214 protein-coding genes and 2 tRNA genes (2 of these 216 only partly in view) are annotated in these 230,686 nt (G+C 42.6%); 110 read left to right on the top strand and 106 right to left on the bottom strand.

What is annotated here, in order from left to right:
• Window positions 1-567: the start of a branched-chain amino acid transport system II carrier protein gene (gene brnQ / locus ACZ41C_RS07745; protein ID WP_464565352.1), read on the bottom strand. The gene continues 741 nt to the left of window position 1, outside the view; 567 of the gene's 1,308 nt are visible here — the first part of the coding sequence; it begins with the start codon at window positions 565-567; its stop codon lies beyond the left edge, outside the window.
• Window positions 568-814: 247 nt separating this feature from the next.
• Between brnQ and ACZ41C_RS07750 the strand changes: the two genes are divergently transcribed.
• The gene (locus ACZ41C_RS07750) at window positions 815-1,030 is read left to right on the top strand and encodes a hypothetical protein (protein ID WP_138256553.1); all 216 of its coding nucleotides are present in this window, start codon (window positions 815-817) and stop codon (window positions 1,028-1,030) included.
• A gap of 147 nt (window positions 1,031-1,177) precedes the next feature.
• Here the strand turns inward: ACZ41C_RS07750 and thiL are convergent, their stop codons facing one another.
• Window positions 1,178-2,227: a thiamine-phosphate kinase gene (gene thiL / locus ACZ41C_RS07755; protein ID WP_464565355.1), complete on the bottom strand. Its 1,050-nt coding sequence runs from the start codon at window positions 2,225-2,227 to the stop codon at window positions 1,178-1,180.
• A 61-nt stretch (window positions 2,228-2,288) separates the two neighbouring features.
• Between thiL and ACZ41C_RS07760 the strand changes: the two genes are divergently transcribed.
• The 13 genes from ACZ41C_RS07760 (at window position 2,289) to ACZ41C_RS07820 (ending at window position 14,423) form a co-directional block, all read left to right on the top strand.
• A complete protein-coding gene (locus tag ACZ41C_RS07760) occupies window positions 2,289-3,518 on the top strand; it encodes a choice-of-anchor B family protein (RefSeq protein WP_138256551.1) in 1,230 nt (409 codons plus the stop codon).
• Between the two features lie 3 nt (window positions 3,519-3,521).
• Window positions 3,522-4,865 carry a hypothetical protein gene (locus tag ACZ41C_RS07765; RefSeq protein WP_464565358.1) on the top strand — a complete coding sequence of 448 codons (1,344 nt, stop codon included), beginning with the start codon at window positions 3,522-3,524 and terminating at the stop codon, window positions 4,863-4,865.
• Window positions 4,866-4,990: 125 nt separating this feature from the next.
• A complete protein-coding gene (locus ACZ41C_RS07770; protein ID WP_464565360.1) occupies window positions 4,991-5,320 on the top strand; it encodes a HesB/IscA family protein in 330 nt (109 codons plus the stop codon).
• A 59-nt stretch (window positions 5,321-5,379) separates the two neighbouring features.
• Window positions 5,380-6,825 carry a Fe-S cluster assembly protein SufB gene (sufB, locus tag ACZ41C_RS07775; protein ID WP_138256548.1) on the top strand — a complete coding sequence of 482 codons (1,446 nt, stop codon included), beginning with the start codon at window positions 5,380-5,382 and terminating at the stop codon, window positions 6,823-6,825.
• Window positions 6,826-6,946: 121 nt separating this feature from the next.
• Complete coding sequence (locus tag ACZ41C_RS07780; protein ID WP_138256547.1) at window positions 6,947-7,813, top strand: N-acyl homoserine lactonase family protein; 867 nt, start codon at window positions 6,947-6,949, stop codon at window positions 7,811-7,813.
• Between the two features lie 6 nt (window positions 7,814-7,819).
• Window positions 7,820-8,572, top strand: a complete 753-nt coding sequence (sufC, locus tag ACZ41C_RS07785; RefSeq protein ID WP_154917636.1) for a Fe-S cluster assembly ATPase SufC — start codon at window positions 7,820-7,822, stop codon at window positions 8,570-8,572.
• Between the two features lie 83 nt (window positions 8,573-8,655).
• Window positions 8,656-9,972 (top strand): Fe-S cluster assembly protein SufD, encoded by a 1,317-nt coding sequence (gene sufD / locus ACZ41C_RS07790; protein ID WP_138256545.1) that lies wholly within the window; start codon window positions 8,656-8,658, stop codon window positions 9,970-9,972.
• Between the two features lie 7 nt (window positions 9,973-9,979).
• Entirely contained in the window at window positions 9,980-10,636 is a 657-nt protein-coding gene (locus ACZ41C_RS07795; protein ID WP_464565363.1) for a porin family protein, read from the top strand.
• A gap of 212 nt (window positions 10,637-10,848) precedes the next feature.
• Window positions 10,849-12,063, top strand: a complete 1,215-nt coding sequence (locus tag ACZ41C_RS07800; RefSeq protein ID WP_464565731.1) for an aminotransferase class V-fold PLP-dependent enzyme — start codon at window positions 10,849-10,851, stop codon at window positions 12,061-12,063.
• Between the two features lie 72 nt (window positions 12,064-12,135).
• Window positions 12,136-12,558 carry a SufE family protein gene (locus ACZ41C_RS07805; protein WP_154917634.1) on the top strand — a complete coding sequence of 141 codons (423 nt, stop codon included), beginning with the start codon at window positions 12,136-12,138 and terminating at the stop codon, window positions 12,556-12,558.
• Window positions 12,559-12,563: 5 nt separating this feature from the next.
• Window positions 12,564-12,896, top strand: coding sequence for an SUF system Fe-S cluster assembly protein (locus tag ACZ41C_RS07810; RefSeq protein ID WP_138256542.1), 333 nt, complete (start codon window positions 12,564-12,566; stop codon window positions 12,894-12,896).
• Window positions 12,897-12,919: 23 nt separating this feature from the next.
• Complete coding sequence (locus ACZ41C_RS07815) at window positions 12,920-13,426, top strand: DUF2480 family protein (RefSeq protein WP_138256541.1); 507 nt, start codon at window positions 12,920-12,922, stop codon at window positions 13,424-13,426.
• Window positions 13,427-13,496: 70 nt separating this feature from the next.
• Window positions 13,497-14,423 carry a DUF3078 domain-containing protein gene (locus ACZ41C_RS07820; protein WP_464565366.1) on the top strand — a complete coding sequence of 309 codons (927 nt, stop codon included), beginning with the start codon at window positions 13,497-13,499 and terminating at the stop codon, window positions 14,421-14,423.
• 265 nt (window positions 14,424-14,688) lie between these two features.
• Here ACZ41C_RS07820 and hflX read toward each other — a convergent pair whose 3' ends face one another.
• The gene (gene hflX / locus ACZ41C_RS07825) at window positions 14,689-15,903 is read right to left on the bottom strand and encodes a GTPase HflX (RefSeq protein WP_138256539.1); all 1,215 of its coding nucleotides are present in this window, start codon (window positions 15,901-15,903) and stop codon (window positions 14,689-14,691) included.
• 75 nt (window positions 15,904-15,978) lie between these two features.
• Between hflX and ACZ41C_RS07830 the strand changes: the two genes are divergently transcribed.
• The 3 genes from ACZ41C_RS07830 (at window position 15,979) to katG (ending at window position 21,797) form a co-directional block, all read left to right on the top strand.
• Entirely contained in the window at window positions 15,979-16,956 is a 978-nt protein-coding gene (locus ACZ41C_RS07830) for an endonuclease/exonuclease/phosphatase family protein (protein ID WP_464565369.1), read from the top strand.
• A 158-nt stretch (window positions 16,957-17,114) separates the two neighbouring features.
• Window positions 17,115-19,325 (top strand): S8 family serine peptidase, encoded by a 2,211-nt coding sequence (locus ACZ41C_RS07835; protein WP_464565371.1) that lies wholly within the window; start codon window positions 17,115-17,117, stop codon window positions 19,323-19,325.
• 219 nt (window positions 19,326-19,544) lie between these two features.
• Complete coding sequence (katG, locus tag ACZ41C_RS07840) at window positions 19,545-21,797, top strand: catalase/peroxidase HPI (RefSeq protein ID WP_464565373.1); 2,253 nt, start codon at window positions 19,545-19,547, stop codon at window positions 21,795-21,797.
• A 234-nt stretch (window positions 21,798-22,031) separates the two neighbouring features.
• On the opposite strand, the gene ACZ41C_RS07845 is transcribed toward katG, so the two are convergent.
• The 11 genes from ACZ41C_RS07845 to hemA form a co-directional block, all read right to left on the bottom strand.
• Window positions 22,032-22,745 carry a 3'-5' exonuclease gene (locus ACZ41C_RS07845; protein ID WP_464565375.1) on the bottom strand — a complete coding sequence of 238 codons (714 nt, stop codon included), beginning with the start codon at window positions 22,743-22,745 and terminating at the stop codon, window positions 22,032-22,034.
• Window positions 22,746-22,980: 235 nt separating this feature from the next.
• Window positions 22,981-23,454 carry a methylated-DNA--[protein]-cysteine S-methyltransferase gene (locus ACZ41C_RS07850; RefSeq protein WP_464565377.1) on the bottom strand — a complete coding sequence of 158 codons (474 nt, stop codon included), beginning with the start codon at window positions 23,452-23,454 and terminating at the stop codon, window positions 22,981-22,983.
• A gap of 6 nt (window positions 23,455-23,460) precedes the next feature.
• Window positions 23,461-24,606, bottom strand: coding sequence for a CNNM domain-containing protein (locus ACZ41C_RS07855; RefSeq protein ID WP_464565379.1), 1,146 nt, complete (start codon window positions 24,604-24,606; stop codon window positions 23,461-23,463).
• An 87-nt stretch (window positions 24,607-24,693) separates the two neighbouring features.
• Window positions 24,694-25,989 carry a serine hydrolase domain-containing protein gene (locus tag ACZ41C_RS07860; RefSeq protein WP_464565381.1) on the bottom strand — a complete coding sequence of 432 codons (1,296 nt, stop codon included), beginning with the start codon at window positions 25,987-25,989 and terminating at the stop codon, window positions 24,694-24,696.
• An 87-nt stretch (window positions 25,990-26,076) separates the two neighbouring features.
• Entirely contained in the window at window positions 26,077-27,069 is a 993-nt protein-coding gene (gene hemB / locus ACZ41C_RS07865) for a porphobilinogen synthase (RefSeq protein ID WP_464565383.1), read from the bottom strand.
• Between the two features lie 28 nt (window positions 27,070-27,097).
• Window positions 27,098-27,886 (bottom strand): PhzF family phenazine biosynthesis protein, encoded by a 789-nt coding sequence (locus tag ACZ41C_RS07870; protein WP_464565385.1) that lies wholly within the window; start codon window positions 27,884-27,886, stop codon window positions 27,098-27,100.
• A 55-nt stretch (window positions 27,887-27,941) separates the two neighbouring features.
• Window positions 27,942-28,847, bottom strand: coding sequence for an oxygen-dependent coproporphyrinogen oxidase (hemF, locus tag ACZ41C_RS07875; protein WP_464565387.1), 906 nt, complete (start codon window positions 28,845-28,847; stop codon window positions 27,942-27,944).
• Window positions 28,837-29,379, bottom strand: coding sequence for a GNAT family N-acetyltransferase (locus tag ACZ41C_RS07880; protein WP_138256526.1), 543 nt, complete (start codon window positions 29,377-29,379; stop codon window positions 28,837-28,839). The genes hemF and ACZ41C_RS07880 overlap by 11 nt, the downstream gene beginning before the upstream one ends.
• Before the next feature lie 68 nt (window positions 29,380-29,447).
• Window positions 29,448-30,479, bottom strand: a complete 1,032-nt coding sequence (gene hemE / locus ACZ41C_RS07885) for a uroporphyrinogen decarboxylase (protein WP_464565389.1) — start codon at window positions 30,477-30,479, stop codon at window positions 29,448-29,450.
• Between the two features lie 135 nt (window positions 30,480-30,614).
• A complete protein-coding gene (gene hemC, locus ACZ41C_RS07890) occupies window positions 30,615-32,198 on the bottom strand; it encodes a hydroxymethylbilane synthase (protein WP_464565390.1) in 1,584 nt (527 codons plus the stop codon).
• On the bottom strand, window positions 32,195-33,451 hold the full coding sequence (gene hemA / locus ACZ41C_RS07895) for a glutamyl-tRNA reductase (protein ID WP_464565391.1): 1,257 nt from the start codon (window positions 33,449-33,451) through the stop codon (window positions 32,195-32,197). Before hemA ends, hemC begins: the two co-directional genes overlap by 4 nt.
• 195 nt (window positions 33,452-33,646) lie before the next feature.
• Between hemA and ACZ41C_RS07900 the strand changes: the two genes are divergently transcribed.
• Window positions 33,647-34,540, top strand: a complete 894-nt coding sequence (locus ACZ41C_RS07900) for a helix-turn-helix transcriptional regulator (RefSeq protein WP_154917618.1) — start codon at window positions 33,647-33,649, stop codon at window positions 34,538-34,540.
• A gap of 183 nt (window positions 34,541-34,723) precedes the next feature.
• Here the strand turns inward: ACZ41C_RS07900 and ACZ41C_RS07905 are convergent, their stop codons facing one another.
• On the bottom strand, window positions 34,724-35,563 hold the full coding sequence (locus tag ACZ41C_RS07905) for an N-acetylmuramoyl-L-alanine amidase-like domain-containing protein (protein WP_464565394.1): 840 nt from the start codon (window positions 35,561-35,563) through the stop codon (window positions 34,724-34,726).
• 11 nt (window positions 35,564-35,574) lie between these two features.
• Window positions 35,575-36,642, bottom strand: a complete 1,068-nt coding sequence (locus ACZ41C_RS07910) for a mechanosensitive ion channel family protein (protein ID WP_464565395.1) — start codon at window positions 36,640-36,642, stop codon at window positions 35,575-35,577.
• Window positions 36,643-36,804: 162 nt separating this feature from the next.
• On the opposite strand from ACZ41C_RS07910, the gene hemH reads away from it, so the two are divergent.
• The 8 genes from hemH to ACZ41C_RS07950 all read left to right on the top strand — a co-directional run bounded on the left by hemH (window position 36,805) and on the right by ACZ41C_RS07950 (window position 45,373).
• Window positions 36,805-37,839, top strand: a complete 1,035-nt coding sequence (gene hemH, locus ACZ41C_RS07915) for a ferrochelatase (RefSeq protein ID WP_464565396.1) — start codon at window positions 36,805-36,807, stop codon at window positions 37,837-37,839.
• A gap of 16 nt (window positions 37,840-37,855) precedes the next feature.
• Window positions 37,856-38,650, top strand: coding sequence for a DUF3050 domain-containing protein (locus ACZ41C_RS07920; protein WP_464565398.1), 795 nt, complete (start codon window positions 37,856-37,858; stop codon window positions 38,648-38,650).
• A 30-nt stretch (window positions 38,651-38,680) separates the two neighbouring features.
• On the top strand, window positions 38,681-40,057 hold the full coding sequence (locus ACZ41C_RS07925) for an MATE family efflux transporter (RefSeq protein WP_464565399.1): 1,377 nt from the start codon (window positions 38,681-38,683) through the stop codon (window positions 40,055-40,057).
• A gap of 142 nt (window positions 40,058-40,199) precedes the next feature.
• Window positions 40,200-41,645 (top strand): C1 family peptidase, encoded by a 1,446-nt coding sequence (locus tag ACZ41C_RS07930; protein ID WP_464565400.1) that lies wholly within the window; start codon window positions 40,200-40,202, stop codon window positions 41,643-41,645.
• A 1-nt stretch (window position 41,646) separates the two neighbouring features.
• Window positions 41,647-42,141, top strand: a complete 495-nt coding sequence (locus ACZ41C_RS07935; protein ID WP_138256515.1) for a hypothetical protein — start codon at window positions 41,647-41,649, stop codon at window positions 42,139-42,141.
• Window positions 42,142-42,224: 83 nt separating this feature from the next.
• Entirely contained in the window at window positions 42,225-43,400 is a 1,176-nt protein-coding gene (locus ACZ41C_RS07940; protein WP_464565402.1) for a CHASE2 domain-containing protein, read from the top strand.
• Complete coding sequence (locus ACZ41C_RS07945; RefSeq protein ID WP_464565404.1) at window positions 43,373-44,164, top strand: hypothetical protein; 792 nt, start codon at window positions 43,373-43,375, stop codon at window positions 44,162-44,164. The genes ACZ41C_RS07940 and ACZ41C_RS07945 overlap by 28 nt, the downstream gene beginning before the upstream one ends.
• A 12-nt stretch (window positions 44,165-44,176) precedes the next feature.
• Window positions 44,177-45,373: a CHASE2 domain-containing protein gene (locus ACZ41C_RS07950; protein ID WP_464565406.1), complete on the top strand. Its 1,197-nt coding sequence runs from the start codon at window positions 44,177-44,179 to the stop codon at window positions 45,371-45,373.
• A gap of 7 nt (window positions 45,374-45,380) precedes the next feature.
• On the opposite strand, the gene ACZ41C_RS07955 is transcribed toward ACZ41C_RS07950, so the two are convergent.
• The 10 genes from ACZ41C_RS07955 to ACZ41C_RS08000 form a co-directional block, all read right to left on the bottom strand.
• The gene (locus ACZ41C_RS07955) at window positions 45,381-46,505 is read right to left on the bottom strand and encodes a hypothetical protein (protein WP_464565408.1); all 1,125 of its coding nucleotides are present in this window, start codon (window positions 46,503-46,505) and stop codon (window positions 45,381-45,383) included.
• A 20-nt stretch (window positions 46,506-46,525) separates the two neighbouring features.
• Window positions 46,526-47,242, bottom strand: coding sequence for a hypothetical protein (locus tag ACZ41C_RS07960; RefSeq protein ID WP_464565410.1), 717 nt, complete (start codon window positions 47,240-47,242; stop codon window positions 46,526-46,528).
• Window positions 47,243-47,246: 4 nt separating this feature from the next.
• Window positions 47,247-52,361 (bottom strand): T9SS type A sorting domain-containing protein, encoded by a 5,115-nt coding sequence (locus ACZ41C_RS07965; RefSeq protein ID WP_464565412.1) that lies wholly within the window; start codon window positions 52,359-52,361, stop codon window positions 47,247-47,249.
• A 100-nt stretch (window positions 52,362-52,461) separates the two neighbouring features.
• Window positions 52,462-53,859, bottom strand: a complete 1,398-nt coding sequence (locus ACZ41C_RS07970; protein ID WP_464565414.1) for a DUF5723 family protein — start codon at window positions 53,857-53,859, stop codon at window positions 52,462-52,464.
• A 273-nt stretch (window positions 53,860-54,132) separates the two neighbouring features.
• Window positions 54,133-55,521: a M48 family metalloprotease gene (locus tag ACZ41C_RS07975; RefSeq protein ID WP_464565416.1), complete on the bottom strand. Its 1,389-nt coding sequence runs from the start codon at window positions 55,519-55,521 to the stop codon at window positions 54,133-54,135.
• A gap of 196 nt (window positions 55,522-55,717) precedes the next feature.
• Window positions 55,718-57,073: a DUF5723 family protein gene (locus tag ACZ41C_RS07980; RefSeq protein WP_464565418.1), complete on the bottom strand. Its 1,356-nt coding sequence runs from the start codon at window positions 57,071-57,073 to the stop codon at window positions 55,718-55,720.
• Window positions 57,074-57,218: 145 nt separating this feature from the next.
• Window positions 57,219-58,013: a hypothetical protein gene (locus ACZ41C_RS07985; RefSeq protein WP_464565420.1), complete on the bottom strand. Its 795-nt coding sequence runs from the start codon at window positions 58,011-58,013 to the stop codon at window positions 57,219-57,221.
• A 43-nt stretch (window positions 58,014-58,056) separates the two neighbouring features.
• A complete protein-coding gene (locus tag ACZ41C_RS07990) occupies window positions 58,057-58,680 on the bottom strand; it encodes a response regulator (protein WP_464565422.1) in 624 nt (207 codons plus the stop codon).
• A complete protein-coding gene (locus ACZ41C_RS07995; protein ID WP_464565424.1) occupies window positions 58,677-60,176 on the bottom strand; it encodes a sensor histidine kinase in 1,500 nt (499 codons plus the stop codon). Before ACZ41C_RS07995 ends, ACZ41C_RS07990 begins: the two co-directional genes overlap by 4 nt.
• Window positions 60,177-60,527: 351 nt before the next feature.
• Window positions 60,528-61,259, bottom strand: coding sequence for a hypothetical protein (locus tag ACZ41C_RS08000; RefSeq protein ID WP_464565426.1), 732 nt, complete (start codon window positions 61,257-61,259; stop codon window positions 60,528-60,530).
• A gap of 177 nt (window positions 61,260-61,436) precedes the next feature.
• Here ACZ41C_RS08000 and ACZ41C_RS08005 point away from each other — a divergent pair, with 177 nt between their 5' ends.
• From ACZ41C_RS08005 to ACZ41C_RS08025, 5 genes are all read left to right on the top strand, one after another.
• The gene (locus ACZ41C_RS08005; protein ID WP_464565428.1) at window positions 61,437-61,625 is read left to right on the top strand and encodes a hypothetical protein; all 189 of its coding nucleotides are present in this window, start codon (window positions 61,437-61,439) and stop codon (window positions 61,623-61,625) included.
• Window positions 61,626-61,824: 199 nt separating this feature from the next.
• Window positions 61,825-62,928 carry a lactonase family protein gene (locus tag ACZ41C_RS08010; RefSeq protein ID WP_464565430.1) on the top strand — a complete coding sequence of 368 codons (1,104 nt, stop codon included), beginning with the start codon at window positions 61,825-61,827 and terminating at the stop codon, window positions 62,926-62,928.
• 163 nt (window positions 62,929-63,091) lie between these two features.
• Entirely contained in the window at window positions 63,092-66,226 is a 3,135-nt protein-coding gene (locus ACZ41C_RS08015) for a WD40/YVTN/BNR-like repeat-containing protein (RefSeq protein WP_464565432.1), read from the top strand.
• A 104-nt stretch (window positions 66,227-66,330) separates the two neighbouring features.
• Entirely contained in the window at window positions 66,331-69,456 is a 3,126-nt protein-coding gene (locus tag ACZ41C_RS08020; RefSeq protein WP_464565434.1) for a VPS10 domain-containing protein, read from the top strand.
• Window positions 69,457-69,620: 164 nt separating this feature from the next.
• On the top strand, window positions 69,621-70,157 hold the full coding sequence (locus ACZ41C_RS08025) for a CopD family protein (protein ID WP_464565436.1): 537 nt from the start codon (window positions 69,621-69,623) through the stop codon (window positions 70,155-70,157).
• Window positions 70,158-70,262: 105 nt separating this feature from the next.
• Here the strand turns inward: ACZ41C_RS08025 and ACZ41C_RS08030 are convergent, their stop codons facing one another.
• Window positions 70,263-70,748, bottom strand: coding sequence for a YybH family protein (locus ACZ41C_RS08030; protein ID WP_154917593.1), 486 nt, complete (start codon window positions 70,746-70,748; stop codon window positions 70,263-70,265).
• A gap of 386 nt (window positions 70,749-71,134) precedes the next feature.
• Between ACZ41C_RS08030 and ACZ41C_RS08035 the strand changes: the two genes are divergently transcribed.
• Genes ACZ41C_RS08035 through ACZ41C_RS08050 form a run of 4 tightly spaced genes read left to right on the top strand, consistent with a single transcriptional unit; the run spans window position 71,135 to window position 76,045 of the window.
• Window positions 71,135-72,565 carry a sensor histidine kinase gene (locus ACZ41C_RS08035; RefSeq protein ID WP_464565438.1) on the top strand — a complete coding sequence of 477 codons (1,431 nt, stop codon included), beginning with the start codon at window positions 71,135-71,137 and terminating at the stop codon, window positions 72,563-72,565.
• A gap of 12 nt (window positions 72,566-72,577) precedes the next feature.
• Window positions 72,578-73,360 carry an enoyl-CoA hydratase/isomerase family protein gene (locus ACZ41C_RS08040; RefSeq protein WP_464565440.1) on the top strand — a complete coding sequence of 261 codons (783 nt, stop codon included), beginning with the start codon at window positions 72,578-72,580 and terminating at the stop codon, window positions 73,358-73,360.
• 16 nt (window positions 73,361-73,376) lie between these two features.
• Window positions 73,377-74,927 (top strand): hypothetical protein, encoded by a 1,551-nt coding sequence (locus ACZ41C_RS08045; protein ID WP_464565442.1) that lies wholly within the window; start codon window positions 73,377-73,379, stop codon window positions 74,925-74,927.
• A 47-nt stretch (window positions 74,928-74,974) separates the two neighbouring features.
• Complete coding sequence (locus ACZ41C_RS08050; protein ID WP_464565444.1) at window positions 74,975-76,045, top strand: PA0069 family radical SAM protein; 1,071 nt, start codon at window positions 74,975-74,977, stop codon at window positions 76,043-76,045.
• Between the two features lie 66 nt (window positions 76,046-76,111).
• On the opposite strand, the gene ACZ41C_RS08055 is transcribed toward ACZ41C_RS08050, so the two are convergent.
• The 3 genes from ACZ41C_RS08055 to ACZ41C_RS08065 form a co-directional block, all read right to left on the bottom strand.
• A complete protein-coding gene (locus ACZ41C_RS08055; RefSeq protein ID WP_464565446.1) occupies window positions 76,112-76,339 on the bottom strand; it encodes a hypothetical protein in 228 nt (75 codons plus the stop codon).
• A 222-nt stretch (window positions 76,340-76,561) separates the two neighbouring features.
• Window positions 76,562-77,389: a sugar phosphate isomerase/epimerase gene (locus tag ACZ41C_RS08060; RefSeq protein ID WP_464565448.1), complete on the bottom strand. Its 828-nt coding sequence runs from the start codon at window positions 77,387-77,389 to the stop codon at window positions 76,562-76,564.
• Window positions 77,379-78,191 carry a phytanoyl-CoA dioxygenase family protein gene (locus ACZ41C_RS08065; RefSeq protein WP_464565450.1) on the bottom strand — a complete coding sequence of 271 codons (813 nt, stop codon included), beginning with the start codon at window positions 78,189-78,191 and terminating at the stop codon, window positions 77,379-77,381. The genes ACZ41C_RS08060 and ACZ41C_RS08065 overlap by 11 nt, the downstream gene beginning before the upstream one ends.
• Window positions 78,192-78,325: 134 nt before the next feature.
• Here ACZ41C_RS08065 and ACZ41C_RS08070 point away from each other — a divergent pair, with 134 nt between their 5' ends.
• The gene (locus tag ACZ41C_RS08070; protein ID WP_464565452.1) at window positions 78,326-79,159 is read left to right on the top strand and encodes an AraC family transcriptional regulator; all 834 of its coding nucleotides are present in this window, start codon (window positions 78,326-78,328) and stop codon (window positions 79,157-79,159) included.
• A 172-nt stretch (window positions 79,160-79,331) separates the two neighbouring features.
• On the opposite strand, the gene ACZ41C_RS08075 is transcribed toward ACZ41C_RS08070, so the two are convergent.
• The 6 genes from ACZ41C_RS08075 to ACZ41C_RS08100 all read right to left on the bottom strand — a co-directional run bounded on the left by ACZ41C_RS08075 (window position 79,332) and on the right by ACZ41C_RS08100 (window position 86,634).
• Window positions 79,332-81,083, bottom strand: a complete 1,752-nt coding sequence (locus tag ACZ41C_RS08075) for an amidohydrolase (RefSeq protein ID WP_464565454.1) — start codon at window positions 81,081-81,083, stop codon at window positions 79,332-79,334.
• Between the two features lie 43 nt (window positions 81,084-81,126).
• Entirely contained in the window at window positions 81,127-82,155 is a 1,029-nt protein-coding gene (locus ACZ41C_RS08080) for an alpha/beta hydrolase (RefSeq protein ID WP_464565456.1), read from the bottom strand.
• A gap of 11 nt (window positions 82,156-82,166) precedes the next feature.
• On the bottom strand, window positions 82,167-82,466 hold the full coding sequence (locus ACZ41C_RS08085; protein WP_464565458.1) for an AtuA-related protein: 300 nt from the start codon (window positions 82,464-82,466) through the stop codon (window positions 82,167-82,169).
• Window positions 82,467-82,468: 2 nt separating this feature from the next.
• Window positions 82,469-83,806 (bottom strand): acyclic terpene utilization AtuA family protein, encoded by a 1,338-nt coding sequence (locus tag ACZ41C_RS08090; RefSeq protein WP_464565460.1) that lies wholly within the window; start codon window positions 83,804-83,806, stop codon window positions 82,469-82,471.
• Between the two features lies 1 nt (window position 83,807).
• Window positions 83,808-85,091, bottom strand: a complete 1,284-nt coding sequence (locus ACZ41C_RS08095) for a CitMHS family transporter (protein ID WP_464565462.1) — start codon at window positions 85,089-85,091, stop codon at window positions 83,808-83,810.
• Between the two features lie 118 nt (window positions 85,092-85,209).
• Window positions 85,210-86,634 carry a Gfo/Idh/MocA family protein gene (locus ACZ41C_RS08100; protein ID WP_464565464.1) on the bottom strand — a complete coding sequence of 475 codons (1,425 nt, stop codon included), beginning with the start codon at window positions 86,632-86,634 and terminating at the stop codon, window positions 85,210-85,212.
• Window positions 86,635-86,916: 282 nt separating this feature from the next.
• On the opposite strand from ACZ41C_RS08100, the gene ACZ41C_RS08105 reads away from it, so the two are divergent.
• Window positions 86,917-88,362 (top strand): glycosyltransferase family 2 protein, encoded by a 1,446-nt coding sequence (locus ACZ41C_RS08105; protein WP_138256482.1) that lies wholly within the window; start codon window positions 86,917-86,919, stop codon window positions 88,360-88,362.
• A 55-nt stretch (window positions 88,363-88,417) separates the two neighbouring features.
• Here the strand turns inward: ACZ41C_RS08105 and ACZ41C_RS08110 are convergent, their stop codons facing one another.
• From ACZ41C_RS08110 to ACZ41C_RS08120, 3 genes are all read right to left on the bottom strand, one after another.
• Window positions 88,418-89,095, bottom strand: a complete 678-nt coding sequence (locus ACZ41C_RS08110) for an HD domain-containing protein (protein ID WP_138256481.1) — start codon at window positions 89,093-89,095, stop codon at window positions 88,418-88,420.
• Window positions 89,096-89,118: 23 nt separating this feature from the next.
• Window positions 89,119-89,865: a lysophospholipid acyltransferase family protein gene (locus ACZ41C_RS08115; RefSeq protein ID WP_464565467.1), complete on the bottom strand. Its 747-nt coding sequence runs from the start codon at window positions 89,863-89,865 to the stop codon at window positions 89,119-89,121.
• Window positions 89,866-89,941: 76 nt separating this feature from the next.
• On the bottom strand, window positions 89,942-90,352 hold the full coding sequence (locus ACZ41C_RS08120; RefSeq protein ID WP_138256479.1) for a BrxA/BrxB family bacilliredoxin: 411 nt from the start codon (window positions 90,350-90,352) through the stop codon (window positions 89,942-89,944).
• A gap of 131 nt (window positions 90,353-90,483) precedes the next feature.
• Between ACZ41C_RS08120 and ACZ41C_RS08125 the strand changes: the two genes are divergently transcribed.
• The 4 genes from ACZ41C_RS08125 to ACZ41C_RS08140 all read left to right on the top strand — a co-directional run bounded on the left by ACZ41C_RS08125 (window position 90,484) and on the right by ACZ41C_RS08140 (window position 94,040).
• Window positions 90,484-91,224, top strand: a complete 741-nt coding sequence (locus tag ACZ41C_RS08125; RefSeq protein WP_464565469.1) for a TerB family tellurite resistance protein — start codon at window positions 90,484-90,486, stop codon at window positions 91,222-91,224.
• 11 nt (window positions 91,225-91,235) lie between these two features.
• Complete coding sequence (locus ACZ41C_RS08130) at window positions 91,236-91,820, top strand: HupE/UreJ family protein (protein ID WP_464565471.1); 585 nt, start codon at window positions 91,236-91,238, stop codon at window positions 91,818-91,820.
• A gap of 157 nt (window positions 91,821-91,977) precedes the next feature.
• Window positions 91,978-92,409 carry a deoxycytidylate deaminase gene (locus tag ACZ41C_RS08135; RefSeq protein WP_138256476.1) on the top strand — a complete coding sequence of 144 codons (432 nt, stop codon included), beginning with the start codon at window positions 91,978-91,980 and terminating at the stop codon, window positions 92,407-92,409.
• A 5-nt stretch (window positions 92,410-92,414) separates the two neighbouring features.
• On the top strand, window positions 92,415-94,040 hold the full coding sequence (locus tag ACZ41C_RS08140) for a S41 family peptidase (RefSeq protein WP_138256475.1): 1,626 nt from the start codon (window positions 92,415-92,417) through the stop codon (window positions 94,038-94,040).
• On the opposite strand, the gene ACZ41C_RS08145 is transcribed toward ACZ41C_RS08140, so the two are convergent.
• Both ACZ41C_RS08145 and ACZ41C_RS08150 read right to left on the bottom strand, forming a co-directional pair.
• Window positions 94,037-94,240 carry a hypothetical protein gene (locus ACZ41C_RS08145; RefSeq protein ID WP_138256474.1) on the bottom strand — a complete coding sequence of 68 codons (204 nt, stop codon included), beginning with the start codon at window positions 94,238-94,240 and terminating at the stop codon, window positions 94,037-94,039. The genes ACZ41C_RS08140 and ACZ41C_RS08145 overlap by 4 nt on opposite strands.
• A 35-nt stretch (window positions 94,241-94,275) precedes the next feature.
• Window positions 94,276-94,860: a MarC family protein gene (locus ACZ41C_RS08150; protein WP_138256473.1), complete on the bottom strand. Its 585-nt coding sequence runs from the start codon at window positions 94,858-94,860 to the stop codon at window positions 94,276-94,278.
• Between the two features lie 112 nt (window positions 94,861-94,972).
• On the opposite strand from ACZ41C_RS08150, the gene ACZ41C_RS08155 reads away from it, so the two are divergent.
• Entirely contained in the window at window positions 94,973-95,542 is a 570-nt protein-coding gene (locus tag ACZ41C_RS08155) for a DUF3109 family protein (RefSeq protein WP_464565475.1), read from the top strand.
• On the opposite strand, the gene ACZ41C_RS08160 is transcribed toward ACZ41C_RS08155, so the two are convergent.
• Window positions 95,535-97,367 carry a tetratricopeptide repeat protein gene (locus ACZ41C_RS08160; protein ID WP_464565477.1) on the bottom strand — a complete coding sequence of 611 codons (1,833 nt, stop codon included), beginning with the start codon at window positions 97,365-97,367 and terminating at the stop codon, window positions 95,535-95,537. The genes ACZ41C_RS08155 and ACZ41C_RS08160 overlap by 8 nt on opposite strands.
• A gap of 162 nt (window positions 97,368-97,529) precedes the next feature.
• Window positions 97,530-98,264 carry a LytR/AlgR family response regulator transcription factor gene (locus tag ACZ41C_RS08165; protein WP_138256471.1) on the bottom strand — a complete coding sequence of 245 codons (735 nt, stop codon included), beginning with the start codon at window positions 98,262-98,264 and terminating at the stop codon, window positions 97,530-97,532.
• A gap of 307 nt (window positions 98,265-98,571) precedes the next feature.
• On the opposite strand from ACZ41C_RS08165, the gene ACZ41C_RS08170 reads away from it, so the two are divergent.
• Together ACZ41C_RS08170 and ACZ41C_RS08175 are read left to right on the top strand one after the other, a co-directional pair.
• The gene (locus tag ACZ41C_RS08170) at window positions 98,572-98,721 is read left to right on the top strand and encodes a hypothetical protein (protein ID WP_464565479.1); all 150 of its coding nucleotides are present in this window, start codon (window positions 98,572-98,574) and stop codon (window positions 98,719-98,721) included.
• Window positions 98,722-98,759: 38 nt separating this feature from the next.
• Window positions 98,760-99,236 carry a hypothetical protein gene (locus ACZ41C_RS08175; RefSeq protein ID WP_464565481.1) on the top strand — a complete coding sequence of 159 codons (477 nt, stop codon included), beginning with the start codon at window positions 98,760-98,762 and terminating at the stop codon, window positions 99,234-99,236.
• A 483-nt stretch (window positions 99,237-99,719) separates the two neighbouring features.
• Here the strand turns inward: ACZ41C_RS08175 and ACZ41C_RS08180 are convergent, their stop codons facing one another.
• The 3 genes from ACZ41C_RS08180 to ACZ41C_RS08190 all read right to left on the bottom strand — a co-directional run bounded on the left by ACZ41C_RS08180 (window position 99,720) and on the right by ACZ41C_RS08190 (window position 103,232).
• Complete coding sequence (locus ACZ41C_RS08180) at window positions 99,720-100,637, bottom strand: hydroxypyruvate isomerase family protein (RefSeq protein ID WP_464565483.1); 918 nt, start codon at window positions 100,635-100,637, stop codon at window positions 99,720-99,722.
• A 229-nt stretch (window positions 100,638-100,866) separates the two neighbouring features.
• Window positions 100,867-101,514, bottom strand: coding sequence for a gluconate 2-dehydrogenase subunit 3 family protein (locus ACZ41C_RS08185; protein WP_464565485.1), 648 nt, complete (start codon window positions 101,512-101,514; stop codon window positions 100,867-100,869).
• Window positions 101,514-103,232 carry a GMC oxidoreductase gene (locus ACZ41C_RS08190; RefSeq protein WP_138256467.1) on the bottom strand — a complete coding sequence of 573 codons (1,719 nt, stop codon included), beginning with the start codon at window positions 103,230-103,232 and terminating at the stop codon, window positions 101,514-101,516. The genes ACZ41C_RS08185 and ACZ41C_RS08190 overlap by 1 nt, the downstream gene beginning before the upstream one ends.
• Window positions 103,233-103,405: 173 nt before the next feature.
• On the opposite strand from ACZ41C_RS08190, the gene ACZ41C_RS08195 reads away from it, so the two are divergent.
• The 4 genes from ACZ41C_RS08195 to ACZ41C_RS08210 are packed head-to-tail and all read left to right on the top strand — an operon-like array spanning window position 103,406 to window position 107,283.
• Entirely contained in the window at window positions 103,406-104,395 is a 990-nt protein-coding gene (locus ACZ41C_RS08195; protein WP_464565487.1) for a sugar phosphate isomerase/epimerase family protein, read from the top strand.
• Between the two features lie 17 nt (window positions 104,396-104,412).
• Window positions 104,413-104,856: a DinB family protein gene (locus ACZ41C_RS08200; RefSeq protein WP_464565489.1), complete on the top strand. Its 444-nt coding sequence runs from the start codon at window positions 104,413-104,415 to the stop codon at window positions 104,854-104,856.
• 6 nt (window positions 104,857-104,862) lie between these two features.
• On the top strand, window positions 104,863-106,095 hold the full coding sequence (locus ACZ41C_RS08205) for a nucleoside permease (protein WP_138256464.1): 1,233 nt from the start codon (window positions 104,863-104,865) through the stop codon (window positions 106,093-106,095).
• 48 nt (window positions 106,096-106,143) lie between these two features.
• The gene (locus ACZ41C_RS08210; RefSeq protein WP_464565492.1) at window positions 106,144-107,283 is read left to right on the top strand and encodes a Gfo/Idh/MocA family protein; all 1,140 of its coding nucleotides are present in this window, start codon (window positions 106,144-106,146) and stop codon (window positions 107,281-107,283) included.
• Between the two features lie 50 nt (window positions 107,284-107,333).
• Here ACZ41C_RS08210 and ACZ41C_RS08215 read toward each other — a convergent pair whose 3' ends face one another.
• Window positions 107,334-107,792 (bottom strand): ASCH domain-containing protein, encoded by a 459-nt coding sequence (locus ACZ41C_RS08215; protein WP_464565494.1) that lies wholly within the window; start codon window positions 107,790-107,792, stop codon window positions 107,334-107,336.
• A 108-nt stretch (window positions 107,793-107,900) separates the two neighbouring features.
• Window positions 107,901-109,604, bottom strand: coding sequence for a GMC oxidoreductase (locus tag ACZ41C_RS08220; RefSeq protein WP_138256461.1), 1,704 nt, complete (start codon window positions 109,602-109,604; stop codon window positions 107,901-107,903).
• A gap of 294 nt (window positions 109,605-109,898) precedes the next feature.
• On the opposite strand from ACZ41C_RS08220, the gene ACZ41C_RS08225 reads away from it, so the two are divergent.
• The 6 genes from ACZ41C_RS08225 (at window position 109,899) to nadD (ending at window position 114,722) form a co-directional block, all read left to right on the top strand.
• A complete protein-coding gene (locus tag ACZ41C_RS08225; RefSeq protein ID WP_154917561.1) occupies window positions 109,899-110,951 on the top strand; it encodes a sugar phosphate isomerase/epimerase family protein in 1,053 nt (350 codons plus the stop codon).
• Between the two features lie 17 nt (window positions 110,952-110,968).
• Window positions 110,969-111,718, top strand: a complete 750-nt coding sequence (locus tag ACZ41C_RS08230) for a 3-keto-disaccharide hydrolase (protein ID WP_138256459.1) — start codon at window positions 110,969-110,971, stop codon at window positions 111,716-111,718.
• Window positions 111,719-111,735: 17 nt separating this feature from the next.
• Window positions 111,736-112,557 (top strand): 3-keto-disaccharide hydrolase, encoded by an 822-nt coding sequence (locus ACZ41C_RS08235; RefSeq protein ID WP_138256458.1) that lies wholly within the window; start codon window positions 111,736-111,738, stop codon window positions 112,555-112,557.
• 87 nt (window positions 112,558-112,644) lie between these two features.
• The gene (locus ACZ41C_RS08240; protein ID WP_464565498.1) at window positions 112,645-113,502 is read left to right on the top strand and encodes a YicC/YloC family endoribonuclease; all 858 of its coding nucleotides are present in this window, start codon (window positions 112,645-112,647) and stop codon (window positions 113,500-113,502) included.
• Window positions 113,502-114,086, top strand: a complete 585-nt coding sequence (gene gmk / locus ACZ41C_RS08245) for a guanylate kinase (RefSeq protein WP_464565500.1) — start codon at window positions 113,502-113,504, stop codon at window positions 114,084-114,086. Before ACZ41C_RS08240 ends, gmk begins: the two co-directional genes overlap by 1 nt.
• A gap of 51 nt (window positions 114,087-114,137) precedes the next feature.
• Complete coding sequence (gene nadD, locus ACZ41C_RS08250; protein ID WP_464565502.1) at window positions 114,138-114,722, top strand: nicotinate (nicotinamide) nucleotide adenylyltransferase; 585 nt, start codon at window positions 114,138-114,140, stop codon at window positions 114,720-114,722.
• Window positions 114,723-114,728: 6 nt separating this feature from the next.
• Here nadD and ACZ41C_RS08255 read toward each other — a convergent pair whose 3' ends face one another.
• The 3 genes from ACZ41C_RS08255 to ACZ41C_RS08265 form a co-directional block, all read right to left on the bottom strand.
• A complete protein-coding gene (locus ACZ41C_RS08255; RefSeq protein WP_464565504.1) occupies window positions 114,729-115,466 on the bottom strand; it encodes a DUF6503 family protein in 738 nt (245 codons plus the stop codon).
• Entirely contained in the window at window positions 115,417-117,687 is a 2,271-nt protein-coding gene (locus tag ACZ41C_RS08260) for an anion permease (protein ID WP_464565506.1), read from the bottom strand. The genes ACZ41C_RS08255 and ACZ41C_RS08260 overlap by 50 nt, the downstream gene beginning before the upstream one ends.
• Before the next feature lie 180 nt (window positions 117,688-117,867).
• Window positions 117,868-118,251: a carboxypeptidase-like regulatory domain-containing protein gene (locus tag ACZ41C_RS08265; RefSeq protein ID WP_464565508.1), complete on the bottom strand. Its 384-nt coding sequence runs from the start codon at window positions 118,249-118,251 to the stop codon at window positions 117,868-117,870.
• A 176-nt stretch (window positions 118,252-118,427) separates the two neighbouring features.
• Between ACZ41C_RS08265 and dgt the strand changes: the two genes are divergently transcribed.
• A complete protein-coding gene (gene dgt / locus ACZ41C_RS08270) occupies window positions 118,428-119,771 on the top strand; it encodes a dGTP triphosphohydrolase (RefSeq protein ID WP_464565510.1) in 1,344 nt (447 codons plus the stop codon).
• Here dgt and ACZ41C_RS08275 read toward each other — a convergent pair.
• Together ACZ41C_RS08275 and ACZ41C_RS08280 are read right to left on the bottom strand one after the other, a co-directional pair.
• Window positions 119,768-120,895 (bottom strand): DUF3078 domain-containing protein, encoded by a 1,128-nt coding sequence (locus tag ACZ41C_RS08275; protein WP_138256451.1) that lies wholly within the window; start codon window positions 120,893-120,895, stop codon window positions 119,768-119,770. The two genes, dgt and ACZ41C_RS08275, sit on opposite strands and share 4 nt — an antisense overlap.
• Complete coding sequence (locus ACZ41C_RS08280) at window positions 120,892-122,679, bottom strand: 1-deoxy-D-xylulose-5-phosphate synthase (RefSeq protein WP_240042623.1); 1,788 nt, start codon at window positions 122,677-122,679, stop codon at window positions 120,892-120,894. The genes ACZ41C_RS08275 and ACZ41C_RS08280 overlap by 4 nt, the downstream gene beginning before the upstream one ends.
• A 76-nt stretch (window positions 122,680-122,755) precedes the next feature.
• Here ACZ41C_RS08280 and ACZ41C_RS08285 point away from each other — a divergent pair, with 76 nt between their 5' ends.
• Window positions 122,756-123,199 (top strand): nucleoside deaminase, encoded by a 444-nt coding sequence (locus tag ACZ41C_RS08285; protein ID WP_464565513.1) that lies wholly within the window; start codon window positions 122,756-122,758, stop codon window positions 123,197-123,199.
• A gap of 68 nt (window positions 123,200-123,267) precedes the next feature.
• Here ACZ41C_RS08285 and ACZ41C_RS08290 read toward each other — a convergent pair whose 3' ends face one another.
• The 10 genes from ACZ41C_RS08290 to aspS all read right to left on the bottom strand — a co-directional run bounded on the left by ACZ41C_RS08290 (window position 123,268) and on the right by aspS (window position 131,750).
• The gene (locus ACZ41C_RS08290) at window positions 123,268-123,459 is read right to left on the bottom strand and encodes a cold-shock protein (protein WP_138256449.1); all 192 of its coding nucleotides are present in this window, start codon (window positions 123,457-123,459) and stop codon (window positions 123,268-123,270) included.
• A 63-nt stretch (window positions 123,460-123,522) separates the two neighbouring features.
• Window positions 123,523-123,798: a hypothetical protein gene (locus ACZ41C_RS08295; protein ID WP_464565515.1), complete on the bottom strand. Its 276-nt coding sequence runs from the start codon at window positions 123,796-123,798 to the stop codon at window positions 123,523-123,525.
• Window positions 123,799-123,928: 130 nt separating this feature from the next.
• Window positions 123,929-125,353 (bottom strand): M20 family peptidase, encoded by a 1,425-nt coding sequence (locus ACZ41C_RS08300; RefSeq protein WP_464565517.1) that lies wholly within the window; start codon window positions 125,351-125,353, stop codon window positions 123,929-123,931.
• Between the two features lie 166 nt (window positions 125,354-125,519).
• The gene (locus tag ACZ41C_RS08305; RefSeq protein WP_464565519.1) at window positions 125,520-125,897 is read right to left on the bottom strand and encodes a nuclear transport factor 2 family protein; all 378 of its coding nucleotides are present in this window, start codon (window positions 125,895-125,897) and stop codon (window positions 125,520-125,522) included.
• A gap of 195 nt (window positions 125,898-126,092) precedes the next feature.
• Window positions 126,093-126,488, bottom strand: coding sequence for a DUF1398 domain-containing protein (locus ACZ41C_RS08310; RefSeq protein WP_464565521.1), 396 nt, complete (start codon window positions 126,486-126,488; stop codon window positions 126,093-126,095).
• 156 nt (window positions 126,489-126,644) lie between these two features.
• Window positions 126,645-126,875 carry a type II toxin-antitoxin system RelE/ParE family toxin gene (locus ACZ41C_RS08315; protein WP_464565523.1) on the bottom strand — a complete coding sequence of 77 codons (231 nt, stop codon included), beginning with the start codon at window positions 126,873-126,875 and terminating at the stop codon, window positions 126,645-126,647.
• On the bottom strand, window positions 126,875-127,093 hold the full coding sequence (locus ACZ41C_RS08320; RefSeq protein ID WP_464565525.1) for a hypothetical protein: 219 nt from the start codon (window positions 127,091-127,093) through the stop codon (window positions 126,875-126,877). Before ACZ41C_RS08320 ends, ACZ41C_RS08315 begins: the two co-directional genes overlap by 1 nt.
• A 254-nt stretch (window positions 127,094-127,347) precedes the next feature.
• Window positions 127,348-127,845 carry a hypothetical protein gene (locus ACZ41C_RS08325; protein WP_464565527.1) on the bottom strand — a complete coding sequence of 166 codons (498 nt, stop codon included), beginning with the start codon at window positions 127,843-127,845 and terminating at the stop codon, window positions 127,348-127,350.
• Window positions 127,846-128,009: 164 nt separating this feature from the next.
• Window positions 128,010-129,797 carry a chloride channel protein gene (locus ACZ41C_RS08330; RefSeq protein ID WP_464565529.1) on the bottom strand — a complete coding sequence of 596 codons (1,788 nt, stop codon included), beginning with the start codon at window positions 129,795-129,797 and terminating at the stop codon, window positions 128,010-128,012.
• A 204-nt stretch (window positions 129,798-130,001) separates the two neighbouring features.
• Window positions 130,002-131,750 carry an aspartate--tRNA ligase gene (aspS, locus tag ACZ41C_RS08335; RefSeq protein WP_464565531.1) on the bottom strand — a complete coding sequence of 583 codons (1,749 nt, stop codon included), beginning with the start codon at window positions 131,748-131,750 and terminating at the stop codon, window positions 130,002-130,004.
• A gap of 262 nt (window positions 131,751-132,012) precedes the next feature.
• Here aspS and ACZ41C_RS08340 point away from each other — a divergent pair, with 262 nt between their 5' ends.
• Window positions 132,013-132,360 carry a toxin-antitoxin system YwqK family antitoxin gene (locus ACZ41C_RS08340; RefSeq protein WP_138256439.1) on the top strand — a complete coding sequence of 116 codons (348 nt, stop codon included), beginning with the start codon at window positions 132,013-132,015 and terminating at the stop codon, window positions 132,358-132,360.
• A gap of 72 nt (window positions 132,361-132,432) precedes the next feature.
• Here the strand turns inward: ACZ41C_RS08340 and ACZ41C_RS08345 are convergent, their stop codons facing one another.
• From ACZ41C_RS08345 to ACZ41C_RS08375, 7 genes are all read right to left on the bottom strand, one after another.
• Window positions 132,433-135,927, bottom strand: coding sequence for an efflux RND transporter permease subunit (locus ACZ41C_RS08345; protein WP_138256438.1), 3,495 nt, complete (start codon window positions 135,925-135,927; stop codon window positions 132,433-132,435).
• Between the two features lie 6 nt (window positions 135,928-135,933).
• Window positions 135,934-137,097, bottom strand: a complete 1,164-nt coding sequence (locus ACZ41C_RS08350) for an efflux RND transporter periplasmic adaptor subunit (RefSeq protein ID WP_138256437.1) — start codon at window positions 137,095-137,097, stop codon at window positions 135,934-135,936.
• Window positions 137,098-137,123: 26 nt separating this feature from the next.
• On the bottom strand, window positions 137,124-138,464 hold the full coding sequence (locus ACZ41C_RS08355) for a TolC family protein (RefSeq protein ID WP_464565534.1): 1,341 nt from the start codon (window positions 138,462-138,464) through the stop codon (window positions 137,124-137,126).
• Window positions 138,465-139,070 carry a TetR/AcrR family transcriptional regulator gene (locus ACZ41C_RS08360; RefSeq protein ID WP_138256435.1) on the bottom strand — a complete coding sequence of 202 codons (606 nt, stop codon included), beginning with the start codon at window positions 139,068-139,070 and terminating at the stop codon, window positions 138,465-138,467.
• 82 nt (window positions 139,071-139,152) lie between these two features.
• Window positions 139,153-139,296, bottom strand: coding sequence for a hypothetical protein (locus ACZ41C_RS08365; protein WP_161595292.1), 144 nt, complete (start codon window positions 139,294-139,296; stop codon window positions 139,153-139,155).
• Entirely contained in the window at window positions 139,274-139,708 is a 435-nt protein-coding gene (locus tag ACZ41C_RS08370; RefSeq protein ID WP_464565537.1) for a hypothetical protein, read from the bottom strand. Before ACZ41C_RS08370 ends, ACZ41C_RS08365 begins: the two co-directional genes overlap by 23 nt.
• 3 nt (window positions 139,709-139,711) lie before the next feature.
• Window positions 139,712-140,251, bottom strand: a complete 540-nt coding sequence (locus ACZ41C_RS08375; protein WP_138256433.1) for an RNA polymerase sigma factor — start codon at window positions 140,249-140,251, stop codon at window positions 139,712-139,714.
• 140 nt (window positions 140,252-140,391) lie between these two features.
• On the opposite strand from ACZ41C_RS08375, the gene ACZ41C_RS08380 reads away from it, so the two are divergent.
• A complete protein-coding gene (locus ACZ41C_RS08380) occupies window positions 140,392-141,366 on the top strand; it encodes a polyprenyl synthetase family protein (RefSeq protein ID WP_464565539.1) in 975 nt (324 codons plus the stop codon).
• A gap of 29 nt (window positions 141,367-141,395) precedes the next feature.
• Here the strand turns inward: ACZ41C_RS08380 and ACZ41C_RS08385 are convergent, their stop codons facing one another.
• Together ACZ41C_RS08385 and ACZ41C_RS08390 are read right to left on the bottom strand one after the other, a co-directional pair.
• On the bottom strand, window positions 141,396-142,544 hold the full coding sequence (locus tag ACZ41C_RS08385; protein ID WP_464565541.1) for a lycopene cyclase family protein: 1,149 nt from the start codon (window positions 142,542-142,544) through the stop codon (window positions 141,396-141,398).
• 49 nt (window positions 142,545-142,593) lie between these two features.
• A complete protein-coding gene (locus ACZ41C_RS08390) occupies window positions 142,594-144,858 on the bottom strand; it encodes a TonB-dependent receptor (RefSeq protein ID WP_464565543.1) in 2,265 nt (754 codons plus the stop codon).
• 102 nt (window positions 144,859-144,960) lie between these two features.
• Between ACZ41C_RS08390 and ACZ41C_RS08395 the strand changes: the two genes are divergently transcribed.
• The 5 genes from ACZ41C_RS08395 to ACZ41C_RS08415 all read left to right on the top strand — a co-directional run bounded on the left by ACZ41C_RS08395 (window position 144,961) and on the right by ACZ41C_RS08415 (window position 148,480).
• Window positions 144,961-145,623 (top strand): metal-dependent transcriptional regulator, encoded by a 663-nt coding sequence (locus tag ACZ41C_RS08395; protein WP_138256429.1) that lies wholly within the window; start codon window positions 144,961-144,963, stop codon window positions 145,621-145,623.
• A gap of 10 nt (window positions 145,624-145,633) precedes the next feature.
• Entirely contained in the window at window positions 145,634-146,455 is an 822-nt protein-coding gene (locus ACZ41C_RS08400) for a ZIP family metal transporter (protein ID WP_138256428.1), read from the top strand.
• 113 nt (window positions 146,456-146,568) lie between these two features.
• Window positions 146,569-147,012 (top strand): hypothetical protein, encoded by a 444-nt coding sequence (locus ACZ41C_RS08405; RefSeq protein ID WP_138256427.1) that lies wholly within the window; start codon window positions 146,569-146,571, stop codon window positions 147,010-147,012.
• Between the two features lie 697 nt (window positions 147,013-147,709).
• A complete protein-coding gene (locus ACZ41C_RS08410; RefSeq protein WP_464565546.1) occupies window positions 147,710-148,072 on the top strand; it encodes a SnoaL-like domain-containing protein in 363 nt (120 codons plus the stop codon).
• A gap of 21 nt (window positions 148,073-148,093) precedes the next feature.
• Complete coding sequence (locus tag ACZ41C_RS08415; protein WP_464565548.1) at window positions 148,094-148,480, top strand: DUF423 domain-containing protein; 387 nt, start codon at window positions 148,094-148,096, stop codon at window positions 148,478-148,480.
• Window positions 148,481-148,590: 110 nt separating this feature from the next.
• Here ACZ41C_RS08415 and ACZ41C_RS08420 read toward each other — a convergent pair whose 3' ends face one another.
• The 5 genes from ACZ41C_RS08420 to ACZ41C_RS08440 form a co-directional block, all read right to left on the bottom strand.
• Window positions 148,591-150,108 carry a carboxypeptidase-like regulatory domain-containing protein gene (locus ACZ41C_RS08420; RefSeq protein WP_464565550.1) on the bottom strand — a complete coding sequence of 506 codons (1,518 nt, stop codon included), beginning with the start codon at window positions 150,106-150,108 and terminating at the stop codon, window positions 148,591-148,593.
• Between the two features lie 120 nt (window positions 150,109-150,228).
• A complete protein-coding gene (locus ACZ41C_RS08425) occupies window positions 150,229-150,378 on the bottom strand; it encodes a hypothetical protein (RefSeq protein WP_162850203.1) in 150 nt (49 codons plus the stop codon).
• On the bottom strand, window positions 150,378-152,597 hold the full coding sequence (gene feoB / locus ACZ41C_RS08430; protein WP_464565552.1) for a ferrous iron transport protein B: 2,220 nt from the start codon (window positions 152,595-152,597) through the stop codon (window positions 150,378-150,380). The genes ACZ41C_RS08425 and feoB overlap by 1 nt, the downstream gene beginning before the upstream one ends.
• Window positions 152,594-152,839 carry a FeoA family protein gene (locus ACZ41C_RS08435; RefSeq protein ID WP_138256422.1) on the bottom strand — a complete coding sequence of 82 codons (246 nt, stop codon included), beginning with the start codon at window positions 152,837-152,839 and terminating at the stop codon, window positions 152,594-152,596. The genes feoB and ACZ41C_RS08435 overlap by 4 nt, the downstream gene beginning before the upstream one ends.
• A 271-nt stretch (window positions 152,840-153,110) precedes the next feature.
• Window positions 153,111-153,779 carry an SCO family protein gene (locus ACZ41C_RS08440; RefSeq protein ID WP_464565555.1) on the bottom strand — a complete coding sequence of 223 codons (669 nt, stop codon included), beginning with the start codon at window positions 153,777-153,779 and terminating at the stop codon, window positions 153,111-153,113.
• A 159-nt stretch (window positions 153,780-153,938) separates the two neighbouring features.
• On the opposite strand from ACZ41C_RS08440, the gene rseP reads away from it, so the two are divergent.
• The 19 genes from rseP to scpA all read left to right on the top strand — a co-directional run bounded on the left by rseP (window position 153,939) and on the right by scpA (window position 176,870).
• Window positions 153,939-155,291: an RIP metalloprotease RseP gene (gene rseP, locus ACZ41C_RS08445; protein WP_464565557.1), complete on the top strand. Its 1,353-nt coding sequence runs from the start codon at window positions 153,939-153,941 to the stop codon at window positions 155,289-155,291.
• An 80-nt stretch (window positions 155,292-155,371) separates the two neighbouring features.
• A tRNA-Asn gene (locus tag ACZ41C_RS08450) sits at window positions 155,372-155,445 on the top strand.
• 512 nt (window positions 155,446-155,957) lie between these two features.
• A complete protein-coding gene (locus ACZ41C_RS08455; protein ID WP_464565559.1) occupies window positions 155,958-157,739 on the top strand; it encodes a sensor histidine kinase in 1,782 nt (593 codons plus the stop codon).
• Window positions 157,736-158,386, top strand: coding sequence for a response regulator (locus tag ACZ41C_RS08460; protein ID WP_464565561.1), 651 nt, complete (start codon window positions 157,736-157,738; stop codon window positions 158,384-158,386). The genes ACZ41C_RS08455 and ACZ41C_RS08460 overlap by 4 nt, the downstream gene beginning before the upstream one ends.
• A 100-nt stretch (window positions 158,387-158,486) precedes the next feature.
• The gene (locus ACZ41C_RS08465; RefSeq protein WP_464565563.1) at window positions 158,487-159,491 is read left to right on the top strand and encodes a hypothetical protein; all 1,005 of its coding nucleotides are present in this window, start codon (window positions 158,487-158,489) and stop codon (window positions 159,489-159,491) included.
• Between the two features lie 427 nt (window positions 159,492-159,918).
• A complete protein-coding gene (gene uxaC, locus ACZ41C_RS08470) occupies window positions 159,919-161,322 on the top strand; it encodes a glucuronate isomerase (RefSeq protein WP_464565733.1) in 1,404 nt (467 codons plus the stop codon).
• 16 nt (window positions 161,323-161,338) lie between these two features.
• A complete protein-coding gene (locus tag ACZ41C_RS08475; protein WP_464565564.1) occupies window positions 161,339-162,379 on the top strand; it encodes a PfkB family carbohydrate kinase in 1,041 nt (346 codons plus the stop codon).
• A gap of 113 nt (window positions 162,380-162,492) precedes the next feature.
• Window positions 162,493-163,161, top strand: coding sequence for a bifunctional 4-hydroxy-2-oxoglutarate aldolase/2-dehydro-3-deoxy-phosphogluconate aldolase (locus ACZ41C_RS08480; protein ID WP_464565566.1), 669 nt, complete (start codon window positions 162,493-162,495; stop codon window positions 163,159-163,161).
• 4 nt (window positions 163,162-163,165) lie between these two features.
• On the top strand, window positions 163,166-164,143 hold the full coding sequence (locus tag ACZ41C_RS08485; RefSeq protein WP_464565568.1) for a TRAP transporter substrate-binding protein: 978 nt from the start codon (window positions 163,166-163,168) through the stop codon (window positions 164,141-164,143).
• A 3-nt stretch (window positions 164,144-164,146) separates the two neighbouring features.
• Window positions 164,147-164,602: a TRAP transporter small permease gene (locus ACZ41C_RS08490; protein WP_464565570.1), complete on the top strand. Its 456-nt coding sequence runs from the start codon at window positions 164,147-164,149 to the stop codon at window positions 164,600-164,602.
• A gap of 2 nt (window positions 164,603-164,604) precedes the next feature.
• Window positions 164,605-165,900 (top strand): TRAP transporter large permease, encoded by a 1,296-nt coding sequence (locus ACZ41C_RS08495; RefSeq protein WP_464565735.1) that lies wholly within the window; start codon window positions 164,605-164,607, stop codon window positions 165,898-165,900.
• Between the two features lie 6 nt (window positions 165,901-165,906).
• Window positions 165,907-167,352: a tagaturonate reductase gene (locus ACZ41C_RS08500; RefSeq protein ID WP_464565572.1), complete on the top strand. Its 1,446-nt coding sequence runs from the start codon at window positions 165,907-165,909 to the stop codon at window positions 167,350-167,352.
• A 5-nt stretch (window positions 167,353-167,357) separates the two neighbouring features.
• Entirely contained in the window at window positions 167,358-168,971 is a 1,614-nt protein-coding gene (locus ACZ41C_RS08505) for a UxaA family hydrolase (protein ID WP_464565574.1), read from the top strand.
• 93 nt (window positions 168,972-169,064) lie between these two features.
• Entirely contained in the window at window positions 169,065-170,612 is a 1,548-nt protein-coding gene (locus tag ACZ41C_RS08510) for an aldehyde dehydrogenase (NADP(+)) (RefSeq protein ID WP_464565576.1), read from the top strand.
• Window positions 170,613-170,873: 261 nt separating this feature from the next.
• Window positions 170,874-171,242 carry a hypothetical protein gene (locus ACZ41C_RS08515; RefSeq protein ID WP_464565578.1) on the top strand — a complete coding sequence of 123 codons (369 nt, stop codon included), beginning with the start codon at window positions 170,874-170,876 and terminating at the stop codon, window positions 171,240-171,242.
• A 133-nt stretch (window positions 171,243-171,375) separates the two neighbouring features.
• Window positions 171,376-172,398, top strand: coding sequence for a sensor histidine kinase (locus ACZ41C_RS08520; protein ID WP_464565580.1), 1,023 nt, complete (start codon window positions 171,376-171,378; stop codon window positions 172,396-172,398).
• Between the two features lie 93 nt (window positions 172,399-172,491).
• Window positions 172,492-173,253, top strand: a complete 762-nt coding sequence (locus ACZ41C_RS08525) for a LytR/AlgR family response regulator transcription factor (protein WP_464565582.1) — start codon at window positions 172,492-172,494, stop codon at window positions 173,251-173,253.
• A 91-nt stretch (window positions 173,254-173,344) separates the two neighbouring features.
• Entirely contained in the window at window positions 173,345-174,730 is a 1,386-nt protein-coding gene (locus ACZ41C_RS08530; RefSeq protein ID WP_464565584.1) for a methylmalonyl-CoA mutase subunit beta, read from the top strand.
• Entirely contained in the window at window positions 174,723-176,870 is a 2,148-nt protein-coding gene (scpA, locus tag ACZ41C_RS08535; RefSeq protein ID WP_464565585.1) for a methylmalonyl-CoA mutase, read from the top strand. The genes ACZ41C_RS08530 and scpA overlap by 8 nt, the downstream gene beginning before the upstream one ends.
• A 68-nt stretch (window positions 176,871-176,938) precedes the next feature.
• On the opposite strand, the gene ACZ41C_RS08540 is transcribed toward scpA, so the two are convergent.
• Complete coding sequence (locus ACZ41C_RS08540) at window positions 176,939-178,180, bottom strand: MFS transporter (protein WP_138256368.1); 1,242 nt, start codon at window positions 178,178-178,180, stop codon at window positions 176,939-176,941.
• A 229-nt stretch (window positions 178,181-178,409) separates the two neighbouring features.
• Here ACZ41C_RS08540 and ACZ41C_RS08545 point away from each other — a divergent pair, with 229 nt between their 5' ends.
• Genes ACZ41C_RS08545 through ACZ41C_RS08565 form a run of 5 tightly spaced genes read left to right on the top strand, consistent with a single transcriptional unit; the run spans window position 178,410 to window position 182,321 of the window.
• Window positions 178,410-178,976 (top strand): RidA family protein, encoded by a 567-nt coding sequence (locus tag ACZ41C_RS08545; protein ID WP_138256367.1) that lies wholly within the window; start codon window positions 178,410-178,412, stop codon window positions 178,974-178,976.
• 9 nt (window positions 178,977-178,985) lie between these two features.
• Window positions 178,986-179,876, top strand: coding sequence for an SMP-30/gluconolactonase/LRE family protein (locus ACZ41C_RS08550; RefSeq protein ID WP_464565588.1), 891 nt, complete (start codon window positions 178,986-178,988; stop codon window positions 179,874-179,876).
• A gap of 10 nt (window positions 179,877-179,886) precedes the next feature.
• Complete coding sequence (locus ACZ41C_RS08555; protein WP_464565590.1) at window positions 179,887-180,732, top strand: fumarylacetoacetate hydrolase family protein; 846 nt, start codon at window positions 179,887-179,889, stop codon at window positions 180,730-180,732.
• 17 nt (window positions 180,733-180,749) lie between these two features.
• Complete coding sequence (locus ACZ41C_RS08560) at window positions 180,750-181,514, top strand: SDR family NAD(P)-dependent oxidoreductase (RefSeq protein WP_464565592.1); 765 nt, start codon at window positions 180,750-180,752, stop codon at window positions 181,512-181,514.
• A gap of 3 nt (window positions 181,515-181,517) precedes the next feature.
• Complete coding sequence (locus ACZ41C_RS08565) at window positions 181,518-182,321, top strand: SDR family NAD(P)-dependent oxidoreductase (protein WP_464565594.1); 804 nt, start codon at window positions 181,518-181,520, stop codon at window positions 182,319-182,321.
• A 234-nt stretch (window positions 182,322-182,555) separates the two neighbouring features.
• On the opposite strand, the gene ACZ41C_RS08570 is transcribed toward ACZ41C_RS08565, so the two are convergent.
• Window positions 182,556-182,627: transfer RNA gene (locus tag ACZ41C_RS08570), tRNA-Arg, on the bottom strand.
• Between the two features lie 54 nt (window positions 182,628-182,681).
• The gene (locus tag ACZ41C_RS08575) at window positions 182,682-183,392 is read right to left on the bottom strand and encodes a hypothetical protein (RefSeq protein WP_464565596.1); all 711 of its coding nucleotides are present in this window, start codon (window positions 183,390-183,392) and stop codon (window positions 182,682-182,684) included.
• A 478-nt stretch (window positions 183,393-183,870) separates the two neighbouring features.
• On the opposite strand from ACZ41C_RS08575, the gene ACZ41C_RS08580 reads away from it, so the two are divergent.
• From ACZ41C_RS08580 to ACZ41C_RS08615, 8 genes are all read left to right on the top strand, one after another.
• On the top strand, window positions 183,871-185,322 hold the full coding sequence (locus ACZ41C_RS08580) for an arginine decarboxylase (protein WP_464565598.1): 1,452 nt from the start codon (window positions 183,871-183,873) through the stop codon (window positions 185,320-185,322).
• A gap of 22 nt (window positions 185,323-185,344) precedes the next feature.
• Entirely contained in the window at window positions 185,345-186,283 is a 939-nt protein-coding gene (speB, locus tag ACZ41C_RS08585) for an agmatinase (RefSeq protein WP_464565600.1), read from the top strand.
• Entirely contained in the window at window positions 186,270-187,247 is a 978-nt protein-coding gene (locus ACZ41C_RS08590; RefSeq protein ID WP_154918496.1) for a deoxyhypusine synthase family protein, read from the top strand. Before speB ends, ACZ41C_RS08590 begins: the two co-directional genes overlap by 14 nt.
• A 6-nt stretch (window positions 187,248-187,253) precedes the next feature.
• Entirely contained in the window at window positions 187,254-187,580 is a 327-nt protein-coding gene (locus ACZ41C_RS08595; protein ID WP_138256359.1) for a hypothetical protein, read from the top strand.
• 120 nt (window positions 187,581-187,700) lie between these two features.
• Entirely contained in the window at window positions 187,701-189,227 is a 1,527-nt protein-coding gene (locus ACZ41C_RS08600; protein WP_464565602.1) for a bifunctional GNAT family N-acetyltransferase/carbon-nitrogen hydrolase family protein, read from the top strand.
• 2 nt (window positions 189,228-189,229) lie between these two features.
• The gene (rimK, locus tag ACZ41C_RS08605) at window positions 189,230-190,597 is read left to right on the top strand and encodes a 30S ribosomal protein S6--L-glutamate ligase (RefSeq protein ID WP_193554872.1); all 1,368 of its coding nucleotides are present in this window, start codon (window positions 189,230-189,232) and stop codon (window positions 190,595-190,597) included.
• Window positions 190,598-190,652: 55 nt separating this feature from the next.
• The gene (locus tag ACZ41C_RS08610) at window positions 190,653-192,008 is read left to right on the top strand and encodes a TrkH family potassium uptake protein (RefSeq protein WP_464565604.1); all 1,356 of its coding nucleotides are present in this window, start codon (window positions 190,653-190,655) and stop codon (window positions 192,006-192,008) included.
• 391 nt (window positions 192,009-192,399) lie between these two features.
• Window positions 192,400-192,564 carry a hypothetical protein gene (locus ACZ41C_RS08615; RefSeq protein ID WP_161595289.1) on the top strand — a complete coding sequence of 55 codons (165 nt, stop codon included), beginning with the start codon at window positions 192,400-192,402 and terminating at the stop codon, window positions 192,562-192,564.
• A gap of 304 nt (window positions 192,565-192,868) precedes the next feature.
• Here the strand turns inward: ACZ41C_RS08615 and ACZ41C_RS08620 are convergent, their stop codons facing one another.
• Window positions 192,869-193,066 (bottom strand): hypothetical protein, encoded by a 198-nt coding sequence (locus ACZ41C_RS08620; protein ID WP_464565606.1) that lies wholly within the window; start codon window positions 193,064-193,066, stop codon window positions 192,869-192,871.
• 222 nt (window positions 193,067-193,288) lie between these two features.
• Here ACZ41C_RS08620 and ACZ41C_RS08625 point away from each other — a divergent pair, with 222 nt between their 5' ends.
• The 10 genes from ACZ41C_RS08625 (at window position 193,289) to ACZ41C_RS08670 (ending at window position 200,647) form a co-directional block, all read left to right on the top strand.
• The gene (locus ACZ41C_RS08625; protein ID WP_464565608.1) at window positions 193,289-194,458 is read left to right on the top strand and encodes a GmrSD restriction endonuclease domain-containing protein; all 1,170 of its coding nucleotides are present in this window, start codon (window positions 193,289-193,291) and stop codon (window positions 194,456-194,458) included.
• Between the two features lie 8 nt (window positions 194,459-194,466).
• On the top strand, window positions 194,467-195,105 hold the full coding sequence (locus ACZ41C_RS08630; protein WP_464565610.1) for a HEPN domain-containing protein: 639 nt from the start codon (window positions 194,467-194,469) through the stop codon (window positions 195,103-195,105).
• A gap of 84 nt (window positions 195,106-195,189) precedes the next feature.
• A complete protein-coding gene (locus tag ACZ41C_RS08635) occupies window positions 195,190-195,696 on the top strand; it encodes a hypothetical protein (protein ID WP_464565612.1) in 507 nt (168 codons plus the stop codon).
• Between the two features lie 152 nt (window positions 195,697-195,848).
• Window positions 195,849-196,235, top strand: coding sequence for a hypothetical protein (locus tag ACZ41C_RS08640; protein WP_464565614.1), 387 nt, complete (start codon window positions 195,849-195,851; stop codon window positions 196,233-196,235).
• A gap of 182 nt (window positions 196,236-196,417) precedes the next feature.
• Window positions 196,418-196,900 (top strand): hypothetical protein, encoded by a 483-nt coding sequence (locus ACZ41C_RS08645; RefSeq protein WP_464565616.1) that lies wholly within the window; start codon window positions 196,418-196,420, stop codon window positions 196,898-196,900.
• A 72-nt stretch (window positions 196,901-196,972) separates the two neighbouring features.
• Window positions 196,973-197,686, top strand: a complete 714-nt coding sequence (locus ACZ41C_RS08650) for a DoxX family protein (protein ID WP_464565618.1) — start codon at window positions 196,973-196,975, stop codon at window positions 197,684-197,686.
• Between the two features lie 2 nt (window positions 197,687-197,688).
• Window positions 197,689-198,141, top strand: a complete 453-nt coding sequence (locus tag ACZ41C_RS08655; RefSeq protein WP_464565620.1) for a pyridoxamine 5'-phosphate oxidase family protein — start codon at window positions 197,689-197,691, stop codon at window positions 198,139-198,141.
• Between the two features lie 276 nt (window positions 198,142-198,417).
• Window positions 198,418-198,753 carry a hypothetical protein gene (locus ACZ41C_RS08660; RefSeq protein WP_154917474.1) on the top strand — a complete coding sequence of 112 codons (336 nt, stop codon included), beginning with the start codon at window positions 198,418-198,420 and terminating at the stop codon, window positions 198,751-198,753.
• A gap of 75 nt (window positions 198,754-198,828) precedes the next feature.
• On the top strand, window positions 198,829-199,689 hold the full coding sequence (locus ACZ41C_RS08665; protein ID WP_394349866.1) for an HAEPLYID family protein: 861 nt from the start codon (window positions 198,829-198,831) through the stop codon (window positions 199,687-199,689).
• A 196-nt stretch (window positions 199,690-199,885) separates the two neighbouring features.
• Complete coding sequence (locus ACZ41C_RS08670) at window positions 199,886-200,647, top strand: SDR family oxidoreductase (RefSeq protein ID WP_464565623.1); 762 nt, start codon at window positions 199,886-199,888, stop codon at window positions 200,645-200,647.
• A 7-nt stretch (window positions 200,648-200,654) separates the two neighbouring features.
• Here the strand turns inward: ACZ41C_RS08670 and ACZ41C_RS08675 are convergent, their stop codons facing one another.
• Window positions 200,655-201,596 (bottom strand): NAD-dependent epimerase/dehydratase family protein, encoded by a 942-nt coding sequence (locus ACZ41C_RS08675; protein ID WP_138257982.1) that lies wholly within the window; start codon window positions 201,594-201,596, stop codon window positions 200,655-200,657.
• A gap of 65 nt (window positions 201,597-201,661) precedes the next feature.
• Between ACZ41C_RS08675 and ACZ41C_RS08680 the strand changes: the two genes are divergently transcribed.
• Window positions 201,662-202,162, top strand: coding sequence for a hypothetical protein (locus ACZ41C_RS08680; protein WP_138257981.1), 501 nt, complete (start codon window positions 201,662-201,664; stop codon window positions 202,160-202,162).
• 73 nt (window positions 202,163-202,235) lie between these two features.
• Window positions 202,236-202,643, top strand: a complete 408-nt coding sequence (locus ACZ41C_RS08685) for a nuclear transport factor 2 family protein (protein WP_464565626.1) — start codon at window positions 202,236-202,238, stop codon at window positions 202,641-202,643.
• Window positions 202,644-202,698: 55 nt separating this feature from the next.
• Here ACZ41C_RS08685 and ACZ41C_RS08690 read toward each other — a convergent pair whose 3' ends face one another.
• The 4 genes from ACZ41C_RS08690 to ACZ41C_RS08705 form a co-directional block, all read right to left on the bottom strand.
• The gene (locus tag ACZ41C_RS08690) at window positions 202,699-203,400 is read right to left on the bottom strand and encodes a tetratricopeptide repeat protein (protein ID WP_138257979.1); all 702 of its coding nucleotides are present in this window, start codon (window positions 203,398-203,400) and stop codon (window positions 202,699-202,701) included.
• A gap of 305 nt (window positions 203,401-203,705) precedes the next feature.
• The gene (locus ACZ41C_RS08695; RefSeq protein WP_138257978.1) at window positions 203,706-204,080 is read right to left on the bottom strand and encodes a hypothetical protein; all 375 of its coding nucleotides are present in this window, start codon (window positions 204,078-204,080) and stop codon (window positions 203,706-203,708) included.
• Window positions 204,081-204,206: 126 nt separating this feature from the next.
• The gene (locus ACZ41C_RS08700; protein WP_138257977.1) at window positions 204,207-205,013 is read right to left on the bottom strand and encodes an SDR family oxidoreductase; all 807 of its coding nucleotides are present in this window, start codon (window positions 205,011-205,013) and stop codon (window positions 204,207-204,209) included.
• Window positions 205,006-207,291, bottom strand: coding sequence for a M28 family peptidase (locus tag ACZ41C_RS08705; RefSeq protein ID WP_464565629.1), 2,286 nt, complete (start codon window positions 207,289-207,291; stop codon window positions 205,006-205,008). The genes ACZ41C_RS08700 and ACZ41C_RS08705 overlap by 8 nt, the downstream gene beginning before the upstream one ends.
• 119 nt (window positions 207,292-207,410) lie before the next feature.
• On the opposite strand from ACZ41C_RS08705, the gene ACZ41C_RS08710 reads away from it, so the two are divergent.
• Entirely contained in the window at window positions 207,411-207,875 is a 465-nt protein-coding gene (locus tag ACZ41C_RS08710) for a CBS domain-containing protein (RefSeq protein WP_125221560.1), read from the top strand.
• Window positions 207,876-208,060: 185 nt separating this feature from the next.
• Here ACZ41C_RS08710 and ACZ41C_RS08715 read toward each other — a convergent pair whose 3' ends face one another.
• The 7 genes from ACZ41C_RS08715 to ACZ41C_RS08745 form a co-directional block, all read right to left on the bottom strand.
• Complete coding sequence (locus ACZ41C_RS08715; RefSeq protein ID WP_464565631.1) at window positions 208,061-208,861, bottom strand: sulfurtransferase; 801 nt, start codon at window positions 208,859-208,861, stop codon at window positions 208,061-208,063.
• 39 nt (window positions 208,862-208,900) lie between these two features.
• Window positions 208,901-209,254, bottom strand: coding sequence for a hypothetical protein (locus tag ACZ41C_RS08720; RefSeq protein WP_138257974.1), 354 nt, complete (start codon window positions 209,252-209,254; stop codon window positions 208,901-208,903).
• Window positions 209,255-209,746, bottom strand: a complete 492-nt coding sequence (locus tag ACZ41C_RS08725; RefSeq protein WP_138257973.1) for a DUF6265 family protein — start codon at window positions 209,744-209,746, stop codon at window positions 209,255-209,257.
• A 52-nt stretch (window positions 209,747-209,798) separates the two neighbouring features.
• Window positions 209,799-210,182: an SMU1112c/YaeR family gloxylase I-like metalloprotein gene (gene gloA2 / locus ACZ41C_RS08730; protein WP_138257972.1), complete on the bottom strand. Its 384-nt coding sequence runs from the start codon at window positions 210,180-210,182 to the stop codon at window positions 209,799-209,801.
• Window positions 210,182-210,754 (bottom strand): pentapeptide repeat-containing protein, encoded by a 573-nt coding sequence (locus ACZ41C_RS08735; protein ID WP_138257971.1) that lies wholly within the window; start codon window positions 210,752-210,754, stop codon window positions 210,182-210,184. The genes gloA2 and ACZ41C_RS08735 overlap by 1 nt, the downstream gene beginning before the upstream one ends.
• 12 nt (window positions 210,755-210,766) lie before the next feature.
• A complete protein-coding gene (locus ACZ41C_RS08740; RefSeq protein WP_464565634.1) occupies window positions 210,767-213,916 on the bottom strand; it encodes a WD40/YVTN/BNR-like repeat-containing protein in 3,150 nt (1,049 codons plus the stop codon).
• Between the two features lie 177 nt (window positions 213,917-214,093).
• A complete protein-coding gene (locus ACZ41C_RS08745; protein WP_464565636.1) occupies window positions 214,094-214,360 on the bottom strand; it encodes a hypothetical protein in 267 nt (88 codons plus the stop codon).
• Window positions 214,361-214,519: 159 nt separating this feature from the next.
• Between ACZ41C_RS08745 and ACZ41C_RS08750 the strand changes: the two genes are divergently transcribed.
• Window positions 214,520-215,239, top strand: coding sequence for an SGNH/GDSL hydrolase family protein (locus ACZ41C_RS08750; protein WP_464565638.1), 720 nt, complete (start codon window positions 214,520-214,522; stop codon window positions 215,237-215,239).
• 25 nt (window positions 215,240-215,264) lie between these two features.
• Here ACZ41C_RS08750 and ACZ41C_RS08755 read toward each other — a convergent pair whose 3' ends face one another.
• The 9 genes from ACZ41C_RS08755 to ACZ41C_RS08795 all read right to left on the bottom strand — a co-directional run bounded on the left by ACZ41C_RS08755 (window position 215,265) and on the right by ACZ41C_RS08795 (window position 224,017).
• Window positions 215,265-216,818: a M20/M25/M40 family metallo-hydrolase gene (locus tag ACZ41C_RS08755; protein ID WP_138257968.1), complete on the bottom strand. Its 1,554-nt coding sequence runs from the start codon at window positions 216,816-216,818 to the stop codon at window positions 215,265-215,267.
• Between the two features lie 72 nt (window positions 216,819-216,890).
• The gene (locus ACZ41C_RS08760) at window positions 216,891-218,189 is read right to left on the bottom strand and encodes a Zn-dependent hydrolase (RefSeq protein ID WP_138257967.1); all 1,299 of its coding nucleotides are present in this window, start codon (window positions 218,187-218,189) and stop codon (window positions 216,891-216,893) included.
• A gap of 2 nt (window positions 218,190-218,191) precedes the next feature.
• Complete coding sequence (locus tag ACZ41C_RS08765; protein ID WP_464565641.1) at window positions 218,192-219,160, bottom strand: NAD(P)-dependent oxidoreductase; 969 nt, start codon at window positions 219,158-219,160, stop codon at window positions 218,192-218,194.
• A gap of 74 nt (window positions 219,161-219,234) precedes the next feature.
• The gene (locus ACZ41C_RS08770; RefSeq protein ID WP_464565643.1) at window positions 219,235-219,729 is read right to left on the bottom strand and encodes a VOC family protein; all 495 of its coding nucleotides are present in this window, start codon (window positions 219,727-219,729) and stop codon (window positions 219,235-219,237) included.
• A 5-nt stretch (window positions 219,730-219,734) separates the two neighbouring features.
• The gene (locus tag ACZ41C_RS08775) at window positions 219,735-220,898 is read right to left on the bottom strand and encodes a mandelate racemase/muconate lactonizing enzyme family protein (protein WP_464565645.1); all 1,164 of its coding nucleotides are present in this window, start codon (window positions 220,896-220,898) and stop codon (window positions 219,735-219,737) included.
• The gene (locus ACZ41C_RS08780; protein ID WP_138257963.1) at window positions 220,895-221,785 is read right to left on the bottom strand and encodes a sugar phosphate isomerase/epimerase family protein; all 891 of its coding nucleotides are present in this window, start codon (window positions 221,783-221,785) and stop codon (window positions 220,895-220,897) included. Before ACZ41C_RS08780 ends, ACZ41C_RS08775 begins: the two co-directional genes overlap by 4 nt.
• A gap of 24 nt (window positions 221,786-221,809) precedes the next feature.
• Window positions 221,810-222,247, bottom strand: a complete 438-nt coding sequence (locus tag ACZ41C_RS08785) for a (4Fe-4S)-binding protein (protein ID WP_464565647.1) — start codon at window positions 222,245-222,247, stop codon at window positions 221,810-221,812.
• A 9-nt stretch (window positions 222,248-222,256) separates the two neighbouring features.
• Window positions 222,257-222,550 (bottom strand): GNAT family N-acetyltransferase, encoded by a 294-nt coding sequence (locus ACZ41C_RS08790; protein WP_464565649.1) that lies wholly within the window; start codon window positions 222,548-222,550, stop codon window positions 222,257-222,259.
• Window positions 222,551-222,610: 60 nt separating this feature from the next.
• On the bottom strand, window positions 222,611-224,017 hold the full coding sequence (locus tag ACZ41C_RS08795) for a glycoside hydrolase family 140 protein (RefSeq protein ID WP_464565651.1): 1,407 nt from the start codon (window positions 224,015-224,017) through the stop codon (window positions 222,611-222,613).
• Between the two features lie 355 nt (window positions 224,018-224,372).
• Between ACZ41C_RS08795 and ACZ41C_RS08800 the strand changes: the two genes are divergently transcribed.
• A complete protein-coding gene (locus ACZ41C_RS08800; protein ID WP_138257959.1) occupies window positions 224,373-224,705 on the top strand; it encodes a single-stranded DNA-binding protein in 333 nt (110 codons plus the stop codon).
• A 70-nt stretch (window positions 224,706-224,775) separates the two neighbouring features.
• Here the strand turns inward: ACZ41C_RS08800 and ACZ41C_RS08805 are convergent, their stop codons facing one another.
• The 4 genes in view from ACZ41C_RS08805 to ACZ41C_RS08820 are tightly spaced (at most 48 nt apart) and all read right to left on the bottom strand, a layout consistent with a single transcriptional unit that may run on beyond the window.
• Window positions 224,776-226,389 carry a C45 family autoproteolytic acyltransferase/hydolase gene (locus ACZ41C_RS08805; protein WP_464565654.1) on the bottom strand — a complete coding sequence of 538 codons (1,614 nt, stop codon included), beginning with the start codon at window positions 226,387-226,389 and terminating at the stop codon, window positions 224,776-224,778.
• A gap of 48 nt (window positions 226,390-226,437) precedes the next feature.
• Window positions 226,438-227,313, bottom strand: coding sequence for a cupin-like domain-containing protein (locus ACZ41C_RS08810; protein WP_138257958.1), 876 nt, complete (start codon window positions 227,311-227,313; stop codon window positions 226,438-226,440).
• Complete coding sequence (locus tag ACZ41C_RS08815) at window positions 227,313-228,863, bottom strand: phytoene desaturase family protein (RefSeq protein WP_464565656.1); 1,551 nt, start codon at window positions 228,861-228,863, stop codon at window positions 227,313-227,315. The genes ACZ41C_RS08810 and ACZ41C_RS08815 overlap by 1 nt, the downstream gene beginning before the upstream one ends.
• On the bottom strand, window positions 228,860-230,686 hold the 3' end of the coding sequence (locus ACZ41C_RS08820) for an MMPL family transporter (RefSeq protein WP_464565658.1). The gene runs 1,857 nt beyond the window's last position; 1,827 of the gene's 3,684 nt are visible here — the last part of the coding sequence; the start codon falls outside the window, past its right edge — the gene reads right to left on this strand; its stop codon occupies window positions 228,860-228,862. The genes ACZ41C_RS08815 and ACZ41C_RS08820 overlap by 4 nt, the downstream gene beginning before the upstream one ends.

Raw genomic sequence — 230,686 nt, forward strand, 5'->3', positions numbered from 1 at the left:
CTGGTAGCCTTCCAGAATGCTGTTCGTGAAAGGGTTCCCAAAAGCGGTATCCGGGAATTGGTATTCAAATGAAAACGTAATAACACCAATAATGGCAATCAGGATCAGTAGGATGGCGGGAGTTAGCAGTTTTCCCACGATGTCCAATATTTTGGAGCGGTTCATTACAAAAACGAATACCAGGGCAAAATAGAGGATGCTGGTAAGCAAGGGTGGAGTCTCAAAGAACGGGGCAATGGCCATTTCATGGGTCACGGAGGCCGTTCTGGGAGAGGGTAGGCTGATGGATATCGCATAGACCACCAAGGAATAGCCCAGGCTAAAGGCGGGCGATACCTTTTTGCCAAAGTCGAAAATAGTGCCTTGCAACCTGGCGTGTGCCAGAATTCCAAGCAAGGGAATCAACACGGCCGAAGCACAAAAACCCAGTGTAACCAACCCCCATAAATCCCCGGATTTAAAACCCAATTGCGGGGGCAAAATGAGGTTGCCCGCACCAAAAAATAGGGAGAACAGGGCAAAGGCCGTGACCCAAGTTGCCTTTGTTCGAAATGTTTTTGGAATCATGATGGGAAGATAGGCCAAAAACGGGAATCACCTTTCCAAAAAACAAGACCTATAAAATTTTAAGGTTGACCACATTTTTGGGCAGGCTCACAACAAATTATGGTTCAGGCGATTAAAAAGTCATACCTTGACAATAATTATTGAAAACAGGACGTTTTCTTAAGGCAACAAACAAAACGACATATAAAACCAGCATTGTTTCCGATTCCCCAAATCGAACCAAATGTGAACCTAAAAATCCTATGGCATGAAAAAACTTTTCTGCATCATTTTTGGACATCACTACGCAGTTTCCAAAAAAGTGACATCCCATATCAAGGAGTACAAATGTATCCACTGCAACAAAGAGGTCACCACGGACGTAAGTGGTAACTTATCTATTTTAACCCCAGAATTGCAGGATATTAATAAAACCTTGGAACGTATTTACCAATATAGACACAGCGAACATCAGGTAGCCTAATCCTGAAGCGAAAATATAGCCGGTTTTGGAACCTTAGTTTTCAAAACCCCACAGAATTCCTGGAAATTAAGTACGCATTTTTAATCTTACCTGTCGTATGCCCCACAACGGTTAAGGAAAGAACAGCGCTTTTTTTTCAGGATTTTTTTATTGGGAATGAAACGAATTCCAACCCTGTGCCTTCAAAGGAATCAACGTTTCCGCATGGGTTACGAGATTCGCTCCTTGCGATTTGTCCGTCATATGGCCTATGACCGTTAGGTGGGGATTTCCCTTTATTTTTGGAAAATCGGCCTGGTCAATGGTAAACAGAAGTTCATAGTCCTCACCCCCGCTCAAGGCGATCATGGTACCGTCCATCTTAAATTCCTCACAGGTAGAAATGACCGTAGGGTCCAGTGGAATTTTATTTTCGTAGAGGGCACATCCTACACCGCTATTTTTACATAAATGCAATATTTCCGAGGAAAGGCCATCGCTTATGTCGATCATGGAGGTAGGTTTCACCTCCAATTTGGCCAATAGTTCAACGATATCCTTTCGGGCTTCGGGTTTTAGTTGGCGTTCCACGATATAGGAATACGGCTCCAGATCCGGCTGGTTGTTCGGGTTTACCTTAAAGACTTCCTTCTCTCGTTCCAAAACTTGCAGTCCCATGTAGGCACCGCCCAGATCGCCGGTAACCACCAATAGGTCGTTTTCCTTGGCCCCGGAGCGGTAGGCTATGCTTTCTTTCGATGCTTCGCCAAGGGCCGTCACACTGATCAACATGCCCGTTTTGGACGAAGTGGTATCGCCACCGATCATATCCACGCCATAGGTCTCACAGGCCAATTGGATGCCAGCGTAGAATTCTTCCAAGGCTTCCAAGGGAAATCTGTTTGAGACCGCTAGGGAAACCGTAATCTGGGTTGCTTTGGCGTTCATGGCATAGATGTCGGACAGGTTTACCATGACCGATTTATATCCCAAATGTTTCAAGGGCATGTAGCTAAGGTCAAAGTGCACGCCTTCCACCAGTAAATCCGTAGAAAGCACCACTTTTTTATCCTTAAAATCAAGTACTGCGGCATCGTCGCCAACGCCTTTGATCGTTGAAGGATGTTTTATTGTAAAATGTTGGGTCAGGTGATCGATCAGGCCAAACTCGCCCAATTTTTCCAAGGAGGTTCTTTCTTTGTTCTTGTCTTCTAGCATTTTGCAAAAGTAAACAGGATATTTTATATCGTATATTTACGAATGGGATAATTTTATACCTATGAGGTTTGCACTATTGATCATTGCGATTACGGTATTGTCCGCCTGTTCCAAGGAGGACGAAGGGCCCGTGGACGGACAAGGAAACATCCAGCAGCCTGTGGAAACCTCTTTCACACCTTGCGAAAACGGATTGGCCGGGGAGTATCCTTGCAAGGGGTACGATTTGTTGGGACACATGGCCGTGGCCGATTTTAACGCTCAGGAAGCCAACGATATTTGGGGCTGGACGGATGCTTCCACAGGTAAGGAATACGCCTTGATGGGACTGGACAATGGAACCGCTTTTATCGATATTACCGATACCGAAAGCCTGGTTTATTTGGGCAAGTTGCCCACCGCTACCGTTGCAAGTCCCTGGAGGGATATCAAAGTCATGGGGAATTTCGCCTACATTGTGGCGGAAGCATCGGGGCACGGCGTACAGGTTTTTGACCTTACCAAATTGCGCGATACGGGAGGAATTCCCAAGGTGTTTGAAGCTGATGGCCGTTACACTGGTATCGGAAATGCCCATAATATCGTCATCAATGAAAATTCAGGATTTGCCTACCCTGTAGGTACGGATCGAAACGATGCCTTTAACGGAGGCGTCCACTTTCTGGACCTCACAACCCCAACGGAGCCCTTGGCTGCCGGAGGCTGGGGGACGAATGGCTATACCCATGATGCCCAGGTGGTTACCTATAACGGTCCAGATACCGATTACTCCGGTGCGGAACTATTTGTTGGGGCCAATGAGACGCAGATTGTGTTGGTTGATATAACGGACAAAGGGAATCCCGTGGAAATCGCTACGCTTCCCTATCCGAATATCGGCTATACCCACCAGGGCTGGTTTACGGAAGACCAGCGTTATTTTATTTTGGGCGATGAGCTGGATGAGATCAATTCGGGTTTTAGGTCTCGCACCTTGATTTTTGACATGTCGGACCTGGACAATCCCGTGTTGCATGATACATATCTGGGACCAACAAGTGCCATTGACCATAACGGTTATGTGATGGGGGATGAATTCTTTTTGGCCAACTACACGGCCGGGGTGCGGGTTTTGGATATTTCAGATGTGGATGCCAGAAATATTTCAGAGGTGGGTTTCTTTGACACTTATCCTCTGGACGATGAAACTAAATTTGACGGGGTTTGGAGTGTATACCCCTACTTTGAAAGCGGTAAAATTGTGGTAAGCGATATCAGTAATGGCTTTTTCGTTATCAAAAAATCCGAGTAGTCTATGTCCAGATACCTTTGTTACCTAGGTGCCCTTTTGATTTTTTCCTGTTCCACGGATCTGGGCAACGAACCGTTGTCCGTATCTGAAAGCAATTTTGAGGGGAAAGTGGAATACATTAAAAATTTTGGCGGAAGTGGCGAGGATACCGGTCAGGCCATCATACAGACTTCCGATGGTGGTTATGCCATTTTGGGCTTTACCAATAGCGTGGATGGCGGTATTTTGGACAAGGAATTGGAGGTAAACGATTATTGGCTTTTGAAGTTGGATGCCAATGGAAACCTGCAATGGAACAAGACCTATGGCGGTTCCAAGGATGACCGGGGCCAGAGCTTGGTCCAGACTTTTGATGGAGGCTTTGCCCTCACCGGATACGCCATGAGCGATGACGGGGACGGTTCCGTAAACAAGGGTTTTCATGATAATTGGATTTTGAAGCTTAATGCTTCGGGTGAAGTTGAATGGGAAAAAAGTTTCGGATTTTCGGGGCATGACCATTCCTACGATATTCTACAAACCGCCGATGGAGGCTTCTTTTTTACCGGTTTTTTGGATATCACTTCCGCCCGGGCGGATGGAAATACCGAAAAGTTCAATACCCTTACCCGTCATGGTGTGGGCGAGTTCTGGGGCACCAAAATTGATGATAAAGGCTCGTTGCAATGGCGGAGATACTTTGGGGGCACCAACAATGATAGGTCCCACGCGGTTGTGCCTTCGGAGGATGGCGGATTTGTAATGGCCGGTTTTTCTGAAAGTGATGATTTTGACATCAGCAGTACCCGGGGGAGTTATGATTTTTGGCTGGTGAAGGTGGACGCTTTGGGGAATTTTGTTTGGGAACGCTCTTTTGGGGGAACGGGTATAGAAATTTCCTATGACATTGCCAATACCTTGGATGGTGGCTATGTAGTTGCCGGGAATACCTTTAGTACCGATGGCGACATTGGAGAGAATAAAGGCGAATCAGATATTTGGTTGGTCAAGGTCGATGCTTCCGGAAAACTGGTTTGGGAACGTACCTACGGCGGCAGCGGTTTTGATGCGGCGCAGGCCGTAATTGCCAGTAAGGATGGAGGTTATTATGTATTGGGCAACTCCAAAAGCACCGATCAGGACGCGACGGAAAACGCAGGGGAGAACGATATTTGGCTTATCAAGACCGATGGGTCCGGTAATTTGGTTTGGCAAAAATCCTTTGGAGGATCCAGTATCGATTTTGGTTTCGATTTGGTAGAAAGTGCGGACGGGAGCATTGTGTTGGTGGGGGAGACCATCAGTCCGGATTTTCTTGAAATTTCCAACAAGGGAAAATCGGATTTGGTCCTTGTCAAACTTCGATAATCCAGGACCTTGAACACATAGAGAATACCTATAGTTTTATACGTTATAATAATGTTATGCTCTATTGTAAATAGGTGGCAATGAAGTATATTTGTAGACTATTTATAATTAATCCATTTTAAGATATGATACAAGTATCGGAAACGGCAAAAAAGAAGGTGATTACCCTCATGGAAGAAGAGGGTTTTGACGCTTCTAAGGATTTTGTTAGGGTGGGTGTGAAGAGCGGTGGCTGCAGTGGACTGTCCTACGAGCTCAATTTTGACAACAAAATGGATGAAACGGACAAGGTTTTTGAGGATAACGATGTCCGTATCATTGTGGACAAAAAGAGTTTCCTATATTTAGTGGGTACAACCTTGGATTACTCCGGGGGTCTCAATGGTAAGGGCTTCGTCTTTAACAACCCCAATGCGCAACGTACCTGTGGTTGTGGCGAAAGCTTTTCACTGTGATTTGAAAATTTGATAATTAGCCAATTGAATGAATTTTCAAATTGGCAAATTGAAAGGATATGGCATATACTGAAGAAGAATTAAAAAAGGAACTTGAAACCAAGGAATACGAATATGGTTTCTATACGGATATAGAATCGGATACCCTTCCCGTGGGTCTTAATGAGGAAATTATTATTGCGATTTCCAAAAAGAAGGACGAGCCGGACTGGATGACCCAATGGCGTTTGGACGCCTATAGGGCATGGCTAGAGATGGAGGAGCCGGAATGGGCGAACGTCCGTTATAAAAAACCTGATTTCCAAGCTATTTCCTACTATTCGGCCCCCAACAAAAAGCCTAAATACAATAGTTTGGACGAGGTAGATCCAGAGTTGTTGGAAACCTTCAAAAAGTTGGGGATTTCCATTGACGAACAGAAGAAATTGGCCGGTGTGGCTGTGGATATCGTGATGGATTCCGTATCCGTAGCGACAACCTTCAAAAAGACCTTGGCCGAAAAAGGTATAATTTTTTGCTCCATTTCAGAAGCGATACAAGAGCATCCAGAATTGGTCAAGAAGTACATGGGAACCGTGGTTCCAAAGAAAGATAATTTCTACGCCGCTTTGAATTCTGCCGTGTTTTCGGATGGTAGCTTTTGTTATATCCCCAAAGGGGTTAAATGCCCCATGGAACTTTCCACCTATTTCAGGATCAATCAAGCCGGTACGGGTCAGTTCGAAAGGACTTTGGTCATCGCCGATGAGGGAAGTTATGTTAGTTATCTGGAAGGTTGTACCGCGCCATCAAGGGATGAAAATCAATTGCACGCGGCCGTGGTGGAGCTTATCGCTTTGGACAACGCCGAAATTAAATACTCAACGGTACAAAACTGGTTCCCTGGTGATAAGGAAGGTAAGGGGGGTGTTTTCAACTTCGTTACAAAACGAGGACTTTGCGAGAAGAACGCCAAGATTTCCTGGACCCAAGTGGAAACGGGGTCGGCAGTTACTTGGAAATATCCATCCTGTGTATTGAAAGGGGATAACTCCATAGGGGAATTTTATTCCATTGCGGTCACCAACAACTTTCAACAGGCGGATACAGGTACCAAAATGGTCCATTTGGGCAAGAATACTAAGAGTACCATCATTTCCAAAGGGATTTCCGCAGGTAAATCACAGAATAGTTATAGAGGTCTGGTACAGATCAACAGCCGTGCGGACAATGCTCGGAATTTTTCGCAGTGCGATTCCCTGTTGATGGGCAACGAGTGTGGGGCACATACGTTCCCCTACATCGAGGCGAAGAACAAGTCGGCCCAAATTGAGCATGAGGCAACCACTAGTAAAATTGGGGAAGACCAGATTTTTTATTGTAACCAAAGGGGAATCGATACGGAAAAGGCAATTGCCCTGATTGTAAACGGATTCAGTAAGGAAGTTCTTAACAAATTACCTATGGAGTTTGCGGTAGAGGCACAAAAATTATTGGAAATAAGTTTGGAAGGTTCCGTTGGTTAGAATCGTACGCATTCCATCCATTCCGACTTTTCTGCGATGGAATAAGTCTATTTAATAGATGTGTACAGTTTATTTGAAATCGAATTGAACAATAGAAATACACTAATCAAATTACATTAAAATGAAGAGATACATACTTCTTTCCTTGGTCGCCATGGTGGCATTTTCATGCAAGGAGATAAAAAAGGAAGAAAAAACGGAGGTTGTTGAAGAAGTAGCCCCAGAAATAAAGCTGTATACCTTGGATGGAGGTACCATCATGGTAAACAATCTTCAATTATTTTCACAGGATACTACCTACCAGGGCCAAACAAAGGAGTTCGCGGATCCCTTCTATGTTGTGGTACATCCCAAAGGAACCTTGATGTGGGATGCCGGCCTTCCGGAAATGTTGGTAGGACAACCTGCTTATACAGACGATGCCGGGGCATTTACCGTATCTAGACAGGATAGTGTTGTAAACCAATTGAAGAAAATTGGATTAACACCAGATGACATCGATTATATAGCACTTTCCCATACCCATTTTGATCATAGCGGTCATGCCAATGCCATTAAAAATGCCACATGGTTGGTACAAGGTCCGGAATATGATTTTGTCACCAGCGAAGATGTCAAGAATAGTGGTGAAGGCATCTATGAGGCGATACAGCAATTGGATAAGATTAAGAAACTAGAAGGTGATTATGATGTTTTCGGCGATGGAAGTGTCATTATAAAATCCATGCCCGGCCATACACCAGGGCATCAGGTCCTGTTTCTGGACCTGCCGGAAAACGGACCCACACTATTGTCTGGAGATTTATATCATCTATACGAAAATAGGGAGCACAGACGAGTCCCTAGCTTTAACTATGATGTGGAAGAAACACTGGCAAGCATGGAAGATTTTGAAACATTTGTAAAGGAAATGGGCGCTAAGGTGTACGTACAACATCAAAAGGACGATTTTAATAAAATGCCAAAGGCACCTGAATTTTTAAAGTAACAGACTATGTTGAAAATTAAAAACCTGCATGCGCAGGTAGATGACAAGGAGATATTAAAGGGAATAAACCTGGAAATAAAGGCCGGCGAGGTCCATGCGATCATGGGGCCCAATGGTTCTGGGAAAAGTACCTTGGCAGAAGTAATAGCCGGTAAGGAAGAGTTTGAGGTCACTGAAGGATCCGTGGAATTGGACGGTGAGGATTTGGAGGATGTGGCTCCGGAGGAAAGGGCGCATAAGGGAATCTTTCTTTCCTTTCAATATCCCGTGGAAATTCCTGGCGTATCGGTTACCAATTTCATGAAGACTGCTATTAACGAATCCAGAAAGGCAAAGGGCTTGGAAGATATGCCAGCGAACGAGATGCTGAAATTGATCCGTGAGAAATCGGAATTGTTGGAAATAGACCGCAAGTTTTTGTCCCGCTCCTTGAACGAAGGATTTTCAGGAGGGGAGAAGAAACGAAATGAGATTTTTCAAATGGCCATGTTGGAGCCAAAAGTGGCAATTTTGGACGAAACCGATTCCGGATTGGACATTGATGCGTTGCGAATAGTGGCAAACGGGGTTAACAAATTAAAAAGTAAGGACAACGCGGTATTGGTTATCACCCATTATCAAAGATTGTTGGATTACATCGTGCCCGATTTTGTCCATGTTTTGCACGATGGTAAAATCGTAAAGTCCGGAGGCAAGGAATTGGCCCTGGAACTGGAGGAAAAGGGATACGATTGGTTAAAGCAGGAAGCTGCCATTTAAGGTAAAAAGTACAAGGTATTAAGTACGAGGTGGGAAATATCAAAAACTAACCACTTTATACTAACTACTCAATACTAAAAAATATGGATTTAAAAGATAAATTGATTTCTTCCTTTATGGCGTTCGAGAACAACGTGGATGTGGAGCATCCCGTTCACGACGTACGTACGGAAGCTATAAAGAATTTTGAAAAAAAAGGTTTTCCCACCAAAAAGGAGGAAGCGTGGAAATACACATCCTTGAACAGTCTTCAGAAAATAGACTTTAGCATCTTCCCAAAAGAGGAGAATGCCTTGGAGTATAAGGATGTCAAAAAATATTTTCTGCACGAGATAGACACCTATAAAATCGTGTTTATCGACGGAATCTATAGTTCCTACCTTTCGGAGACCACCCATGACGGTGTGGACATTTGTTTGATGAGCGCAGCGTTGACAAAACCCATGTACCAGCCCGTAATCGATGTTTACTTTAACAAAGTAGCATCCAAGGATGAATCATTGACAACCTTGAACACGGCATTCAGTAGGGAAGGGGCCTACATTTACATTCCCAAGAACAAAATGCCAAGGAAACCTATAGAAATCCTACATTTTGCCACTGGGAACGAGGCTTCTTTGATGTTACAGCCCAGAAATCTGATCATTGTGGAGGAGAATGCCGAAGTGCAGATTATTGAACGGCACCAAAGCTTAACAGGCAATGAAGTATTGACCAATTCCGTGACTGAAATTTTTGCAGCGGAAAACGGTATAGTGGACTATTATAAAATTCAGAACGATGCACCAACGGCTTCTTTAATCGATAATACCTATATCGACCAAAAGGATAAGAGTGTGGTAAGGGTGCATACCTTTTCTTTCGGAGGGAAATTGACACGAAATAACCTGAATTTCTATCAGAATGGGGAGTACATAGACTCCACTATGAAAGGCGTTACCATTTTGGGCGATAAACAACATGTGGACCACCATACTTTGGTACACCATATAGAGCCCAATTGCGAAAGCCATCAGGATTATAAAGGGATTTATGGAGACAGTTCCACTGGGGTCTTCAATGGTAAGATCATAGTGGATAAAATTGCCCAGAAGACCAATGCTTTCCAACAGAACAACAATATTTTGGTCAGTGATAAGGCGACCATCAATACCAAACCGCAATTGGAGATTTTTGCCGATGACGTAAAATGCTCCCACGGATGTACCATTGGGCAATTGGATGAAGATGCCTTGTTCTATCTACAGACTCGTGGAATACCCCAAAAAGAGGCACGTGCCCTATTGATGTACGCCTTTGCGAACAACGTATTGGCAACGGTTCGGATTCCGGAACTCAAAACACGGATCAATAAATTAATAGCGAATAAATTAGGGGTGAACCTAGGGTTCGACTTATAGAAGTGCTATGAAACATACTAATAGATATTTAAGGGCCATTATTACAATGGCCCTTTTTTTATTGTCAGACCTAGGTGTAAAGGCACAAGAGGCACATTTTGGGTTAAAAGGGGGACTCAATTATTCTTCCATTGTAGGTGACCTTACGGATGGGCTAAAGTTTAGATTTTCAGGTCACGGTGGCATTTTTATGGAAATTGATTTCTCCGATACATTTAAGTTGCAGCCAGAGCTTATGTATTCATCCCAGGGATTTCAATATAGTACGGATCTGGCCGCCATCCAGACAAATGGTGCTGTTGGCGAAGAGAACGATTTTAGAACCAACGTTCAATTAAACTTCATTACGATACCTATTTTGGGAAAGTTTGCGCTAAATGACCGTATAGACCTGGAGTTTGGACCTCAATTTGGATTTTTGCTCAATCAGGTAACAAAAATCAAGGATTTGGACCAGAATATAAATGCAGAAAGAAGGGCTGTGATTTCTGGGGATTTTCAATTGGATTATGGCGCGGCTGTGGGACTAGGACTTATATTAAACAACAATTTCTCCATATCCCCAAGGTTTTATATCGGGCTTCGAAATAGGTTGAATGCCTTGCAAGGAGCACAGAACTATAACGCTTCCATACAATTATCGTTGAATTATTTATTTAAGTGATTTGCAATATAAAATTGGAGTTTTTCTAGTAATCTAAGGTTAATGTGAAATAGTCTTTAGTCAAAATGTAAGGTTTTATCCGCATGATTGCAAAGGGGATAAACATATTTATAAGTCCGAATGGGTTTTAGCTTTTTATTAATAAACTTTCAAATCTTCAAATACCCTATATGTCTTGGCTATCGGGTATCTTTGTATATCAATACATCGATATGTTGGATATAAATAAGATACGCGAAGATTTTCCCATCCTAAAGAGAAAGGTCAATGACAGGCCTTTGGTGTATTTGGACAATGCGGCGACCTCGCAGACTCCAAAACAGGTCATTGAAGCCATCGTGGATTATTATGAAAACTACAATGCCAACATCCACAGAGGCGTTCACACCCTTTCACAGGAGGCAACGGATAAGTACGAGCAGGCCAGAATAAAAATCCAGAAGCATTTTAATGCGGCCAAACCCTATGAAATAATTTTTACCTCGGGAACAACGCATAGCATCAACTTGGTCGCTAACGGGTTTGCTGCGTTATTGGAAGACGGCGATGAAATCATAGTCTCTGCCATGGAGCATCATTCCAACATTGTGCCATGGCAAATGTTGTGCGAGCGAACAGGGACCATTTTGAAGGTTATTCCAATGAACATGGAAGGGGATTTGATGATGGAGGAATATGAAAAAATGTTGTCCAACAAAACCAAAGTGGTCTTTTGTAACCATGTATCGAATGCCTTGGGAACCATTAATCCTATAGATGAAATAATTAAGAAGGCCCATGGTGTGGGTGCCGCAGTATTGATAGACGGTGCACAGGCCGCACCCCATATTGTCGCCGATATGCAAGCGTTGGATGTGGATTTCTATACCTGCTCCGCCCACAAAATATGCGGCCCTACCGGAGTAGGTATGCTTTATGGTAAAGAGGAATGGTTGAATAAACTACCGCCCTATCAAGGGGGTGGGGAAATGATTGCCGAAGTGACCTTCGAAAAAACCACCTATGCCGATCTCCCCCATAAGTTTGAAGCAGGCACCCCAAATATTTGTGGAGGCATCGCTTTTGGTGCGGCACTGGATTACATGCACCAAATAGGATTTAAGAATATAGCGGAATATGAGGCCGATTTACTGGCCTATGCCACCAGTGAGCTTCTGAAAATAGAGGGACTCAAAATATATGGTACGGCACAACGCAAGACCTCGGTCATCTCCTTCAATATCGAGGGGGTACATCCCTATGATATTGGCACTATTTTGGACAAATTGGGCATCGCCGTACGAACCGGTCATCATTGTGCCCAACCCATCATGGATTTTTATAAAATTCCGGGTACGGTAAGGGCCAGCTTTAGTTTTTATAATACTATGGCCGAAGTAGATACTTTGGTCGAAGGTATACAAAGGGCCCGAAACATGTTGTTGTAAGGCAATTTGTTAGAGTAAGACTAAACTTTTGATTACCAAGAATTCCTATTGTATTTTTGTAGAAAACAATACATGCAGATAAAAGAAATACAGGAAGAAATTATAGACGAGTTTTCCATGTTTGATGACTGGATGCAGCGTTATGAATATATGATAGAATTGGGCAAGTCGTTACCTTTGATTGAAGATGCCTATAAGACCGATGACAATATCATCAAAGGTTGCCAGAGTAAGGTGTGGGTGCATGCAGAATTGCAGGATGATAAATTGGTGTTCACAGCGGACAGCGATGCCATTATCACCAAAGGAATCATCGCCATTTTGATACGTGCATTCAGCAACCAAAAACCTAAGGATATCATTGAGGCTGACACCGATTTTATAGATAAAATAGGACTTAAGGAACATTTATCGCCCACAAGGGCCAACGGACTGGTGAGTATGATCAAGCAGTTGAAACTCTATGCAGTGGCCTATCAAACCCAAATAAAGTAATAGATATGAACGAAGAAGTAGTAGGAACGGATACCTCAGAATTGGGGGAGAAAATCGTAAAGGTGCTCAAGACCATTTACGATCCTGAGATTCCTGTGGATATATATGAATTGGGACTAATTTATGATGTACTGGTCAATGAGGACAACGAGGTTAAAATATTGATGACCTTGACTTCCCCCAACTGTCCGGTTGCCGAAACACTTCCAGTGGAGGTGGAGGAAAAGGTAAAATCCTTGGATGCCATCAAGGACGCCGAGGTAGAGATTACCTTCGACCCTCCATGGACCCAAGATTTGATGAGCGAAGAGGCTAAGTTGGAACTGGGATTGTTATAAATTTCGGCCAAATAAGGAATGGTATGGCAGAGGAAATCATCAATCGGGTCGCTAACAGCAAACTGTTCACTTTCAACCTGGAAGACCATTATCCTACCGGTGAACGGAAACTTTTGGACATAAAGTACTGGTTGTACGAAGGCATTATTCTGAGGGAAAAAGAGTTTAGGACAGCTCTGGAGGAGTATGATTGGAGCCAATACCAGGACTGTTATGTGGCGCTAACTTGTTCCAGTGATGCCATTGTGCCCGGATGGGCGTTTATGTTGATTACGACCAAATTACAACCGATCGCCAAAAGAATTGTACAGGGTTCACTGGAGGATTTGGAGACCGCACTTTACTACGATGTCATAAATACTTTGGACCTTTCCCCATACCAAGATATGCCTATAATTGTAAAGGGTTGTAGTAAAAGACCGGTTCCCCCGAACGCCTACATTTTTTTGACACAAAAACTGCAGAAAGTGGCCAAGTCCATCATGTACGGGGAAGCCTGTTCTTCTGTACCCCTTTTCAAGCGTAAATAATCAGTCAATTTCTATATCTAAAAAGTGACTATTCGTAAATTTGGTGTCTAATTGAAATAAACACTAAATCATGAAAAACACTTTCTTAGTTACATTCCTTCTTTTGGGATGCGCTTTTGGATTTGCACAGACCGAAGCGGAATTAAAAGCGGAGATGGCCCCTAAAAAGGATTCCATTGCCGCTATTCAGGGTAGGGTAGACGCCATTCAGGCAAAAATTGACGCACTTCCGGGCTGGAAAAAAGGTGCTTTTGGTACCATAGGAGCCAACTTGACCAATTTCAACAACTGGTATGCCCAAGGTTCTCCCAACAACTCTTCCGGAAATATTGGTGTTACCGTAAACGGATTCGCAAACCTAAAGCAGGAGAAGTTTTTTTGGAGAAACTCCATGAACGTAAATCTTGCCTGGGTTAAGTTCGATGACAAGGATGACCCCAGCGATGATGACAGCTTCAGACAGGCATCGGACGTATTTACTATTTCCTCCTTGTACGGTCAAAAATTGAGCGAAAAATTCGCCATATCCGGTTTGGTCGAGTACAGAACCACCTTATTGAGCAATTTCAACGATCCTGGATATTTGGATTTGGGAGTTGGTGCTACATGGACCCCAATTACGGATTTGGTAGTGGTCATCCATCCCTTGAACTACAACTTTGTGTTTAGCAAGAACGACGCTGTTTTTGAGTCTTCTTTGGGAGCCAAGATCGTGGCGGATTACACCAGAAAAATAGGTGCCGTTAACTTTAAGACCAATCTTTCTATGTTCCAAAGCTACAAAAGCGGTGACTTGTCCAATTACACATGGATCAATTCCTTTGGCTATACGCTTTGGAATGGTATTGGACTCGGTTTTGAGTTCGGTCTAAGGAATAACAAGCAAGAGGCCCTAAACTATGCCTTGAACCAAACACCGGCAACGGCTACTTCCTTTGATGACGTGGAGAACGATCTACAGACGTATGTGCTGTTTGGTCTTAACTACGCTTTCTAAGAAAAGACTAGTATTATTAAAATAAAAAGCCCTCCTTTTTAGGAGGGCTTTTTGGTTAAGTAGGTATCGTAAAACTTGGGGTTTTTACTTTTAGCTTAAGAAGTTAAATACTGATTTGGGGTCAACACTATCACTTAAACACAGAGTAAAGGTACGGCCTAGATTCAATTTGTACCGCATTTATGTTGTGAACCCAATCCAAAATGTGGTGTAAAATATGAGAGGTTTGATTTGATCGATGAACGACACCAAAGTCTTTAAATGACTATTGGTATTCGTCCAAATTCTCCGGATAAAGAAAATTATTGTAGGGAAAACGTGTCACATGTATGTCCCTGACCTCCTGGTACACCCGTTTTCTGAATTCATCCAGATTTTCTTTATTTAAGGCGGAAATGAACAAGGCCCTATCGCCCACTTTTTCCATCCAAGTGCGTTTCCATTCCTCAATGGTAAAATGTCTGGAGGTTTTTTCGGTCATGAGATCATCTTCGGCAATAACCTCATTCGTATATTGATCAATTTTATTAAAGACCATAATGGTCTTTTTCTCGGAGCTTTTGATATCCGTAAGGATTTCGTTGACCGAATGGATATGTTCCTCAAATTGGGGATGGGAAATGTCAACGATATGCAGTAGAAGGTCGGCCTCACGTACCTCGTCCAAAGTACTTTTAAAGCTTTCTACCAGTTGGGTAGGGAGTTTGCGAATGAACCCTACGGTGTCGCTTAGTAAAAAGGGAAGATTGCCCAATACCACTTTTCTAACTGTGGTATCCAACGTGGCAAAAAGTTTATTTTCCGCAAAAACCTCGCTTTTGCTGATGACGTTCATTAGGGTGGATTTGCCTACATTGGTATATCCTACCAAAGCGACACGCACCAAGGAGCCTCGGTTCCCTCGTTGGGTCTCCATTTGTCGGTCAATCTTTTCGAGTTTCTTTTTGAGCAAGGTGATTCGGTCGCGGACGATACGTCTATCCGTCTCAATTTCCGTTTCACCCGGACCTCGCATCCCGATACCCCCTTTTTGCCTTTCCAAGTGGGTCCACAGACCGGTGAGGCGGGGCAATAGATATTCATACTGTGCCAACTCTACCTGCGTTCTTGCATAACTGGTTTGAGCCCGTTGGGCAAAGATGTCCAAAATAAGGCTGGTACGGTCTATAATTTTGCACCGCAATTGTTTTTCTATGTTCCGCTGTTGGGCAGGGCTAAGCTCATCGTCAAAAATGACGGAACCAATTTCGTTTTCTTCCACAAAACGTTCTACCTCTTCCATTTTCCCGCTGCCAATAAGTGTTTTTGGATTTGGGACGTCCACTTTTTGGACAAAACGTTTTATGACCTCCCCACCCGCCGTGTAGGTAAGGAACTCCAATTCATCTAGATACTCCGTTACTTTCTCTTCGTTTTGTTCCCTATTGATGATTCCAATAAGGACTGCCTTTTCGTACTCTATGGTCTTCTTCTCTAACATATATATGTAAAGTGCAAAATTACGGAAAACCGCCTATGCTATTTTAGTAATTTTATGGCCCCTTAAAAAAAGGACATGCGATTTCCATTCTTCAAAAAGAAAACTTCCAAACATTTATATACCATTGCCTTCTACAATTTGGAGAATCTTTTTGACCCTAAGAACAATGTCCGTACGTTGGATGAAGATTTTACCCCGGACGGATATAAGAACTGGACCCAGAAGAAGTATCGCAAGAAATTATCCGGTCTAGCCAAGACCATATTTGGCATAGGACAATTCGCAAATCCATATCCACCCGTAATAGTAGGCGTTGCCGAAGTTGAGAATCGCTCTGTCTTAAAGGACCTGATTGAAACGGAGCCTCTAGAGGATGTGGATTATGATTTTGTACACTATGAATCTCCCGATGAACGGGGAATCGACACAGGGCTCATTTACCGCAAAAAATATTTTAAGGTGCTCACCTCAGGAGCAATTCCACTTATAATCAGCAATCCAGATGGAGAACGTGATACTACCAGAGATATACTCTATGTCTGCGGACTACTGAACGGCGAGAAAATACACCTGTTCGTAAACCATTGGCCTCCAAGAAGGGAGGGTGTGGAAAGCACCGGATATAAGAGAATTGCCGCAGCCGAGGTTATAAAAAGAAAGATGGTCGCTATTCAAAGGGATGAAACCGACCCTAAGTATATCGTAATGGGCGATTTCAATGACGACCCCTCGTCCAGTAGCATCCAGTCCCTTTTACAAAATACGGGGTTGCACAACCCGATGGAAAGCCTTCATATACCCAAATCCCGGGGTAGCGCCAGTTATAAAAAAACCTGGAGTCTTTTTGACCAAATACTACTCTCCCATAGATTCTATAAATATGAAAAGGGAAGCCATAGTTTTGACACCGCCAATATCTTTGACCAAGATTATCTAAAGGAACTAAAGGGAAAATATAAGGGTAATCCTTTTAGGACCTTTGTAGGAAGGAAATACCTGGGCGGTTATAGCGATCATTTTCCCGTATATATCGTTTTAAAGTTGAACAAGTAAAAAGAAGGAATAACCTTACAAACATCAAAAAAAGATACTTTCACAACACCCTTTTTAAAACTACTATGTAGTTCATCGAATTTATGGATGTACCGAATTTCCCGATTCGAGTCATTCAATAATATTGTAGTCCAAATCTTACATAATTTATTTGTGTTATGGACTATAGATATTATTTTTTCCATAGGGGCGTAAAGATTTCGCTTCTCTTTTTTCTTGTTTTTGGAAGCCTACGAATGGCTGCGCAATCAAAGGAATTTAAGTCCTTAATTAAGCAGGAATATGATTTTTCCAAATTTGGTTCCATGCAAGTTGACCTTGAATTCGATTATGAAGACAATAGGTCCAAGATTTTGGCTATGGCCAAAGCGAATAAACTGAAAATAAAAGAGGTTTTGCCCGACGGTAAAAAGGTGGAATTACAGGAAATTGGTCAGGATGGAAGCCCCATTTATTATGAAACTTATGCAGATAATGCCAGCCAAGCTTCCAGGGCTTCTGCACTGCATAGCAATGGACTATTAAATTTGGATCTGGACGGTTTGGGAATGCAGGTAGGGGTTTGGGATGCGGGAGTTGCGCTGACCTCCCACCAAGAATTTGATGATCGGGCAATTATTTATGACGAAAGCACCGAAATCGATGCGCATGCCACCATGGTCACGGGAAGTTTGATTTCCTCAGGGATAAAAAGGGATGCCCAGGGAGTTGCCTATAGGGCCCATGTGCTTTCCCATGACTGGACTCGGGACAAGATTGAGGTTGCGTCTGCCGCTGCAAACGGTCTATTGTTATCCAATCATTCCTACGGCATAAAATCGGACCGAGTACCGGATTGGTATTTTGGTTCCTATATCAAGGTAGCCCAGGACTGGGACAATATCATGTTCAACGCCCCCTACTATCTTATGGTAACGGCGGCGGGGAATGCACGGCATAGTGGGGATAACGAATTCCCTATTTTTGGAAATAGTGAAGATGGTTTCGATTTGCTCTTGGGATTTACCGTGGCCAAAAACGGGATTACTGTGGCGGGATCCAATACTAGAATCGATACAAGGGGAAACTTAAAAGAAGCATCGGTATCGTCCTATAGCAGCTATGGCCCAGTAGACGATGGAAGAATAAAACCGGATTTGGCCGGAGACGGATCTTCCATTGTTTCAACCGATGCGAAAGGAGATACCAGCTATGATGTATCCTCGGGTACTTCCATGGCAACACCAGGCGTCACAGGTGCCCTATTGTTACTGCAACAGTATAACGAACAACTTTATGGCTCTTATTTAAAGGCCGCCACCCTAAAAGGCTTGGCTTTGCATACCGCGGATGATGTGGATGCTCCGGGTCCGGATTATAAGATGGGATGGGGCGTGATGAATGCGAAAAAGGCTGCAGAGCTATTGTTTCAAAAGGATTTTAGTACGCATGTTTCGGAAAGTACCTTGGCATCGGGAGAAACATTTGAATTTACGATTAAGGCAACTGCTGGCGAGACACTTACGGCTTCCATTTCATGGACCGATCCTGCATCGGAATATATAAATCGGGGAACGTTGAACGATGGTACACCCGCACTCGTGAACGATTTGGACATCAGAATAACCCAAAACGGAAGAACCTTTCTTCCTTGGATGTTGAATCCCAAAAACCCAAATGCTTCAGCTGAACAAGGCGATAATGCGGTAGATCCATTTGAGAAAATTGAAATACCCAATGCTCAAGGCACGTATACCATAGTTGTTTCCCATAAAGAAGGGTTATTGCAGGATGAGCAGGACTTTTCCTTGATAGTTTCGGGGGCTTCCTTTACAGAATGTAGTTTGGAGGCACCCGTGGGATTGGCACTGGCAAACGCACTTGAAAAAGAAATTTCCTTGGAATGGGACGAAATTGCGGATGGTCTCTATGAAATCCAGTACAGAAACGAAAAGGATGATGCATGGATTTCAGACTTTACCACGACCCATTCAAAGGCCCTATCAGGTTTGGTTCAGAACGAAGCCTACATAGTGCGGGTTAGGACCTTTTGCTCCCAAAATATGGCCTCGGAATTTGGCATGGAATACAGGTTTACCTTCGAAGGAACCAACACCATGGTAGGGCCCTTGGATGTATTCCAGACTCTAAGTACGGACCAAGGCATCAACTTTTCCGTATATCCCAATCCTGCAATAAACCAAATAAGCCTTCTGACCGAATTAAGTGATTCAGCAATGTATCGAATTATCTCTTCTGCCGGAATAGAATTAAAAGTAGGTCAGGTAAACAATGGGCCTATTCAGGTGGCCGATCTTGCCACCGGAATGTACATCCTTCAAGTTAAGGATGGTGACACATACAAAAGTACCAAATTCTATAAAAATTAAGTTTTTAATTCGTCCCGTATTCCCCCGGAACCAATTCATTTTTCCTATTATTCGGACCCGACATGCCAAATGCACGTCGGGTCTTTTTTCTAGATATCTGGAAAACCTCCTACATAGACAAAATCGATATTGAAATAAGTCAAAACAAGAAAATAGCTATTCATTTCAGGCCCTAATTTGGTACCTTTACCAGTACTGGAACTTAAAAACTTAAACACAATGGATACTAGTAAAAATCTCCATGGAGAAGCATGGGACGTGAACGATTCAGAAGCCGCCGCTTGCCCATTTTTGAACGGGCAAATGAACCAATCTGCAGGCGGAGGAACCACTAACAGGGATTGGTGGCCCAATATGTTGAACCTGAACATTTTGAGGCTGCATTCTTCCAAGTCGGACCCCATGGATCCTGACTTCAACTATGCCGAGGAATTCAAAAAACTGGATTTGGCGGCCATCAAAAAGGATTTGACCGATCTAATGACCGATAGTCAGGATTGGTGGCCGGCGGATTATGGACACTATGGACCATTTTTCATTAGAATGACCTGGCACGCAGCCGGTACCTATAGAATATCTGATGGACGTGGAGGGGGAAGTACAGGAAACCAGCGTTTTGCACCTTTGAACAGTTGGCCGGATAACGCAAACTTGGATAAGGCCAGATTGTTATTATGGCCCATCAAACAAAAATATGGAAAGCAGATTTCCTGGGCAGACTTGTTAATTTTGGCCGGAAATGTTGCCCACGAGTCCATGGGACTTAAAATGTTTGGCTTTGGTGGTGGTCGTGAGGATATTTGGCAGCCGGAAGAGGACATTTATTGGGGTTCCGAGACCGAATGGTTGGGCAATAAGGAGCGGTATGATTCTGATGGCAACAAACTGGAAAATCCGTTGGGAGCTGCCCACATGGGACTTATTTATGTGAATCCGGAAGGGCACAATGCCAATCCAGATCCGATGGAAGCGGCACATTATATCCGTGAAACCTTTGGTAGAATGGCGATGGACGATTATGAGACTGTAGCCTTGATTGCTGGGGGACATACATTTGGTAAAACGCACGGTGCTGCCAAGGATTCCGAATTTTTGGAGCCAGAACCAGCTGGTGCGGACATCACCATGCAGAGTATGGGATGGAAAAACAACTTCAATAGTGGTGTAGGTGCGGATACGATTACTAGTGGACTGGAAGGTGCTTGGAGCCAGACTCCTACAAAGTGGAGCCATAATTACTTTAAAAACCTATTTGGGTTTGAGTGGGAATTGACAAAAAGTCCCGCAGGGGCATGGCAGTACAAGCCCGTAGGCGATGCTGGTGCAGGTACCGTTCCAGATGCGCATATTGAAGGGAAGACCCATCAACCTTTTATGTTGGTGACGGATATGTCCTTACGTATGGACCCTGCTTACGAAAAGATATCCAGACACTTTTTGGAAAATCCGGATGAGTTTGCGGATGCCTATGCAAGAGCGTGGTTTAAATTAACGCACAGGGACATGGGGCCGTTGGATAGATATTTAGGGCCCGAAGTTCCAGAAGAGGTTCTTTTATGGCAAGATCCCGTTCCTGCGGTAGACCATGAGTTGGTAAATGATTCCGATATCGCTGAATTGAAGAAAAACATTTTGGCTTCTGGATTGTCATTGTCCAGTATGGTTTCAGCCGCGTGGGGAGCAGCTTCTATTTACAGGGATTCTGATAAAAGAGGTGGTGCCAATGGCGGACGTATCCGTTTGGCTCCACAGAAGAACTGGAAAGCCAACAATCCAACCCAACTGGCAGAGGTCATCGATACCTTGGAGCGTATCCAAAAAGAATTCAACGATGCCCAATCTGGAAACAAAAAAGTTTCCTTTGCAGACTTGGTTGTATTGGCTGGAACCGCTGCCGTAGAAAAGGCGGCGCACAATGCCGGTCATGAAGTAACCGTGCCATTCGCTCCAGGAAGAACGGATGCATCCCAAGAAAATACCGATGTTGAGGCATTCGAAGCCTTGGAACCATTGGCTGATGGATTCAGGAACTTTACCAAAGGAAAGTATTCCGTTAAAGGCGAGGAATTGTTGGTGGACAGGGCGAATCTATTGACCCTTACACCGCCCGAAATGACGGTATTGGTAGGAGGTATGCGTGCTTTAGGTGCAAATTCTGACGGTTCCAATCACGGTATTTTTACCGATAAGAAGGACCAGCTGACCAATGATTTCTTCGTAAACTTATTGAATATGGGAACTACTTGGAAGTCTATTTCGGATGATGATTCCCTGTTTGAAGGAACCGACCGTAAAACGGGTGCCAAGAAGTGGACAGGTACGCGTGTGGATTTGATTTTTGGATCTAACTCGGAATTGAGGGCCCTAGCTGAGGTATATGCCACCTCCGATGCCAAAGAGAAGTTTGTAAAGGACTTTGTAAAGGCATGGACCAAAGTGATGAACTTGGACAGGTTTGACTTGAAAAAGTAATTCAGACTAACTCAATTATTTATTTAATAGGGCAGCCGATCGGCTGCCCTGTTTTATTTGCAAAAGTTAGAATTTAATAAATTACACCCATATCAATCCAACCGATGTTTACTGATTTAAATATCGTTCGTAAGCCAGATTACGGTGTCTTATTTTGACATTGAGAAGGATTTAAAAAATAAGCAAACCACCAAATACCAACAAGCAACTTTCCTCTTTGGGGGTTAGGGGGCCTTACACCTTCCTTATCTGATAATCCTCCAACAGCGGCTCGTTTCGTAATCTTAAGAAGACTTGGGCGGTGGTAACCACATCCAACTCACAATATTCAATGATGCGGTCCAGGTTTTTCTCTTCGTAGAAGACGTCCCGCACCATACTGCCATCAATGTCTTCCTTAGGTGAGGAGATTCCTAAAATATTGGCCATTAGTTTTAAGGAGGTATAATGTTTGTAATCCCCAAATTTCCAAAGGTCCATGGTATCCAAATGGGGCACTTCCCAGGGTTTCTTTCCAAAAAGGTCCAGTTTCCAAGGTAGGGAGATACCATTAATGATCATCCGGCGGGCGATATAGGGAAAATCGAACTCCTTACCATTGTGGGCGCAGAGGAGGTGTTTGGCTTCGCTGAAATGCCCGTTCAAAAGGTTTTTGAAATCCTTTAAAAGTTTGGATTCATCCCCGTGAAACGTGGTAACCCTAAATTGGAAGGTTTCGCCCTGCATTTTAAAATACCCTACGGAAATACAGATGATTTTGCCAAACTCTGCCCAAATACCGGCCCGATCATAAAATTCCTCGGCGGTAAACTCTTCCTTTCGTTGGTATTTGGATTTTTGCTCCCAGAGTTCTTGTTTCGCGTCGTCCAATTCTTGGAACTGTTCTTTTTCCGGGACGGTTTCGATATCCAAAAATAGGATGTGTTCCAAATTCAGTTTGTGTAACATACTCTGGCATAACGGTTAGCCCTTCCAAGTTAGGATAATATTTTAATTTCAATAAGATTAATCTTATCAAAGAGGTAAAATTTAGGGAACCGACCAAGTAGTCTTTTTTAGGTTTAGAAAAAATTAATACGATATGGTAAAAATAGATTTACATCCAATTCAATCGGTGTTTTACCTTGAAATAGAAATTATTACTTGAATGAAAATAGCTAATAGACCGATTGGTTTGTAAAATTTAAAAAAGTGTCTGCTGTTTAACAGGGTTTTCATGTTCCAGTAGCCATTTTTTACGGTGTAGGCCGCCGGCGTAGCCGGTAAGGGAACCATCACTACCAATGACCCTATGACATGGAACCACGATCCACAAGGGATTTTTTCCATTTGCTGAGGCCACGGCCCTAATGGCCTTTACATCGCCCAAGGTTTTGCTCAAGTCCAAGTAGGTAACCGTCTTACCATAGGGAATATCCTGCAAGGCCTTCCAAACGGATTTTTGAAAATCGGTTCCGGATGGGTTCAGGGACAAATCGAATTGTGTTCTTGAGCCTTCAAAGTATTCCTTTAATTGATAGGCGGCTTCTTCCAGGTCTGGAGGAATGATATCGGTAAGTGTTTCATCGGTATCCAAAACAGTGATGGAGTTGAGTCCGTTTTCATCCCCTTCCAACTTTGCAATTCCCAAAGGCGTATGGATAAAGGCAGTTTCCATGTATGGTTAGTCTTCTTTTTCTTTTGTAGCATCCTCCGCAACGGGATTCTTTTCAATCACGCCACTTTGTTTGGCCCTGTTTTCCCAATTTTTACGGGCCAACAATTGCAGGTCGGCCACATTATCGCTCTCGTCCATGATTTCAAGCCCTAGAAGGGTCTCAATAACGTCTTCCATGGTCACTAGTCCACTTACGGAACCGTATTCGTCCATTACCAATGCAATGTGCTCCCGCTTGTTTACGAACGTATCGAACAGTTTTGGAATGGGAGTATCGCGCTTAGTCAAAAGAATGTCACGCTTTATCTCTACCAAGGGCAATTCCCCGTTTTTATGGATGATTTCCTCGTACACATTATCCTTAAGGACGAAACCGGTAATGTTGTCCACCTTTTCCTCAAAAATTGGTATTCTGGAAAAGCGCAACTTTGGGTTTTCCTCAAAAAAGGACTGGATGGTTTGATTGGAGGAAGCAATTTTCATCACGGCCCTGGGTGTCATAATATCCTTCACTTGAACTTCTTCAAAACGTAACAGGTTTTTAATGATGGTCGATTCCGACTTTTGAAAGACACCTTCTTCATGCGCCATATCCGTCATGGCGGTAAAATCCTCCCTGCTCAGTACACTGCCATGATGGCCCTTGCCCCCGACCAATTTGGTGAAGAGTTGTAACAACCAAAGCAAACCGGTGTATTTTAGAACAAGCACCATGGCCTTTAGCGCCTTTGCGGTAAAATTGGCGAGTTGCTTCCAATAGGTAGCACCAATTGTCTTAGGTATGATTTCTGAGGCGACCAATATCAAAATGGTCATAATGGTAGAGACTACACCTACCATAAGATCCTCGGTAAATTCAATCCCGGCTATGGAACGGGTGGTACTTCCATACATTTCCACATAGGCTACTTTTGCCTGAACACCCACCAAAATGGCACCAACTGTATGGGCAACGGTATTTAGGGTAAGTATGGCAATGAGGGGTTTGTCCACATCCTGTTTTAGTTCTTCTAGCGATATCGCATAGGTTTTTCCTTCCCTTTTTTTAACGTTCACAAAAGTTGGGGTGATACTCAACAGTACAGCTTCCAGAATGGAGCACAGAAATGAGAAAAAAATGGATATAACAGCGTAAAAAATGAGCAATCCCATACAATAGTTTTGAGAGCCTAAGATACCAATTTAATCCTGTTGCACATAGCTCAAAAGGAAAGGAACATTGTTTTAAAGTTAGGGCTGTTATAGTTGTAAGGCCTTGTAGAAAACCTGTTGAACGGCCGATCTTATATTCATGTCGTACAGTGCCCTATGTTCCCTGGTAGGGTATACCCTGTTTGAAAGAAAAATATATACCAGTTGGTTTTCAGGGTCCGCCCAGACAAAAGTTCCTGTAAATCCGCTATGTCCAAAGCTTTCCGCACTTACTTCTGGGGCAGGGTAGGCATCCTTCAGGGCCAAGGTATCGTTTCCTAACAAGGGTTTGTCAAACCCCAAACCTCTACGGTTATCGTTTTCCTTATATTGCACTTTGATAAATTCCTTGACCACGGCTTCGGGTAAAATTTGGTTTCCTCGGTATTCGCCATACCGCGTATAAAGCTGCATTATTTTGGCCAAATCCTCTGCAGTTCCAAACAATCCGGCGTTTCCTGAAATGCCTCCCAGTAAAGATGCGTTTTCGTCATGTACCCAACCTTGGGTCAAGGTATGTCGGTATAGGGTATCCATTTCGGTAGGAACGATGCGATTCGGAAAATTTTTAGTGGAAGGCAAAAAACCCATGGTGCTGGCCCCAATGGGTCTATAGAAATTATCCTCGATATATTTTTCATAGGGAACACCGGTCAAATCTGTGATTATTTTCGGAAAAATAAGGAAGGTCAGTCCAGAATACCGATACCTTTTTTCTTCCGACACCTTGGAGCGGTTTATCATCCGATACATTTTTCGGTTGAACCTACTTTTTACATAGATATCCCCAAAGGCTTGTTTGTCAAATCGGTGACTTCTGGATTTCCGTAGGAACCTACTTTTAAACCGACCGTTCTTTTTCAATGTTTCGTTCAAAAAGACGATATAGGGTTCCAGTCCTGCCTGATGCGCCAATATCTCCCTAAGGGTGATATCTTTCTTATCTTTCCGTCGCTTCCAAGGTTTCCAATAAGTGCCAAAAGGCACATCCAAATCCAATTTTCCTTCCCCCACCAATTTCATGATGGCCGGAAGCGGTCCGGATATTTTGGTAACCGAGGCCAGATCGTACAAATCATCCAAAGCCACAGGTTGAAGGCTGTCATAGGTGTGAAATCCAAAGGCTTCATGAAATAGGACAGTGTCATTCTTGGCAACCAAGACTTGAGCTCCCGGAAAGGCCTTGTTTTTTATACCGTTGGTTATAATCGAATCTACTTGCTTGTAAACCCGTTGATAATCAAATGGATTCGTATCTGCTTTGAGATTGCCAACAAGTTGATTTTGTCCAAAACCCAGCTTTGGGCAAATTGTAATGAAAAGAAAGAAAATGGTTTTAGGCATGACAGTTTTCTGCGTATTTCAAATATAACTTATTGAAATCACCGATAGCATCCTGATGCCACAAAAACAGTAAAGACAATACCATTTTTAGCTATTGAGCAATTTGACTACATCTTTAGCGAAATAGGATGCAACGATATTGGCACCGGCCCGTTTGATGGCCGTTAGTTGCTCCATCATCACGGCATCATGGTCCAACCAGCCTTTTTCTGCCGCAGCCTTTACCATGGCATATTCTCCCGAGACCTGATATACGGCTAACGGCACCTCCACTTCGTTCCTAATTTCACGGACAATATCCAAATAACATAGTCCGGGTTTTACCATGACGATATCGGCACCTTCGTCAATGTCCATTTGTGTTTCCCTGATAGCTTCATACCGATTGGCATAATCCATTTGGTAGGTCTTTTTATCCTTGGGTACATTTTGGATGTCGACCGGCGCGGAATCCAAGGCATCCCTGAACGGACCGTAAAAGGCACTGGCGTATTTGGCACTGTAGCTCATAATGCCTGTATTGATGAAACCCTCGTCATCCAAGGCTTCCCGGATGCTCAAAACCCTACCATCCATCATATCGCTTGGAGCAACAAAATCGGCACCGGCTTTGGCATGGGATACGCTCATTTCGGCAAGCACTTCCACGGTTTCATCGTTCAATATCTGTCCGTTGGCGACAATTCCGTCATGCCCATAGGCGGAGTACGGATCAAGGGCCACATCGGTCATTACCAACATGTCCGGACAGGCACTTTTGACGGTTTTAATGGCCAACTGCATAAGGCCGTTGTTGTTTACCGCTTCAGACCCGGCATTGTCCTTGAGATTGTCGGGCACCTTTACGAACAACAGCACGGAACAAAGTCCTAGATTCCAAAGTTCCTTCACCTCTTTTTCAAGGTTGTCCAAACTCAACCGAAAGTAATTGGGCATCGATGGAATTTCCTCTTTAATGCCGTTTCCTTCCACAACGAATAGCGGGACCAAAAAATCATCCGGACTAATAATAGTCTCCCTGACCAATCTTCGTATGGATTCATTCGTACGTAGTCTCCTGTTTCTTATAAGTGGGTACATGCTTAATTTTTTTGGTGATAAATATATATTAAATGGTGATTTCACCGATTAGATAACAGACCGCCTGACCTGAAATTTTGACCCTGTCTCCTAAATATTCGCAGGATAAATCCCCACCCCGGGCAGAGAGCTGTTTTGCTGCCATCATCGTTTTTCCCAATCGAGGCGACCAATAGGGTGTAAGGGTCGTGTGCGCGGATCCCGTGACCGGATCTTCGGGAATACCACATTGCGGAAAAAAGGCACGTGACACAAAATCGACAGCATCTCCTTTAGCCGAAACGATGACACCCCTGCAATCCAATTGGTCCAATAAATGGAAGTTTGGTTTCAGTGCCTCGATGTCCTCTTGGGTTTCATAAATCAATAAATAGTCCGTTTTGCCTTTAAAGGTTTCCAAGGGTTCTTTACCTATGGCTGTATTGATCTGGTCATTATTGGCTACGGATACCAAATCGTCCGTTGGAAAGTCCATCGTCATCCATCCATCAAGGCCTTTAGTGACGGTTAGCTCGCCACTTCTAGGAGATAAAAACCGAATGGTATTTTCTTTGTGATTGTAAAAGTTAAAAAGCACAAAAGCGGTTGCCAAGGTAGCGTGTCCGCATAGGTCCACCTCCAATTCTGGGGTAAACCAGCGCAATTCATATCCTTTTTCGATGGTAACGGCAAAAGCCGTTTCGGCGAGATTGTTTTCTGCAGCAATATTTTGCATGGTTTCATCCGGCAACCATGTTTCCAAAATACAAACGGCCGCAGGATTCCCCCCAAACAGTTTATTGGTAAAGGCATCGATTTGACATAACTTCTGTTTCATGGTCAATTTTTTTTAGACCTGTCAGGTTTTTAAAACCTGACAGGTCGATTCTTTTTTAGGAAACCCAGTCTCTAGGTTGCTTCAAAACGTTGATCAACTTTTCTTCTTCGCTACCCGCTTGCGGTTGATGGTCGTACCGCCATTGCACATGCGGAGGAAGGCTCATCAAGATACTTTCAATACGCCCGTTGGTGCGTAAGCCAAACAGGGTTCCTTTGTCATGGACTAAATTGAATTCCACATAACGCCCCCTTCTAATTTCCTGCCAATCCCTTTGTTCTTTGGTGTAAGGAAGATCTTTTCGTTCTGTAACAATCGGTATATAACAATCCAAAAAACTGTTTCCTACTTCGGTTACGAAATTGTACCAGTCTTCCATGGACCTACTTTTGGTCTTCTTACAATAGTCAAAAAACAATCCTCCTATACCCCGTGCTTCATCCCTGTGGGAATTCCAGAAATATTCGTCGCATTTCTTTTTATAGGTTAGATAGAACGAAGGGTCGTGTTTGTCGCAAGCGGCTTTACAAACCTTATGAAAGTGTTCCGCATCCTCTTCGAATACATAATAGGGAGTCAGATCCTGCCCTCCTCCAAACCACTGGTCCACAATCTTACCGTCCTTGTCGTACATTTCAAAGTAGCGCCAATTGGCATGAACGGTGGGCACCATGGGATTTTTGGGGTGTAGTACGAGGCTAAGTCCACAGGCGAAGAAATCGGCCTCCTGTACCCCAAAATACGCTTGCATGCTTTTGGGTAATTCGCCATGAACGCCCGAAATATTGACGCCGCCTTTTTCGAAGACATCCCCATTTTCGATGACACGTGTCCGTCCGCCTCCGCCTTCGGGCCGTTCCCAGTTATCCTCATGAAACTTGGCCTTCCCATCAATGGATTCCAAGGCATGGGTTATGGTATCCTGTAGTTGGTGTATATACTCGAAAAATTTATCCTTCATAAGCTTTAACATATAATTCCATATCCATAGGTTGCATGGCTGGTGGCTGATGTTCTTTGGGCAAGGTTTCCTTCCACGTATACCCACACTTTTCTGCGATGCGTATACTTGCGGGATTCGACTTATGTACTATGATGCGTAATGTTCTTAGGCCGTGTTCCTTGAATGCCCAAGCCGTTATCTCTTTGACGGCCATGGTGGTTATTCCAATACCTTCGTGCTGATACCCGATACAGTAGGCAATTTCGGCCTCCTTTTTATCAAAATCCAGATTTTTTACAAAGAGCAAACCCGCTAGGCTTCTATCGATGGTATTTTTTATCACGAACACAAATTCGGTCTTATTATTAAAATCCTTAATTTTTTGGTCGACGAATAATTTGGAAAGCTCCGGGGTCAGATTTTCGGTCAGGGTTTGAGGGAAATAGGTTTTAAGTCTTGAAGTATTTACGGTTACAAAATCACAGATTCTCCATGCGTATTTTTCATGGATGGGCGTTATTTCAAAAGTACCGTTCGCGATGGGAATCATTCCTTAAAAGTACGAAGTCTTTGGCCCTTTGAAAAGGTAAAGCGCAAGGTTTGGAAAAATTAAATGGTTCAGTGCGCCAATTTATATTCTTTTACGGCATCTATGAAAGACTTTGCATTTTCCACCGGAACATTGGGAAGGATTCCGTGTCCTAAATTCACAACATACCTGTCCTTGCCAAATTCATTGATCATTTGCGTGACCATTTTTTTGATTTCCGATGGTGGGGATAACAATCTGGCAGGGTCGAAATTCCCTTGTAAGGTTATTTTTCCTCCCGTAAGATATCGGGCATTTTGCGCGGAACAGGTCCAATCCACACCAAGGGCCGATGCACCCGATTGTGACATTTCCTTAAGTGCGAACCAGCATCCTTTACCAAAAACGATTACGGGAGTCTCTTCTTTAAGAGCATCTACGATTTGTTGGATGTACTGCCATGAAAATTCTTGATAGTCCGTGGGGGAAAGCATACCGCCCCAGGAGTCGAACACCTGTACTACATTTACTCCGGCCTTTACCTTAGCCTTTAAATAGGCAATGGTTGTATCCGTTATCTTTTGAAGCAATTCATGGGCGGCCACGGGTTGCGTAAAACAGAACTCCTTGGCCTTGTCAAAGGTCTTACTACCTTGTCCCTGTACACAATAGCAGAGGATGGTCCAGGGAGAACCGGCAAAACCGATTAGGGGTACTTCGTCGTTCAATTTTTCTTTGGTGGCGGTAATGGCCTGCATCACATAATCCAGGGCGTCTTCAACATCCGGTACGATTACCTCGTTTACATCCTTTTGGTTCCTAATGGGATTTGGCAGATAAGGTCCAAAATTGGGCTTCATCTGAACCTCAATGTTCATTGCCTGTGGAATCACTAAGATATCGCTAAAAAGAATGGCGGCATCCATCCCAAACCTTCGTATGGGTTGCACGGTAATTTCGGAAGCCAGTTCCGGGGTCTGGCATCTAGTGAAAAAATCGTATTTCTCCTTGATTTCCATAAATTCCGGTAAGTACCTTCCTGCTTGGCGCATCATCCAAACCGGCGGTCTTTCTACCGTTTCCCCTTTTAGGGCCCTAAGGAATAAATCGTTCTTTATCATATGTGGGTTTTGGCTGTTAGTTGTTGGTTGTTCGTTTTTCGTTGTTGGTTGATGGTTGATGGTTAATGGTTTTTCCTTATTGCTAAGCAATTTTTTTTTGAGCTTGTTTCTTGCTCTTGAACTTGTATTTTCTAACTACAAACCGCTATAATCGCCATTCACCAACTCAATAACACTTTCTACATCTGGGATATTGGCAACTTTCACTTCCTTGAAATGTTTCCGGGCTTCGGTTGCCGTAGTTTCCCCAATACAGTAAGCAACTTGATGTGGTTTATTTTTCAAGAGATAGCTTTCTATGGTGGAAGGACTGTAAAAAAGAATCCCCTCAACGGATTCAGGGATAGACTTGCCTGAAAGTTTGGTTCTGTAGGCTTCTACTTTGTTTACAATGATGTTGTTTTCTTCTAAAATAGTAGGCAGATCTTCTAAGCTAAGGTTTCCATGAAAATAGGTCACCTCAGTACCTTCCATGTATTCAACGAGGTAGTTGGCCAAATCGGTGGCACTGTTCTCCACATGGGCCACGGGTCCTATTTTTCTCTCAATCAACCTTTTTGTCTTTCTGCCTACGCAGTATATGTTTTTAAACTGAAGTTCTGCCGGACTGCAATTTGTAAGTAGGCTCTCCACGGCATTCTTACTGGTGAAGACGATGTTCCTAAGGTTCTTTTTTAGAATAATCGGAGATATCCTATTGGGGCTTATTTTGATAAAATCCTCAGAATCTACCCGTATTCCCAAACTGAATTTCTGCAGTTGCGCTTCCGTCAATTTTTTGGTAGAAAACACGTTGGTTTTTAGGTCGGCTCCCCGCAATTCGTTCATTAATCGCCTTCCTCCGCGGCTCAAAATACTTTTGGCTGCATCAATTCCCAAATTCTCATGCTTTCCGAGTGGGGCCGTTAAGGCAGCTTCCAATTTTTGGGAGCCATCAATGGTCAGAAGTACTCCTTTGAGGTTTACTTTTTCCTCCTTGTCAATATAGGCCAGGGCCCCGATGGGTGCGGAACAGCCACCTTCCAATTCCCGAAGGAAATCGCGTTCCAATTTGGTACAGATTTCGGTCTCCCTATGGTTGAGTTCGGCACATATTTCACGAATCTCCAAATCGTTTTCCATGGCTACCACCATAATGGCGCCCTGTGCCGGGGCCGGCACCATCCATGTGAGTCCGATCGTATTTTCAGGTTCCAAGCCAATGCGTTCCAATCCCGCGGCGGCAAAAATGGCTCCGTTCCAATCGTTTTTGTTCAGTTTTTCCAAACGGCTATTGACATTTCCCCGTAAATCCACTACCGTATGGGTTGGGTATCGGTTCAACCATTGTGCCTTTCTACGTAAACTTCCGGTAGCGATGATGCCATCGGGAGAACCCAAAAATTCCTCATTGTTCTTGAAGGCCAAAATGTCCATATAGTTGGCTCTTTTAAGAACGGCAGCCTGGACGATGCCTTTTGGGAGCATTGTGGGAACATCCTTCATGGAATGTACCGCAATGTCGATTTCACCGTTCAGCATGGCCACGTCCAAGGTCTTGGTGAAGATGCCCGTAATGCCCAATTCGTACAATGGCTTATCCAGAACAAGGTCGCCGGTGGATTTTACGGGGACCAGTTTTACGGTATGCCCTAAAGCTTCTAATTGATCTTTTACGGTAGTGGCTTGCCATAGTGCCAATTCACTATCGCGTGTGCCTATGCGGATTGTTCTACTCATTCTGTTTCCAGCTCTAATTGAAACACTTTTTGGATAAGGGCTAGGCTAGAATCGGAATCGATTGTGTCGTCCTTAAGGTGGTTTGCGAATTGCTTGGTGATTTTTTGGATTATCCTATTGGATATCATATCGGCCTGTACGGCATCAAAATTCGATGTCTTTTTGGATTGATAGTCCAGTTCCTCATCCTTCATGGTCTTCAGTTTCATTTTTAAGGCCTTTATGACCGGCGCAAATTTACGGGTCTCCAGCCATTGGATGAAATCCTCCTTAACATCCTCAATGATCGCTTCGGCCTCTGGAATAAAAAGTTTACGCTTTTCCAAGGTTTCGTCCGTCATTTGTGACAGCTGGTCCAAATGCACCAAGGAGACGTTATCCAGTTCCATGACATTGTCATCCACGTTTTTGGGAACGGATAGGTCCAGGATCAATAATGGATTTTTGGTATAGATGAGTTCCTTGCAGACGGTGGGTTTTTGGGCTCCCGTGGCAACTACAAGGACGTCTGTTTTTCTGATTTCGGCCTGCAGGTCGCCATAATCCTTTACGGTGAGGTTGAATTTCCCACCTACTTTATCCGCTGTTTCCTTGGTTCTATTGATCAAGGTAATATGCGGATTTTTGGTATGCTTTATGAGGTTTTCGCAGGTATTCCGACCAATTTTGCCGGTGCCGAAAAGTAGGATGTTCTTTTCCGAAATGTCCGCTACGTTGTTCAAGATATATTGTACCGATGCAAACGCCACCGATGTCGCCCCGGACGATATTTCCGTTTCGTTTTTTATACGCTTACTGGCTTGGATGACCGAGTTGACCAAACGTTCCAGGAACGGGTTGGCAATATCCACTTTTTTGGAGCGGTTAAAACTTTGCTTTAATTGGCTAATTATCTCAAAATCCCCTAAAATCTGGCTGTCCAGTCCCGTACCTACACGAAAAAGATGGGAAATGGCTTCCTTGTTCTTGTAGACATAGGCTACTTCCTGAAATTCCTCCACACTTCCCTTGGAAAAACTGCACAACAATTTTATCAATTGATAGGGGTGCTGGGCGAAACCGTGAAGTTCCGTCCTGTTGCAGGTAGAAGTTACCAACAGGCCATCGATGCCCTCTTCCTTCGCCTTTGTCAATAGCGCGATCATGGATGCATCGTCCAAACTGAATTTTCCCCTAACCTCGGCATCGGCCTTTTTGTAGTTTAGGCCAATGGTATAGAAGGAGCTATGTTTAGAAATATGGTATGCCTTCATAGTTGCGGGGACAAAAATAGAACCATAGGATTAATAAAAATAACGCTAGAGGAACTATAAGCATCGGTAGAAGTGATTTTAGATAAAATACAATATAAATCGGCCCAAAACCCTTAATTTTACAACGTCTAACGGAAACCCTACGACGATATTGTTTAGATAGATTCTAAATAAAGTAAATTGATAAGCCGTACTATGGAAAGTAAAAACATCGCCAAAGGTTCATTTGAGGAACTGTTGATAGAGAATAGCTTTTACGTACTTAAAATCCAGAATAATACTTCTGAAAGTAAGCAAGTTACGCGGGAAATAAATAGGAGTTATATTCAGTTCCATTTCTGTTTGAAGGGCGGCGGTAAGTTCGTTTTCAATCAAGGGAACTATGCTTTGGAGGTATCTGAAGAGAACTCGTTATTGTTGTACAATACCCAATTGGATTTGCCTTTGAACCTTATGTTGGCACCAAATTCCTGGATGGTTTCTGTGGTGATGAGCATACGAAAGTTCCACTCCCTTTTTTCCGATGAGGCGAGTTACATTCCCTTCCTTAGTGAGGAGAACCAGGAAAAAAAATATTACGCCCAAGAGCCGGTATCGCCCCCTATTGCCGTGGTTCTAAGTCAGATAATTAACTACAATCTGCACCCTACTATTAAAAACCTGTATCTGAAAGGAAAAATTTACGAGTTGATAGCCTTGTACTTCAATAAGAATACCGATGCCGATGTAGAACAGTGTCCATTCCTGATAGACGAGGACAACGTAAAACGCATTAGAAAGGCGAAGGAAATCATCATCTCCAACATGGCCGAACCTCCTACCTTGAATGAACTTTCCAAGGAAATAGGATTGAGCCTAAAACGATTGAAGGAAGGATTTAAACAAATATATGGGGATTCCGTATACAGTTTTCTATTTGATTATAAAATGGAACATGCCCGAAAACTTCTGGAATCCGGTCAGTACAATGTAAACGAAATCGGGCTAAAAATTGGGTACAGTACCTCAAGTCATTTTATTGCCGCTTTTAAGAAAAAGTATGGCACCACACCCAAGAAATATGTGATGGCGTTGGCGAGTAGTTCATAGTTTTTTTGTCATTCTGACGAAGTACGTAGTACTGGGGAAGAATCTCTTCTAGAATCGGATGTTTCCTTTTACTCAGCATGACTAGTTGTTGTGCCGGTAATTTTCAGGGTTGATCGATGGAGACTTAGTATTAACTCGGTATAGGAATTACTGATTTTAAACTGAAAAGTATTTATGAGAAAGCTAAAGAGGCCTCGCCACCATGATACCCGTATTCCCCTTGACTTTTTTCAAATATTCCGCCAACGGTTTTTCCGAAACTTCCACTTCCATAGAACCTGTAGAGGCGTGGAGAAGATGGATTCTGCCATCCGCTTCCCGCGTGGCAATTCCGGTATGGGTAACGTCCAGGCCATTGATGGAGGTTGCAAGGGCAATGATATCCCCGGATTGGATCAAATGCTCGTTTTCCGCAATCCGATCTTGGGCCAGGACACAAATGGGCCGACTGTTCAAATACGTTTCGGAAGCTTTTATCTTTTCGAAATTGCTATCGTCCGAAAGAAAAGGATAGAGATCGCGATGTTCGCTCATAAAGTTGATGTCCTTGGTAATTTCGGCACCTCCAATTTCCTCGGTGATATCCTGTAGCAGGCCTTTTTTGGCATTGTTGGCGATCCATTCGGAAAAATAGTGGAGTCGGGAAGCGTAGCCGTCCAAATAGCCATCTTTATACCGAATGGTTTCTAGGGTTTCTATGAAATTCTCGAATGAGGTTTTGTCCTCTTTCATCATCAACGAAAATGCTAGCACATTTTCCACAAACGTGGTGCAATCCAGCCCTTGTAAGTTGACCACCAAGGTTTCCGTTTCCCCAATTTCAAGGGTTTTGGCCACATAGGGAGTTTTGAGGAAGGTTTTGCCTATGGCTACCATGGTCTGTCCAAAATCAGGTTTTTCCAAATCTTGAACCTGTTCAATCTTGGAAACCACGGTCTCTTTGTCCAATGGGGAACAGGTAACGGTTTGTGCCTTGGTATGGTAGCAAATAAAAAGTAAACTTAAAAAAAAGATGCGTCTCATGTTCCTTTATTTTACCTTGAAGAATCCGTCTCAAGATTTCCCATCAAAACTCTATTATGTACAATACTCTCTGGATACTTCTCCTGAAGGAAAGTTATTAATTTTTCCCGTACATGTACCCTCAAATCCCATGCCGTTGGCGAATCCTTGGCACTCATCAGCGCCCTAATCTCTACATAATTCGCTTTGCTGTCGGTTACCTGTAGTACGTTTACTTCCTTATCCCATAAATCGGTATTTTCCAAAATGCGCGTCAGCTCTGCACGCAATGCATCAAAAGGGACCTTGTAATCCGTGTATAAAAAAACGGTTCCCAAAATATCTGAAGAAGTTTTGGTCCAGTTTTGGAAAGGTTTTTCAATGAAATAGGGGGTGGGAACTATGAGTCGGCGTTTATCCCAGATTTTCACCACTACATAGGTCAGGGTTATTTCCTCAATACGTCCCCATTCGCCTTCTACAATGACCACATCGTCCAATTTTATAGGTTGTGCAATGGCGATTTGTATGCCCGCCAAAACAGTGCCGATCAATTTTTGGGCGGAAAAACCAATAATGATTCCGGCCACTCCTGCCGATGCAAAAATACTAAGCCCCAATTCCCTGATTTCCTGAAAACTCATAAGGGCGGCACCAACGGCCAATATGATGACTATGAAAATGACGATGCGCTCCAGAATATTGAATTGGGTATAGATTTTTCGGGCCTTAAGATTATCGGTCGTGTTTACATCATAATTGTGGATGATGAGTTGTTTCATCACTTTTAATATCCCAATGATTAACCAGGTCATGGCAAAGATGAACAACAGGGTACTGGCCTTTTTGAACCAATATGCTTCATCGGTCAAACCAAAAAGTTGTCGGAAGGAATGCATCCGAATAATGATGGAAATAAATATTAGGAAAATAGGAAGGGCGACACGCTTCATAACACCTTCGGGCAATAGATATTTGGGGTCTTTTCCTAACCTTCGAAGTACGAAAAGTGTACTCCAATAAAGTATAACAAAGGTGGCCACCGCTATCCCCAAATACATCATCGACTCCCTAGGAATATCCTTAAAAAGAGTATCCATTCGTTCTTTGTTTACTTACAACATACTAAATTTTGATGGGCTATGAAATTAATTGAATGGAAATTGATTGGGTTTATGGTAGAATAGAAAACTATTGGCGTAAATTAAAATAGCATCGGTTTCCAAGTCGTATTTTTGCAATTAAAAAAAATAATGAGAAGCATGAAAGGAGTATTATTGGTTAATCTGGGTTCTCCAGATAGTCCAACCCCCAAGGATGTAAAACCCTATTTGGACGAGTTTCTTATGGACGAACGCGTCATAGATGTTCCAAAAGTGTTGCGGAATATCATCGTGCGGGGAATCATTTTGCAAACCCGACCTAAAAAATCGGCCGAGGCCTATTCAAAAATTTGGTGGGAAGAAGGTTCCCCATTGATCGTACTCTCGGAACGCTTTACGGAAAAAGTGCGTCAACAATCCCAGATACCCGTAGCACTGGGTATGCGCTATGGAAGCATGACCATTAAAAACGCGCTTCAAGAGCTTAAGAACAAGGGTGTGGACGAGGTTTTGTTGGTGCCCTTATATCCACATTATGCTATGTCTTCCTATGAAACCGTGGTAGTAAAGGCGTTGGAAGTAAAGGATGCCTTTTTTCCTGAACTAAAAATTACCACCTTACCGGCATTTTATAAAAATACCGACTATATCCGAGTCCTTTCGGATTCCATTAAGGAAGGTTTGAAGGATTTTGAGTACGACCATATTCTGTTTTCCTACCATGGGATACCGGAGCGGCACATCCGAAAATCAGACCCGACAAAGTTTCACTGTAAAATTGACGGTTCCTGCTGCCAAACCAATTCCGTGGCCCATCATACCTGTTACAGGCATCAATGTTATAAAATGACCGAGTTGGTACGTACCCAAATGAACCTTCCGGAGGAAAAGGTGAGCGTATCCTTCCAATCGCGTTTGCCCAACGATCCTTGGTTAAAACCCTACACGGATTTTGAGTTTGAACGATTTGCAAAGGAAGGCAAGAAGAAGCTAGCCGTTGTAACCCCTGCCTTTGTGGCGGATTGTTTGGAAACCTTGGAGGAAATAGCCATGGAAGGTAAGCATCAATTTATGGAAGCCGGGGGAGAAAGCTACAAGCACATCCCATGCTTAAATGATAGCGATGCCTGGGTTACCTTAATGGCGCAATGGATTGAAACATGGGAAAAGGATGGCGTACTCCCACATCATTAAACTAGTTGAAAAAGGTATGAGCAAAGTAAACATAGAGAAAATAGAAAAGGCCTTGGAACCTTTAAGGACTGCCTTAAAAAATCATCAGTTATATAATGAGTTGACTACCATAATGGACGTACGGATTTTCATGGAAGGGCATGTGTATGCGGTATGGGATTTCATGTCCCTGCTAAAGGCCTTACAGATAAACCTAACGTGCGTGACCACTCCTTGGATCCCATCAAAGAATACGAATACGGCCCGGTTTATCAACGAAATCGTCTTGGAGGAAGAGACCGATAGGGACCAGGCAGGAAATTTTAGGAGCCATTTTGAGATGTACCTGGAAGCCATGCAGGAAGTAGATGCCGATACGAACAGCGTTGAAGCCTTTATTGATACGGTTAAAAAATCGGGCGATATCCAAACAAGCATCGTACAATCAGGATTGCCGGATGCCGTAAAGGAATTTATGAAATTTACCTTCGCTGTAATAGCGGAAGGCAAAGCCCACAAAATTGCGGCGGCCTTCACCTTTGGAAGGGAGGAACTTATACCAGATATGTTCCTAAAGATCATCGAGTCTAACGAAAATGCACCTCTATACCCCAAGTTGGAGTATTATCTAAGAAGACATATAGAACTGGATGGCGATGAACACGGTCCGCTTTCGTTGAAGATGATCATGGAACTTTGCGGAAATGACCCTAATAAATGGGATGAGGTACTGGAAGTTTCCCAAAGGGCCCTGGAGCGAAGAATTCAGTTATGGGATGGCATAACGGATGGAATTCTGAGCGAAAGGACCTCCACAGCTACGGTGGTTTAATATCATTTTTAATTCAAAAGAACTCGGCCTATGGCCAAATTCACTTCGGAAGAATTGGGCAAGCAGCCTATTGGAAAGCTATTGATTGGGCAGGCAGTGCCGGCCAGTATAGGAATTCTTGTGATGTCCTTGAACGTTTTGGTCGATTCCATTTTCGTGGGCAACTGGATCGGCTCCATTGCCATTGCGGCCATTAATGTCGTTCTTCCGGTTTCGTTCTTTATAGGGGCCTTGGGAATGGCCATTGGGGTTGGAGGTTCCAGTATCATCTCTAGGGCCCTTGGCGCCGAAAATAAGGAAAAGGCCTTTACGACTTTCGGAAACCAAATCACCCTTACCCTGATCATAACCATTTCCATGGTCATTGTCGGCCTCACTTTTATTGAGTCCATCATTCCCGCTTTTGGGGGAAAAGGAGCAATATACGATCCGGCCAAGGTGTATTATACCATTGTGCTGTACGGAGTTCCTTTTTTGGCACTTTGCATGATGGGGAATACCGTTATTAGGGCCGAAGGCAAACCCAAATTTGCCATGATCGCCATGATTATTCCTTCCGTAGGTAACCTCTTGATGGACTATGTCTTTATCTATGTTTTTGATTGGGGGATGGCAGGCGCTGCCTGGGCCACTACGGTCGGCTACATACTGTGCTTTCTATATGTTGGCTACTTTTTCTTTTCCCGGCATTCCGAAATGAAAATCCAATGGAAACATTTGGGATTGGATGTACCGGTGGTAAGCGAAATAGGATCGTTAGGCTTTGTAACCTTGGCAAGGCAGGCGGTGGTGAGTATTATTTATCTGATAATGAACAATATATTGTTCGCATTGGGCGGTGAGGCGATGGTGGCGGTGTATGCCATTATTGGCAGAATGTTGATGTTTGCCTTATTTCCGGTATTTGGGGTTACCCAAGCATTTTTGCCCATTGCCGGATTTAATTATGGGGCCCGAAAATACCATAGGGTACGAAAGACCATCAATACGGCAATCACCTACGCCTCTCTATTAGCGACCGTAGTTTTCATAGGGCTCATGATTTTTCCCGAAGCAATTACGGCACTTTTCCTGAGCGATAACCCGGACATGTCCGCCCAAGATTTGGAAACCAATGCCTTTGTTTTGGAAAATGCCCCAAATGCCATGCGTTGGGTATTTGCGGCAACCCCGATCATAGCCTTGCAGCTTATTGGTGCAGCCTATTTTCAGGCTATAGGCAAGGCCGTTCCCGCCTTATTATTGACACTTTCCAGACAAGGTTTTTTCTTCATTCCCTTGATTCTGGTTCTTCCAAAATTGTATGGCGAACTAGGCGTTTGGATTTCTTTTCCCATCGCCGATGTGCTGGCGACCATCGTTACCGGTTATTTTTTGAGAAGGGAAATCAAGAGGACCTTGGTGTAGGTGATGTCTTTACACCAGTATACTAAAGAATTATACTACAAAGGCGTTCAAACTACCCAATTTATCTTTAAATACCCAATAAACGGTACTTAGGGCTTCTTAAAAAATAGTATATTGTCCTCATAACCAATTAGATATTGAAATGAGAAATCTCACCTTGCTCTTATTTTTTATTTCTGTATTAGGGTACTCACAAACCCAACGTAGTACAGGACTCTTATTTGATGATGAAGCCTATGAAAATACCCCGGTAAAAGCAAAAAATGTTGCTTTCCAAGATGTGGTAACTGAATTCACTTCCTCTACTTTAAAAAGCTTTGTCCCTCCTATAAAAAACCAGGGGGGATATAGTACTTGTGTAGGGTGGGCGACAGCATACTATGGACGGACAATCTTGGAATCTCGATTGTATGATGTACAAGATTCGCTTACAATTGCCAAAGGTACTTTTGCACCTGTATTCACCTACCTACATTCAAATGTGGAAAATGATTATAACTGTCAGGGAGGTGCCTATATAGGTAAAGCCATGGAAGCCATGGTGGAAAAGGGTGTGCCGTACTACGAGGATTATAGTGTTATGTGTGATACGGAGATACCGGAAAATCTGTATGGCTCTGCCGAGCGATTCAAGATAAAGGATTTTGCAAGAATATTTGGTTCCGATGAGTCGGAGGAGTTTAAAGTAGATGGTGTAAAACGTTCACTTCTAAATGGAAATCCCGTGGTTATCGGGTTTATGGTAGATAATGCATTTCAAAGTGCCAAGAATGTTTATGTCCCTGATAATTTGGGGACAACCGGGGGGCATGCCATGTGTGTAATTGGATATGACGATGATAAGTATGGCGGTTCTTTTGAAATCGTGAATAGTTGGGGGCCTACATGGGGAAATGAGGGATTCATGTGGATCAGGTATTCAGATTTTGCCGAATATACAAGATATGCCTTTGAAATGATACCCTTAAAGATCAAAAAAGAGGAAAAACAGATTTTGGCGGGAGAGGTCGACTTTATCCTTAGAAGTAACGAACCTATGAACGTACGCAATGAAAAGGGCGAATATACAGGATCCGTATTTGGTGCACAGGATGTGGTCATTGAAAAAGAGGATGAAAGTATTGGAGATTATATTACAGAAGATGTTTATGGTACCGGAACTAGGTATCGTATGGTAACTAAAGTAAATCAACCCGCTTATGTATATGTTTTTGGGATGGATTCAGATAATGAGTTTTCTCCTTTATTTCCCCATAAGGATTCAATAAGCCCCTTCATAAATTCCGATAAGTCCGAAGTTATATTGCCTGCGGCGCCAAAAGGAGCTAAGGCCTATGCGAGATTAAGCAAGGATGTGGAAAAGGAATATACCATAGTTGTTTTTTCTTTGGAAAAAATAGACATGAAGGAGGTGCAATCCAAACTTCAAGAATTGGATGGTACGTTATTAGATCGATTGTACGTGATTTTTGATGACAAGCTAATCAAAAAAGAAGCGATGAAGTTGAGTAAGGATAAAATGAGTTTTAAAGCGGAATTCGATAAAGGTTCATTGGCGATGATGATATTGGATATTAAAAGGTCCTAGAATGCAAAAACTAGCTCTTTTGATGGTCGTTCTATTGATGTATTCCTGTATGTCTTCGCAGAAGTCGGAGAAAAGCAAGGGCTCCGGTACGATAGAAAGTACAAAAATAAAGGCCTTGATCAACCCGGAAAGATTCGGTAAAATTGAAAATGCCAATACAGTCATTAGAATTGATTTGGTCAAAACGCTTATCGAAGGAACTGAAAATGAATATTACAATCAGCTAAAAGTACTGGACACTTTGAATGTCAACAGTGCTCAGGAATTAAAACAAGTGCTCATTGACGATACCAACTATGTTTGGGACCTACAGAATTCAAATTCATCTTTTGATCCTCAGCAGCAGTTCATATTAAAAAACAATGATGAACAGTTGACCATACTGCTTGATGAAAATGAAAATAAAATCGCCTTTATGGACCTTTTTGGAAGAAAGGTAATCAGCGTTACCTCGGGTTTTCCTTTTTTTCGTAAAAATTTATCGGATAAAAAATAAATCAAAGGAGTCCATAAAGAAACCTCTTAATTGTTTTCTACATGAAGGATTCAAATAAAAAAAGGTATTTCTATAACTTTTTTATGAGGAACAAGAGTTTGTTCAAAGAGGCATTTTTGTGTATGATTTTCGCCTTTACCATGTTGGGCATAGTCTCTTGGATAGGTGTTAGCCTTAATTTTTTTAGTCCATTTAAAAATGCGTTTAAGGATTTTAGTTATTTGGATATGTACTATGCTGAAAAGCTAGAAACGAATGATCCAAATATAAATGAGAACATCATTTTGGTCAATGTTGATAGGCGCAATAGAAAGGAGCTGGCAGGGATGCTACAAAAGATACAGGAATCCCAACCAAAAGTAATCGGTGTCGACGTCATATTCAAAGATTTGGAAGATCCCGTATGGGATCGTTTTCTTTCGGAATTTCTTAAAAGTGAAAACATAGTCGCAGCCTATGTTCTAAATGATGATAAAAGAATAGTCTCAAATAAAAACATACTTGAAGAAGGAGTTGCATCAGGATACTCGAATTTCAATTTTGATGATGAATCCGCAGTAATAAGAAATTTTAGGGGTGTCTATAAAAAAAACGATACCATCTTGGAAGCTTTTGGAACGGCGGTATCGAAGAAATTTAGGGCGCCTGATTGGGACATGGGGATGGATAACTTTCTCTCAATCGACAGGCCCATCAATTATACCGGAAACAGGGATTTCTTTCTCGTATTGGAATATGATGAAATAATGAACGATGAGTTTTCTCATTTGATGAAGGACAAAATAGTTATGGTAGGATACTTGGGTAATCCCATTCAACATCGATTTGATTTGGAGGACAAACATTTTACCCCGATGAATCCCAGATTTGTGGGGAAAAGTCCGCCAGATACCTTTGGGCTGGTCATTCACGCGAATATTGTCCAAATGATTATTGAAGGTAATTTTATAAAAGTAGTTCCCAATTGGATACGTATCCTGTTAACGGTCCTATTGACGTACATGGCCCTTTGTTACTTTATTTGGCTGAATAAAAGACAGTTGGCCAGTTATATACTTAGGTTGAATATAGTTCAACTATTTTTTATCGTATTTTTTGTCTGGGTGGCCTTGTTGCTTTTCAGGCAAAAACTACTATTTAAAACAGCTTCCATAACCGCGGTCATTGTTTTTAGTATTGGTCTGATAGGATTTTACAAAAAGTTGGCACATTATTTATATAAAAGATTAAAATGGCAAGGATTCTTTTTTCACGATTGATTTTCATCATTTTTTGCGTAGTATATACTGCCGAAGGCTTTGGGCAGGAAAGCTATTATATATATAAAAAAACGGGAGAACCTTTGTTTTCTTCGGATAAAAAGGCCATTAGGGGCGTATATTTTGAGACTTTGGATACTTTGAGACTTTCGGATGATGAAAAGGTTACCCTTGTAAACCAAACAGGGGAGATTTTTGCTTTGTCAGGCCCAAATGCGTATGTTTTTCAGGATATTTCGAAAAACAAGGTGCAATTAAACCAAACTTCGTTTACAAGAAAGTATTTTACGTATGTATGGACGCAGTTCACAAACCGCCGAAAAAGTAAGCAGGAAGCCGGGGTAGTGTATAGGGAAGATAGAACGATCATCAAACATTTTCCAGTGGATAGTGCCAAATTATATCAGCCCAGTATATTTTTCCGGTGGGAGAACAATTCAGAAGCCGATTTGGTTTATCTTTTTCTAAAACAGCGTGATGGCCACCATATTACCAAAATAGGAACCGCTTCAGATTCTATGCTACTTTATGTGGACAATAATCTTTTGAAAAAGGGAAGACAATATGAATGGGCCATTAGTCTGGAGCCATTTCCCAGTTTGAAGGACATAAAATACAACACACTTACTTTGTTGGATGATGAGACTTTTCAGGAATTGAAAAAGGAAATGGATGTCTTGATTAAAACGTTTACGTTATTGGGATATCCAGAGGCCAAGATTAAGGAAGCTATCTGTGCGGATTATAAATTTTGCCCCTATTAAACAAAGGCCTACATGGATTCCGAACTTGTACCGAAACGTTCTAAAAGAAAATTATTATGGAGGGATGCCTTTTTAAGCACCCTTCTTTCCTTGATAACCTGTATTTTGTTATCACTACTCTTTGTAAACCTAAACTTTTTTAATCCCCTTAAAAAGGCCTTGGAGGATTTTAGTTTTTTGGATATTTACTATAGTGAGCAAATGCATCCCTATTTGGAGTTGGATTCTAATATTGTTTTAATCAATATCGAGCACGAAAACCGGGAGACTATTTTGGAAGGGTTGCAAAATGTGCTCGACGAAAATCCAGCAGTCATTGGTTTTGATGTAATGTTGCAACATTTAGATAAATCAAAGACCGATACCCTTTTGGCCCGAGTACTCAATGATAAAAAAGTAATATCGAGCTATATTTTAAAGAAAAGTCAGTTCTTTTTAAATCATCCGTTTTTCGTGCGTGATGGTAAACAGGGCTATGTCAACTACAATTTTGGCTACCAGGATGCCGTAGTTCGTGAATTTACCCCCACCTATGTATTTCAGGAAAATACTTTTGAGGCATTTCCCGTGGCCGTAGCCAGGTCGTATATGAGTACCGACGAATGGTATGCCAGAGGATGTCCCAAAAAATTGTCGAAACCCATATTGATAAACTATAAGAGTGATTACTTGGGATTTGTCCATTTTCCGCTAAAGGATTTTCTATCGATTCCCGATAAAAAAATGGTGAAGGACAAAATTGTTTTGTTCGGTTATTTGGGCAGCCCTACCGGAAACCCCTTTGATGTGGAAGACAAACACTTTACCCCTTTGAACAAGGTAACGGCCGGTAAAAGCATTCCGGATATGTATGGTATGGTCATACACGCCAATATTATTTCCATGATCCTATACAATACTTTTTTATATGAAGTTCCTTTGTTTTGGATTGTTATACTGACCTTTTTCCTCAGCTTTCTGGCCAGTGCCTACTTCATTTGGCTGGACACGAAATTAAAGATCAGTTATAGGACCGTACGCAAAGCCATTTTATTCGTGTTTACCGTACTCTTTGTTTGGTTGACCATCGCCCTATTTAAAAATGGGATTGTCATCAAGTCCGCTCCCATTATTGCCGTGACCCTTTTTAGTGCCGGATTTGTAAAGTTTTATAAGCATTTGGTAAAGTATATCAATACTAAGACGGTATTCAACTCTTATTACAGGTAAAAGTGGATTATTTTTCCCGTGCTACTTGAACAATCTCTTTTTGAAACCGAAGGTCATTTTTCAAAATCGCAAAGAAGTCGGATATGTAATTGTGTGCCGTTTCATAGCTCTTGGCTTCTTTGAATAGGGATTTGTGCACGTCCAGTATTTTTAGGATTTCCGATTCTTTCGAAAGAAAATTCGAGCGGGTATCTTCAAAAAGGGTGGGATTCCGTTTGAAACCCCGGTACTGGCGTTCAGTTACTTTATCAATATCCAAAGGAGTATTGTTTATATTGGATACAACGGCATAGGAAGCATTCACTAGACCGCTCATGTCAAAATCATAAGGTACGGGATAGCTTTTGCCTTCTTTAAAAATCAGTTTTTGGTTGTGACTATAGGCTGTGGAGAAATCCGTATTCCCTATCATAAACTGAAAGAAGGCATTGGTGGTAGAGATGGTCTCATCTTGGTTTAAGGGATGCATAAAACGTTTAAGAACTTTGGCATCATGGCGCTTGGCCACCACCTTATCATCCTCGATAAGGATGGTTAGCAAGGTATGGTTTTTTGGTTTTCGAGCGGCCCAGGATTCCTCACCGTTATAAAGGTTCTTGTTCGGGACATTTAAAAACATGGCCAAGGGGTGTAGTTCCTCTTTTTCACCACGGGTATCCGTATAATCCAAGATCGCCAGGCGGGTTTTAAAGTGGATAGTCGATAGCACTTCGTACATTTGATAGGCCAAGTATTCCTTGAGTACATCATCATTGCTGCGTTCCTCCAGAAGGCAGGGCAGTACAATTTTTACGTTTTTGTGGTCTTCAAAGGGCGTGTTCTGGGTACCACCCCGTTTAAAATAGACTTTTAAGGGGGTAAAATAGCAAGTGTTCTTTCTAAAGTTTCCCCGTGCCCTTAGGGATACGGGAACGGTATCCCAATTTTCTCCTTGCTTGTACAGTAAATCGGTATGAATGCCCTTCTCTTTATTCGTCTCCTTTTTTATTTGCTTGTTGGTGTAGGAGAGTTGGATAGGGAGGAGATGTTTATTTTTAAAAAGTTCAGGAACATTTGTACTTGATTGGCCAAAACTAAAACTTATTACACAAAAAAAGAGACTTAAATTTCTAATGTTTTCTAATATAGACATATGTTTGAATTTCCAATAACCTAATAGGAAAACCTAGAATAGGTATTTACACTATTATCAATTCCATTTTCGGTCTTGATTGTTTCCAATCTGATTATATAATCCCCTTTTTCTATACCGCTCTTCAAAATACTTTCTTCTTTGCTATCTGTTTCAAATCTGGTATCACCTCGTTTGGTGTAGTTTAATTGTGTTACATCTTCAATGATTGATCCTGCGTCTATTTTATCACTTAAGGATATTATATAGCTCAGGTTTTCCTGATCTTCATTTTCATTACTCCAAGTCACATAAAAGGAATTTGCTCTATTTTCTACTGTAATCTCAGAAGGTGACGGCAGAATATCCAATATAGGTTCAGATTCACTAAAAAAGCCTTGTTGAGTAGTGGGGATTTCTTCGCCAGAGTTTAGTCTTCCAATAATTGACCATAGATAATTCTTACCCCTTTCCAAGGTAATTATCGTATCCAGTTTTATACCACTTACATTATAATTGGAAGTTGAATTATCATCTTCCCTTATCAATTGTATACTAAATTCTTCGAAACCTGTTTCACTGTCTACGGACCAAGAAAACGGTATTTCTAAGCGATTGTTTGTGGTTGAAACCCCTCCTTCACATAAACCATCTGGTTCAATTAGGGTAATGGAATTATCTTTAGGAATAAATTCACCCTCACAGGAGACAAAAATGAGAGCTAGTATTACGAGTATGGAGGAATATCTAGATTTCATCTACTTAATTTTTAATTAATTTAAGGGTATTGATAACTTTGTCCTCGGAAATGATTTTACAGAAGTAAGTTCCATTGGATAATGATTCAACATTCACTACCCAATTTGATGATTTTTGATTCAATCTTTCGAAAGTAGCTACAACTTTGCCTGTAGTATCGTAGAAAATTAATTTTAAGTTATTTGTGCTTGATAATCCATCAAGGTGAATTATGCTTTCTGTCGGATTTGGAAAAAACTTGAATTCGTTAAAGATAATTTCATGATCGATTATTCCTTGGCATTGAATTTCCCCTCTAATTTGGATTGAATTTTTTCCTATTTGTAAAGGAAGGTTAAATTCTTGAGGCCCATCATTTTCAAATCGATGATTATAGCTTTTATCATTTATTATGACTTCATAGAATTTACTTCCTGATACTTTCAGACTTGCTTCCTTTTTCTCCGAATTAACCATTGAGGATAAAAGCTGAGTAGAATTTAAGTTCTCCCGAATAGTTAAGTTAAAGGAAGGTGGATAAATATCATCCCTTCCCTTAGCTTGAAGTTTTACTGTATAATTACCAGCTTCAAGCTTTTCGAATAAAACTAAAGGGGTTACAATTCCATTTTGTAAATCTGCTGAACCAACCTCTTGAGAATTATTAAATAATTCTACATTAAAATCAAATGGGGAATTATTTACCATGGCAATTTTCCCCTCACTGACCTCTGGGCATGTGGCACTATAGACAAAGGCACTTAAGTCGCTTGGATTCAGATTTTCGGTGTTTTGTTCTTTGCTAATTATATTTACGGAACCGGATAAAGTGTAATTTTCTGGATTTAAATTATATCCAATTCCAGTTTTTAAATTTATAGTCACTGTTTCATTAGGCTCTATTTCCCCATCATCTGTAACGACCTCAACATAAATATATCCGATACTTTCACTTTTTTTTATGGTAACATATTTATTCAAATCATTGGTAATATCTCTTTTTCCAGGACCATTTCCATCATAAATTCTATAATCATCACCCTCTATTGCGAAATCTAGTTCATTTGTTATTTCAAAATATACTTTAATATCTTCAGCTGCACTAGCGGAATTACCATTTGAGAAAAGCTGTATTTCAAAAACACCGGAATTAGGACTTCTAGTGCTATCTTCATACAAAGTTTCATTTGGAACACTAAGATTAACATCGTAATCGCCAACGTCTTCATCGGTTATATCAATTTCTACAAAGCTATTTCCATTGTCTATAGAATAACCAAATCCATCAAGGAGTTCAATGATTACCGTTTCTGTGCCTTCAGGTTCTTCCTCTCCTACTGGTTCATTTATGGGAATAATTCTAAAGACTGCTTCGGTAGGACTAGAATTGGAATCTAAATAGATTACCCCTTTCTTAGACTTCGTGGAGATGTTTTCCTCAAAAATCTCAAAGTCATTATTAGATTCTATTCTATAATCAACACCAAAAGTGGCAGTGGAATTTTTAGTTAAAATAAAGCTGAAACTAATATCTTCTTGGTTTGTGATTTCTAGTGTATTTAATTTTATTTTCACTTCAACAAAATCGCTAGGATCTTCCTCATTCATGGTGGCTTTCGTGGCTTCAATACTCGCTGGAATTGCATCAATAATTTCAAAATCAAAACTGACCGTTTCATTCGAAGAATCTCTGTCTTTGGGCCCTACGTATTCATAATTTGAGTTATCAGGTGGACTAAAGGTTATTCTAAAACTCTTGGGGCTGCTGTAGTCACCTTGTTCAACACGCATGTTTAAAAAATTGTCGATTTGGTCAATCTTTACAGATCTGGGAATATTTTCTAAAGTATTTGTGTTTAAGGTAAAACTGCCATCTCCGTAGTTAGCACGTGTACTTGTATTGGATGAGAATTCCGCATTAAGGATTTCAATGTTCAATAGATATGGAAGAGCGTCTTGCACTCCCTTTTCTGCATCAAAGCTGAATAGTATATCCTCCCCTTCTTCTACTTGAAAGAAATAGCAACAATCTTCGCCACCAAAATCACGTCTTTGTACATTTCCAATAAAGTCTGTTATTATATCAAATGGGCTGTTTTCATCCAATACCTTTATTAAAAAAGTATCTTGAGGATGTACTAGGTCCAAAGGCGATGTAACGGGTAAAAGAATTAAATTAAAGTAATTGGGTTCCAAATCATTTACATCTATTTCCTCAAGATAGGTAAGCTCAATTATTGCTGTTGAGTCATTGGGTTTAATAATAAAGCTTTGTGGTAGAGGATTTGGACTGATATCATTAAAATCTATCGGGTTTGCTAATTGATTATCGGTGTTATCGAAATCAATAGGGATAATAATATCAGCTCCTGTATTGTTCTTATAGTAGGTTTCATCAGGGTATTTTAAAGCTATTTCAAACTTATCCGCAATTCCGCTGTTTTCTCGACCACCAATATTAGTCAATGAGGTAATAATTCGACCTTCAATATCATTTTCAACTATGGTAAAACGCATTCTATATGGAGCAGAGGGATTTGAAGCGTTTTGAATCGAGATTAAAGATTCATCAAAACCATTTTCTTTGAATTGTATGGTAAATTCTTTGTTTGACTCAAAGATTTCGTTATCATCTAGCGTAATATTAATTTGAATTTCAAACTCATTGGATGTATCTACTGTAAAATTCAGTTCTTGGTTATCAAAGGGTAAATTGTTCCCATCACCGTCAACTAGTTGAACATTGTCCTCTGTAATACCAGAAACACTCCAAGGCAAGCTAAAGGGAAAACCATTGGCGCCTTCGGAGGAAATATCATTTAAGGTTATTTCCAAACTAGATCCTTCAACAACCTCAAAAAGTTCAACAGGGAATTCACCTTCTAAATCATACCCAAGGGTAGTAGCACCCAGTACTTTGGTATCTAAAGTCAATGACGGTGGCTCACTCGAGATATTATCCTTTATGGTCACCTCAAAACTCGTAGGCCCCTCTATGCTAAACAGTGACGGATCTGGTGAAGAAATGGTTATGGTGTAGGTTTCATCACCTTCCGTTACGCCATCATTTATGGCCAAAATAGTAATGCCACCATCAGGGTTGGCAGAAGATACAGTAAATGGGGTCGTAGGTAAGGTGGCATTTCCGTTAAAGGTAAAGTCTTCCGTTGGGCTATTGTTATTATTTGAGGTAAATTCGATAATGGGCGTATATGGAGTGCCATCGGGAGCTGTAGGACCACTTTCAAAATTCAGGGTAAAACTGTTACCTTCGGTAATTTCGATTGCAAGCGGGTTGCCTGTAGCGCCAGGGATGCTTGCCGTTACGGTAAATGGTTGTAGGTTACAATTTGTTGAATAGGACGTGTTGGCATCTTTTAACCAATTTGCTTGGTTTTCTGCATTGGCTACATTGCTCACTTGGATACATGTGAGGGCGGTGTTACCCGTAGCATTAAAAGTAGTAAGGTTGGTATCCGCTCCGGAGATGTCAAGGCTTGTTAAATTTGGATTGTTTGAAATTGTAAATTTTAGAAGGTTTGCCGTAGTTCCCAATTGAATTGCAGTAAGGTCGTTGTCCGTAATATCCAGTTCTTGAATGGCTGGACAGGTCGAAAAGTCGGCTGTGGCAATAGAGTTAAAGTTGAGTCCAACGGTCTGTAAATTTGTAAGCCCACTAACATTTAATGTTTGAATATTACATCGCCATGCCCTAAGCTCCCTTAAATTTGTATTTTGTGAAAGATCCATGGAAGCTATGTTATTACCTTCTACCCTTAAAACCTCCAAAGCTGAAAAATGCTCAATTCCTGAAAGGTTTGTAATGCCCAAGCCAGGAGGAAAGTTTACAATAGGAATGGAGCCAGAGAGGTTCAAAGTTGTCAATACTTCCACTTTTTCCTTACATACCAAACCATTTCCAAGGATTCCATCCCCTACGTTTAGAATGTTTTCTAAATAGGCTTCAAAATTGGCATCTGGAATGTTAACGGTTTCAGTACATCCATTCGGATTATAGACATGGAGTTCCCTTCCAATTCCGCTACCATCTGAGCCTGTTACATATAAACTACCATTAAAGAAAGAACCATAAACGGGTGTAAAACTGTTTGAACCAGAATTGTAATCCTCGGTAAAATTAATTTCACCACCTGCTTCATAAATGTAAAGTTCACTACCAAAAGCATTGGTGAATCCAGAGAAAGCTAGATAGTTTTGATTTTGTAATGGAAATCCACCCAATGGGTATTCTAATCCAGCTGCAATTGGAATTATTTCTTCATTACCCATAATATCCCTTGACACCAATTGAGTGTTGTCCTGGTCAAAGAAAAAGAGCTTATTTTCAAAAACAGTTAATCCAAATGCGAAATTTAGTTCCACACCAAACCCCCCAGGTCCGTTTGTGTTATTATACCATAAGTTATAAGGTTGGTTGAAATCCCCGTTTCGGTATAAAAAGTATAAATTATCTCCTAATGAAGTAAGATAGGAAACGGATGTGTTCAGAAACGAAGTCACCTGTTCAACCACTATACCATTACTTTTATATATGGCATCTATAATACTGGGCTGACCGTTGACCATATCCATTTCTTTACCTACAAAATATAGTTCTCCAAGATGTAGAACAAATTGACTTGGATCTAAACTAATAGAAGACACTTCCTCAACAAGTCTCACGATACTACCATTATATGCCATTAGCTCATGGTTGGGATTTAAAGGGTCCGCTTGATTAACTTCACCACCAAAATAAAGCTCGCCATTATATACAAATGCAGAACCCCACATAGAAATGGAAGAATCCACTACTGTACTCCCAGATCCAGTACCATAAGGTCTGTTTAATCTGTGTAATTGGTTATTGGCATTGAAGTATAGGTCGTTATTATAAACAACCATGTCATAAGCATTAAATCCTTCTTGCCATGCTATCGAAATGGTTTCATTAGTATCCATCATAAATATGGCAGGCCCACCAGTAGATTGTCCTATAAAAAATAAAAAACCATCATGTTCTAAAAATTGGAACGGATTAGATTGCTCGACTCCTGGCAGGATATCTTCTACCAATCGAATCTGTGCAATAGAAATCAAAGTTGTTAAAAGAAAAAAGGGGAGTAATAATCTTTTCATTTTCATCTGTTCTTTTTTATACTTTTAAACCGGTTAGAGGTAATTCGCTAAGGAAAATCTCGCTGATTAATAAGAATTGTATTTAGCTCATCTCATATTTTTAAAACACCTCTTCCAAAACAGGCAGGCTGATTCCAAAATAAACGTGATTTAAAGGTTTGCCGGTAGCCACGTTGGCCAGGGCAGCGCAACCTGCTGTGATGTATTTATAGCGAACAGCCAAGCCAATATGGACACTCCCGGTTTCCATTACATACGCGAGGGGGATGCTTGCGCTAAAATCCGGGGTTTCATACCGAGGGGCCAACGTGGCCATACCAAATTTGGAGTTGGTAAATTCATCATCCTTAGAAGTCAGTGCCTGTACGTAGTTGAGGTTTACATAGTATTTATTGTCATTCAAGACAAGGTAATCTGCATTGATATGTAAAGAACGAGGAAGCGCAAAAGTAACGCTGCCCTGTTGAATCCTATCGCCTTGTGGAGTATTGTCATTATTACCGTTCAAGGATTGGAATAGTTCTTCGATATTGTTGGCTTCAATTGGACTTCCGCTATAATTGAATTCCTGTTTTCGTATGTCCTTCTTCTCTTTTCTATATTCAATACTACCAATATCCAAAACAGCCACGCTCAATCGTAATTTATAAATATTCACAGTTGCACTACTGTTTCTAGCTCCAACCCGGTTGGTTTCCCTAGGACGCCACTCGTAAACCAGGCCAATATCTCCTCCTATTCCCTGTCCATTGTAGTCAAACCCTACAGCATGAGTAAAAAAAGCTTTAGTTTCAGCTGTTGCGTTAGAAGGGAGTGATTCGCGGGCTGTATTTAAATAAGTTAAATTTTCAACTCTAGTTATATTTCTGGTTTCATTTGTTGTAATGCTACCTCGAACTTCGGTACCGCGTCTACCGGCCAAATATTTAATGGTGCCACCAATTTTCAAAAAGTGATAGTTACCCCTAATGGCGGCAAAGGCATAGTTGATACCAAATTCGTCCCATTGGTGGGAGGTATGGTTGAAGTTACTTATGCCTTCTGGTATATTGGATTCCTCCCCACTGAACCTGGCCCAAATCCCTCCATTGTAGCTTTGGTAATCCGTGTAGGATCGAGAACGCCATAAAAATGCAGCGGCATGTCTGGGAGAAAACCCCCAAAGTACGGAGGGCATTAAAATGTCCTGGTCAATGACGGAATTATTTTCAGTACTAAAATTCTGTTCATCATCCCCCGAAAAATCCAAAGCATTGAATCCATTTGGTTGTTGGTTGATGTCCAAAAAATTAGTTTCGCCAATGTCGGTAGGGTTAAAAAAATGATAGGACATGCCGTTGATGTGATACCTATATTTGGATTCCACACTGTTGGCCGGGTTTTGCACCACATTATAGATGCCGCCATAGTTGTCAAAAACGGTGCCGTGGCCAAATTGGGCAAGTGCCAGAAATGGTAAAAAAAGTATAAATGATAAGGTATAGTGGTCTCTTTGCATTTTGGTTGGTGGTTTAAAGGTCCTTATGGACAAAAGGGGGGATTTTCAAGATAGAAAATTTTCATGGGTTTTGTCTTTGTTAAATAGCTTTTTGTCGATAAAAAGATAGGTTTATCGATAAAATCAAATATATCAGGTAAAGGTAAATTAGGGAATACCCATTACTGGGTATAATTTTGAATGAGGAGATTGATAATCAATCGATTATTACGAAAGAAAAGATAAATAATTTTTAAAGAAAAAACCTACTAAACATCTTCGTTTAAAACAAACTTAAAACTGAATATCCGTTATTTTTCTTTCCTGATATATACCTTCTTCGGTCTGAGGAATGTCACTTTTTAAGGGAACCAGACTTGCTTTAATCTCGGTAGGAAATTGTAGCCCGTTAAACTCTTTATAATGTCCATACACTATTTTCCGTTCGATGTTTTCCTTCTCCTTGAGATTTCCTTTTTTAAAAGATTCAATCAGCTCTTTTTCTACGATGGCATACAGCAATCCCGTGGCCGTTTGATAATAATAGCTTTTTTCTACGGTCACACGTTTCCCCTTTTTTTGTAGGTCACCAAATTCCAGGCGTTCCTCGGGCAGTTTGAGTTCAAAACATTCGATGCCGTCGATTCTTTCCCTTCCGTCGTAGGTCGCTACCTCTGGATTGGACAATAAAACAAAGTCTTCAAAAAAATTGCTCAAGCTTGGCTCAATGTCCTTTTTAAACTCATAGTCATCTTGTTTTTCTGTACCTATTCGGGGAGCACCTTGGTTCCATTTTTCCTTATCTGAAAATTTCCATAATAACGAGTCGTTTTCCACTTTGTAATTCTCACTGTAATCCCGTCCCTCCAAGGGCTTGTTTACCAAGATGATATTTGGGTTCAGCACATATTCATGTTCAAATTCATTGGATACGGCATTTAAGCTTTGACCAATTTTTTCGGTAATTTTTTCGCTAAATTTTAGTTCCCTTATTTGGCCTAGTTCCTTTTGACCTCCAACTGACTTATAATACCTGTTAATAATATGTTCTGGAAGAATATCCCGATCCGGGGTATTTTCATTTAACAGAACCGTTCTTTGGGTTGGATTATTGATCCTGTTCCATCCTTCTTTTATGGCTTCCAAACGTTCTGCCCTTCCGGGATGGGTGCTAGAGGCTTTTTCAGGATAGTTTTTGAACATGCTTTGCGCTTCCTCAAGCGTACTTCCCATACGTGCCATGGTAGACCCGGCAAACCGGTCTGCACTGATCTCATACCTGTGATTGCTCCCCACATTGTTCAAAGAATGATAGTTTAAAAGATGACCCACCTCATGGGCCAAAACCCCTATGGAAGCCCAATCCGTACGGGAACTGTTCTTCATTTTGGAAAGCCAAATGGGGTCATATAGGATATATGGGTCTTTTTTACCACTATTGTCTTCTTGTATACTGGCCAATGCGTTTTGAATATTTGGGCATTGCCTAATTTTAAAGGTTCTGTTTAAGCCCATCTGGGCCATGATTTCGTCCACGATAGCTTCGGCTTCGGGGTCGGCTTGATAGCTTTGGTTGCCAAAGCAATTTTCATCCACTTCTTCGTATACAATATCCTGTTGGAAACCCTGACCAACAGCTGATTGGTAGAACCATAAGAACAATAGTAAAGTGAGATATTTCAAACCTTTAAAATTTGGTTAATAGCTTGATGCTTAAAGAGGTATATAACGTACCCTAACAAATCCCTAAATGTGGGTTTCATACTATTTTTAAGACTTAGAGTTGTAAAATACTAAATTTTGTCAATTGTTTAAAATGGATGGTGCGTACAGTGCTTTTTAATTGAATTTGGTAAATAAAATGCGTACCAATTGTAGGTTATTGTTTTTTTGATTTGAAATCTTTACTCTTTCTTTTGTGGTACACAGGTATTTTAAGTCCAAGGAATATGTCTGCCAATTGGGCATTATTGCCTAGGTTGGAAAATAAACTTCCAGAACCTATCAAAAGCGGACCCAATCGCAACCCTAAGCCTATTGAGGTTCCACTTAATTTACTATTGGAAATGGGCAGGTAGGCTCCAAAAATCCTGGATTCATACCTTGGTGTTAGCGTAATGAGATTCAAAGGGTTGTTATTAAAAGTGGCATTCATATCCAACAAACCTTGGTTTATATTTAGGTTCAGATACCATTGCTTGGTTAACCAGTAATCAACGTTTAAATTAATGGTGGCAGGTAGTTTCCAGGCTTGGTCATTTACAAGGGTTTGTGGAACAACCTTATCCTCAATGGCCGATATGAAATCTTCTTCTAGATCTTGGGCAGCAAATGTTGCGTTAATTTGATAGGTGGAACTCTCTGTATTGCGATAGGTTATTTTTCCAATATCCAAAAAAGATAGGCCCATTCTTAGTTTATATTGATTGAATCCCCTAGGATTATCGCCATTGGAAGGAGCTAAGGATGAGGGGGTTCTAAACTCGTAAACAACGCCAAAATCAAAACCATACCCTGATGAAAGGTTGTCAAAATAGTCAACATCCCCCTCAGTTTCCGTGGCACTAAAGGCATAGGAAAGGTCACCGTTTAGGGACACCTCTTCGATACTGGAATCGTACTGGCCATTAAGCTGCGTACTGCTACCTTGAATAGCCCCTCCGCCAAGGAGGTATTTTAAAGAAATCCCTCCTTTTAACCTATGATATTTTTTTTGTAGCAGTATTAATCCATAGGATAGGCCTATTTCAGCCCAAGCGTGTGTGGTAAAATCCATATTGTTCGCAACAAAATCAAAGTCCTGGTTGGCAAATCCATCATAAACACTTTCAAAAAGAGTACCGTTAATATTGTTTATGTTTCCAATGGCCCTAATTCTTGTAAATAGTGAAAGTCCGTTTTTCTCATTAAGTGAAAATTGTATGGAAGGCCCCAATACATCCAAGTTTATCAAAAAGTTATTAGTATCGGAAGCAAGTCTCTCCAAACTATCAAAACTATCATTTTCAATAAAAGAAGTGATATTCCCCAAGGTTAAGGGGGTGTAATCAGTACTTGCTATACTATTGATGGAAAAAAGGTTGAGTTCCCACTTAGTACGGCTGTCCGCAAGGCTACCCGGATTGATAATGGTGTTATGTATTCCGCTAAAATTATCTGTAAAAAGACCGCTATAGGATTGGCCGAAGGTCTTACCCCAAAGTATAAATAAGAATAGAATATACGCGTATTTCATAAGGTTATCCAAAGTTTGGTTATCATCAAAAATAGGAGGCGGGCATACCTGATTCAATACCTAGTAAAGGGTATATATAGTTCTCCTTAGTATCGATTTGAAGGAGTAAGTAAGTTTCTTTGAAGCCGGTTGAAGAAAAACTTGGTCATTCGCCAAGTGCCCGTATCAAAAATTTGGAAATATTGTTCTGGTTACTTTGATAAAGTTCAAGATATCGGTCCCAATTTTGGGTCTTTGCATTGATTTCACGTACCCTTACCTGAATGGTCTGCAGTACTTTCATTTTTGGTATTGCCTGATAGTTTATTTCTGGAATTTCCCTTTTTTCTCCATCGATGAACTGTTCGTCCAAAAGAATGGGATTAATGTGGAATTCCTGGGCCTTATCATCCTCGTCAAAATAATAAAATCCAATGTCCAGAATATAGTTTATTCGGTTACCTGGTCCACTTAGTTTACACCAAGAATGATTGAGTTGGTAGGATTTTAGGCCGAGATAATAATAACCTTCTACATTTTTTACTGTACCTAGGTCAAATACAAATCGATTGATTGTTTCTTGAACTCCCAATTCGTTCAGACCAGTTTGTTGGAAGACCATGTTTTGCTCAGGATCTAGTTTTTTAAAACTTCCGGAATTCTCAAAAAAGGAATAACTGGCAAAATATTCTTTGTTGAAATTATCAGGATTATAGAATAATTTGGAAGCCCCATCAACCAACAAGGGTATCAGTTTGACGGCCAATGCACCCAGGGCCAGCCCAAAGGTTTCCTTAGTATCCGTTGATTCCGCTTTAAATAAGAGCTCTCGTTTAATCTCTTTGAAATCGGTCTTTACAACCTCTTGGTTTTTCAGGGCATAGTACGTTTCAACTTGGGAATATCCGGAAACATGGGCAATCATAAAAATGGTTAGAATGTACAATGACCTGATAATCATTTTCTTTGAGTATTTCAATTATCTTTAAAAATAGGGGAAAAGATTAAAATTCATACTTTTTTTCCAAGGCGTACCTCAATAACTCTCCTTTTCCCTGGATTTCTAATATGCGCATCATGTTTTTTCTATGGGTGTCAACTGTGTGTATACCAATAAAAAGTTCATCCGCAATTTCCCTTGAGGTTTTTCCTTGTGCGATCAAGGATAATATTTCTTTTTGTCGCTTGGTCAACAGACCTTTGCTGGAGGCCTTTTTTTGATTTTCGGTAAATGAGAGATCAATATTGCCATCATAATAGGTACCGCCATTGGCAACGGTCAATATTGCCTCCAAGACTTGGTTTAGGGAAGCGTTTTTAAGGATATACCCGGTGGCACCCGCATGCAACATTTTTTTTACGGCCCCCTCTTGGTCGAACATGGTAAAGGCCAAAACGGTAATATGGGGGTACTCCGCTTTGATAATTTTTGTTGCTTCAATCCCGTCCATAATGGGCATTCTAATGTCGGTAATTATAACATTCGGATTTCTTTTACGTACCACCTCCAATAACTCTTGCCCGTTATTGGCAGTGCCTACAATTTGAATGTTTTCCTCGTATTTTAGTAGAAGCTCCAAACCATCTATCAATGACTGATGGTCTTCGGCGATTGCTAACCGTATCATATGGGTATATCTATAATTATGGTCGAACCTTTACCAGGTTCAGATTCTATGTGAAAAGTGCCCTCCAATTGGGATATTCGTTTGTCGATACTTTTGAGGCCCATTCCATCTTTTCCTTTCTTTAAGGTTTTAGGGTCAAAACCTATTCCGTTATCTTCGACCAAAATGTTTAGTACATCACCGTGGTTGGTGAGGTGTATGTTTGCCATTGTGGCCTTGGAATGTTTAATAATATTGGTCGTTAATTCTTGTATAATTCTGAACAGGTTGAGTTCCAAGCTGTTTTCAAGCCGATTGTCCAAACCAAAATCCTGTACCGATACCGCTATTCTATTTGATTGCGAAATTTTATCAGCCATTTGATTTACGGCCTTCAATAGTCCTTGTTTCGCAATAACCCCGGAATTTTTTTCATGGGCAATGGCCCTTATTTTTTCATACGCTTCGTCTAATAATTCATTAGTCTTTTTATAGAGTTCTTGCCTATTGTTTATTGCTTTATCTTGCAAAGAATTGAAATGGAGTTTCACGTTGGCCATCAACCCACCCAAATCATCATGAAGATCATGTGCAATTCGTTGTCTTTCTTTTTCTTGCCCTTCTATCATGGCATCAATAGTAGCAAGTTCTTGGTCCTTTAGAAGTGTTGCTACTTTCTGTTCCTCCAATATTTTTCCCTGTTCCGCGAGCAATTGTTTGCGCTTGGTGTTTTTATAGGTAAGTACACCAATGACCGACCCAAAAAGAAGGGCCAGTCCAAGCCCCAAGGTCCAAATTTTTATTTTTTTGTTTTGGGCATCCAATTCGAGCTTGTCTAGCTTGAGTTTGTCGGTTTGATTTTGGACTGTTAAAATGGAAGATTCTAAGGTATTGTTTTTGTAGCCAAGCCTATATTCAATTTCCAATGATTTGTTAAGATAGTGGTATGCACTGTCGTATTGCCCTTCTTTGTGGAAGATAAGAGCGTTCAATCTGTCAATATAAAAAGTGTCCTTTAGTTTTTCGGCAAGCCTCCCTGAGGCTTTGAGGTATTTTTTTGCTTTATTGAAATTATTATTTTGAAAATTTATAAAGGCAATTTGCCATGCTATAGATGCTCTCATATTTATTAAATCAGCATTGTTGGCAATAAGACTATCCGATTTTAAAAAAAAATCCTCTGCCTTATCGAATTCCTGCTCGATTTTATAATACATTCCTTTTTCGTAATAATATCTTGAAAATAGGTTATTGTTCCTTGGAATACGTAGAAATAAGGAATCCAATTTTTCCATATAATTGTAGTATCGGGCATCAACATCATTTAAACTGTCATCGGCCTTTGTGAAAAAAACCAAGTGATATAATATCAACAAAGCTTCATCAACATCACTGGACTTTATCTCTGTAAATCTTTCTAAAAAAGATTCGTATTGCTTACTTCCTATAAAGATTTCAGTACTAAAAAGATTTAAAATGGCGATTAGGGCAGCTTTTTCTAGGTAAATGTTTTTCATTTTTTGAGCTACCTTAAGGGCATTTGAAAATTTTTTGTAAGCTTCTAAGGATTGTCTATTAGGGTTGTAAGCATATTGGTACCCTTGGTAAAGTAATTTAGTAAATGCATGTTCATCAGAATCTTTTTCATCTAGAACCATTATTGTATTATTTGATTCCAACTGCAATAATTCAATCAATTCACCAAGCAATCTTTTGGACTCTTCATTACCAATAAGGGTTATTGTATTTTTTGCTGCTGTAAAATCTTGAGACTTTAGTAAATCATAGAACCTTTCCAAAGGTGTTTCCGCAGAACTGATTGTAGAAATAAGAACAATTATGAAAAGGCAAATAGTTTTTGGCATAGACTAAAAGATAACCTTGTTATAACTATGCCAACATCTTTTACCAGGAAGTCCAAACGCAATCTCATTTTCGTTCGTTTGTTTAAGTTCAGTATCCAATACCTTGTCATAATTTGCCTTACGAACAATATGTGTCCCATCCTTATAAAAGAACTCAAAATCGAAAGCTTTGCCATTATCGGGTTTACAAGCAATTCGCCCATCGTCCATAAGGATAGCATTACCATTCTTGTCAAGTTCTGGAAACATAGGATTTAAATAACGTTCGGCATGTAGATAACTGCCTTTTTCAAAATGGATATTTTTTAAGTCTTCTTTATTAAGTGAGAAGGTCTGTTGATCGGACAAGGCTCTTGTGTACACTTTAAATGTGATTGTGTTTTTACCATAATTTGAATCGACCACAACGGAATCTATTCCTATAAAGTAAGTAGGTTTATAATTGACAATCTCAAATTCAATATTCCTTAAGGTTCTATACTGGGGTCCTAAAGAGGAATTTTCAATTTCGATGGAGGCATATATTCCATAATTGGTCTGATAATTCTGCCCCGCCATTAAAAGTTGTTTTCGGGTATCATTCAAATCCATGGTTGAACTATATTCCTGTAGTCCAGTTACTTTTTTGACTATAACATCATTACTTCCCTTAAATTTCTGTCCCAAAAGAGGATGAAAACTAAGACTTAAAAGAAGGAAAGTAATTAGAAGAGGGAATTTTTGAAATGTTTTCATTTTTTGTATAGTTTTTTGGTGTGGTCTTCAAAGATTATAATAACCAACAAAGTAGGCTATACCGGATAGTGGGGATATTTCCAAAAGATAGGAATTTAATCGGATATTGGTTTATCAATAGTGCCTTTATAATCAATATTTTAATGAATAAGCATCCGGTTTATCCAGAAAAAAGGTATGGTTAGTGACCTTAACCAACATTCTGGGTCCAATAAGGAAATATCCCCCATGATGTACTTTGTTTTGGTTCTGGTTACCTTCGTTTTGTTGATTCTTGTGGTATTTGCCATCATCGATTTAAGAAAGTCGACCAAGGAATATCGCGAGTACAAAGATCAGGGAAGCGATACCAAAACCGACCTTTAGATGTATCGTTTTGCCAAGTTTCATTAAAAGTGTCTACATTTAGGTACATTAAATTTTCCTATGAAATGAGCCATAACAAGTTTTGGTTTTATCGAGATAGTTATTGGCGATATCGAAGATTCATGAACACCCAAATTAGACAAACATAAATGATGTGAATAATTACATCTGACCTATGAAAAACAATAGAAATAAACAGATGAATAGATGGACTACTGCGATGATGTACTTAGGCATACTCTGTATGATGGGATGCAATATGAATTCTGATCACATGACCTATGATTTATATGTAGGAACGTATACGGACGGGGATAGCAATGGTATTTATCAACTGAAATTCAATGCGAATACAGGAGCCTTAACCAACAAACAATTGGCGGCAACTATTGAAAACCCTTCATATATAAAGTTCTCTCCAGATAATTCAATGCTTTATTCCGTACTGGAAACAGATTCCTTTGAAAATAAAACTGGCGGTGTTATGGCCTTTGAATTAATAGAAGGTAAACTCGTTGAAAAAGGGGGTGTGGTTACCGTGGGTGCACATCCTTGTCATATAGCCGTTTCAGATGATGGGAAAAATATGACTATTTCTAGTTATACTGGGGGGAATGCCACCATTTTCAATTTGGACGAGATAGGTGGGCTAATGAAGAATCCACAAGTAATTGACCTGCAAAGTTTGGATACTGTAAAGACATCCCACACACACTCTGCCGCCTTTACAAAGGAAGGGTTATTTATAGCCGATTTAGGGCTGGATGCCATGAAGCGATTTTCTATGGATGCCGGAAAGTTCAAACCAAACGAACAGCCTTCCATTGATTTACCAAGTGGTGCAGGGCCAAGACACTTCACCTTTGGTCAGGATGGGAAGTTCTTATACACCATAAATGAATTGAATTCTACCATCACTGTTTTTGAAAGAACGGGTTCAAAATATATTGAAAAGGAAACCCATTCTACCCTTGCGAACGATTTCTTAGGGGAAAGTTACTGTGCTGATATCCATTTGTCCCCTGATGGTAATTTTCTATATGGATCCAACCGTGGCGAACAGACCATCGTCATTTTTAGGGTGGACAAAGCAACAGGTTCCTTGAGTCTGGTGGACAGGGAGTCCGTCCGGGGAGATTGGCCCCGTAATTTTACAATGGACCCAACTGGGAAGTATCTGTTGGTAGCCAATCAAAAAAGCAGCAATATTGTGGTATTCAGAAGAGACCAGGAGCTAGGTACTTTAGAATTCTTGGAAGAAATTGAACTGCCCAATCCCGTTTGTTTGGAGTTTCTGGATTAATATTTACATAGGCCAGGTTCCTAAAAAATATTCATTCTTATGTTATTGAATTTTATAAGCTTGGAAAAAAACCATAAGCCCCAAATTCATTATTGTCTTTTTTAAATGGGTGTATTAAAAGCTTTTCTTTAAATTTAGGGTTGACTAATTCAAAGAACTGAAAATGAAATCCAAGTACTCTTTTATGGGCCTCGTGGCCCTTTTCCTATTGCTACTGCCCAGTACAACAGAGGCACAACGTAGAAGTAAATCCAATAGCGCAACTGTTTCCTATCCAGAGGAATTGTACTCCAGCCTTGAATATCGGGGTATAGGGCCTTATCGCGGTGGTAGATCGGCTGCCGTTACCGGCGTGCCGGGAGAACCCAACCTTTACTATTTTGGAGCCACGGGTGGAGGGGTCTGGAAGACCTTGGATGGCGGTCGAACCTGGGAAAATATTTCCGATGGATATTTTGGCGGAAGTATCGGTGCTGTGGAGGTGGCAAAAAGCGACCCGAATGTAATCTACGTGGGCGGTGGCGAAAAGACCCTAAGGGGAAACGTTTCTTCAGGTTATGGCATTTGGAGAACCGTAGACGGCGGTAAAACCTGGGAAAAGGCCGGTTTGGAAAAGAGTAGGCACGTGCCTAGGATCAGGGTACATCCCACGGATTACAATACGGTATACGCCGCAGTATTGGGGGATATCTACAAACCGACAAAAGAAAGGGGCATCTACAAAAGTACCGATGGTGGCGACACTTGGAGACAAGTACTTTTCGTAAACGAACAGGCCGGTGCGGTGGATTTGACCTTCGACCCAAACAACCCAAGAATTTTGTACGCTTCTACGTGGCGTGCCCAAAGAACCCCATACAGTCTAAGTAGTGGAGGGGAAGGATCCGCCCTATGGAAAAGTACGGACAGTGGTGAAACTTGGAACGAGATATCCAAGAACGAAGGTTTTCCAAAGGATACCTTGGGAATCATTGGGGTAGCGGTTTCGCCCAAGAATTCTGAAAGGGTTTGGGCCATTGTCGAAAATAAGGAAAAGGGCGGTTTGTACCGTTCCGAAGACGGTGGTAAAAAATGGTCCTTGGTCAATAGCGACCGAAACCTGAGACAACGTGCCTGGTACTATACCCGTGTCTATGCGGATACCCAGGATGAAGATGTAGTGTATGTTCTGAACGTAAGCTATCACAAATCCATGGATGGGGGAAAAACATTCAAATCCTTCAATGCCCCGCATGGAGACCATCATGATCTTTGGATTTCTCCAGAAAATGGCCAGCGGATGATTATTGGGGATGATGGGGGTGCCCAAATTTCCTATGACGGAGGGGAGACCTGGAGTACCTATTACAACCAGCCTACAGCTCAATACTATCGGGTGACTACGGACAACCATTTTCCATACCGAATTTATGTAGCGCAACAGGATAATTCCACACTTCGTGTAAATCATAGAAGTGATGGTTCCGCTATTACTGAGGACGATTGGGAGGAAACCGCCGGTGGGGAATCCGCCTGGATTGCCGTAGACCCGGAGAATGATGATATTGTTTACGGTGGTAGCTACGATGGCTTCCTTACCCGCGTGAACCATGAAAAAGGCACCGTTAGGGGCATCAATGTATGGCCGGACAATCCCATGGGTGCAGGGGCGGAGGCGATGAAATATCGTTTTCAATGGAATTTCCCCATTTTGTTCAGTAGGCATGACCCCAATAAATTATACACTTTTTCCAACCATGTACACATGACCACGAATGAAGGCCAGAGTTGGGAAGTGTTGAGTGGGGATCTTACCAGGAACGACCCAACAAAATTAGGTTCCAGCGGTGGGCCCATAACCCAGGACAATACCAGTGTAGAGTACTATTGTACCATTTTCACTGCCAATGAAAGTCCGTTGAAGGAAGGCTTGTTGTGGGTAGGTAGTGATGACGGATTGATCCATGTGTCCAAAAATGGGGGCGAGACTTGGGAAAATGTTACTCCTTCCAATATGCCGGAGTGGAACATGATCAATAGCATTGAACCTTCAGCTTTTGATGAGGGTACATGTTATGTGGCCGCTACCCGATATAAATTGGGCGATTTCCAGCCCTACCTATACAAAACAACGGACTATGGCCAAACATGGACCAAGATTACCAATGGCATAAATGAGGAACACTTTACACGTGTAGTGCGGGAAGACCCCAAAAGAAAAGGCTTGCTGTATGCGGGAACGGAAACAGGTATGTATATTTCCTTCGATGATGGGGCGAACTGGAAATCTTTCCAGATGAACCTGCCCATCGTACCCATTACGGATTTGACCATCAAGGACAATAATTTGATTGTGGCCACCCAGGGACGCAGTCTATGGATCATTGATGATTTAACGGTACTACATCAATTGGATGAAAGCAAGAAATCATCGGAACATATTCTGTATAAACCCAAGGATTCCTATCGTACGAAAGGGAGGGCAACAAGCAGTCCTTCCAAAACATCCGGACAAAACCACCCTAACGGTGTGGTGACCCATTTTTACTTGAAGAATCTCAGTGAAAAGGATAGTGTTCATCTAACTTATACCTCCATGGCAGGGGATACCTTGGCCACTTATAACAACTATACAAAAGAAAAGGACCGAAAACTAGAAGTAAAGAAAGGCGGGAATACCTTTGTTTGGGACACTCGGGGTAAGGGTGCCAAATTGTTGGACGGTATGATACTTTGGTGGGCCAATTTGGATGGGCCAAAAGCGGTTCCCGGTAACTACAAGGTACATTTGAATGTCAATGGGAATTCCAGTATGCAGGAGTTCAAAATTGTCCCAGATCCGCGGGCGGAGGCATCGGTAGCCGATATGCAAAAACAGTATGACTTTATTACCGATATCAACACGACCATAGATAAGGCCCACAAGTCCATTGAAAAGATCAGGAACGTAACGGCCCAATTGGATGCATTCACTAAGCAGTATGCAGATAACGAATCCACTAAGGAACTTATCGAAAAGGCCAAAAAGATGAAGGAAAGTTTGGGCGAGGTGGAGAAGGCCTTATACCAGACCAAGAATAGGAGTCGGCAAGATCCTTTGAACTTCCCCATTAAGTTGACCAACAAATTGGGACATTTGAATAGTTTGGTGGCGATTGATGACTTTCCTCCCACGGAACAGGACATTGCCGTTAAGAACGAGCTTACGGCCGCTATCAACAAGGAATTGGACAAGTTTGACGCTGTGATGTCGAATGAGCTAAAAACGTTCAATACATCCTTTAACGATTTGAACTTGAACTATTTGTTTGTTGAGTAATATAAGGTGTTATTCTATTGATCTGTCACTTCTAGCGGCCTATCCAGAGTGTACTCAAAGGGGGGGGCGAGAAGTTAAAAAGGCATCAAAAAACTAGAAATTAAATGAAAAGATTACTTGTGATTTTATTCACCCTTGGAGCAACGGGAACCTTTGCCCAATTGGCCAACGAGTATTTCAAACCGATGAAATACCGTAATATAGGACCCTTTAGAGGTGGGCGTTCGGTTACGGCAAGCGGGGTTATCGGTGACCCGATGACATATTATATGGGCACCACTGGTGGCGGACTTTGGAAGACCGAGACCGCCGGTCAGAAATGGGAAAACATCTCCGATGGTTATTTCAAAACCGGTTCCGTAGGCGCCGTAGCCGTTTCAAAATCGAACCCCAACATTCTATACTGCGGTATGGGCGAGCATGCCCCAAGGGGAGTGATGACGTCTTATGGTGATGGTGTGTATAAATCCACCGATGCCGGTAAAACATGGCAACATGTAGGATTGGAAAAGACGCAGCATATCTCGCGTATCATCATTCATCCAACCAATCCGGATATTGTCTATGTAGCCGCCCAGGGAGCACTTTTTGAAGGGAATCCAGAAAGAGGAATCTACAAATCCATCGATGGGGGGAAAACTTGGAAAAACACCCTTTTCGTGAACAATTTGACCGGGGCGGCAGAACTTTCTATGGATGCCAATTACCCTGAAATCATGTACGCGGCCATGTGGGAGCACCAACGCAAACCCAATATAGTAATCAGTGGCGGGGAAGGCAGCGGACTCTACAAATCCACCGATGCCGGAGAGACCTGGAAAAAAATCCACGAAGGCCTTCCAGAGGAAAAAGGAAAAATGGCCATAGCTGTTAGCCCTGCTAATTCAAATAAAGTGTACGCCTTGATCGAAAGCGATTCCAATGCTGACAAGGGCGGACTTTTCGTCTCCAATGATGCAGGGGAATCCTGGTCCATGGTGAGTGGTGATAATAGACTGGTACAGCGTGCTTGGTACTACATTGAAGTATTTGCGGACCCCAATGATGAGGATACCGTGTATGTGTTGAGTGCGGCCATGTTCCGTTCCGAAGACGGCGGGAAGACTTGGGAAACCATTGATGTACCGCATGGGGATACGCACGATTTGTGGATAAACCCTGATAATTCCAAAAACATGGTGCTGGCCGATGACGGAGGGGCTACCATTACCTTTGATTATGGTAAAACTTGGTCAGCGCAGGACAATATGCCAACAGCGCAGTTTTATAGAATAAGTGTCGATAACCTGTTCCCATACAATATTTACGGTGGGCAGCAGGACAATACTTCGGTGCGAATCGCCAGTTTGTCCTTGGGAAGGGGCGGTATAACGGAGGAGGACTGGACCTATTCCGCCGGTGGTGAAAGTGCCTTTTTGGCCTTTGACCCAGATAATCCAAGATATGTGCTGGGCGGCAGTTATTTGGGTACTATCGAAGTGCTTGATACGGAAACCAAGAGTTCTACCAACATTATGGCAGCCCCCATACAGTATTTGGGAAGGGAAGCCAGGAACATGAAATATTTGTACAACTGGAACGCCCCGATCATTGGTTCCATCCACGAACCTGGTACGTATTATCATGGCGCGCAATTGGTTTTACGCACACGCGATATGGGGCTTACCTGGGAAGAAATCTCTCCTGATCTAACACGCGATATCGATGCCAAGCAAGGTAACGGTGGCGGACCTTACACCAATGAGGCGGTAGGTGCGGAAAACTACGGAACCCTGGCCTATATGATAGAATCGCCGCATGAAAAGGGAGTGTTCTGGACGGGAAGTGACGATGGATTGGTACATATTACCAAAAATGGTGGGGAAACTTGGGACAATGTAACCCCAAAAGGACTGAGCGAATGCTTGATCAATGCCGTTGAGGTATCACCTCATGACCCCGCTACGGCGTACATCGCCACCACCCGATACAAGTTCAACGACTACACACCGGCCCTTTACAAAACAACCGACTATGGAAAAACCTGGACCAATATTAGTACTGGTATCCCTTACGGGGCCTTTACAAGGGTGGTTCGGGAAGATGAAAATAGGAAAGATTTATTGTATGCGGGTACGGAACTCGGTATGTACATCTCTTGGAACGGAGGCAAAACATGGGAGCCCTTTCAGTTGAATTTACCGGTAACCCCTGTGTTGGATTTAAAGGTGCATAGAGGGGATTTAATCGTGGCGACCTCGGGACGATCTTTCTGGATTTTGGACAATATCAATACCATTAGCCAGTTTGAACCAACCAAAAAGGGCCTGAAATTTTTGAAACCAAATGCGGCCTACGCAGGATTTTGGGGAAGTCCCATGAGCAGCAATGCCAAGGAGGTTACTGCCACGGATGCCTTTGACGGGGTCAATCCGGCGAACGGTATGGTGCTGTATTACGAATTGCCAAAATTGAATGATTCCACCAAGCTTACCATGGAAATCAAGGATTCCAAAGGGAAATTGATTCGCAGTTTTAGTTCGGAAAAGGATAAAGACTATATACCACATAACGGTGGGGGAGCCCCTCCGGCCCCTGTATTGCCAAAAAATGAAGGCTTGAATCGGTTTGTATGGGATATGGGCCATTCGATCGTTCCGGGAATTCCAGGCGTGTATATAGAGGCCAACTTTAGGGGACACCAGGCAATTCCTGGAACGTATACCATAACACTTACTATGGATGGGCAGACGGTAACCACACAAGGTGAGATCAAACCAATTCCAACCATTGAAATGAAACCGGGACAATTTGAGGAGTACGATGTGTTAATGGGCGAAATGGAACAGAAGATTACCGAGATGCATAAAATGGTCAATACCCTTTTTGAGGTTCAGAAAGACCTAAAGGAAGTGTTGAAGGAAATCGAGGATGAAACCTTAAAATCAAAAGGTGAAGCACTGTTGGAAAAAATGAAGGCGTGGGATGCCGATATGGTCCAAAGAAAGTCTCAGGCCTATGACGATGTGGAGAATTTCCCCAACAAATTTACGGCGGAATATCTATTTCTCTTGAATCAGACCAGCGGTAGTATTCCACGGGTAAACAAATCCAATATGGATAGAAAACAGGAATTGGATAAGCAATGGATACCTTTAAAGGCCAGAGGAGAAGCCTTGCTAAATACAGATATTCCGGCGTATAACAAAGCACTTTGGGAAGCGGGTATTGGGGCTTTAAATCCGAAGTAGTTTATTAATTGTTCTTTCTTTTTGAACGTTTCAGGTTTTGTTTTGTATCCGTTTTATTAGTGAGTTAGTGGGATGGTGAGTTAGTGAAATCCTTGTGGAAATAATAAGTGTTTGAACTTGAACTTGACTCTTGTATTTGAATTTGTGTTTGAGTTTAATAGAATATGACCGAATATTATAATTATATAAAAGCCCTGCACCTGATTTTCGTGATTACGTGGTTCGCGGGGCTTTTTTACATCCCAAGATTGTTCATTTATCATATTGAAGCGCAACAAAAACCAGCGGTAGAGCGAGAAATATTGAGTGCCCAGTTCAAGTTGATGGAAAAGCGGCTGTGGTATATCATCACGTGGCCATCGGCGGTCTTGGCTACTGTGTTTGCCATTTGGTTATTGATCTTAATGCCCCAGTGGTTGCAACAACCTTGGATGCATATTAAATTGGGGTTTGTACTGTTGCTGATTGTGTATCACTTAAAAAATCACCTCATATTTAAAAGATTCCAGCAAGATGATATCAAATACTCCTCAAATTACATGCGCATATGGAATGAAGGGGCTACACTTATCCTATTTGCAGTGGTCTTTCTGGTTATATTGAAAGGTACTTTTAACTGGATTTTTGGCGTAGTCGGAATCATTGTTTTGGGAGTCCTTTTGATGCTGGGAATCAAGCTCTATAAGCGAATACGTCAATAATGATATTTCCTATGTTAAAAGACTACCTATAATCACTTTGAAGGGTGCTTATTATTCCTGTCACTGGATATACCTTTTCAAAATTGAAATATTCCGCTTTCGAAATTAATTTTCGTTCCAAATGTCATGTGTGGTCAACCATGAACCATCTGACTGTCGTCTTAAAATATTTAAATATTTGGAGGAAGTTGTTATAGTTTCCCCACCTTTCTTCGGTGTCGCTTTGACAATAGCTTCACCTCGGCCATAGGCCATGTTTCCTGAAACCTCCACTTCCTCGTAGTAACTATCCAATTCAAGGTTAAAATTATCAAAAAGACCTTGATAATATGCCTCTATCGATTCTTGTCCAATCTGTACATTTTTATTAGGTGCCATGAGTATAGCATCTAGAGTAAAATAAGAAGCAATTGTCTTAGCATCCGATTGATTAAAAGCTTTAGCCCTTTCTTTGCTCAAATTTTCAATCTCAACAATTGCTTTGCTATGTTCGTTTTGAGCAAAAATTGAGGTAAAGACAAGTAAGCTCAAAATATGAGTAAGTTTTTTTCTCAATGTTTTTTGAGTTATAATTACCATTTTTGATGACATATTTTTACGATTTCATTTAATTATTAATTCATTTACAATCTTAAAACTCTTTTCTGAAAAACTCGAATGTATTCTGATAATTGGAGCGTATCAAACGTCTCTTTAAAAATATAAACAATAACACTTGGATGGAATTTTATATGGAATAATTCGAATTGTAGCTTACAATCTTCAATCAATACGATGTACGAACTATCTTAGGTTTTCTGTACCTAGTGAATTGGTTGTAATTGTTATTTGAATTTATTTTTTCCGTTTGGCTTTAACTTGAGATTTGCGCTTGAACTTGATTTTGAACCCGCTTTGGTGCGATATTTGCTAACTTTGAACGAAATGCCCAGCTTTTGTTAAGTAGATTTTCTTTACGGTCGCGCATCTTCGTATCAATGATATTATTGGTACTGATCGCTTCCGTGCTTATATTGGCCGTTACCATCTATCAGTTTAGGGAAATCAACAGGGATTACCATGAAAACAGAATGGAGCGGAAGGAAGAGCAGATTAGGCAGAGCATCGACTTGACCATTCAAAAGACCACCTATCCGGTCACTACAGAGAATCTTGGTCTCATTTTCAAGGAGGAAATTTATGAGATCGCCGTGGTGCAGAACATGAACTTCAACATTTATAGTTTGGAGGGTGAATTGATCAAAAGCTCACGCCCAAAATTTGAGAACGACCCTATTTCCCTTTGTTTAGATCCGGAAATCCTAAATCAGCTCGATGCCAGCGTTGATAAAAGATACGTGGAGCGCAACAAGGCGGCCGGCGACCAGTATCAGGCTTCCTATACGTATATCGCAGACCGACAATTCAAGCCTATCGGGATATTGAATTTGCCTTATTTTGAGGATAATTCATTCAATGACAAGGAGTTGAACGAGTTTTTGACCCGTTTGGGAGGGGTCTATTTTCTGATGTTCCTTTTGGCCATAGGACTGGCCTATTTCATTTCCAAATATATCACCAGGTCCCTGGAAACCATCAGTGATATGATGGAGCGTACGGACCTTACCCGCAGGAACGAGAAGATCCATTTGGAAAAGCCCGGTGAGGAAATAGAGAAATTGATTTCCTCCTACAATGCCATGATCGATGAATTAAGCCTGAGTGCGGCAAAATTAGCAAAAAGCGAGCGGGAACAGGCCTGGCGCGAAATGGCCAAACAGGTTGCGCATGAAATTAAAAACCCGTTGACACCCATGCGTCTGAGCGTTCAAAGTTTTCAGCGAAAATTCGACCCCAACGATCCTGATATTGCCGAAAAGGTGGCGGAGTATTCCAAAACGCTCATTCAGCAGATCGATACCATGAGCAGCATTGCTTCGGCCTTTTCAAGTTTTGCGGAAATGCCGGCGCAGCAGAACGAAACCCTCAACGTGGTAAAAATCGTGAAACTGGCCCTGGATATCTTCAATGAGGAGTACATCCACTTTATTGCGGAAGAAGAGGAAATCATCGCCAAATTGGATCGCACCCAGTTGATACGCGTGGTAACCAATTTGGTAAAGAATGCCATACAGGCCATACCGGAGGAACATGACTCCCCTAGGATTTTGGTTTCGGTTGCAGTAGATGGGGAAATGGTAAAAATTTCGGTGGCCGATAATGGAATCGGTATCGGAAAGGAAGTAGAGGACAAGATTTTCGAACCCAAGTTCACCACCAAGACCAGTGGAATGGGGCTCGGCCTAGGTATGGTAAAGAACATCGTGGAAACCTATAAAGGAACCATAAATTTCACGTCCCAACCCGGGAAAGGCACGGTTTTTTGTGTTAAATTCCCAAGAGTAGCAAGTATGAGGACCATAAAATAAAAAGCAAGGAATATGTCTTACGAAACGATACTGGTAACCATTGAAGAATCGATTGCGACCATCACCATCAATCGGCCAAAAAAGCTAAACGCCTTGAACCGGGAGACCATTCAAGAACTGCATGAGGCCATATCGGAGCTCGAGGAGGATGCTGATGTAAAGGTGCTTATCATAACCGGTAGCGGGGAGAAGGCCTTTGTGGCAGGGGCCGATATTTCAGAGTTCGCCGATTTTTCGGTAAAAAAAGGAAAAAAATTGGCTGCCAAAGGGCAGGAACTGTTGTTCGACTTTGTGGAGAACCTTTCCAAACCGGTCATTGCCGCGGTAAACGGTTTTGCCTTGGGCGGTGGTTTGGAACTGGCCATGGCCTGTCATTTTCGGGTGGCAAGCGATAACGCCAAAATGGGCCTTCCGGAGGTGTCCCTTGGCGTGATTCCCGGTTATGGGGGTACCCAGCGCCTTCCCCAACTGGTAGGGAAGGGAAGGGCCATGGAAATGATCATGACCGCAGGAATGATTTCTGCTGATCAGGCTAAAAATTACGGCTTGGTAAACCATGTCGTAACACAGGAGGAGCTTTTACCACTGTGTCATAAGATTGCCGAAAAAATCTGTAATAATTCCTCCGTCGCCATATCCCATGCAATAAAAGCGGTAAATGCGGGTTTTATGAATACTGTTAACGGCTACGAGCAGGAAATTGAGGCTTTTGGGGCATGTTTTGGAACGGATGATTTTGCAGAGGGCACCTCGGCATTTTTAGAAAAAAGAAAAGCTGATTTTCCGGGTTCGTAGGTAAAGCGAACTGACCATGTTTAGAAAAATTTTCCTAGTACTTTTTTTGGCGACACTAAACCTTTCCGTTGCCCAAAAGGCCGATGTTGCGTATAACATTGGCGAAAAATACAATGACAAGTACAAGTATTCCAATCTATTGGCCATTGCGGACGATGGCCAGGGCGGAACGGTCATCGTTAGGGCCTACTACACGGGAATCGTGCTAAAACCAAAAGGGTATTTCATTGAACATTACAATGAGGATTTGGAACTGCTTTCCGAATTCAACTATAAGCTGAAAAATGCCAATTTTGTGGATGCATATATCAAGAACGGTCAGGCATACTTACTTTTTCTGGAATACAATTTCGACAGAATGGCCTATGAATATCAAGTTCATAGAAGTCCGTATACGGATTATCAGTTCACCAAGGAGACTATTTTGACCATCCCATCGGATCCCGTGGCGGAGCCGCTGGACAGGAATTACTACAATAGGAATTTCTCATCGGGGTTCACTACATCGGTGTTGTTTAACAATGAGAAATCGGCCTTTGCCATCACTACCCATTTTAAAAAGGGTAAGAACAACCAGCACTATATCCATGTTTTTGATGCCGGACTGAACAAATTGATGGAACATGATTTTTCGGCAGAAGTCGAAGAAAAAAATTATGCCTTTGAGACGATCACCTTCTCGGAAGACTTTAGCAATGTATACTTGGTAGGAAAGGCCTATTTCAAGAAAAAACGTTTCAATGCCACGGAGCGCAAGTTCCAATATGAAATGGTACGCGTTTCCAGTACTGGGGGTACAACGCAGTCGTTTTACACGCCGGGCAAGTTTCCAGAGGCCCTTAAACCTATTTTTAAGGGCAAGGAATTATTGTGTCTCGGTTTCTTTGCCGATAGAAAGGATAACCGATATAACGGCATCTCCTACTTTAAAATGAATCCGAGGACCTTGGAAATCGAAAGTCAAAAGTTCAATCCGTTCTCAGAACAGTTCATGATGGATAAATTTGGTAGGGAAGACGATAAGACGTTGAAAAACTTGGTATTCAAAGGAATGAGCATAACATCCAAGGGTAATATTTTGTTCAATGCCGAAGAGTATTTTACCAGTACCAGTACACAGGCAAACAGCAGTGGTGGTAGGGTGTTGGTCACCAGATATCACCACAACGACATCGTAAGCGCCAAACTGAGTGGTGAGGGCGACTTGATCTGGGCCAGAAATATCAATAAGACCGAAGTTACCCAAGGCGATGGGGCCTACGCCTCCTACAGTTCCCTCACGAAGGACGATACTACCTACTTTTTCATTAGTACCTCGGCCGAAAACCCACAGCAGTTAAGTGACGAACGCATCATGTTTAAACAGGGTTTGAGCAGGAACAGGAACGTGTTTTTGATCAAGTTGGATGAAAATGGGCGCATGAATTATGAAAAGGTCATCGACGATACCGATGCCCGCTTGCCCCTAATGGTTTCCAAACCCTATATTGACAAATTGCATGACGAGATCCTATTCTATGCGAAACGCGGCTCCAAAAAACAATTGGTACAAGTAGCTGTTAAATAATATTATTTAATGGATATATTCCATATTTTTGGAATAAATCCATTAAAATGAATAATTCCCCTATAAAAGGAAGGGGGGCACAGGAAAATACGCCCAACAAATTCCTTCAACATAGTTATGAGACTCGGGACGATTTTCTGGAGTTTTGCCGATTGGAAGGTGAAGCGGCCGATAAAAACAAAACCCAGTATATTCCCATTTTTCCAAAGACGATCGTCAACGAAGTAACGAGCCCGGATGTAGGGATGCTATATTCCATGAACCCCTATCAGGGCTGTGAACACGGCTGTGTCTATTGCTATGCAAGAAATAGCCACGAGTACTGGGGTTACAGCGCCGGATTGGATTTTGAGCGAAAGATTCTCGTTAAAAAAGATGCACCAAAATTATTGGAGGCAAAGCTAAGAAGCAAATCTTGGAAAGCCTGTACCATTGTGCTTTCTGGTAATACCGATTGTTATCAGCCTGCGGAACAGGAATTCAAATTAACGCGGGCCTGTTTGGAGGTCTTTTTGAAATACCGACATCCCGTGGGCATCATCACAAAGAATGCCTTGATTTTAAGGGATTTGGACCTTCTAAAGGAACTGAACAACTACGGCTTGATTGGGGTGAATGTTTCTATAACTTCCTTAAGGGAGGAGACCCGACGGATTTTGGAACCGAGAACCGCCTCCATACCCAAAAGGCTGAAGGCTATAAAAGTATTGTCCGATAACGGCATTCCCGTGAATGCGATGTTGGCACCCATCATTCCGGGAATCAATAGCCATGAGATCATAGATTTGGCCAAAGCCGTTTCGGAAAATGGGGCGGTATCCTTCGCCTTTACGGTGGTGAGATTGAACGGTGCCATTGGCGGTATTTTTACCGATTGGATTCGTAAGACCCTACCCGATAGGGCGGACAAAGTACTCAACCAAATCAAGGAATGTCATGGAGGTACCTTAAACGATAACCGTTTTGGCATACGGAGTAAGGGAGAAGGCAAGATTGCCACCCAAATCCACGATATGGTCAGGCTTGCAAAACGCAACTACTTTAAGGACAAAAAGTTTCCTGCCTTGAATACGGAATTACATGAACAATACAAGACCGCTCAGTTGAGTCTTTTTTAGGGGTTTTAAATACTACTGTGACAAGCGTGACGCTTGTCCAGGGGTTCAGGCACAAGCAAGATGCTATCACCAGCGGGGGGGTATAAATCCGTCCCACCAGTTACCTATTGTTTCAGCATTCCACCAAATAATTGACTTTTCACAAGCTTTACTTGTTAGTGCCAAATCACCGATTTCTAGAATATATTGCATTCCACCACGACCTGCAGTGTTATATAAGTCGTCTGATTTAACTTCTGGATGCAACTCACTAAAATTGCCAACAATGCCTTGTTGTAAATCGCTTTGCATCATACTAAGAATCCATCTTATAGGCTGTATACTTCCTTACAGAAATTGTTGAAATTTCGACTGTATGGGTTGCTTAGGGTTATTAAAAAACTTTAGCTGCTCAGAACCGTCTATAATAGTAGCAGCAACTTTATTCACATTGTTACTGAAGTTCTCACCTTGAGAATTTTCTTTCCTCTTTACAAGCGAACAATGTTAATATTGCTATAATGCTAACTGCTTTCTTCATAATAGCTGCGATTTTAAGTAATCCTTCATTCTTTCGTTTATTTCTCTCTGATTTGACAGAGGTTTTTGTGTAAATGGTGCTTGTGGCATATATGGAAATGGTCCAAACTCTGGTGTGATAGAAAATTGACTTTTTATATTTTTTAAATAATCTATTGTGTCTTTCCAAATGTTCGTAAATCGTTTTAAATGTTCGGACCATTCAGGTGCAAAAGGATTATTAACTTGGGAAGCTTGTTCTGTAGCCACTCTTGCATGTAAATGTGCAATATACGGAATAACTCTATGGATAGCTTCTTCTTGGTCTTGAAGTAAAGATTCTGAAACCACGCACCAATGTGAAAAGTCACCTACAAATTTTAAACTAGGAAAAACATCTAAATAACGTATCGTAGCTTGAGAATGAAACGTGAAACGTCCTCTATGTATTTCGTGATAAACAGGAATGCCTTTTTTAATAGAAAAATCCTCAATTGCATCAATAATTTTACAATTATCACTAAAAGAATAATAATCTTTACCCGTATGAGAATTAATAAAATCTGGCTGGTAGTGTACCATATCACACATTCTTTTTAGAACCTTATCAAGATACTCCTCTGGTGTTTCTTTTTTAATGCCAAAAACCTGTTGTAATCCACATATAAAGTTTGGACTTTCTCTTCTAACCTTATTTAAGGCATCATAGAACTTTGTTTCGAAAATTGTATCGTTTGGAATATTTATTTCAATGCCATCATAATCTTTATCCTTCACATAGTCAATAAAGGTTTGGGGTTGATATTCTTCACTTCCCCAATATGGACATAGATATTTAATTTCCATATAGTACGGGGTTTAAAGGTGTGTTTATTACTTCACCTATTTTAGCTCCTGGACACCATGTTTCCCAATCGTTTTGCTGTCCATCATTGGATGGTTTTTTTAGTACCATATCCTTATCCATATATATTATGGTCATCACTTTCCGTATTTGGTCTGTGGTATTTGCACCAGCACGATGAAAAACCCAACCCGAATGAAAGCTTATCTCACCAGCATCAAAAGGTTCTATTATGTGCTTAAAGTCTGTAACTTTTAGACGCTTTTCGATTTGAGTTTCACTATCATCACTTATAGATAGTTCTCTTCCTTCAAGAATTTCATGACTGCCTGCACTAAATTCTAGAGGCCCCATTTCTAAAGGTGTTTCTTGCAAAGGAATCCAAGCAGTAATGTTTTTGTCAGTTGTTAATGGCCAGTAGTGTTGGTCTGCGTGCCAAGGTGTTATACCACCACCAGCTTCTTTAAAGAGTGCCTGATCATGATATAAACGTACACCATCTACTTGCATTAAATCTGATGCAATTTTTGCCAACCGTTTGCTAAATACTAAATCTTTAATTTCTTCATCTTTTGTCCAAAGATTGAATAATTGTAAAAAGGCTTTTCCGTAAGTAGAACGATTTTCTAAAGGAATATCTTCTTCATTTAGTTCATTTACTTTATTACTGATAATTGTATTGAAATAAGCCAAGGTTTCATTATTGAGTACATGTTTTAATTTTATATACCTATTCTTTTGATAAAAAGTAATCTGTTCTTCTGTTAACGAATAATCTTCTTGTAAAACTGTTTTGGTAAGCATAACTATTATTGTTTTGTTAAGTTCCAAAAGTAATAGTTGCTATAAGTTCTTTATTTGCAAAAATCAACCAATACTATGTGTATTTAAACATTACTGAATATTGTTTGATATATTTTGCGTTATTTTTATCCTATATGAAACCAGAGTTAGAATATATTAATGTTGAAAAAACAAAACATTCGTTTCATTTTTTTAAAAGAAGTGAAACCGTTTTTTTGCCCTATTGGCATTACCATCCAGAATTAGAGCTAACCTTAATAACGAAAGGTAATGGCACAAGATTTATTGGTGATTCTATTGCGTCCTTTGCGGATTTAGACCTAGTGCTTGTTGGTAAAAACTTACCTCATCATTGGGTAAGTGCTTCAAAAACAGAAAACCAAGAGGCATTTGTTTTACAATTCAAAGAGTCTCTTTTTAAAAATTTTAATGAATGTGAAATGTTTGACGACTTATATAGGATAGCCAAACAAGGGATACATTTTTATAAACCAACAAAAAAAGTTGTTGAAAGTATTATATCTTTTGAAAAACTATCTAACACCTTCAAACTAGTAAAGCTCATTGAAATCTTAGAAGAACTTTGTTTTGATAAAAATTATTATCTATTATCTTCAAAAAACTATACCAATCGATTACATAACTATGGTAATCAGTTAAAAGTTACAAAAACAACCAACTATATTTTAGAACATCTTAACGAGCAATTAACAGTTAATAGGATGGCAGAATTAACTAATATGGTACCTCAATCCTTTTGTAGATGGTTTAAAAGGCATACAGGACATTCTTTCATATCCTTTTTAAATCATAGTAGAATTGAACAAGTTTGTTTTATGCTATCCACAACTAATAGAACTATACAAGATATTGCATACATAAGTGGATTTGAGAGTATAAGTCACTTTAATAGAACCTTTAAAAATATAAAAGGATTAAGCCCTAGAGAATACAAAAAAATTCATTGAGAATATCCCTTAGTTTCTTTATAATGAAGCACATCGCCACGCTATGTACGTCGTTTGCGAAAGCAACGAGCGAGTTGTAGCGAAGGCTGCGAATTTTATGGAAATATAGTGAAAACCATAACCATGGTTCCATTATCCCCCCAATATCACAAGCATCACGCTTTTTCTGATATCAATCCATATTCTTTGTATAGACCACTTGCCCATTAAAAATGGTCATGGCCACTTGAGTGTCCAACATTGTATCTTCCGGTACGGTCATTAAATCTTGGTCAAAAATGGTAAAGTCCGCCAGTTTTCCTTCGGCAATGGAACCTTTAATGCCTTCTTCAAAGGCACCATAGGCGGCATCGAGGGTATAGGATCGTAATGCTTGTTCCCGGGTCATTTTCTGTCCAGGTTCATAGCCTCCTTCAGGGTTCCCTTCTAGGGTTTTCCGTGTAACACTGGCATAATAGCTGGCTATGGGGTTCAAGGGTTCCACGGGAACATCTGTACCGTTCACAACGGGAATCCCACTTTTTAAAAGGGCTTGCCACATGTAGGCACCTTCCTTGATACGTTTTTCTCCTAATCGGTCTATCGCCCAAGGTCGGTCGGAGGATAAATGAACGGCCTGCATGGCTGGGATGACCCCAAGTTCGGCAAATCTAGGAATATCGTCCGGGTGTAAATGTTGGGCATGCTCAATCCGAAACCTGTTGTCATTGACCATCTGCGGTTTTTCCTTAAAAGCCGCCTCATAGCGGTCCAAAATTTCCCGATTGGCGCGATCTCCAATGGCGTGGGAACACACTTGAAAGCCATGTTCCAAACCTTTTAAGGATGTTTCCTTCACAAATTCCATGGGCAAGGTCTCATGGCCAAAATGATCGGGCCTATCGGAGTAAGGTTCTAACAACCAAGCCCCTCTAGATCCCAAGGCCCCGTCACAATTTAGTTTAATCGATCGTATGGTAAAAAGGTGCTCAGGGTCTACGTTGGGTCCCTTTTCGTACCATTCGTTGAGGAGCTCTTTGTCCCAGCCCGTCAGCATGGCGTACATGCGTATGCCCATTTTGCCATCGGCCTTCATGGTATTGTAAAGTGCAATGGTCTCCCTCCCAATGCCGGCATCGTGGAAACCCGTAATTCCGTTTCGGTGGCAGGCAGCCACGGCCAATTCAAAGGCCTGTATGTCTTTCTCAGCCGTATTTTCTGGAATGTGTTTGGTAATAAGCGTCATGGCTCGCTCATTAAACACCCCTGTAGGAAGCCCTAAATCATCCACGATGACCTCGCCGCCTTCCACGGAAAGGGCGTCCATGTTTTCGGTGCCCATCAATTGAAGTCCGGCCAATTCCATCGCCTTGGCATTGGCAAAACCGGCGTGTCCGCTAGCATGCCTCAAGTAGACAGGATTGTCCGGGGAAACGGCACTGAGTGCTTCATGGGTGGGGAAACCTAAAACGCTGTTTTCCGGCAGTTGGTCCCATTTGCTCTGGTGCCAGCCCCGTCCCGTAATCCACTCACCGGGTTGTGCTTTTTGGACCGCATCGGCAACGGCATCGATAATTTCCTGAAAGCTTTTGGTGTTGATAAGGTCAAGATTAAGTTCATTGTAACCGAGACCCATAAAATGGCCGTGTCCTTCGATCAGTCCGGGAGTCATGGTCTTACCCTCCAAATCGATTACTTGGGTCTCCGGGCCTTTTAGTTTTTCGGCATTTTCCAAACTACCGGAAAACAGGATCTTGTCATCAAGGGTGACCACGGCTTCCACCACGGGATTCAGGGAATCCATGGTGTAAATGGGGCCACCGTGGATCAATAGGGTGCCGGTTTGTTTCTTTTCGGTTGTACAAGAAAGTACGATCAGGGCAATGATGGCATAGCTGATAAGGACAATCCGTTTTTGAAAGGCAAGCAACAATAGTTTTCTCATGATAGTCAAATTAGTTAATCGGTTGGTTATCAACCTACATGTATTATTCAAAATCAAGATAATAATCAAAGAAAGGTAACATTTGTTGCGGAATTCGGCCATCTTCTGTATAGATATTGTTCGTATGGGTGCCAATATATTCTTCGGCAAAATGTTTTACACCTGCGTTTTCCAAGCGCTGACTGAACATTTTACATTGTATGGTAAAACGTTCCCCGGCATTTCTTCCCCAATCGAATTTAATGGCCCTAAGCGTATTGAGATTTTCGAGATATTCATCGATCATATGAACGGGCATTTCGGAATACCATTTTTGCAGTACTTCGGGATTGGCAACAATTTCCTCATTTACATATTCAAAAGGTAAATCAAAATAAAAGGGCGGTTTATTGGGGTTTGGGGACCATGACCTGCCAAAGGCCATAATCACCTTTCCGAAATAAGATTCTGAGAGATCGGTTATTGTTTTCATTTTGGAAAACTCTACATACGTATCGCTATTGGGGCCATATTCCCTTACTATCGTAAGGGCTCCGGGACTTAGCGCATAAACAGTCTCAAAAATTTCCGGGTGTTTCATGGCAATTTTTAACGCGCCATAACCGCCCATACTATGTCCGGTAATGCCTCGGCTACCAGGTTTGGCCAAGGTTCTGTAATTTTTGTCCATATACAAAACCAAATCATACGCCGTAAAATTTTCCCAGTTGCCAAAGATGCCCGTATTGGAATAGAAGCTTCCGTCATAGGTGGTCCGTTGATCGGGTATTACAAGAATAAATGGATCAATCTTTTCGGCCGCGATGGCATAATCCAAAAGGCCTTTCATGTAATCCATAAGACCGTTATCATTTAGAAACCCATGCAAAAAATAAATAACGGGATATCTCGTTTTTGAACCCTCGTAATTTGGAGGTAAGTAAACGGACACTTTTCTGGTTGGATTCTCACCAAAATCATTCTCAAGGTTCTTGGAATAAATAGAATCCAAAACTACTGTTCCCTTGGCTATTTCTTGAGCCGAAAGCCAACCTGAGAGGGTTAGGAAAACAATGGTCAATATATTTTTCATGTGCTTTGATTTTAAAAGGTGACGTCCAATAAATAAGCGCCTAAGGTCTTTCCGTGTTTGTCCAGGGAGGTTGACGACGTCACCCCACCTCCAAGGGCATCGTACATTACAAAATTGAGAGCGCCAAGTTGAGGTAGATCATATCTTTTGACCTTACCCAGTACCTGTTTCCCAAACCATTTCTTAATAAATTCCGGAGTTAATTTTTCCGAAACCATACTATAATGTTTTGGGTCATAGACGGTAACCGAAACATTACTGATGTTTCCTTTGTCCCCGGTTCTCACATGGGCAATTTCCCATAGTTTCATGGCTATGTAGTTTTATAAAGTACGTTAATTTCAAAATCATCCTTGGGAACCAATATGGAGGCAATGGAAATAATTTCATCTACTTTTTTGGTTGCTCCGCCCCCACCATAAGGCCCATTGGTGTATAAGGTTTCTACTTCATTGGTAATGAACTGGGCCTCTTCTTTCGTGTTTGTTTTCCCTGCCACCCTTAATCGAACTTCATTGATATCTTCTGGCATGGCACCTTTATCAAATAATGAATTTATACCGATAAGATCACATCGTACTTCTGAGATAGGGAAGGACAGATTTTCCAACCTTTTTTCTACGATTTCTTTTGCCAAAAGGGCACGGGCAATACAATTGGGACCTCCGTAACTTATTTGACCTTCACCTATAAATCCATTTAGGTAGCCCACACTTACCTTGTACGTATCCGTTGCAGGTTTTCCTGTAGCTCCTGAAAATTCAATAACATCCTCTTTCAATTTCTTGAACGAGACTTTTGAAAAATCCGCTATGCAATCCGGGGTCAAATAATTTTCTGGGTCATGGATTTCATACAGGAGTTGTTCGGTACAGGTGGCCGTGGTGACCATGCCCCCAGCCTCTTCCAATTTAGTGACAAAACCCTCACCAGCCTCGTTGACTTCTACTATGGGAAATCCCAATTTCCACAGATTGGGAACTTCCTTCACCCCGGGATCCGCAAAATAACCTCCGGTGACTTGTCCGGCACATTCCAATAAATGGCCTATCATGGTTCCGATACCCATTTTTTCCCAATCTGTTTTTTCCCATCCAAATTCATAAAGCAAGGGTGCCAGGAATAGGGAAGGGTCGGCAACCCTGCCCGTGATGATAATGTCCGCATCGTTTCTTAAAGCCTCAAGAATACCATCAGAACCCAAATAGGCTTTTGCCGATAATAAATTCTTATTTATTTCGGATAATGGCTTACCAGTTTCAATAACCGTGTTGGAAGTGTAGTTATGGATTTTATCCGTAATGTCATCCCCGAGAACCGCAGCTACTTTCAGATTTTTAAGTCCCAATGTAGTAGCCAATTTTGCAACCTCTTCCATGGCTTTTATTGGATTGGCTGCGCCCATATTGGTAATGACCTTGATTTTGTATTTATGGGCCAATGGAAGGACTTTTTCCATGCGATAGAGAAGAAGGTCATTATAGCCTTTTTCAGGATCGGACTTTTTGGCTTTTTGGGCCAGGGCGATGGTTCTTTCCGCAAGGCCTTCAAAACAGATATAATCTAGATGGCCATGCTTCATTAATTCAAGGGCCGGTTCCAAACGATCTCCGGCATACCCAGCTCCGCTTCCTATTCTAATCTTTTTCATGCTACCAGCTTATTGCTCCAATCATTAGGGATAAAACTAAGATAACCATGGTCACCAAAAATGCCAATGGTATGGTTTTTTTCTGATGATCCCCCAATTCTATGCCCGTGAGTCCAATTAATAGATATGTAGAGCCCGTAAGCGGACTTACCGGAAACCCTGTCGTCATTTGACCGATAATCGAGGCCCTTCCTACCTCAATGGCCTCCACACCAAAGTGGGATGCCGTGGTGGACAATAAGGGCAGTATTCCAAAATAATAGGAATCCGGATCAAACAACAGACTGGCAGGCATGGATAATACACCGGTTATGACGGCCAAGTGACTACCTATGGTATCTGGAATGTAGGTTACTGCACTTTCTGCCATGGCATTTATCATCCCTGAACCTTTTAATATTCCCGTAAAACATCCTGCAGCAAATAATATACTGGCCATTAAAAGAGCTGCCTTTGCATGTGCGTTGATTCGCTCGCCCTGCTCCTTTGGATTTGGGTAATTTACTAGTAAGGATATAGAAAACGCTATCATAAAAATAATATGCGGCGGGGCGATTCCACTGATTAAAACTCCCACTGCGACCAAAACAAGGGCAATATTGAAATAATATAGCTTTGGGCGTTCCTGTTTGGCATCTGTTTCTTGTTCCAATGCTATGTCATCTATTGTTGCAGCCTTATTTTCACGTTCCATTTTGCCAAGAATATAGGCGATAGCCAAAACGGTCAAAAGGCCTCCAATAACGGGAATCAATAATGGGTTAAATAATTCGGTAACGTTTACCTCCAAAGCTGTGGCTGCCCGTATGGTTGGTCCACCCCAAGGTAGGATATTCATTGTGCCCGCGGCCAACGCGGCTATGGTGGCCAAGGTGGTTCTCTTCATTTGTAAAGTGTCATACAAAGGAAGGAGTGCCGGAATGGTCACCAAAAACGTTACGGCGCCCGAGCCATCCAAATGAACGGCCATGGCCAATAATGCGGTAGCCACGGCAACCCGGGACGGAGTGTTCCCGGCAAATTTCAGTAGGGCCCTTATAAGGGGTTTAAAGGTTCCCGCATCGGTCAATATACCAAAGAATAGAATGGCAAAAATGAACATGACCCCAGTGGGAGCGATGGACTTTAAACCATCGGTTATAAAAGTTGCTATTTCCGTAGTAAAACCACCCAAAAGGGCCGTTATGATGGGAACTATAATCAGGGCAACCACAGCAGCCATTTTCTTGCTCATGACAAGAAACAAAAGAGCAACTATGGTTAAAAGACCCAGCCAGGCAAGCATGTAAGATTAAGTATTAAGTTGGTTTACGTTTTTAAATATAGGCATTTGAACCGTTTAAAAAGTAAAAGGCCAGGAATTAGACCCTAGCCCTTATATTCATTTTTTGATTATAAGCTGCTTAGCTTAATTCCCATCCCTTTCGGTAACTTCCTTTTACCCATTCGTTCGCTTTTTCCCAATTGGTTACGCGCATGTTGTCGCCATCCCAAAGGATTTTTCGTCGACCTGGATATTCAAAAGGGTCCCAGTCTCCCAATTTTTTGCCTTCCTTCAGTTTCTTATATTGGAAGGCCTTAATGGCCAAATTACCCATGAGAACTGCTTCTGTCAAAGGTCCGGAGCGTTCAAAGTCAGAAGAGGTTTCCACTCCTTCCAAACATCCTTCCACAAAATTTCTTTGGTGGCCGCCCGTATCCCCAGGAATACGTTTTAAATAGGGTTTTGGAGGTGTCAACAATTCCATGGTCGTTGAGGGCAATAATCGTGCGTTTCTAGAATAGGTATCACAGACCAAAATTCCTCGGGTACCGTAGAAAATGCTTCCACCACCGTTATCTCCAATCGTTTCTCCATCCTTCAATTCATCCGGTAAATCAGGGAGTAATCCACCATCATACCAATTCAAGGCGATATCGCCATGTTCTGGCGTGTTGAATTTTAATCGTACAATGGACGAAGCAGGACAGGATTCGCTGTAATCTGCCTCCACAAAATCACCCACCCAATTCGTGGTGCAACTTGCTTCGGCTTCGGTTGGATAACCAAGTCCCAAAACACTAAATGGGGTTTCCATAATGTGACAGCCCATATCGCCCAAGGCACCTGTTCCAAAATCCCAAAAACCTCTCCATTTAAAGGGTAGATAGGCATCATTATAATCCCTCATCTCGGCGGTCCCCAACCAAAGGTCCCAATCCAGACCCTTGGGAATACGGTCTTTTCCTTGGGGAACGGGAACACCCTGTGGCCAAACGGGTCGGTTTGTCCAACAATCTACCTTATACACTTTTCCAATAATTCCGGAATCTATCCATTCCTTGGCTTCGCGACTGCCATCACTGGAAGCGCCTTGGTTTCCCATTTGTGTAACGATTCCGTTTTCCCTGGCCACTTGGGTCATTAATCGCGCCTCATTGATATTGTGGGTCAACGGTTTTTCAACATAGGCATGCTTTTTTGCCCTCATAAAAGGCAGGGCAATAGATGCATGCATATGGTCCGGTGTGGCTACCATAATGGCATCCATATCGTTCAGATGCTTGTCATAGACCGTTCTAAAATCCTTATACCTTTTAACATCGGGGAAATTGGCATAGGTTTCCGCTGCCCTTCTATCATCGACATCGCAAAAGGAAACAAATTTCACTTTTTGGGTTTCATTGAGCCCCTGGATTACACCGGCCCCACGTCCACCAACACCAAATGCACCCAAATAAAGGGTATCACTGGGAGGCACATGGGTTTTTCCCATTACAAAACTGGGAACAATACTAAATGCGGTCGAGGCAGCAACCGTATTTTTTATAAACTTTCTTCTTTGCATGATAAAATAAAATTTGACTGAGCTAGGAAGGTACAAAAAATTGACTTTTTATATAAACCAATCGGATTTTATTAAACCAATAAAATTTAGTCTTTAATTTTTAGGTATTCACAATGCAACCAAGTAGGATTTCAATGTTGTGGATGTCGTTTAAATAAGGCGAAAACCATCACAGATTCTTAGCTAAAAGTTAAAGAATCCCATTTTGCATAAATATATCATAATGGATAATCCATAAGGGGTTTGTAGCCGTATAACAACTAGAACAAATCAAGAACACAAATGAAATCTGAAAATACTTTTACACCTGAATTGAACGCTACCAAACAGTCCGATACCAGACCGAGTATCAAGAACGGATTCTTATTGAAAACCAGACTCCAATCCTTTATCCAAAATGCCAATGCATGGGGGGTCTTTGTAATGGGTAGCACCTTTGTCCTTATGATCGCTTCCATCTATGTAATGTATGTGTTGCAGTCCGATTACGACCAGTTTAATCAAGACCGATTGAGTACTACTTTTGGTATGATTTTTATGGTCATCGCTACCGGACTCTTTGCTTTTAAAGCCGGATTTTTTGTCTATACCTTGTACCGATATTTTCGTTATAAGGCAATAGAATCCGTATCCAATGAGGAATTGCCCACATGTACCGTAATCGTTCCTGCGTATAATGAGGGAAAACAGGTATACGCCACTTTGATCAGCCTGGCGAACAGTGATTACCCTGTTGAAAAACTACAATTGCTATCCATTGATGATGGCAGTAAGGACGATACTTGGAATTGGATGCAGGAAGCCAAAAGAGTTCTAGGGGATAGGGTCGTTATCTACCAACAACCTAAGAATATGGGTAAAAGACATGCATTGTACCGCGGATTCAACGAGGGAACTGGAGAGGTTTTCGTAACCGTGGATAGTGATTCCATCGTTAAAAAGGACACGCTTAGGAATTTGGTAAGTCCGTTCGTGACGAATGAGAAATGTGGGGCGGTAGCGGGCAACATTAGAGTGTTGAATAATGAAAAGGCTTTAATTCCAAAGATGTTGGACGTGAGCTTTGTGTTGAGTTTTGAATTTGTAAGATCTGCGGAAAGTAGCTTAAATTCTGTGTTGTGTACTCCTGGAGCATTGGCCGCATATAGAAGGACCGCTGTATTCGCCTGTCTGGATGCCTGGATAAACCAGACCTTTATGGGACAACCTTCGGACATAGGCGAGGACAGGGCCATGACCAATATGATTTTGAAGCAGGGGTACCATGTGCTATTTCAAAGAAATGCCTATGCCTATACCAATGTTCCCGAAAAATATAAGGGGCTTTACAAGATGTTCATCCGTTGGGGTAGGAGCAATGTTAGGGAGAATATAGAAATGTCCAAGTATGTTTTTACAAACTTTAGGGAAGGTTCCAAAGCGGGCACTAGACTATTGTTTTTTAGCCAGGCGACCAAGATTGTAATGAGTTATCCTTTCTTGTTGTTCATGTTGTACTTTGTGGTAACACATCCGCTGTTGTTTGTAGCATCCACACTAACAAGCATTTTGGTTTTGTCCACATTCCCGGTCATATTCTATGCAAAGCGATATAATTTCATGGAATCCTTTTGGGCCTATTCGTATAGTGTTATGTACACCTTTGGGTTGTTTTGGATTACCCCATATGCCATAGCCACAGCCAACAGAAGAGGATGGTTGACCCGCGGTTTGGCAGAAAAGAAATAAGTAATAGAGAATTTGAGGATATTTGGAAAGGAGCCCGTCTTAACGGGCTCCTTTTTTATGGATTGGACTTCGCCGATAATGGATTCCATTCTTTATAAAACTGCTCAAGGTAGTCTAACATGTATTGATGCCTCTCAGCTGCCAGTTTTTTCCCGGTTTCAGTATTCATTTTATCCTTCAGAAGAAGCAATTTTTCATAAAAATGATTGATAGTGGGCGCCTTGGATTTTTTGTATGCTTCCTTGGTCAGCTTTAGATTGGGTGGAATGTCAGGATTGTAGAGTTCCCTATTTTTAAATCCGCCATAATTGAAAGCCCTTGCTATACCAATGGCCCCAATGGCATCCAAACGGTCGGCATCCTGTACTACCTGTAGTTCCTTTGAAACGAATGCTTTCTTTTTGGAAGTACCTAAGCTGTTTTTAAAGGAAATATGTTTAATGATTTTTACGACATGACCAACGACCTTTTTTTTGACCTTTAGCGATTGTAGAAAATCCGAAGCCATTTGCGGACCCATGTTTTCATCGCCATCGTGAAATTTTGCATCGGCTATATCATGCAAAAGGGCCCCAAGGCTTACCACAAGAATGTCCACATCCTCGTCCTTCGCAATGAACATCGCATTTTGGAACACCCGTTTAATATGGAACCAGTCATGTCCGCCTTCCGCATTTTGTAACGTTTCCTTGACAAAGGTTATGGTCTCCTCAACGATTTCCGTATTGCTCATTTAAAAGGGTTTTATTGAAAACCTCATGGACTTGTCCTGAAGTGTTTTATACCGGAAACTACCGCAGCTTCCGCCTTGGCGAGCAAACCGTCATAGTCCCCGTCGTTTTCAAAAGGTTCGTGAACGTCAAAGGACACTTTTGCGCCCAAGCCCATGGGGAATTTACCAAATCGGACCAATTTCCATGAATTGTTAATGCTAATAGGAACGATCAATGCAGATGGCGCCTTTTTCATCAGCATTTTTAGCCCCATGGGTTTAAAAGGTTTTGGATGGCCGTCCCTACTTCTGGTACCTTCCGGAAAAATAACGGCTGCCCGGTTGTGTTTTTCAATATATGCCCCCAGTTTGCCAATTTCCATCAACGAAGCCTTGGCATCTTTCCTATCGATCAAAACGGAACCTCCGTGCCTTAAATTGAAGGAAACACTGGGAATACCTTTGCCAAGTTCCTTCTTGCTCACAAACTTGGGGTGGTGCTTTCGCATATACCAGATAATGGGAGGGATGTCGTACATACTCTGGTGGTTGGTAACGATGATCAAAGGCCTATCCGTGGGTATGGTATAGGGATTCGTGAATCTGTAGGTGGTTCCAAGAATATTTGTGGAACGCATTAGAAACCAGTTGAGCAGACTGACCGTTTTTTTAATGCCAGGGTACCCAAAAAGTTTTAACCCCAACCAAAGTATGGGATGAAAAATAACCAATATCAACCCAAAGGCTATAAAGAAAAAGGGGGTGACAATGTAGGATAGCGTTTTTTGCATGCTACAAAAATAAAAAACCGCTCTGGTAAGAGCGGTGATTCCGTATTAAAATAAGAGCTCGTTAGAAGGATTTGTTCTAACAGAATTCGTTATAGGCCTGTACTAAGTTTTCCGCGATCATTTCCGCAGGTCTTCCTTCAATATGATGACGTTCTATCATATGGACCAGTTCTCCGTCCTTGAACAAGGCCATGGATGGTGAAGATGGAGGAAATGGGACCATCAAGTTTCTGGCAGCATTGACAGCTTCCGTGTCCACACCGGCAAAAACGGTAACCGTATGGTCCGGCGTTTTGGCGTTCTGTAAGCTCATTTTTGCAGCGGGCCTGGCATTGGCAGCGGCACATCCACACACAGAATTTACGACTACCAAGGTAGTTCCTTGTTGTTTGATGGCATTTTCGACAGCTTCGGCCGTATATAATTCTTCAAACCCGGCCGAAGCCAAGTCGTCTCTCATAGGTTTTACTAATTCCGCAGGATACATAGTATTATTTTTTTTAAAATCCGAAATACAAATATAACCAATTTGATATATTTCCTTGGTCACCTTAACGTTTCCTTAGTCATCCGTATTCTGCCTAAAATCATATCTTTGGAAATTATCAAAAGATTGGAATGATTAAATGGATCGGGACCTTCATAGGCTTTTTTTTAAGGGGATTTGTTGGGGCCATTTTGGGCTTTTTTGTGGGTAGCGCCCTGGACAGTCTCTTTGGCTCGGGTAGTGGTAGGGCACAGAGCGTATTTAGTGATTTTACGAGACCTAACGTTTCACCGGCAGATTTTGAACTGAACTTACTTTCATTGTGCTCCATTGTCATAAAGGCCGATGGTCAGGTAAGCCAACAGGAAATGGACTACGTACGGCAATACTTTGTGGGTACCTATGGAAAAGAGAAGGCGAATGCCATTTTTAGGACCTTCAATGATATCAACAAGAAAAGGGAGATTTCCGCACAGCGAATAAGCAGTTTTTTGGCGCAAAGGACGCGTTATGAAGTCCGGCTGCAGTTGCTTCATTTTTTGTTCGGTATCGCCCAGGCCGATGGAAACGTAAGCACGCCCGAAATCAACAAAATCAGGGAAATTGCCGGTTATCTACGGGTTTCCCGGCAAGACTTTGAAAGCATTATGGCGATGTTCATCAAATCTGCAGACAATGCCTACAAAATATTGGAAATTGAAAAAACCGCGTCCAACGAGGAGGTTAAAAAGGCCTACAGGAATATGGCCAAAAAATACCATCCGGACAGGGTAAATACCCAGGACGAAGCTATAAAAAAAGGCGCCGAAGAAAAGTTCAAACAGGTTCAGCTTGCCTATGAGACTATTCAGAAGGAAAGGGGAATCAATTAAAAATAGAAGCTATGGTAAATTTTTGGTTTTATGTTGAAATGGGTCTCAATCATGTATTGGACCTTAGTGCCTATGACCATATTTTGTTTTTATCGGCCTTGGCAATACCGTTTACCTTCAAAAGTTGGAAAAAGGTATTGGTTTTGGCTACTGTTTTTACGGTCACCCATTGCCTGTCCCTGATGCTTTCCGTTTTTGAGGTGGTGGTAGTGAAAGTGTCCCTGATCGAGTTCTTGATTCCGGTGACCATTTTTCTGACCGCGTTGTTCAACATTGTATATCAACGGCGAATACAGGAACACAATAGCATTTTGTTACATGTTTTGGCGACGGCGTTCTTTGGTCTCATCCATGGTTTTGGATTTTCCAATTATTTTAAAATGTTGATTTCGGGGGAAGAGGAAAAATGGACCCCATTGTTGGGTTTTGCTACCGGAATTGAAATTTCACAGGTAATCATCGTACTATTGGTATTATGCTTGGCATACGTTTGTCAGTCCTTGTTTAAGGTGAGGCCATCCATTTTTGTAGTAGTGGCGAGTGCAATTGTGTTGTTAATCACAATACCCTTGTTGTATTCAACGTTTCCTTGGTAAGGAGGTCGAAGCTATCTGGGTCCGAACGGAAATTTGAGTCTTTTGGTCAAGTCCAAATAACAAATATTGAGGAAAAGTTAAAATTGTCACTATACCTTTGTAAAGGTATTTAAAGCGGGTATCTTAGACAATCCAAGCATTTTTTGCTTCCGGTTACATGAACAAATCGAAACAGGAAAAATACGATAGGGCCTACCTTAGAATGGCCAAGGAGTGGGGCAAACTCTCCTATTGCAAGCGAAAACAGGTGGGGGCCATTATCGTAAAGGATAGAATGATTATTTCCGATGGATATAACGGCACTCCAACCGGTTTTGAGAATTACTGCGAGGACGAAGAAGGCTACACGAAGTGGTATGTGCTCCACGCGGAGGCGAATGCCATTTTAAAGGTAGCTTCGTCAACACAGAGCTGTCAGGGCGCTACCTTATACATAACGTTATCGCCCTGTAGGGAATGCAGTAAATTGATACATCAATCTGGCATAAAACGTGTAGTATATCAAATAGCGTACAAGGACGATTCTGGCCTAAGTTTTTTGAAAAGGGCGGGAGTGGAACTTGAATTTATGCCACAAATAGAGGATTGACATTAATGAAGAATAAGTATACATATCTATTGCCCACCATAATCGCCTTGGCCTTGGCCATTGGTATTTTTGTAGGTGGTAAACTTAACTTCAACGATACGCCCGAGAAATTATTCACCACCAATTCCAAAAAGGACAAGTTAAATAGGCTGATCGATTATATCGACTACGAATATGTGGACGATGTCAATACGGACAGCATTGTTGACGTAACCGTAAACAGCATCTTGGAGAAGTTGGACCCCCATTCCGTGTATATCCCTGAAAAGGAGATGACCCGTGTTTCAGAGAATATGAAAGGGGATTTTGTAGGTATTGGCATCAATTTTTATCCTTACAGGGACACCATATCGGTAATACGCGCAGTAAAGGACGGCCCCAGTTTTGCCAAGGGAATAAAGCCTGGAGACCGTATCCTTATGGCGGACAACGACACGCTCTATGGAAAGAACATGCCCAGTGATCTTATCGTTCAAAAACTAAAGGGCAAGGACGGTACGCCCGTCAAATTGAAAGTATATCGAAAGTCAGAGGATAGAATGTTCGATGTTACGGTAACCAGGGGTGTAGTACCGATCAAAAGTGTGGAATCCTTTTATATGCTTACGGACGATATTGGGTATATCAAAGTGATCCGTTTTGCGGAATCTACATACGACGAATTTAAATCGGCCTTGAAACAGTTACAAAAAGAAGGGGCCCATAAATTGGTCCTGGATTTGAGGGACAATCCTGGAGGATACCTGAACATTGCCGAACAGATGGCGGATGAATTTTTGGAGGACAACAAACTAATATTGTTCACTAAGAACAAAAAGGGAAAAATAGACAAGACCTATGCAACCCGCAGGGGCAGTTTTGAGGATAAACCGGTCTACGTCCTAATCAACGAACGTTCCGCTTCGGCCAGTGAAATTGTTGCAGGGGCGTTACAGGATAATGACATAGGCACCATTGTAGGGAGAAGATCCTTTGGGAAGGGCTTGGTACAGCGGGAAATGGCCTTGGGGGATGGTTCCGCGGTTCGCTTGACCGTATCCCGATATTATACGCCCACAGGTAGGAGCATCCAGAAAAGCTATGCCAACGGAAGTAAGGACTATTACGAACGATTTACAGAAAGATACCATAGCGGGGAGATGGTTTCCGTGGACAGTATCAAGGTGGCCGACTCCCTAAAATTTACCACACCCAAAGGAAAGGTGGTTTATGGAGGAGGAGGTATAATACCCGATGAATTTGTTCCCATTGGCACCAATGAGGAAGAAGCCGTAGAAAGTATGGATAGTTTAGGGTTTTTATCCTTTTTTGTATTCGAACATCTTGATGAAAACCGGGAACTATATGCGGACTATACGGCTGAAGAATTTTTCAGATATTTTAGGGTGGACGATATCCTTTTTGAAAAGTTTGTGGATTATTCTTTGGAGCGAAACCTCAAAATGAATTTTTATGATTTTGAGGATAACATAAAGCTTTATCTAAAGGCCTCCCTGGCGGAGCAACTGTTCGATGCCAATATGCATGCCAAAATAAAAAGCGTGGAAGATCCCATGTTGTTAAAGGTGTTGGAACTGGACAACCCTACCATACAACAAGGGGAGGCCGAAGCTATAGAATCCCAAAATTAATCCTCGTTAAGTTTCTTCTGGATTTTTTTGCTTGTATAGAAGATGAGTATCAGGACAATGGCACACAAGGATGCCATAACGCCAATAATGGCCACGACACTATTGCCTTCAAAAGGATTCTCAAAATCAATCAAGGTTACGTTGTATGCAATCAACGCAACTGCACATATCACCAGTATTATCGATAAAGTCTTGTTCATTTTAATCACTTAAGACATTAAAAATACACTAATTTCTATTGATTGAAAAGCTCGTTTATATTGGCGGCAAAGAGCTTAACGGCAATGGCCATCAGAATAACTCCAAATACCTTTCGAATAACATTGAGACCTCCCTTGCCCAAGACTCTTTCGAGTTTGACAGAGGATTTTAGGACCAAATAGACAAAAATGACATTGACAATAATCGATACGATGATATTCTCAACGTAGTATTCCGCCCTTAGGGAAAGTAGTGAGGTCAGGGTACCTGCACCTGCAATTAGGGGAAAGGCAATAGGTACAATGGAGGCACTTTCAGGTTGATCGTCCTTATAAATGGAGATGCCCAAAATCATTTCGATCGCCAAAAAGAAAATAATAAAGGCACCAGCTACGGCAAAGGAATTTACATCTATTCCAATTAGATTGAGGATTTCCTCACCAAGGAAAAGAAAGGCGACCATAATACAGGCGGCAACGATCGATGCCTTTTCTGATTGGATGTGCCCCACTTTTTTGCGGAGTCCAATAATGATGGGGATGCTTCCCAATATGTCGATAACGGCAAACAATACCATACTGGCCGTGGCGATTTCCCTAAAGTCAAAATGAAAGGTCATTCTTCAAAATTTTTTGCAAATCTACGTTTATAAATAAGTCTTTGGATGTTATGAAATTGATAATGTTTAAATGACGATGTAAATACCGTATCTTTCAGCCCAAAATTTTCTCATGTTTCAATTAGGAAAAACCATCGTCTCCGAAGAAATCATTGAAAACGACTTCGTTTGCAACCTAAATGCTTGCAAGGGTGCTTGTTGTGTGGACGGTGATGCCGGTGCACCATTGGAAGATAAGGAAACGGAGATTCTAGTGGACATCTATGATAAGGTGAAGCCTTTTTTGAGACTGGAAGGAATTGCGGTTATTGAAAGTGAAGGAGCTTTCGTCAAAGGCGATGACGGGGAATGGGAGACACCGCTAATAAACGGAAGTGAATGTGCCTACGTCACCTTTGATGAAAGAAATATAGCAAAATGCGGTATTGAAGAGGCCTACAACCAAGGTAAGATTAAATGGAAAAAGCCCATTTCATGTCATTTGTATCCGGTGCGGATCCGGGAATACACGGCCCTAACTGCGGTGAACTACCATAAATGGCAGATCTGTGATCCTGCCTGTACGCTGGGCGCCGAATTGAAAGTTCCCATTTACAAGTTCGTAAAAGAAGCATTGATCCGCAAGTTTGGGAAGCAATGGTACGATGAGTTGGAAGAAGTAGCTACGGAACACCTCAAATAGTTGGGATGTGCAGTAATATCTTGGTACCCGAAGGATTGTTCTCGGTATCATAGATGTCGATAATTTCCACTTGGAAAGAGTTTTGGTAGTCCTTGGAAAAGTTGGCCAATCGCTCTTTGGTTATATCAATACCTACCGATTTTCTTTTTAGCACTTTACGTTCCTTGATTTTTTCGGCGGCATCGCGACCCACCCCATCATCGGTAATGGCAATCCTAATAAACCCTTCCCTGCCCTTCATTACGTCTAACTGAATGTTTTTTTCACCTTCCTTAGAGGATAATCCGTGCCACAAGGCGTTTTCCAGAAATGGCTGAAGGATCAAGGATGGAATTTTTACATTGTGTACGTCAATATCATCCGCAATGTTAACTTTAAAAATTATCTCGTTCGAGAAACGGATATTTTCAATGTTCATATAAAGTTCCACGGTCTCCAGCTCTTCGGCCAGGGATATTTCCCGCTGGGAGGAGGCTTCCAAAATTTTCCGTACCAATTTGGAGAATTTGTTCAAGTAATGGACGGCATTTTTCTTTTCGTTGTTTATGATATACAACTTAATGGAATTCAACGAGTTGAATAGAAAATGCGGATTCATTTGACTACGTAACATCGTCTGTTCCAGAGTGAGTAGTTTCTTTTCACTACTCAATTGGTATTGTCTATACAGGATATAAAGAATTCCGGCAGCAAGCGCCAAACCAATAAAGGTGATGAGCAACATGGTCCTATTTTTCCGTAAGGTAATGGCCTGGTTTTTTACTTCTTCTTCCAAGGATTTTAGCTGGTCATTTTGCTTTTCCGCCTCATATCGTACTATCATGTCGTTCACATACCTAACGTTCAAGTTATTGGTAACCTGTTCCTCGTATTTTTTGGACTCCTTATAATAATTCATGGCCTTTTTGAAGTCGTCCTTTTTCATCCATAATTCGGATAAAAATTTATTGGCCTCCGCTATTTCCGATGGAAAATTGTACGCCTTGGCAATTTTTAGCCCTTCGAGCAAATAGGATTCGGCCTGGTTGTAATCGCCTGTGTTCAGATTGGCCCAACCCAAATTATTTAGAATCGTGGCTATTATTTCCTGGTCTCCCAAGGCCTTTGCCCTCGTTAAGGATGACTGGAGCAGTGCAAGTGCCTCGTCCATTCTATCCATATGAACATATACATGGGCAATGCTATAGTTGCATATGATTTTCCCTTTTTCCGAGTTTATTTCTTCATTGTAGGAAAGCGATTTTTGAAAGTTTTCCAAGGCGGGTTCCAACTTTCCCTGTGCTTCATAGCACTCCCCAACATTTTGATGATTTATGGCCAACCCAAGTTTGTTTCCTAGCTCTTTCTCCAATTGCATGGATTCCTTGAACTTTTGAATTGCCAGTTCGTATTGTTCCAAAAGTTGATAAATGTTACCAATGGAGTTTAAGGAAACATTGATACTTCTTTTAAGTCCTATGGACCTATCCTCCGGTTTAATAGTTTCTGCAAGTTCCAATGCTTCTTGGCTGTAATCAAGTGCGGATTTGATGGCCTCCGTGCGCCTGTAAGCCACACTAATCATATTAAGACTGTAGATTCTAAACTCTATGTTTTCTGCTTGAATCGAGAGTTTAAGAGCTTCTTGAAAAAGGGCAAGTGCTTTTGGATAGTTTGAGATATCCCTATACACCCTTCCTATTTGATTTATGGCATATAGTTCTGCTTCTGGATAGTTGTTTTTCTTTGACGCTTCAATAACGAATCTCATAGATAAGGTATCTTTCCGGAACTCCCGTAAAAGGCTGTCTATTTCCGCATAGGTCCTTGGTTTTGCTGCTATCAATTGGGTTACCTTTTGCTTTAGAGAATCCGAAGCATCCTGTGATATAACAACATGTAACGAAAGTACAATACCATAAAAAAGGATAAACCTTCTTATTAATAAAGAAGGTTTCAAGTATGCTGAATCGCAATGATTTGTAAAAAGGTTTAAAATCATGTAAACTTATAACAAATCAAGAAAATCCGATTTCTTTTGTCTGGAAACAGGTATCTTATGATTGGATTTTAAGACCACATAACCGTCGGTCTTAAGAAATTCCTTAATCTTATTTAGGTTGATGATATAGGAATTATGAATTCTGAAAAAGCATTCTTCGGGCAACAGTTGGTTTACTTCCTTTAATTTTTTGGTAAGTACGATTTTCTGACCGTCGGTTAAGAATATTGTACTGTAATTTCCGTCGGATTCGGCATACAAAATTTCATCGCTTTCCAAAAAGAGTAACTTGCCGTCCGTGTTCAAGGTAATTCTTTTGTTCGTGGACCTCGCATTAAAATTGATAAGGATGCTTTCCAACTTCTCGGCCGTTAAATTCTTTGAGTTGAACTTTTTTATCTTGGTAATGGTTTCCTCCAAATCATCGGAATCAATAGGCTTTAATAAATAGTCAATGGCCTCGTTCTTAAGTGCCTTAATGGCATACTGGTTGTAAGCGGTAGTGATGACGACCGGAAAGTTCTTATTAGTTAGCTTTTGGATGAATTGAAAACCATCCATTGTTGGCATTTCAATATCTAGGAAAAGACAGTCTGGTGTATTTCTTTCCAAATAATCCAGTGCCTCAAAAGGATTTGTAAATGATGCCATTACATGAATTTCCTCACTAAAGTTCGTGAGTTCCCAGGTAAGACTTTGGAGCGCCTTTATTTCATCGTCGACGATTACAGCTTCTAACATATTTACACTTTACGGTACGGGGAAGTTAATCAAAATTAGTTCTTAGAATATACACTCATTGGTAATTTGTATCAATGGATAATTTTTCAGTATAACTGGTAAAAATTGTAAAATCAGTCGTTTACGGGGTAAAAATCAAGTTATGCTGTAAGAAAATAAATACAAAACGTAATTTTTTTTGGAACCCCTAAAATCCTGCCTTCCGATTATACAAAAAAGAATGCAGTTTATACATGTTGACCACGGCAAGGCTATTCTTGTCATAAATTCGTAGTGGATAATTGTGCAACTTGTAAATTAACTGATTATGAAAAGATGCTTGCTTATGTTCGGGATATTATTGGTGGTCGTAATTGTAGCATCTATACTGGAACACAAAAATTCTGAAGCGGTTTTGGATGAAAAATTGGCCATGGGACAAAATGCGCCTAAGACGATAGTTGATGTCCGTAATTAGATATTGAGAAAGGGATGTATCGTTTCATCATTAAAATAGTGAAATATGTTTCTTTGGGCATAATGCCCTTTGTTCTGATTTCCAATGCAGGGGATGAAATTGACTATGGCTTTACTGAAGTTATAAATCACGATTTGATTCCTAATCAACTAGATTTTGGTTTTCAAAGCGAAAAATCAGAGACTGGAACTATTATTAATAGTTTGAATCTTGTATTTACGGATACTAGGTATAACGGTAGGATGGAACTTGTTATGAGAATCCCCAACGGCGGCACTGAACGGTACAACGGCGAATATCAAGTTGGTAAAGTGGATGGTTTCCTAAATGGTTTCGAGGGTATTTTTGGATACTTTACCCATAATGATTATGGAGAAAAGCCATTTTTTGCCAATAGCGGTATAGTACGGATTTTAAGTTTGGAAGATAATCGGATTCAGGGTTATATGGATGTAACCTTGGTCAACGATTATGGGAAAAAAATTAGGATTTCGGATACGTTTCGAAATTATTAGCAATATACGACCCTAGGAATATTCTGTTCCGGTCAATGTTTTGAGCGCCAATCGTAATGGCAACGCAGAAGTGTTGCATTACAGGTCTAATATTAGGTTTCGGGGGAACTACCTAGATTAGCACTTGGTGGGCATTTTCATATTATGAAGCATTGAGGGTCGTATTTTTAGATTTTATTCTGTATTAAAGATGACCGGGGAATGAATTCCCCGGTTTTCCTTTTTGTAAAAAAGTAAGGCCAAAACATAAGTATTGGAATCAAAGCTTGTACCTTTTTTTAAGATAGGAACAACTTATTTTGGAAATACATAATAAGGCGCAGTATACGACAAGTAAATACAAATAGGAATGCATACCAACTATAACGAAAGTGTAATATAAATCTTACATTTTATTATGGTTGTTCATCGAAAAAAAGAAATTTTAACTTGATTTTTAAAGGTCAAGCAGGAAGTCAAGCAGGAAGCCACTAGCGTACAAATTCATAGAAATCGATCAACACTTTTGTAGGCTTCGATTACCGCTGTCTCCCCTTCCTTGCCGGACATTGAATTTCCGTGCTCCATTCCCAATACCCCGTCAAAACCTTTTTCATATATGAATTTAAAGACATTTTTATAGTTGATTTCACCCGTAGTAGGCTCATTTCTACCTGGATTATCCCCAATTTGTATGTAGGCTATTTCGTCCCAGGTAAGGCCCATATTATGAATTAAGTTCCCTTCTGTTTTTTGCATATGATAAATATCGAAGAGAATTTTGCAAGAGGGGCTATCTACGGCTTTACATATCATATAGGTTTGATCCGAGTTCTGTAAATATAGGTCTGGGGAATCTGACAGTGGCTCCAATACCATTACAAGACCATGGGGTTCAAAAATCTCCGCGGCACGCTTCAAAGCCTCAATAACGTTCGCATCCTGCACCCCAATGGGCAGTTTTCTTTCAAATGCACCAGGAACCACGGTCATCCATTTGGCATTTACCCTTTTGGCGACCTCAACGGCACGTTTGCAACCATCCAAGAAAATATCCAAATGCTGCTGTTTACCCGCTGCCAAGGTATTTGCCATATTACCGCCTTTATCCACTACAAATACACCCATGGTCATTCCCCTTTTGGCGAGGGTTTCTCCAATGCTCGTTTGCATGGCTACATCCCGACTCATTAGACCATTATCCTCAAAAGCCGTAAACCCTTGATCGGCCATAAAGTTTAATTGATCGATGAGGTTTTCGCCGGCATGTTGTTTGAACATACCAAAATGAGGGGCATATTTAAGGTTGAAAGTAGTGGCAGAAGTCTTCTTATTCTTTTCGGATGCATACGTAACGACCCCTCCCAGTGTAATAACTCCACTGGAAAGGGCCGTATTTTTAACAAAATCCCTTCTTTTCATTTGTTGGTACTGATTGATTTAAAAAGGTCGGATGCAATTATCCACATCATTTCCTATTGTCTTTATATGGGTTCATGAACCTTTGATTTCGCCAATGATAATCTAGTTATAAAGATTTTTTTGGCTTATTCCAGACGTTCAAAATTAGTTCAAAAGACTGATTATTAGATATTTAATATTACAGAGGTATTTCACTTATCATAACAAATCCCTCGATGAGGGTTTCATCTTATAGGGACCAGGCTTTTCCTCCTGTCAATTCTTGGACATCCCCGCAAGGAATATACTCCCCGGGTACGGGAAGGTAGGCCATTACTTCCTCACCAACATATTCGGAAGTTTTATAGCCCCAAATTGCGAGACCGCGCAAGTTATTGGCAAATGCGAATCTTGAGGTTTCATCATCTATGGTAGCCTCTTTTCCTTCAGCCACGGCCTCCGTATAGGAGGTAATGGACTCGAACATTTTGGCCTCGTCTTCCTTGCTGTATTTCAATGAACTCGCCAACACCGGTTCTAAGTCTTCGGCCGTGAGGTCTTCCACTGTTGATTTACCTGAATCCTGTAGGGCTTTGTCGGTAAATTTACCCATAGCCATTCTAAGGAAATCCTGTTGGTCTTTTTCCATGACGTCCATAGCAAACTTGTCGATGAAAACATCCACTTGAAGTTCTGAAGCTGATGGGGTATCCGTCTTTGGAAGGATGATATCTACCAATTTGGTTAGTGTCCCTCCTTCGGCAGGGGTAAAAAATTCAGGTGTCCATGTGGCCACCGGTTCCCCTTTACAACTTTGCATGATACTTAACAGCGTGGGTGTTGCCACGGTATATCCCATGGCAAGGCCCATATTTTTGAGTGCTTTTCTTCTATCCATTATATATTTCCTTTTTTAAGTTCTTCGGCGGCATGATTGGCGGCCCTTGCCGTAAATGCCATATAGGTCAAGGAAGGGTTGACACAACTTGCGGAGGTCATAAAGGACCCATCCGTTACATAGACATTGGGTACGGCATGTATGGCATTGTTTCCATTAAGTACCGATGTTTTTGGGTCTCTACCCATTCTTGCGGTACCCATTTCATGAATACCGAGCCCTATGGCATGGGATTCCTTATTGTCATGTCCTACAACATCCCTAAGACCTGCTTTCTCCAACATTTCTACGGCAGATTCCTGCATGTCCTTACGCATGTTGTATTCATTTTCCTTAAACTCGGCATCGAAAGTTACCGTTGGGAGTCCCCATTGGTCTTTTTTATCGTAGTCCAAGGTGAACCTGTTTTCCTCATAGGGTAAGATTTCACCAAAACCACCAATGCCAAAAGTCCATCCGCCTGGTTTGGTAATGGCTTCTTTTAAGCTTTTACCGTGTGACATTTCCGCGATCACTTCTTCCCAGTTTCCACGGCTGGCACCACCTTGGTATCCAAAACCGCGCTTGTAGTCGGTACGATCGGAATCACCTCCCAAGTTTCTGAATCTTGGAATATATACACCATTGGGTTTTCTGCCTTTATAATATTTATCATCAAAACCGTCGAATTTTCCCGATGCACCCACACCAAGATGGTGATCCATGATATTTCTACCCAGCTGGTCTGAGTCATTGCCCATACCATTGGGGAATCTATCCGATTTGGATTGCATTAAAATAGAGGTAGAGGCTATGGCCGAGGCACAAAGGAAAATAACCTTCGCCTTAAATTCATGGGCCTCTTTGGTTACCCTATCAATTACTTTTACACCCGTAGCTCTTTTGGTATCCGGGTCGTACATAATCTCATGAACGATGGAATCAGGTCTTAAAGTCATATTTCCTGTGGCTTCGGCGGCTGGTAGGGTAGATGATAAGCTACTGAAATAGGCACCAAAAGGACAACCCCGTATACATCTATTCCTAAATTGGCATTTTGACCTACCGTCGAAATTTTTAGTGCCTGTAATGTGTGCGACCCTTCCCGAAGTAATGACACGTCCATCAAAATTTTCGGCTACCTTTTCCCTAACATGCTGTTCCACACAGTTCAGTTCCATCATAGGAAGGAAATCACTGTCCGGTAATTGTGGAAGATTAAGGGCTTCCCCACTCACACCAATAAAATTCTCCACTTTGGAGTACCAAGGTGCTATATCCTTATAACGAACGGGCCAGTCTATCGCAATGCCTTCCCGTTGATTGGCAGTAAAGTCGATATCGCTCCAGCGATAACTCTGTCTACCCCATTGAAGGGAACGTCCCCCAAGGTGATAACCGCGCATCCAATCAAATCGTTTGGTCTCATTGTAGGGGTGCTCAAGGTCGTTTACAAACCACATGTGGCTTGCCTGGCTGGTAGTGTAGCCAGTCCTGTGCTGCTTTGGTTGCTGTGCAATAATCTCTTTGGTAGCTACGCCTCCATTTGGAAAATCCCAGGGATCCATGTTCGCGGTCTCATAGTCCTCAATATGTTTCACCATCCTACCCCTCTCAAGAACCAAGGTTTTCAATCCATTTTCACAAAGCTCCTTTGCGGCCCAACCGCCGCTAATACCAGTACCAACAACAATCGCATCGTACGATTCCTGTTCTTCGTTATAATAAAATTTACTCATAGAAATTGTTTATTCCCTAAATTTATTAAATATTAAATTAATTCTATACATTTAAAACTTAATCTTATTGAGAATCTCTTACTACATCGTTGTAGGATATAGGAAGAATACAACCTTGACCCTTGGGAACTAAATTAAAATCAAATACATAACCAAAAAACATCCACGGATTCATGAAAAGAAGAAATTTTATCAGCAAGACCACGGCAGCTGGGGTAGGAGTCACTTTCTTTGGGGCCTATGCTTGCAAAGAGACAAAGAAAGAAGAAGGTAAGACTGGGGAAGTTGAGGAGACAACACCGGCAGCACCATTTTTTGAGCTTTCCTTGGCACAGTGGTCCATTCATAGAATGATTAGGGAAAATGGGGTAGACCCCTATGCCTTTGCCGAAAAGGCCAAAAACTGGGGCTTCAAAGGCTTGGAATATGTAAGTCAATTGTACAATCCTGAACTTTCCGATGCGGATTACTCAGAAGAGGCCATGGCCGCCTTCGTTGAAAAGAGTAATGCAGAAGCCCAGAAGCACGGAATGAAAAACGTGCTTATTATGATAGATGGTCAAGGCAATTTAGCCGTGAATGACGAGGCCGAACGTAATGAAACGGTGGAGAAACATAAAATATGGGTGGATGCCGCCGCCGCTATGGGATGCCACGCCATTCGCGTTAATCTCAATGGAAGTAATGTCCCAGAGGAATGGATAGAGAATTCCGTAGACGGATTGACCAAATTGGCCACATACGCAAAGGACAAGAATATAAATATATTGGTGGAAAATCATGGGGGACTTTCTTCCAATGGAGAGCTTCACGCACAAGTCATGGAAAAAGTGAACATGGAGAACGTGGGTACCTTGCCAGATTTTGGGAACTTCTGTATAACCAGAAAACCGGATAGTTGGGAGTGTGAAGTGTCCTACGATAAATACAAGGGTGTAAAGGAACTGATGCCGTACGCCAAGGCGGTAAGCGCAAAATCAAATGTTTTTGATGCCGATGGCAATGAGGAAAACATAGATTATGTTAAAATGCTACAAATGGTAAAGGATAATGGCTATACCGGTTTTGTTGGGGTAGAATATGAGGGGAACGTACTCAGTGAGGAGGAAGGCATTATCGCTACCAGGGACTTACTTATAAAGGCAGCTCAAAAAGTTGTTTAATTCTATGTTTCTCAAAAATGAAGGCATTTTTTAATGAGCTTTTTGATTACAACTATTATTGTAATAAAAGGATAATCGAACAATGCATTGCGATGCAGCGGGTTCCTGATAACACTCAAAAGCTTTTTAGTCATATTTTGAACGCCCATCACGGATGGAATGCTAGAATCCTTGGGAGTAAGCCTGAGTTTAATTCCTGGGATATTCATAATTGCAAGGATTGGGGGGATATCCATTACGAAAATCAAAGAAATTCCTTTGAGATCGTTACCAATACCGATAGTTTTGAGAAACGCATCGACTACGAAAATTCAGAAGGTAGATTGTTTACCAATACCATAAAGGATATCCTGTTCCATATCATCAACCATTCTACCAATCATAGGGGACAGATTGCAGTTGATTTCAGGAACAATGGCTTGGAGCCTTTGGTCTTGGACTATGTGTTCTATAAAAGATAGGTTGCTATGAACTTGGGAGTAAGAATGCAGCTTTGTCTAATGATGTTCCTTGAATTCTTCATTTGGGGAGGCTGGTTCGTAACCTTGGGTACTTTTCTTGGAAATAATGTTAATGCGACCGATAGCGAAATTGCATTGGCGTTCTCTACACAGTCATGGGGCGCGATCATAGCTCCTTTTGTCATTGGTTTGATCGCCGATAGATTTTTTAATGCCGAAAAAATATTGGGCCTTCTGCATTTAATAGGTGCCGGCCTTCTGTTCTTAATGTATAAAACTACCTCTTTTGAGGTTTTTTACCCCTATGTATTGGGCTATATGATTTTGTATATGCCTACGCTGGCCCTTGTAAATTCCGTTTCCTTTAACCAAATGTCGAATCCGGCCAAGGAGTTCTCATTGATAAGGGTTTTTGGTACCATGGGCTGGATTATGGCAGGTGTACTTATCAGTTACTTTTTTAAATGGGATTCCACGGGCGGTATTATGCAGGGTATGCTAAAAAATACCTTTTTAATGACTTCCATAGCCTCGATTTTTCTCGGGGTTTTTAGTTTTACTTTGCCCAAAACACCCCCAAAGGCGAAGAGTAACGGTGATAAACCATCACTCAGGGAAATTTTGGGTCTGGATGCTTTGGGCCTTTTTAAGGATAGGAATTTTTTGATCTTTTTCATATCCTCTATTCTAATTTGTATTCCATTGGCATTCTATTACCAAAATGCAAATCCCTTTTTGGTCGAGGTGGGAATGGAGAGTCCCACCGGTAAAATGACCTTGGGACAACTTTCGGAAATCCTATTTCTGTTGTTATTACCTGTTTTCTTTACCCGCTTCGGATTTAAGAATACGATTATAGTGGCGATGTTGGCTTGGTTTGTTCGCTATTTACTTTTTGCCTTTGGTGATGTTGGCGAACGTGAGTTCATGTTGCTTATTGGGATTGCCTTACATGGAATCTGTTATGATTTTTTCTTTGTTTCTGGACAAATATATACGGATGGCAAAGCGGGACCCAAATATAAAAGCTCCGCCCAAGGATTGATTACCTTGGCCACCTATGGGGTTGGAATGCTGATAGGATTTTGGATTGCAGGGGTAATATCCAATAAATACTTGTTGAGTGACGGAATGCATATTTGGGATAGCATTTGGCTATACCCGGCCGGTTTTGCCCTGGTTGTGTCTATTTTGTTCGCTCTTTTGTTCAAATCGGAAAAAATCGACTATCAATCTTAGATTTTTTACATAAATTGAAAACCTTAAAACTTAAAATACGATTACAACATGCCAAAGAAAATTAGATTAGGAATTTTAGGAGGAGGAGGAGATTCTCTTATTGGGGTATTGCATAGGGTAGCTTCCCACATCAATGACAATTATCAGATTACAGGAGCGGTTTTTAACCCGAATTATGAAGACAACGTGGCGTTCGCCAAGGAAATAGACATTCCCTTGGACAGAGTTTACAAGGATTTTGACACTTTGGTGGAAGAGGAAATGAAACTGCCTGAAGATGAGCGTATCCAGGTTTGCTCCGTATTGACCCCAAACTTCCTGCACTTTCCAATGGCAAAAAAATTATTGGACAATGGTTTTCACGTAATCTGTGAAAAGCCAATGACCACTACTTTGGAAGAGGCAAAGATACTCCTGGAGGCCCAACAAAAATCGGGAACGGTATTTGCGTTGACACATACCTATACCGGATATCCCATGGTACGCCAAATGAGGGAAATGATCAAGGCAGGGGCCTTAGGAAAAATTCATAAGGTCGATGCAAGGTACTATCAGGGATGGATCAATGCAATTATCCATGATAAGGAGAAACGAAATTCTGTTTGGCGTTTGGACCCTAAAAAAGCGGGTATCAGCTCTTGCATGGGCGATATTGGGGTACATGCCTTTAATATGGTGGAGTACACTACAGGGCTTAGGGTAAAATCCGTTTTGTGCGATTTTAACTATTTATACGATGATAACCAAATGGATGTGGATGGTACCGTCTTGATTAGAATGGGGGACCATGTAAAAGGGGTGATTCGAGGAAGCCAAGTGGCTACCGGCGAGGAAAATGGCTTGGCCATTCGCATTTATGGTGAAAAAGGCGCATTTGTATGGGAACAGGAAAATCCTAATTTCTTGTACAAGATGAGCGATACGGAACCTGTACAGGTTTACAAACCAGGTCACGCTTATAATACCGAGCTGTCCTTGGATGGCACTAAATTACCTCCAGGACACCCGGAAGGAATTTTTGATTCCATGGCAAATATCTATCTGGGTGCTGCTAGGGCCATCCGTGGTGAAAAATATAACGATGGTGAATTCCCAACGATCATCGATGGGGTACGTGGTATGGATTTCATCCTGTCTACTGTGGAATCCAACAAAAATGGAAGTACTTGGGTGAATTTAGAGGATTAATTAATAAACCCATTTAAAAAAGGACCGTCTACTCACCGGTCCTTTTTGCTTTAAAATATTCTTTCGAATTCCTGACATATCAAGATCATGCTTTCCCTTGGGACACGCCCAAAAGGTTCCAGTTCCCGTTTGTAATAATCCCAATGAACTTTTTTCCAATAGTCCAGACTTTTGTCACCTTCTCCCTCCAACTGGGCATAGGCGGCATCGATACTGAAATAGGGTTTTAACTTGACGGAAGTTAACTTTATGATACATTGGGCCTCTCCATCCCAATTGGTCACTACTTTAAAATCCCCAATTTTTGGCAAGGGTTCTTTTCTGTACTGAAGTCCCAAAAGGGAGTCCGTAGTGGCCTTTTTTATTCCTTTTTTAACAAGATCCGCACATAAATCGGCATCTTGTTGGTTATCGCAAAAATGAATTACCTGTGGGGCTTCGTGGAAGGCATCTTCCAAGTGCTTGTCCAAGTAATCTCCCCACATGTTCCTAGCTGAGGCATTTTCCATAATCTAAAGCGAATGGTTGGTTAGCATACAAATGCTAAAGAACTGGCATAAAATTTAAAAGTGCAATTAAATCGATACATTTTATTCCTTTCCCGATTACTGTTCCGCTTATGAAAAAGTGCCCGACTTAAATTCCTTCGCCGCATGGTTTGCGGCACGGGCCGTAAAAGCCATATAGGTTAAGCTGGGATTTACACAGCTGGAGGACGACATAAAGGCACCGTCCGTTACATATACATTTGGAACAAGGTGCACCTGGTTATGCTTGTTTACAATGGAATTTTTTGGACTATGTCCCATTCGGGCACCACCCATTTCATGTATGCCCAAACCGGGACCAGTCTCTTCGTCATAGGCTTGTACATCCTTAAAACCGGCGGCCTTGAACATGGCCACAATTTGCTTTTTAATATCCTCCCTCATATTGTATTCGTTTTCCTTGAACTCAACGTCAAAGGCCAATTGTGGCAGGCCCCATTTATCCTTTTCAGTGGGGCTTAGAGTTACCCTATTATCTTCATAGGGTAGGAATTCCCCAAAGCCGGTAGCCCCTATAGTCCATTTACCTGGTTTTAGGACTTGGTCCTTGAGCTCTTTTCCATAGTTGAGTTCAGCGATGGCTTCCGTCCAATCTCCCCTGCTGGCCCTACCTTGATAACCAAAACCCCTTAGATATTCATTTCTCCCGGTACTTTCGTCCAAGTTTACAAACCTTGGAATATAAAATCCAGAAGGCTGTCTTCCTTTATAATACCTATCCAAATAACCATCCACTTTTGCGGTCGCCCCTAATTTATAATGGTGGTCCATGATGCCTCTTCCCAAAGCATCGGAATCATTGCCCAATCCGTTGGGAAAACGTTCGGATTTCGATTGAAGCAATATTCCTACGGAGGCCATGGCCGAGGCACATAAAAAGATGACCTTTGCCTTAAATTCCAGTTTTTCATGGGTTTCGGAATCTATAACCTTCACGCCGGTGGCCAACTTTGTTGTATCGTCATATATGACCTCATATACAATTGAGTTAGGTCTCAATGTCATATTTCCTGTCCTTTCCGCAGCAGGTAATGTGGAGGAGTTACTGCTAAAATATCCGCCAAAGGGGCATCCCCTAGAACAGCGGTCTCTGTTTTGACAGGTATTACGTCCTTCAAATTTGGCCTCCGGATCCGTAATATGAGCCGCCCTACCTATGGTAACTAGTCGTCCATCCTCAAATTTTTCTGCCGTTGCTTTTTGAAAGGCCTCCTCTACACAATTCAGTTTCATGGCAGGTTGGTAGATGCCGTCCGGCAATTGCTTGAGGCCTAAATTTTGACCACTTACCCCAATATATTTTTCCACTTTATCATACCAAGGCGCAATGTCGTTGTATCGCACCGGCCAATCCACGCCAATATTCTCCTTTTTATTGGCTTCAAAATCGATATCACTCCAGCGATAGCTCTGTCTACCCCATGTAAGAGATCTTCCACCTACCTGATAGCCCCGTATCCAATCGAACCGTTTGGTCTCTACATAGGGATGTTCCAAATCGTTTACAAAAAAATGCTTGTTATCATCCTTTGGCGCCCAATTAACCCTACTTTGCACGTGGTACTTTTTTTGATCGTCCGCGGAAAGCTCCCCTTTATAAGGAAAATCCCAAGGGTCGTCGTTCATGGTCGAATAGTCCTTAATGTGTTCCACCATGCGTCCCCTTTCCAGGACCAAGGTCTTTAGGCCATTTTCGGTAAGTTCCTTTGCTGCCCAGCCGCCGCTAATTCCTGTGCCAACCACAATAGCATCGTATGTTTCGTTTTGATTCATTCTGATATTTTTATCTTATTTTATCGGTATTTGCTATATTTATGACTTGACTATTGGCAAAAATGGAAATAGTGAATTGATTCTCTAAATATAAGATTAATTCATTTACGTCTAGTAACAAGATAAACAACAGGTTAACAACGAAATCTTAGGTTAAGTAGGGAAATTGGCCATTATCTACGATAAATTTCATCGAGATGGGTAAAGTGAGAATTTATTAAAAATATAGAAAAAACAGTAATCAAGGTATTGAATAATTACATCTAACCGCTTAAAAACAATTAAAGATAAGAGATGAAAACAATTAAAGGACCAGGAGTATTTTTAGCACAATTTGTAGATAGCAAAGCACCGTTCAATTCCTTGGATGGATTATGTAAATGGGCTGCGGATTTAGGTTACAAAGGCATTCAAATACCCACGTGGGAAAGTTTTCTCATTGATTTGGACAAGGCGGCAGAGAGCCAGGACTATTGTGACGAGCTCAAGGGCAAGATAAATTCCTATGGTTTGGAAATCACGGAACTTTCCACGCACCTACAAGGACAGTTAGTGGCAGTGCACCCCGCATATGATTTGATGTTCGACTCCTTTGCGCCAAAAAATCTACATAACAATCCCAAGGCCAGAACGGAATGGGCCATTGAAACGGTAAAAAAAGCCGCTACCGCCAGTAGAAGGCTGGGCCTAACGTCCCATGCCACGTTTTCAGGCTCGCTGCTATGGCATACCATGCACCCATGGCCACAAAGGCCGGCAGGACTTGTAGAGATGGGCTTTGAAGAGTTGGCCAAAAGGTGGATGCCCATATTGAACCACTTTGACAAGGAAGGTGTGGATGTCTGTTATGAGATACACCCAGGTGAAGACCTTCATGATGGCGACACCTTTGAACGCTTTTTGGAAGCGACGAATAATCACAAACGCGTAAATATTCTTTACGATCCGAGTCACTTCGTGCTCCAGCAATTGGATTATATTCAGTACATCGATTTTTACCATGAATTCATAAAATCCTTTCATGTAAAGGATTCCGAGTTTAACCCAACGGGAAAGAAAGGAGCCTTTGGCGGTTATAACGATTGGGGCAACCGCGCGGGAAGATACCGTTCATTAGGCGATGGCCAAATCGACTTCAAGACCATATTTTCCAAGTTGACACAGTATGGCTGTGATGTATGGGCCGTAATGGAATGGGAATGCTGCATTAAAAGTCCGGAACAGGGAGCGCGGGAAGGTGCCGTTTTCATTAAGGACCACATCATTGAGGCAACACAAAAAACATTTGACGATTTTGCCGGTGCCGAAACCGATGAACAAATGTTAAAAAACATTTTAGGACTTTAATCATAAAAACTGAACTTATGAAAAATATATTTAAAATAGCTTTTCTTGTAATGCTTGTACTAGGTTGCAAGGAGGCAAAAAAGGAGGCCGAGGAAACCAAGGAAATGGTGGAGGAAACTACAATGTCTTCAAAGGCCGATGAATGGACAACGTTATTCGATGGGGAATCCTTCAACGGTTGGCATGAATACCTAAAGGAGGATGTATCCGATAACTGGAAGATTGAGGACGGCGCTATGGTCTTTTATCCGCCGGAAACCAGGGAAAATGGAAATCAGTTCAACTTAGTTTCAGACGGTAGTTATACTGATTTTGTCCTGTCCATGGATTGGAAAATCGCCCAAAATGGGAATAGCGGCGTAATGTGGGGCGTGAAGGAAATCGATAGTCTGGGGCAACCCTATCTTACAGGCCCAGAGATCCAGGTATTGGACAATGAAGGACACCCCGATGGTAAGAACGGAACCAGCCATCAATCCGGGGCATTGTACGATATGGTATCGCCTATGAAAGATATGACAAAGCCCGTCGGCGAGTGGAATACCATGGTCATTACCATAAACCATAAAACCAATGAGGGAAGGGTTGAATTGAACGGGGAAACCGTGGTGGAATTTCCAGTGAACGACCCGGAATGGGGCGAAATGGTGGCCAATTCCAAATTTGCGGATTGGGAACATTTCGCAAAATACCCTACCGGTAAAATAGCGCTACAAGATCATGGTGATGGAGTGGCCTATAAAAACATCAAAATAAAGGAGCTTTAACACCAAGAACAATAATTATGAAGAGAATCTATAGTGTCGGATTGTTATTTTCGCTAGTATTCACCGCCTGCCAGGAAAAGGTACAGGAAGTTGCCAAGGAATCCGCAACGGAAATAAAAGATGAAGTTATCGTACATGAGGAATACAGTGGTACCGAGCCTACCACTCCTGAGGAAACGGAGTTCTACGAACCTAAGGTTCCAGTGGTAAACCCCTCTTCCCAAAATGGTGCGCCCAGTGATGCCATAATTTTGTTTGATGGCAGCGGTTTTGACAATTGGATTTCCGCTAAGGACAGCACTGCAGCAAAATGGCATTTGAATGACGATGGTAGTATGACCGTTAACGATAAAACAGGTGACATCCAAACCAAACAAAATTTTGGGGACATTCAACTCCATATTGAATGGAAATCGCCGCTACCTGTTCAACGGGAAGGGCAAAACAGGGGTAATAGTGGTATTTTCCTAAACGGTCTGTACGAGGTTCAGGTATTGGATAATAACGATAATCCAACCTATGTAAACGGACAGGTAGCGTCCATCTACAAACAGCATGTGCCTTTGGCCATGGCTTCCGTGCCTACAGGGGAATGGAATACCTATGATATCATTTACCATGCCCCGGAGTTCAATGAAGAAGGTGGTAAAATTAAGTCTGGTACCATGACGGTTATCCATAATGGTGTTCTGGTTCAGGACCATATTGAGATCAAAGGAACTACACCTTATATTGGGTGGCCCAAGAACCCTGCCCACGGTAAAGGTCCTATAATTTTACAGGATCATGGGGACGATAGCCGCGTAAGTTATCGCAATATTTGGGTCAGGGAACTTTAAGTATTTGAGCTCGGCTTTGCAACGCTCGTGAAGGGCATCTCAATACCCGTTCAAAAAAGGTATCTTTGCCCCAACTAAATTCGATTTATGATTCAATCCATGACTGGATTCGGGAAGCATGTTGTACAGCTTCCAACTAAGAAAATTACGGTAGAAATTAAATCCTTGAACAGCAAGAGTATCGATTTAAATGCTCGGATGCCGTCTGCCTATAGGGAAAAGGAGTTGGAGCTTAGAAAGCTGATCGCGAACTCCCTGCAACGTGGTAAAGTCGATTTTAACCTCTATGTGGAGATCACGGGCGATGAGGCTTCAGGCCAGGTCAACGAGAACGTTGTTAGGCAGTACATGAAGCAACTGAAGTCCATTGCTGACGGGCAAGATATTCAGTTGTTGGAAATGGCCCTAAAGTTGCCCGATGCCATGCGAACGGATAGGGACGATATTGATGATGAGGAATACCAGGCAATTTTAGGTGCCTTGGAAGGGGCCTTGGCTGAAATCAACACCTTCAGGTCTGAGGAAGGGAGTGTCCTTGAAAAGGACTTTCTGGAGCGAGTAGCGGCATTACAGGGGTTATTGGAAAAAGTCGTGGCCATGGACCCTGAAAGGCAGGCCAATGTGCGGGAGCGATTGGAAAAGGCTGTACAGGATATCAAGATGGAGGTAGATGCGAATCGTTTTGAACAGGAACTCATCTATTACTTGGAGAAGTACGATATAACGGAGGAAAAGGTACGCTTGGCCAACCATTTGGATTATTTTGAAAAAACCTTGATGTCCAGTGACAGTAATGGTAAAAAGCTGGGTTTTATCTCCCAAGAGATAGGGCGTGAGATCAATACCATTGGTTCCAAGGCCAATTACGCCCCCATGCAACAATTGGTGGTCCAAATGAAGGACGAATTGGAAAAAATCAAGGAACAGATGCTAAACGTTTTATAATGGAAGGAGGAAAGCTCATTATTTTTTCGGCGCCGTCCGGAAGTGGAAAAACGACCATCGTACGTCATCTTTTGGGAATCCCAGAACTGAATTTGGCGTTTTCCGTATCGGCTACGTCCAGGCCCAGAAGGGGAAAGGAAAAAAATAAGGAGCACTACTATTTCATGACGGTTTCGGAGTTTAAGAACCATATCAAGAACGATGATTTTTTGGAGTGGGAGGAAGTGTATCGCGACAATTTTTACGGCACCTTGAAAAGCGAGGTAGAACGATTATGGGCCCAGGGCAAGAACGTTATTTTTGACATCGACGTGGTTGGGGGCCTTCGTATCAAAAAGAAATTTCCGGACCGTACCCTGGCCGTTTTCGTTAAGCCGCCCAGTGTGGACGAACTTAAGATACGCTTGAAAAAAAGAAGTACGGAGAGCGATGATAAAATCAATATGCGCATCGCCAAAGCATCGGTAGAATTGGCTACCGCACCTCAATTCGATAAGGTTATTAAAAACTACGATTTAAAAGTGGCCCTAAAGGAAGCGGAGGAATTGGTCGCGGATTTTGTAGGGGTTAAGAATAAGGAGTAGTGCGTTCTCACAGCTTTTTTTCCTTCTTATTATGATTAGCTTGATATGCCGATGAAAAGGATAGGACTGTATTTTGGTACTTTCAACCCGATACACATCGGTCATTTGGTCATTGCGAACCACATGGTGGAGTTTTCCGATCTTGATGAGGTTTGGTTCGTGGTAACTCCTCAAAGTCCTTTTAAAATGAAGAAATCGCTTCTGGACAACCACCACAGATACCAAATGGTATTGGAGGCTACGGAGGACTATCCAAAGTTAAAACCTTCCAAAATAGAGTTTGAACTTCCCCAACCCAATTATACTATCAATACCTTGGTCCATTTATCAGAAAAATACCCGGATGGACATCAATTTTGCCTGATAATGGGGGAGGATAACCTAAAAGGTTTCCATAAATGGAAGAACTATGATGCCATTTTGGAGGGATATGATTTATATGTATATCCAAGGATTTCGGAGGGAGAGATGGGATTCAAATTTAAGGAGCATCCCAAAATACATAGGGTAAATGCTCCAATTATGGAAATTTCTTCAACCTTCATTCGCAGGGAACACAAGAAAGGAAAGAACATCAAACCTATGTTACCGGCTGCCGTTTGGAAGTATATGGATGAGATGAATTTTTATAGATAGCAGCGGTTAATCCAAAGCGTATGCTTTTACAAGGTCGTCCGTTCCTAAATATTTATCATTCGTATTATAGTACCATGCCCTTATTTTGCGCATTTTTATGTCGTTGACGGTAATTTCTTCCGATAATAGGATGTATTCACCGTCGTTTTTGGATTCATCGTGGAAGAATTGATAGACTTCCATCTTGTAATTGGTTGGGTCAAAATAAAAGTACCAAGTATCGCTCCCTACTTCTTCGTCGTATTTTACTTTTAAAACCAGATACTCTTTTCCCTTAAATGATTTTTTGCCCACTTTGGGGTCTATAAGGGTCCCAGGATCTTTTAATTTCATGGGCAGGCCATATAGATAGGTGTAGTAATCCTTCATTTTAAGAGCCCGCTCACACGTAATCTGAAGACTATCCCGGTACGTATCGGCAATAACGGGACTGTTGTTCAGCAATAGTTCACATTCGCCCTTGTCTATGATATAATCAACCGTATAATTTCCTTTTCGTACGGACGATTTAAAATATTGGCCGGGTAGGTTCAATTCCAACTGTGTCCTACGCGTTTCCGCATCTGGGGTTGACATGAGAATGGCCATTTTTCCCTTAAAACTTTTCCAATTTCCATTGGGATCGTGGTAGGCAATGGCCTTTTCCAACAATTTGGGTCCGGTCAGTTCTTCTTGGGCACTGCTTTGAAGAATGTTAAAGAAAAGTACTGGAAGAAACCACTTTAGAATTTGAATACTTTTCATAGGTCTCTATTAAGTTCATAATGGCGGTCAATAAATCCTTGGTCTCCAGCAAAAGGCTAAAGTAGAGGGCGGTGTTTTTAGGGCTGGATTCGTCCGATCGGGTGCGTTCTACCTGCTTGGCAATTTTAGCATCGAGTTTGTTGAGCAGCTCCTGTTTATTCATGAGAAGCGGTGTCAATTTTTCAAACCTTTTGTTCTCAAAAATATCCTGAATGCTTTTGAATAGGTCTTCCACATACGACTCGGTTTCCTTTAGGTCCTTTATTTGGTTAAACCGAAGTCTTTTATGGTTGTTATGGACATGCTTGTATCCCGCTTTGGAAATATACTCCAAGGATTGTGTCATATCCTGTAAATAACTCAGAGCGGTGATGTAAAAGTTACTTGTTCCTACACTGGATTCGTCCAAATTCTTGATAAAATAGAAAATGTTATTTCGTAGGTCCTCAACCTCCTTGTCCAGTTTATTGATGCCTTTTTTTCCTTTTTTAAGGGTGTCTATGTCGTGTTTTGCCAGTCCGTCGATACTTTGGGTATAGATTTTATTGCCCCTTTTCATCGAAAGGGCAATGTTTGAGGAACTTTCCTCTATCAATCCAATAATCGTATTGCTTTCTGCACGCTGTAGTTTTTCCTCCAATTTGGTTTCCTTTATTTTTTTGGAATGGGAGAGGTAGTTTTTACCTATGAGCAGGAAAGCCAAAATCAATAGGGCACCAATGGCAAAAAGGCCACCAAGGTGTATTATGTAAGCAATTATGGCCGCGGCCGTGAAGGCGCTAAACGCGGTAAAGAACCATCCGCCAATAACATTGAGCACACCTGCGACCCTGTAGACGGCGCTCTCCGGTCCCCAAGCCCTGTCGGCCAAGGAAGACCCCATAGCCACCATGAAAGTCACATAGGTGGTGGACAAAGGCAATTTCATGGAGGTTGCCAAGGAAATCAAAACACTGGCCACCATTAAGTTGACCGAAGCCCGTACCAAATCAAAAGCAGGTTGGTCCTTTACCTTGCTCTTTGGAATGTATACGTACGGTTTTTGGAATTGCTTGTCGATTCTTTCCTGGATACTTTTCGGTATAATTCCACTTAGATTTTCGGAAGCGACAATCGTGTATTTTACGATATTCCTGGAAAGGAAATTGGGTTCAAATCGTTCGTCTCCTTCATCCTGTCTGGATAGGTCAACACTGGTTTTTACCACACTTTTGGCTTTGGATGAAAACCAAAGGGTAATAATCATGACAACCCCTGACAAAAGCAGGAGGTAGGTTGGGGTCTGTACGGCCGCAGAGAGTCCTTTCATGTTGAACTCGGTAGGAAGGATTCCGGAGCTTTTCCAGCTAGTGAACGATTCCAATGCCGCCAAGGGCACCCCAATAAAATTGACCAAATCATTACCGGCAAAAGCCATTGCCAATGCAAAGGTGCCCAAAATGATAATGATTGTGTAAATGTTCCATTTCAAAAAGGCGGAAACCACATAGGAAACCAAGGTCCAAAACGCAATATTGATTGCAATAAATAAAGACGCTTGGGTAGCGATGAACTGGTTTATAGCCTCAGGAAGGATGGAAGTTCCACTAAGACCTTTGACCAGAATAAAATAAATGATTCCCGTAATAGCCAAACCACCAAAAATGGCACCGTACCATTTGGGTTTTTCATGGAATTTGAAGGAAATAAGAATCCGGCTTAGGAATTGCACAATAGCCCCTATGGTAAAAGCCACAACAACGGATAGCAGTATGCCCAAGATGATTTCCGTGGCCTTATCGGTATTAATGTAGTTAGCCAAATCAGAGAAACTTCCTTCATCGGCATAAATTTTTACCAAGGATATGGCAACGGCCGCACCTAATAGCTCAAATACAATGGAAACCGTAGTGGAGGTGGGCATGCCCAAGGTATTGAAGAAGTCCAAAAGCAGGATATCCGTAATCATTACGGCCATGAACACGATCATTATTTCCGCAAATACGAACTCACCGGGATTAAAAATACCTTTTCTGGCTACTTCCATCATACCGCTCGAGGAAATGGCGCCAAAAGCTATCCCTACACTGGCTACGATCATGATCGTCCTGAAGGAAATGGCCTTACTCCCTATAGCCGAATTCAAAAAGTTGACCGCATCATTACTTACTCCAACCACTAGATCCGTGATGGCCAAAACGGCCAAAGCAATGATCATGAAGAGGTATATGTTTTCTCCCATCTAAAAATTAAATAAATGCAAAAATGATATTATAAATCGTCAATCAGGTTAAAATAAGGTTATGAAGTAGGTGGGAATCAAACCGTATATGTCCATCTTTCTATTATTGACGATGAAAATAGGAAATAAATCCGTAATAGCTGGAAAATTGACCAAATAGTATGTTGAAGTCCTACAGTATCAATAATTGGGTTCTGTAGACCGGTCCGATGTCATTTTTTCGGAAGTTTCGGCCATTATAGGCATGGCCAATGTCCTGGCTTTTAGCGACTCCATAATTTCCAGTTGCTCGTCCTCTTTTATTTCAATGGGAACTTCCAAAGGTTCATACCCTAAAAAGTTGATTTCCATTACGTATTCGCCGGGGGACACATCTGTAATCTCAAAATTTCCATTGAAATTTGTTTGGTCAGACCAATTGGTATTTTTCAGGGAGACCGTTGCCATAAGCAAGGGCTCGTTGAACATTTCGCTGTCCAGAATCTTTCCGCGAACGGATCCAGTCGCCTGGGCATATATTAGGGTCGTGAAAAGTACGGCTATAGCAAAAAATAATACTCTCATGTAACAACAGTTTATTTGCCTGCAAATAAAAACATGCAAGGTTAACTTAAGGTTATGTACTGGTTATCTATTTATTTTCTTTAGGTTAAGGTATTGGTTGCTTTCCGTCCCGTTTTCGTCTCTTTTCATCGTTCTACATCACAAAAAATGTATCTTGCGAGGATTAAACAAGCATCATGAATTGGGAGCAATTGCTGTCCTTGCGTAGAAAGGGCGATGTCAATAAACGCATCAGGAACGAACAGAACGAGACCCGTTTGGGCTTTGATGTAGATTATGACCGAATCATTTTCTCCGCAGCTTTTAGAAGCTTGCAGGACAAAACCCAGGTGATTCCGTTGTCCAAAACCGACTTTGTACATACCCGATTGACGCATAGCTTGGAAGTTTCCGTTGTGGGGAGGAGCCTTGGAAGGTTGGCCGGTCAAAAAATTTTGGAGAAACACCCGCATTTAAGCGAAATCCACGGATATAAGTTCAATGATTTTGGGGCGATCGTCGCCGCAGCGGCCTTGGCACATGATATAGGCAACCCTCCTTTTGGACATAGCGGGGAAAAGGCCATTGGGGAGTATTTCAAGAACGGTAATGGGCGTATTTTCAAGGAGCACCTACGTCCAAAGGAATACCAGGACATCATTGATTTTGAAGGGAATGCCAACGGCTTTAAATTATTGACCCAGGATAGGGAGGGTGTTTCTGGTGGCCTTCGTTTGAGCTACGCAACCTTAGGGGCCTTTATGAAATATCCTAAGGAATCCTTGCCCAAGAAACCTACAAAACATATTTCCGATAAAAAGTTTGGGTTTTTCCAGTCGGAAAAGGAAGCCTTTATGGACGTTGCCCAAGATTTGGGACTGATCCAAACTAGAAATGGATCTGATGTTTCTTTTGCCAGGCATCCCTTGACGTATTTGGTGGAAGCGGCAGACGATATTTGTTATACGATTATCGATTTTGAGGACGGTATCAATTTGGGATTGATTTCGGAGGATTTTGCCTTGGAATATCTGATAAAATTGGTCAAGGATTCCATAAATACCAAAAAGTATAATACCCTTAAGTATAAGGAAGACCGCATCAGTTACTTAAGGGCCTTGGCCATAAACACGCTCATTCAGGATGCCGTATCCATTTTTATGGACAATGAGGAGAATATACTCTATGGTATCATGGATACTTCTCTCATGGATAAAAGCAAATACGACGCTCAAATTAAGGATATTATTAGCTTGAGTGTAGAGAAGGTTTACAAGGCTCAGGAAGTTATTGAAAAAGAGATTGCCGGATATAAGATCATTGCCGATATCCTAGAGGTATATACCGATGCCCTGGTTAAAAAAAGGAACCTTACGGCATCCAATTACCATCACTTGTTGCTGGAGACCTTGCCGGAATTTTACAGAAGGACGGACCTTTCCCTTTATGAAATACTGCTGAATACCTGTTGCTATGTTGCTAGTCTGTCGGACAGTTCCGCCGTGCATATCCATAACAAAATAACGGGAAAACAGCTTTAGAAGTCAACAGCCACTCCCACACCCAGCACTTGTTTGAACTGTATTTTGGGTATGCCGGGATCCACAACGATACCTGCATCGTTTTGGATTTCGTCAAACAGGATGTCATCGTCATAGATGATATGTGTGCCCAAGGTGGTAAGAATGTATTTGTTCACCCTCATTTTTATGTTCAGTTCCCAATCCACGTCCACATTACCAAAACTCTTTAGATAATCGGTATAGAGGTTTAACCGACTATTGGCGTCGATGTTTGTGGCAATATTGAAGTCCCATTTGTGCGTAATCAGAATTCCAAGCTCCAACCGGTGGTTTTCCCCGGGTGTAATTACATTGCCATTTGCATCCAAAATGGCCTTTTCCACACCAAAGGAACCTCTGTCTGCCAAATCCTGATCAAGGACAAAGGTGGATTTTTGGGTGATGGGCGACATGTAAAGATTGAACTTCTGGTTTTTGCTGATATAGGAAGTACCGGCACCGAAAAAGAAATATCCGGGAGCCATAAAACGTGATATGGGATTGTCCCTATCCGGATATTTATAACCGTTCGAAAATTGGGTATTGAAGTTAAGCTGCACGGAATAATACCAATTGCTGATGGTGTCCCTCCTGTAGCCAACGTTTGAGCTTAGTCGGATAACATCCTCGGTCTTTCTTATTTGACGTCCTTCCTGGGCGTTGAGGCCATACCGAAGTTCAACGATATTGTCCCACTTAAAATACCGGAACTTATAGTCCCGTACGAGCTTTAAAAAACTCAGCCCACTAATGGCATTGTCACCACCCGCATTCCAATTGACAAAAGCCACCTCGCTCAAGTTGATGCCCAACAGGTTTTCCTTCGTCCAAAAAGATGGTACGCGAAAAGGGTCGTACTTGTCCTTTAATGCCTTTGTGCGTTTAAAGGAGATAACCGGGTTCATCAAATTCACCCCCCTAGGTACATGTCTTATTTTCTCCTGTGTCTTGCGGATGACGATTGTGTCCACCACCGTTGTATCGATTACAACGGTATCTGCAACTATGGGGGATGGTATCGTATCCTGGGAATAGGCGGTAACAGAAATGAAAAATACTATATAGTATAATACTTTGAATTTATGGAAAAAAACGTCTTTCATAAAAGTCTCTCAATATAGGTTCGTATTGATTGAATATCGATTTGTGCCAATTGGTATAATTCTTCTTGGGTGCCGTGTGGTATGAATACATCGGGGATGCCAAAGACTTTTATTTCTTTTGGACAGCCCAAATCGTTTGCCACTTCAAGGATACCACTTCCAAAACCACCTATGGCCGATCCATCCTCTACCGTTATGATGTGCCCATAATTTTTTAGTATTTGATGGATGCGTTTCGTGTCCAAAGGTTTGATAAACGGAAAGTGGTAATGACCTACGCTTTGGTCGTTCGTGATTTCTTTTAGCACCTGTGTAATGCTGTTGCCTATAGTGCCCGTACTGAGGATGGCAAGGTTCGTTCCTTTTTTCAATTCAAGGGCCGTACCGATTTCCATTTCTTCAAAGGGCCGCTCCCAATCCAACAATACGCCTCTCCCACGCGGATACCGAATGGCAATGGGGTTTTCCAATCCCAATTGGGCAGTATACATGATGTTGCGCAGCTCCACTTCGTTCAATGGGGCGCATAGGACCATGTTGGGAATACATCGCAAGTAGGCAATATCAAAGGCTCCGTGGTGCGTAGGACCATCCTGACCTACCAAACCTGCCCTGTCCAAACAAAAAATGACCGGTATATTTTGGAGGGCCACATCGTGGATGATCTGATCATAGGCACGTTGTAGGAACGTGGAATATACATTGCAAAAGGGGATGAGTCCCGCTGCCGCCATTCCCGCTGCCATGGTAACGGCGTGTTGTTCCGCAATACCTACATCAAAGGCCCGATCCGGGATGGCTTCCATCATATATTTTAACGAACTTCCCGTGGGCATGGCCGGAGTGATTCCCACGATCCTTTCGTTGGCGTTGGCAAGTGCAACCAAGGTATGCCCAAACACATCCTGATATTTTAAAGGCTCCGGTCTATCACTCTTTTTGAGCAGTTCTCCCGTATTTTTATCGAACTTGCCAGGGGCATGATAGGTTACCTGATTTTCTTCGGCTTTTTGCAGCCCCCTTCCTTTTATTGTGATAACGTGGAGCAATTTAGGGCCAGGAAGGCTTTTTAAGCGCTCCAGTTCCTGTATCAATGCGTTTAGGTCATGTCCGTCCATAGGACCCGAGTAATTGAAATTGAGACATTCAAAAATGTTCTCGTCCTTAGCGGTTCCCTTTTTTACATTGGTCAGGTATTTTTTTAATGCACCTACGCTGGGGTCTATGCCTATGGCGTTGTCATTGAGGACAATAAGGATATTGGTGTCCGTAACCCCGGCATGATTCAGCCCTTCAAAGGCCATACCACTGGCAATGGAAGCATCACCAATTACGGCAATGTGCTGTCTCTGGTGTTCTTCCTTTAATTTGGATGCCAAGGCCATTCCCAATATGGCGGATATGGAAGTGGAGCTATGTCCCGTTCCAAAGGCATCATATTCACTTTCGCCCATTTTTGGAAAACCACTAATGCCGTTGAGTTGTCTGTTGGTCCCGAATATCTCTTTTCTGCCCGTAAGGATTTTATGTCCGTATGCCTGATGACCCACGTCCCAGATCAATTTATCCGTTGGGGTATTGAAGACATAGTGCAGTGCCACGGTGAGTTCCACCACGCCCAAACTGGCGCCCAGATGCCCTTCCTTGGTCGCCACGATATCGATAATGAACTCCCTGAGTTCCCGGACGACTTGGGCCAATTGGTCCTTGGACAGTTTTTTAAGGTCCTTTGGGGCGTTTATATGTGCTAAGAGTGTGTCCAATTGGGATTTAATTCGTGGCAAAAATACTTTTTTTAAACGCCAAAACAATTGTTTTTAAATAGTAGTGGTCCAGTATATCTTATTGTATTTTTGAAATATGATCGCACCTTTTGATGATTCCTATTTCATGAAAAAGGCCCTACAGGAGGCCGAACATGCCTTTGAACAGGACGAGATTCCCGTGGGAGCCGTTGTCGTGATCCAGGACCGGATCATTGCCCGGGCCCATAACCTTACGGAAAAACTGCACGATGTTACGGCCCATGCGGAAATGCAGGCCATAACCGCCGCTGCCAATTTTCTGGGGGGAAAGTACCTTAGGGATTGTACCCTGTACGTTACCTTGGAACCTTGCCAAATGTGCGGCGGCGCACTTTTTTGGAGCCAAATCTCAAAAATTGTTTATGCGGCATCGGACACAAAACGGGGATTTAGGGCCATGGGTACGCATTTACACCCAAAAACAGAGGTGGTAGGAGGTATTTTGGAGTACGAGGCATCTGAACTTTTACATCGGTTTTTCGAAAAAAAAAGGAAGTAGTCGATATGAACGTATAAAAAAACCACGCAATGCGTGGTTCCGGTTCCTGCAAAATGTAATACTTATGATTAGAGAACGGTCACCTGTCCCGCTACTATGCCTTTTCTGCCTTCTTGTTCAACGTATTCTACTTTGTCTCCTTCCCTGATCTCTTTTCCGTTAAGAGCGGTCGCGTGGACAAAAATGTCCTTTCCCGTGTCGTCGTTGGTAATAAACCCATAACCTTTGGATTCATTGAAAAATTTTACTTTGCCAGTCATTACAATAAATATTAGGTAATTAATATCCTAAAAATAGCAAATTTTAGGTCACATAGGAGATAATTAGTCTTTTTTATCCTTTGGAAATCTTTGATTTTCAGTGTTTTTTGCCGATTTCCCCTGCATTTTCCGAATGTTTTCCTCGGTCAGCATATAGTCGTTCATTTTTTTGCCCCTACTTTCCTTGATCAAGAACAGCGGCATGGCCACCAAAAAAAGCCCTACCGTGCCACCGCCAATAAACTTGTGCGCCGTTGCCTCTTGCGAATCCTCCAGATTGAATCCGTAAACGATACATCCAAAGGAAGCCAGTACGATAAGTAAAATCAGGTACCTCATGGCACAAAGTTAGGAAATATGGAATGGAATCCATCGGGTTTACCAAAACACAGGTTTGCGGCAAATCGGTACAAAATCCCTATTGGCATGCTAAGGTTCGTTAGGATAAAAATCGTCGGATCAAAAAACCTTACTTGAAATTCTTGATAAGCTGGTAGGAAAATGAAATGATTTCCCTGTAGTTATCCTTGCTGATTTTTTCGTCTATTCCGTGAAAACGCGACATGCTATCCGGTCCCAACCTAATGGGATAAAAACGGTACACATCCTCCGCGATTTCGTAAAAATATCGTGCATCCGTACCACCGCCTACCAATCCCGGAACCACTACGCTGTTCGAGAATTGGGTACGTATGGTCTGTTCCAGGATCTTATAGGCATCTGAATCGATACTCGATACTTCTGAAGGATTGGTCAAAAACCCTACAGGTTCTATCTTGATCTTATCGGAAATGGTGTTTTCAATATGTTCCTGTACCGATGCTATCGTCTCGCCGGGCAAAATCCTAAAGTTGATGGTCGCTTCCGCTACCGTGGGGATTACGTTGTTCTTAACGCCGCCGCTTACAATGGTAGGGGCCGTAGTGGTGTGGGCGTTCAATGCCTCCAGTATGGGGTCCTTGAACAGCCAAGGGTTTGCGAAGGCCATTCTTTTAAAGAACGGGAGTTCTGCCCCCATATATTCAAGCTGGTAGTCGATAGGTTTTACCAGTTTATAGGGTAATTGATTGCTTTCCAAGTCTACAATTGCCTGAGCGAGCATTCCTATTGTGTTCTCTTTTGGAGGTTGGGAGCTATGGCCACCGTTGGTCTCTACGATCAACCGAAAGGAGGCAAATCCCTTTTCGGCCAGGTTGACCATGGCTACGGTTTCAATACCGGGAACTAGGTTCTCCGCCAAAAATCCGCCTTCATCCAAGGCCATGGCCGCGGTAACGCCTTTCGATTTTAAATGCTTTGCGATTTCGGCGGCACCTTTGCTGCCCCCAACTTCCTCATCGTGTCCAAAGGCCAAATATATCGTCTGGGAGGGTACAAAGGACTCCTCCAGCAGTTTTTCCACGGCCTCCATAAGACCGATCAAAGTGCCCTTGTCGTCCAAGGTGCCACGGCCAATGACGTGGGTATCCGTAATCGTACCGGCAAAAGGCCCTGCCTCCCAGTCCGCGAGTGTGGGCTGGTCCACGGGAACCACATCTTGGTGCGACATTAAAATAAGCGGCTTCTTGGAAGCATCGGAGCCTTTCCAGGTGTACAGCAGGCTATAGGTATTAATTTTCTCAAGGGAAAGATTTTTATGCACTAGGGGAAAGGTTTCTTCCAAATACCTGTGAAAGCCAAAAAACGCGGTCGAGTCCGGGATGGCGTCCTCGCTAAAGGAAATGGTCTCGTATTGCAGTCCCTTGGATAGGTTTTGAAAGATATCGTCTGGGAGCGCTATAGTTTCGGCAGTGCCCGGGGCCACTTGTTTGGAGCCCATTTTTAGGGTGTTGAAGACCAAAATTCCAGCAACGACAATCAATAACAGCAGTAAAAACAGAAGTATTTTTTTCATAAGGTGGTGGTTGTTTAGGGGGGTTGTTCGGCCCGATTAAATGTAAGCATTTCTATCGGTTCAAAATATACCGTGTTTTTTTGATGCCAGCTTTTCCATACAAATGCATCCGAAGCAAAGAGAACGACTCGTGACAACTATCCAGTGTAGGGTAAACCGATTAAATCTAGTGTATGGGAACGACGTATGACCGAATGGATTTTACCGTTGAAGCCTTGGCACTGGTAAACTCATAAAAATCCGAGAAACCGAACCTATTGTCATCCTCCATCAACATTTCGCCATGTACGGCAGCTTCTTTTCCGTGCGTCACGATCCCGTGTATGGTAAGCTCCTTCGTTTTATTGGTGCCCATTTCCTCCAAAGCCGATTTAAATGCTTCCTTTCCTTGTATTGGGATATCGCCCACCAAGGTCCAAACGACATCTGTAGCCATAAACTGCATGGCCTTCTCAAGATCATAGGCCGCAAAGTATTGGGTGAGTTGTTTTACCAATTCCCTTTTTGGTGAATTTCCGCAATCGGGTTTACAGTATATATCCATACCTTTAAAATTAGGTCAATAGCTTGATTCTTAAAAATCTCCTTTTGCAAGCGGTATTTCGCTTATTATACAAATCCCTCGCTAGCGCAAGCGTCACGCTTGTGTTGGGGTTAGTTGTATATTAGGTTTAGGCACGAGCAAGATGCTCGCGCCAGCGCGGGGGAATCATTTTTTGGCACGTACAGATACTGATTCTTATTGGGCAATGGGTATGGCTTCCACTAGAACTGCATTTCCGGCTTTATCATAATAGGTGCAGGTCAATTTTAGAAGGTCTACAATCCATTTTTCAACACCTGTTTCCGCACAATGGTTGCAATAGGCAACATAATCCATTTCCCCTTTCTGGTGCGATGAAAGGTATTTGGCAAATTGTTCTTTTTGGCAAGCCTCCGCAATAGCCAAAGGGTCGTATTTTGGTTCCGAGCGGGTTTGAAACCCATTTTTGCCAAAATAGTGGGTGTGGCTATCGGTAACCCAAGTTTCGAAGGAAACGACCCCAAGTTGCTTAATTTCCTGAATATATTTTGGGAAGTCGGCTCCTGTTTTGACGTTCGCGTGGGCTAGTTCTATTTGTGCTAGGGTGAACATAGTGGGCAAATGTTTGTCGAATTTTCTTGGTAAAGTATACAGGAATGGATTTTAACTCAGTTCTTTGTTGTTCTTTCGTTCTTATTTCAATTGCTGTTTTAGTTTATTAGGGTCTTGTCTTGTGTCAAACAATGTGATAACTTCTATTTCTTTTTGTTAAAAATTTACACGGTAGAAAAAAGTCGTATGTTTTGTGACAACACATTTATAGATTCCCCCAAATTCCCTTGATTTTTTGCAGCTTTCAGGATATTCTGATATCTGTTCGATTTTTGCTGTCAATTTATCTAGAAAATCTTTTTTAACCTTATAACCCCATTCCTCCAATAAATATTCGGTAAGTCTTTTCAATTTGTATTCGGCAAGTTCCGAAATGAAAACTTCCATCAAGAAATCTTTTTAAGCACGTCTTTAAACGAAGTCCGTTTTCCATTATCCAACTGTTCGATTCCTTTTTTGATTTCCGCTTGCTCAGATTCGGTCAATTCATTCCAAAAGTCCGATTTCTCATTATTTATGAAGTCGGTTACTTTTTTGATAAAGTTGTCATTGTCGATATTCAATATCATTTTGACAAGTTCTATTTTATATGTTTTGATGTCCATTTTGATACCTTTCTTTCAAATTTACTGAAATTTCACAACTCCATCGGAATTTTGTGAATGAAGCACAACGGTTCTCGGCTATGATTTCGTTGTGGCTGGCGGCTAGCGAGCGACGGCGTTGGCCGGTGCGATTTTCCAGCGAGCCAAGACCGCAGGACGAAATCATTCCCTTAGTTATTTGTTTTCTTAAAAATAGGGAATTTAGTTCAAGGCAGGAGGGAACAATGAATTATAGTCAGTGTTGGCAGCTGTTTTTATTTTCCATTTAAACAGCTTATTTCGATGCTGTTCCGTAGAGGGGATGTAGATATTTTTCTCCCTCCGATAAATTCTCCAGTTTTCTGATTATAGATATCATAGGTTTTTTCTCCGTCCATATTTATTTCCAGAATGGATTTATCTCTGATTTTATTATGTAATATTTTTTGCCCAGCTTCTCCATTATACAATATAATTAAAGCCAAACTATCTTGAACTTTTATAAAATACCTTTTTACCAAATTACTTTTTCTATTTCCTTCCTTTTTAAAAGGTTCAAATAATGGAAAATATTCTTTTTTATTTGATTCAATAACCTTTAAGCATACTAGATAATGATTGTAGTTATTTTCCGTAACGCTTATGACCTCTCCTTTAAGTTTTAGGTCAAAATCATTAATGAATTTTACTTTTCCGCTGTCCAAAAAACAGGCTTTGCATAAAAAAAGGATTAGCGTAAATGATAAGATTTTGATTGTCTTTTTATCGGTCATTTTTGAAATAGCTGCCAACTTGTTTATATGGATGTAAAATACATCTATATACCCCAATAAAGGTATAAAACAGATGAACGCTGCAATAGATTAAAGTCAAGGTTGGTCTGTGGAAACTAGTTTAAATAGGTGTATACCAAATTTGCCGAACTAAGACTAAAACCTTAGTTCCCCGTAAAGTTAATGAGTTCCCTACGGTAGGCCGTCAACAATTTGGACTTGGAGACAAAGCCCAGATATTTGCCGTCCTTGACCACGGGAAGGTTCCATGCCCCGCTATCCTGGAACTTTTGCATGATTGCTTGCATCTTGTCCTGCCCATAAAAGATGATTTCCGGGGGCTTTTGCATAAAGGTAATGGCCTTGGTGCTTTTGTACAGGGTGGTATCGAACATAAACTCCCGTATATCGTCCAGCAGGATTATGCCCACCAAGGCTTCCTGGCTATCCACTACGGGGAAGATATTTCGGGTAGACTTGGCCACGGATTCATGGAGCATTTCGCCCAAGGTCATGTGTTGGTCCACCTTTTTAAAGTTCATCTCAATGAGGTCGTCCAACTGCATCAGTGTCAGTACGGCCTTGTCCTTGTTATGGGTGAGGAGGTCGCCGCGTTCGGCAAGTTCCCGGGTATAGATCGTATAGTCTATGGTGTTTTTTGTGATTAGGTAGGAGATGGATGCCGTAATCATCAGTGGAACAAAAAGACCGTAGCCTCCTGTGATCTCAGCAATGAGGAAAATCGCTGTGAGGGGCGCGTGCAACACCCCGGCGATGATTCCGGCCATGCCAATGAGCGTAAAATTACTCTCCGAAACCGAGAAGCCCAATCCCAGATTGTTAATGACCTTCGCCACCACGTTGCCCAAGGCACTTCCCATCACCATGGTGGGTATGAAGATTCCCCCCGCGCCGCCGGCCGCCAAGGTAGTGGTCATGGCCACGGCCTTGAAAATGGTAATACCGAACAACAGGGCGATGACCACCCAAATATTGTCCAGGAAGGCGTCAAAAGGTGTCTTTCCAAGGGCCTGTATATGGTCGCCGAGCAATAGGTTGTTGATAAAGCTGAAACCTTCCCCGTAGAGCGGTGGTATCATGTACAGCATGATGCCTATGGCGAGTCCGCCCACCAGGAGTCGGTATTTGGGACTTTTTAGCGGTTTGAACAAGTGCAGGATGCCAAAGTACATTTTGGTAAAATAGATGGAGGCTACTCCCGTCCCTATCCCCAGAACGATGTAAAAAAGGGTATCCTTCACCGCAAAGGCACGTGAAATATTGAAGGTGAACAATACCTCGTTGCCCAAAAAGAAGTAGGAGGTAAGCACCCCCGATATGGATGCCAATAGCAGGGGCAGCATGGAGATCATGGTAAGGTCCATGCTAAAGACTTCTACCGCGAAAATAATTGCCGCGATGGGCGATTGAAATATGGAGGCGATGGCACCTGCCGATGCACAGGCAATCAATAGCGAGCGTGTTTTGGCACTGATATGGAACAATCGGCCCAAATTGGAGCTAATGGCCGCTCCCGAAGCTACCGCGGGCCCCAAAAGTCCTACGGACCCTCCAAAACCAACGGTCAACGGGGCGGCCACCAGTTGGGTCAGAATCTGTTTTCGGTCAATGATGCCTTTCTTTTTGGAAAGGGAGAACAGGATGGAGGACACGGCGTGTTTCAAGCGTTCCTTGTGCACAAACTTTACGTAGAGATATACCAAGGTCAACCCGATAATCGGCAGTATAAAATACAATTGGTTACTGGAGAAGATGATGCCTCGTTCCAGGGAGGCCTCAATAAAATAGGTAATGTTTTTTAGGGTGACCGATGCCAGTCCCGCCAACAGCCCTACAACAACGCTGAGGATGTAGATAAAGGTCTTTTCGGAAATATGCTTGTACCTCCAAATGAGCAAACGCTTTAAGAATGATTTGTTTTGGGTTGGCATAGTAATACCTTGAATTGAAGGAACGTTCAAAGGTATTTAAATAGTGTTTAATTCCGATACTTGTTTTTAAGCACAGTTCATTCTAAGTGGAGCGCAGCGGAACGAAGAATCTGCTGTGTGTCTAGTACTCCCAACAATGACCTGAATTTCTTTGGGAATTTGTTCCAACAATAGATACTTCACTTAGTATAATAAAGGAGTCTGCTAAAGATCCAACTTCAAATGCAATTCCTCCAACTGCGCTGCGTCAATGGGTGCAGGGGCATCGATCATCACGTCCCTACCGCTATTGTTCTTGGGGAAGGCGATAAAATCGCGAATGGTCTCCTGTCCGCCCAAAATAGCGACCAATCTGTCCAGACCAAAGGCGATGCCGCCATGGGGCGGTGCACCGTACTGGAAGGCATCCATCAAGAACCCGAACTGTGCTTTCGCCTCTTCTGGCGTAAATCCTAAGTGTTTAAACATGATGGACTGGGTCTCCTTATCATGGATACGGATGGAACCCCCTCCAATTTCGTTCCCGTTCAACACCAAATCATAGGCATTGGCGCGAACCGCCGCCGGATCGGAATCCAACAATTCCAATTGCCCGGGCTTGGGCGATGTAAATGGATGGTGCATGGCATGATAATGACCGGTCTCCTCATCCAGTTCCAACAAAGGAAAGTCTACCACCCATAAAGGTGCAAATTCATTGGATTTCCGTAAGCCTAATTGTTGTGCCAATTCCATACGGAGGGCACTCAATTGGGTACGTGTTTTATGTGTTTCCCCAGAAAGTACACAAATCAAATCTCCAGGATTGGCGCCAGTCACTTCAGCCCATTTGGCAAGGTCCTCTTGGTCGTAAAACTTGTCTACAGAGGATTTGTAGCTACCATCCTCATTGCAACGGCAGTACACCATTCCTAGGGCACCCACTTGTGGTCTTTTGACCCAGTCAATGAGTTGGTCTATTTCCTTTCGGGTGTAGGCGTTTCCACCGGGAACGGTGATACCCACCACCAGTTCGGCATTGTTGAATACATTAAAGTCCTTATGTTGGGAGACTTGGTTCAATTCCCCGAATTCCATCCCAAAACGGATGTCCGGTTTATCGTTTCCATATTTTTCCATGGCCTCGTCATAGGTCATACGGGGAAAGGTGTCCACGTCCACGCCGTTGATTTCCTTTAAGAGGTATCGGGTCAATCCCTCAAAGACGTTCAAGATGTCTTCTTGCTCCACAAAGGCCATCTCGCAATCTATTTGGGTAAACTCCGGTTGTCTATCTGCCCTAAGGTCTTCGTCCCTAAAACACTTTACGATCTGGAAGTACTTGTCCATGCCGCCCACCATCAACAATTGCTTAAAGGTCTGTGGGGACTGCGGCAGGGCATAGAACTGACCTTCGTTCATACGACTGGGCACCACGAAATCGCGCGCACCCTCTGGAGTGGATTTTATCAAATAGGGGGTCTCTACCTCTATAAATCCTTGTTTGGAGAGATACTTTCGCACCTCCATGGTAACCTTGCTTCGAAAGATGAGGTTGTTCTTTACCGGGTTTCGGCGAATGTCCAGATATCTGTATTTCATGCGAAGGTCCTCACCGCCATCCGTTTCGTTCTCAATGGTAAAGGGAGGTGTTTTGGAGCTGTTGAGTACGGTAAGTTCCTTTACCAGTACCTCAATATTCCCTGTTGGGATCTTATCGTTTTTGGAAGCCCTTTCAATGACCGATCCCTTTACTTGGATAACGAATTCCCTACCTAGGTTTCGGGCGTTTTCCAAGAGTTCTGCAGAAGTGCGGTCCTGATCAAATACCAATTGGGTAATCCCATATCGGTCGCGTAGGTCCACCCAAACCACAAATCCCTTGTCACGGGTCTTGTGCACCCAACCGGACAAAACAACATCGGTATTTATATGTGAATCCCTTAATTCCCCACAGGTATGGCTTCTGTACATAAGTATCGGTTTATAAAAGAAAGGGCAAATTTAAGAAGTCTTTGTTGATTAGAAATTTATTTATTCCATCCCTTTTTTAAAATGTAAGGAAGGGTATAATTGTTAAAGTTAACATTGTAAGTATCTAAAAAACAGACGTCTATCGTTTAAATGTAAATTTAATGTTAAGTAAATGTTACCTAAATATTGATTTATGGTAAAATAATGCTACATTTGTAACGTTAATGTTATGTTGAAGATACTTATTTAAAAATATAAACAGATGAAACGTTTACTAATAATCGCCATTTTAGCACTTTCCTTTGGTGTAAATGCGCAACAGATAGCTCCCAAGTTTGAAAAAGTAGGTGATCAGGTAAAAGCGACCTATTTTCATGCCAATGGGGAAATTTCCCAACAAGGTTTTTTCCTGAACGAAAAATTACAGGGAGAATGGATTATGTACGATACCAAAGGCGAAAAAATTGCCATGGGTAACTACGATAAAGGTGTTAAGACCGGTAAGTGGTTGTTTTGGGAAGGTGAAATTGTTAAAGAAGTTAGTTTTGACAACAACAAAATCGCCAGTGTAGAAAAAATGAATGTGAAGGAGTCCGTCGTGACCAACTAGTGTCTCCTTTTAAAAAAATAAAAAGCCCGATACAAAAGTATCGGGCTTTTTTGTTGCGTGCCATTTATAATACTATTCAGAAATCATTGTCTCTTTTTTATCTTCTGTTGAACGAAGACCCCTTAACTTGATTTTAATTCGGTAAACGATATTGAACAATACCGGTACAATGATCAAGGTCAAGAAGGTGGCTACCAATAGGCCGAAAATAACCGTCCATGCCAAGGGTCCCCAGAACACCACGTTATCCCCACCAATGTAAATATGCGGGTTAAACTCTGAAAAGAGGGCAAAGAAATCGATATTCAAACCAATGGCCAAAGGGATCAATCCCAACACGGTGGTAATAGCGGTCAAGATTACGGGGCGCAAACGTGCCTTACCTCCCTTAACGATGGCTTCGGTAGCTTCGGGCAAGGTCAAAAGGTCCTTGTCGTCCATGCCCAATTTTACCTTTTTTCGGTCTACCAAAATCTGGGTATAATCCAGCAGTACCACGCCGTTGTTCACCACAATACCTGCCAAGGATATAATTCCCATCATGGTCATCATAATCACAAAGGACCAACCGGTAATCATCAATCCACCAAACACTCCAATAAAGCTTAGGAAAATGGCGATCATAATAATTAAGGGTTTTGAAATCCCCCCAAATTGGAATATCAATATCAACATGATGAGTCCAAGTCCGGAGAAAAAGGCACCAATCAAGAACATCTGTTGCTTGTTCTGTTCCTCGATTTCCCCGGTGTAATCCACTTTTATATTTTCCGGCATGCCCTCAAACTGCTTCATTTCCTCCTGGATCTGGGCAACGATGGCCGCGGCGTTCCCCCCGGCTTTTAACCCCGAGTAAACGGTAACCACGCGGTTGCCATCACGGTGTTTGATCGCACTGAAACCGGAAGTATTGGTTTCCTTGGCAACGGCGGAGATGGGAACTTCCTTGATCTGTCCGCTTGCGGGATCCCTAAAAATGATGTTCTGGTTGAACAGCGCACTTTTATTATATCTAAGATTTTCGTTGAAACGAACATTGATGTCGTAATCCTCCCCGTCTTCCTTATAGACCCCGGCCTTTTCGCCAAAAAGCGATCGGCGCAATTGGTTCCCTACCTGGCCCACGGCCACGCCCAGTTCCCCGGCCTTTTCACGGTCCACGTTCACGCGCATGGCTGGCTTGCTCTTGTTGACATCGATTTTCAGTTCCTCGATACCTTCAATGTTCTTGGTGTTTAAGAAATTTCGAATGTCCTCTGCAGTGCTTATCAACTGATCGTAATCCCTGCCTTCCAATTCAATGTTGATGGGAGGGCCCGCTGGCGGACCGTTGGCTTCTTTCTCAACGGATATGGCTACACCGGGATAAATTCCCGCTACGGCCTCCTGAACCTTGGCACGGATATCCTCCGTATTCACGCCGTCACGGTATTTGAATTCCGCAAAGTTTACGGTCACTTTGCCTTTGTGCGGCATTTCTGCGGACGAACCACCGTCCGTCAAGGGGTTTCCAGCACCTTCCCCCACTACCGATACGGCCGAGGTTACGATGAAGTTCTCCCCGTTCTTTTTGTAGGCCGGGTCGTCCATAAGTCCGTAGACCTGTTTTTCGACTTCCTTGGTAATCTCGTTGGTTTTTTCGATCGCCGTGCCTTCTGGGTATTCTATGTAGACATAGATTTCATTGGGAATGTTGTCCGGGAAAAATTCCACCTTGGTCCTGCCGGTGCCCAACGACACGCCAAAGAGCATGAATACCGCAATCAACAAAAGAAAGGTGAGGCCAAAATACCAGTACACGTTTTTGCCCCGTAAAGCATGCTCTAGACGTCTCTCGTACCAATCCTCAAAACGGGACATAGTGTTCTTTTGAAATCTCTGCGCAGCTCCCTTAATTACATATTTGTAGACCCAAAACATGATTCCGGTTAAGATCAATACTGAACCCAATCCGCGCATGGCTCCACCAAAAATCAATATTAGGGCACCAAACCCACCTAAGATGATGCTCAAACGGATCAACTGTTTTTTGGTAAGTTCCTTTTCACTGGTATTCATGAATTGGGACACCAACATGGAGTTCATAAAAATGGCCACAACCAAGGATGATCCCAATACTACGGATAGCGTTATAGGAAAATACTTCATGAACTGACCAAAGATTCCGGGCCATAGTCCTAGCGGAACGAAGGCCGCTACCGTGGTTGCCGTTGAAATAATAATGGGATAGGCGATTTCACCAATACCCTTTTTGGCAGCCTCTATTTTGGGCATACCCTCGTCCATGAGTCGGTATACGTTTTCCACCACCACAATACCATTGTCCACCAACATACCCAGTCCCATGATCATCCCAAAAAGGATCATGGTGTTGAGGGTGTATCCCAAGGATGAAAGAATCATAAAGGACATGAACATGGACATTGGGATGGCGAATCCAACGAAAAGGGCGTTTCTGAACCCAAGGAAGAACATCAATACGGTGACCACCAGAATGATTCCGAAAATGATATTGTTCACCAGGTCGTCCACTTGGTTTAAGGTTCTTGTGGAGGAGTCGTTGGCGATGGATATGTGCAGATCTGCCGGAAAGTAGTTTTGCTGCTCCTGTTTTACGATTTCCCTGATCTTGTCCGCGGCTGAAATGGCGTTCCTTCCGGCACGTTTCTTCACGTCCAACATCACCACATTATCCCCAAATTCCCGGGCATACGTAGTTTTGTCCTTTTCCTCAAAGGTAACCTGTGCTATGTCCTTTAAATAAACCGCACCGTTTTCTGATTTTACCACAAAGTTGTTCAGGTCACTTGGATTTTCGATCTCCCCCAAAACCCGGATCGTTCTTCGTTGTCCACTGGCCTTTAAATTTCCGGCGGATATGGTCATGTTTCCGTTACCGATGGCATTCAATACATCCTGAAAGCTGATCTTGGCGGCCATCATTTTGTAGATGTCCACGGCTACCTCCACCTCTTTTTCCTGGGCCCCGCGTATATCGGCCTTTTTGATTTCCGGAAGGTCCTCTATTTCATCCTGAAGATATTCGGCAAATTCCTTCAAACGCTCCACCGGATAGTCCCCGGTAAAATTGATGTTCATGATGGGTACTTCCTCTGAAAAATTCAGGTCGAACACATTTGGTTCTACTTTGGCACCGTTGAACGTGGGCCAGTCCTCACTGGCTTTCTCAGAATCCACTTCGTCCTTTACGTTCTGTTTGGCCTGTTCCACGGTAATTTCCTCATCGAATTCCACCGTAATGATGGCATAGTCCTCTTGGGAAGTGGAAACAATTTCTACGACGTTGCTCACGTTTTTGAGTCGGTCCTCCAAGGGATCCGTTATCAATCGTTCAATATCCTCCGCGGTATTCCCGGGGTAGGGGGTGCTGATGTAGACCTTGGTCTCCACGATTTCCGGGAAATCCTCCCTTGGCATCGCCATATATGCCGAAAAGCCCAGCCATAGGAAAATGGCGATCATCACATAGATGACCGATGGGTTGTCAATGGCCCAGGAGGACAGCTTAAACTCCTTGTCGGCGTTTTTCTTTACTTTATCGCTCATGGAAACTTACTTTTGAATTTTTACTTTTTGGCCGTCCTTTACACTTCTGGCACCTTCCTTGATTACTTGATCCCCCGCTTCCAGACCGGATAATACCTCTGCTTGTCCCTTTTGGGTTTTGCCAATGGTAATTATGGTTCTTTTCACGACCGCTTCATTTTCAGAATCGGGATTACCTGCTACGAAAACATATTGATCACCTTCCGCGTTTTCTGAAATAATGCTAGAAGGTATCAGGATGGCATTCTCGCTGGTGTAATCGTTAAGGTTTACCTTGGCGGTGAGGTTTGGTTTGATCTGTCCGTCCTTGTTGGGGACCGGTATTTCTACGCTAAAAGATCGGTTGGCGGGATTGATAAAGTTTCCTGTTTCCCTGATTTCCGTTTGGATGCTGTCACCCAAAACCGGGAAATATACCAAGGCCTCCTTGCCTTTTGATATAGCGCCCAGATACGTTTCTGGGACATCGACCTCTATGAACATATCGGAAAGGTTTACAATGCGAAATACTTCCGAACCCGGACCGGGTGCAACCACGGTTCCCTGATCTTTGATAACATCGTCAATGATACCGGAAAAAGGAGCCCTGATGGACGATTTCCCCAATTGGCTTTCCGCTTGTTTTACGGCATCCTGTCTGGCCTCGAATTCGGCCTTCGCCGATAGGTATTCGATTTCAGAACCTATCTGTTGGTCCCACAGCCTTTTCCTTCTTTCAAATGTGGTCTTGGCCAGTTCTGCCTGCGTCTTTAACTGGGAAAGCTGGCTTCCCATGCCGCCATCGTCTATGGTCGCCAATAACTGCCCCTTGTTTACGCGCTGCCCTTCCTTCACGTATACTTTTTGCAAGGTACCCGCCATTTCTGGATAGATAAGCACGTTCTGTTTGGTGCTTACATCGCCCTGAAGTTCCAAGTAGTGATTGAATACTTGGGGGTTTGCTTCGATCGTATTGACCAAGGGTAGTTTTTCTTCCGTACCAAATTTCAATATGGCGGAATCCAACTGTGCCAATTGGCTTTCCAGTTCTTTTTGTTGGGTTACCAGCTCGTTCTTTTTGGCCCGTATCGCTTCCAGATCACCCTTTTCTATAACACCCGTTACGGATTGGTTTTCGCCCCCGCAGGATGCTAGTCCTAGTGAAATGGCCAGAAAAAGTAGTTTTTTCATAATACTATGTTTAATTGATTGATTGCTTAAGATTGTTTGTTTAGAATGATTTCCAGTTCCGTTTTCTTATTGATGACGTCCACCATGAATTGTAGGTATTCCTGTTGGGCCGTATACAATTGCGTCTGCGCCTGCCTTAGCTCAAAACTACTGGCGAGACCTTCCGTATATTTGATTTGGTTCTTGTTTTCTATACGCTCGGCAAGTGCCAGGTTTTCCTTGGAGGTCTGGTATTGTTCAATGGCCAATACGTAGTTGCTTTTGGCATTTTCTAATTGTAGACGTATTTGTTGTTCTGCCTCCGTTAACTGCGTCTTTGCCTTTTCCATAGCGATTTTAGCTCGCTGGGTGCTTGCACTTCGCTTTAAGGAACTAAAAATGGGGATGCTTAGATCAATGCCAAAGGAAGAAAACTCGAAATAGTCCTGGCCCCTATCAAAAAAAGTAAATTGATCCCCAAAGGAAAGCGCACCGTAGCTTACAAAACCATTTAGGGTGGGCAGGGCCCGGCTTCTGGCCAATTTCCATTCAAAATACCGCTGTTCGTTGAGGTTGAGGGCAATTTTATAGTCCACGTTTTCTTCAAGGTTCAGATCGGTTTCCATGATTCCCAAGTCGATTTGTTCTTCGGTGAGGTTTTCCAAATCCTCCTTTAGTTGGGTTGGGGCATCCAGTTCCAGTCCCATGACCACGTTCAGCATCTGCAGGGTAATATCTTCCAATCGTACCGCGTTCTTCAACTGGTTTTCAATGGATGACAATGTTATTTTTAGCTGGTCCACGCTTTCTTCATCACTAAGTCCGTTCTCAAACAGTTTGCTGGTCTCATAGAGATTTTTGTCCAAGGTTTCCTTGTTTCGCTGTAGAATTGCGACGCTCTCTTTCGCCAAAAGGACATTTCCATAGGATTCTACCACCGCTTTACGAACTTCTTGGGCCGTTTTTTCATTGTTATTGGCACTGTAACGTAAAAAGGCCTTGGTCGCCTGCACGCCTACAATATAGGAGCCGTCAAAGATTTTCTGGCGTAGTGTAGCAGAGGCATTTACCTGCTGGGGTTGCCCAAAGACCACCTCCACAAAGGTTCCAGGTTCACCACCGGCAATTTCGCCCGGCAACTGCACTACTTGTTGTATCAATTGGTTTTGGTAATTGACCGCACCTGATATTTGCGGCAACCCGTCCGCAATGGTTTCCCATTTTTGTTTTTGGGCATCGATGAGGTCCCTATCGGCATTGATGGCACTATAGTTGTTTTCGAGTGCAAAGGCAATGGCCTCCTCCAAGGTAAAGCTATAGGTTTCTTCCTGCCCATGGCCCAATATGAAGGCCATGAGCGTAATTAAAATGATTAGTTGATTGCGCATTTATTGTTGATTTGAATTGATGATTTCGTTTAATTTTTGTCGGCCTTCCGGGGAAACGATACCTCTTAAGTGATATTCCAAATAGGTTTCCATCAAGAATATGGGGGAAAAACGATCTAAGGGGAACATAACTTGGTCTTTTATACTGTTCATACCGGCAAAGTAGATGCGGGCAATGAACTCAACATCCAAGTTGGGTCTATAGAGCCCCATTTCCATACCCCTTTGAATATTTGAAGTGACACAGTGCTGCATCATTTCAAATTGCATATCCTTGAGTTTCATGTAGATTTTAGGATAGTACTTCATTAACTGGTATTGGGGGGATGTCTTCTCGTCTTTAAGATGGCCAAGGACATACTTTTTTATTTCAAAGAGTTCTTCGATAGGGTCTTTTTCCAACTCGGTTATTTCGTTGATTCCATCACTCATGGAACAGAATTTGCCCATGACACAATCTTCGACCAAGGCAGTTTTGTTGCTGTACTCTGAATAAATGGTCTTTTTGGAGATGCCCATGGTATTTGCTATATCGTCCATGGTGACACTCTTGAACCCATAGTTCAGGAACATATCCGTTGCCGTTTCCCTTATTTTCTCTTTCATGATAGGGGACAAATGTAGGGCAGGAAACTTTAAAAACCGAAAAAGTTTCCAAAGTTTTACAATTTATTAACAAACGGTGGATTCAATGGTTCGTGGCTGGTAGGAAGCGGGGTTCAGTGAGATTCGCTTCTTGTTCCTCCATCCTGGGCGTATCCACATTCAAGCTCCAAAAAAAGGCTTTGTTCAAAAAGTGATATTTTTTTCTAGGGCTGGCTTCCTTCTTCATTTTGTCCCTTTTTTAGTCGATTTACGAAGTTTTTATAGGCAAGTTCTCCCTCTTCCTTCCAAAAGGCATCGTAATGCTCCCATTCTGAAAAATCCCTTCGCATGGTTCTGCATCGGTTTTTGAAAAATTCTTTTTTCCTGGATTTTTTCCTTTTGTCATGGCTGCCCCCGCCACCTCCAAATCCAAAAATTATTTTGGACAATAACAGAATACCCAAGGCCTGCCAGTAGCCCACCGTAGGTAATCCGAATAAATATGGCATCAACCAGTTCCACAAGTACATAACTACGTAACCCACCAAAAATGCAATTCCTATACCCAGCAGTACAAAAAAGAAGATTTTCACTACTTTTTTTACCGATTCCTTTACAGTGTTTTCCACCTGTTTTTCAATGTTTTTGCTTGTTTCCATAACTCATGTGTTTATTTTTTCCGATTTTAATTTTTTCAACAAAATGGACAGGGCCCTATGTCTTCTTGACATCAGTGTTCCAAGTGATATACCGGTCTGGTTCGCTATTTCCTTGTAGGTGTATCCTTCAAAGTCCACCGCGATGATGATGTCCCTGTAGACCGGTTTCAGCGCTGCAATGGCTTCTTTCAGCTTCTCCTTCAATTGTTCTGGATAGGTCTCCTGAAAGTCATCCTGGAACAGACTCGTGAATTCCGTCCATAGAATTTCCAGGGTTTCCCCATCATCTACCCGTTCTTTTTTCGTGCGCATGATATCAATGATCCTATTCCTGATCGCGTTGTAAACAAAACCGCCTATATTGTGAATGGGCAAGGCGTCCAAAGGCCTGGAGAAAATCCGTAGTGCAACATCCTGAATAATATCCTCCGCGTCACTTTCTGCCGTGTGCCTTATTTTGGAGCGCACATAGCCCTTCAGCGAACTGTATTCTTCCTCAAAGAACTCGGTTAGGTTGTTATTCTGTTGTTTTCTTGAAACCACTGATGGTTTTTCTTTAGGTCTTCACTACTAGAGACGACGGTTTTAGAAAGTATTGCTTTTTTTTTGGAATATTTTCTTTTAACATCTGACGTATTTGTTCGCTTTTTGTAACAATGGATGTATTTTTGAAAAAAAATTGCATGCAATCCATCGATTTTTATAGATCGGAATTCATTTCTTATATGGAGTCCAAATTTGTGTTAAAGGAACCTGTAAATCTTTACGAACCCATTAACTACATATTAAAATTGGGAGGGAAACGCCTTCGCCCAGTTTTGGCGCTGCTAACGGCCGAAATTTTTGACGGGTCCTATAAAAATGCCCTCGATGCCGCCCTGGCCATAGAAGTCTTCCATAATTTTTCCTTGGTACACGACGATATCATGGATGCCGCACCGGTGCGAAGGGGCCAGGCCACCGTACATGAAAAATGGGATACCAATACCGGGATATTATCGGGCGATGCTATGCTTATTTGTGCCTACCAACTTTTTGAAAATTATGCGCCGGATACGTTTCGGGATTTGGCAAAACTCTTCAGTACAACGGCCCTGCAGGTCTGCGAGGGGCAGCAGTACGATGTTGATTTCGAGTCCAGGGAAGATGTAAGGCTTCCGGAGTATTTAAGAATGATCGAATACAAAACGGCCGTTCTGGTCGCCGCCGCCATGAAAATGGGCGGTATAGTGGCGAATACCAGCCCACGGAACCAGGAACATATTTACAATTTTGGGTTGAACCTGGGCATCGCCTTTCAGCTTCAGGACGATTATTTGGACGTATTTGGGGATCCTGAGACCTTTGGAAAACAGGTAGGAGGCGATATCATCGAGAATAAAAAGACAATTCTCTTCATTAAGGCCTTGGAATCCGGTTCAGGATCGATAAAAAAGGAACTTTTGGACCTGTATTCCATTCAGCCCGGGGACCCAACGGATAAAATCGAGGCCGTAAAGACCATATTCAGGGAGAGCGGAGCTGCGGAATCCACCCAAAATGCCATTGAATCCTTCACTCAAAAAGCCTTTCTTATTTTGAACGATTTGGATATAACCGATTCCAAAAAGGCCATTCTCAAACGGTTTGGAGAGAACCTGATGCGCCGTACGGTTTAATCCAAATTTTTCTATTGCATTTTCCGGGTTTAAAAAAGTCGTTTAAAGATTGCCTTGATGAAGGGTATGTTGGGGCATCCAGAGATAAATTGGAGCTCTTCCCCAAAACTCGTCTCTTCGTCCAGAAACTTGAAGATCAGTTCTGGTTTTCTTTTTTTGAACAGGCTGGTGAAAATTTCATGCCCTATCGCGTTATTGTTATAAAGCACGTCCAGAAGCAACAGATCGTAGAACCAAAATCGTTTTTTTTGCCCTAGGGCGTGCATAGTGTTGTCCGACTTCAAATTGGAGACCAACAACGGAATTTTCTTGGAAGACCCCATAAAGGTGTAGCCTGTACTGGGTTTGGCCCATCCGCCCGCGGTTCCAATACGTGTAATCCTACCAGAATTGCGTTGGGTAAAATCATGGCAGGTCATGGGGATACTTCCCTGTTCCTGCTCCAGGATTTCGAAAGTATCGCATTGTAGATCGGTACGGATGTAGTCCCTAAGGGCCGCTTCATAGTCGGATTTTGGCAGCACCTCTTTGGAAAAGAGCGTGTACTCTACGAGGGCCTCGTCTTCCTTAAAAGGTAGTACGTACATAAACCGTGTATTTCCTTTTTGTGGAACGGAGAAATCCATGTACGTCGCCTTTTCCACCTCAAATACCGGCTTTGGGGTTTTAACGATCCATCCCACAAAGTGTTGTTGAAGCAGGGGGTATTTTTTTTCGGCCTCCAGCATTTCATAATGAAACCGACTGTCAAAAACCTGCTGGCACGTATATTGGTTTTCTTGGGTATGGACCGAAACCGAACTTTCCGATTCCTTTACTTCGATTACCGATTCTTGTTGAAAACGGATATTAGGATACCCCTCAAGTTTTTCAAAATAATGCGCGTAGAAATCGATGCCCCGTACCATTTTATAGGAGTAGGGGGCAATGTCATAGCTTTTGGAAAAATCCTGCCCCTTGAAAATAATCTGCTTCCATTTTTTATACAAGATGTCATCAAATGCTCCATCGCCCTTTTCCCAAAAACACCAGGTACGATCGTTACTCTTTTTGGCGTCCCTATCCAAAAGGAGGATGGACTTTTGGGCAAAAAACGAATCCTTGCCCAAGGCATCGGCCAAAAGTAGTCCAGAAGCACCTGCCCCAATGATGATGTAATCGTAGTCCAATTTGGCCATACCCAAAAATAGGGATTTCCGTATCCAACTTTCAAAATTCTACTGGGTATTAATTTATCCGGTACCGCAGACCCAGAAATCCCCGTATGCCCTGATTGGGACCATAGACATACGAAGGGTCAAAGGTAAGGGCATTGGGATTGTTGGGTGTGGCAACGGGAATACCGTTGGAATCGAACACCACCTCGCGGTCGAAGGGGTCGTTGGCACGGGCGATGATAAAGGGATTGCCTCGGTTTGGTGTCCAGTCCAACAAATTTTTAATTCCGCCATAGATTTCCATATCCTTAAGTCCCTTGTATGTAAATTGAACGTTCTGTATGCTCCAAAGTGGGGAATAATCGCTTCGTGGGTCCGTTTCGCCCAAGGTGGGAAGTCGCATAGGGCCATACAGATTTCCGGTATAGTCCACCGTTAGTTTTAAATTTTGAAACGTATAGCCCAAGTTCCAAGTGCCGGTGTAGCTTTCCGTAAGTATCTGCCTGGTTTTTACACCATTTTCCGTTTGGCTGACATCCTGAAACGTTGCACCGAGCAAAAACTTGAATCCATTTGGAAAGACTACATCCAAATTGGCACTTATTCCTTGGGATTCCGAAAAACCGTCCAGATTGTCATAGATGATTTGGTTGGGATTGGTATCGTAATCAGGTAGGATGGCATTGCTGAATCGGGTATAGAAGGCCGATGCGTCCAAGCTTGCGAACGTACCATTGGAACCATATATCTTTTTAAGATAGTTCAGGTTCACATTGACGGAACGTTCCGGTTCCAAAGCTTCGGTTACGATAACGTCCCGGGCGCCGGTCAATGCGGCATGGTCTTCCGTGAATAAATTCACTACCCGGAACCCCGTACCGGCGTTTAGGCGTAGTATATCGTTATCCGTTATCTTAAACCGGTAGGCAGTCCTGGGCGTGTAAATCGCCCCGTGCCGATTGTCATAATCGTATCGGAGTCCCATTAAAAGGGAATGTTTGTTGGCCAAGGCCACTTCGTCCTGTAGGAATAGGCTGGGAATCCAAACCTCGTCCGCAAGGGGTGTTGCCGGAGTGTTGTCGTTATAAAAATTGTATCGGAGGGACGTGCCCAGCAAAAGATCGTGCCTGCCCACTTTTTTGTCCCAGGTCATTTGGGCAAAACCAATGCGCTGATCTGCCAAATATGGGGTATCCCCGTACACCGAATTCTGACTGTGGTCATTGTACGAAAAGGAGAACAACACTTTTTCCTCCAGGGGTAGCTGATATTTCCCCAAAATTTCCCATCGGCTGGTGTAGATACTCTCACCATATATTTCATCTCCCCCACGAAACTCCGGGGTCCATTGCAGCTCCCCGCCCCATCGGTCTTCATAAAAATAGCGGCCGGCCAGTGAAAATATTCGGTTATCCTTTCGTTGAAAACCCCACTTTTGGAATACGGAGATACGGTCCTGAATCGTTAAATCGGTAAAATTATCCCCGTTGTTATCCACCAGCTGATCAAAATTGAAATAGTTGAGGCCTAGTAGCACGTTCGCTTTTTTCCCTACGTCTATTTTGGCACCCACATCCAGATTGTATTCGCCCCATCCGGTCAAAAAGGTATCTGCGGCGAAATCCGGGGCTTCCAAATTGTTTTTGGTGATGATATTGATTAATCCCCCAACGGCCTCGCTACCATATAAACTGGAGGCAGGCCCTTTGACGATTTCGATCTGTTCGATCAGGGAGTTAGGGATTCCCATAAGGCCATAAACCGTTCCAAGGCCGCTTACAATGGGCATGCCATCGATCAACACCAGGGTATACGGACCTTCCAATCCGTTGATGTGGATATCACCCGTATTGCAGACATTACAGTTTATTTGCGGCCGAACCCCATTGACGTTCTGCAAGGCCTCGAAAATGTTTGCCGTTGGGTTTTGTTTCAGAAAAGTAGGACTATAGACCTCCACAGGAACCGGGCTTTCGGAACGGCTCACGGCTTTAAGGGTACCTGTAACCACCATTTCATCTAGGCTTTCCGCCACTGGGGCCATTTCTATATCGAATACCAGTTGCTGGTTTTTTACAATTGAAATTCGTTGTTCAAAAGGGGCATATCCCATAATGGAGGCGATAAGGGTATACGTTCCGGCATCCACATTGTTAAGGGAATAATTCCCAAATTCATCGGTAGCACTTCCGATTTTGGTGTTTTTTAAATAGATGTTTGCAAAAGGAATCGCCTGCCCCTCAGATGAAACATGGCCCGATACAGTAGCTTCCTGTGTCCATGTCCTAAGACAAAACAACATTAGAAGAATACAGCAAACATATCTAATACACATAAGTCAAAATATTATTTTAACAATTACTAAAAATAAATTTAGACAAAACTAAATATTTGTTTTTGGATATAAAAATGTAATTTAGCAGGATATAAAAAAATAATGACCCTTTCAGAAGAAGATTATATAAAGACCATTTATCATTTGAGCGGAGGGCAGGAAGCTTCCATTTCCACGAACGCCATTGCGGACCAAATGGATACCAAACCATCTTCCGTAACGGATATGATCAAAAAACTATCCGAGAAGAACATGGTGAACTACAGGAAGTACAAAGGGGTTTCCTTAACGGAAAAGGGTAGGCTTACGGCGCTTTCCATTGTTAGAAAGCACCGGTTGTGGGAGGTCTTTTTGGTGGATAAACTGGATTTCGCATGGGACGAGGTCCATGAAGTAGCGGAGCAGTTGGAGCATATAAAAAGTGACAAGCTCATTGATAAATTGGATACCTATTTAGGAAACCCTAGGGTAGATCCGCACGGCGACCCTATTCCATCCAAAGATGGGGAGTTTAAAAAGTCGGTCAAAAAATTGGTCAGTGAACTTCCCGTTGGTTCCGAAGGTGTTTGTGTGGGGGTCAATGATTCCTCCGTCGCTTTTTTGAAATTTTTGGACAAGAACCAAATATCCTTGGGAGATACCTTAAAAATTGTGGAGCGGGAGGATTTTGATGGTTCCATGAGTATCCTGATTAACAAAAGGGAAATGAGGATATCGGACCAAATAGCCTCTAACCTCTATTTGGAAGTATTGGAAAAGAACTAAACGAACGTATATGGATGCTGTTATCACCTATTTTGAATCGATAAACCCTGTGTTGGCTGCCTTGTATGCCACCTTGTTCACATGGATTCTTACGGCGGCAGGAGCCTCCTTTGTCTTTCTTTTCAAGACCATGAACAGGGCCGTGCTGGACGGTATGCTTGGCTTTACTGGGGGCGTTATGGTCGCCGCCAGTTTTTGGAGCTTGTTGGCCCCGGGTATCGAAATGAGTCCGGGCGAGGGCTTTGTAAAAGTAATACCCGCCGCAGTGGGCTTTTTATTGGGGGCTGCATTTATTTTTGGTTTGGATAAAATTCTACCCCATTTGCATATCAATTTTAAGGAAAGCGAGGCCGAAGGTGTAAATACCCCTTGGCATAGGACAACCTTGCTCACCTTGGCCATTACCCTGCACAACATTCCGGAAGGTTTGGCCGTGGGCGTACTGTTCGGAGGTGTTGCCGCGGGTTTTGAGGGCGCTTCCATTGGTGGGGCCGTCGCCCTTGCCTTGGGAATAGGGCTTCAAAATTTCCCGGAAGGTTTTGCAGTGGCCATGCCCTTGCGTAGGCACGGACTTAGCCGGACGAAGAGTTTTCTATTCGGACAGGCCTCTGCTATTGTAGAGCCCATTGCAGGCGTTTTGGGTGCCTGGGCGGTACTTACGTTTCAACCCATTCTGCCCTACGCACTTTCCTTTGCGGCAGGAGCCATGATATTCGTGGTCGTGGAAGAGGTTATACCGGAAACACAACAGGATAAGTATACGGATATCGCAACCATGGGCTTTATAGGTGGCTTTATCATCATGATGACGCTGGATGTTGGATTGGGATAAACCGATCTTTCATAGTGGGGCCAAAATAATTTTTCAGGAAATACGCAGTTATAGTTAGTGAACTTTCGACTTGAGTAACGGCGAATTCGTAATGACCCTAACAGCTTAAAAATATGGATTCAAAAAAGAGACATTGGTTTTGGAACTTGATATTGGTCCTTACCATCACACTTTGCGTCTCCGCCTTAATGGTTCACTATAAAAACTGGGTCAAGACCGCACCGGACCATATACGCCTGCTTTCCGGGTTTTATGTGGAGAACGTAGCCTACTCCGACTTGGACAGTGTGGTTTTCGTGGAGCGAATTCCGCCCATGATCCGTTTGAATGGATTTTCCGCCCTTGAGAAGGAAAAGGGCATCTTTCAGGAATTTAAGGATTCCTTGACGGATAAAAAAATCCATGTCTTTGTGGATAATATTTCCCAGCCCAAAATTAAATTGGTCTACAAGGATTCCCTAAAACTCTATTTCAACCTTAAGGATTCCCTGGAAACTGATGTACTGTTCAATCAACTTCAGCAGAAAATACCTGCCATGGGCATGGAACCCAATTAAGGATAACCCGTTGTGCATTTTAAAATTTTATACAAAATATCAGTTTGGGTGCTTGATTTTTAATTTTTACCAACGAAAATCAAGTGTATCGAGAACCTATGGGCCATAAAAATGTTCTCGATACAATTTTTCTTCATTGCATTGCGAAAAATCACTACCAATGACATAATTCTTAACATAAAAATTGCCGGATATTTAGATTGCATCTATACTCGTGGCTTTCCCTTCATTTTTTTCTTGATAAAAAAACGAAGCAAAAAAATCAAGTTGAAAATAGGCAATTGCTGCGCACCATTCACTATCGGGTTTACATGCGTTGTGCCAACGCACCGTACTTCCAACCCTTCGTTCATTATCGCTGATTTTCAACGGACACTACAAACTCTAATTTATAAATATAGAACCACCATTGAAATCTACACACTCCGTTCAAAAAAATGTCATTCACATTTCAACGAAAATTTTTTCCAATGGCTCGAACTGACCCTTTTATCAGGGTAACAGGTTCAAAATGCACAACGGTTTAAGGATATTGCTTCTTTTAGATAGTTCGATTTATGACAAAAGCAAAAATTTAGTAGCTCAATATCCTGAGCCTAGCACATTATTCGTATTTTTAGTCCTGCCTTTTAATTTATATTAAGGATTAATTCCCAGCACAAAGGGAAGGGGTAATTAGTAATAAAATCCGAACTTTATGACAACCCAGGATATTGCCAATAAACTGGTATCTTACTGTAGACAAGGGGACTTTGAAAAACCGTATCAAGAGCTATACAGCCCAAAAATTATAAGTATAGAAAACGATGGTACTAAAGAAGGAGCCCGTGTGGAAGGTTTTGAAGGAATACAGCAAAAAGGGGAGTGGTGGCAGGAGAATTTTGAAGTTCATAGTACCGAGGTTTCTGATCCTATTGTGGCAGATAATTGGTTCTCTGTAAGGTTTGAAATGGATACGACCCATAAGCCATCCGGTCAACGGTCCAAAACCTCCGAAATCGCAGTATATCAGATTCACGACGGTAAAATAGTGAAAGAGCAGTTTTTCTATGATGAATAGCAATTATCAAGGTGTCCCTTTATGGTTTTGTTAGCTCAAGTAATAGGTACTTTTTTTGGACTGTTGGGAATCATCCTGGGTGCCTTTGGTGCGCATCGGTTGAAAAAAACCTTTACCCAGGATCAATTGGCCAGTTTTGAGACCGGGGTCAAATATCAAATGTACCATGCCCTGGTCCTCTTGATGATCGGGTTTAATTACAATCTGGAAACCAAGGCAGAACAGTATATGGTGCTCAGTTTTATTCTGGGAACCCTACTGTTTTCCTTCAGTATTTATGGATTGTGCGTGAGCGCATCCAAAGGAAGAAAATTAAAATTTCTGGGACCTATTACTCCGCTTGGAGGCTTGTTGCTGGTCTTGGGTTGGGCATTGCTTTTCTATTCCTTTATTGATACGTTGATTTGATCATTGAAGTTTCCTGAAGGTCTTTCTTGCCCGTGCCGTTCAGGCGGGCGGAGCGGTGTTGATTTTGATATCCCTATGACTTTCTTCAGGGTAGTTCATGCGTTCGTGGATCATTCGTTTTCAACTTGTGAGGTAAACTCCTTGATCGCCATATTGGGCTCCATAATGGTATGGCCTTTCCAAAAATCAGGGTCGTACTTGGGCATGTATTGGGGAAGGACGTCGTTCTTTTCAGTGAATGCATTGAACTGCGCCTCAGAGATAGATTCAGTATCGAACACCACCACCTCGTATTTGTTCCTTCCGTTGAAGGCGGCATCAATTTTCAAATGGAGTTCGTTCTGCTTCCTTCGCCCTTTAACATTTTTGTTCTTCTCAATGATCTTCACCGGTCGTTTAAATCCAACCCGGTTTCCTTTGGTAATTTCATAGTAGCGGAGGCTGTACGTTCCATCGGCGTCCTTATCAAAAAGTATACTGCCCTTTGCCAGGTACTCATTTAGGGAAATGCCCAAGAGGTTGAATTTTCTCAGCGGCTCCACATTTTCAAAATCCATCTTTATAAGCGCAAAGTCATTGGCGTCTATATAGAGTTTCCCTTTAAATTCTTCTGATCGCTTCGGTTTAAAATCAATGACATATAATGGTTTGTCCCCAATGTAAGTGAAGTCCTCCAGGATTAGGTCGTATCGGTTGGACTTCCACAGTACGTTATAGTCCGTATTCTTAAAAATGGGCAGGTTGGTGTATAGGTTGGCCAAGGTGCTGCGTTTGTAGTTGGCGAAGAACTTTTTGCGCTCCGTTGTTTTTTCAAGTTCCTTGTTGAGCGATTCCACTTCACTGGAATCCACCTCCTGGTCAAAGAGTTCCTCGGCATCGATTTTGGTTCCGAACAGGCCTGATTTTACCTTGAAATAGCTATCGGTCTTTACGTTCTTTTTGATGATCTCATTGAACCGTTCCTCCAGGTTTTCCATATCTAAGCGGCTATTCTTATCATAAAGTTCGGAGGCCTTTATCAGGTCCAATTTCTGTTCATCCTGGTCCTCTGATCCATAGAGATCTCCCAATACTTCCGTATAATAGGTATCGTTTGATGGAATCGATTTTAGGACACTGTCCAGAAATTGCCTGTTCAAAGCGGGAATGGTGGATTCCTTGATGGTATAGTTGGATTTTTCAATGTAATTTCTGTATGATTCCCTTAGGAACAGACGCTTTTTGGTAAAACTGTTTTTATAATTTTTGCCGATGTTTTCTTCGACCAATTCCAGAATTTCCTCCGGCGTGTAGTCCTTGTTTGAAACGATCACTTCCTTGAGTTCTATGGCTTTTGGGCTCAAAAGTATAGCCTTGCCCGTAAATTGGTTCAAAGGCTTCCCTATGGATTCATAACCAATGCATGAAATGAAAAGTGAGTCCGTTTCTTTGATGCTTTCGGTCATCAAAAAACTGAATTTCCCTTCTTCATTGGTAATGACCCCATTTTTGTTCAAGATGATGGTAGCATAAGGCACAGGTTGTAAGGTGGTACTGTCCAGTACCGTGGAGCTTATGTTCTGTGAGAACAGTAAGGTGCTAAAGAGTAGGGTAAGACTAGAAATGGCAAAGGTCCGTGTTCTGTACATTGGATGATGGAATGGAGTACAAACTAAATAATCGAAATGAACAAAACCTTGTCCTTTTGGATAGTATTGTGAAAGATTTATTGATTTTTTAACAACATCTCGTCGAGCGGGCGCCCAGGTTTAATGACATCCACAATCGTCCTGTCCACAGGCTTTACTGGATTTTTTACCAACGGAAAACAGTCGTTTGGGCAACACAAATTTATAGGCGAGGTATCCAACCGAAATGAGTAGGGTTATATAGACCAATATGTGTTGTACTATTTCCATTACTTTAAGATTTGATAGGCAATCAGCGCTATAATATAGGCAAAAAGACTCATAAATACCAGCTGAAAGGTAGGCCATTTCCAAGAATTGGTTTCCCTTTTCACAATGGCTAGGGTACTCATGCATTGCATGGCGAAGGCGTAGAACAGCAATAGAGATATCCCTGATGCCAAATTGAACAAAGGTTCCTTGGTTACCGGATTCACTTCTGCCGCCATGCGGTTCTTTATGGTTTCCTCCTCGTCATTGCCCACACTGTAGATGGTGGCCAAGGTACCAACGAAAACTTCCCTGGCGGCAAAGGAGGTCAGAACGGCGATTCCTATTTTCCAATCATACCCTAGGGGTTCCACCACAGGCTCAATGGCCTTGCCCATATAGCCCATGTATGAATGTTCCAATTTGTAACTGGCTATTTCTTGATTTAGGGCCCTACCTTCCAAGGTGGATTCCATAGTTTGGATAGAGTCCTGTATCACGTTGGGGTCCATCCCGCTATCTACCAAGGATGCGCGGTACTGTTCCAGGTTGTTCTTGATGTAGGTTTCACTGTAGGTAGAATAGCCTTCTTGAGAAACTCGTTTTTCTATAATCGATTCGGCATTATTGAAATCATCGGAAAACCCATTGGAGCCCAAGAACCAAAGAATGATGGAAATGGCAAGGATGATTTTACCCGCTCCAAAGACAAAGCTCTTGGTCTTTTCCAAAACGGTATAGCCCACATTTTTCAATAGTGGCAGCTTATAATTAGGCAGTTCAATCACAAAAAACGATCTACTCTTGATCTTTAGAATTTTGTTAAGAGCCATGGCCGATACAATCGCGGCCACAAAGCCAAGAATGTACAAAAGCATCAAGGTAAGTGCCTTAAAGCTTAATCCAAGAAAATTACCTTCTGGGATCACCAGGGCGATGATGATCAAGTAAACGGGCAATCGCGCGGAACAAGTGGTAAAGGGCGTCACCAAAATGGTAATCAACCGTTCCTTCCAGTTTTCGATCGTCCTGGTGGCCATGACCGCGGGAATGGCGCAGGCAGTCCCAGAAATTAAGGGCACAACACTTTTTCCACTAAGGCCAAAGGGTCTCATAATACGGTCCATAAGGAACACCACCCTGCTCATATATCCTGTTTCTTCCAAAAGGGAGATGAACAGGAACAAAAAAGCGATCTGGGGGATAAAAATGACGATACCGCCAATGCCGGCGAGGACGCCTTCTGCAATAAGGTTGGTAAACACTCCCGGTGGTAAGGTATCCTTTACCCATTCCGTAGCCGAGGCAAAAAAACCATCTATCATATCCATGGGGTATTCGCTCCAACCATAGATGGCTTGGAAGATGGTGAGAAGAATAATGAAGAAGATGAGATATCCAAAAACCTTATGGGTAAGGATTTTGTCCAAGGTAGCCCTAAAACCTTTGGCGGCGTTCCTATCTACCTTGTAGGTTTCCTTTAAAATGCCATTGATGAACTGATACCTTAGGATGGTTTCCTTTTGCTGCAACCGTTTTAATTCGGATTTCGTTTTTGTGCTAAAGGAAGAGGCGTCCTTGATCAGCTTTTTCTCTATGGGCATGAAGTTGACGTCCTGAGTAATGACCAGCCACAATTTATAGATGTCCTCCTTGGGGAAGGTTTTTTTTAGCTTGTCAAAATACTCCGGGTCAATTACCGTTGTGTCCACATTGGGTGCCTTGGAAAGACTTTTGTAATCCGCTATAAGTTCCTTTAGCGTTTCGATTCCAGAACCTTTTCGGGTACTAACCAAGGCTATCTTTGCATTGAGTTTCTCTTCAAGGAGCGGTATGTCTATGCTGATACCTTTTCGGGCCATACGGTCGGCCATGTTGATGACCAAAATAGCGGGAATCTTCAGATCCTTGATTTGGGTAAAAAGCAGTAGGTTCCGTTTGAGATTTTCTACATCAGATATTACAAGAGCCACATCCGGATGGTCCTTATCGTTCTTGTTGAGGAGTAGTTCAACGGCAACGCTCTCGTCCAGCGAAGTAGTGTTCAAACTATAGGTGCCCGGTAAGTCAATGATGTGTGCACGTACGCCCCTGGGCAGTTTGCAGATGCCTTCCTTTTTTTCGACCGTAATACCAGGGTAGTTCCCTACCTTTTGGTTGAGTCCGGTCAATTGATTGAAAACGGAGGTCTTTCCTGTATTGGGATTTCCAATGAGCGCTACGTTGATCTGTTTGCTCATGGCTGCCTATCTTCCTCAATGATCTCCAAAGCGATCTGTTCCGCAATTATGCGCCTAATGGCAATATGGGAGCCGTTGACATTGATATAGATGGGGTCTTTTAGGGGAGCTACCTGTACCAGTTCCACTTCGTTACCGGGCAAGCAACCTAATTCCAGTAACTTAATGGGCAACAAATCCTCCGTGAACTCCTTGATAATCCCTTTTTGACCTCGCTTTAAGCGTGCAACCGTTGTCTCCAATTCTTATTTAGATTCAGTATAATTAAGCAAAAATAAGGTAAATTTTAGGATAAGCAAGTATTAAGAGCCTGTTTAAATTTCCATCCATTGTTTTTCTATGTACCTTTTTGCGAATAATTTGGTTAAAATCTCATCAAGTAGCGCTGCTATTATCTTCGATTTTGCCTTATTCTGCCCCAAAAATGGGCTGTACAAAAAATCAATCATACAAATTTTAAAAGGCTCTAAGGGCGATATATCTTTAAGGGAATTATCGAACAAGGTTTTAAGTCTACTCCTTGTAACTGGATTTTAGCACTTGCAGGTCTTCCAATAACCTTTCTACTTCTTCGACCTTGGTACCGTCATAAAACCCGCGTATACGCTTTTTCTTGTCCACCAGGATAAAATTTTCCGTATGGATCATGTCAAAAGGGCCGCCGTCTCCATCAGTCTTAACGGCCAAATAGGATTTGCGTGCCAGTTCATAGATTTGCTTTTTATCGCCCGTTACCAAATTCCATTTGGAATCGTCCACGCCTTTTTCAAGGGCGTACTTTTTTAGCTGTGCCACGGAATCTATCTGAGGAGTAACGGAGTGCGAAAGCAACAGGACATCATCACCGATTTTGTCCTGGATGGACGCCATGTTCTTGGTCATGATCGGGCAAATGGTAGGGCAGCTGGTAAAGAAAAAATCGGCTATATAAATCTTATCCTTGTAATCCTCTTGGGTGATGGTATCCCCGTTTTGGTTTACCAGGGCGAAATCTGCAATGGTATGGTATTTTCTAACATGCTGTATTTCGGCTGCCACCAATTCACTGTTCACCATGGCAGGGGTGTAGACAGGGAGGATTTTTTTAGGCTGTAAGGCGTTATAAAATAGGTAAATGATGACCCCCGAAACGAAAAGCATCACCACGCCAAAAATCTTGAACTTACTAAAAAAGGAGCCCATATTTTTTTGTGCAAAGGTACGCCAGCACGGGATTCCGTTCAAATTTTTAGCCCCTATTGAAGCCAAAATATTCTTAAAATGGAGGGTGTATACCGAGTTTCTTTTTTTTAGACCTCGTAAAACTGTACTTTTGTCCGATTTAATTTTTAGAAGACGTAAATGAGCCCCATCGCTATAAAGACTATCCAATTTTTTTTAAGCCTTTCCTTGTTGATCGTACTTCATGAACTTGGACATTTTATACCCGCCAAATTGTTCAAGACACGGGTAGAGAAATTTTACCTCTTTTTTGATGTTAAGTTTTCCCTTTTCAAAAAGAAAATAGGGGAGACCGTTTATGGCATTGGGTGGCTTCCGTTGGGAGGCTATGTAAAAATCGCCGGTATGATAGACGAAAGTATGGATACCGAGGCGATGAAGGAGGAACCCAAACCCTGGGAATTTCGTAGCAAACCGGCCTGGCAACGTTTGATCATTATGTTGGGCGGGGTAACCGTGAATTTTATTCTAGCGGTTATTATTTACATAGGCATGGCCTATTCCTATGGCGAGGAGTACATTCCTGCCGATAGTTTAAAGGATGGTTTTTTGGTGACCGAAAAGCATATTGGCGATGAATTAGGGATACAGACTGGGGATTTGATTACCGCTGTGGATGGGGAAAAAGTGGAGAAGTTCAGTTCCCTTCCCTTGGAAATCATCAATGGAAATACCATTACGATTCAAAGGGATGGAAGAACCTTTGACCAGGAAATTCCGGTTGACTTTATCGCTACCTTATTGGAAGACGAGGACAAGGCACGGTTTTTAAGTTTACGAACGCCATTTGTGATTCGCGATGTATCAGAGGATTCTCCCAACACCGACATCGGTCTTCAAAAGAATGATGCCGTTATTGCCATCAATGGAAATGAAGTAGCCTACCAAGATGAGGTGGCGCCCTATTTGGAACAAAACAAAGGCGGCACCATACAGCTCACGGTAAAGCGAGGGGATGAAACTTTCCTTGTGGAGGCAAAGGTTACGGAAGATGGAAAACTGGGGGTTATGCTGGGCCTGGATACCTATGAGGACTATGCCAACATGGGGTATTTTAAAATTGAAAGAATAAAGTATTCCTTTCTAGAATCCATTCCCGCGGGTATTGAAAAAGGAGTGAGTACCCTTAGCGGTTATGTAAAGCAGATGAAGAAAATATTCAACCCTTCTACGGGAGCCTACAAGGGAGTTGGTGGTTTTGCGGCCATTGGAGGCCTCTTCCCCAATGGTTGGGACTGGCCCGCTTTTTGGAGTGCCACGGCCTTTATTTCCATTATTTTGGCTTTTATGAATATACTGCCCATTCCCGCATTGGATGGAGGACACGTCATGTTTTTATTGTACGAAATGATTACGGGCAGAAAGCCGAGCGACAAGTTTTTGGAATATGCCCAAATGACCGGATTCTTTCTGCTGATTGCACTATTGTTGTTCGCCAATGGGAACGATTTATACAAATGGTTGTTTAAATAGAAAAACAACTTTTTTTTGTTTGGCAAAGTTTAAAAAACATTTATATTTGCACCCGCTTTAAAGGATAAAGTACGGTATTTTCCTCCTTAGCTCAGTTGGTTAGAGCATCTGACTGTTAATCAGAGGGTCCTTGGTTCGAGCCCAAGAGGAGGAGCAAAAAAGAGAAAAACCTTGTCGAAAATGGCAAGGTTTTTTTGTGCCCAAAAGTTTCTGGGCGAGATGCCTGTTCCTAAGTTTTCGACTACCTCAAAATAAACGAAATAAACGGAAACCCTAATGCTTTACTGAGCTTGGGATGTAAGGAGGATTAAAAATGGAAACGACCCTATCTACAAAGATGGAACTTTTTGTATCCAACAGTTTTTGGGAGAGAAGTCTGTTCCAACCATTTACTCAACGCTCAGTGGGGACTTTTTAGAGGTGATTTAAGGAAAAAATGAAATCCAATCTATTGGTGCCGGTTTTTTTAGGTAAGCTTCATTTAACTGCAATTAAGAGGGTTATCCGAATCAAGTTAAAACTTTAGAATTTGCCTTATTGGTGACAGATTGCTTTAACCTATATTGGTACCATAATCATTTTTAAAATCATATTTTGGAGTCTCGAAAAATTCTGTCGGTGATTTTTCTGTTCTTATTCTCGTCATTGGTTTTTTCACAAAAAGGAATGTCCATTGCAGATAGTATTATTAAATCGGTACAAGAGAAAGAATCGTATGAGGAAAGAATAGGTCTTTTGCAAAAAGAAATTCAAACTATTTACCTAACCCAATATGAGGAGACCCTAGCCTTGGCGCGTTATGGTTATACCTTGGCCAACAGCAGAAACGATAGCATAAATAAGGGGGATTTCTTAAGAAGTATAGGTGGCGCCTACCAAAAATTGGGTTTCATTGATAGTGTTTCCATATATTTTTTTAAGGCCCTAAAATTATTGGAACCCACCAAGGACAGTGAAAAGTTGGGTCTACTTTACGATGATATGGCCAGGCTCTATCGAAAACTGGAACAACCCAAAAGAGCTTTGGAGTTTTATGATCGGGCTCTTGAACTCTATGAAAAAGAGAATGATTTAGAGGGGATTGCTCGTATCAATAACGAAAGTGGTGCCGTGTATAGCGATAACGGCGATTATAAAATAGCAAATGAACGTTTTGAAAAATCCTTACGAATTCAAATACAGCGCAATGATTCGGTTGGAATTGGTTATTCACTGGAATTTTTAGGGTATAATCAATTACAGATCAGAAACTACCAACGGGCAGAATCCTATTTAATGCAAGCCCTAAAGGTCCGCAAAAATGTAGGTGATGAATTTGCAATAATGCTTAATTACACAGCTTTAGGGGAATATTATAAAGAGATAAATAAAGCTTTAACCTCGAACGAATACTTTGAGAAGAGCAATTCCTTGGCTCGCAAGATCAATTTTTTGGATATTCAGGCTTATAATCATCGCCAATTAATGGAGAACTACGAAGTTTTAGGTGATTACAAAGCAGCATATGAAAACCTAAATGCCTATAATATATTGAATGATAGCCTCTACAATACACAAAAAATTAGAGATGTTGAAGAGATAACCGCAAAATACGAAACGGCCGAAAAGGAAAATGAGATTTTGCAGCAACGGGCCAAAATTGCGGAGAGCGAACTGCGTTTAAAAAAGCGCAGTCAGTGGATCTTTGGTCTGTTGGGCTTGGCCCTCATCGTGGGGCTTTTGGGTTTTTTATTCTACCGCCAACAGGTCTTTATCAATGAAAAACAGAAAAGGGACGGTGAATTAAAACTGGCCATGGAGAAGATAGAAAGTCATACCAAATTACAGGAACAGCGCTTGTCCATTTCCCGTGACCTCCACGATAATATAGGCGCTCAACTATCTTTCGTTATTTCGACCATAGATACTCTAACATTTCATGTTCAAGGAACCAATGATAAAGTCCTTATCGGTTTGGCAAACTTGGGAACCTTTACCAAGGAGACCATGCAAGAGCTAAGGGACACGGTTTGGGCTATGAACAAATCGGACATTACCATACAAGATCTACAGGCGCGTATGGCCAATTTTGTGGAAAAAGCAAAGCATGCCTATCCCGGCAGGCATATCGCCATACAAGTGGCCGCCACGGTTCCGTCCACACTCGGGTTTACGGCGTTAGAGGGCCTTAATATTTTCCGGATCCTTCAGGAGGCCCTTAACAATGCACTGAAGCATGCCGGGGCGCAGGCAATGCTCGTAAGAATAGAGAAGAAGGAAAATGCCGTTCTTTTTGAAATATCGGATGATGGCAAGGGTTTTTTGGAGAACGAGGTTGAACCGGGAAACGGGCTATATAACATGCGCAAGAGGGCCAAGGAATTGGGCGGTGAATTTCATTTGGAATCCCGGCCCGGCCAGGGTACCCGTATCGTTTTTCAACTAGAAGAAAAAAAGGACAGCAAATGAGCATACGTACGGCAATCATAGACGACAATCATTTTCTCATTAAGAGCCTACAGGAAAAACTCTCGTTGTTTCCTGATATTACCATCTCTTTTACGGCGAATGACGGGCTACAGTGCATGGACAAGCTGAACCAAGATCCGCAGATAGACCTTATGCTGATGGATCTGGAGATGCCCGTGAAAAATGGTATAGAGGCTACGGCGGCGGTCAAGCAAAGGTGCCCTGACTTAAAAGTGATCATACTTACGGTTTTTGATGATGACGAAAATATATTCAATGCCATACAGGCAGGCGCAGATGGCTATCTGCTAAAGGAGACCGGGGCCCATGAACTGCATAACGCCATGGTACAGACCATGAACGGCGGTGCCATAATGACACCGTCCATAGCGCTAAAGGCACTGAACCTCCTGCGTTCGCCCTTGGCCCCAACTGTGGCCCATATGGAAGAGTCCGTCCAACTTTCAAACCGCGAAGTGGAGGTGTTGGAACAGTTGTCCACAGGAATTCCCTATACCGCCATTGCGGAAAAACTCTTTATTTCCCCGTTTACCGTGCGCAAGCATATTGAGAACATCTACAAGAAATTACAGGTAAATTCAAAGGTGATGGCCATAAAAAAGGCCAAAAGAAATGGGCTAATTTAAACCTATATCATGTAGTAATGGTAATCTAAAATAGGGCATATGCCCTATTGAAACAAAAATGTAGGAAGCATAGTTTTGCAAAAACTATAATTTTTACTTTATGAAGCTTATTAAATTAAACCTGCTACTTGTTTTAGTATTGGGCTATTTTCATTTTACTTGTGCACAAAATGTTCAGGACTTTAAAATAAAGTTATTGGGGGCTGCCAATTTAAATTATAGAAAAAGTCCCAAAAAAGTGGTCATTTCAGATTTTCAGTTGAATTTCCAGACCGCATTGGAAATGCAGGACAAAAAGGCCGGGGGTAAAATGTGGCGAGGAGGTTTAAAGGGAGACGCGACGGCCTCTTTGGCACTTGCTTTGGAAGGGTTGAACGAAGCGTCCCTACAAGAGATTACCAATCAACTTTTTGAACAGTACAAGGCCGAACTCAATGCCAATGGTTTTGAGGTTGTACCTATAGAAGGACTTTGGGCCAACAATGCGTATGACAAGAGCCGCGATAAAAGATGGGAGTTAAAGGCAGGTAAGGGTGCGGAGAAAGGAAATGTGTTCGGGGATATTGTCATGCGGCCAAGCAGCCAACAGTTTATAGTGGCGAAAAAATCGTTCAATGGAAAGCAGAAGAACAACTTTACGGTACTTAGTGATTTTGAAACTCAAGTGGAATCTAAGATAGCTAGCCAAAAAAACGATTTTATCTTTAACAAAGTAGTGATTTACATTCAAGCGTTTGCAAATTCCATGAGTGAAGCCGAAAGGTCTTTGAACCGTATGGCAGGTTATGCTCAGGTGAAAGCTGAAACCGATTTTAGGCTAAGTGATATGAGCTTTAATAAATTTGGGTCTGGTCAGATGATAGCTAAAGATGGTGTAGAAGTGACCAATGTATTGGAAAAGCAAAATTTTGATGCATCCCAGGCAGCGGATGTGGACAAGCTTGGTACCGATGTTGGGGTTTTACGTATTTGGGACGTGGATGATAGGGAGGAAATGACATTAGGTGTAGTAAAATGTGACCCGGATAAATATGGCAAGGGCACCCAGTTAGGGGTTGAAGCCTTTTTAAAGGCCACGGTCCAAAAGTTGAGGGAGAAGTCCTAGCATTATTAATTTACCAAATTGAAAAATCCCTTGGGGCACTTCCACAAGGGATTTTTTATTGAAATAAATCTTAGTAGTTGGCGTAAGTTTAATACTTAAATTTGGTTCAGTTTTCCATTTATTGTTAGGCTTTCTCAAAAAACTGTAGTACCCGGTTTCCTTAAAAGTATACAAAATGTAATTAGTGACTTGAGCTTTAGAATAAATACTAACATTTCAGTTCTTGTTTTTTAAGTAAACATATCATAACTATGCATATTCGTATAAATGTAATTTTTACATTTAATATTTATGCGGTTCGATTTTGCTTTGAATCCTTTATGTCGAATAAAAATGATCGTGTATCTTAACGTCTTTTTAAAATATAAGAACGAATCGATACTAACTTTTGCCCAAAAAGAAAGCTTGGTGCGAATAATACAATCCAATTAAAGTGAAAAATTTCATCACCGATAATTTTTTGTTACACAATCAATTTGCGGAAGAGCTTTACCACGGCTATGCGGCTTCCATGCCTATCATCGATTATCATTGCCACCTTCCCCCTGCTGAAATTGCCAAGGATCATATTTTTGAAAACCTTACAAAAATTTGGATTGAGGGTGATCATTACAAATGGAGGGCAATGCGGGCCTTTGGTATCGATGAAAACTATATTACGGGAAGCGCACCAGATAGGGAAAAGTTTCTGCAATGGGCCAAGTTTGTTCCATACACCCTTAGAAATCCATTGTACCATTGGACGCATTTAGAGCTGAAACGATATTTTGGCATCGATAACTTATTGAACGGGGATACTGCCCAGGAAATTTACCATGAAGCCTCTAGCAAATTAAACACTCCTGAATATAGCTGCCAAAATTTGATCAAGCAAATGAACGTGGAGGTGGTATGTACAACGGAGGACCCTACTGACAGTTTGGAACATCACAAGATACTAGAACAAAGTGGCTTTTCAGTGAAAGTCAGTACCGCCTTTAGACCGGACAAGGCAATAGTTATAACCAATTCAAATTATCTGGAATATCTTCAACAGCTATCAAAAGTTAGCGGGGTATCCATAAACTCCTTTAAGTCACTTTGTGATGCACTTTCCCAACGGTTGGATTATTTTGGAGAAAACGGCTGTAGCCTTTCGGACCACGGTCTAAGCTATATTCCCTATCAGACCTTTACCGATCAAGAAGTGGAGAATATCTTTCAAAAGAGAAAGGAAAATAAGGTCTTGGCTCCTGATGAAAGTGAAAAATTCCAAACGGCGGTTCTGCTCTTTTTATGTGAACAATACAGTAATAGAGATTGGGTACAGCAATTTCATTTAGGGGCCCTTAGGAACAATAATTCAAAGATGACACGTTTATTGGGTCCCGATACGGGTTGGGATTCCATTGGAGATTATAGACAGGCCGAAGGGCTATCCAGGTTTTTGAATGCCTTAGACGAAAGGAATGTACTTGCCAAGACCATATTATATAACCTAAATCCTTCAGATAACGAGGTAATTGCTACCATGACAGGGAATTTTAACGATGGCCGCATAAAAGGAAAAATGCAATTTGGTTCTGGATGGTGGTTTTTGGATCAAAAGGATGGTATGACCAAACAGTTGAACGCCCTTTCCAATATGGGATTGATCAGTTGTTTTATAGGTATGTTGACGGATTCTAGGAGTTTTCTTTCCTATCCCAGGCATGAATATTTTAGAAGGGTACTTTGCAATTTGTTCGGGGAGGAAATGAAAAACGGTGAAATTCCACAGGATTTTGATTTGGTAGGTGGCATTGTTCAGGACATTTGTTACAGGAACGCCAAGGAATATTTTAAATTTTAAAATAAACAATATAATAATGAAAAGAGTAGTCACTTTTGGGGAAATAATGCTTCGACTTTCGCCTCCGGGGTTTTTAAGATTCTCCCAAGCGGATTGTTTTGATGTTGTATACGGGGGAGGCGAGTCCAACGTAGCGGTCTCCCTGGCCAATTATGGCGTCCCTGTCGATTTTGTCACACGCTTGCCCAAGAATGATATCGGGGATTGTGCCCTTATGGAGATGCGAAAGCGGGGGGTAGGAACTGACAAGATAATTTATGGGGGCGAGCGATTGGGAATCTATTTTTTGGAAACCGGAGCGGTCAGTCGCGGTAGTAAGGTAATCTACGATAGATCCCATTCCGCCATTTCAGAAATTGAACCCGGTATGATCGACTGGGATTCCGTTTTTGACGGTGTGGGCTGGTTTCATTGGACAGGGATAACACCCGCCATATCACAGGGTGCTGCCGATGTTTGCCTAGAGGCTGTAAAAGCGGCAGACAGAAAGGGAATTACAATTTCTACGGATTTAAACTATAGGGCCAAATTATGGCAATTTGACGGCGACCGTGAAAAAATAATGACGGAACTGACTTCCTATTGCGACATCATTTTGGGCAATGAGGAAGATGCCGAAAAACATTTTGGAATACATCCTGAAGGTCTGGATGTCCATAAGCACGGACAGGACGTAAAGGCCGAAGCTTTTCTATCTGTCTGTAAACAGATGATGGAAAAGTTTCCCAAGGCAAAAAAAGTAATCACTACCCTTAGGGGTTCCATATCGGCCTCCCACAATACATGGGCCGGTGTACTTTGGGATGGCAAAACCATGTACGAGACCAGACAATATCAGATCACGGATATCGTGGATAGAGTCGGTGGTGGCGATTCCTTTATGGGCGGACTCATTTATGGATTGATGAAATATGAGGGCGATGACCAGACCGCCTTGGATTTTGCCGTGGCGGCTTCCTGTTTGAAACACACTATTAAGGGCGATGCCAACTTGGTCACGGTAGATGAGGTAGAAAAGTTGATGGGCGGAGACGCTTCGGGTAGGGTTGCGAGATAAGTCTACCTTTCCCCGGGTTGTAGAGGGAAAAATAGCTTTATCATGAAAATTAAGAATTAAAATTTTAAAGAATGGAATCCTCACCGTTGGAAGGGTTTATATAGGAAGGGCTTATGGCAACATTTTCAAGAATAAAGGTCGCTTTGACCATGAAAGAAACGGGCATGGTTCCGTTATTTTACCACCCAGATATCGAATTGGGTAAAGAGGTCTTAATGGCCTGTTATGATGGTGGGGCGAGATTGATGGAATTTACCGCTCGAGGGGACTTTGCATTTGAGGTTTTCCAAGAACTTAGCAAATTCGCCATAAAGGAACTTCCTGGAATGATCATGGGGGTTGGCTCCATTACGGATGCGGCGGCGGCCTCGCTGTTCATGCAGATGGGGGCCAATTTTATAGTAACCCCATCACTAAGGGAGGATATCGCGATCGTTTGTAACAGACGAAAAGTGCTTTGGTCCCCGGGTTGTGGTTCCCTGACGGAAATCAACCGTGCTGAGGAACTCGGGTGCGAGATTATTAAACTGTTTCCAGGTTCCACCTATGGACCTGGATTTGTAAAGGCTATCAAAGGGCCACAACCATGGACCAGTGTTATGCCCACGGGCGGCGTAAGTACGGACGAAGCCAACCTAAAAGGCTGGTTTGATGCCGGGGTGACCTGTGTGGGAATGGGCTCCCAGCTAATCAGTAATGAGGTTTTGAAGAATAGGGATTTTGTTGGTTTGAGCAAAAGCGTAAGGGATACCTTGGCCCTGATAAAATCCCTTAGAAAATAGGCGTATGAGGTTTCATCGGATATATTTTGGATTGGTCACGGCACTAGTAGTGCTTAGCTGTTCCGATGAAAATGCCGTAAAGACCTTACGTTTGGGCCATGGTCTAGATGTTAGCCATTCGGTTCACAAAGCCATGGTGTCCATGGCTGAGGATTTGGCAGAGCGTTCAGGTGGTAGGCTAAAACTAGAAATCTATCCAAGTCAGCAATTGGGTACTGAAAGGGAATGCCTGGAACTGTTGCAGATAGGAAGTTTGGATATGACCAAGGTATCAGTAGGTGTGCTTGAGAACTTTGCTCCCAAAATGAAAGTGTTAGGTTTGCCTTTTCTTTTTAGGGACAGACAGCATTCGTTTGATGTTTTGGATGGGCCTATAGGGGAAATGTTGTTGAAAGATGGGGAAAAATATTGGCTAAAAGGTTTGGGGTACTATGATGCTGGGAGTCGTAGTTTTTATACGATGAACAAGCCTATTTTAAAGCCTTCAGATCTGGAGGGAGAAAAAATTCGGGTGATGGAAAGTGCCACGGCCGTAAACATGGTCAAGGCTTTGGGCGGGTCTCCCACTCCTATCTCATGGGGAGAGCTTTATACCTCGCTGCAACAAGGGGTGGTGGACGGTGCCGAAAACAATCCTCCAAGTTTTTATCTTTCAAGACATTATGAAGTATGTAAATACTATAGTTTGGACGAGCATACCGTATTACCCGATGTACTCTTGATCGGAACATATGCCTGGGAAAAACTCACTGAACAGGAGCGGGAGTGGTTGAATGAATCGGTTGAAAAATCCATAAAATATCAACGGAAACTTTGGGCGGAAGCGGAGACCGAAGCACTTCGGGAAGTTGAAAAAGCGGGCGTTGAAATAATCAGGCCGGACAAGACCCCTTTCGTCGAAAAGGTATCCGAGATTTTTGAAAGCTATAAGGATGATGATGAAATGTACCCACTAATTAAGCAGATCCAGGAAACCAATTAGCACATGAGAGCGACAATAGATAGGATTTTGGGCAAGACGCTGGTATTTATTATGTCCGTGATGGTCATCAACGTATTATGGCAGGTGTTTACCCGGTTCGTAACCGGTAATCCCAGTTCCTTTACGGATGAGTTGGCGCGGTACTTAATGATATGGATCGGGGTTTTGGGAGCGGCCTATGTGTCTGGGCGAAATCTTCACGTGGCCATTGATATTCTGCCTGCCCGTTCAACCAAGCGAAGACAGAAAGTACTCAAGGCCATAGTGTATTCGTTGATTATATTGTTTGTACTGTTTGCATTTGTTATAGGTGGCTCTAGGCTGGTCTATATCTCGTATGTCCTTGGCCAACAATCCCCCGCCCTCCAATTGCCCTTAGCGGTAGTTTATATGATCATCCCCATTAGCGGTCTTTTAATAATGTACTACAAGATTTCGGATTTAAAAAAGCTATTGTAATGATGGAGCATGTCCCTATTCTGGTCTTGGTCATCAGCTTTATTTGTTTATTGTCCATTGGTACGCCAGTGGCATGGAGCATTGCCATATCCTCCCTGCTGACCATGTTGGTCAGTATCCCTGTAATGCCTGCTTTGACTACGGTATCCCAACGCATGGCCACAGGTCTTGACAGTTTTGCATTATTGGCCATTCCCTTTTTTATATTGTCCGGTGAGCTCATGAATAAGGGGGGTATCGCCCATAGATTGATTGCGTTTGCCAAAACCCTGGTTGGTTCCCTCCCAGGGGGGCTCGCCTTGATAAATGTGATTGCCGCCATGCTCATGGGTGCCATCGCAGGATCGGCCATGGCATCCGCCTCCGCCATGGGCAGTATTTTAGGTCCGGAAATGGAAAAGGAGGGCTATTCCAAGGAATTTGGAGCCGCTGTGAACATTACCTCCTCTACTACAGGTTTGGTCATACCCCCAAGCAATGTGTTGATCGTATATTCCTTGGCCAGTGGAGGCGCCTCTATCGCCGCCCTATTCCTGGCAGGCTATATTCCAGGGATATTGACAGGTCTTTTTCTCATGATTGTCGCCTTGGTATGGGCCAAGAAGAAGAAGTATAAGGTTGGAAGGAGAAGTAGTTTTAAACAGGTTGTGAAAACCTTTATTGAAGCCTTGCCAAGTCTCTTTATGTTGGTCGTGGTCATTGGAGGAATTGTGACAGGTGTCTTTACGGCAACGGAAGCATCTGCAATTGCGGTGTTGTACAGTCTGATTCTTGGTTTTATTTACAAGGAAATAAGTTTTTCATCACTACCACAAATACTATTGAATTCATCCGCCACTACGGCCATTGTCATGCTGCTCATTGGTGCGTCCATGTGCATGTCCTGGGCCTTGTCCTATGAAAATATACCCCAGGATATTAGTTCGGGTCTGTTAAGTTTAAGCAATAACAAAATCGTCATCTTGTTAATCATCAACTTAATACTACTTTTTGTAGGGATATTCATGGATATGACGCCCGCCGTATTAATTTTTACGCCTATATTTTTACCGATTGTCACGAAATTGGGCTTGGACCCCGTACATTTTGGAATCATCATGGTATTGAATCTCTGCATTGGGCTTTGTACACCTCCTGTGGGTTCTGTTTTGTTTGTGGGTGTCGGTGTGGCCAAAACCACCATTGAAAAGGTTTTTAAGCCACTGCTGCCATTATTTGTAGCTATGATTATCGCCTTGTTCCTTGTAACTTACATTCCCGAATTGAGTTTGTGGTTGCCAAGCTTGTTCGATTTATAATCCAGTATGGAAAACCTTAATAGAGAATCATCTTCAAATTCCGGACCCTTGCCCATAAAAGTGGTACAATTTGGGGAGGGTAATTTTTTACGGGCCTTTGTGGATTATGCCATTAAAATATTGAACGATACCGTAGGTTTCAATGCAGGGGTGGCCGTGGTACAGCCCATTGAAAACGGAATGGTTTCTGTGTTGAACGAACAGGATGGGTTGTACACCTTATTCACCAAAGGTATTAAGAAAGGTAAGGAGGTTCAGGAGAAGATGCTTATAGATACCATTGTAAAGGGTGTCAATCCCTATGATAATTTTGAAGAATTTCTGGAATTGGCTCGAGGGAAGGACCTCGAGTTTGTGATATCCAATACCACCGAAGCTGGGATTCGTTATGATGGGAACGACCTATTTGATATGACCCCACCCAGTTCGTTTCCTGGAAAACTGACCTGCTTACTGTATGAGCGATTTCAATATTTTGAAGGAAATACGGACTTTGGGGTGACCATCATTCCCTGTGAACTGATTAATTACAATGCCAATTCCTTGAAAACAGTTATTCTGCAATATATTGATCTTTGGAAGCTTTCGGGGCTATTTAAAAACTGGGTCTTGAATGCCTGCACATTTCACAATACCTTGGTGGACAGGATTGTACCGGGCTATCCAAAGGACGATATTGAGGAGTATAATCGACAATTGGAATATCATGACCGTCTCATAGTCACTGCCGAAACATTTTTTCTATGGGTCATTGAAGGGGATGATAATCTGAAGAAAAGACTTCCATTTCATAAGACGCCTTTGGATGTTCGTATCGTGGAGGATATGCAGCCTTTTAGGACAAGAAAGGTGCGAATATTGAACGGTGCCCATACCGCTATGGTCCCCATGGCATTGCTATATGGCAACGAAACCGTAAAGGAAACAGTGGACGACGTGTTTACAGGGGAATTTATTCGGTCCCTAATTCTTGAGGAAGTAGTCCCAACCTTGGCCATGGACAAGCAGGAATTGGAAGTTTTTGCCGAAGAAGTTTTTGATCGCTTTAGAAATCCGTTTATTAAGCATCAATTGTCCAGTATCGCTTTAAACTCCATTTCAAAATTTAAGGTTAGGGTGCTGCCCAGTCTTTTGGAATATGTTGAAATGAAAGGAAAATTGCCGTTGAGAACGGTATTTGCCTTTGCCTGTTTGGTCAGATTTTATCAAGGGCATTGGCAAGGAAAAGAAATGCCTTTGAATGATGATGAAGCTATCATCAATACGTTTAAAAATCGTTGGCAGCTTCCCTTAGAAAAAATGGTAAATGAACTACTGGGAAATACCACGTTCTGGGATAACGATTTAAATCAGGTGGACGGACTCCCTTTGGCCATGGAAGGTGCCTTGCGGTTTTTGGAGACCCATGGTGTGGAAAAAGGATATCAAGAATTTGAGGAAGGTTACAAGTAAGAACTATGCAACAACGGTTGATCAAAGTACACGAGGATGATAATGTTGGGATAGCCCTGACAAATCTTTCCGAAGGTGAAATTGTCCCTTTTCAAAATGACAATTTGCAAATTCAGAATCTTACAAATGCAAAGCATAAAATTGCACTGGAAGAATTATCAAAAGACGCTAAAATAACCATGTACGGGGTTTTGGTAGGCAAGACAACCAAGCCCATCAAAAAAGGCGGGCTCTTAACCACGGAGAACGTAAAGCATCAAAGCGAAAGCGTACAAGGACGAACGGAAAAGTATCGTTGGAACCCTCCAGATATTTCCAAATGGAAGGATAGGACATTTTTGGGCTACCACAGACCAGATGGGCAAGTTGGCACGCAGAATGTATGGCTGTTCTTTCCGTTGGTCTTTTGTGAAAACAGAAATATTCAGATTTTAAAGGATGCTTTTGAAAAGGAACTGGGCCTTGGCAAAATAAGCAGGCAACGGCAATTTCTACGGCAACTCATACAGGGCAAGCGCCCCAATGTTGACGAGGATGCCGTGCTGGGCGAGAGGACTTTTGAAAATGTCGAAGTTAAGTTTATCACACACCAAGGAGGTTGTGGAGGAACGCGCCAAGATTCGGAAATGTTGGCCAGGTTATTGGCGGGTTACATTAAAAATCCCAATGTAGCGGGAGCTACGGTCCTAAGTTTGGGATGTCAAAATTTACAGATAGGCCTCCTGAAAGATGCCTTGAAATCGTTGGATAATGACCTTCAAAAACCTGTATTGATCTACGAACAGCAACAAATGGGGACCGTTGAGGAGATGCTTAACACAATTATCCTGGAATCTTTTGAAGGAATCAAGGAGGCGAATACAATCGAAAGGAAACCGGCACCGCTTTCCAAAATAAATATGGGATTGGAATGTGGCGGTTCCGATGGTTTTTCGGGAATTTCCGCCAATCCTGCCCTGGGATATGCTTCGGATATTTTGGCCGCACTGGGAGGTTCTCCCATGCTCTCCGAATTTCCTGAATTATGTGGTGTGGAACAGGAGTTGGTAAACCGATGTGTTAGGGATGTGGATGCCGAAAGATTCATTGATTTGATGAAGGCCTATGAACAATCGGCAGAACGGGTAGGTTCTGGTTTTGATATGAACCCATCTCCGGGCAATATTAAGGACGGTTTGATTACCGATGCGATGAAATCTGCTGGAGCGGCCAAAAAAGGAGGTACTTCACCCATACAGGCGGTTTTGGATTATGGGCAATATGTGACCAGAGCCGGTCTCAATCTACTTTGCACCCCAGGAAACGATGTGGAAAGTACTACGGGTATGGTAGGATCTGGCGCCAATATAGTCGTCTTCACGACCGGTTTGGGAACGCCCACGGGAAACCCAATCGCTCCCGTAATCAAAGTGTCCTCCAATACCGAAATGGCCAAAAAAATGCCCGATATCATCGATATCGATACAGGACCGATAATCAGGGGAGAGACTTCCATCCAACAAATGGGCGAGGAAATTCTGGAATATGTCATAAAAGTGGCAAGCGGTGAAATCACGGCAAAGGCGGATATCTTAGGACAAGATGATTTTATCCCATGGAAACGGGGAGTATCCTTATAAAAACCTAAAATCATGCCGGAATGCTGAGGTCAGCTCTAACAGTTTCCCTAATTTTAGGGGTAAATTAATGAATACAAGGAAAAAGAATAACAAATGAGTAAAGAAACAACCTATTATCAGGCAATAAACCCGGCAACAGGAGAAAAGCTAGAAGGTGAATTCAAAAATTCCACTTGGGAAGATGTAGACCAAGCCGCTCAAAATGCAGCCAAGGCCTTTCAGGTTTACAGAAGGCTTGATAACGAGACCAAAGCTAAATTTTTGGAAACAATTGCCGATGAAATTCTTGCATTGGGTGATGCCCTGCTTGAGCGTTGTAATCTAGAAACTGCTTTGCCATTGGGACGGCTTACCGGAGAACGGGGAAGAACCATGAATCAATTAAAATTGTTTGCCAGTGTAGTTAGGGAAGGTTCTTGGGTAGATGCCCGCATTGATTTGGCACAACCTAATAGGGAGCCCCTGCCCAAATCGGATATACGACATATGTTGATTCCATTGGGTCCGGTTGCGGTCTTTGGGGCAAGTAATTTTCCATTGGCATTCTCAACAGCTGGTGGTGATACGGCTTCGGCCTTGGCAGCGGGATGTCCTGTGGTATACAAAGGGCATCCGGCGCATCCAGGAACCACTGAAATGATTGCAGGTGCCATTCAAAAGGCCGTCGAAAAAATAGGGTTACCAGAGGGTGTGTTCTCCTTGGTTCAGGGAACCTCGATCGAAGTCGGTGAAAATCTGGTGAAGCATTCAGCAATAAAAGCTGTTGGTTTTACGGGATCTTACAATGGGGGTATGGCTATATTCAATTATGCGAACTCAAGGCCCATTCCAATTCCCGTTTTTTCTGAAATGGGAAGTACAAACCCCATGTTCATTTTACCGGGGGCACTTAAGGAGCGTGCCTCGCAATTGGCCCAAGGCTATTCCAATTCACTTAATATGGGCGTTGGCCAATTTTGCACCAATCCCGGTCTTAGTTTTTATCCAAAAGGGGACAAGTCCAATGAATTTCTTGAGGTGTTATCAAATCAAATAAAGGCTACCGAGCCGGCAACCATGCTTACGGCTGGAATCCAATCGGCCTATAATAAAGGGTTGGAAGAACTCTCCGGAACAAAGGACTTGGAAGTTCTGGGCGAAGGAAAATCCGCAGGTGGGGGTATCGGGGTTTGTTCAAAGGTTTTCAAAACTACGATAGACACCTATTTGAAAAATAGTAAACTCTCTGAAGAAAATTTTGGTCCTTCTTCCATATTGGTTGAAGCATCAGCTAAGGAGGATCTTTTGAACGCTGCAAGAAATCTTGAAGGCCATTTAACGGCCACCGTGCACGCTACCGAGGCCGATTTGGAGGAATATGCAGAACTATTTGAAATTTTGGAGCAGAAAGTTGGGCGTGTATTGGTGAATGGTTATCCCACCGGGGTGGAGGTATGTCATTCCATGGTTCATGGAGGCCCGTTCCCCGCTACAACGGCACCAAGTTCAACGTCTGTGGGGACCAATGCCATAAAGCGATTTGTTCGGCCGGTCTGTTATCAGGATTATCCGCAAAGTTTACTTCCACCGGAACTTAAAAACGACAATCCCTTGGGCGTTTGGCGTTTGGTAGATGGCGAGTTTTCCCAAAAATCGGTGTAGTTCTTTCTTTAAATTATTTGGTGCCCCTTTGATTTAAGTTTTAAAGGGGTACTTTTTTTTAGTTTTTTATATTCCTTCGGGTTTACACATATCTTTTTCCGCTTGCAATTAAATAGGTGCCGTTGCTTCATTTTAACACGAAGCGGTTTCAGGTCAATTTTTAGTCACTTCACACTAAAACATCCCTTGAGGCACTACTTCTATCCTACATTTGCCCTGTAAATAATTCGTAAACAGATAGATAATTAAAAAATAGATATAATGAAAAAAGTTAGTGTTTTACTAGGGATAGGAATTTTGGGGGGTTTATTGATTTCGGCAAAAGGCGATTGCAACCTTAAAAATTTGGAGCACAATCCGCATACGACAAAATATAATCCATTTGCCGAAGGATTGAAAATTTCCATAGAGTTAGCCAACCTGAATGCCAGCGAAATCGTCGTGTTGGAGATCGAGGAAGAAGTGGATTTGGGTTTTGACACATTAGAATACCTGCCTCTTGGTTTTAATGCCTACGACGGAATGGAATTAGCTGTTGAGAATATTGTGGTTCTTGAAGAAGATGAAGAAGTGGATTTGGGCTTTGATGTAGCCCTTTACCTCCCAAAAGATTTCAATGCATATAAGTAACAGGTGGTTGATTGTTGTTAGTTAGCACCTTTAAATAGGCCTTCATTAACTTGGAGGCCTATTCTCCATACAAGGTCCAACCAACCAAAATTAATGTACTTTTGAAGCCTAAGAATCCATGCGACCAACCACTATGATAAAACCAATAAAGGCCGGACAGATAATCAAGGTTTCCTTGCTTTTGGCCATTCTTATTTCGCTTCCCAGGTCGATTTATCTATACAATATGTTTTCCGGTGGAAGTATTGACCTTTCCGGTGAGTTGGTAATGGATTTTCTGTATCGTTATATCTTCTTTGCTTTATTCTCTTATTTGATTCTACAAGTAAATACCAATTTGGTATATCAAAAGATAAAGGCAAGGCATACCGTACAATTGGTCATAGTAGTGGTGATTGATTTTCTTATTTTACTGTTGTTATTGACATTATACCATTTTATGTATTATCATGTGATGGGCGTTGATATAGATAAACGTGATTGGGGGTTTGTGAAATTCAATTACGTAGTACTTACCGTAGTCCTTTTTTTTATAGCTAGGGTATTGCGCTTGCAGACAGATCAGCAGGAAAGTAAATTGGAGAACGAACGGTTAAAACAGCAAAACCTTCAAAACGAACTTGCCGCATTAAAGAATCAGATAGACCCACATTTTCTGTTCAATTCCTTAAACTCGCTAACTTCTTTGATAAGGGACAATAAACCGGCAACACAATTTGTGAACAAACTTTCATATATGTACCGATATATCCTCCAAAGCGGAGACTCCAATTTGGTGACGGTTAAGGAGGAGTTGAAGTATTTGGAAAGTTATGCATATCTCATTGAAACGAGGTATAGAGATCGTTTCCAGTTGAATATAAAGATTGACGAGTCTTTTTTGGATAAAAAACTACCGCCTATGGCCTTACAATTGCTGGTTGAAAATGCCGTAAAGCACAATGAGATATCCGCTTCCCACCCACTTAAAGTGGACATTTTACAAAGGAACGGGTCTATTTTTGTAGAGAACATTATCAGGCCAAGGACCAATTTGGCGGATGGAACAAAGAACGGTTTGATAAATTTGAAAAAACGCTATGCTCTGCTATTAAAACAGGACTTAAGTATTCGGCAGGACGACGATATTTTCAGTGTGGAGTTACCTTTGGCATGAGAAGCATGTAGTTACATTGAGTTTTATTGCAAGCTATATACCTTCTAAGAAGGGAATGTTTAAAAAGCAAAATAATAACCAAATTTTAAACGTGTGCAAGTAATCATCGTAGAGGACGAATTGGCGGCCAGTGAAAACTTGGCCTATTTACTTAAATCCATTGATGAAACCATTGAAGTGGAACAAGTTCTGGAATCCGTGACCGATGCGGTAGAATATTTTTCCGTACCCTACAAGGCATCCCTCATTTTTATGGACATCCATCTGGCGGACGGACTTTCCTTTGAAATTTTCGAAAAAGTTAAGGTTAGTACTCCCATCATTTTTACCACGGCCTACGACCAATATGCTCTAAAAGCTTTTAAGGTGAACAGTATCGACTATCTCTTAAAGCCCATAGACGAGGTTGAACTTATAGAAGCCATAAGAAAGTTTAAAAGTAGGACACCGGACAAGGGTATAGACAAGCAACAAATAGACAGTCTACTAAATTTGATCGGTGGTCGAGGGCAAAATTACCGGGAGACCTTTTTGGTAAGTCACCGGGATCAGCTAATTCCCTTAAAAACGGATAGTATCGCTTATTTTAGAATCGATACGGGCATCGTTAAAGGAGTTACGGTAGATAATCAATCGTATGTAATGGATACCAAGTTGGAAGAAATCGAGGAAGGCTTGGACCCTGCAAAATTCTACCGTGTCAATAGACAGTTCATTGTAAAAAAAGATGCCTTGGAAAGCATCAAATACTACTTCAACGGAAAACTCATTATAACCCTATCTCCCGCCTGTGATGAAAAAGTGGTGGTTAGCAAGGCCAAGGCCACGGCCTTTAAAAACTGGGTGAATACGTAATTAAAAGAGTATTTTACAGGTTGCTGTAAGCAGTCGTTTTTCCTTATTTCTTATCGTATCTTTGGGAAAGTACCATTGATATAATCCCGTAATGTCAAAAAAACAGGCAACGCCTCTTTTTAACGATTTTCCCCCGGTTTCCGCCAAAGCCTGGAAACAGAAAATTCAGTATGACCTAAAGGGAGCCGATTACAATACGGAGTTGCTATGGACTTCCCGGGAAGGAATCCATGTAAAACCTTTTTATCACAGGGAGGATCTTGAAGAAACCTTACCTGCCACGGGTACAATCACCTCATGGAAAATAGGGCAATCCATGTACGCGGGCAACGCGAAATCAGCGAACAAAAGGGCATTAAAAGGATTGGAAAATGGGGTCGAGGTGCTAGATTTTACCATTCCCGATATTGAAGTAAAGCCTGAAGCGCTATTAAGGGGTATCGATTTGGAAAAAATTCCGGTGTCGTTCCAATTTCAATTTCTATCAGGGTCCTATATAACCTCCCTGCTCAAATCCGTAGGCAAAGGAACATCCAATCTGCAATTGAACATCGATATCATCGGGAATTTGGCCCGTACCGGAAATTGGTTCCACAACCTGAACAAAGACCATGAAGAACTGGAAGTGCTGCTACAAACCGGGACGGATACCATTTTGAGTATCGACACCACCTTGTATGAAAATGCCGGGGCGGATATGGTGCAGCAATTGGGATACGGACTCGCCCACGCCCATGAATATGTACAGCATTTGTATGACAAAGGCCTATTAAATAAACTGGGAAGGGTCACATTTAAGGTGTCCGTTGGGGGCAATTATTTTTTTGAGATAGCGAAGCTTAGGGCCTTGCGGCTACTCTGGAAAACGTTGATGGAAGATTACGGTCTCACGGCGGACTGCCATATCGTTGCGGAACCTTCCAAGAGGAACAAAACGTTGTATGACTACAATATGAATATGGTCAGGACTTCGGCCGAAAGCATGAGCGCAATCTTAGGCGGGGCGGAGGTAGTTTTCCCTCACCCGTACGATAAAATATACCATAAGGACAATGGGTTTTCAAGCCGAATTGCCCTAAACCAGTTATTGATTCTCAAGGAGGAAGCCTATTTCAATAGTGTACATAATCCTGCCGATGGTGCCTATTACATCGCATCCTTGACCGCCCAATTGGCGGAAAAGGCCTTGGAACTTTTTAAATCGGTCGAACGCGAGGGCGGTTTCCTAAGGCAATTAAAAAATGGCACCGTCCAACAAAAGATTAAGGAAGCTGCCAACAAGCAACAGACAGAATTTGATACCAAGAGGGAAGTGCTTGTAGGCACGAATAAATTTATAACCGGTTCCGATAGGATGAAAGCCGATTTGGAGCTGTACCCTTTTGTGAAAACCCGGTCCAGAAAAACCTTGACAGTACCCATAATAGAATCACGCTTGGCCGAAGCCATGGAACAAAAAAGGCTGAACGATGAGTAGAAGGAACGTACAACATATCAAACTTAAAACCGGGAATGCCACGAATGATTCCACCAATAGTTCCCAAAAGGAATTCGTGACTGCAGAAGGAATTGCTTTAAAAAAAGCGTATTCGAAAGAAGATTTGAGTGATTTGGACCATCTGGGTTTTGCAGCGGGTTTACCACCTTTTTTACGAGGTCCGTATCCTACCATGTACGTCCAGAAACCTTGGACCATAAGGCAGTATGCCGGGTTTTCTACGGCCGAGGAAAGTAACGCCTTTTACAGAAGAAATCTGGAGGCAGGACAAAAGGGTCTGTCGGTCGCCTTTGACCTTCCCACCCATCGGGGCTATGATAGCGACCATGAACGCGTTGTGGGCGATGTTGGCAAGGCTGGGGTTGCTATCGATTCCGTGGAGGATATGAAGATTTTGTTCGATGGCATTCCGCTGGATAAAATGTCGGTTTCTATGACTATGAACGGGGCGGTAATCCCAATCATGGCCTTTTACATTGTTGCCGCTGAGGAACAGGGCGTATCCAAAGAGCAATTATCGGGAACCATCCAAAACGATATTCTTAAGGAATTCATGGTGAGGAATACCTATATCTATCCCCCCGGGCCTTCTATGCGTTTGGTCGCCGATATTTTTGAATACACAAGTAAGTTTATGCCCAAGTTCAATAGCATCAGTATTTCCGGGTACCACATGCACGAGGCCGGTGCTCCGGCCCAAATGGAATTGGCCTATACCTTGGCCGATGGCTTGGAATATATACGAACAGGTCTTGCGGCTGGACTCAAAATCGATGATTTCGCACCAAGGCTTTCCTTTTTCTGGGGGATTGGTATGAACCATTTTATGGAAATCGCCAAGTTACGTGCGGGTCGCATGTTATGGGCCAAATTGGTAAAGAAGTTCGGTCCGAAAAATGAAAAATCATTGATGCTGCGTACCCATTGTCAAACCAGTGGTTGGAGCTTAACGGAACAGGGCCCTTTTAATAATGTAGCCAGGACGACTATCGAGGCCATGGCGGCGGTCTTTGGTGGGACACAAAGTTTACATACCAATGCCTTGGACGAGGCCATTGCCTTACCCACCGATTTTTCGGCACGGATTGCACGTGAGACCCAATTATTTCTTCAGGAGGAAACTAAAATTACCAAAACGGTGGATCCGTGGGCCGGCAGCTATTATCTGGAAACCCTAACCCATGAATTGGCACAGAGGGCCTGGGACCTCATAACAGAGGTGGAGGAATTAGGTGGAATGACAAAGGCCATAGAGGCAGGAATCCCCAAAATGCGCATTGAGGAGGCAGCGGCCAAAAAACAGGCCCGATTGGACAGTGGAACCGATGTACTTGTAGGGGTTAACAAATACCAATTGAAACAAGAAGATGTCCTGAGTATTTTGGAGGTGGACAATGAGAAGGTTCGGGAGCAACAGCTATCCCGACTCGCAACTATAAAGAAAAATCGGGATGAAACAGCAGTAATGCGACTTTTAGATCAACTTACAAAAGGGGCAAAGGATTCACTTGAAGAAAACAAACAGCGTGATAATTTATTAGCTTTAGCAGTCGAAGCAGCTAGGGCCAGGGCGACTTTGGGCGAAATCAGCACGTCGCTTGAAAGGGCCTATGGTAGGCATACGGCAAAAACCAATACGATTACAGGCGTGTATTCCAAGGAGATCAAACAGGACGAAAGTTTTAAGAGGGCGATTCAGTTGGCCAACGAATTGGCTGAAAAGGAAGGCCGAAGGCCACGAATCATGGTCGCCAAAATAGGACAGGATGGACACGATCGTGGGGCCAAGGTAGTGGCCACCGCCTATGCCGATTTGGGATTTGACGTGGATATAGGACCCTTGTTCCAAACACCGGGAGAGGTCGCCAAGCAGGCCGTTGAGAACGATGTACATATTTTGGGGATTTCCTCATTAACGGCCGGGCATAAAACCTTGGTCCCAGCCGTTATCGAAGAACTTAAAGCCTATGGCAGGGCCGATATTCTTGTGATTGTTGGGGGTGTAATTCCCAAACAGGACTATACATTCCTAAAGGAAAAAGGTGTTACCGCCATTTATGGCCCGGGAACAAAGATAAGTGATGCCGCCATAGAGATATTAGAGATACTATTGCAATAGAATCCGTTCAGGGGCAATAAAAAAAGGGACCTTGTACGGGATCCCTTTTTTATGGTATTGTTTCTATATTAAGCCGTGGCTACTTCACCAGATGATTTTTTGTTTTTCATCCAAAAATATAGGATAATGAACATCACAACGGCCAAGGCGGGGAAAATGGTTATGGTGCGCATCGTTTCCTGTCCTGCTACCAATTCCAGTTCATCACCAGTAAGTCCAGTAGCGGCTACTTTCTCCAAATCGGAGTCTATCCACCTTCCGGTCAAGGGTTGAAAGATTGTTTGGGAAAACATTCCCACGGCTCCTATAATGGACATACCCAAAGCGCCACTTTTTGGGATTTTATCGGCTACAAAACCTATCATGTTAGGCCAGAAATAGGCAACACCCAAGGCAAAAAAGATAGCAGCTACATAAGCCATGGCTCCAGTTTGGGTACTAAATAGATATACACCTATCGTAGCTAAAACAGCAGACCCTAGCAATACCCCGGTTTGGTCGAATTTTTTGACCATATCACCACCAAAATATCGGGCAACGGCCATAATACCCGTAACCAAGGCTAGAATCAACATAGGCTGGGCACCACTTTTTGCCAGTATGATACTGGACCACTGTTGTGGAATGAATTCTGAGGCGGCGGTTAGTGCCATACAGGCGATCATGAAAATAAAAAGCGGAGAAATCATTGCTTTTAGGTTACCACTCAAGGTAGCACCTTCCTCCACCTTGGCTTTTGGCCAAGTTTGTCCTAAGAATAGATATCCGTAAATAAGTGTTGGGATAACAATAACCCAAATTTGGGATTCCCAACTCAATCCGGCATCCGTCATAAATTTTGAAATCAAACTACCTATTACAATGCCCCCGGGAAACCACATGTGGAACCTGTTCATCATGGTGCTCATTCTTGTACCCTGATAGGCATCTGCAATCATTGGATTACAAGCGGCCTCGGTACAACCATTGCCAAGTCCAATAAGCAGGGTAGAAATCAATAGACCTGTGTAACTACCGGAATAGATGGTTAGGATAATTCCTAAAGCGTGGGCAAAAAAGGCAAAATTCATAATGGCCTTTCCTCCAACCTTATGGTAAATCAATCCTCCAATTACCATAGATATTGGAAATCCTAAAAACCACATGGAGTTAATAAATCCTAATTGTTCTGCGGAAAGGCTCAGTTCCTCTCCCAATTGCGGTAAAATACCAGCCCTGATACTAAAGGAAAAGGCTGTTGTAATCAAAGCGAAACAACTTGCATAGAACAATCTGTTCGCATTTACGTTTGAAGTTGCTGTTGAACTCATATTAGTTGGTTTTGTTAATTTGTTTTTTGGTTAGCATGCTAAGCTAAGAAAAATGCGATAATTTCCCCTATTTTTTAAGAAAATCATAGTTTAAGTGTTTGCTTATACACGATAATGAGGTTTTGGAAATGTTTGCATGATTTTTAAGTAGTTGTAAAACAGACCGTTTTCCTATTTGTAAACTACCCTGTTTAAGACTACCTTGGAGGAAAAATGATACAGTAACATCATGATACTTAGAAAGACATTACCACTTATTGCATTATGCATTGTTTTAAGTTGCAAGAATGAACCGCCCAAAGAGGCCCTAGAAAAGGTGACCATGGATGAGGGTTACGACCCTGAAGCAAATCTGTCGGCTTTGCGAATCGAACTAAGGCCAATAGGTTCACCCGTGGCGAACTATGTACACGCCGTACGAACGGGCAACTTACTTTTTTTAGCTGGAAAAGGCCCTAGACAAGCCAATGGTGAGAACGTGGTTGGAAAATTAGGCTTGGATTTAACCGTGGAAGAAGGATATAATGCGGCCAGGGAGGCGGGCATCAACCAGTTATCCGTCCTAAAGGAGGAGTTGGGCGATCTGCGCAAGGTGAAACGCATTGTGAACGTAAAGGGCATGGTGAATGCCATCCCGGAGTTCGCAGAACAATCCAAGGTCATCAATGGATATTCAGATCTGATGGTCGCGGTTTTCGGTGAAAAGGGAAAGCACTCACGGGCCGCCGTGGGTATGGGATCCTTGCCTGGAAACATGGCCGTAGAGGTAGAAATGGTCGTTGAGGTTTATGAATAAAGAATTTTAATGAATGCCATTAGACCCATGGAAATAGCAACGGTACATCCACATAAAAGCGAATTGGGGGAAGGTCCCTTTTGGGATGCCCATAAAAAGGCCATTTGTTGGGTGGATATTTTGAATGGGCATCTTCATGAATATGTGGTACATGCGGATGCGTACAGGCGATATGAGATCGGTAAAATGATAGGGTGCGCCGCAGTTTGTAAGGACCAAAATTTTATTTTGGCCTCTACGGGAGGCATCGGGTTTTTGAATAGGGATTCCGGATTGATAACCTATGTGGACCACCCTGAAAAAGATATACAAGGAAATAGGTTCAACGATGGTGCCTGTGACCCCGCCGGAAGATTTTGGGTCGGCAGTATGGCCCTTTCAGAGGAAACGGGAGCCGGTTCGGTCTATATGTTCGAGAACGGGATTAGTAGTAAAAAGATTGAAAACACCACTATCTCAAATGGTATGGCTTGGAATGCGGATCATACCCTTTTTTATTTTATAGATACGCCTACGGGGAGTGTCGTAGCGTATGATTTTGAGGTTAAAACGGGCATGATATCTAATAAAAGGGTGGTTATTTCAATAGATGAAAAAGAGGGGTTTCCAGACGGGATGACCATCGATTCCGAGGGTATGCTCTGGATTGCCCACTGGGGCGGATGGCAAGTGACCCGTTGGAACCCGCAAAATGGTGAATTGTTAACCCGAATCAAACTACCCGTGGCGAAAATCACCTCGTGTACCTTTGGAGGTGAGGACTTAAAAGATTTGTATGTGACCTCCGCAAAAGTGGATCTGACCGAGGAAGAATTGAAAAAGCAACCTTTGGCGGGTTCCTTATTTGTAATTCGAAACAATGGGTACCAAGGTGTGCCCGGATTTTTATATAAGAACTAAATTATTCATAATGAAACTAATACGATTTGGAAAACAAGGAGTTGAGAAACCGGGAGTGCTGGATGAAAAAGGTATCAGAAGGGACCTTTCCAATGAGTTTACGGATTGGAACAGAGCCTTTTTTCAGTGTGGGGGACTCCAAAAATTGGGAACTTTGGATATATCCAAGTTTACGGAAGTGGATTCCAAGGAACGTTTGGGATCCTGTGTTTCGCGTCCTGGGAAGGTGATTTGCATCGGTCTAAATTATTCGGATCATGCGGCCGAATCAGGTATGGCCATTCCCGAAGAGCCCATCATCTTTCAAAAAGGAGCGAACACCGTAGTAGGCCCCAACGATGATATCCTAATACCACGAAACAGCCAAAAAACGGATTGGGAAGTGGAACTGGGCATCGTGATCGGGAAAGATGCTAGATATCTAAGTTCCATGGAAGCGGCCAAGGAATACATCGCGGGGTATTGTATTTCCCATGATATATCTGAGAGAGCCTTTCAACTGGAAAAGGGAGGGCAGTGGACCAAGGGCAAGTCCTGTGACAACTTTAATCCCTTGGGTCCTTTTTTGGCCACCCCAGATGAAATAGACGATGTACATAACCTACGAATGCAGCTTTGGGTAAATGGGGTTAAAATGCAGGATGGAAATACCAAGACGATGATTTTTGATTGCTATTATGTGGTGCATTATCTGTCCCAATTTATGACGTTGGAAGCTGGTGATGTCATCTCTACGGGAACGCCACCTGGCGTAGGTTTGGGTATGAAACCTCCCATATACTTAAAGGCCGGGGATGAGGTAGCCCTGGAAATCGAAGGTTTGGGCCGGCAAGAACAAAAATGTAGTAATGCCTAAATATAGCGATATTTAATATGTTTAGTTTAAAAGGAAAAATTGCCGTCATCACCGGAGCTGGCAGCGGAATTGGAAGGGCCATTGCCGTTGTCTTGGCGGAGCAAGGTGCCGTAGTACATATTTTGGAGGTCGATGAAAAAGCGGCCAACAAAACCTTGAAAACGGTCATTGAAAATGGGGGTAAGGGATATTTCCATTGGTGTGATGTGAGTAACCAATCAGCCGTTTTAGAAACCTTTAATAGAATTGACAGAGTCGATATCTTGATAAATAATGCCGGGGTCGCCCACATTGGTACGGCTGAAAGTACTTCGGAAGCTGAATTTGACCGAATCTATCGAATCAATATAAAAGGCGTTTATAATTGTCTTCATGCATGTATTCCTTTAATGAAAAAACATGGCGGCGGACGTATTTTGAACATGGCAAGCATTGCTGCATCCCTAGGAATATCAGATAGGTTTGCCTATTCCATGTCCAAGGCTGCGGTATTGAATATGACCTTAACCGTTGCCAAGGATTTTATAAACGACAATATTACTTGTAACTCCATTTCGCCTGCCCGGGTACACACCCCTTTTGTGGATGGATTTATCGCCAAAAACTTCCCCGATAATCAAGAGGAGATGTTTGAGAAATTATCAAAAACGCAGCCCATTGGCAGAATGGCCAAACCTGAAGAAATTGCCGCTTTGGCAGTATATTTATGTAGTGATGAGGCGCAATTTATTACTGGTACGGACTATCCCATCGATGGTGGGTTCATTAAATTGAACGGTTAATCAATGAGACTAAAAAATAAGATTGCATTGGTAACGGGTGCCGGTAAGGGCATAGGGAAGGAAATCGCTTTAGGCTACGCTGCGGAAGGGGCTACCGTAATCATTAATGATTTACCTGGGATGGATTATGCTGAGCAAGTAGTAGGAAGTATTGTTAAAATGGGCGGAAAAGCCGAGTTGTATGAAGGGGACATGTCCAAGGTTGCGGAGATTCGGAAAATGTTCGCCTATATTCGTCAGGAGTATGGCCAATTGGATATTTTGGTCAACAATGCCGGAATTACTGGTTGGAGCGATTTTTTTGATACCGATGAAGCCTTGTTCGACAAGGTAATCGGCCTGAATATAAAGGGAACCCTGTTTTGTTCCATTGAAGCGGCACGCCTCATGAAAGAAAATGGAAAGGGCGGTAGTATTATAAATATATCCTCCATCTGTTCTGTACTCAGTGTGAAGAACCTCATCTGTTATTCCACCAGTAAGGGAGGCATAGAGGCCATGAGCAAACAAATGGCGGTGGAATTGGCTCCGTTTAAAATTAGGGTGAATACCTTTGGACCGGGCCCAATAAACACGGAACGGAACTTGAATGAGGATCCGGAGTATAAAGAAAATTGGGGTCGGGTGGTACCCATGCAAAGGACCGGAGAACCGGAGGAAATGATTGGGCCGGCTATATTCTTAGCTTCTGATGAGTCCAGTTATGTGACAGGCCAATTGTTCTACGTAGATGGCGGCTGGAGCGTACAGGGGAAATTTGCGGAGGATAGTATGGATAGCCAGTTGAAGAATAGTGGGGCAAAATAATAAAACCTAATAATTCAACTATTAAACGCAAACTAAAAAAGGAGAAATAGGATTCCCACTTTTTGTTTAAAGTAGCCTCGACAAGAGATAACTGCGTTGTTCTTTTGTGTCTCATGTTGAAAATGCATATAGATAGCTAACGCTTTACAAACTTCAACAAAAAAAGGACCAGCAAGCTGTCCTTTTTTTATTTTCGTATGTAACACCTTCGGTGAATCTATATGCATTTATTTGTAGCCTCGGCAAGAATCGAACTTGCATCTAAAGTTTAGGAAACTTCTATTCTATCCATTGAACTACGAGGCCAAATAGGCTGGCAAAAATAGGGTTTTTTGTGGATTGTAAGCAAAAGGAATTACATCAATTTCTTTTGGACCATATTTCATACATGGGTTCCCCCCTGCTATTATTGCCGGTATGATGCCAATCGTCCCCTTTGATTTCGTAGTTGAATTCAAGACTTGCACCTACCCGATCGTTATCACGGGAGAAAAACTCGATGTTCTCCGTATAGACCCCGTCCACCGAAGTGAAACTACCGCCCCCCGTTCCAGAAAAGGCCATGGTCTCTGTTTGGTAGGCAATCCATTGAAACCGACCGTCCATCAGGAATTTTAAGGTTTTCCTTGGGTTTTCATCGCCCCGGCGTTCTTGGCCCGTATCGGGGCCACGCGTAGCAAACAGCCATTGCCCGTCCAGGGCTTGGTTCAAGGATTCCTTTTTTTCAAAGGTTATGGCATCCTCCATTTGTATTATGATCTTATCTCCATCCATGGAAAAAGGCATTTCCAATGCCCTGATTCCGTCCTTTTCAAAGTTCGAATTGAACTCGAGCTGTACTTTTAGCATCTTTTCATCCGCAGTATAAAACCCACCTACCGTTTTTATAAATTCGGCCGGGTCCAATTTGTATACCGAATAGGTCAGATAACCCTTTTTGATTTTAAGTTCGTGCTGCGTATTGTCCTGATCGGAAAGGTAGACACCGGCCGCAATTTGGGCATTTGCCATGGATATCAGCAAGGCCATTACCACAAAAGGTAGTATTCGTATTATTTTAAGATGTTTCATTTCCATGGATATATTGATTAATATTCTTGGTAAGATACTGAATATAAATATTTTGTAAATTTAAAAAAAATCATAAACCCGACTCTTTTGAACAATTATTGGTCCTTGAACGTATTTTGTTTGAAAACGGTTGTTTTTTCAATTTTTTTGTTTTCATTTGTGCCCTAAAATATGAGGTTAACTCAATGTAAGGCCATGGTCTTTAGCTGAACATAATGCAATTTGTTTGTATGTTCGGGTTTTTGGGAATTAGGAAGTCAAACCCAAAAATGGCTTATAAGATAAGCAACCGAATTTTAAAGCTAACTTCCGAATGTAACTCCTCGATCGTGCAGAGTCAGCACATCTATTTTTTCATTCCCACCACCCAAAAACAAATTCTTATTTGATTTGAAAATACATCATGTTTTCTTAACATGATATGAGCACATTTTATTAATTATTAAACCGTATTTTCAAACATCAAATATTTTTTTACATGAATACCAAGTATATTGATCTTATCGATCAGACCTATTTTTTCCCCCAAGAGGAATTTACATTAGACGGTGACCACTTGAAATTTCACAATATTCCCCTAAACGAATTGGTCGAGGAATATGGTAGCCCTTTGAAGTTTACCTATCTACCCAAAATATCCGAGAATATTGCGCGTGCAAAGAACTGGTTCGTAAATGCCATCAAAAAGAACGATTACAAGGGTAAGTACCATTATTGCTATTGCACCAAAAGTTCACACTTTCAACATGTAATGCATGAGGCATTAAAGAACGATATCCACATTGAGACCTCTTCCGCCTTTGATATCAACATTGTTGAACAGTTGAAAAAGGACGGTAAACTTAAGGACGACGCCTATGTCATCTGTAACGGGTTCAAACGCGAGCAGTATATCGATAACATTGCCCGGTTGATCAATAACGGCCATGACAACTGTATCCCGATCATCGATAATTATGAGGAAATAGAACTTCTTTCGGATAGTATTAATGATACGTTCAAAGTTGGTATCCGTATTGCATCGGAGGAGGAGCCCAAATTTGAATTTTATACATCCAGATTGGGCATCGGCTATAAAAATATAGTGCCGTTCTACGAAAACCAGATAAAGGACAACGATAAGGTGGAGCTTAAGATGTTACATTTTTTCATCAATACCGGTATCAGGGACAATGCCTACTATTGGAACGAATTGGTAAAGTGTCTAAAGGTGTACGTGCGACTTAAGAAAATCTGCCCTTCTTTGGACAGCCTGAATATTGGCGGCGGATTTCCAATCAAGAACTCACTGGCCTTCGAATACGATTATCAATATATGGTGGATGAGATCTTGAACCAGATCAATATTGCCTGTGCAGAAGCCGATGTACCCGTTCCCAATATTTTTACCGAATTCGGTAGTTTTACCGTGGGGGAAAGTGGCGGTGCCATCTATGAGATTCTCTACCAAAAGCAGCAGAACGATCGTGAGAAATGGAATATGATCGATTCCTCCTTCATCACTACTTTGCCGGATACCTGGGCCATTAACAAACGATTTATCATGCTGCCCATAAACCGGTGGAACGACGAGTACGAAAGGGTCTTGCTGGGAGGCCTTACCTGTGATAGCGATGACTACTACAATAGCGAGCAGAACATGAACGCCATCTATCTCCCAAAGTACAAACGTGATAAACCTTTGTACATCGGGTTCTTTAATACGGGTGCCTATCAAGAGACCATTGGCGGCTTTGGCGGTCTGCAGCACTGTTTGATCCCACAGCCCAAACATATCTTGATCGATAAGGACGCGAATGGTGAACTGGTAACCACTTTATATAGTCCACAACAGACCGCTGAGGACCTCTTGGAAATTTTGGGGTATGGGGACTATCAAAAAGGAAAAAAGAAAAAATCCGCAAAAGCGGAAAAACAACTTTCAAATTAATTAGTTCTAATTTTTAAATCAGATGAGTACATCAAAGAATTATGCAGGTATACCTGACAAATTCGCACAGTTGGAAACCGCAAAGGTTATTTTGATTCCAGTGCCTTATGAAGGCACTACGACTTGGGGCAAGGGAACGGTGAACGGACCCAAGGCCTTTTTGGAAGCCTCCGAGAATATGGAGCGCTATGATATTGAGACCGATACCGAGGTGTACAAACAAGGTATTTACTTGGCCGATGCCATTGCCGGACACACCTCTCCAGAGGCCATGGTAAACGAAGTCCACAAAGTAACCAAGGACTATATAAAGCGAAATAAATTTGTAACACTGGTAGGCGGGGAGCATTCCATCTCCATTGGTACGATCCGCGCCTTTAACGAGTGCTTTGACGACCTTACCGTGCTACACATAGATGCACATGCAGATTTGAGGGATTCCTATGCCGGTAGTAAATACAATCACGCCTGTGCTGTCCATGAGGCCAGTCAGACTACCAATTTGGTGCAAGTAGGGATTCGTTCCATGGATGCCATTGAAAAGACCTTGATCGATGCGGACAAGACATTTTTCGCGCATGAGATGGTGGCCGATGAATATTGGATGGACAAGGTCATTGAGGCCATGACGGACAATGTATTCATTACCTTTGACCTGGACGCTTTGGATCCTTCGATTATGCCATCTACGGGAACACCGGAACCTGGGGGGCTTTTATGGTACGAGACCTTGGAGTTCTTAAAACAGGTTTTTGAGGAGAAAAACGTGGTAGGCTTTGATCTGGTGGAACTTTGCCCTAATCCTTCCGCAAAATCCTCGGATTTTGTGGCCGCAAAGTTGTATTATAAGATGTTGAGTTATAAGTTTATGGGCCAGGACGCTGATGAGGAGTACGACAATACCTATGATGTGGACTATAAATCGATCAACAGTTTAAAATTTAATGATGACGAAGAATAAGGGAGCTATCTCCAATTTTATTGAAAAATACTATTTACACTTCAATGCCGCAGCTTTGGTGGATGCCGCCAAGGGCTACGAGGAGCAACTGAACAAGGGTGCCAAAATGTTGGTTTCCTTGGCCGGGGCCATGAGTACCGCGGAGCTGGGAAAGATTTTCGCGGAAATGATCCGTCAGGACAAGGTTCAGATAATTTCTTGTACCGGAGCCAATTTAGAAGAGGATATCATGAACTTGGTAGCACACTCGCACTATAAGCGTGTGCCAAATTATCGAGATCTTACGCCGCAGCAGGAATGGGATTTATTGGAAAAGGGACTGAATAGGGTAACGGATACGTGTATTCCAGAGGAAGAAGCCTTCCGTAGGTTGCAAAAGCATATTTTTAAGATCTGGAAGGATGCCGATGATAAGGGAGAACGCTACTTGCCCCATGAATTTATGTATAAAATGTTGCTCTCAGGTGTTTTGGAGGAATATTATGAAATAGATTTGAAGGACTCGTGGATGTACGCTGCAGCGGAGAAAAACTTGCCAATTATCTGCCCAGGTTGGGAGGACAGTACTATGGGCAATATATTTGCATCGTATGTACTTAAGGGAGAGCTGAAGGCCAGCACCATGAAATCCGGTATTGAGTACATGACCTTTTTGGCAGATTGGTATACCGATAATTCCGAAAACGGAATCGGGTTTTTTCAGATAGGAGGTGGTATTGCGGGGGATTTCCCCATCTGTGTTGTGCCCATGTTGTATCAGGATATGGAACGCACGGATACCCCTTTCTGGAGCTATTTTTGCCAGATTAGCGACAGTACCACAAGCTACGGTTCCTATTCAGGTGCCGTACCCAATGAAAAGATTACCTGGGGTAAATTGGATATAGACACCCCAAAATTTATTATAGAAAGTGATGCGACCATTGTTGCACCTTTAATTTTTGCTTATCTTTTGGACTATTAATTATTTATGGACAAGAACGCACATTTAAAAAAAGTAATCGTAGATTTTAAGAAGTTGACCCCCGAAGTGTTGAAGCTTTTAGTGGAGCGCTATCCAGATGGGTATGATGATCGTAATATCATATCCTTTAAAAACGCCCAAGGAGAGCGGATCGAGGCGGTGGAGGTCCTAACGGAGGATACCAAATACCTGGTAAAGATCAGTGCCAAGTTGGAGTATACCATGGAAAACTATGATGAGGACGACTACGAGGATTTTGACGACGACGATCCAGACGCAATCATGGAACCAGATCCAAAGGATATGGTAGATGGCGATGAGGACGACGACTAGTCTTTGGATTTCGATTAAAAGTCAGTAAAATATTCTAAAATTTGGGTTTGGGTCCTATAGGCCTAAACCCATACTTTTTTATCGGAATAAGTCCGATGAATACACACTCCTAAAATTGTTATGAAAGTAGAAGAGATTGAAAATATTGACCTGGAGTACCTAAGCCTTTCGGACTATAAGGAACTGAAGGAGGCCATGGTTACTTCCTATCTAAATGTACACGATGCGGCTTGGACGGAGAAGGAGATCGATCGCTTGATCAAAAAATTTCCGGAAGGCCAGGTAGTGATAAAGATAAATGGGAAGTTGGCCGGCTGTGCCCTATCCATTATTGTGGATTATGCCAAGTTCGAAAGCAGGCATACCTATAAAAAGATAACGGGCAACTATACCTTCAATACCCATACGGACGAGGGCGATGTGCTCTACGGAATAGACGTTTTCATCGTTCCGGCGTTTAGGGGTATGCGTTTGGGCAGGCGTTTATACGATTACCGCAAGGAACTCTGTGAAAAACTGAACCTTAGGAGCATTGTGTTTGGCGGTCGGATGCCCAATTATCACAAATATGCGAAGGAACTAACGCCCAAGCAGTATATAGAAAAGGTCCGACACAAGGAAATAGAGGACCCTGTGTTGAACTTTCAGATCAGTAATGATTTTCATCCCTCCAAGGTGATGAAGGGTTATTTGGAAGGGGACAAGGATTCCAACGATTTCGCCATTTTGATGGAGTGGGACAATATTTATTATCAAAAACCGACGGACGAGGTCACCACGGCCAAAACAATCGTTCGGTTGGGGCTTATCCAATGGCAGATGCGTCCGTACAAGGATATAAACGAGCTATTGCAGCAGGCCGAATATTTTATTGATTCCGTTTCGGGATATCGGTCGGACTTCGCTCTTTTTCCCGAGTTTTTCAACGCCCCTTTGATGGCCGGAACAAACCATATGAGCACGCCCGATGCCATACGGGAACTTGCAAAGCACACCGAGGTGTTGGTGCAGAAATTTTCGGAGTTTTCCATTACCTATAACATCAATATCATCGCGGGGAGTATGCCCGAAGTTATTGACGGCAAGCTTTACAATGTGGGGTATCTGTGTAGAAGGGACGGTTCCTTGGAGCGCTATGAAAAACTACACGTGACCCCAGACGAGGCCAAGGTTTGGGGGCTACAGGGAGGAACGAAGTTGCAGGCCTTTGATACGGATTGCGGAAAAATTGGTGTACTTATCTGCTACGATGTGGAGTTCCCGGAACTCCCGCGTTTGTTGGCTGACGAAGGGGTGGACATTCTCTTTGTGCCCTTCCTGACGGATACACAGAACGGATACTCCCGTGTGAGAAATTGTGCCCAGGCACGGGCCATAGAAAATGAATGCTATGTGGCCATTGCCGGTAGTGTGGGGAATTTGCCCAATGTGCAGAATATGGACATCCAGTTCGCTCAGAGTATGGTGTTCACGCCCTGCGATTTTTCCTTTCCAACGAACGGCGTAAAGGCGGAGGCGACTCCCAATACGGAGATGATCCTCATAGCCAATGTGGACATCAGTTTGCTCAGGGAGCTCAATCAATTTGGAGCGGTCCGGAATTTAAAGGACCGCCGCAAGGACATATTTGAACTAAGAAAAAAATAATATTGGAAAATTTAAAGATCATAGGTAGCGAGGAATGGTGCGTTTTTAAGGAATTGGGAGTCCCGGCCATTAAGGCGAGGGTAGATTCCGGCGCTAAGACCTCCTCCATACAGGCGACCAATTTAAAGATTGTGAACAAAGGGGCCCAGGAATGGGTAAAGTTCGAGGTGAACCCCTTACAGGAGAACCGCAGTATTGCCATCAACTGCGAGGCCCGGTTGATAGACCGTAGGATGGTGAAAAGTTCCAGTGGTATATCTGAGGAGCGCTTGGTAGTACGTACGCCCGTTACCATGGGCGATAACACATTTGATATAGAACTGACCCTGGCAAATAGGGATACGATGGAGTTCCGGATGTTGTTGGGGCGGGAGGCCTTGACGGATAGGTACATTGTAAACCCGGCGGTAAATTATCAAATCCAGGAATTTACAGATGAGGAGGTTACGGAAAAATACAAACCCTATTACAAAGAAAAAACCGGACTGAAAATCGCCTTATTGGCAAGCAACCCCAACCTGTATAGCAACAAAAGGTTGATGGAAGCGGCCGAGGCACGTGGCCACGAAATCGTATTTTTGAACGTTGAGCAGGCCTATATGAAACTGGACGCGCATTCCCCGGAGATTCGTTATAGAGGAGGGAACATCCTCAAGGATTTTGATGCGGTCATCCCACGTATAAAACCGGCCGTTACGTTTTACGGCTGTGCGGTGATACGGCAGTTCAACAATTTGGGCGTGTATTGTCAGAATTCGGCAGAATCCATTACCCAATCGCGGGACAAGCTCTTCGCATCGCAGCTTTTTTCCAAGAACGATATTCATATTCCCATCACGGGATTCGCCAAATCGCCCATGGATACAAAGGATTTGATCAAAATGGTGAACGGTGCGCCCTTGATCATCAAATTGTTGGAAAGTACCCAAGGGAAAGGAGTTGTTTTGGCAGAAACGAATAAGGCAGCGGAAAGTGTGATCAATGCCTTTAAAAGTGTGAACACGAATATCCTTGTTCAGGAGTTCATCAAGGAGGCCAACGGGCAGGACATCCGTTGTTTTGTGGTCAATGGTAAAGTGGTGGCCAGTATGCAGCGCCAGGCGGAAAAGGGCGAGTTTAGGGCCAATATCCACCAAGGTGGCAAGGCGTCCATGATCAAGATTACACAAGAGGAAAAAAAATTGGCGTTGAAGGCCACCAAGGCTTTGAATCTGGCCGTCGCCGGCGTGGATATCATCCGTTCCAACAAAGGTCCCTTGTTGTTGGAGGTAAATTCCTCCCCCGGACTGGAAGGCATTGAAAACGCTACGGGCAAGGATATTGCCAATGAAATGATCAAGGCGATTGAAAGGAAGCTCAAGTTTAGCTAATGAGCACCCTTTATCGGGTTTGTGCAAGTACCTTTATAGGCCGTAAATGTATGGAATGAAAAAGCATACTAACCGTATCGACAAGCTTGTTCGATGGTATAAAAAGTTCCAGGTAAGCAAATCCCCCCAAATGAATTTGGTGTGGGGTTTTTTTCTGTATACGGTTATCGGCTTTGGACTTTTGTCCCTTCCCATATTCCATAAAACGAGTGTTGGCCTGTTGGACAATCTGTTTATTTCAACCTCGGCAATTTCCACGACCGGTCTTGTGACGGTAAGTGTTTACGATTCCTATAATTTCTTTGGGCAGTTCATCATCATGGCCCTGTTCCAGATTGGGGGCATCGGTTACATGACCTTGACCACGTACTATTTGCTGTTCACTACGAGAAACATTTCGGCCTGGCACAACAAAATTTTGGGGGCAGAATTTACCATGCCCAAGACCATAAAAATTAGGGATTTTATCAAGAGCGTGGTTGTTTTTACCACGGTCATGGAAGTGCTGGGGGCCATTTGTTTTTATATCGCGTTTCGGCAAACAGGGATGGAAGCGTTAAAAGCGATTTGGTTTTCGGTATTTCACAGTGTTTCGGCCTTTTGTACGGCCGGTTTTGGCCTGTTCAACGATAGTTTTGAGGTATATAATGACAACGTGTTCATCAATACCGTTATATCCGTTTTGGCCATTGCGGGATCCTTGGGTTTTATCGTGATTACGGATATATGGTACCGTATCACCGGGCGGTCCCAAAAACTATCCTTTACCACTAAGATCATTACCTATGGATTTTTACTGCTATTGGGATTGGGGACTCTGCTGGTGTATTTTGCGGAACCGAGTGTTCAGGGGTCTAAGTCCAAATTGACGGAGTCTTTTTTTCAGGCCATGACCGCCATGACCACGGTGGGTTTTAATACCATTCCTACGGGCGGATTGAGCCTCCCCATTTTGTTATCGGTCATATTTTTAATGTACATAGGTGCATCACCTTCGGGAACGGCGGGTGGAATGAAAATCACGACCTTGACCGCGATGATATCCGTGCTTAAAAGTAGGCTGTTTGGGCAACGTCAGATAACATTTTTCAAGAGGACCATCCCTTTTGAACGGCTTTATGTGGCTACGTCCACCTTCATTCTGTATACCAGCATCATTTTTCTGTTCACTTTTCTACTGACCTTTACCGAAGCCTTTGAACTACGGCAAATCCTTTTTGAGGTCGCTTCCTCCTTAGGTACCGTAGGTCTGAGCACGGGAATCACCGGCGAGCTTTCCCAATGGGGTAAATTGATGGTCATTGTATTGATGTTCATTGGCAGGGTAGGGGTACTTACGTTTGGGTTTGCGTTGTTGGAACGTAAATCAAGTAATTCTATCGAGGTGATCAAGGACGATTTGGCGGTCTGAAATCGACCTTTTCCAGTCAAGTCCGATAAAATTTTAAATTCTTTGGTTGCGATTCCGATGCTCTAGAGAAGCTTATACTGGTACCGTTGTAGCTTATTCCTAAAATGGAACTGGTATTTGGGAAAGTATCTCCTTTTAGTTGACAAAAAAACGAGCTAAAAAATTACATCTTGATAAAATCGGCGCACCGAAATTGATAGAGTATTATTTCTTATTTATGTCCGAATCAAATTCCAGACTAGAACTATTTTTTTGAATACATTTAGTTGTAACAAAATGATAGATATGTAGTTAAGAGGTTGCATTCCGGTGATTTTGAAGGTACGCCCCGCGGGAGGTTTGAACCTAAGGAAATCGATAAAAATAGTAGTAATCTAATACACCTTGCTTTATGAAATCTTTTCAAAGACCCACCCAGCACGCCGATAGCAAACACTTATTTTTTCAAAGACCTGTAGTCCGTTCCACAAAGGATACCTGCCATATTTTTGGTATTCAGGAATCGCATAATACCTTTAAGGGGTTGCATGAATACAGCTTTAAGGCTTCCAGATAATCTAAGTTTTAAAACAAAACTAACTCAAAAGGAAAAGCCCTTCTAGAAAGGGCTTTTACGTATTGCACATTTACCGATTATTGGGCAATCCAACGACGTAATTCCTCCTCCCCTTTCTGCTATAGCGAAACACTCTTCCCTGACAAGGGAGAGGAGATTTTTTGGATGGTAAAGAGTACCATGTAACACAAATTTATGTTAGGAAATAAACTGGCCTAATTTGGGATGCGTAGCAAATCCGGGAGGCTTTGGAATTGGCCGAAGGAAATCGCCCAAATAGTATTCCGATGCAATCGGAAACGGCCTAGGCGATGCGGGCCAAGGACTTCTTGGATTTCAAGTATCCCGAAATCAGCCTAGCCTTTTTGGATACTTTTTCGGCGATGGAAAATGTATTGGAACAAAAATCCCGACCCTCCCCGTTCCGCTGTCGCGGAACACCCCTCCCTAACCAGGGAGGGGAGCTTTTTTTGAGATGTAAGAAGTACAGAAATTCAAGCACACTCTTTTTTTGTCCTTCTGACGACGACCCCCCATTCCTGTCCTTCTGACGACGAGCGTAATGAGGAGGAAGAATCTCTAATTATCCTTCTACCTCCAAATACCAAAACTTTATTTGCACCAACCAATTATTTGTAGGATTTTTAAAGCACTTCCCCTGAAAGAGAAACATATGTAAATGTACACATATACAATTATTGGGAGCTATTAAATAAAAACAACTATGGACAAAGAAACATATGAAGAAGAGATTCTTGAAAGTAATTATGAAATTGCTGAAGACATCGAAAAATTCGACCCAAGTGATATTGTAGTTTATTCTAGAGACTGGACAATCGAGACTATTCAAGCACAGATTAAAGGAGGTAATATTGATTTAAATCCTAAATTTCAGCGAAGAAATGCTTGGACAGATGAAAAGAGAAGCAAGTTGATTGAGTCAATAATTATTGGCTATCCAGTTCCTGAAATTGTACTGGCTGAAGATCCTAATAAAAAGCGTTCATTCATAGTTATTGACGGAAAACAAAGACTACTAACTGTTGCTGGGTATATAGATCCTAAAACATATAATTATTGGTCAAGGCCTAAACTTCAAAGATTACAAGTTCGAGATGATCTTAATGGTTTAGGATATTCTGAGCTCCATTCAGATCCAAAATTTTCAAATGAACTTAGAGAGTTTCAAAATTCATCCTTGCGTTGTACCGTAATTACAAACTTTAATGCGAATGATGTACTGTATGACATTTTCTACAGGCTGAATTCTGGATCAGTACCTCTATCTACTCAGGAGCTTAGGCAAGTATTGAATAGAGGTGAATTTGCAAACTATCTCATTACTATAACCAATGATAAGCAACCGGTTCATGACGTATTAAAATTAACAGGACCTGATAAACGACTTAAAGACATTGAAATCATCTTAAGAGTATTGGCTTTTAGGATGTTTGCTTCTGATTACTCTGGGAATCTTAAGAAATTTCTTGATGATAAAATGGCTCTAATTACCGAAGATTGGAAAAAGTATGAAGATGTGGTGATGGGTTTGTATAAAGAGCTAAATGAGACCATTGAATACTTAGCAGAAATAATGAAATCTCATACAAAAGTAGGCCGGAAGGTTACGAATAATGAGTTCGAAAGTAGATTCAACCGGGTAATTTTTGAGGTTCAATGTTTCTTTTTCATGCAATTGGATAGAGAAAATCTGAAGACGACAGAAACCTTTGTTGAGGAATTCAAAAATTTGTGTAGTAATGATATTGAGTTTAGGGCTTCAGTTGAGTCTTCAACAAAGAATATTGAGAGTTATCGTACACGATATACTAAATTCCAAGACATCATTAATAAATCCTTTGATTTAAAAGAAGATTTAAATCCATTCAAATAGAGGAAAGTATGGATTTCGATATACAATTCACTAAGCTCAACGACTACATTAATGAGATTGAGAAAAAATTCCTTATTTCTCATTTAGAAGATTCATTGTCAACACCGGATGACTATAATCTTGATGTAAAATCGTATTGTATTTTATGCCATGCGGCTTTTGAAGAATTTATTGAGGCAATTGCACTGCAAGTGATGTCTAGGTCGATAAAAAGCTATACCAATGACCTGAAACTGACTAAACCATTGATTTCATTGATGCACTTTAAAAGCAATCATAATAATTGTCTTGAATCAAACACTGACTCGATCTCTATCGAAGATATTGAAACGATATACGATTATAATAGAGGTAAGTTTGATGAACTAAAATCAATTTTTTCTAAAGAAGTATTCAATAATCATGGGGTATCTTTAAAGTATTTAAGAAAGCTCTTGATGCCTGTCTCAGTTGATATACCCAAGAATGTAAACTGGTCAAATTCACTAGAAAAACTGGCAAATGAAAGAGGTGCTTATGCGCATAAATACTTAGAAGAAGGAAGGGTCAGACAAAGTATAGAACCTGAAGAAGCAAAAACGATAGTTTCAGATTGCCTGTCAATGTGTGAGGAAATTAAAAATAGAGCTAAAAATGTATTACAATAAAAACGGCTCCCAACAAAACCTATACGCAATGCCCTTATGGCCACGGAGTATCATAGACAGAGGTTTAAAAAATAAAATAATAGCATGAAACCTATATTATTTCATATTGCATTGTTGTGCTCCATTAGCGTTTTTGGGCAAACGAATAATAATAACTATGCAGCAGATGTACAATCCATAAATGCCATAATCACTGCCTATTACGATGTGGTTTCCGGTTCAAGTGAGGAGCCTTGGGAATTTGAACGGGATACCTACATTCACTCAAAAAATGCCTTCATCACTAGGCTAGACGAAAACGGAAAAGCCGATACCCATACGCTGGAAGCGGAGTACATTCCGGTTGCACTATCACCAAAAAAGGATTTTTATGAAAAGGAACTCAAGAGGATAGTTAGTAGGTATGGAAATATAGCACAGGTTTGGAGTGCCTTTGAAATACGAACGGACCCAGATGTTGCATCCGAGATTAGAGGATTAAACAGTATTCAACTGCATTATGAAAACGAACGTTGGTGGATAGATAGTTGGACCTGCGAAATGGAAATGGAGGAAAACAATCTCTTGATTGACTTTTTAAAGGAGGAATAAAAACATTTGCTAGCAATAACTCTAAAAAATTGTCTATTCTTGCCTACTTGAGAATCTAGGTAATTATCGGGATGCGGAATTTCAGTTTGTACGCACTTTTATCTTTTGGTGCTAACCCAAGAAATTACTTAATACACTTTAAAAACTAACAAATGGAAAAGACTGTTTTCACTAATCAGACCTTCTATACCCTTATACTACTTGGAATTGGAATTCTAATAAGCTGGAATTTGTATATATTCTCAATTTCTCAAAATTTAATAGCGCTCCTTCCCACATTTGTCCAATTTATTTTATTGGTCTTGATAATGTCAAAAAGTAAGCATGCCAAATTGGGAATAAAAATATGGGCAATAGTTCTAATTGTGGGCCCTAGTTTTTCAATAGTAGGTAAAACAATTCAAGTTTTATTAGGCGACGATGTAATCGGTAAGGTTGGCCCACTTGTAATCCAAATATTGATATTGTTCGCTGGTCTTACGATTTATCACTACAACAATACGACGGTAGAGGTGAAGAACGTTGATGTTAAAGATTAGGGGCTAGAATCGAGATTGCATTTAGCATTAAAAGCTTTGTAAATATGAATCCATTTATGAAACATATCCAAATATTGTTTTTATTGTCTTTTTCTATTGTTTCAAGCGCACAATATGATTGGACCAACGGGCAATTGGTTTTAAATAATGGTGAAACCTTAAACGGTCAGATTAAAATACCCATGGTTTCAAAAAACTTGATAGCCTTCAATGGAAAGGAAAAAGTCAGTTATAGGCCCAACCGAAAATCCAAAAAGGTTAAGTACGGAGCGGAACAGGTGAAGTTGGTAATATTTAAAAATTCACCTTCTGAAACAGCTTATTTTGAATACATTCCAGTTTTAGAAAACAAAAAGGGACTTTTTCAAGTAATTACAAGCGGTAAAGCAAGGCTGTACGCCAGGAGTGTTAGCGTAACTTCAGCTTCAGGACCGGCAGGCGGTTTCCAAGTGTATTCTTTTAATAATTTTAATGAGTATTATGTAATCAGGGATGGAGAAGAATTAGCGAGTCCAATGATTACGGCCAGACTTTCCCGTTCATTTAAAAATAGGGCTATGGAGTATTTTTCAGACTGCCTAAATGTGGTTTTAAAGCTAGAAAATAGGATTTATAAAAAGGAAGATATAAAAAGCGTGGTGGATGAATACAACCAGTGTGAGTAGTTTTTTGGGAATCTTCAAGTCAATCAATATATTTTTTGTTTCACCACCTTGGGTAGGGAAACTACCTAGACCATGCTCGCCAAATTTGAACACTTCTATCTGACCATCAAAAGCAACCGCTGGTATTGGTTGTTTTCCATTTTTTGTCGGGTTTCCTTGGCCTTTGCCTTTTTGGTGGCCGGGTGGGTCAAGATCATTGGGGAGCGCTTCGCCAGTGGCCTGTCCATCCTACATCCCATGGGTGCCTATCTGGAAGCCCTGCACCATACGGGGTATTATTACACCTTTATTGGCGTGGCACAGATCGTGGCGGCCATTTTATTGTTGATTCCCCGTACGGTGACCCTGGGAGCCTTGCTATATTTCCCCATCATCGTCAATATCTGGTTGCTGTCCCATGCAGTTCGATTTGAGGGGTCCTATGTCACCGCTCCCCTCATGGTATGTGCCTGCCTCTTTTTGATCGTATGGAACTATGACCGGGTGCGCTATTTGCTGCCGCTGAACCACTTTTCGGATTTCGGAATCCTCCAAAAACCAGAGAAATACAGTTGGAGGTTTCCCTATCTTTTTGCGGGTTTTGTCTTGTTGGTGATGGTGGGCACCGTGGCTTATGCCGAATTCGGACATGAAGTGATGCCTAGAAACTCTCTGGCAGATTGCAAAAAACAATTCACCGATGCCCCCAACCAGGAAGCGGGATATCAATTCTGCGAATGCATCCATACGACCGGAAACGACTTGGATTCCTGTTTGGAAACCTATGAAGAAGCTGTAAAACGCTAAGTATGAAACTACCCGACCAACTGATCCAATGTATGTCCAAAAGCGTCTTGTGTTGGCTGGCCACGGCATCCAAGGATAACCTGCCCAACGTTTCCCCCAAGGAAATCTTTGCCCCCTACCAAGAGGATAGTATTATTGTGGCGAATATTGCCTCGCCCCAATCGGTAAAAAACATAAAGCAGAATCCAAAGGTATGTATCAGCTTTCTGGATATTTTGGTACAAAAGGGCTTTCAGGTGAAAGGCAAGGCTGAGATCATACAAAAAACCCATCCCGAATTTCAAGCAATGGAAGGGATACTGACTAAAATGACCGAGGGAAAATTTCCCTTTTCGACCATCACGAAGATAACCGGGGAACAGGTAAAACCCATCATCGCCCCAAGATATCTGTTGTATCCTGAAACTACGGAACAGGAACAGATTGCAAGTGCCAGAAAATCCTATGGGCTTTAAAAATAGCGACATCGGAAAGGGCAAAGGCCCTTACCTAAAACTATCAATGTAAATCGGTCTCTTGAAGACGGGAAGGGCATGAAATAGAGGGCCATCTCAAGGAGGTCATACCCTATCTGGAACATGTCCTTATTCATATAGAGCCCGATGATCTGACATAGACCCCTTGACGTTAAAAATGGGTTAAACATTTGGTAAGTCTAGCCGGGATCGTAATTTTGGCCCGTGTTCGATCAATTAAGAAATAGCGTTTATATAAGGTTTCTATGGGGTTTCATGGGAGTGTACCTTTTGAACATTAGTGTGGATACCATAGACCCAAAGCCAGAATATATTCCAGAAAATCTTGCCTTTAATGACCAAGAGAGTATTGTGGAAATTGTGGTGGAGCAGTTATTGGGTTTTGAGGAAGCTTTTGAGGAATTTGATGACCCGGATACGGAGGAGCACAATACTTCTTCCAAGGTGAAAATAAATCTTATTTCAGCATTCTTTTTTGAATATGGTTTGGATACTTCGAATTTTGAAACCGCTATAAAGACCTTTCCCAATTATCAAATGCACTTGCCCCACGGGTTTGGTCAATTGATTACACCTCCGCCCAAGGTTTAATTTGTTTTTCAGCACACTGGTTTCCCATCGCAAAAGCGACATGGGATTATTTTCAAATGCTTTAACAAATTAAAAATGCAAACTCAAAAATTAGGGGTGTTCTTCTTCGTATGGACACTTTCGGCCACGGGCATGGCCCAAATTTCAAATGCCGAAAAAGACAGTTTATATATTCAACAGGTGGAAAACCAAAAAGAACCCGATAAGGTACTGCATGCGGAACCTCTTTATATTGATCTTATCCGTGATCTGGGTGCCAGAAGGGGAGAAAAGGAATGGAACCTAGGGCTGGGACTCACAGATAATTTAAAGTTTGATTCCTACGAAGCCTTGATCGAGTACGAATGGGCCCCCATGGATCGGTTGGGACTGGAAGTTGAGCTGCCATTTACTTTTTACTCGCCCCTAAACGGTACCCAAAGGGATTCGTTGCCTTCAAACAAATTAAACAGTATAAAGATAGCTGCGCAATGGTCCTTTTTTGTGAGCGAACCTATGGCCACTTCCATGGCATTGGGATACATCAACGAATTTGAACTGTCCAACTTTAGAAATTTTGGGGCACCATTAATTTCAGGAAATGTCTATAATCCTTTTCTGGTCGTAGCAAAGCGATGGGGGACCAATATTCATTCCCTAATCTATACAGGTCCCATGATAGCGCAAAATTTTGAGACCCAAAAGTTTCACACCACGTACGACATCAATACCAGTTTTCATTATATGATAACGGGTACCCGAAATTTTATAGGAGTGGAATTCAACAAGACCATGGACCGAAGGGATTTTGACATGACCATACGACCTCAGATGAGATTGGGTATAGCCGATAATCTTATGATCGGTATCGTTGGGGGAATTCCTGTGAGTCGCGAAAATGAGCGTTTAAGCTCCTTTCTTAGACTGATTTGGGAACCCGCGCACAAAAGAAAATAAATGGGCTTGGGGACGTAATCGAATATTTTTTAAAACGTCCCCAAATGCATTTCAATAGTCGACCATACGCTTTGAGATTACAAAAGAGTGTATCTTATGGCCCGATGATGATAAAGAAACGGATCTGACCGGAATATCCATCGACACCTTTGGATATAAACGGTTGCTAACTTTGAAAACCAAAAACAATTGAACTATGGGCATGAATAAAATAGCGGTAATCACTGGTGGAAGTAGGGGACTGGGCAAAGATATGGCCCTGCAGATTGCAAAGAAAGGTTTGGATGTCGTCATTACCTATCACTCCAACCAAGCTGCAGCGGAGGACGTGGTGGCACAAGTAAAAAAACAGGGTGTAAATTCCTTTGCCCTGCAATTGGACACAAGCGATGTTTCCACTTTTGATGCCTTTTATGGCCGATTGGAAGAGGGTCTTCAAGAATCCATGGGGGGCACCCACTTCGACTTTCTCATCAACAACGCCGGTACGGGCATTTACAAACCATTTTTGGAAACTACCGAAGCGGATTTTGACGAAATGATGAACATTCATTTAAAAGGGGTCTATTTTTTGACCCAAAAGGCCTTAAAATATTTGAACGATGGTGGTGGCATTATCAATATTTCCTCCGGTTTGGCCCGATTCACCTTTTCAAAATCCTCGGCCTATGCGTCCATGAAGGGTGGCGTGGAGGTGTTTACCCGGTATTTGGCCAAGGAGCTTGGCGAACGAAAAATCAGGGCCAATGTGGTAGCACCTGGTGCGGTTGCTACCGATTTTGGCAACGGCGAGAATAAGACCAACGAGCAAAAACGAAAAATGGTGTCCAGTGTAACGGCTTTGGGCCGGGTAGGGGAACCCGAGGATATTGGAGGTTTGGTTGCGTTTTTATGCACGGAAGATGCCCGATGGATCAATGGCCAGCGCATTGAGGCCTCAGGCGGTACCATGTTGTAAGGTATTGCTAGGATTTTAAATTTTCCAGCATGGTTTCCGTAGTGCGGTCCAAATCAAATTCCGGGTGCCAATCCCAATCCTTCTGTGCATCGGAATCATCGATACTTTTCGGCCAGGAATCGGCAATATCCTGTCTAAAATCGGGAGTATAGTCAATGGTGAAATCGGGAATATGCTTTTGGATGCTTCGGGCCATTTCCGCGGGATCAAAACTCATGGCTGCAAGGTTGTAGGCGGACCGCACCTTGATCTTTTTTGTATCGGCCTCCATCAATTCCAAGGTGGCCCGTATGGCATCGTCCATGAACATCATGGGGAGCATGGTATCCTTCTTTAAAAAACAGGAATAACGCCCTTGGCTTAAGGCCTTGTGATAGATTTCCACGGCATAGTCCGTGGTACCGCCACCGGGCATGGTCTTCCAGCTAATGAGTCCTGGATAGCGAAGACTGCGCACATCCACGTTGAACTTTTTAAAATAATATTCGCACCAACGTTCCCCAGACTGTTTACTGATGCCGTACACTGTGCTAGGCTCCATGATGGTATGTTGTGGCGTATGGTCCTTTGGGGTATTTGGGCCAAAAACGGCAATACTGGATGGCCAAAAGATTTTGTTTATTTTTTTCTCCTTGGCTAGGTTCAACACATTGAAAAGGGAGTTCATGTTGAGGTTCCAGGCGCGCATGGGGAATTTCTCTGCCGTGGCACTGAGCATGGCGGCCATTAAATACACCTCGCTGATATCATAATAGGCGACTACTTCCTCCAGGGTATCGTAATTGGTGGCGTCCAAGATTTCAAAAGGCCCGGAATTCATCAATGAATCGCTGCCCTCCCGTATATCGCTGGCAATGACCTTGTCGTTCCCATAACGTTCCCTTAGGGTAAGGGTCAGCTCCGTTCCTATCTGACCGCATGCACCGATAATCAAAATGTATTTTTCCATTAAAAATGTAGTTAAATGACCTGCGTGGTAAAGATACCTTTTCTTAAAATTTGTACCTTCGGTCCATGCCAAAATTCCTGTATTTTCTTTTGTTTCTGTTGGTTTTGGGCTCCTGCAAAGATGTCGTCCAAGAGTCGGCCAACGTAGCCGAATCCAGCTTTGAGACCATGGCCAACGAGCTGCCCCCGGTGGTTGCCGTAAGTGCGAAGTCCGATGCCATTTTGGCCCAATGGAAGGAGTATTATTCCTTCCACCAGAGTTTTGAACGTATTTACACCATTGGCTTCCGGGAGGATTTGGTGTTGGTCATTGAGGATTTGGTAGAAAAGCAAAAGCTATTGGAAGCCAGTGAATACCCGGCGGAGTTCAATATCCCTCAGGTGAAGGGCAGGCAAAAGGTGGTTAAGACGTATATTTTAAAAACCAAGGGAGATTTGGAGTACCGACTGAACCCGGAAAATTCCATCAAGGAACTCATTACGGCCTATAATGCGCTGAGAAAGCAGTTTGATGTGACCGTAAATAATACCCTACCGACCGATCTGATCGAAAATGAAGACGTATAGCTATATCCTGTTTCTACTTATATGTGCGGTTTCAACCGGGTAGGAAACCGAAACAAAAACCGTTGAAAAGACCTTGGATGCATGGCATCGGGCCGCGGCCGAAGCTGATTTTGATGGGTATTTCGGATTAATGACCCATGATGCCGTTTTTATCGGTATCGATGCTACGGAAAATTGGCAACTGGCCGAATTCAAGGAGTATGCAAAACCCCATTTTGACAAGGGAAGGGCATGGAGTTTTACGGCCGTGGAACGAAATGTCTATGTGGACGCTACCGAACAGTTTGCGTGGTTCAATGAACTTTTGGATACCCAAATGAAACTTTGTAGGGGCTCCGGAGTGCTAAAAATGGTAGACGGATCTTGGAAGATTGCCCACTATGTACTGTCCATTGCCGTACCCAACGAACATGTGGGGGAATTGATCAAGATCAAGGAGGCCAAGGACACTGCCTTGTTGGAGGAACTACGTAAAAATTGAGGGACCGTTCAAGAAAAAGCTTTTCGAACGGTCCCTTCAATATTTCTTAAACAGTTTACTTTTTTGGTTCTTCCGCAGGGGCTTGTTTTCTAGAGGTAAGTGCCTGCTTGCTCAAACTTGCCAGGTTAAAGTTAGGGTCAATGGCCAGGGCCTCGTCGATGGTCGCAATGGCCGCATCGATGTTTTCCTTGTCCGTGTTGAACTGCACAAGTCCCTTTAAATGAATGAATGCCGCTTTTAGGGGAACATCATAGGGTTGCTGACGCTCGTAAAAAGCATAACGCATATCGTCCTTGGAATTGGCGATGCCGTATTCAATGTGGGTGGATGCCTTGGCATTGTCACCAATTTGAATGTTGAGGTCTGCCAGCTCATAGGCCAGATACGGATTTGGATTTCTCTGGTAAAGTACTTCAAACTGTTCCAAGGCCCGTTTGGGTTGGTTCAAGGCTTTTAGGGAAATTGCCTTAACCTGCACGGCCAAATCTGAATCCGTGTCCACTTTTTCAATACCAATGGTATTCAGGGCCTGTAGGTGCTGGTTGTCGTTGGCATAGATATAGGCCAAGGTATCCATACGCTCCTGGGAAGGGGCCAACACGTTCAAATGCGTTAGTGCATTGATGACACCATCCACATCGCCTTGCAACCGCATTTGGTTGTAAAAGGCCTCATAATGCTTCAATAGCTCACTTTTGGTCTGTGCCGTTCCATAGAAACCCATGGTAAGCACTAAAATAACAATGAATCTTTTCATCACGAACTGATTTATTTTTTGGTGCGCTAAACTATTAAATTATTCCCAATGAACTTGTTAATGAACCGTTTAATTGTCCTTAAACCCAAATTATGCATTAAGACTTCGTAATGATGTTTCAAAATACAATAAACATAGGTGTTTTCTTGATTCTAGCATAGAATCGCTATGGTTACATCAAAATAAAGCTTTAATAGCGTGTTTTTGAAGTAGATTGAAACCATACTAGATTTTCTATTGCATATTTTGGGATAAAACAAAAAGGACACCGTTGGGTGTCCTTGATTTGCTTTATTCGAAATTTCCTAGGCGAGCGAATAGACCTGTTCCTTTTGTTTAAAATTCTTCAGGAGTTGGGCATAAAAACCAAGACTTTTGTGGTCCCTGTCAATACAGGAACGGAGAAAGCTCTTAAGGTTGCCAAACAAAAGGTTGGTATGCAGGACGGGTAAGTTGATGTTCAATTTCCCGGGCCTGTAGGCTTCATCGTCCATTATGACATCCATTTTTACGCGGTGTCTGTGATAATCGATGGAAACATCGGCGGCATTATAATATTTTTTGAGCAAGGCTACATGTAGCTGTGTAAACTTCCTGGATTTTCGCTCGTCTCCGCAACTTTGCGCGATCAAGCGTTCCAACTCCATGATAATCCGTTCGTTAAGCTTAGATTTTTTCATGACAATTTGTTTTAAAGTTCACTCTAAGTTATGTATTTCGTCGATAACCCATTAAAAACCAACATTTTATTAACAAAAAATGGCGGACTTTGTTGTGAAAGCGCCAAAAGTTGTGGTTAAAATAGACTAAATAGATGCGGAAAAAACGTAATTTTTAGTAATAAAAGGATTACAAGAAGTGATTTTTTTCAGATTTTCAGTCTCACTCGTATTGTAACTGGGTGGGTTTAATCCCTTCTCTTGGGCCTTTTGAGTATAGTAGGATTTCTTTGTTGGGTGGACCGGATATACCCCGTTTATTATTTCGCCCCACAAATTGTTTTGGATTATGGAGGTAATGATGCCGATGCAATCCTCTAAATGGATAAGGTTGACGGGGGCATTGCCTCCCGAAAGGTTCGTTCTACCAGATAGCATATGTACGGGATGTCTATCCGGACCGATAAGTCCCCCAAACCGAAGGATGGTCGCTTCAAAATTTGGATTTTCCGTGAGTAATTTTTCCGTTTCCAAAAGCTGTTTGCCGGCTTCCGATGTCGGTACCGGGAGGGTTTCCTCATCCACTTCCCCTTGGCCGTCCCCATACACCGATGTACTGCTCACAAAAAGCACCTCGCGAACGGCCGAGGTCGATATATTGGCTACCAACAGTGCTATCTTACGGACATAGTTCTCTTTAGGTCCCTTGCCCCTAAGTTTTGGAGGAATGTTGACCACTAGCGTGTCCGTCCCATTTAGGAATTCCTGGATATTTCCCTGTATTTCATTTTCGGAAAGCCATACCCGGAATGGTGCGATGCCCACATTGGAAAGGGTTTCCAATTTTTCCTTGGAGGTTGTGGTACCCTTTACCTCATACCCTTTTGTTACGAGCGATTTTGCCAAGGGAAGTCCCAACCAGCCGCAGCCTATGACTCCTATTACCTTATTCAAACTTCATTTTTTGGATGGTTAGTATGGCATCGTTCAGCACAAAGGGCATAGGGATGTTGTCTTCTGGTCGTTTTGGGACGGTGAATTGTGGATTTGTCAGCAAGTCGTTGCTTGCCTCGTAAAAGGTAAGTTCCAGAGTTGCATCCGCCGGATATACGAGCGATAGCAAGGTAGGCTCGTTGTCAGTGATGTAATGGGTTACCAATTTCCCGTTCCTTCGGTCTTTTAAGTAATAATCAGAAAGTGCAATTCCGTTCACCATGGCCTTGTCTATGGGCGTATCGTTGGTGAACACTTCCAACCGGTTTACATTGCGTTGTGGGATAACCTGGAGTTTTAGGGATCGATGCATGCCGATAACGGTATCCGATAGTACCTCGATGATCGGCGGGGCGATTTCCTTTTTTGGGGCTTCTGCTACGTAACTGAATCCCGAACCGTATTTGCTGCTGATGGTGTTTTCGGACAGCTCCTCAGGTCGCATTTTGGTATCGCCAATATACTGCTTGGTCCAATCCAACACTACCTTTTCATACGTGGCCCAGTGGCTTTCGTTTTTATCGACGTTCCATACGTACAGTAGACTGGTCGGTTTTGGGTTATCCACATCAAAATCGGAATTCATGTGCGCCGATACAAAAAAGCCCAAAAACAGTAAAAAACTTAAAAAGGCCAAGCCCCTTTTGTTTCGTATCCGAATGATCAGGGGCAGCAGGAGAAAGAAGGTCAGCGTAGTAAACACCGTACTGGCCACCATCATTTTGAGCCCTAGGGCAATGGGAAATAGCTGAATAAAAGGCGCGAAAATAAAAATGGCCGGTAATCCCAAAAACAACAACAAAAACCCGTTGGGACTTTTTTGGTTGATTACTATATACAGGGCCACCAAGCTTGCGTACACCGGGATGATAAAAAATGCGGCACCGTTTAGATAGCTACAAATGAGCGTGCAGACCACCAGCCAAAGAAAGAGGGGCGCGACCAATAAATTGGGCGTTTTTACCATCTGAAACTTATGGTATGCATAAAAACAGCTGCTCAAGGAGAAAAAAACAAAAACGAGAATGTAGGCATGACCGTTATAGGTAAAACCATGCAACATATCCGTGTATGCGGGATATATGGATTTTAGCACGCCCCAAGAAAAGTAACCAACCGCTCCGTTGATGATCAATGCGATGAGCATGGGTGCAAAACCTTTCAGCATGTCCTTGCCGTTGAGTACCTTTTTTTGTATACCCAAGACCAACAACCCTAAGAAAAGGGCAATGCCCAGAAAGAGCATGGGCCAGATCCATTCAAAGGGATAGGAGACCATTTTAAAAATGGGAACATTGAAATAAACGGATTCCTTCAAACTTCGTACGGTGGTCAAATCCAAGGCACTGAAATGATCTAACAAAGCGGTGAGGTAGCTACCTTGGTGGGCGAGGGTGTTTTTATCCAAGCGTTCGTAGGAGTCTCTAGCCGTATGGTAATCGAAATGGTCGTCAATAAAGGCAAAATTGAATCCATCTATATCCGCTTTTTCCCGGAACACGGTTAGGTCCGTATCGTTGGGAAGCAATTTGTAAATGCTGTAGGCGAGGGAATTGGCTACGGGATATTCGGGATTTGCCTTTGTAAATTCCTTTATCAAATTATAATTGCCCCGGTTGGTTTCCAAAAGCATGATTCCGGGGCCACCGCTCCCGCGGGCCTCAAAATTGATAACAAGGCCCACGTCCTTGGTCCACGGATGGTCCCTTACAAACAGATCGGCCCCGTTCAGCCCCAATTCCTCGGCATCGGAAATGAGGATGATAATGTCATTTTTTGGCGATTCGTTTTTGGCCAAAAAGGCCCTTACCCCTTCCAGAATGGTGGCAACCCCACTACCGGCATCGCTGGCGCCCAAGGAGGAATGCGGACTACTATCGTAATGGCTTAATAAAAGGAGGGCCTTACCGGTACCCGTTCCTTTAATCCTGGCCAGAATATTGGTCGCCTTACTGAGGTTGGCCCAGTCCCCGGCGGTGTATCCCTTTTGTAATTGGGTCTGCAGGCCCATTTTTTCCAATTGGGAAACGATGTAGGAGCCTACTTTTTGATGTGCGGGAAATCCAACGCCGTGCGGTTCCTTGGAAATCGCTTCTACATGGGCCAAGGCCCTATCCGTGGAAAAGCTATCCTTACCAAGGTCAATATCCGCGGAATATGTGGGCATTAGGGAAGCAATGCTCCAATACACGGCCAACGTCAAGAGGAGCAATATAAGTACGGAGGAAGTCTTTTTCATTGGTTATCGGTTCTGTCTAAAATTATTAAATATTAAAGAGATGTGACCATTCATCTATTTTTTTTACCATATTAACTTTTTTTTAATATATTTATTAATTAACCGCTAAATATATACTCATGGGAATCAAAAGCTTTCAAGGAATCAGGAAGACCGTTAAAAAGGAATTTGAGGCCCCTATATTGGTGGCCGATTATATGACCACCAAATTGGTGACCTTTAGGCCGGACCAGTCGATTTTGGAGGTCATGGAAAAGTTTGCCAAGCACCATATTTCCGGTGGGCCAGTTTTGGATGACAACGGATTTTTGGTGGGGATCATCTCCGAGGCCGATTGTATGAAGCAAATATCAGAGAGCCGCTATTTTAACCAGCCTATTTTGGAAAAGAACGTGGAGAACTTCATGACCAAAAATGTGGAAACCATCCCCGATGATATCTCAATATTCGATGCAGCCGGTATCTTTGCCCAGCATAACAGAAGAAGGCTTCCCGTAATGCGCAACGGTATTTTGGTGGGGCAGATCAGTAGAAAGGACATCGTCATTGCGGCCCTAAAGCTGAGCGGCCACAATTGGAAATAAATTTTTAAACCAAGTTAGTTAACAAAGGTGCTTCCGAAAGGAGGCATTTTTTTTGGGTTCCAATGCCATGTTTTCAGCATGGAGCCTATCGCATGAACCTGCAATATGTCATGCTATTGTTTTGGAATTTGGAATTTTTGAAAATTCAAATTTTGAAGGTTTTTGCTACCTCCCAAAACGTGCTATTAATTGTCAGTTGTTAGTTGGTTCAATTCCGCCCATTCCGTCCAGGAACCGTCATATAGTTTTAGACTTTTTTCATATCCGATAGCACTGGCCAATAAAATGATACTGGCCGTAATTCCGGAGCCACAACTAAAGACCATTTCTTGGGGTTCTTTGAGGATGCCTTGGAACAGGTTTTTGATTTCTTCCGCGGATTTGAAATGGCCATTTTCCAACACCTCTTCAAAAGGAAGATTCACGGAATTTGGTATACTGCCGCTCTGTAGGTGTTTTCTGGGTTCTGGAGCCGTTCCGTTGAATCGGCCGGCCGACCGCGCATCCACAATGACAAATTTTTGTTGGTCGATATTAGCCTTGATCTGGTCAAAGGTCACTACCATATCGGTTTGATAATCCGACTTAAAATTTCCTTTTTTTGTCGGCTTTAAATGTTCCGTAACCGTTTCAAAACCATTTTCTATCCAGGCGGGAAGGCCACCGTCCAAAACGCTAATGTTCCTATGTCCCATAAGCTGGAACAACCACCAAACCCGTGGACTGGTATAAATGCCCTTAGTGTCGAACACTACAATTTCAGAATCCTGGTCGATGCCCAGGTTTTGACATGCAAGCTCAAATTGTTCCAGTTTGGGAACGGTATTTGGAAAAGGGCTGGAGGCATCCACAAAAGCATGATCCAAGTCCAGGAACCTTGCCTTTGGAATGGTCCCTCCATTGGTCGCCGAACTGGCATCGAGAATGACCAGGTTCGGTTTTTCCATATGCTGATGAAGCCATGTTGCGGATACTAGTGTTTTCATAGATTCGGATTTTTTTTGTTTTTGCGGTTTTCGTGACTATTATTCCCGCTTTACGATCATATAAAAATCATTGTCCAAGGGCAGATAGCCCAAGTCATAGACAAAAAAGTAGGTGGTTCCTTTTTTGGTGGTATAAAGATTGGTGATGTACTCAAAATCAAAACCCTTGTCCATCAGTCGGGTTTTTGTGGTCTTTGTTTTACCGTCCGTAAGTTTGAAACTGTCCAACACCCGGTAGTTCTTTCGTAGGCGATTGTTGATGTTCCGTACGAGGTTTTTACTATCCTTGTTGAATTTGTTATTGTAAGCGTTTCGGCAGTAATCGTTGCAGAATTTTTTGTCTGCCCTGCCCATCACTTCCGTCCCACATTCCAGACACTTTCTTTTTTCCATCTATTGCCTTTTGTAATTGAACTGCACTTCTTCCTGGGTGCCATCTTCATTCTCTATGACAACGTATAGATTCACTTCCTGATCCGAAATCCTTTCAAGGGTAAACTCGTCAAAATAGATCCTGTTTCCGTCTATTTTGATCAATCTAAAGTCTACCGTTTCTTCTTTTTCTTCCCACCCAAAGAGGTCTCCGTCAAAGTGTTTTAATTGAAATAACAAAGTTCCGTCCAATTCCCGGATGTGCCCTAATTCATAAAAACTTACGGTACCATCCGATACCAATTTAAAGGAAAACATCATGGTGCCTCCCAATGGCGGACTCCAGATTTCTTCCGTAATGCCGCCAAAAGCTTCCCCTTTCCAGTGCCCTGTCATCCATTCTACATGTTTGAGGGTGGCTTCCGGGGATTCCATTCCTTCTTCCCAAGAAAGGGTATTCTGTGCACCTATGGAATGAATAAGAAACAAGGAAATAATCAAGAATAGTCTCATATATGATTCGTTTGCAACAAGGTAACAATTATCCGTTTACAAATGGATAAAATTATTGCTCGTAAAATTCGATGGGCAAATCGTCAGGATCAGAAATGAAAGTGAATCTTTTCCCAGTGATTTCATCCACCCGGATAGGTTCTACCGCAATATTGTTTTGGTTGCAATGGGTGACCATTTCTTCGATACTCCCAACTTGAAAGGCCAAATGTCGCAATCCACAAGCTTCCGGTCTGGAAGTGCGTTTTGGAGGTTGGGGGAAGGAGAAAAGTTCTAGGATATAATGACCGTTTAGGGCTAAATCCAGTTTATAGGAATCCCGCTCGGTTCGGTAGGTTTCATTTAAAATGGTCAGTCCCAGAAATTGGGTATAAAATTCCTTGGATTTTTCATAATCGGAACAAATAATGGCAATATGATGGACCTTTGAAAGCATTAGGAAACTACCTTTATTTTGTATTTGGCCAATAATCCGGGCAGATTTTCCATGGAAAACGTACAGTTGGACAGAACGTTCCTTTCCGGATCTATATTCATATTGGTTGAAGTGCTTACATCCGCTTGGGAGAGGTTGGTGTTTTGAAATAGGGCATTTTCAAGGTTACATCGAACGAATTGGGACTGCGTTAAGTTACAATCCGTAAAATCGGCCCCAATAAGTTTCGAGTCTACCATGCGAAGCCCTTTCAGCGTTAGGCCATAAAAGGAGCTATAATTCAAGGTGCAGTCCAAAAAACCGAAGTCAATGAACAGGGCGTTGCATGTCTCAAACTTTAACCCCATCATCTTGCAATGCTCAAAGCGGACTTCCTTAAAAATGGTATTGACCACGTTGGCGTTGCTCAAGTTGCATTCCAAAAAGGTACATTCCATAAAGTGTTGGTTGTCCAAAAAGCCATCGGAAAAATCGCAACCTTCAAAACGGCAGTTTTCATATTCCGCCCTCTTTAAACGGGTTTTGGTGAAATCCTGCGCTTTGAAGGTTCGGTCGCAGATAAAATCGGCCATATATTTCTATCATTATTCTTCCATAATAATAGCTGGAAGCTCCAAAGAACGGTACGTTTGATTGTACTCCGCCATTTCTTTTTGAATGATGGTTTGTTGCTCTTGTTTGAGTCCGTTCCAAAGCTGCAACAGATCCCTATACCGTTCCTTGGCCCCTTGGGTAACCTTGGGTTCGGCCACGTCTATATAGCCTTTTAAGGTCAGAAGTTGCGCATTTAGCTGGTTCTTAAAGTTGATGACATCCTGAAATGTTTTTTGTTTGGGTTGTATCAATTTTTCTTCCCATTGTGTAATCCTTTTCAAAATGGAATCCCCCTGTTTTAGTAACTCCGAAGCACTATCGGTATCCTTCAACAACTTTTTATAATTTTCCAGTTGTGCCTTGGCAGACCGCATTGCATTGACGGCTTCATGTATGTCCACGACCGTTTCATCAATGGTATTCAACATTTCCTGTTGCTCTGCATAGTCCGCCGGAGTTGCCTTTACGTTGGGGTTTGCCAAAATATTGACTTCCGTTTCGGAAGTGGTTCCGGGCATGGAAAGACGCAGCGTGTAGGTTCCCGGGGCCACGGTCGAGCCTTGATCGCCTCCCAGAACGAATACCTTGTCCACGGCCACAATGGGGTCCTTTCTAAAATTCCATGTAAAGCGGTTATAGCCTTTTTTGGATGGCAAAACTTCCGGTTTTGAAGGACCTCCCGGCCACGATTTAAAATCCTTTGGTTTTTGGTTGGTTAGGGTGCGGATGACCTTGCCCTTGTACAACACCTCCAATTTAAGTTCAGTGGAATCCAGTTTTTCTTCCAGATAGTAATCGAAAGTCACGCCACTTTTTGGGTTGGAGCCTTCCCCTAGCCCTGGATTTTCAGTATAGCCTCCAAAAAATAAATACGTGTCCTTGGGTTGAAAAACGGTTACTGCCTGCTTTTCGGTCTTAATATTTTGTAAGGCCGATAGGTCGTCCAGAATCCAAAAGGCCCTTCCGGCCGTAGCGGCTACTAGGTCATTGTCATGGATAATGAGGTCGTTAATGGGCACTATAGGCAAATTCAATTGCAGAGGCTGCCAATGGGCACCATCGTTTAGGGAAATGAAAAGACCGGTTTCGGTGCCAGCGTACAAAAGCCCCTTTTGTTTGGGGTCTTCCCGAACGACCCTCGTAAAGGTATGCTCTCCCGTGATGCCGTTTACGATTTTGGTCCAAGTAGTACCGTAATCAGATGTTTTAAATATATAGGAATTCAAGTCCATGGACTTATAGCGCATGACCACTACGTATGCGGTTGCCGGGTCATGGGGAGAAACCTCAATGCTGTTCACAATACCATCGGGGATTCCTGATGGGGTTACGTTTTGCCAGTTTTGGCCACCGTCGCGAGTTACATGCAAGAGTCCGTCATCACTACCTGCCCAAAGTACACCTTCCTCATGCGGGGATTCTACCAAATAGGTTAGGGTATTGTAATTCTCGCCCCCCGCGGCCTCATTGGTAAAGGGGGTTCCGCCTGGGCCATGCTTGTCGGTTTCGTTTTTGGTCAGGTCCGGACTGATGGCGGTCCAACTGATACCCTCATCGGTCGATTTAAAAACGACGTTCCCTGCATGGTAAATAGTCTGTCTGTTATGGGGCGATGTAATGATGGGTGCATTCCAGTTATACCGATATTTCGCATCCTTGGGAGCAATGCTGAGGCCCAGTTCCGGATATTGTTTGATGGGTTTGGATTCCTTGGTCGCAGCGTCCCACTTGTCGATATTACCTTGATAGGTGCCACCATAAATCAATTTGGGGTCATCCGGGTCAAAGGCCAAGAAGGCACTCTCACCTCCCGCCACGGGATACCAGTCCTTCCAATCGATACCGGAATCGTTGGTCCTGGAGGCGATAGCCACCGTCGTGTTATCCTGTTGTCCGCCATACACATTATAAGGCACCAAATTATCCGTAATCACGCGATAAAATTGGGCGGTTGTTTGATTTTCCTGGGTACTCCAACTTTTTCCACCGTTGTTTGAGACATTGGCACCCCCATCGTTGGAATTGACCATCTTCTGGTTGTCATAAGGGTTGATCCATAAATGGTGGTTGTCTCCGTGAGGAGTAGGTACAGGTGTAAAGGTCTTACCCCCATCGATGGATTTGGTCACCGGGGCATTGAGGACGTACACTACGTTCTCATTTTGCGGATCTGCAAAAATTTCCATGTAGTACCAGGCCCTGGCAATATTGATACGGTCATTATTCACCTGGCTCCATTTTTTTCCGGCATCATCGGAGCGATAGACCCCGCCTTTCTCACCTTCGGCCTCAATGACGGCAAAAACCTTTTCCGGATTGGCCCTGGAAACCGATATGCCAATTTTCCCCATTTCCTCTGGAAGTCCCTCTTTCAATTGTTTCCATGTTGAGCCGCCATCAGTAGACTTATAAATGCCAGAATTTTTACCACCAGATTCCATCACCCAAGGATATCTTCTGTGTTGCCACATGGCCGCATACAGAATCAAGGGATTTTTCATGTCCATGGATAGGGAGGAAGCTCCCGTATTGTTATCCACAAAAAGGACGTTCTCCCACGTGGTTCCACCGTCCACGGATTTATAGATGCCCCGTTGTGCACTGGGTCCGTATTGGGCGCCTTGGGCCGCGACAAAAACAATATCAGGATTGCTTGGGTGAATGATCACATCCGAAATATGTCGGGTTTCATCCAAGCCCACATGGGTCCAGGTCTTTCCGGCATCGTTAGATTTGTAGACCCCATCGCCCATGGAGGTCATCACCCCCCGGGCCGCATGTTCGCCCATACCTGCAAATACGATGTTCGGGTTGCTTTCCGCCACGGCAATGGCCCCTACGGTACCTGTTTTTAGGAAGCCGTCCGAAATATTCTTCCACGTAAGTCCGTCATCCGTAGTTTTGTAGATGCCACCGCCTACTGTTCCCATATAATAGGTCATGGGTTCACCAACGACCCCAGTGGAGGCAACACTTCTACCGCCTCTTGAAGGGCCAATGTTTCGCCACTTTAGGCCAGTGAACATGGAGTCTTGAACTTTTATATAGTCCGATTGATTTCTGTTTTTTCTACGTTGGGCTTCTAAGGTAGTTGGTAAAATAAAAAGTAGTGCGATGAGACAGCTTAGTTTTTGTATCATGGTTTCGGATGGTTTTAGGGCTATGAAGATAATGAATTGGGGTATATTTTCCGTTCAAAAGTTGGAATCTCAGCAAATACAAAAAGTCTTAACCCGACCCTCCCGTTCCGCTATCGCGAAACAACCCTCCCTAAACAGGGAGGGGAGCTTTTTCGGGTTTTAAATGTAGCAGGTGACTTAAATGAATTTTAAGGAGTATACCGGCCTATTTTGGGATACGTAGTAAATCCGGGCGTCCTTGGACTTGGCAAAAGGAAATCGCCCAAATAGTATTCCGATGCAATCGGAAACGGCCTGGGCGATGCGGGCCAAGGACTTGCTGGATTTCAAGTATCCTAAAATCAGCCTAGCCTTTTTGGATACTTTTTCGGCGATGGAAAAAGTATCGGTAAGAAACCTCGACCCACCCCGTTCCGCTGTCGCGTAACACCCCTCCCTAATCAAGGAGTGAAGCTTTTTAAAGGAAGCCTCTCCTTTAGTGAGGAATTCTTCTTGTGTAGGGGGTCTAGGTACGAATGTTATTTAAAGATAATTATATGAAATGGGGTTACATCCAGATACTAATCGGCATATCGTACCTTTGCCCCCTATAGCTACTGCTAAATGGAATATCTAAAGGAATTAAAATTGGGATTTATAACGTTTTGGAGGGATATAGGGTTTAAGGTGCCATCCGATGATGTTTTGGACGAAATATCTGAAAATGTCTTACCGGATGGCGAAGACCCCTCCGACTTCTGGCGCAACCAGATAAACCGACTCAAAAGGAGGGTCCGAAGTGTTGAAAACCAAGAAAACCTAGTTGTCTTTTATGGGAGTTCCTCCATACGGCTGTGGGTGCATATGAGGGAAGACATTGCTCCCTTAAATGTGTTGAACCTGGGTTTTGGTGGTTCCAACTATGCTTGGTGTGCCCATTATTTTGATGAGGTATTCGGCCCTTTACATCCTAGCAAAATTGTTCTATATGCTGGGGAGAACGATTTGGGCGAAGGAAAATCCCCCGAAACAGTTTTGGCCGACTTCAAGTGGTTGGTGCAAAAAATCAAGGCAAAGGATGCAAACATAGCTTTGGCGATTATTAGCATAAAACCCACGATGGCAAGGCAGGAGATGCTTCCGGATATTTTGGAAACCAATCGGTTATTGGAAAAGTATGTGGTCCATGAACTACAGGCCCAATTCATTGATGTCTTTAACCCGATGATATCCAAAGACCACAAACCTCGGCCCGAACTGTATATGGCGGATGGACTACACTTAAACAAAGCGGGTTATGAAATTTGGAGCCTGACCATACGATCGGCACTACTACCTTCATAGGTGCATTTTCCCGATAGCATGAGTTTTAATCCATGCCACCCTTTCTGGTAGGACTACGTTGGGATGGCCATTCCCGTTGTTCCCCGGTTCTGGGATCGATACCCAATACCGCTTTTTCCCTAGATGTTTTTTCTGGGTCCTCACAGGCCATATAGGTTAGGATGGCCGTAAGGATGGCGTTGTTCCGAACGTCGTCAAAGACAATTTTGTCATAGGTATCCAGATTGGTATGCCACGTATAGTTCCAATAGGCCCAACTTAGGGAGCTCAACGAAAAGGCTGGTGCCCCTGCCGCCACAAAAGAGGCATAATCTGAACCGCCGCCTCCAGGTGTACCGGGAAATGTAGTTTCAATTTCGTTTTTATAGGCATCCGGAACCGCTTCCAACCATCGGCCTAGGTAATCATAGGCATGCAGAAAGCCCTGCCCTGAAATACGCACCACCCTTCCCGTACCATTATCCTGGTTGAACAGTGCCTGAAGTCCTTCCACAATTTTTGGGTTATCCTCCACAAAGGCCCTGGACCCGTTTAACCCCTGCTCTTCGCTTCCCCAATGACCGATCAATATGGTCCTTTTGGGATTGGGGTATAACTTTTTAAGTATCCGTGCGGCTTCCATCATCGTGATGGTCCCTGTGCCATTGTCCGTTGCACCCGTAGCCCCGTCCCAAGAATCGAAATGGGCGGATAAGATTACGTATTCATCGGGGAGTTCCGTTCCTGGAATGGTGGCAATGGTGTTGAAGGTAGGTACTTCACCAAGTTCCTTGGATTCCGCCATAATCTTGATCTGAGGCTTGGCGCCGTGCTCCACCATACGGTATAGCATCCCATAATCCTCCAAGGAAATGTCCACTACGGGAATTTTGTCGGTTCCGGCACTAAAAATTTTGTTCGCCCCAAATCCACGCGACCATCGGGATTGTGCAATGGCTACCGCTCCCGCTTCTTCCAAAACTTTGTTGATGGTCCTGCTGGAATATCCGGTATTTTTCATGTTCTCGTCCCAGGCTTTTTCCATCGCTTCCCGCTCTTCCTTCATTTTTTTGAAGGAAGCTTCGGTAGCGAATTCTTCCCAATTATCATCCGGTCTTCCGGTGGGCTGCATCATGCTGACCATCACGATTTTCCCCTTTACATTGGGAAGCCATTGGGCAAACGCCAAGGAATCCTGTATTGTTGGGAGGGCAATAAGCTCGGCCGTAACTCCCTTTTTACCCGCACTTGGGCTCCAAGCCAATTGGGTAGCATGCAAGGAGGCCACCCTGGGATGTACTATATCAACATGGGTAATGCCCCGTTGCCATCCTTTCCAGGTGCCCCATTGCTGGTTTTGCGCATCGATGCCCCAGCTTTTATAGGTGTTTACCGCCCAATCGTGCGCAGATTTCATTTCTGGCGTACCCACCAACCTTGGGCCATTGAGGTCCATCAATTGATAGGCCAGTTCCTCTAATTGGGAATTTTCGGTACCCTCTTTTTCTATGGCCGCCACCATTTCTTCAACGGTTTGGGCATTAGAATTTAGGAAGAATCCAACAATGAACAGGATGGAAAATAGTAGTTGTTTTTGCATTTTCTGTAGCTATTAGTGATATGCTTTCAAGGTAGGGATAAAACCCCGAAAATGATATCTAAAGTATCCCAATTAATCCAATTTTTTATCCAACTCCAATAAGGATTTTAAGAGCACATTGGCCCCATTGGCCATATCCTTTGCAGAAGTAAATTCCTTGGGGGAGTGGCTTATACCTCCCTTACTTGGAACAAAGATCATTCCCGTGGGGGCAAGGATGGCCATATCCTGGGCATCGTGTCCCGCTCCGCTGGGCATATATTTATAGGTCAATCCCAAGGATTTGGCATTTTCGGCAATGATTTTTTGTACTTCCGAATTCATAATGGCAGGGTCCGCAGTTGTATCCAAGGGACGGAATTCCACCGTGACATTTGAGGAAGCTGCAATTTCTTCCGTTTTGGTTTTAATGGCCTGATACACCTTTTGGATTACATCCGATGAGAGATCCCGTATTTCCAAGCTGGCGGTTACCTTTCCAGGAATTACATTTGGCGCACCTGGCTCCGCTTTTATCCGTCCCACCGTACCTACTTGGGCCCCGTCAAAGCTGTTGGTGATTTCCTTTACGGCAACGATGAATTTTGCCGCTGCTAATAGCGCATCCTGTCTGGCATCCATGGGCGTGGTGCCTGCATGGTTGGCAAAACCTGTAAATACGACATCCCACCATTTAAGTCCCACAATACCCTCTACCACCCCAATTTCCAAATTTTCCTTTTCAAGGATGCCTCCCTGTTCAATGTGAAGCTCCAAAAATGCGGCCACGTCACCCTCTTTTCGTACAACCTCCGCAAGTCGGGTAGTGTCCCCGCCCAAACGCATGATGCCTTCGCCCATGGTGTAGCCCGTGGAATTTTTAACGCCTAGGGCACTCTTGCCCAAATGTCCGGCAATGGCCCTGCTACCCATAACACCGCCTTCCTCGTTGGAGAAGATGATGACCTGAAGCGGGTGTTTTGTTTTGATATTGTTTTCGTTCAAGGTCTTAATCACCTCCAAAGCGGCCATGGAGCCCACACAGCCATCGTAATTACCTCCGTTTGGGACACGATCTATGTGCGACCCGAAAACGATGGGTTTTATGTTCTTTTTTGTACCCGACCTGGTCGCCACTATGTTCCCTGCAAAATCGGTATGGGTATCAAGCCCCATTTTTGTAAGTTCATTTATTACCCATTGATGGGCTTCCAAATCGGCATCACTAAAAGCGACCCGCTCCGTTTCGCCATTTTCCTGAAGTCCGAATTTTGCCAAATCGAAAATCCGTTGTTCCAATCGGTCTTGATTCACAAGAATTTGGGAATTCGCTGAAATACAAGACAATAGGAACAGGAAGAAAAGAAGGGTTGGTTTGGATTGATACTTCATTCTTATCGGTTTGAATCTTTTAATTCCTTCAAGTTATAGATGCAATTGTTGGCGGGCATTTCGTCCCGAAGGATTGCCAGGGTATTTTGTACCGTGAACATGCACATAAAATCATAGGTCGTTTTGGTGAGGCTACCCACGTGCGCGGTAATGTAGGTATTGGGCAGTTTTAATAAAGGGTCGTTCGTTTTTGGCGGTTCTTCGGATAGTACATCGGCGGCAAAACCGCCCAATCGGTTGGCGTAGAGTGCTTCGGTCAGTGCCGTTTGGTCAATGATCTTGCCCCGGGCGGTATTGATGATTAGGGCCGATGGTTTCATTTTTGATAGTGCTTGGGCATCGATGAGATTTTCCGTTTCCTTTGTAAGGGGTAGGTGCAGACTGATGCAATCCGAAGTTTTCAGGACATCATCCAAATCCCTAAAAGGGTAGGGGACTTCTTCTTTTTTGGAGCTCCAATAAATGACTTCCATACCTAGGGCATCGGCAATTTTGGCAACTTTTTTACCGATGTTGCCCATCCCCAAAATACCCAAGGTCTTCCCGTGCAGTTCGTCGCCCACATAACCGCCACGATCTTGCCATCGGTCTTCCTTCACCATGGTGATGGCATTGTAAAGGTTCCTTTGCAGTACCAATAACAGGGAAATGGTGTGTTCCGCAATGGTATTGGCGTTGGAATTGGGCGCATTTACGACCTTGATGCCTTGTTCGGTCGCCGCTGAGACATCGATGTTGTCCAAGCCAACGCCACATCTTGAAATGACTTCCAATTTGGGGAGGGATGCTATTAGGGATGACCGTACCTGACCTTTTCCCCGGGTGATAATGGCATGAATTTCGTTCTCGGAAAGATGCCTTTCCAAAGAAGCTGGGTCAAAACCGGTTAGGATGTTCATATCCTCGGCCGATTCCAAAAGCTCCATGGCTTCCTCGGCTACAGTTTCCAATAAAAGGATGTTTTTGGGCATTTAGTAGTTTTGATGTTGCAGACCTGTCAGGTTTTGGAAACCTGACAGGTCTAAGCTTGTTTAGTGAATGCACATTACTTGTTGTGGTACAGGGTGGCATCCTTGGTCTTGTATCCCCTAAAATCGTTTCTTCCGGACACATATATACCCTCTTGATATAGTTCGTCCTCAAAAATCTTGGGGTCGATTTTATCCTTATCGTCCGGGTCCGAGGATATTTCCACCAAGTTTCCCGATGGATCCCGCACGAACATCTGGATAGCACCATCGGGCAGTTGGCGCACCATTCCCCAAGGTTGGATGTCAATGACTCCCAGTTCCTTCATCCGAAAGAAAACCGCGTTGATATCGTCTACGGTAACGCACAAATGTCCTCGAAAGGAGTAGGTATCTTCCCATTCGGTCAGGTGTAGCTGTTGCTCCTCATTGAACTTGAAAAAGGCCGTTGGGTAGTCGAACAAAAATGCGGGAATGGGTTCCAGGCCCAGTTCATGCTCATAAAATTCACAAGCTTCCTCCAAATTGCTCACCACCAAGGCTACATGATTGATTTTTACTGCTTTTGCCATGGTTCTTATTGTTTAAATTCTTTTACAAAATCCCAATTGGGCGTCAGGCCCAAACCGGGTCTGTCCGGAGCGGCGATCATGCCGTTTTGGTCCACACTAATATGTTCTTTCACCAGGTCGTACATCATGGGGTTTCCACCCAAGGAAAATTCAATGACATTAGCCGAAGGCGAGGCAAAGGCCACCGATAGTCCGGCCATAAAGGAAAAGGCAGATCCCCAACAATGCGGTGCCAGTTCCAACTGATAGGTATGGGCCAATTGCGATACACGCATGGCCTCCGTGATACCGCCGATAATGGCACAATCGGGCTGGATGACATCCAAGGCCCGTTCCGCGATCATATCCCTGATGTCAAAGGCCGTATATTCGCTTTCCCCGGCAGCGATGGGAATATGGGTCTGGGAACGCACTTCGGCGGTCCCGATTTTATTATCGGGATTGATGGGCTCCTCGAACCAATACAAGTTGCAATCGGCCACACCACGACAGAACTGTTTGGCCTCCGGCACGCTGAAGGTGCCGTGGGCATCCGTCATCAACTTGATAGCATCGCCCAAGGCTTCACGTGCGGCCTTTACGCGATCCACGCTCGCTTTTACGGTCTCGTCCATGATGCCCACACGCATTTTCACCCCCGAAAAACCTTTGGCGGTGTACCCTTTCAATTGCTCCCCAATGGCATCCACTTTGGCCCATCCACCGCTGGCGTAGGCTTCCATTTTCTCTCGGCAACTACCGCCCAACAGATCCACCACCGGAGCGTTGAGGGCCTTTCCCTTGATATCCCAAAGGGCGGTATCGATACCACTAAGGGCGGAAATGGTAAGTCCCCGTCGGCCTAAAATAGGAAACTTACGACCTCGGGACAAGGAATAGTGGTCACGAGTTCCGTTATAGACCATCTCCCAGATTCGAGAAATATTTCGGGCATCCTGCCCCACTAGTTGGGGTTTTAGTTCGTTCTCGATACAACTAACAATACTCGCACAGGATCCCGAGGATCCCACCGCGGCCTTGGCCTCCCCAAAACCTTGTAGACCGGTATCCGTGGTGACTACCACCAGTGTCATATCAAAATTGGTCAGCAGTCCGTAATCGCTAAAATGTTGCTTTTCCTTGGGGATGGGACAACGCAACCAGAAAGCCTCAATATTCGCTATTTTCATTTATTGATCAGTTTGGTCAATGTTTCCATGGATTTTTTCGTCAGCATGGTATAGAATTCATCCGTAACGGCGGAACTGCCATGATCTTCCAAAAATTTCTTCTGTTCAGCGGTCAAGCCTTCCGGGTCAGTATCGATGGAATTGGGGAAGGGATTGGCCGGGGTCCTATCCAAGGGGGCGCAGAACTCAACCGAGAGTACCTGGTCATAATTTATCTCGTTCAGCGTGCGTATGATTCGTGCCCAGTCCAAATGGCCCATGCCGGGCGCCATGCGGTTATTGTCCGCCACATGGAAGTTTACCAAGCGGTCGCCCACTTTTTTCATCGTTTCGAACATGTCCACCTCCTCAATGTTCATGTGAAAGGTGTCCAAGCACACCCCGCAATTGGGTCCTACGGCCTCTGCAAGGGCCAATGCCTGTCCGCCCCGATTGATAAAATAGGTTTCAAATCGGTTGATAGGTTCTATGCCTATTTTGAGCCCTAAATCCTCGGTATAGGCATAGATTTCCTTCACGCCTTCAACGGCCCATTCCCATTCCTGTTCCGGGGTGGCATCCGGGATAATTTTACCGACCGTTGCAGGAACCAGCGAGATCACGGAACCACCAAGGTCATATACCATTTTGGCTACATCCTTCACATACTGCACGGACATTTTTCGCTGCGCGGGGTCCTTCGCCAATAAGTTTCGCTCTTCCAACATTAAGGTGACGGAACCCCAGCATTGTATGCCATGGTCGTCCATGACAGGTTTTATTTTTTTGGCATCATAGTTTTCCGGGGTGCCCTGGATTTCCAGACGGGTATATCCCAGCTTGGCAATACGGCCCAAGGTATGTTCTAGGGATTCTGCCCGCATCCAGTTATGTATGGCTAATTCCATAGGGTTGCTTTGTTTTTATCTTGGTTATCCGATGAATTGTATTTTTCGATGTGATCCATCGCAAAAGGGTTTGTTTTCAGAAGCACCACATCTACAAAAGCCCGTGGTTCCTTCTTTTTGTATCGTTTCTCCGGAAACCAATTGTATCTGCAAATTACCCGACACGCGTAGGGGACCGTTGGCAAGTACGGCAATCGCCGTTTTTTGTCCTTCTTCGGCTTTTTCTGATGCTGCTTTTGAATTCCCGTTCATGTAAAAGGTCAATGCTCCAGATGGACATGCCTCGATTTGCGATTTCAAAGCCTCTGTGCTGGCATTTTCCGGGGTAATCCAAGGTTTTCCGTTGGGGTCATATACCTCTGGGAGGGTTTTTACACAGACCTCTGAGTGAATGCATTTTTTTGGTTTCCACACCACGGTCAGTTCTCCGTTGGTGTATTCCTTTACGATTTCTTTATCCATACAATTCGATTATTCAATGTTGATGCCTTTCATGACCAATTTTTTCCATTCGGGATGTTTTTTTAAGTACATCGCTACGAAGGGGCACAGGGGAACAAGGGTCAAATCCTGTCGTTCTACGTCTTCCAATACTTTTAAGACGAGCGATGAACCGATGCCCTTACCTTCCAAGGCCGTTGGTACTTCCGTATGGGTGAGGTAGATTTTATCATTTGCCTTAATGTATTCAATAAAGGCCGTTGAGCCTTCAACGTTGGCCTCGTATCTCTTTTTGTTCGGATTATCGGTCACGTTTAAATCCATAGGGAGTTCGTATTTTGAAGCTTTTAAGATAGGAAAAATTACGGAGTTGTTCCTATATTTTCAAGGTTGGGAATTACCTACCTTTCCTGGCGCGGAAAACTCGGTTTGAGTGGCATCCAGCACCAACACCCAATCATGGCCTTTACCGGAGGTGGGCGCGTTAATGGTTACGTGGTCCGATTTCAACACTTCACCGCCCAAAAAGCTATTCCCCGTCCTGGGGTCATACCACCAAGCTGTCAATTTGTTGGAAGTCAATGCGGTCACATCCAAATCAACTTTTCCGCCAGTAGGCATATATACCATGGCGTAGCTACCATTTTGATCTCGCGTGGCAATCTTGTAATCATTGTTCTCCGCTTGTTCACCATGAATTATACCTTGGTCGGGTATACGGGTTAGGAAGGGTCTGGACAGCATTAAATTTTTAAGATGCTTTACCTGATTGGCCATGGGCATGTCCAAAGCGGCGGTCCATGGGCGCAAGGGTCCGTTTATAGGTTCCTTGTCCGGAGTGTACATCTGCCAAACGTCATGGCATCCATAGGATTGTCCAAAAGCTCCTGCAAAAATGTTCCAATACATGATTCTTCTGATATCCTCGGCGGAACTATAACCAAGCTCCTTGGCATTGAAACAATTTGGATGATCTTCATAGAGTGGCTCTCCGTCCAAAACGGGCTTTACGGGAACAAGCGCATAATCGTGTTGGATGTGTTTGTACGTGCCTTTATTTGCACAGTGTCCCGTTTGATGCATATTGAAATCCAACCATTTTTGATCGTGAAACCAAGTGGAAGAACCTCCATTTTGGGTCGGTTGTGGATGATAGGTCATTAAGGTTCGGTCATAGCCACCGGCACCTTTGACGATGCCTTCGGCCATTTGGTTCCAAATAAGTACGTCATCACTTTCGTTCCTAGGGTTTCTATCTCCCCCGATGACCCAAATGATATTCTCGAAATCCTTGTATCGGTTTCCCATCCATTCACCAAATGAGTAGGCGTTTTTCGGATGGAAGATTTCCGGACCAACACCCCACTCCTTGGTGTTGACCTTATCACCCCAAGTGGGAAGCAAGGCTATATAAAGTCCTAAGGAATCCGCCATTTGGATGATACGGTCCACATGCTGAAAATAAGCCTCGTTTGGAGATGTTGGGTCGTTGTTATTCAAGGGTGTTTCTCCATACGGGTTAGGGTCGTTCAACCCATCCAGTTCTGCCAGCGCCACCGCTTGTATGATATTGAATCCCTGTTCCGCTCTTTTTGATAGGTACAGGGCAGCCTGTTTTTCATCGCATCGATGAAATAGTTCCCAGGCCGTATCCGCCAACCAAAAGAAAGGTTCGTTTTCTTGGGTCACCAAATACCGCCCGTTGGTGCTCACTTGCAACCGTTGTGAAAACAGACCCTGGGTGGTGAGCACTAATAAAAGAGAACTTATAAGAGAATAGAGTGTTTTCATAGGTATACTCATTAAGCTTTGTGATGAGGTTCAAATTCGAATCTAGGTCGTGAATCTATTCCCATTGTTTTGGATAATTCGAGAACCTCATAAATTTAATTTTTTTTGAATTAAAATTTACCCTGTTGTTTTAAAAAATTTGAAAAAAACTCTTCTTTTTTGAAAAAATCTTATCATTTGTGATTTGTATAAGAAACTTATATTCAAGTAAATAAAAGTTTACAAACGACAATAAACGATTACAAACGAAAATAAGTGTTTTAAAACCGAGTACCGATTTGAAGTGGTTATACGTTTGTCCCGTCGAACAAAAGCAGTTCGATAGTATTAACTGTTTAACGCTAAAAATAAAATTATGAATGCACTTAAAAACAAAGTACAGTTGATTGGAAACTTGGGTCAAGACCCAGAAATCGTAACCATGGAGAATGGTACCAAATTGGCCAAATTTTCATTGGCCACTACAGAGAGCTACAAAAATGCCAAAGGCGAGAAAGTAGACGACACCCAATGGCATAACATAGTAGCTTGGGGCAAGACAGCGGAAATCGTGGAAAATTATTTGACGAAAGGAAAGCAAGTGGCCGTAGAAGGTAAACTGACCCATCGCTCTTATGAGACTAAGGAAGGTGACAAGCGTTATATTACGGAAATCCGTTGCAATGAACTCTTGATGTTGGGAAAATAAATTAAATCAAAGTTTTGATAAGCCCCGGTGCCCTTTATGGATATCGGGGTTATTTTTTAGGAGTTCCTAGTCATCGTAGTTTACGAAGATACTTCTCCACATTTTCCCGATCTGGAACAGTAGTAATTTCCAATTCCAAGGCCTTTTCAAAATAGCCTTTGGCTACCAAATCGTAGCCCTTGTTGTAATTATACAATCCTGCCAGATAATAGCCTTCCCAGAAATAAGGGTTTAGTTGCACCAATTTTTTCAATTTGGTTTGCTCCACATGGGCTTCATTGGAAATAACATCCTCTATTTCATCTCTCAAAATTCTATATCGTTCGTAATTCAGGTAAGCTTCGCTTTGTAAAAAGGGATCTTTGGAAATATTGCGTTCCGTTTCGGCTATAGGAGCATCGGCAAATGCGGAAAGATTAAATACCTCGTTTAGGTCATAGGCCACAAATTCGCCCAACTGATAGGGGTTGCTGGATACCCAGACCAATAAATCTTCGGGCTGAAAAACAATGCCATGGTGGGCCAACAATTGGTTCAATGCCTTTTCATTTCCGTACCCTATTTTTTCCTCGTCCAAGCCCTCTTTGTTCCGCAATATGGAAACCACATCTTCTGGGCCGATTTTGGGCGTTTCCTTCAAAAGTTCTTCCATCCGTTCATAACGGTATTGGGAATGGCTTTCCAAAATATGTTTCTGATTTTTTTTATCATTTGCATAGGCAGCACTTTGGAAGTGGTTGGCACAGATCAACTGATCGGAATTTTCCACTTCATAGACCCCGAAATTCTTGGGAGAGACCTCAATGATAGCCGCTTTTTTGTCTTTGGCGCTTCCCACGAATATGGATTCCGAAACAAAGACTTCACGTTTCTTGGCAATTTCAATGGCCTCATCAATGGTGGAGGCATATTGTAAAATTTCACGGGTGACCAATGAAACAGGAGTTTTGGCAATTAGGGGAAATTGGGACTTTCCGGCATTGATGGTGACGGTCAACCCTTGATCGTTCATCCCGGATACCACACCGATCATGCCTCCCCAGGTAACCGACATAAACTTGTAACCTTGATTAGGCGCTACAAACGCAATGATTTTATTCTTAGCAAAGGCATCCCCGGCGTAGAAGTCGAAATTCCTGCCGATCAATAATTTACCATCCTCAGTGCTATCTCCCCAAGCCGCAAAGGAGGAGCAGCCCACCAAGGCCAAATCCTGTAGGGCATGACCTATATCATGGGCACCGTGAAAATACATGACCCGTTGGTACGGTTTTGCTATGTAATCGTAATTGGGGGAGGCATACTGGGAGACCCCATAAAGTTCCGCCTTAAATTGCGAATCAATATTGAGGTACATTTTACGGTTGAACCAGGCCAAAAACTTACGGAGTAGATTTTGATAGCCCTTGGAGGGTACGAGTTCATCTATCTTATTTACAAATATGTCCTCCTGTTCATTGAACAATTCTTGTGTGAGACTACCTGTTTTTAGCCCCAGTTCCAAGGGATTTCCACTAACCTTAAGTTCCCATAGACCTTGGCGGTTCTTTCGCAGGAAATTATGGGCAATGGTAAAGGTGGAATCGTTTATTTTTTCACGTGCCGGAATTTCGGTTTGATACAGGGAGACATCGGGTTTCTCCCGTAAGGATTTGGAAACCCCACAGGATACGCATAGTGCCATGCACATCGGCATCCAAAAAACTCGCAATAATGGCTTGTAATTTCCCAATTATGAAAGGTTCACTAGGTTTTTATGTGTCTTTTTTATGGCAATACGGTCTTTGTAATCCAACCATTTTTGTCCCCAATGCTTTCGGGTAAAGTTGTCGAAATTGCGCATGACCAATACATTATAGAGCATGTTAGCGAATCTTTTGGGGTTTCGGGGAAGCGCGCGGAGCGTCATGGAAAAGCCGCCATCCAGATATTTTATGTAGTGCCAATAGCCACTGGGCATAAAAAGGGCATCGCCATGTTCCATGTTGGCGGTAATTCCTTCGGCATATTGTAATGCTGGATATTTTTCAAAATCGGGATTGTCCATATCGATGGATTCCAGGTTATGGATGGAATACGGCACCCGATACAGATACTTTGTCTGCTCTGGAGAGAACAAGGTCACATGCTTATGACCGTCAAAGTGAAAATGCATGCTATCCGGTAAATCGATATCATAATGCATAAAAACCTTGGACTCCCCACCACCAAAGAACAGTGCGGGTAGTTTTTTAAAAAATTTTAGACCTATATCCGGGTACTCAAAATCGTTGGTTAGTTCGGGCATTTTTTTCAGGATTTCATAAAAGAAAATCCGAAGGTCCGTAGGCTTGGTTTTCAGTATTTCAATATAATCCGCCAATTTCATTTCCTCCACGGGCGCGTATACACTTTGTTTGTCCTTGGCCGGTTCGTTGTTGTACAAAGGCACGATTTGGTCGCCCGCCTTTCCTTGAATATAATCCAAGGACCATTTTCTATAGGCGGGCCAATCTTTGGTCAGGCCCTTCAGCAACACAGGTTTCTGGGGCTTGTAATAATTTCGGATAAAATCTTCCTTGGAAATAGTTTCCAAAACTGTAATTGGAGTTGTTTTAAACGTGCCCATTAGACGGTCATTTTTTCGTTGGCCTTTTTCGCAAGTGTATCGGTAATCTTGTTGATCAAATAGGAACCTCCCAAAATCTCGGAGCAGGTAACCACACCACTGATAGTGACACCTAGAATGCCATGCATGTTCAGGCTTTGCCCCGTTAAATACAGGTTTTCGATTTTGGTGCGGGGCGAAATAAAGGATTTTAAAGGGTCGTTAACGTCCTTTACGTAACCGTACATGGATCCTTGATGATTCCCTATGTAGTCCCTATACGATAGTGGGGTGGAAGCATATACGGACCGGATACACTCCCTGATATTCGGAAATTTTTTCTCCAGTTCCTTCAGAAACACGGCTGTTTTGTGCTTTTTAAATTCCTCATAACTTTTTCCGCGGTCACGTGTATGGGCTACCGTATTAAAGGTGTTTTCCCATTCTTTTACCTCCTCATATCGCATGTAGGTAATGGCCGTAAGTTGCTCTGCCCATGCATCCTGATTTTTACGTACCCCCATGGAGACCATATAGGTTTCCGGCCAGGTTTCCTGGGTATACTTGTGGGCGTCCCAGACCTTTCTATAATCCTTAAAATGGTAATAGTTTTTGTTGAGGTATTTAAAAGTTTTCGGTTTCAATACAATATGAATGCTAAAGGCAGATATTATACTCTCCATATTCTGGATGCGGTGATTATAGGATTTTCTAAAGTGCTCCTCCCCGATCATCCGTAGGGTATGCTTTGGTTCTATGTTGGAAATGAAGATATTGCCGTACACTTTTTTGCCGTTCTTTAGGGTAACCGATTCCAATTTCTTGCCTGTACAGGTTATATCCGTTACCTCACTGTGCTTGTAGGCCTCCCCGCCGTTTTCCTTAAGCCTTCTGATCAATAATTTGGTAATCTGGCTACCCCCATCGGCACATCTGTAGGCACTTTCAATATAGGAATTGATGGATAGGGCGTGTACATACAATGGAGTTTTATCAGGGTCGCCGGCGTACAACAAATTGGAACCTGCCAAAACCGCACGCAGCTTTTCGTTTTGGGTAATACTGGCAATGTATTCCTTCGCGGTTTGTTGAAAAAGCTCCGGGTCGTTTCCATAGGGCTTTCCTTCCTCCAAATTGTAAAGCGGAAACTTGTGGCATATTTCCCTAAGTTTTTTGTAATAGATCTCAATAGCCTTTCTTTCCTGCGGAAATTGTTTTGCCAGTTGGTCTATGAAGTTTTCATAGCCTTGGGCATGCGGGTAGGCAATTTCATCGTTGTCAAATGTGATGATGTCAAACCCGTCCCTGTTCATTTTTCTCAGATGCAGACCATCCAGAATACCCAAATAGTCGAAGTAGCGATGTAGGTTTTGTCCGGGTGCCAGCCCACCTATATAGTGAACGCCTGTATCAAAAATGGTCCGGTCCCTTACAAAGGTCTGCAGATTGCCCCCAAATTGGTTGTTCTTTTCCAGCACACAAACAGTAAGTCCCTCACGGGCCATGATATTGGCGGCCACGAGTCCGCCCATACCACTACCTATGATGACGACATCGTACTGTTTATTCAATGTGATAGGTTTTTGTTGAGTACAATAAAATTATCATTTTGCGCTTTAACCAGAAAATCTAAGGGTAAAACTTCGGCATACTTCAACTGTTTGCCCTGTTTCAATAGAAATATGGTCTCAAATTTCGCAAATAAAGATTCTGAAAAGGAGCATGTATCCAAATTGAATAGTAGAATTTCCGCCTCGTTTGCCAATGCATCCTTTGGAGTATCGTACAGGTTTATTTTACTATAATTATTGTAGAGAAAATTCTGTTTCAAGGCTGTTGAAGCCACCTTGTTTTCTATAAATGAGTGAAGTTTACGTTCTGAAGAATCTATGGATAAGAGTAGGTCCAACTGTCCATCGTCCTTGGAAAGATGTACGATACTTCCTTTGGATGGAATTGACCTTAGCAAATCATAATAGAATACATCATTTTGTTGCAAATCAATTTTTACCCGATTAAATAGCGTCTTCCCTTTAAAGCGAAAATGCTCCAACAGGGTTTTTCTCCAATAATCCTTGGTTTCTACATGCGTACGCATGTTTTGAAATTCGTTCCTAAAATAAGCGCCTATCTTTTTTGCCTGTTCGGTATAATTCTCTCCGTATTTTTTGTCCCCATGTACAATTCGTGGTAGGATTTTCACCGTGATACTGCCGTCCCTAATCACAAAACTGCCTTTTGGAAGTACTTCGGAATTCCCATGGATCAAAATGGGGATGATGTCCAATCCGAATTTTTCGGCCAAATAAAATGCTCCTTTATGAAACCTGTTTATTTTGTTGGATGTGGAACGTGTACCCTCCGGGAAAGCGATGATGGAAAATCCTTGTTGGAGTTTTTCGGCCACATATTCCTCCCCGTTTTCCACACCGCCAGAGACTGGATAGGCTCCTGCCAACTTTGCTGCCTTTCCAAAAATAGGCGAGTTGTAGACCCAATCGTTTACTAGGAAGATAATCTTGGGATGCAGCATCCCAATACATAAAATATCCAAAAATGAGGTATGGTTGGCGATGAGCATTGCTGGTTTTTCAAAAGTTTCCTTAGTAGGATTCAACACCTGCTTTTTGACAAAAGGGTTGGTGTATAAGACCGATTTCATCAACTTGGAAACCGACTTATGAAAACCGAGGTTCTCTTTTTTAGGTTGGGTTGGGTTCAACAAAGTCACTACCCATGCATATAGGGAAAATAGGAGTCCGCCCAGGCCAAAATAGGCAAAGGAAAGAACGGAATGCACAAAATAGCGCAGTGAAATGGGCCGCTTGTTTTTAGTGCCGATAAACAGCAGGAACAATAGCGGTTGAATGGTGAACGCCACAAAAGCCGCTGAAAAAATCCCGATCAAGGATACCCTGGATATAGAAAACAGCGCGGGATGTTTGGCAAAAACCATTACTCCTACACTGGCAATGGTCGTTATGACCGAAAGTATGATCGAAGTTTTATGCGTCGGGAGGGTTTTAATGCCCGTTCGGTGCTTCATGAGCAACCCGTTGGTAATGAAGATACTATAATCCACTCCCAGCCCAAAGATAAAGCTGCAGATGATGATATTGAAAATATTGAATTCGATATCCAAAATCCCCATGATCCCCACGGTCAATAACCATGTTAAAAAAATGGGTATACCAGTGACCAGGGTAAGCGAAAGGCTTCTGTAAAATAGGGCCAGAATAATGACAACCGCGAGTAGGGACAGCCAGAGCAGACGATTAAAGTCTTCCTTTAAAGTTCCCAGGAAGGATTCGTTGACCTCTTTTCGGTTGATCAAAAGCGTATTTTCATGATTGGCAAAGTAGATTTTGATGCCAGGGTATTGATCTTCGTTCAA

It is taken from the genome of Maribacter sp. C-4077, from assembly GCF_055378385.1.

Coding starts and splice junctions, on each gene's coding strand:
- ACZ41C_RS08500 (WP_464565572.1), top strand. CDS start 165,907: ATGGAAAACCTTAATAGAGAATCATCTTCAAATTCCGGACCCTTGCCC.
- ACZ41C_RS08040 (WP_464565440.1), top strand. CDS start 72,578: ATGTCTTACGAAACGATACTGGTAACCATTGAAGAATCGATTGCGACC.
- ACZ41C_RS08705 (WP_464565629.1), bottom strand. CDS start 207,291: ATGAAAAAGACTTCCTCCGTACTTATATTGCTCCTCTTGACGTTGGCC.
- ACZ41C_RS08680 (WP_138257981.1), top strand. CDS start 201,662: ATGCCAAAATTCCTGTATTTTCTTTTGTTTCTGTTGGTTTTGGGCTCC.
- ACZ41C_RS08215 (WP_464565494.1), bottom strand. CDS start 107,792: ATGGAAAATGCCTCAGCTAGGAACATGTGGGGAGATTACTTGGACAAG.
- ACZ41C_RS07860 (WP_464565381.1), bottom strand. CDS start 25,989: ATGCCTAAAACCATTTTCTTTCTTTTCATTACAATTTGCCCAAAGCTG.
- scpA (WP_464565585.1), top strand. CDS start 174,723: ATGAGTAGAAGGAACGTACAACATATCAAACTTAAAACCGGGAATGCC.
- ACZ41C_RS07995 (WP_464565424.1), bottom strand. CDS start 60,176: ATGAAAAACATTTACCTAGAAAAAGCTGCCCTAATCGCCATTTTAAAT.
- ACZ41C_RS08785 (WP_464565647.1), bottom strand. CDS start 222,247: ATGGATAAAGAAATCGTAAAGGAATACACCAACGGAGAACTGACCGTG.
- ACZ41C_RS07950 (WP_464565406.1), top strand. CDS start 44,177: ATGGATTCCGAACTTGTACCGAAACGTTCTAAAAGAAAATTATTATGG.
- ACZ41C_RS07955 (WP_464565408.1), bottom strand. CDS start 46,505: ATGTCTATATTAGAAAACATTAGAAATTTAAGTCTCTTTTTTTGTGTA.
- sufC (WP_154917636.1), top strand. CDS start 7,820: ATGTTGAAAATTAAAAACCTGCATGCGCAGGTAGATGACAAGGAGATA.
- ACZ41C_RS08135 (WP_138256476.1), top strand. CDS start 91,978: ATGAACAAATCGAAACAGGAAAAATACGATAGGGCCTACCTTAGAATG.
- ACZ41C_RS08010 (WP_464565430.1), top strand. CDS start 61,825: ATGAATAGATGGACTACTGCGATGATGTACTTAGGCATACTCTGTATG.
- ACZ41C_RS08575 (WP_464565596.1), bottom strand. CDS start 183,392: ATGAAACATCTTAAAATAATACGAATACTACCTTTTGTGGTAATGGCC.
- ACZ41C_RS08495 (WP_464565735.1), top strand. CDS start 164,605: ATGGAGCATGTCCCTATTCTGGTCTTGGTCATCAGCTTTATTTGTTTA.
- ACZ41C_RS08695 (WP_138257978.1), bottom strand. CDS start 204,080: ATGAAAAAATCTAAGCTTAACGAACGGATTATCATGGAGTTGGAACGC.
- ACZ41C_RS08630 (WP_464565610.1), top strand. CDS start 194,467: ATGGATTTCGATATACAATTCACTAAGCTCAACGACTACATTAATGAG.
- ACZ41C_RS08150 (WP_138256473.1), bottom strand. CDS start 94,860: ATGACCTTTCATTTTGACTTTAGGGAAATCGCCACGGCCAGTATGGTA.
- ACZ41C_RS08320 (WP_464565525.1), bottom strand. CDS start 127,093: ATGGACATCAAAACATATAAAATAGAACTTGTCAAAATGATATTGAAT.
- ACZ41C_RS08545 (WP_138256367.1), top strand. CDS start 178,410: ATGATACTTAGAAAGACATTACCACTTATTGCATTATGCATTGTTTTA.
- hemH (WP_464565396.1), top strand. CDS start 36,805: ATGAAAGGAGTATTATTGGTTAATCTGGGTTCTCCAGATAGTCCAACC.
- ACZ41C_RS08740 (WP_464565634.1), bottom strand. CDS start 213,916: ATGATACAAAAACTAAGCTGTCTCATCGCACTACTTTTTATTTTACCA.
- ACZ41C_RS08100 (WP_464565464.1), bottom strand. CDS start 86,634: ATGCAAAGAAGAAAGTTTATAAAAAATACGGTTGCTGCCTCGACCGCA.
- ACZ41C_RS08060 (WP_464565448.1), bottom strand. CDS start 77,389: ATGGAAATTAAATATCTATGTCCATATTGGGGAAGTGAAGAATATCAA.
- ACZ41C_RS08465 (WP_464565563.1), top strand. CDS start 158,487: ATGAAGCTTATTAAATTAAACCTGCTACTTGTTTTAGTATTGGGCTAT.
- ACZ41C_RS08080 (WP_464565456.1), bottom strand. CDS start 82,155: ATGAAAAATATATTGACCATTGTTTTCCTAACCCTCTCAGGTTGGCTT.
- ACZ41C_RS08180 (WP_464565483.1), bottom strand. CDS start 100,637: ATGAAAAGAAGGGATTTTGTTAAAAATACGGCCCTTTCCAGTGGAGTT.
- hemE (WP_464565389.1), bottom strand. CDS start 30,479: ATGATAAAGAACGATTTATTCCTTAGGGCCCTAAAAGGGGAAACGGTA.
- ACZ41C_RS08675 (WP_138257982.1), bottom strand. CDS start 201,596: ATGGAAAAATACATTTTGATTATCGGTGCATGCGGTCAGATAGGAACG.
- ACZ41C_RS07925 (WP_464565399.1), top strand. CDS start 38,681: ATGGCCAAATTCACTTCGGAAGAATTGGGCAAGCAGCCTATTGGAAAG.
- ACZ41C_RS08590 (WP_154918496.1), top strand. CDS start 186,270: ATGACGAAGAATAAGGGAGCTATCTCCAATTTTATTGAAAAATACTAT.
- ACZ41C_RS08690 (WP_138257979.1), bottom strand. CDS start 203,400: ATGAAAAGATTCATTGTTATTTTAGTGCTTACCATGGGTTTCTATGGA.
- ACZ41C_RS08755 (WP_138257968.1), bottom strand. CDS start 216,818: ATGCAAAAACAACTACTATTTTCCATCCTGTTCATTGTTGGATTCTTC.
- ACZ41C_RS08390 (WP_464565543.1), bottom strand. CDS start 144,858: ATGTGTATTAGATATGTTTGCTGTATTCTTCTAATGTTGTTTTGTCTT.
- aspS (WP_464565531.1), bottom strand. CDS start 131,750: ATGTACAGAAGCCATACCTGTGGGGAATTAAGGGATTCACATATAAAT.
- ACZ41C_RS07845 (WP_464565375.1), bottom strand. CDS start 22,745: ATGTTACACAAACTGAATTTGGAACACATCCTATTTTTGGATATCGAA.
- ACZ41C_RS08300 (WP_464565517.1), bottom strand. CDS start 125,353: ATGAAAAAAATACTTCTGTTTTTACTGCTGTTATTGATTGTCGTTGCT.
- ACZ41C_RS07920 (WP_464565398.1), top strand. CDS start 37,856: ATGAGCAAAGTAAACATAGAGAAAATAGAAAAGGCCTTGGAACCTTTA.
- speB (WP_464565600.1), top strand. CDS start 185,345: ATGAGTACATCAAAGAATTATGCAGGTATACCTGACAAATTCGCACAG.
- ACZ41C_RS07760 (WP_138256551.1), top strand. CDS start 2,289: ATGAGGTTTGCACTATTGATCATTGCGATTACGGTATTGTCCGCCTGT.
- ACZ41C_RS08460 (WP_464565561.1), top strand. CDS start 157,736: ATGAGCATACGTACGGCAATCATAGACGACAATCATTTTCTCATTAAG.
- ACZ41C_RS07770 (WP_464565360.1), top strand. CDS start 4,991: ATGATACAAGTATCGGAAACGGCAAAAAAGAAGGTGATTACCCTCATG.
- ACZ41C_RS07930 (WP_464565400.1), top strand. CDS start 40,200: ATGAGAAATCTCACCTTGCTCTTATTTTTTATTTCTGTATTAGGGTAC.
- thiL (WP_464565355.1), bottom strand. CDS start 2,227: ATGCTAGAAGACAAGAACAAAGAAAGAACCTCCTTGGAAAAATTGGGC.
- ACZ41C_RS08550 (WP_464565588.1), top strand. CDS start 178,986: ATGAATGCCATTAGACCCATGGAAATAGCAACGGTACATCCACATAAA.
- ACZ41C_RS08440 (WP_464565555.1), bottom strand. CDS start 153,779: ATGGGCTCCTTTTTTAGTAAGTTCAAGATTTTTGGCGTGGTGATGCTT.
- ACZ41C_RS08415 (WP_464565548.1), top strand. CDS start 148,094: ATGGTTTTGTTAGCTCAAGTAATAGGTACTTTTTTTGGACTGTTGGGA.
- ACZ41C_RS08310 (WP_464565521.1), bottom strand. CDS start 126,488: ATGTTCACCCTAGCACAAATAGAACTAGCCCACGCGAACGTCAAAACA.
- ACZ41C_RS07820 (WP_464565366.1), top strand. CDS start 13,497: ATGAAAAACACTTTCTTAGTTACATTCCTTCTTTTGGGATGCGCTTTT.
- ACZ41C_RS07795 (WP_464565363.1), top strand. CDS start 9,980: ATGAAACATACTAATAGATATTTAAGGGCCATTATTACAATGGCCCTT.
- ACZ41C_RS08065 (WP_464565450.1), bottom strand. CDS start 78,191: ATGCTTACCAAAACAGTTTTACAAGAAGATTATTCGTTAACAGAAGAA.
- ACZ41C_RS08325 (WP_464565527.1), bottom strand. CDS start 127,845: ATGACCGATAAAAAGACAATCAAAATCTTATCATTTACGCTAATCCTT.
- ACZ41C_RS08720 (WP_138257974.1), bottom strand. CDS start 209,254: ATGGAAAAAAGAAAGTGTCTGGAATGTGGGACGGAAGTGATGGGCAGG.
- ACZ41C_RS08070 (WP_464565452.1), top strand. CDS start 78,326: ATGAAACCAGAGTTAGAATATATTAATGTTGAAAAAACAAAACATTCG.
- ACZ41C_RS08130 (WP_464565471.1), top strand. CDS start 91,236: ATGGTAAATTTTTGGTTTTATGTTGAAATGGGTCTCAATCATGTATTG.
- ACZ41C_RS08290 (WP_138256449.1), bottom strand. CDS start 123,459: ATGACTGGCAAAGTAAAATTTTTCAATGAATCCAAAGGTTATGGGTTT.
- ACZ41C_RS07780 (WP_138256547.1), top strand. CDS start 6,947: ATGAAGAGATACATACTTCTTTCCTTGGTCGCCATGGTGGCATTTTCA.
- ACZ41C_RS08760 (WP_138257967.1), bottom strand. CDS start 218,189: ATGAAGTATCAATCCAAACCAACCCTTCTTTTCTTCCTGTTCCTATTG.
- ACZ41C_RS08370 (WP_464565537.1), bottom strand. CDS start 139,708: ATGGAAACAAGCAAAAACATTGAAAAACAGGTGGAAAACACTGTAAAG.
- ACZ41C_RS08425 (WP_162850203.1), bottom strand. CDS start 150,378: ATGGAAATAGTACAACACATATTGGTCTATATAACCCTACTCATTTCG.
- ACZ41C_RS08770 (WP_464565643.1), bottom strand. CDS start 219,729: ATGGCAAAAGCAGTAAAAATCAATCATGTAGCCTTGGTGGTGAGCAAT.
- ACZ41C_RS08670 (WP_464565623.1), top strand. CDS start 199,886: ATGGGCATGAATAAAATAGCGGTAATCACTGGTGGAAGTAGGGGACTG.
- ACZ41C_RS08025 (WP_464565436.1), top strand. CDS start 69,621: ATGACCGAATATTATAATTATATAAAAGCCCTGCACCTGATTTTCGTG.
- ACZ41C_RS08725 (WP_138257973.1), bottom strand. CDS start 209,746: ATGAGACTATTCTTGATTATTTCCTTGTTTCTTATTCATTCCATAGGT.
- ACZ41C_RS08380 (WP_464565539.1), top strand. CDS start 140,392: ATGCAATCCATCGATTTTTATAGATCGGAATTCATTTCTTATATGGAG.
- ACZ41C_RS08170 (WP_464565479.1), top strand. CDS start 98,572: ATGAAAAGATGCTTGCTTATGTTCGGGATATTATTGGTGGTCGTAATT.
- ACZ41C_RS07800 (WP_464565731.1), top strand. CDS start 10,849: ATGTTGGATATAAATAAGATACGCGAAGATTTTCCCATCCTAAAGAGA.
- ACZ41C_RS08265 (WP_464565508.1), bottom strand. CDS start 118,251: ATGAGAGTATTATTTTTTGCTATAGCCGTACTTTTCACGACCCTAATA.
- ACZ41C_RS08665 (WP_394349866.1), top strand. CDS start 198,829: ATGCAAACTCAAAAATTAGGGGTGTTCTTCTTCGTATGGACACTTTCG.
- hflX (WP_138256539.1), bottom strand. CDS start 15,903: ATGTTAGAGAAGAAGACCATAGAGTACGAAAAGGCAGTCCTTATTGGA.
- ACZ41C_RS08795 (WP_464565651.1), bottom strand. CDS start 224,017: ATGAAAACACTCTATTCTCTTATAAGTTCTCTTTTATTAGTGCTCACC.
- ACZ41C_RS08490 (WP_464565570.1), top strand. CDS start 164,147: ATGAGAGCGACAATAGATAGGATTTTGGGCAAGACGCTGGTATTTATT.
- ACZ41C_RS08595 (WP_138256359.1), top strand. CDS start 187,254: ATGGACAAGAACGCACATTTAAAAAAAGTAATCGTAGATTTTAAGAAG.
- ACZ41C_RS08560 (WP_464565592.1), top strand. CDS start 180,750: ATGTTTAGTTTAAAAGGAAAAATTGCCGTCATCACCGGAGCTGGCAGC.
- ACZ41C_RS08095 (WP_464565462.1), bottom strand. CDS start 85,091: ATGCTTGCCTGGCTGGGTCTTTTAACCATAGTTGCTCTTTTGTTTCTT.
- gmk (WP_464565500.1), top strand. CDS start 113,502: ATGGAAGGAGGAAAGCTCATTATTTTTTCGGCGCCGTCCGGAAGTGGA.
- ACZ41C_RS08360 (WP_138256435.1), bottom strand. CDS start 139,070: ATGAAAGAGAAAATAAGGGAAACGGCAACGGATATGTTCCTGAACTAT.
- ACZ41C_RS07805 (WP_154917634.1), top strand. CDS start 12,136: ATGCAGATAAAAGAAATACAGGAAGAAATTATAGACGAGTTTTCCATG.
- nadD (WP_464565502.1), top strand. CDS start 114,138: ATGAAAAGGATAGGACTGTATTTTGGTACTTTCAACCCGATACACATC.
- ACZ41C_RS08220 (WP_138256461.1), bottom strand. CDS start 109,604: ATGAATCAAAACGAAACATACGATGCTATTGTGGTTGGCACAGGAATT.
- ACZ41C_RS08405 (WP_138256427.1), top strand. CDS start 146,569: ATGGATTCAAAAAAGAGACATTGGTTTTGGAACTTGATATTGGTCCTT.
- ACZ41C_RS08615 (WP_161595289.1), top strand. CDS start 192,400: ATGAAATCTTTTCAAAGACCCACCCAGCACGCCGATAGCAAACACTTA.
- ACZ41C_RS08640 (WP_464565614.1), top strand. CDS start 195,849: ATGGAAAAGACTGTTTTCACTAATCAGACCTTCTATACCCTTATACTA.
- ACZ41C_RS08210 (WP_464565492.1), top strand. CDS start 106,144: ATGCCAAAGAAAATTAGATTAGGAATTTTAGGAGGAGGAGGAGATTCT.
- ACZ41C_RS08115 (WP_464565467.1), bottom strand. CDS start 89,865: ATGCAAAAAACGCTATCCTACATTGTCACCCCCTTTTTCTTTATAGCC.
- ACZ41C_RS08420 (WP_464565550.1), bottom strand. CDS start 150,108: ATGTACAGAACACGGACCTTTGCCATTTCTAGTCTTACCCTACTCTTT.
- ACZ41C_RS07905 (WP_464565394.1), bottom strand. CDS start 35,563: ATGAGACGCATCTTTTTTTTAAGTTTACTTTTTATTTGCTACCATACC.
- ACZ41C_RS08510 (WP_464565576.1), top strand. CDS start 169,065: ATGAGTAAAGAAACAACCTATTATCAGGCAATAAACCCGGCAACAGGA.
- ACZ41C_RS08035 (WP_464565438.1), top strand. CDS start 71,135: ATGATATTATTGGTACTGATCGCTTCCGTGCTTATATTGGCCGTTACC.
- ACZ41C_RS08565 (WP_464565594.1), top strand. CDS start 181,518: ATGAGACTAAAAAATAAGATTGCATTGGTAACGGGTGCCGGTAAGGGC.
- ACZ41C_RS08780 (WP_138257963.1), bottom strand. CDS start 221,785: ATGGAATTAGCCATACATAACTGGATGCGGGCAGAATCCCTAGAACAT.
- ACZ41C_RS08790 (WP_464565649.1), bottom strand. CDS start 222,550: ATGGATTTAAACGTGACCGATAATCCGAACAAAAAGAGATACGAGGCC.
- ACZ41C_RS07910 (WP_464565395.1), bottom strand. CDS start 36,642: ATGGATACTCTTTTTAAGGATATTCCTAGGGAGTCGATGATGTATTTG.
- ACZ41C_RS08600 (WP_464565602.1), top strand. CDS start 187,701: ATGAAAGTAGAAGAGATTGAAAATATTGACCTGGAGTACCTAAGCCTT.
- ACZ41C_RS08240 (WP_464565498.1), top strand. CDS start 112,645: ATGATTCAATCCATGACTGGATTCGGGAAGCATGTTGTACAGCTTCCA.
- ACZ41C_RS08155 (WP_464565475.1), top strand. CDS start 94,973: ATGTTTCAATTAGGAAAAACCATCGTCTCCGAAGAAATCATTGAAAAC.
- ACZ41C_RS08765 (WP_464565641.1), bottom strand. CDS start 219,160: ATGCCCAAAAACATCCTTTTATTGGAAACTGTAGCCGAGGAAGCCATG.
- ACZ41C_RS08345 (WP_138256438.1), bottom strand. CDS start 135,927: ATGAGCGATAAAGTAAAGAAAAACGCCGACAAGGAGTTTAAGCTGTCC.
- gloA2 (WP_138257972.1), bottom strand. CDS start 210,182: ATGCTTTCAAAGGTCCATCATATTGCCATTATTTGTTCCGATTATGAA.
- sufB (WP_138256548.1), top strand. CDS start 5,380: ATGGCATATACTGAAGAAGAATTAAAAAAGGAACTTGAAACCAAGGAA.
- ACZ41C_RS08285 (WP_464565513.1), top strand. CDS start 122,756: ATGATCGCACCTTTTGATGATTCCTATTTCATGAAAAAGGCCCTACAG.
- ACZ41C_RS07880 (WP_138256526.1), bottom strand. CDS start 29,379: ATGATTCCCATCGCGAACGGTACTTTTGAAATAACGCCCATCCATGAA.
- ACZ41C_RS08555 (WP_464565590.1), top strand. CDS start 179,887: ATGAAACTAATACGATTTGGAAAACAAGGAGTTGAGAAACCGGGAGTG.
- ACZ41C_RS08625 (WP_464565608.1), top strand. CDS start 193,289: ATGGACAAAGAAACATATGAAGAAGAGATTCTTGAAAGTAATTATGAA.
- ACZ41C_RS08365 (WP_161595292.1), bottom strand. CDS start 139,296: ATGAAGAAGGAAGCCAGCCCTAGAAAAAAATATCACTTTTTGAACAAA.
- ACZ41C_RS07985 (WP_464565420.1), bottom strand. CDS start 58,013: ATGATTATCAGGTCATTGTACATTCTAACCATTTTTATGATTGCCCAT.
- ACZ41C_RS08480 (WP_464565566.1), top strand. CDS start 162,493: ATGGCAACATTTTCAAGAATAAAGGTCGCTTTGACCATGAAAGAAACG.
- ACZ41C_RS08660 (WP_154917474.1), top strand. CDS start 198,418: ATGGGAGTGTACCTTTTGAACATTAGTGTGGATACCATAGACCCAAAG.
- ACZ41C_RS08355 (WP_464565534.1), bottom strand. CDS start 138,464: ATGCGCAATCAACTAATCATTTTAATTACGCTCATGGCCTTCATATTG.
- ACZ41C_RS08190 (WP_138256467.1), bottom strand. CDS start 103,232: ATGAGTAAATTTTATTATAACGAAGAACAGGAATCGTACGATGCGATT.
- sufD (WP_138256545.1), top strand. CDS start 8,656: ATGGATTTAAAAGATAAATTGATTTCTTCCTTTATGGCGTTCGAGAAC.
- ACZ41C_RS07900 (WP_154917618.1), top strand. CDS start 33,647: ATGGAAAGTAAAAACATCGCCAAAGGTTCATTTGAGGAACTGTTGATA.
- ACZ41C_RS07830 (WP_464565369.1), top strand. CDS start 15,979: ATGCGATTTCCATTCTTCAAAAAGAAAACTTCCAAACATTTATATACC.
- ACZ41C_RS08515 (WP_464565578.1), top strand. CDS start 170,874: ATGAAAAAAGTTAGTGTTTTACTAGGGATAGGAATTTTGGGGGGTTTA.
- ACZ41C_RS07850 (WP_464565377.1), bottom strand. CDS start 23,454: ATGGAAACTGCCTTTATCCATACGCCTTTGGGAATTGCAAAGTTGGAA.
- ACZ41C_RS08255 (WP_464565504.1), bottom strand. CDS start 115,466: ATGAAAAGTATTCAAATTCTAAAGTGGTTTCTTCCAGTACTTTTCTTT.
- ACZ41C_RS08110 (WP_138256481.1), bottom strand. CDS start 89,095: ATGAGCAATACGGAAATCGTTGAGGAGACCATAACCTTTGTCAAGGAA.
- ACZ41C_RS08165 (WP_138256471.1), bottom strand. CDS start 98,264: ATGTTAGAAGCTGTAATCGTCGACGATGAAATAAAGGCGCTCCAAAGT.
- ACZ41C_RS08085 (WP_464565458.1), bottom strand. CDS start 82,466: ATGAAACTATGGGAAATTGCCCATGTGAGAACCGGGGACAAAGGAAAC.
- ACZ41C_RS07835 (WP_464565371.1), top strand. CDS start 17,115: ATGGACTATAGATATTATTTTTTCCATAGGGGCGTAAAGATTTCGCTT.
- ACZ41C_RS08395 (WP_138256429.1), top strand. CDS start 144,961: ATGACCCTTTCAGAAGAAGATTATATAAAGACCATTTATCATTTGAGC.
- ACZ41C_RS07940 (WP_464565402.1), top strand. CDS start 42,225: ATGAGGAACAAGAGTTTGTTCAAAGAGGCATTTTTGTGTATGATTTTC.
- ACZ41C_RS08735 (WP_138257971.1), bottom strand. CDS start 210,754: ATGGCCGATTTTATCTGCGACCGAACCTTCAAAGCGCAGGATTTCACC.
- ACZ41C_RS07945 (WP_464565404.1), top strand. CDS start 43,373: ATGGCAAGGATTCTTTTTTCACGATTGATTTTCATCATTTTTTGCGTA.
- ACZ41C_RS08305 (WP_464565519.1), bottom strand. CDS start 125,897: ATGGATATATACTGTAAACCCGATTGCGGAAATTCACCAAAAAGGGAA.
- hemB (WP_464565383.1), bottom strand. CDS start 27,069: ATGTACCCACTTATAAGAAACAGGAGACTACGTACGAATGAATCCATA.
- ACZ41C_RS08530 (WP_464565584.1), top strand. CDS start 173,345: ATGTCAAAAAAACAGGCAACGCCTCTTTTTAACGATTTTCCCCCGGTT.
- ACZ41C_RS08140 (WP_138256475.1), top strand. CDS start 92,415: ATGAAGAATAAGTATACATATCTATTGCCCACCATAATCGCCTTGGCC.
- ACZ41C_RS08330 (WP_464565529.1), bottom strand. CDS start 129,797: ATGCCAACCCAAAACAAATCATTCTTAAAGCGTTTGCTCATTTGGAGG.
- ACZ41C_RS08505 (WP_464565574.1), top strand. CDS start 167,358: ATGCAACAACGGTTGATCAAAGTACACGAGGATGATAATGTTGGGATA.
- katG (WP_464565373.1), top strand. CDS start 19,545: ATGGATACTAGTAAAAATCTCCATGGAGAAGCATGGGACGTGAACGAT.
- ACZ41C_RS08645 (WP_464565616.1), top strand. CDS start 196,418: ATGGTTTCAAAAAACTTGATAGCCTTCAATGGAAAGGAAAAAGTCAGT.
- ACZ41C_RS08125 (WP_464565469.1), top strand. CDS start 90,484: ATGATTAAATGGATCGGGACCTTCATAGGCTTTTTTTTAAGGGGATTT.
- ACZ41C_RS08090 (WP_464565460.1), bottom strand. CDS start 83,806: ATGAAAAAGATTAGAATAGGAAGCGGAGCTGGGTATGCCGGAGATCGT.
- ACZ41C_RS08260 (WP_464565506.1), bottom strand. CDS start 117,687: ATGGGAGAAAACATATACCTCTTCATGATCATTGCTTTGGCCGTTTTG.
- ACZ41C_RS08520 (WP_464565580.1), top strand. CDS start 171,376: ATGATAAAACCAATAAAGGCCGGACAGATAATCAAGGTTTCCTTGCTT.
- hemA (WP_464565391.1), bottom strand. CDS start 33,451: ATGAAGGCATACCATATTTCTAAACATAGCTCCTTCTATACCATTGGC.
- ACZ41C_RS08455 (WP_464565559.1), top strand. CDS start 155,958: ATGTCCATTGCAGATAGTATTATTAAATCGGTACAAGAGAAAGAATCG.
- ACZ41C_RS07970 (WP_464565414.1), bottom strand. CDS start 53,859: ATGCAAAGAGACCACTATACCTTATCATTTATACTTTTTTTACCATTT.
- ACZ41C_RS08475 (WP_464565564.1), top strand. CDS start 161,339: ATGAAAAGAGTAGTCACTTTTGGGGAAATAATGCTTCGACTTTCGCCT.
- ACZ41C_RS08230 (WP_138256459.1), top strand. CDS start 110,969: ATGAAAAATATATTTAAAATAGCTTTTCTTGTAATGCTTGTACTAGGT.
- ACZ41C_RS08015 (WP_464565432.1), top strand. CDS start 63,092: ATGAAATCCAAGTACTCTTTTATGGGCCTCGTGGCCCTTTTCCTATTG.
- ACZ41C_RS08120 (WP_138256479.1), bottom strand. CDS start 90,352: ATGTATCCTGCGGAATTAGTAAAACCTATGAGAGACGACTTGGCTTCG.
- ACZ41C_RS08485 (WP_464565568.1), top strand. CDS start 163,166: ATGAGGTTTCATCGGATATATTTTGGATTGGTCACGGCACTAGTAGTG.
- ACZ41C_RS08105 (WP_138256482.1), top strand. CDS start 86,917: ATGAAATCTGAAAATACTTTTACACCTGAATTGAACGCTACCAAACAG.
- ACZ41C_RS08075 (WP_464565454.1), bottom strand. CDS start 81,083: ATGAGAAAACTATTGTTGCTTGCCTTTCAAAAACGGATTGTCCTTATC.
- rseP (WP_464565557.1), top strand. CDS start 153,939: ATGAGCCCCATCGCTATAAAGACTATCCAATTTTTTTTAAGCCTTTCC.
- ACZ41C_RS08000 (WP_464565426.1), bottom strand. CDS start 61,259: ATGAAAACATTTCAAAAATTCCCTCTTCTAATTACTTTCCTTCTTTTA.
- ACZ41C_RS07815 (WP_138256541.1), top strand. CDS start 12,920: ATGGCAGAGGAAATCATCAATCGGGTCGCTAACAGCAAACTGTTCACT.
- ACZ41C_RS08715 (WP_464565631.1), bottom strand. CDS start 208,861: ATGAAAACACTAGTATCCGCAACATGGCTTCATCAGCATATGGAAAAA.
- ACZ41C_RS07855 (WP_464565379.1), bottom strand. CDS start 24,606: ATGGGATTGCTCATTTTTTACGCTGTTATATCCATTTTTTTCTCATTT.
- ACZ41C_RS08805 (WP_464565654.1), bottom strand. CDS start 226,389: ATGGCACTATGCGTATCCTGTGGGGTTTCCAAATCCTTACGGGAGAAA.
- ACZ41C_RS08410 (WP_464565546.1), top strand. CDS start 147,710: ATGACAACCCAGGATATTGCCAATAAACTGGTATCTTACTGTAGACAA.
- ACZ41C_RS08185 (WP_464565485.1), bottom strand. CDS start 101,514: ATGGATAGAAGAAAAGCACTCAAAAATATGGGCCTTGCCATGGGATAT.
- ACZ41C_RS07870 (WP_464565385.1), bottom strand. CDS start 27,886: ATGAAACAGAAGTTATGTCAAATCGATGCCTTTACCAATAAACTGTTT.
- ACZ41C_RS08810 (WP_138257958.1), bottom strand. CDS start 227,313: ATGGGCACGTTTAAAACAACTCCAATTACAGTTTTGGAAACTATTTCC.
- ACZ41C_RS07960 (WP_464565410.1), bottom strand. CDS start 47,242: ATGAAATCTAGATATTCCTCCATACTCGTAATACTAGCTCTCATTTTT.
- ACZ41C_RS07750 (WP_138256553.1), top strand. CDS start 815: ATGAAAAAACTTTTCTGCATCATTTTTGGACATCACTACGCAGTTTCC.
- ACZ41C_RS08295 (WP_464565515.1), bottom strand. CDS start 123,798: ATGAGGTACCTGATTTTACTTATCGTACTGGCTTCCTTTGGATGTATC.
- ACZ41C_RS08050 (WP_464565444.1), top strand. CDS start 74,975: ATGAATAATTCCCCTATAAAAGGAAGGGGGGCACAGGAAAATACGCCC.
- hemC (WP_464565390.1), bottom strand. CDS start 32,198: ATGAGTAGAACAATCCGCATAGGCACACGCGATAGTGAATTGGCACTA.
- ACZ41C_RS08400 (WP_138256428.1), top strand. CDS start 145,634: ATGGATGCTGTTATCACCTATTTTGAATCGATAAACCCTGTGTTGGCT.
- feoB (WP_464565552.1), bottom strand. CDS start 152,597: ATGAGCAAACAGATCAACGTAGCGCTCATTGGAAATCCCAATACAGGA.
- ACZ41C_RS08385 (WP_464565541.1), bottom strand. CDS start 142,544: ATGGCCAAATTGGACTACGATTACATCATCATTGGGGCAGGTGCTTCT.
- ACZ41C_RS08145 (WP_138256474.1), bottom strand. CDS start 94,240: ATGAACAAGACTTTATCGATAATACTGGTGATATGTGCAGTTGCGTTG.
- ACZ41C_RS08710 (WP_125221560.1), top strand. CDS start 207,411: ATGGGAATCAAAAGCTTTCAAGGAATCAGGAAGACCGTTAAAAAGGAA.
- ACZ41C_RS08350 (WP_138256437.1), bottom strand. CDS start 137,097: ATGAAAAAACTACTTTTTCTGGCCATTTCACTAGGACTAGCATCCTGC.
- ACZ41C_RS07965 (WP_464565412.1), bottom strand. CDS start 52,361: ATGAAAAGATTATTACTCCCCTTTTTTCTTTTAACAACTTTGATTTCT.
- ACZ41C_RS08635 (WP_464565612.1), top strand. CDS start 195,190: ATGAAACCTATATTATTTCATATTGCATTGTTGTGCTCCATTAGCGTT.
- ACZ41C_RS07980 (WP_464565418.1), bottom strand. CDS start 57,073: ATGAAATACGCGTATATTCTATTCTTATTTATACTTTGGGGTAAGACC.
- ACZ41C_RS07810 (WP_138256542.1), top strand. CDS start 12,564: ATGAACGAAGAAGTAGTAGGAACGGATACCTCAGAATTGGGGGAGAAA.
- ACZ41C_RS08200 (WP_464565489.1), top strand. CDS start 104,413: ATGAAGGCATTTTTTAATGAGCTTTTTGATTACAACTATTATTGTAAT.
- ACZ41C_RS08235 (WP_138256458.1), top strand. CDS start 111,736: ATGAAGAGAATCTATAGTGTCGGATTGTTATTTTCGCTAGTATTCACC.
- ACZ41C_RS08275 (WP_138256451.1), bottom strand. CDS start 120,895: ATGAAAGACGTTTTTTTCCATAAATTCAAAGTATTATACTATATAGTA.
- ACZ41C_RS08540 (WP_138256368.1), bottom strand. CDS start 178,180: ATGAGTTCAACAGCAACTTCAAACGTAAATGCGAACAGATTGTTCTAT.
- ACZ41C_RS08055 (WP_464565446.1), bottom strand. CDS start 76,339: ATGATGCAAAGCGATTTACAACAAGGCATTGTTGGCAATTTTAGTGAG.
- ACZ41C_RS08205 (WP_138256464.1), top strand. CDS start 104,863: ATGAACTTGGGAGTAAGAATGCAGCTTTGTCTAATGATGTTCCTTGAA.
- ACZ41C_RS08340 (WP_138256439.1), top strand. CDS start 132,013: ATGAAACGTTTACTAATAATCGCCATTTTAGCACTTTCCTTTGGTGTA.
- ACZ41C_RS08655 (WP_464565620.1), top strand. CDS start 197,689: ATGAAACTACCCGACCAACTGATCCAATGTATGTCCAAAAGCGTCTTG.
- ACZ41C_RS08580 (WP_464565598.1), top strand. CDS start 183,871: ATGAATACCAAGTATATTGATCTTATCGATCAGACCTATTTTTTCCCC.
- ACZ41C_RS08020 (WP_464565434.1), top strand. CDS start 66,331: ATGAAAAGATTACTTGTGATTTTATTCACCCTTGGAGCAACGGGAACC.
- ACZ41C_RS08045 (WP_464565442.1), top strand. CDS start 73,377: ATGTTTAGAAAAATTTTCCTAGTACTTTTTTTGGCGACACTAAACCTT.
- ACZ41C_RS07990 (WP_464565422.1), bottom strand. CDS start 58,680: ATGATACGGTTAGCAATCGCCGAAGACCATCAGTCATTGATAGATGGT.
- ACZ41C_RS08750 (WP_464565638.1), top strand. CDS start 214,520: ATGGAATATCTAAAGGAATTAAAATTGGGATTTATAACGTTTTGGAGG.
- ACZ41C_RS08225 (WP_154917561.1), top strand. CDS start 109,899: ATGAAAACAATTAAAGGACCAGGAGTATTTTTAGCACAATTTGTAGAT.
- ACZ41C_RS08775 (WP_464565645.1), bottom strand. CDS start 220,898: ATGAAAATAGCGAATATTGAGGCTTTCTGGTTGCGTTGTCCCATCCCC.
- ACZ41C_RS08315 (WP_464565523.1), bottom strand. CDS start 126,875: ATGGAAGTTTTCATTTCGGAACTTGCCGAATACAAATTGAAAAGACTT.
- ACZ41C_RS08610 (WP_464565604.1), top strand. CDS start 190,653: ATGAAAAAGCATACTAACCGTATCGACAAGCTTGTTCGATGGTATAAA.
- ACZ41C_RS08030 (WP_154917593.1), bottom strand. CDS start 70,748: ATGTCATCAAAAATGGTAATTATAACTCAAAAAACATTGAGAAAAAAA.
- dgt (WP_464565510.1), top strand. CDS start 118,428: ATGAATTGGGAGCAATTGCTGTCCTTGCGTAGAAAGGGCGATGTCAAT.
- ACZ41C_RS08650 (WP_464565618.1), top strand. CDS start 196,973: ATGCTCGCCAAATTTGAACACTTCTATCTGACCATCAAAAGCAACCGC.
- ACZ41C_RS08800 (WP_138257959.1), top strand. CDS start 224,373: ATGAATGCACTTAAAAACAAAGTACAGTTGATTGGAAACTTGGGTCAA.
- ACZ41C_RS08005 (WP_464565428.1), top strand. CDS start 61,437: ATGGTTAGTGACCTTAACCAACATTCTGGGTCCAATAAGGAAATATCC.
- hemF (WP_464565387.1), bottom strand. CDS start 28,847: ATGAAGGATAAATTTTTCGAGTATATACACCAACTACAGGATACCATA.
- ACZ41C_RS07765 (WP_464565358.1), top strand. CDS start 3,522: ATGTCCAGATACCTTTGTTACCTAGGTGCCCTTTTGATTTTTTCCTGT.
- ACZ41C_RS07935 (WP_138256515.1), top strand. CDS start 41,647: ATGCAAAAACTAGCTCTTTTGATGGTCGTTCTATTGATGTATTCCTGT.
- ACZ41C_RS08195 (WP_464565487.1), top strand. CDS start 103,406: ATGAAAAGAAGAAATTTTATCAGCAAGACCACGGCAGCTGGGGTAGGA.